The 230,686-nt window shown below is 35.3% G+C and carries 203 protein-coding genes, 3 tRNA genes and 1 other RNA gene (2 of these 207 only partly in view); 98 read left to right on the top strand and 109 right to left on the bottom strand.

What is annotated here, in order from left to right; all coding sequences use genetic code 11:
- A protein-coding gene (locus tag BMY56_RS08580) for a glutamine synthetase III family protein (protein ID WP_091622671.1) crosses the window boundary here: on the bottom strand, positions 1-618 show its 5' end (the start). The gene continues 1,569 nt to the left of window position 1, outside the view; only the first 618 of its 2,187 coding nucleotides appear in the window; its start codon is at positions 616-618; its stop codon lies off the left edge, out of view.
- 192 nt (positions 619-810) lie between these two features.
- On the opposite strand from BMY56_RS08580, the gene BMY56_RS08575 reads away from it, so the two are divergent.
- Positions 811-1,827 carry a glutamine synthetase beta-grasp domain-containing protein gene (locus tag BMY56_RS08575; protein ID WP_091622669.1) on the top strand — a complete coding sequence of 339 codons (1,017 nt, stop codon included), beginning with the start codon at positions 811-813 and terminating at the stop codon, positions 1,825-1,827.
- A 56-nt stretch (positions 1,828-1,883) separates the two neighbouring features.
- On the opposite strand, the gene BMY56_RS08570 is transcribed toward BMY56_RS08575, so the two are convergent.
- Both BMY56_RS08570 and BMY56_RS08565 read right to left on the bottom strand, forming a co-directional pair.
- The gene (locus BMY56_RS08570; protein WP_091622666.1) at positions 1,884-3,494 is read right to left on the bottom strand and encodes a carboxypeptidase-like regulatory domain-containing protein; all 1,611 of its coding nucleotides are present in this window, start codon (positions 3,492-3,494) and stop codon (positions 1,884-1,886) included.
- 13 nt (positions 3,495-3,507) lie between these two features.
- Positions 3,508-4,446 carry a calcium/sodium antiporter gene (locus tag BMY56_RS08565; protein WP_091622664.1) on the bottom strand — a complete coding sequence of 313 codons (939 nt, stop codon included), beginning with the start codon at positions 4,444-4,446 and terminating at the stop codon, positions 3,508-3,510.
- Between the two features lie 147 nt (positions 4,447-4,593).
- On the opposite strand from BMY56_RS08565, the gene BMY56_RS08560 reads away from it, so the two are divergent.
- From BMY56_RS08560 to BMY56_RS18850, 3 genes are all read left to right on the top strand, one after another.
- On the top strand, positions 4,594-4,953 hold the full coding sequence (locus BMY56_RS08560; protein ID WP_091622661.1) for a BlaI/MecI/CopY family transcriptional regulator: 360 nt from the start codon (positions 4,594-4,596) through the stop codon (positions 4,951-4,953).
- Positions 4,954-6,438, top strand: a complete 1,485-nt coding sequence (locus BMY56_RS08555; protein WP_091622657.1) for a M56 family metallopeptidase — start codon at positions 4,954-4,956, stop codon at positions 6,436-6,438.
- A gap of 524 nt (positions 6,439-6,962) precedes the next feature.
- Entirely contained in the window at positions 6,963-7,115 is a 153-nt protein-coding gene (locus BMY56_RS18850; RefSeq protein WP_091622654.1) for an SsrA-binding protein, read from the top strand.
- Here the strand turns inward: BMY56_RS18850 and BMY56_RS08545 are convergent.
- Positions 7,112-7,624, bottom strand: coding sequence for an adenine phosphoribosyltransferase (locus tag BMY56_RS08545; RefSeq protein ID WP_091622651.1), 513 nt, complete (start codon positions 7,622-7,624; stop codon positions 7,112-7,114). The two genes, BMY56_RS18850 and BMY56_RS08545, sit on opposite strands and share 4 nt — an antisense overlap.
- A gap of 75 nt (positions 7,625-7,699) precedes the next feature.
- On the opposite strand from BMY56_RS08545, the gene BMY56_RS08540 reads away from it, so the two are divergent.
- Positions 7,700-7,773: transfer RNA gene (locus BMY56_RS08540), tRNA-Arg, on the top strand.
- 693 nt (positions 7,774-8,466) lie between these two features.
- On the opposite strand, the gene BMY56_RS08530 is transcribed toward BMY56_RS08540, so the two are convergent.
- Complete coding sequence (locus BMY56_RS08530) at positions 8,467-8,907, bottom strand: DsrE family protein (protein WP_091622645.1); 441 nt, start codon at positions 8,905-8,907, stop codon at positions 8,467-8,469.
- Between the two features lie 835 nt (positions 8,908-9,742).
- Here BMY56_RS08530 and BMY56_RS08525 point away from each other — a divergent pair.
- Positions 9,743-10,396, top strand: a complete 654-nt coding sequence (locus tag BMY56_RS08525; protein ID WP_091622642.1) for a dienelactone hydrolase family protein — start codon at positions 9,743-9,745, stop codon at positions 10,394-10,396.
- 6 nt (positions 10,397-10,402) lie between these two features.
- Positions 10,403-11,044, top strand: coding sequence for a phosphoribosyltransferase (locus BMY56_RS08520; RefSeq protein ID WP_091622640.1), 642 nt, complete (start codon positions 10,403-10,405; stop codon positions 11,042-11,044).
- A 62-nt stretch (positions 11,045-11,106) separates the two neighbouring features.
- Here BMY56_RS08520 and BMY56_RS08515 read toward each other — a convergent pair whose 3' ends face one another.
- From BMY56_RS08515 to BMY56_RS08500, 4 genes are all read right to left on the bottom strand, one after another.
- Entirely contained in the window at positions 11,107-11,745 is a 639-nt protein-coding gene (locus tag BMY56_RS08515; protein WP_091622637.1) for a class I SAM-dependent methyltransferase, read from the bottom strand.
- A gap of 187 nt (positions 11,746-11,932) precedes the next feature.
- Positions 11,933-12,625, bottom strand: coding sequence for a LytR/AlgR family response regulator transcription factor (locus BMY56_RS08510; protein ID WP_091622635.1), 693 nt, complete (start codon positions 12,623-12,625; stop codon positions 11,933-11,935).
- A 120-nt stretch (positions 12,626-12,745) separates the two neighbouring features.
- A complete protein-coding gene (locus BMY56_RS08505) occupies positions 12,746-13,918 on the bottom strand; it encodes a baeRF7 domain-containing protein (RefSeq protein WP_091622632.1) in 1,173 nt (390 codons plus the stop codon).
- Positions 13,919-14,052: 134 nt separating this feature from the next.
- Positions 14,053-14,430 carry a response regulator transcription factor gene (locus BMY56_RS08500; protein ID WP_091622630.1) on the bottom strand — a complete coding sequence of 126 codons (378 nt, stop codon included), beginning with the start codon at positions 14,428-14,430 and terminating at the stop codon, positions 14,053-14,055.
- Between the two features lie 515 nt (positions 14,431-14,945).
- Here BMY56_RS08500 and BMY56_RS08495 point away from each other — a divergent pair.
- Positions 14,946-15,992, top strand: a complete 1,047-nt coding sequence (locus BMY56_RS08495; RefSeq protein ID WP_091622627.1) for a S1C family serine protease — start codon at positions 14,946-14,948, stop codon at positions 15,990-15,992.
- A gap of 886 nt (positions 15,993-16,878) precedes the next feature.
- The gene (locus BMY56_RS08490) at positions 16,879-17,556 is read left to right on the top strand and encodes a hypothetical protein (RefSeq protein WP_091622625.1); all 678 of its coding nucleotides are present in this window, start codon (positions 16,879-16,881) and stop codon (positions 17,554-17,556) included.
- 13 nt (positions 17,557-17,569) lie between these two features.
- Here the strand turns inward: BMY56_RS08490 and BMY56_RS08485 are convergent, their stop codons facing one another.
- Both BMY56_RS08485 and BMY56_RS08480 read right to left on the bottom strand, forming a co-directional pair.
- Entirely contained in the window at positions 17,570-18,574 is a 1,005-nt protein-coding gene (locus BMY56_RS08485; protein WP_262493782.1) for an AI-2E family transporter, read from the bottom strand.
- Positions 18,575-19,005: 431 nt separating this feature from the next.
- Positions 19,006-19,374 carry a VOC family protein gene (locus BMY56_RS08480; protein WP_091622619.1) on the bottom strand — a complete coding sequence of 123 codons (369 nt, stop codon included), beginning with the start codon at positions 19,372-19,374 and terminating at the stop codon, positions 19,006-19,008.
- Positions 19,375-19,580: 206 nt separating this feature from the next.
- On the opposite strand from BMY56_RS08480, the gene BMY56_RS08475 reads away from it, so the two are divergent.
- Positions 19,581-20,384, top strand: a complete 804-nt coding sequence (locus BMY56_RS08475) for a universal stress protein (RefSeq protein WP_091622617.1) — start codon at positions 19,581-19,583, stop codon at positions 20,382-20,384.
- A 550-nt stretch (positions 20,385-20,934) separates the two neighbouring features.
- On the opposite strand, the gene BMY56_RS08470 is transcribed toward BMY56_RS08475, so the two are convergent.
- Positions 20,935-21,339, bottom strand: coding sequence for a hypothetical protein (locus BMY56_RS08470; RefSeq protein WP_245737184.1), 405 nt, complete (start codon positions 21,337-21,339; stop codon positions 20,935-20,937).
- Positions 21,340-21,470: 131 nt separating this feature from the next.
- On the opposite strand from BMY56_RS08470, the gene ftsH reads away from it, so the two are divergent.
- The 4 genes from ftsH to BMY56_RS08450 all read left to right on the top strand — a co-directional run bounded on the left by ftsH (position 21,471) and on the right by BMY56_RS08450 (position 28,481).
- On the top strand, positions 21,471-23,426 hold the full coding sequence (gene ftsH / locus BMY56_RS08465; protein ID WP_091623255.1) for an ATP-dependent zinc metalloprotease FtsH: 1,956 nt from the start codon (positions 21,471-21,473) through the stop codon (positions 23,424-23,426).
- Between the two features lie 146 nt (positions 23,427-23,572).
- Complete coding sequence (locus BMY56_RS08460; protein ID WP_091622612.1) at positions 23,573-23,965, top strand: hypothetical protein; 393 nt, start codon at positions 23,573-23,575, stop codon at positions 23,963-23,965.
- A gap of 189 nt (positions 23,966-24,154) precedes the next feature.
- Complete coding sequence (locus BMY56_RS08455) at positions 24,155-27,151, top strand: CheR family methyltransferase (RefSeq protein WP_091622609.1); 2,997 nt, start codon at positions 24,155-24,157, stop codon at positions 27,149-27,151.
- The gene (locus BMY56_RS08450) at positions 27,126-28,481 is read left to right on the top strand and encodes a PAS domain-containing sensor histidine kinase (protein ID WP_091622606.1); all 1,356 of its coding nucleotides are present in this window, start codon (positions 27,126-27,128) and stop codon (positions 28,479-28,481) included. Before BMY56_RS08455 ends, BMY56_RS08450 begins: the two co-directional genes overlap by 26 nt.
- Before the next feature lie 102 nt (positions 28,482-28,583).
- Here BMY56_RS08450 and BMY56_RS08445 read toward each other — a convergent pair whose 3' ends face one another.
- The 3 genes from BMY56_RS08445 to BMY56_RS08435 form a co-directional block, all read right to left on the bottom strand.
- Positions 28,584-29,279: a hypothetical protein gene (locus tag BMY56_RS08445; RefSeq protein WP_091622604.1), complete on the bottom strand. Its 696-nt coding sequence runs from the start codon at positions 29,277-29,279 to the stop codon at positions 28,584-28,586.
- Between the two features lie 363 nt (positions 29,280-29,642).
- Positions 29,643-30,161, bottom strand: a complete 519-nt coding sequence (locus BMY56_RS08440; protein ID WP_143057799.1) for a hypothetical protein — start codon at positions 30,159-30,161, stop codon at positions 29,643-29,645.
- Between the two features lie 230 nt (positions 30,162-30,391).
- A complete protein-coding gene (locus BMY56_RS08435) occupies positions 30,392-30,841 on the bottom strand; it encodes a hypothetical protein (RefSeq protein ID WP_091622599.1) in 450 nt (149 codons plus the stop codon).
- Positions 30,842-30,996: 155 nt separating this feature from the next.
- Between BMY56_RS08435 and BMY56_RS08430 the strand changes: the two genes are divergently transcribed.
- Positions 30,997-31,842 carry a universal stress protein gene (locus tag BMY56_RS08430; protein ID WP_091622596.1) on the top strand — a complete coding sequence of 282 codons (846 nt, stop codon included), beginning with the start codon at positions 30,997-30,999 and terminating at the stop codon, positions 31,840-31,842.
- Here BMY56_RS08430 and BMY56_RS08425 read toward each other — a convergent pair.
- Entirely contained in the window at positions 31,823-32,749 is a 927-nt protein-coding gene (locus BMY56_RS08425; protein WP_091622593.1) for an SDR family NAD(P)-dependent oxidoreductase, read from the bottom strand. The genes BMY56_RS08430 and BMY56_RS08425 overlap by 20 nt on opposite strands.
- 4 nt (positions 32,750-32,753) lie before the next feature.
- On the bottom strand, positions 32,754-33,773 hold the full coding sequence (locus BMY56_RS08420; RefSeq protein WP_091622591.1) for a quinone oxidoreductase family protein: 1,020 nt from the start codon (positions 33,771-33,773) through the stop codon (positions 32,754-32,756).
- Positions 33,774-33,893: 120 nt separating this feature from the next.
- Between BMY56_RS08420 and BMY56_RS08415 the strand changes: the two genes are divergently transcribed.
- Positions 33,894-34,703 carry a GIN domain-containing protein gene (locus BMY56_RS08415; protein WP_091622588.1) on the top strand — a complete coding sequence of 270 codons (810 nt, stop codon included), beginning with the start codon at positions 33,894-33,896 and terminating at the stop codon, positions 34,701-34,703.
- A gap of 1 nt (position 34,704) precedes the next feature.
- Here the strand turns inward: BMY56_RS08415 and BMY56_RS08410 are convergent, their stop codons facing one another.
- Positions 34,705-34,998, bottom strand: coding sequence for a hypothetical protein (locus BMY56_RS08410; RefSeq protein WP_091622585.1), 294 nt, complete (start codon positions 34,996-34,998; stop codon positions 34,705-34,707).
- A gap of 27 nt (positions 34,999-35,025) precedes the next feature.
- Positions 35,026-35,886, bottom strand: coding sequence for a universal stress protein (locus tag BMY56_RS08405; protein WP_177170940.1), 861 nt, complete (start codon positions 35,884-35,886; stop codon positions 35,026-35,028).
- A 123-nt stretch (positions 35,887-36,009) separates the two neighbouring features.
- On the opposite strand from BMY56_RS08405, the gene BMY56_RS08400 reads away from it, so the two are divergent.
- Positions 36,010-36,225: a hypothetical protein gene (locus tag BMY56_RS08400; protein WP_091622580.1), complete on the top strand. Its 216-nt coding sequence runs from the start codon at positions 36,010-36,012 to the stop codon at positions 36,223-36,225.
- 389 nt (positions 36,226-36,614) lie between these two features.
- Complete coding sequence (locus BMY56_RS08395) at positions 36,615-37,796, top strand: polymer-forming cytoskeletal protein (protein WP_091622577.1); 1,182 nt, start codon at positions 36,615-36,617, stop codon at positions 37,794-37,796.
- A 329-nt stretch (positions 37,797-38,125) separates the two neighbouring features.
- Here the strand turns inward: BMY56_RS08395 and BMY56_RS08390 are convergent, their stop codons facing one another.
- A complete protein-coding gene (locus BMY56_RS08390) occupies positions 38,126-38,596 on the bottom strand; it encodes an archease (protein WP_091622575.1) in 471 nt (156 codons plus the stop codon).
- A 128-nt stretch (positions 38,597-38,724) separates the two neighbouring features.
- Entirely contained in the window at positions 38,725-39,234 is a 510-nt protein-coding gene (locus BMY56_RS08385; RefSeq protein WP_091622573.1) for a nicotinate-nucleotide adenylyltransferase, read from the bottom strand.
- Positions 39,235-39,456: 222 nt separating this feature from the next.
- Between BMY56_RS08385 and BMY56_RS08380 the strand changes: the two genes are divergently transcribed.
- The 3 genes from BMY56_RS08380 (at position 39,457) to BMY56_RS08370 (ending at position 42,086) form a co-directional block, all read left to right on the top strand.
- Positions 39,457-39,876 (top strand): hypothetical protein, encoded by a 420-nt coding sequence (locus BMY56_RS08380; RefSeq protein ID WP_091622572.1) that lies wholly within the window; start codon positions 39,457-39,459, stop codon positions 39,874-39,876.
- Positions 39,877-39,925: 49 nt separating this feature from the next.
- On the top strand, positions 39,926-40,870 hold the full coding sequence (locus tag BMY56_RS08375) for a 1-phosphofructokinase family hexose kinase (protein ID WP_091622570.1): 945 nt from the start codon (positions 39,926-39,928) through the stop codon (positions 40,868-40,870).
- A gap of 547 nt (positions 40,871-41,417) precedes the next feature.
- Positions 41,418-42,086 (top strand): BON domain-containing protein, encoded by a 669-nt coding sequence (locus BMY56_RS08370; protein WP_091622568.1) that lies wholly within the window; start codon positions 41,418-41,420, stop codon positions 42,084-42,086.
- 523 nt (positions 42,087-42,609) lie between these two features.
- Here the strand turns inward: BMY56_RS08370 and BMY56_RS08365 are convergent.
- On the bottom strand, positions 42,610-42,969 hold the full coding sequence (locus BMY56_RS08365; RefSeq protein ID WP_091622565.1) for a hypothetical protein: 360 nt from the start codon (positions 42,967-42,969) through the stop codon (positions 42,610-42,612).
- Between the two features lie 19 nt (positions 42,970-42,988).
- Entirely contained in the window at positions 42,989-43,390 is a 402-nt protein-coding gene (locus BMY56_RS08360; protein ID WP_091622562.1) for a hypothetical protein, read from the bottom strand.
- A gap of 180 nt (positions 43,391-43,570) precedes the next feature.
- Here BMY56_RS08360 and BMY56_RS08355 point away from each other — a divergent pair, with 180 nt between their 5' ends.
- Entirely contained in the window at positions 43,571-44,239 is a 669-nt protein-coding gene (locus BMY56_RS08355; protein WP_091622559.1) for a BON domain-containing protein, read from the top strand.
- Positions 44,240-44,773: 534 nt separating this feature from the next.
- Here the strand turns inward: BMY56_RS08355 and BMY56_RS08350 are convergent.
- The 5 genes from BMY56_RS08350 to BMY56_RS08330 all read right to left on the bottom strand — a co-directional run bounded on the left by BMY56_RS08350 (position 44,774) and on the right by BMY56_RS08330 (position 53,617).
- A complete protein-coding gene (locus tag BMY56_RS08350; RefSeq protein WP_091622556.1) occupies positions 44,774-45,256 on the bottom strand; it encodes a hypothetical protein in 483 nt (160 codons plus the stop codon).
- Between the two features lie 163 nt (positions 45,257-45,419).
- On the bottom strand, positions 45,420-46,487 hold the full coding sequence (locus BMY56_RS08345; RefSeq protein WP_091623252.1) for a response regulator: 1,068 nt from the start codon (positions 46,485-46,487) through the stop codon (positions 45,420-45,422).
- The gene (locus BMY56_RS08340; protein WP_091622553.1) at positions 46,465-49,602 is read right to left on the bottom strand and encodes a PAS domain-containing sensor histidine kinase; all 3,138 of its coding nucleotides are present in this window, start codon (positions 49,600-49,602) and stop codon (positions 46,465-46,467) included. Before BMY56_RS08340 ends, BMY56_RS08345 begins: the two co-directional genes overlap by 23 nt.
- Positions 49,603-50,358: 756 nt before the next feature.
- Positions 50,359-53,028, bottom strand: coding sequence for a cation-translocating P-type ATPase (locus BMY56_RS08335; RefSeq protein ID WP_245737183.1), 2,670 nt, complete (start codon positions 53,026-53,028; stop codon positions 50,359-50,361).
- 124 nt (positions 53,029-53,152) lie between these two features.
- On the bottom strand, positions 53,153-53,617 hold the full coding sequence (locus tag BMY56_RS08330) for an Hsp20/alpha crystallin family protein (protein ID WP_091622549.1): 465 nt from the start codon (positions 53,615-53,617) through the stop codon (positions 53,153-53,155).
- Positions 53,618-53,895: 278 nt separating this feature from the next.
- Here BMY56_RS08330 and BMY56_RS08325 point away from each other — a divergent pair, with 278 nt between their 5' ends.
- The 7 genes from BMY56_RS08325 (at position 53,896) to BMY56_RS08295 (ending at position 60,140) form a co-directional block, all read left to right on the top strand.
- Positions 53,896-54,510, top strand: a complete 615-nt coding sequence (locus BMY56_RS08325) for a CDP-alcohol phosphatidyltransferase family protein (protein WP_245737182.1) — start codon at positions 53,896-53,898, stop codon at positions 54,508-54,510.
- Positions 54,511-54,518: 8 nt separating this feature from the next.
- Entirely contained in the window at positions 54,519-55,748 is a 1,230-nt protein-coding gene (locus BMY56_RS08320) for a metallophosphoesterase (protein ID WP_091622544.1), read from the top strand.
- Between the two features lie 294 nt (positions 55,749-56,042).
- Positions 56,043-57,008 carry a 1-phosphofructokinase family hexose kinase gene (locus BMY56_RS08315; protein WP_091622542.1) on the top strand — a complete coding sequence of 322 codons (966 nt, stop codon included), beginning with the start codon at positions 56,043-56,045 and terminating at the stop codon, positions 57,006-57,008.
- A gap of 25 nt (positions 57,009-57,033) precedes the next feature.
- A complete protein-coding gene (locus tag BMY56_RS08310) occupies positions 57,034-57,429 on the top strand; it encodes a DUF302 domain-containing protein (protein ID WP_091622539.1) in 396 nt (131 codons plus the stop codon).
- Positions 57,426-59,129 (top strand): adenosylcobalamin-dependent ribonucleoside-diphosphate reductase, encoded by a 1,704-nt coding sequence (locus BMY56_RS08305; protein ID WP_091622537.1) that lies wholly within the window; start codon positions 57,426-57,428, stop codon positions 59,127-59,129. The genes BMY56_RS08310 and BMY56_RS08305 overlap by 4 nt, the downstream gene beginning before the upstream one ends.
- Positions 59,130-59,161: 32 nt before the next feature.
- Positions 59,162-59,497 (top strand): hypothetical protein, encoded by a 336-nt coding sequence (locus tag BMY56_RS08300; protein ID WP_143057798.1) that lies wholly within the window; start codon positions 59,162-59,164, stop codon positions 59,495-59,497.
- A 364-nt stretch (positions 59,498-59,861) separates the two neighbouring features.
- Positions 59,862-60,140: a zinc ribbon domain-containing protein gene (locus tag BMY56_RS08295; protein WP_091622531.1), complete on the top strand. Its 279-nt coding sequence runs from the start codon at positions 59,862-59,864 to the stop codon at positions 60,138-60,140.
- Positions 60,141-60,289: 149 nt separating this feature from the next.
- On the opposite strand, the gene BMY56_RS08290 is transcribed toward BMY56_RS08295, so the two are convergent.
- The gene (locus BMY56_RS08290; protein WP_091622528.1) at positions 60,290-60,961 is read right to left on the bottom strand and encodes an FMN-binding protein; all 672 of its coding nucleotides are present in this window, start codon (positions 60,959-60,961) and stop codon (positions 60,290-60,292) included.
- Between the two features lie 259 nt (positions 60,962-61,220).
- Complete coding sequence (locus tag BMY56_RS08285) at positions 61,221-61,673, bottom strand: DUF2267 domain-containing protein (RefSeq protein ID WP_091622525.1); 453 nt, start codon at positions 61,671-61,673, stop codon at positions 61,221-61,223.
- A 124-nt stretch (positions 61,674-61,797) separates the two neighbouring features.
- Between BMY56_RS08285 and BMY56_RS08280 the strand changes: the two genes are divergently transcribed.
- Positions 61,798-62,109 (top strand): HPF/RaiA family ribosome-associated protein, encoded by a 312-nt coding sequence (locus BMY56_RS08280; RefSeq protein WP_091622522.1) that lies wholly within the window; start codon positions 61,798-61,800, stop codon positions 62,107-62,109.
- Position 62,110: 1 nt separating this feature from the next.
- Complete coding sequence (locus BMY56_RS08275; protein WP_091622520.1) at positions 62,111-62,941, top strand: universal stress protein; 831 nt, start codon at positions 62,111-62,113, stop codon at positions 62,939-62,941.
- Positions 62,942-62,989: 48 nt separating this feature from the next.
- On the opposite strand, the gene BMY56_RS08270 is transcribed toward BMY56_RS08275, so the two are convergent.
- On the bottom strand, positions 62,990-63,391 hold the full coding sequence (locus BMY56_RS08270; protein WP_091622517.1) for a hypothetical protein: 402 nt from the start codon (positions 63,389-63,391) through the stop codon (positions 62,990-62,992).
- A gap of 93 nt (positions 63,392-63,484) precedes the next feature.
- Between BMY56_RS08270 and BMY56_RS08265 the strand changes: the two genes are divergently transcribed.
- From BMY56_RS08265 to BMY56_RS08230, 10 genes are all read left to right on the top strand, one after another.
- Positions 63,485-64,996: a sensor histidine kinase gene (locus tag BMY56_RS08265; RefSeq protein ID WP_091622514.1), complete on the top strand. Its 1,512-nt coding sequence runs from the start codon at positions 63,485-63,487 to the stop codon at positions 64,994-64,996.
- Between the two features lie 5 nt (positions 64,997-65,001).
- Complete coding sequence (locus BMY56_RS19045; protein WP_317040602.1) at positions 65,002-65,451, top strand: response regulator transcription factor; 450 nt, start codon at positions 65,002-65,004, stop codon at positions 65,449-65,451.
- A gap of 182 nt (positions 65,452-65,633) precedes the next feature.
- A complete protein-coding gene (locus BMY56_RS19040; RefSeq protein WP_317040601.1) occupies positions 65,634-65,789 on the top strand; it encodes a hypothetical protein in 156 nt (51 codons plus the stop codon).
- 76 nt (positions 65,790-65,865) lie between these two features.
- Entirely contained in the window at positions 65,866-66,024 is a 159-nt protein-coding gene (locus BMY56_RS19035; RefSeq protein ID WP_317040600.1) for a hypothetical protein, read from the top strand.
- Between the two features lie 117 nt (positions 66,025-66,141).
- Complete coding sequence (locus BMY56_RS08255; RefSeq protein ID WP_091622511.1) at positions 66,142-66,978, top strand: universal stress protein; 837 nt, start codon at positions 66,142-66,144, stop codon at positions 66,976-66,978.
- Between the two features lie 85 nt (positions 66,979-67,063).
- Positions 67,064-67,915 (top strand): universal stress protein, encoded by an 852-nt coding sequence (locus BMY56_RS08250; RefSeq protein WP_091622508.1) that lies wholly within the window; start codon positions 67,064-67,066, stop codon positions 67,913-67,915.
- A 101-nt stretch (positions 67,916-68,016) separates the two neighbouring features.
- Positions 68,017-68,862, top strand: a complete 846-nt coding sequence (locus BMY56_RS08245) for a universal stress protein (RefSeq protein ID WP_091622505.1) — start codon at positions 68,017-68,019, stop codon at positions 68,860-68,862.
- Positions 68,863-68,879: 17 nt separating this feature from the next.
- Positions 68,880-69,725 carry a universal stress protein gene (locus tag BMY56_RS08240; RefSeq protein ID WP_091622503.1) on the top strand — a complete coding sequence of 282 codons (846 nt, stop codon included), beginning with the start codon at positions 68,880-68,882 and terminating at the stop codon, positions 69,723-69,725.
- Positions 69,726-69,958: 233 nt separating this feature from the next.
- Positions 69,959-70,912 carry an ROK family protein gene (locus BMY56_RS08235; RefSeq protein WP_091622500.1) on the top strand — a complete coding sequence of 318 codons (954 nt, stop codon included), beginning with the start codon at positions 69,959-69,961 and terminating at the stop codon, positions 70,910-70,912.
- Between the two features lie 78 nt (positions 70,913-70,990).
- On the top strand, positions 70,991-71,830 hold the full coding sequence (locus tag BMY56_RS08230) for a universal stress protein (RefSeq protein ID WP_091623246.1): 840 nt from the start codon (positions 70,991-70,993) through the stop codon (positions 71,828-71,830).
- A gap of 106 nt (positions 71,831-71,936) precedes the next feature.
- Here the strand turns inward: BMY56_RS08230 and trxA are convergent, their stop codons facing one another.
- Positions 71,937-72,236, bottom strand: a complete 300-nt coding sequence (gene trxA, locus BMY56_RS08225; RefSeq protein WP_091622497.1) for a thioredoxin — start codon at positions 72,234-72,236, stop codon at positions 71,937-71,939.
- A 116-nt stretch (positions 72,237-72,352) separates the two neighbouring features.
- Here trxA and BMY56_RS08220 point away from each other — a divergent pair, with 116 nt between their 5' ends.
- From BMY56_RS08220 to BMY56_RS08195, 6 genes are all read left to right on the top strand, one after another.
- On the top strand, positions 72,353-73,189 hold the full coding sequence (locus BMY56_RS08220; protein ID WP_091622493.1) for a universal stress protein: 837 nt from the start codon (positions 72,353-72,355) through the stop codon (positions 73,187-73,189).
- A 6-nt stretch (positions 73,190-73,195) separates the two neighbouring features.
- Positions 73,196-74,044 (top strand): universal stress protein, encoded by an 849-nt coding sequence (locus BMY56_RS08215; RefSeq protein WP_091622491.1) that lies wholly within the window; start codon positions 73,196-73,198, stop codon positions 74,042-74,044.
- Between the two features lie 66 nt (positions 74,045-74,110).
- The gene (locus BMY56_RS08210; RefSeq protein ID WP_091622488.1) at positions 74,111-74,950 is read left to right on the top strand and encodes a universal stress protein; all 840 of its coding nucleotides are present in this window, start codon (positions 74,111-74,113) and stop codon (positions 74,948-74,950) included.
- Positions 74,951-75,329: 379 nt separating this feature from the next.
- Entirely contained in the window at positions 75,330-75,752 is a 423-nt protein-coding gene (locus tag BMY56_RS08205; RefSeq protein WP_091622485.1) for a hypothetical protein, read from the top strand.
- Between the two features lie 105 nt (positions 75,753-75,857).
- Positions 75,858-76,334 carry a hypothetical protein gene (locus BMY56_RS08200; RefSeq protein ID WP_091622483.1) on the top strand — a complete coding sequence of 159 codons (477 nt, stop codon included), beginning with the start codon at positions 75,858-75,860 and terminating at the stop codon, positions 76,332-76,334.
- An 83-nt stretch (positions 76,335-76,417) separates the two neighbouring features.
- Positions 76,418-77,455 (top strand): 2-hydroxyacid dehydrogenase, encoded by a 1,038-nt coding sequence (locus tag BMY56_RS08195; protein ID WP_245737181.1) that lies wholly within the window; start codon positions 76,418-76,420, stop codon positions 77,453-77,455.
- A gap of 93 nt (positions 77,456-77,548) precedes the next feature.
- On the opposite strand, the gene BMY56_RS08190 is transcribed toward BMY56_RS08195, so the two are convergent.
- Positions 77,549-81,181 carry an alpha-L-rhamnosidase gene (locus tag BMY56_RS08190; protein ID WP_091622480.1) on the bottom strand — a complete coding sequence of 1,211 codons (3,633 nt, stop codon included), beginning with the start codon at positions 81,179-81,181 and terminating at the stop codon, positions 77,549-77,551.
- A 105-nt stretch (positions 81,182-81,286) separates the two neighbouring features.
- Positions 81,287-82,309, bottom strand: coding sequence for a GntR family transcriptional regulator (locus BMY56_RS08185; RefSeq protein ID WP_091622478.1), 1,023 nt, complete (start codon positions 82,307-82,309; stop codon positions 81,287-81,289).
- Positions 82,310-82,406: 97 nt separating this feature from the next.
- On the opposite strand from BMY56_RS08185, the gene BMY56_RS08180 reads away from it, so the two are divergent.
- The 8 genes from BMY56_RS08180 to BMY56_RS08145 all read left to right on the top strand — a co-directional run bounded on the left by BMY56_RS08180 (position 82,407) and on the right by BMY56_RS08145 (position 93,784).
- Positions 82,407-84,506 carry a bifunctional aldolase/short-chain dehydrogenase gene (locus BMY56_RS08180; protein WP_091622476.1) on the top strand — a complete coding sequence of 700 codons (2,100 nt, stop codon included), beginning with the start codon at positions 82,407-82,409 and terminating at the stop codon, positions 84,504-84,506.
- Between the two features lie 33 nt (positions 84,507-84,539).
- Entirely contained in the window at positions 84,540-85,754 is a 1,215-nt protein-coding gene (locus tag BMY56_RS08175) for a DUF3500 domain-containing protein (protein ID WP_091622473.1), read from the top strand.
- Between the two features lie 44 nt (positions 85,755-85,798).
- Complete coding sequence (locus BMY56_RS08170) at positions 85,799-87,079, top strand: sugar isomerase (protein ID WP_091622471.1); 1,281 nt, start codon at positions 85,799-85,801, stop codon at positions 87,077-87,079.
- 3 nt (positions 87,080-87,082) lie between these two features.
- Complete coding sequence (locus BMY56_RS08165; RefSeq protein ID WP_091622468.1) at positions 87,083-88,453, top strand: FGGY-family carbohydrate kinase; 1,371 nt, start codon at positions 87,083-87,085, stop codon at positions 88,451-88,453.
- A gap of 10 nt (positions 88,454-88,463) precedes the next feature.
- On the top strand, positions 88,464-89,615 hold the full coding sequence (locus BMY56_RS08160) for an alpha-hydroxy acid oxidase (protein WP_091622466.1): 1,152 nt from the start codon (positions 88,464-88,466) through the stop codon (positions 89,613-89,615).
- Between the two features lie 17 nt (positions 89,616-89,632).
- The gene (locus BMY56_RS08155; RefSeq protein WP_091622463.1) at positions 89,633-91,042 is read left to right on the top strand and encodes a purine-cytosine permease family protein; all 1,410 of its coding nucleotides are present in this window, start codon (positions 89,633-89,635) and stop codon (positions 91,040-91,042) included.
- Between the two features lie 365 nt (positions 91,043-91,407).
- Positions 91,408-92,607 carry a mannonate dehydratase gene (gene uxuA, locus BMY56_RS08150; RefSeq protein WP_091622461.1) on the top strand — a complete coding sequence of 400 codons (1,200 nt, stop codon included), beginning with the start codon at positions 91,408-91,410 and terminating at the stop codon, positions 92,605-92,607.
- 13 nt (positions 92,608-92,620) lie between these two features.
- Complete coding sequence (locus BMY56_RS08145; RefSeq protein WP_091622458.1) at positions 92,621-93,784, top strand: DUF4861 family protein; 1,164 nt, start codon at positions 92,621-92,623, stop codon at positions 93,782-93,784.
- A 71-nt stretch (positions 93,785-93,855) separates the two neighbouring features.
- On the opposite strand, the gene BMY56_RS08140 is transcribed toward BMY56_RS08145, so the two are convergent.
- The 3 genes from BMY56_RS08140 to BMY56_RS08130 form a co-directional block, all read right to left on the bottom strand.
- Positions 93,856-96,090, bottom strand: a complete 2,235-nt coding sequence (locus BMY56_RS08140) for a DUF7133 domain-containing protein (RefSeq protein WP_091622455.1) — start codon at positions 96,088-96,090, stop codon at positions 93,856-93,858.
- 82 nt (positions 96,091-96,172) lie between these two features.
- On the bottom strand, positions 96,173-97,369 hold the full coding sequence (gene uxuA, locus BMY56_RS08135) for a mannonate dehydratase (protein WP_091622452.1): 1,197 nt from the start codon (positions 97,367-97,369) through the stop codon (positions 96,173-96,175).
- A gap of 136 nt (positions 97,370-97,505) precedes the next feature.
- Positions 97,506-98,324 (bottom strand): SDR family oxidoreductase, encoded by an 819-nt coding sequence (locus BMY56_RS08130; protein ID WP_091622449.1) that lies wholly within the window; start codon positions 98,322-98,324, stop codon positions 97,506-97,508.
- Between the two features lie 382 nt (positions 98,325-98,706).
- Here BMY56_RS08130 and BMY56_RS08125 point away from each other — a divergent pair, with 382 nt between their 5' ends.
- Positions 98,707-99,537 (top strand): DMT family transporter, encoded by an 831-nt coding sequence (locus BMY56_RS08125; RefSeq protein WP_262493780.1) that lies wholly within the window; start codon positions 98,707-98,709, stop codon positions 99,535-99,537.
- A gap of 81 nt (positions 99,538-99,618) precedes the next feature.
- Here the strand turns inward: BMY56_RS08125 and BMY56_RS08120 are convergent, their stop codons facing one another.
- Positions 99,619-99,810 carry a hypothetical protein gene (locus BMY56_RS08120; RefSeq protein ID WP_091622444.1) on the bottom strand — a complete coding sequence of 64 codons (192 nt, stop codon included), beginning with the start codon at positions 99,808-99,810 and terminating at the stop codon, positions 99,619-99,621.
- A 265-nt stretch (positions 99,811-100,075) separates the two neighbouring features.
- On the opposite strand from BMY56_RS08120, the gene BMY56_RS08115 reads away from it, so the two are divergent.
- Complete coding sequence (locus BMY56_RS08115; RefSeq protein WP_091622442.1) at positions 100,076-100,612, top strand: lipid-binding SYLF domain-containing protein; 537 nt, start codon at positions 100,076-100,078, stop codon at positions 100,610-100,612.
- Between the two features lie 56 nt (positions 100,613-100,668).
- Here the strand turns inward: BMY56_RS08115 and BMY56_RS08110 are convergent, their stop codons facing one another.
- From BMY56_RS08110 to BMY56_RS08080, 7 genes are all read right to left on the bottom strand, one after another.
- Positions 100,669-101,487, bottom strand: a complete 819-nt coding sequence (locus BMY56_RS08110) for a glucose 1-dehydrogenase (protein WP_091622439.1) — start codon at positions 101,485-101,487, stop codon at positions 100,669-100,671.
- Positions 101,488-101,654: 167 nt separating this feature from the next.
- Positions 101,655-103,274: a sodium:solute symporter gene (locus BMY56_RS08105; RefSeq protein WP_091622436.1), complete on the bottom strand. Its 1,620-nt coding sequence runs from the start codon at positions 103,272-103,274 to the stop codon at positions 101,655-101,657.
- 9 nt (positions 103,275-103,283) lie between these two features.
- Complete coding sequence (locus BMY56_RS08100; RefSeq protein WP_245737179.1) at positions 103,284-104,387, bottom strand: aldose epimerase family protein; 1,104 nt, start codon at positions 104,385-104,387, stop codon at positions 103,284-103,286.
- Positions 104,388-104,481: 94 nt separating this feature from the next.
- Positions 104,482-105,993: an L-arabinose isomerase gene (gene araA / locus BMY56_RS08095; RefSeq protein WP_394332497.1), complete on the bottom strand. Its 1,512-nt coding sequence runs from the start codon at positions 105,991-105,993 to the stop codon at positions 104,482-104,484.
- A gap of 16 nt (positions 105,994-106,009) precedes the next feature.
- Positions 106,010-106,711 carry an L-ribulose-5-phosphate 4-epimerase gene (locus BMY56_RS08090; RefSeq protein WP_091623235.1) on the bottom strand — a complete coding sequence of 234 codons (702 nt, stop codon included), beginning with the start codon at positions 106,709-106,711 and terminating at the stop codon, positions 106,010-106,012.
- 4 nt (positions 106,712-106,715) lie between these two features.
- Positions 106,716-108,392 (bottom strand): ribulokinase, encoded by a 1,677-nt coding sequence (locus BMY56_RS08085; RefSeq protein WP_091622431.1) that lies wholly within the window; start codon positions 108,390-108,392, stop codon positions 106,716-106,718.
- Between the two features lie 48 nt (positions 108,393-108,440).
- Positions 108,441-109,994, bottom strand: a complete 1,554-nt coding sequence (locus BMY56_RS08080; RefSeq protein WP_091622429.1) for an alpha-N-arabinofuranosidase — start codon at positions 109,992-109,994, stop codon at positions 108,441-108,443.
- A 214-nt stretch (positions 109,995-110,208) separates the two neighbouring features.
- On the opposite strand from BMY56_RS08080, the gene BMY56_RS08075 reads away from it, so the two are divergent.
- Complete coding sequence (locus tag BMY56_RS08075) at positions 110,209-110,901, top strand: NUDIX hydrolase (RefSeq protein ID WP_091622426.1); 693 nt, start codon at positions 110,209-110,211, stop codon at positions 110,899-110,901.
- Positions 110,902-110,906: 5 nt separating this feature from the next.
- Here the strand turns inward: BMY56_RS08075 and BMY56_RS08070 are convergent, their stop codons facing one another.
- On the bottom strand, positions 110,907-111,893 hold the full coding sequence (locus tag BMY56_RS08070) for an alpha/beta hydrolase (protein WP_245737178.1): 987 nt from the start codon (positions 111,891-111,893) through the stop codon (positions 110,907-110,909).
- A 382-nt stretch (positions 111,894-112,275) separates the two neighbouring features.
- Here BMY56_RS08070 and BMY56_RS08065 point away from each other — a divergent pair, with 382 nt between their 5' ends.
- Positions 112,276-113,298 carry a LacI family DNA-binding transcriptional regulator gene (locus BMY56_RS08065; RefSeq protein ID WP_091622423.1) on the top strand — a complete coding sequence of 341 codons (1,023 nt, stop codon included), beginning with the start codon at positions 112,276-112,278 and terminating at the stop codon, positions 113,296-113,298.
- An 18-nt stretch (positions 113,299-113,316) separates the two neighbouring features.
- Here BMY56_RS08065 and BMY56_RS08060 read toward each other — a convergent pair whose 3' ends face one another.
- The 8 genes from BMY56_RS08060 to kduI are packed head-to-tail and all read right to left on the bottom strand — an operon-like array spanning position 113,317 to position 122,246.
- The gene (locus BMY56_RS08060; RefSeq protein WP_091622419.1) at positions 113,317-114,933 is read right to left on the bottom strand and encodes a UxaA family hydrolase; all 1,617 of its coding nucleotides are present in this window, start codon (positions 114,931-114,933) and stop codon (positions 113,317-113,319) included.
- A 16-nt stretch (positions 114,934-114,949) separates the two neighbouring features.
- Positions 114,950-116,386: a tagaturonate reductase gene (locus BMY56_RS08055; RefSeq protein ID WP_091622416.1), complete on the bottom strand. Its 1,437-nt coding sequence runs from the start codon at positions 116,384-116,386 to the stop codon at positions 114,950-114,952.
- A gap of 26 nt (positions 116,387-116,412) precedes the next feature.
- On the bottom strand, positions 116,413-117,708 hold the full coding sequence (locus BMY56_RS08050; protein ID WP_091623230.1) for a TRAP transporter large permease: 1,296 nt from the start codon (positions 117,706-117,708) through the stop codon (positions 116,413-116,415).
- The gene (locus tag BMY56_RS08045) at positions 117,708-118,166 is read right to left on the bottom strand and encodes a TRAP transporter small permease (RefSeq protein WP_245737177.1); all 459 of its coding nucleotides are present in this window, start codon (positions 118,164-118,166) and stop codon (positions 117,708-117,710) included. Before BMY56_RS08045 ends, BMY56_RS08050 begins: the two co-directional genes overlap by 1 nt.
- A gap of 5 nt (positions 118,167-118,171) precedes the next feature.
- On the bottom strand, positions 118,172-119,149 hold the full coding sequence (locus tag BMY56_RS08040; RefSeq protein ID WP_091622414.1) for a TRAP transporter substrate-binding protein: 978 nt from the start codon (positions 119,147-119,149) through the stop codon (positions 118,172-118,174).
- A 53-nt stretch (positions 119,150-119,202) separates the two neighbouring features.
- On the bottom strand, positions 119,203-120,621 hold the full coding sequence (gene uxaC, locus BMY56_RS08035) for a glucuronate isomerase (RefSeq protein WP_245737176.1): 1,419 nt from the start codon (positions 120,619-120,621) through the stop codon (positions 119,203-119,205).
- Entirely contained in the window at positions 120,621-121,406 is a 786-nt protein-coding gene (locus BMY56_RS08030) for a gluconate 5-dehydrogenase (protein WP_091622411.1), read from the bottom strand. The genes uxaC and BMY56_RS08030 overlap by 1 nt, the downstream gene beginning before the upstream one ends.
- Positions 121,407-121,409: 3 nt before the next feature.
- Positions 121,410-122,246: a 5-dehydro-4-deoxy-D-glucuronate isomerase gene (gene kduI, locus BMY56_RS08025; RefSeq protein WP_091622409.1), complete on the bottom strand. Its 837-nt coding sequence runs from the start codon at positions 122,244-122,246 to the stop codon at positions 121,410-121,412.
- 340 nt (positions 122,247-122,586) lie between these two features.
- Between kduI and BMY56_RS08020 the strand changes: the two genes are divergently transcribed.
- Positions 122,587-122,808, top strand: a complete 222-nt coding sequence (locus BMY56_RS08020; protein ID WP_091623220.1) for a hypothetical protein — start codon at positions 122,587-122,589, stop codon at positions 122,806-122,808.
- Between the two features lie 164 nt (positions 122,809-122,972).
- Here the strand turns inward: BMY56_RS08020 and BMY56_RS08015 are convergent, their stop codons facing one another.
- The 5 genes from BMY56_RS08015 to BMY56_RS07995 are packed head-to-tail and all read right to left on the bottom strand — an operon-like array spanning position 122,973 to position 126,574.
- On the bottom strand, positions 122,973-123,248 hold the full coding sequence (locus BMY56_RS08015; protein WP_091622406.1) for an ATP-dependent Clp protease adaptor ClpS: 276 nt from the start codon (positions 123,246-123,248) through the stop codon (positions 122,973-122,975).
- Between the two features lie 20 nt (positions 123,249-123,268).
- Positions 123,269-124,105: a 50S ribosomal protein L11 methyltransferase gene (prmA, locus tag BMY56_RS08010; RefSeq protein ID WP_091622403.1), complete on the bottom strand. Its 837-nt coding sequence runs from the start codon at positions 124,103-124,105 to the stop codon at positions 123,269-123,271.
- 24 nt (positions 124,106-124,129) lie between these two features.
- The gene (gene tpiA, locus BMY56_RS08005; protein WP_091622400.1) at positions 124,130-124,879 is read right to left on the bottom strand and encodes a triose-phosphate isomerase; all 750 of its coding nucleotides are present in this window, start codon (positions 124,877-124,879) and stop codon (positions 124,130-124,132) included.
- A gap of 41 nt (positions 124,880-124,920) precedes the next feature.
- Positions 124,921-126,018, bottom strand: a complete 1,098-nt coding sequence (locus BMY56_RS08000; protein WP_091622397.1) for a BT_3928 family protein — start codon at positions 126,016-126,018, stop codon at positions 124,921-124,923.
- 7 nt (positions 126,019-126,025) lie between these two features.
- A complete protein-coding gene (locus tag BMY56_RS07995) occupies positions 126,026-126,574 on the bottom strand; it encodes a DUF1599 domain-containing protein (RefSeq protein ID WP_091622394.1) in 549 nt (182 codons plus the stop codon).
- Positions 126,575-126,677: 103 nt separating this feature from the next.
- Here BMY56_RS07995 and folP point away from each other — a divergent pair, with 103 nt between their 5' ends.
- On the top strand, positions 126,678-127,502 hold the full coding sequence (gene folP / locus BMY56_RS07990; RefSeq protein ID WP_091622391.1) for a dihydropteroate synthase: 825 nt from the start codon (positions 126,678-126,680) through the stop codon (positions 127,500-127,502).
- Positions 127,503-127,556: 54 nt separating this feature from the next.
- Positions 127,557-128,342: a diadenylate cyclase CdaA gene (gene cdaA / locus BMY56_RS07985; RefSeq protein WP_091622388.1), complete on the top strand. Its 786-nt coding sequence runs from the start codon at positions 127,557-127,559 to the stop codon at positions 128,340-128,342.
- Positions 128,343-128,346: 4 nt separating this feature from the next.
- On the opposite strand, the gene BMY56_RS07980 is transcribed toward cdaA, so the two are convergent.
- Both BMY56_RS07980 and truA read right to left on the bottom strand, forming a co-directional pair.
- The gene (locus BMY56_RS07980; protein WP_091622385.1) at positions 128,347-130,113 is read right to left on the bottom strand and encodes an ABC transporter ATP-binding protein; all 1,767 of its coding nucleotides are present in this window, start codon (positions 130,111-130,113) and stop codon (positions 128,347-128,349) included.
- Positions 130,106-130,855, bottom strand: a complete 750-nt coding sequence (gene truA / locus BMY56_RS07975) for a tRNA pseudouridine(38-40) synthase TruA (RefSeq protein ID WP_091622382.1) — start codon at positions 130,853-130,855, stop codon at positions 130,106-130,108. The genes BMY56_RS07980 and truA overlap by 8 nt, the downstream gene beginning before the upstream one ends.
- A gap of 88 nt (positions 130,856-130,943) precedes the next feature.
- Between truA and BMY56_RS07970 the strand changes: the two genes are divergently transcribed.
- The gene (locus BMY56_RS07970) at positions 130,944-131,438 is read left to right on the top strand and encodes a metallophosphoesterase family protein (protein WP_091622378.1); all 495 of its coding nucleotides are present in this window, start codon (positions 130,944-130,946) and stop codon (positions 131,436-131,438) included.
- A gap of 147 nt (positions 131,439-131,585) precedes the next feature.
- Here the strand turns inward: BMY56_RS07970 and BMY56_RS07965 are convergent, their stop codons facing one another.
- Complete coding sequence (locus BMY56_RS07965) at positions 131,586-131,996, bottom strand: DUF4293 domain-containing protein (RefSeq protein WP_091622375.1); 411 nt, start codon at positions 131,994-131,996, stop codon at positions 131,586-131,588.
- 192 nt (positions 131,997-132,188) lie between these two features.
- On the opposite strand from BMY56_RS07965, the gene rho reads away from it, so the two are divergent.
- The 3 genes from rho (at position 132,189) to BMY56_RS07950 (ending at position 135,401) form a co-directional block, all read left to right on the top strand.
- Complete coding sequence (gene rho / locus BMY56_RS07960; RefSeq protein WP_091622372.1) at positions 132,189-133,835, top strand: transcription termination factor Rho; 1,647 nt, start codon at positions 132,189-132,191, stop codon at positions 133,833-133,835.
- Positions 133,836-134,045: 210 nt separating this feature from the next.
- The gene (locus tag BMY56_RS07955) at positions 134,046-134,705 is read left to right on the top strand and encodes a hypothetical protein (RefSeq protein WP_091622369.1); all 660 of its coding nucleotides are present in this window, start codon (positions 134,046-134,048) and stop codon (positions 134,703-134,705) included.
- 12 nt (positions 134,706-134,717) lie between these two features.
- Positions 134,718-135,401 carry a hypothetical protein gene (locus BMY56_RS07950; protein WP_143057797.1) on the top strand — a complete coding sequence of 228 codons (684 nt, stop codon included), beginning with the start codon at positions 134,718-134,720 and terminating at the stop codon, positions 135,399-135,401.
- Positions 135,402-136,244: 843 nt separating this feature from the next.
- Here BMY56_RS07950 and rpsT read toward each other — a convergent pair.
- The 4 genes from rpsT to proS all read right to left on the bottom strand — a co-directional run bounded on the left by rpsT (position 136,245) and on the right by proS (position 138,307).
- Positions 136,245-136,496 carry a 30S ribosomal protein S20 gene (rpsT, locus tag BMY56_RS07945; RefSeq protein WP_091622364.1) on the bottom strand — a complete coding sequence of 84 codons (252 nt, stop codon included), beginning with the start codon at positions 136,494-136,496 and terminating at the stop codon, positions 136,245-136,247.
- Between the two features lie 55 nt (positions 136,497-136,551).
- Positions 136,552-136,623 (bottom strand) — tRNA-Glu (locus BMY56_RS07940).
- Between the two features lie 58 nt (positions 136,624-136,681).
- A tRNA-Glu gene (locus BMY56_RS07935) sits at positions 136,682-136,753 on the bottom strand.
- 78 nt (positions 136,754-136,831) lie between these two features.
- Positions 136,832-138,307 (bottom strand): proline--tRNA ligase, encoded by a 1,476-nt coding sequence (gene proS, locus BMY56_RS07930; RefSeq protein WP_091622362.1) that lies wholly within the window; start codon positions 138,305-138,307, stop codon positions 136,832-136,834.
- 96 nt (positions 138,308-138,403) lie between these two features.
- Between proS and BMY56_RS07925 the strand changes: the two genes are divergently transcribed.
- On the top strand, positions 138,404-139,714 hold the full coding sequence (locus BMY56_RS07925) for a hypothetical protein (protein WP_143057796.1): 1,311 nt from the start codon (positions 138,404-138,406) through the stop codon (positions 139,712-139,714).
- A gap of 29 nt (positions 139,715-139,743) precedes the next feature.
- The gene (locus BMY56_RS07920; RefSeq protein WP_091622356.1) at positions 139,744-141,249 is read left to right on the top strand and encodes an OmpP1/FadL family transporter; all 1,506 of its coding nucleotides are present in this window, start codon (positions 139,744-139,746) and stop codon (positions 141,247-141,249) included.
- A gap of 51 nt (positions 141,250-141,300) precedes the next feature.
- On the opposite strand, the gene BMY56_RS07915 is transcribed toward BMY56_RS07920, so the two are convergent.
- Both BMY56_RS07915 and BMY56_RS07910 read right to left on the bottom strand, forming a co-directional pair.
- Positions 141,301-142,737, bottom strand: coding sequence for a T9SS type B sorting domain-containing protein (locus BMY56_RS07915; RefSeq protein WP_091622354.1), 1,437 nt, complete (start codon positions 142,735-142,737; stop codon positions 141,301-141,303).
- A gap of 125 nt (positions 142,738-142,862) precedes the next feature.
- Positions 142,863-144,665 (bottom strand): T9SS type B sorting domain-containing protein, encoded by a 1,803-nt coding sequence (locus tag BMY56_RS07910; protein ID WP_091622351.1) that lies wholly within the window; start codon positions 144,663-144,665, stop codon positions 142,863-142,865.
- 134 nt (positions 144,666-144,799) lie between these two features.
- Here BMY56_RS07910 and folE point away from each other — a divergent pair, with 134 nt between their 5' ends.
- Both folE and cysS read left to right on the top strand, forming a co-directional pair.
- Positions 144,800-145,480: a GTP cyclohydrolase I FolE gene (folE, locus tag BMY56_RS07905; protein WP_091622348.1), complete on the top strand. Its 681-nt coding sequence runs from the start codon at positions 144,800-144,802 to the stop codon at positions 145,478-145,480.
- Positions 145,481-145,494: 14 nt separating this feature from the next.
- Positions 145,495-146,973 (top strand): cysteine--tRNA ligase, encoded by a 1,479-nt coding sequence (gene cysS / locus BMY56_RS07900; RefSeq protein ID WP_091622346.1) that lies wholly within the window; start codon positions 145,495-145,497, stop codon positions 146,971-146,973.
- A gap of 2 nt (positions 146,974-146,975) precedes the next feature.
- Here cysS and BMY56_RS07895 read toward each other — a convergent pair whose 3' ends face one another.
- Entirely contained in the window at positions 146,976-147,899 is a 924-nt protein-coding gene (locus tag BMY56_RS07895) for an AraC family transcriptional regulator (protein ID WP_245737175.1), read from the bottom strand.
- Between the two features lie 196 nt (positions 147,900-148,095).
- Here BMY56_RS07895 and exaC point away from each other — a divergent pair, with 196 nt between their 5' ends.
- The 7 genes from exaC (at position 148,096) to BMY56_RS07860 (ending at position 153,713) form a co-directional block, all read left to right on the top strand.
- The gene (gene exaC / locus BMY56_RS07890; RefSeq protein WP_091622343.1) at positions 148,096-149,619 is read left to right on the top strand and encodes an acetaldehyde dehydrogenase ExaC; all 1,524 of its coding nucleotides are present in this window, start codon (positions 148,096-148,098) and stop codon (positions 149,617-149,619) included.
- Positions 149,620-149,632: 13 nt separating this feature from the next.
- Entirely contained in the window at positions 149,633-150,007 is a 375-nt protein-coding gene (locus BMY56_RS07885) for a DUF779 domain-containing protein (RefSeq protein ID WP_091622340.1), read from the top strand.
- A gap of 116 nt (positions 150,008-150,123) precedes the next feature.
- A complete protein-coding gene (gene yidD, locus BMY56_RS07880; protein WP_091623216.1) occupies positions 150,124-150,345 on the top strand; it encodes a membrane protein insertion efficiency factor YidD in 222 nt (73 codons plus the stop codon).
- A gap of 121 nt (positions 150,346-150,466) precedes the next feature.
- The gene (gene lgt / locus BMY56_RS07875) at positions 150,467-151,429 is read left to right on the top strand and encodes a prolipoprotein diacylglyceryl transferase (RefSeq protein WP_091622337.1); all 963 of its coding nucleotides are present in this window, start codon (positions 150,467-150,469) and stop codon (positions 151,427-151,429) included.
- Entirely contained in the window at positions 151,429-151,923 is a 495-nt protein-coding gene (locus BMY56_RS07870; RefSeq protein ID WP_091622335.1) for a DUF192 domain-containing protein, read from the top strand. The genes lgt and BMY56_RS07870 overlap by 1 nt, the downstream gene beginning before the upstream one ends.
- A 35-nt stretch (positions 151,924-151,958) precedes the next feature.
- Positions 151,959-152,480 (top strand): GNAT family N-acetyltransferase, encoded by a 522-nt coding sequence (locus tag BMY56_RS07865; protein WP_091622332.1) that lies wholly within the window; start codon positions 151,959-151,961, stop codon positions 152,478-152,480.
- A complete protein-coding gene (locus BMY56_RS07860; protein WP_091622329.1) occupies positions 152,481-153,713 on the top strand; it encodes an ATP-binding cassette domain-containing protein in 1,233 nt (410 codons plus the stop codon).
- Positions 153,714-153,766: 53 nt separating this feature from the next.
- On the opposite strand, the gene secDF is transcribed toward BMY56_RS07860, so the two are convergent.
- The 3 genes from secDF to BMY56_RS07845 all read right to left on the bottom strand — a co-directional run bounded on the left by secDF (position 153,767) and on the right by BMY56_RS07845 (position 158,534).
- Positions 153,767-156,736, bottom strand: a complete 2,970-nt coding sequence (gene secDF, locus BMY56_RS07855) for a protein translocase subunit SecDF (RefSeq protein WP_091622326.1) — start codon at positions 156,734-156,736, stop codon at positions 153,767-153,769.
- A 112-nt stretch (positions 156,737-156,848) separates the two neighbouring features.
- Positions 156,849-157,466 carry a hypothetical protein gene (locus BMY56_RS07850; protein ID WP_091622323.1) on the bottom strand — a complete coding sequence of 206 codons (618 nt, stop codon included), beginning with the start codon at positions 157,464-157,466 and terminating at the stop codon, positions 156,849-156,851.
- Positions 157,467-157,607: 141 nt separating this feature from the next.
- The gene (locus BMY56_RS07845) at positions 157,608-158,534 is read right to left on the bottom strand and encodes a malate dehydrogenase (RefSeq protein ID WP_091622321.1); all 927 of its coding nucleotides are present in this window, start codon (positions 158,532-158,534) and stop codon (positions 157,608-157,610) included.
- A gap of 295 nt (positions 158,535-158,829) precedes the next feature.
- Here BMY56_RS07845 and BMY56_RS07840 point away from each other — a divergent pair, with 295 nt between their 5' ends.
- Entirely contained in the window at positions 158,830-159,207 is a 378-nt protein-coding gene (locus BMY56_RS07840; protein ID WP_091622318.1) for a hypothetical protein, read from the top strand.
- 285 nt (positions 159,208-159,492) lie between these two features.
- On the opposite strand, the gene BMY56_RS07835 is transcribed toward BMY56_RS07840, so the two are convergent.
- Positions 159,493-160,509, bottom strand: a complete 1,017-nt coding sequence (locus BMY56_RS07835) for a DUF6588 family protein (RefSeq protein WP_091622316.1) — start codon at positions 160,507-160,509, stop codon at positions 159,493-159,495.
- A gap of 72 nt (positions 160,510-160,581) precedes the next feature.
- A complete protein-coding gene (gyrB, locus tag BMY56_RS07830) occupies positions 160,582-162,522 on the bottom strand; it encodes a DNA topoisomerase (ATP-hydrolyzing) subunit B (protein WP_091622313.1) in 1,941 nt (646 codons plus the stop codon).
- Between the two features lie 418 nt (positions 162,523-162,940).
- Here gyrB and BMY56_RS07825 point away from each other — a divergent pair, with 418 nt between their 5' ends.
- Positions 162,941-163,126, top strand: a complete 186-nt coding sequence (locus tag BMY56_RS07825) for a CsbD family protein (protein ID WP_091622311.1) — start codon at positions 162,941-162,943, stop codon at positions 163,124-163,126.
- An 81-nt stretch (positions 163,127-163,207) separates the two neighbouring features.
- Here BMY56_RS07825 and asnB read toward each other — a convergent pair whose 3' ends face one another.
- A complete protein-coding gene (gene asnB, locus BMY56_RS07820; RefSeq protein ID WP_091622308.1) occupies positions 163,208-164,881 on the bottom strand; it encodes an asparagine synthase B in 1,674 nt (557 codons plus the stop codon).
- Positions 164,882-165,126: 245 nt separating this feature from the next.
- Between asnB and BMY56_RS07815 the strand changes: the two genes are divergently transcribed.
- A complete protein-coding gene (locus BMY56_RS07815) occupies positions 165,127-165,666 on the top strand; it encodes a DUF2911 domain-containing protein (RefSeq protein ID WP_091622306.1) in 540 nt (179 codons plus the stop codon).
- A gap of 53 nt (positions 165,667-165,719) precedes the next feature.
- Here BMY56_RS07815 and BMY56_RS07810 read toward each other — a convergent pair whose 3' ends face one another.
- The 5 genes from BMY56_RS07810 to BMY56_RS07790 form a co-directional block, all read right to left on the bottom strand.
- Entirely contained in the window at positions 165,720-167,345 is a 1,626-nt protein-coding gene (locus BMY56_RS07810; RefSeq protein WP_394332496.1) for an amidohydrolase, read from the bottom strand.
- A gap of 100 nt (positions 167,346-167,445) precedes the next feature.
- Positions 167,446-167,838, bottom strand: coding sequence for a hypothetical protein (locus tag BMY56_RS07805; protein ID WP_143057795.1), 393 nt, complete (start codon positions 167,836-167,838; stop codon positions 167,446-167,448).
- A gap of 114 nt (positions 167,839-167,952) precedes the next feature.
- Positions 167,953-169,770, bottom strand: coding sequence for a DUF885 domain-containing protein (locus BMY56_RS07800; RefSeq protein WP_091622298.1), 1,818 nt, complete (start codon positions 169,768-169,770; stop codon positions 167,953-167,955).
- A gap of 110 nt (positions 169,771-169,880) precedes the next feature.
- Positions 169,881-170,642 carry an NYN domain-containing protein gene (locus BMY56_RS07795; RefSeq protein WP_091622295.1) on the bottom strand — a complete coding sequence of 254 codons (762 nt, stop codon included), beginning with the start codon at positions 170,640-170,642 and terminating at the stop codon, positions 169,881-169,883.
- Between the two features lie 79 nt (positions 170,643-170,721).
- Entirely contained in the window at positions 170,722-172,026 is a 1,305-nt protein-coding gene (locus BMY56_RS07790) for an MFS transporter (protein ID WP_091622292.1), read from the bottom strand.
- Between the two features lie 88 nt (positions 172,027-172,114).
- Here BMY56_RS07790 and BMY56_RS07785 point away from each other — a divergent pair, with 88 nt between their 5' ends.
- The gene (locus BMY56_RS07785; RefSeq protein ID WP_245737174.1) at positions 172,115-172,897 is read left to right on the top strand and encodes an NIPSNAP family protein; all 783 of its coding nucleotides are present in this window, start codon (positions 172,115-172,117) and stop codon (positions 172,895-172,897) included.
- A gap of 1 nt (position 172,898) precedes the next feature.
- Here BMY56_RS07785 and BMY56_RS07780 read toward each other — a convergent pair whose 3' ends face one another.
- The 3 genes from BMY56_RS07780 to BMY56_RS07770 form a co-directional block, all read right to left on the bottom strand.
- Positions 172,899-173,918, bottom strand: coding sequence for an OmpA family protein (locus BMY56_RS07780; protein WP_177170939.1), 1,020 nt, complete (start codon positions 173,916-173,918; stop codon positions 172,899-172,901).
- A 202-nt stretch (positions 173,919-174,120) separates the two neighbouring features.
- Positions 174,121-175,872 (bottom strand): TonB-dependent receptor, encoded by a 1,752-nt coding sequence (locus BMY56_RS07775; protein WP_091623213.1) that lies wholly within the window; start codon positions 175,870-175,872, stop codon positions 174,121-174,123.
- 29 nt (positions 175,873-175,901) lie between these two features.
- A complete protein-coding gene (locus tag BMY56_RS07770) occupies positions 175,902-178,919 on the bottom strand; it encodes a tetratricopeptide repeat protein (RefSeq protein WP_091622285.1) in 3,018 nt (1,005 codons plus the stop codon).
- Positions 178,920-179,074: 155 nt separating this feature from the next.
- Between BMY56_RS07770 and BMY56_RS07765 the strand changes: the two genes are divergently transcribed.
- From BMY56_RS07765 to BMY56_RS07750, 4 genes are all read left to right on the top strand, one after another.
- Entirely contained in the window at positions 179,075-179,758 is a 684-nt protein-coding gene (locus BMY56_RS07765; RefSeq protein ID WP_091623211.1) for a cell division ATP-binding protein FtsE, read from the top strand.
- A gap of 41 nt (positions 179,759-179,799) precedes the next feature.
- Complete coding sequence (locus BMY56_RS07760) at positions 179,800-180,165, top strand: iron chaperone (protein WP_091622282.1); 366 nt, start codon at positions 179,800-179,802, stop codon at positions 180,163-180,165.
- Positions 180,166-180,276: 111 nt separating this feature from the next.
- Positions 180,277-181,086 carry an amidohydrolase family protein gene (locus tag BMY56_RS07755; RefSeq protein WP_091622280.1) on the top strand — a complete coding sequence of 270 codons (810 nt, stop codon included), beginning with the start codon at positions 180,277-180,279 and terminating at the stop codon, positions 181,084-181,086.
- A gap of 61 nt (positions 181,087-181,147) precedes the next feature.
- On the top strand, positions 181,148-183,775 hold the full coding sequence (locus BMY56_RS07750) for an MGH1-like glycoside hydrolase domain-containing protein (RefSeq protein ID WP_091622277.1): 2,628 nt from the start codon (positions 181,148-181,150) through the stop codon (positions 183,773-183,775).
- A 6-nt stretch (positions 183,776-183,781) separates the two neighbouring features.
- On the opposite strand, the gene nhaD is transcribed toward BMY56_RS07750, so the two are convergent.
- The 4 genes from nhaD to BMY56_RS07730 are packed head-to-tail and all read right to left on the bottom strand — an operon-like array spanning position 183,782 to position 188,306.
- Positions 183,782-185,086, bottom strand: a complete 1,305-nt coding sequence (nhaD, locus tag BMY56_RS07745) for a sodium:proton antiporter NhaD (protein WP_091622274.1) — start codon at positions 185,084-185,086, stop codon at positions 183,782-183,784.
- 11 nt (positions 185,087-185,097) lie between these two features.
- Positions 185,098-186,165, bottom strand: a complete 1,068-nt coding sequence (locus BMY56_RS07740) for a mandelate racemase/muconate lactonizing enzyme family protein (RefSeq protein WP_091622271.1) — start codon at positions 186,163-186,165, stop codon at positions 185,098-185,100.
- Positions 186,162-187,235 carry an N-acetyltransferase DgcN family protein gene (locus BMY56_RS07735; protein ID WP_091622268.1) on the bottom strand — a complete coding sequence of 358 codons (1,074 nt, stop codon included), beginning with the start codon at positions 187,233-187,235 and terminating at the stop codon, positions 186,162-186,164. Before BMY56_RS07735 ends, BMY56_RS07740 begins: the two co-directional genes overlap by 4 nt.
- A 9-nt stretch (positions 187,236-187,244) precedes the next feature.
- Positions 187,245-188,306: a pyridoxal-phosphate dependent enzyme gene (locus BMY56_RS07730; protein ID WP_091622265.1), complete on the bottom strand. Its 1,062-nt coding sequence runs from the start codon at positions 188,304-188,306 to the stop codon at positions 187,245-187,247.
- A 252-nt stretch (positions 188,307-188,558) separates the two neighbouring features.
- On the opposite strand from BMY56_RS07730, the gene BMY56_RS07725 reads away from it, so the two are divergent.
- The gene (locus tag BMY56_RS07725; protein WP_245737173.1) at positions 188,559-189,476 is read left to right on the top strand and encodes a serine hydrolase; all 918 of its coding nucleotides are present in this window, start codon (positions 188,559-188,561) and stop codon (positions 189,474-189,476) included.
- 28 nt (positions 189,477-189,504) lie between these two features.
- A complete protein-coding gene (locus BMY56_RS07720; protein WP_091622260.1) occupies positions 189,505-192,324 on the top strand; it encodes a hypothetical protein in 2,820 nt (939 codons plus the stop codon).
- Positions 192,325-192,339: 15 nt separating this feature from the next.
- On the opposite strand, the gene BMY56_RS07715 is transcribed toward BMY56_RS07720, so the two are convergent.
- The 3 genes from BMY56_RS07715 to BMY56_RS07705 all read right to left on the bottom strand — a co-directional run bounded on the left by BMY56_RS07715 (position 192,340) and on the right by BMY56_RS07705 (position 196,478).
- Positions 192,340-192,885 carry a cupin domain-containing protein gene (locus tag BMY56_RS07715; RefSeq protein ID WP_091622257.1) on the bottom strand — a complete coding sequence of 182 codons (546 nt, stop codon included), beginning with the start codon at positions 192,883-192,885 and terminating at the stop codon, positions 192,340-192,342.
- A 74-nt stretch (positions 192,886-192,959) separates the two neighbouring features.
- On the bottom strand, positions 192,960-193,772 hold the full coding sequence (locus BMY56_RS07710) for a helix-turn-helix domain-containing protein (protein WP_091622254.1): 813 nt from the start codon (positions 193,770-193,772) through the stop codon (positions 192,960-192,962).
- Between the two features lie 78 nt (positions 193,773-193,850).
- Positions 193,851-196,478, bottom strand: coding sequence for an MGH1-like glycoside hydrolase domain-containing protein (locus BMY56_RS07705; protein WP_091622251.1), 2,628 nt, complete (start codon positions 196,476-196,478; stop codon positions 193,851-193,853).
- Between the two features lie 491 nt (positions 196,479-196,969).
- Here BMY56_RS07705 and BMY56_RS07700 point away from each other — a divergent pair, with 491 nt between their 5' ends.
- Complete coding sequence (locus tag BMY56_RS07700; RefSeq protein WP_245737172.1) at positions 196,970-197,899, top strand: formylglycine-generating enzyme family protein; 930 nt, start codon at positions 196,970-196,972, stop codon at positions 197,897-197,899.
- A gap of 26 nt (positions 197,900-197,925) precedes the next feature.
- Positions 197,926-199,272 (top strand): Gfo/Idh/MocA family protein, encoded by a 1,347-nt coding sequence (locus BMY56_RS07695; RefSeq protein WP_091622245.1) that lies wholly within the window; start codon positions 197,926-197,928, stop codon positions 199,270-199,272.
- 537 nt (positions 199,273-199,809) lie between these two features.
- Here BMY56_RS07695 and BMY56_RS18845 read toward each other — a convergent pair.
- The 3 genes from BMY56_RS18845 to BMY56_RS07680 all read right to left on the bottom strand — a co-directional run bounded on the left by BMY56_RS18845 (position 199,810) and on the right by BMY56_RS07680 (position 204,623).
- The gene (locus BMY56_RS18845) at positions 199,810-200,058 is read right to left on the bottom strand and encodes a hypothetical protein (RefSeq protein ID WP_245737171.1); all 249 of its coding nucleotides are present in this window, start codon (positions 200,056-200,058) and stop codon (positions 199,810-199,812) included.
- Between the two features lie 375 nt (positions 200,059-200,433).
- Positions 200,434-201,696 carry a serine hydrolase gene (locus BMY56_RS07685; RefSeq protein WP_091622243.1) on the bottom strand — a complete coding sequence of 421 codons (1,263 nt, stop codon included), beginning with the start codon at positions 201,694-201,696 and terminating at the stop codon, positions 200,434-200,436.
- Positions 201,696-204,623 carry a PEP/pyruvate-binding domain-containing protein gene (locus BMY56_RS07680; RefSeq protein ID WP_245737170.1) on the bottom strand — a complete coding sequence of 976 codons (2,928 nt, stop codon included), beginning with the start codon at positions 204,621-204,623 and terminating at the stop codon, positions 201,696-201,698. Before BMY56_RS07680 ends, BMY56_RS07685 begins: the two co-directional genes overlap by 1 nt.
- A gap of 251 nt (positions 204,624-204,874) precedes the next feature.
- Here BMY56_RS07680 and BMY56_RS07675 point away from each other — a divergent pair, with 251 nt between their 5' ends.
- The gene (locus BMY56_RS07675) at positions 204,875-205,183 is read left to right on the top strand and encodes a hypothetical protein (protein WP_091622240.1); all 309 of its coding nucleotides are present in this window, start codon (positions 204,875-204,877) and stop codon (positions 205,181-205,183) included.
- A gap of 137 nt (positions 205,184-205,320) precedes the next feature.
- Complete coding sequence (gene ppgK / locus BMY56_RS07670; RefSeq protein WP_091622238.1) at positions 205,321-206,070, top strand: polyphosphate--glucose phosphotransferase; 750 nt, start codon at positions 205,321-205,323, stop codon at positions 206,068-206,070.
- 76 nt (positions 206,071-206,146) lie between these two features.
- Here ppgK and BMY56_RS07665 read toward each other — a convergent pair whose 3' ends face one another.
- The 5 genes from BMY56_RS07665 to BMY56_RS07645 all read right to left on the bottom strand — a co-directional run bounded on the left by BMY56_RS07665 (position 206,147) and on the right by BMY56_RS07645 (position 211,293).
- Positions 206,147-207,040 (bottom strand): hypothetical protein, encoded by an 894-nt coding sequence (locus BMY56_RS07665; RefSeq protein WP_091622235.1) that lies wholly within the window; start codon positions 207,038-207,040, stop codon positions 206,147-206,149.
- Positions 207,041-207,075: 35 nt separating this feature from the next.
- Positions 207,076-207,864 carry an SDR family NAD(P)-dependent oxidoreductase gene (locus tag BMY56_RS07660; protein ID WP_091622233.1) on the bottom strand — a complete coding sequence of 263 codons (789 nt, stop codon included), beginning with the start codon at positions 207,862-207,864 and terminating at the stop codon, positions 207,076-207,078.
- A 300-nt stretch (positions 207,865-208,164) separates the two neighbouring features.
- Entirely contained in the window at positions 208,165-209,964 is a 1,800-nt protein-coding gene (gene typA / locus BMY56_RS07655; RefSeq protein WP_091622230.1) for a translational GTPase TypA, read from the bottom strand.
- A gap of 199 nt (positions 209,965-210,163) precedes the next feature.
- A complete protein-coding gene (locus BMY56_RS07650) occupies positions 210,164-210,745 on the bottom strand; it encodes a hypothetical protein (RefSeq protein WP_091623206.1) in 582 nt (193 codons plus the stop codon).
- 89 nt (positions 210,746-210,834) lie between these two features.
- Positions 210,835-211,293 carry a hypothetical protein gene (locus BMY56_RS07645; protein ID WP_143057794.1) on the bottom strand — a complete coding sequence of 153 codons (459 nt, stop codon included), beginning with the start codon at positions 211,291-211,293 and terminating at the stop codon, positions 210,835-210,837.
- Positions 211,294-211,485: 192 nt separating this feature from the next.
- Between BMY56_RS07645 and kdsA the strand changes: the two genes are divergently transcribed.
- Positions 211,486-212,304, top strand: coding sequence for a 3-deoxy-8-phosphooctulonate synthase (gene kdsA / locus BMY56_RS07640; protein ID WP_091622225.1), 819 nt, complete (start codon positions 211,486-211,488; stop codon positions 212,302-212,304).
- Here the strand turns inward: kdsA and BMY56_RS07635 are convergent.
- Positions 212,301-212,681 carry a DUF1801 domain-containing protein gene (locus BMY56_RS07635; protein ID WP_091622222.1) on the bottom strand — a complete coding sequence of 127 codons (381 nt, stop codon included), beginning with the start codon at positions 212,679-212,681 and terminating at the stop codon, positions 212,301-212,303. The genes kdsA and BMY56_RS07635 overlap by 4 nt on opposite strands.
- 78 nt (positions 212,682-212,759) lie before the next feature.
- Between BMY56_RS07635 and BMY56_RS07630 the strand changes: the two genes are divergently transcribed.
- Positions 212,760-213,665 carry a phospholipase A gene (locus tag BMY56_RS07630; RefSeq protein WP_091622220.1) on the top strand — a complete coding sequence of 302 codons (906 nt, stop codon included), beginning with the start codon at positions 212,760-212,762 and terminating at the stop codon, positions 213,663-213,665.
- 79 nt (positions 213,666-213,744) lie between these two features.
- Positions 213,745-214,860 carry an Sb-PDE family phosphodiesterase gene (locus tag BMY56_RS07625; RefSeq protein WP_091622217.1) on the top strand — a complete coding sequence of 372 codons (1,116 nt, stop codon included), beginning with the start codon at positions 213,745-213,747 and terminating at the stop codon, positions 214,858-214,860.
- Between the two features lie 86 nt (positions 214,861-214,946).
- Here the strand turns inward: BMY56_RS07625 and BMY56_RS07620 are convergent, their stop codons facing one another.
- Positions 214,947-216,152, bottom strand: coding sequence for an NAD(P)-dependent oxidoreductase (locus tag BMY56_RS07620; protein WP_091622214.1), 1,206 nt, complete (start codon positions 216,150-216,152; stop codon positions 214,947-214,949).
- Between the two features lie 208 nt (positions 216,153-216,360).
- Here BMY56_RS07620 and ssrA point away from each other — a divergent pair.
- From ssrA to BMY56_RS18495, 4 genes are all read left to right on the top strand, one after another.
- Positions 216,361-216,761: a transfer-messenger RNA gene (gene ssrA / locus BMY56_RS07615) on the top strand.
- Between the two features lie 234 nt (positions 216,762-216,995).
- Positions 216,996-218,246: a site-specific integrase gene (locus BMY56_RS07610; protein ID WP_091622211.1), complete on the top strand. Its 1,251-nt coding sequence runs from the start codon at positions 216,996-216,998 to the stop codon at positions 218,244-218,246.
- A 1,026-nt stretch (positions 218,247-219,272) separates the two neighbouring features.
- Positions 219,273-219,839 carry a porin family protein gene (locus BMY56_RS07605; protein WP_091622209.1) on the top strand — a complete coding sequence of 189 codons (567 nt, stop codon included), beginning with the start codon at positions 219,273-219,275 and terminating at the stop codon, positions 219,837-219,839.
- Between the two features lie 101 nt (positions 219,840-219,940).
- Entirely contained in the window at positions 219,941-220,261 is a 321-nt protein-coding gene (locus BMY56_RS18495; protein ID WP_143057793.1) for a hypothetical protein, read from the top strand.
- Between the two features lie 123 nt (positions 220,262-220,384).
- On the opposite strand, the gene BMY56_RS07600 is transcribed toward BMY56_RS18495, so the two are convergent.
- From BMY56_RS07600 to BMY56_RS07550, 9 genes are all read right to left on the bottom strand, one after another.
- Positions 220,385-221,113, bottom strand: coding sequence for a hypothetical protein (locus tag BMY56_RS07600; protein WP_091622206.1), 729 nt, complete (start codon positions 221,111-221,113; stop codon positions 220,385-220,387).
- Between the two features lie 10 nt (positions 221,114-221,123).
- Entirely contained in the window at positions 221,124-221,501 is a 378-nt protein-coding gene (locus BMY56_RS07595; RefSeq protein ID WP_091622203.1) for a hypothetical protein, read from the bottom strand.
- Between the two features lie 1,228 nt (positions 221,502-222,729).
- The gene (locus BMY56_RS07585; protein ID WP_091622198.1) at positions 222,730-223,299 is read right to left on the bottom strand and encodes a T9SS type A sorting domain-containing protein; all 570 of its coding nucleotides are present in this window, start codon (positions 223,297-223,299) and stop codon (positions 222,730-222,732) included.
- 60 nt (positions 223,300-223,359) lie between these two features.
- A complete protein-coding gene (locus BMY56_RS07580; protein WP_143057792.1) occupies positions 223,360-223,965 on the bottom strand; it encodes a hypothetical protein in 606 nt (201 codons plus the stop codon).
- A gap of 26 nt (positions 223,966-223,991) precedes the next feature.
- Positions 223,992-224,744: a hypothetical protein gene (locus tag BMY56_RS07575; RefSeq protein ID WP_091622193.1), complete on the bottom strand. Its 753-nt coding sequence runs from the start codon at positions 224,742-224,744 to the stop codon at positions 223,992-223,994.
- Positions 224,741-225,460, bottom strand: coding sequence for a hypothetical protein (locus tag BMY56_RS07570; RefSeq protein WP_091622190.1), 720 nt, complete (start codon positions 225,458-225,460; stop codon positions 224,741-224,743). The genes BMY56_RS07575 and BMY56_RS07570 overlap by 4 nt, the downstream gene beginning before the upstream one ends.
- 1,125 nt (positions 225,461-226,585) lie before the next feature.
- A complete protein-coding gene (locus tag BMY56_RS07560; RefSeq protein ID WP_177170938.1) occupies positions 226,586-227,677 on the bottom strand; it encodes an alkaline phosphatase family protein in 1,092 nt (363 codons plus the stop codon).
- A 284-nt stretch (positions 227,678-227,961) separates the two neighbouring features.
- Entirely contained in the window at positions 227,962-230,274 is a 2,313-nt protein-coding gene (locus tag BMY56_RS07555; protein ID WP_091622185.1) for a GumC family protein, read from the bottom strand.
- A 78-nt stretch (positions 230,275-230,352) separates the two neighbouring features.
- On the bottom strand, positions 230,353-230,686 hold the final stretch of the coding sequence (locus BMY56_RS07550) for a sugar-transfer associated ATP-grasp domain-containing protein (RefSeq protein WP_091622182.1). It continues 713 nt past the right edge of the window; only the last 334 of its 1,047 coding nucleotides appear in the window; its start codon lies beyond the right edge, outside the window — the gene reads right to left on this strand; it ends in the stop codon at positions 230,353-230,355.

Raw genomic sequence — 230,686 nt, 5'->3', positions numbered from 1 at the left:
TTTAGAAACATTCTTATCAAAGTATTTTGCAACAGCTGTAGCAGCATCATCAACAGCGCTTAATGCTCTCAACAACGGGGCTTTATTATCTAAAGCTTCACCCGTATACGAAACAAAAATAGTAGGTATACATAGTGTGGTACCATATATAAAAGCAGGAGATGAGGGATCCCAAGCCGTATAACCACGGGCTTCAAATGTATTTCGAATTCCGCCACTAGGAAAACTAGAGGCGTCAGGTTCTTGCTGAACCAACTGCCCTCCACCAAATTTTTCTAATGCCGTACCATTTGGTAATAAGTCAAAAAAGGCATCATGTTTCTCAGCGGTAGAACCGGTTAATGGTTGAAACCAATGGGTGTAGTGTGTTGCCCCCATGGTTATAGCCCAACCTTTTATAGCTTCGGCAACCTGGTCTGCTATTTTACGGTCAATTTTAGAACCAGAAACCATTGCACTTTTTAAGCTTTCAAGTGCATCTTTGGTAAGATATTGTAACATCTTACTTTCATTGAAAACATTAATTCCGAATAATTCCGAACGCCTTCCTTTCTCCTCTATAGCGATACTATTTCTTGTCTGACTTTGGGCAATTGCCGCGAATCTTGATGATATCATAGATATAAACATTATTAATTTGTCAAAATTACGATCTATAAATAGAAATATGATAAAATACCCGACAAAAAATAGGGGTAGAAAACAATTAATTTAATTTTTAAAGATTTACCCCCTCAAAAATTCATATGAAATGATAAAAAACATATTTTTGTTTGTCTTTTATTCAAAAAAAAATATAACTATTATATTATGAGCAAAACAAAATTAGAATACATCTGGTTAGATGGATATTTTCCAACCCAAAACATGAGAAGCAAGACCAAAGTGGTTAATGACTTTGGTGGTAAACTAGAAGATTGCGAAATGTGGTCTTTTGATGGAAGTTCAACACGACAAGCTGAAGGTGGTTCTTCTGACTGTTTGCTTAAGCCTGTTGCTATTTTTCCAGATCCTGCAAGAAAGGACGGATTTTTAGTAATGACTGAAGTTTTAAATGCAGACGGAACACCGCATGCGTCAAACGGAAGAGCTACTATAGAAGATGAAGACAATGATTTCTGGTTCGGTTTCGAGCAAGAATACTTTATCATGGATACTAAAACACAATTACCTTTAGGTTTCCCTATTGGTGGTTATCCAGCTCCACAAGGAATGTACTACTGTTCTGTTGGAGGATTGCATACCCACGGAAGAGACTTAGTTGAAGAGCATGCTGATCTTTGTATCGCTGCAGGACTTAACTTTGAAGGAATTAACCAAGAGGTAGCTTCTGGACAATGGGAATTTCAATTGTTCGCTAAAGGCGCTAAATTAGCTGGTGACGAAATGTGGGTTGCACGTTATTTACTAGATCGTTTAACAGAACAATATGGTTATTATATAGAATATCATCCAAAACCATTAGGTAAGGAATTGGACTGGAACGGCTCTGGTATGCATGCAAACTTCTCTAATACTACATTAAGAACTTGTGGTTCTAGAGAAATTTATGAAAAAATATGTGAGGCATTCAGACCAGTTGTTAAAGAACATATTGCGGTTTACGGTGAGTTTAACGATCAACGTTTGACCGGCCTTCATGAAACTGCTTCAATTTCAGATTTCAGTTATGGTATTTCTGATAGAGGTGCTTCAATCAGAATCCCTATCATTACCGTTCAAAAAGGATGGAAAGGTTGGTTAGAAGACAGAAGACCTGCTTCTAATGGTGATCCTTATAAAATTGCTGGTAGAATTATAAAAACGGTTAAATCGGCTAAGATCTAATACCTCGTTAATTGTTGATTATACTAAAAGCGCCTTGGTCTATTCCAAGGCGTTTTTTATTGCTTAGTATTTTGAAGAGGAGTATTCATCCAATAACTTGAACTTTTGCATTGCAAACAAATTGGCTGAAGCTTACCATCTAATGGTGCGTCTTTTAGCATTAAACTGTCTTTAGAAATACCAACTGAGAGATTAGGAAATGTTTCTTGTGTAAAAAATTCTCTGAACTGGTCATAATTTCTATAAGTCCACGTGTTAAGCATATTACCCTCCACATCTTTTAAACCGGTAACCTTAAATTTCATTGCTGCACTAACATCTCTATTTTTATTAGCCATCGTTTCCAAATCTCCAAACATATTACTTAAATCCCTTGAGCTCATTTTAGGAAATAAAACTATGGTAGAATTACTTTTGACCTCAATCTTTTCAAATTCAATCTTTTTACCCTTATAATTAAAATCATACCATTCATTACTTTGAAAAATGGGGTCAATGACCGGTTGATTATTGAAATTTAATAGGAAGGCACGCTTTTCTGCCATTATCAATAAATCCTCTATTACAAATTTTGGCCGTATAGAAAGTTGAAATGTGTTATGAAAAGATATGTAATTGAGGTACATTTTTAAATCTGAATCTCTATTGTATTCTGAAACTATCTCAAAAATAAGTTCGCCTTTAACACCTATTTCTTGTAACCTTTCATTTTTGTTACGTTTATTATCATCGTAAACCGCGTATTGTAATTTATGAATGGCATAATTATTTTTGGAAATATAAACGGTACCTCTTGCCTCATAACCAGGAAGTATCTTTTTTATTCGAATCGTATATAGCGGCTCCCCATCAAAATAGGTATCTTCCATTTTTTTAAACGAATGATTTTTTAATATATCACCATCTTCCATACTATTAATTAAATCAAAACTATTGATTTTATAATTCCGGATTGCGTCGTGTACTCGAAGAATAGTAAACTCATTACCACCATGAGATTCTAAATAGGCATTGTCAATAGTCTTTTTCCAATCCTTATAATTATAGGAGTCATCTGCCAGGGTGTCCCTTCTAAAAGTAGTGTTCTGCTTATATTCATAAATTCTAGTTTTAGTACTAACCGAATCAATTTCATCAAAACCATTATCAAAAACTTGCAAGATTGCTTCGTTAAGATTTAGGTAGCCCAAACTGTCTAGTTGATAATCTCTATAATATCCTTTTGTACTAAAATTGGATAAAGGGTAATTTTTCGGGATTCTTTCAATTGCTCTGCGCACAATTGCTCTTGCTGAAAGTCTTTTTTCTCCTTTTGCAATTACAACAGCTTCGTTTAAGGTAAAAACACCTGGAACTAATCGAACTATGTTGATATCGTTCGGAGAAAATTTTTGTAAATCAAATTCCTTTTTCTCATAACCCATAGATGAAATCTCTATCGATATGCCTGATTTCCAAAAGTTAATGGGCAACCTAAAACTACCATCCATATTGGTAATTACGCCTTTTGATTTACCCTTAATACTTACCGTTGCAAATAGTACAGGTTCACCGGTTTGTTGATCTAATACCTTAGCTCTAAGAAATTCAGAAGTTTGCGCAGATAGCGATACGCAAGTACTTACTAAAAGGTAGATGAAAAGAAACTTAGTAGTGAAAATTTTCATAGGTTGGTTTTGGTCAACCTATGGTAACGTACACAAAGGCCAAGTAGATTCCTACAAGAATCATACCATCTCTCCAGCCCAAACGCAGCCCTTTTGGTATAAATACCAAAGGCAGAATGAGAAAGGAAATACCCAACATCCAAAAAATGTCGTTGGTCAATAAGCCCTGATCCATTACGCGAATAGGGGTAATAATTGAAGTTATACCTAAAACAGCTAGTAGATTAAAGATATTGGACCCTATTAAATTTCCTAATGAAATCGCCTTTTCCTTTTTTATTACCGCGATTACCGATGCCGCTAATTCTGGAATACTAGTACCTATAGAAACAATTGTGATAGCTATTACGCGTTCACTAACCCCAAATGCGGTAGCCATACCGACTGCACCACTAATCAATAATTCTGAACCTCCCCAAAGAGCACCACCACCTAAACCTAAAAAAAGCGCAGTTTTATATGTTGGCATCATAACATCAGGTTCATCATCTTCATCAATTACTGCCGGTTTTTGAAAACGCAATAGATACACCAAGAATAAGAAAAGAAAAATTACCATAATAATACCTTCGTACTTCTCTAAAACACCATCAAAATATATAAAAAAGAAAAAGAGTAATGAGGCCAACATCATTACCGGCCAATCTGTGGTATAAAAACTTTTACTTACATCAATAGGACTTAACAAAATAGTAATAGCTAGCACCAAGCCTAAATTGGCAATATTAGATCCTACTACATTACCTAAAGCTAAATCTGGGAAACCATCTAATGCAGCATTTATACTAACAATTAATTCTGGTGCCGAAGTTGCAAAAGAAACGACCGTCATACCTATAACAATTTTTGGAATCTTTAATTTCAGCGATAAATCGACAGCAGCTTTTAAAAGCCAATTACCACCGGCTATCAATAAAAACAGTCCACCAAGAATAAAAAGAAAGTTCTGCATGAAAAGAATTTACACAAATATAAATAGAAGAAACCTGTTGGTAAGCAACTATTGAAAGTATATAAAAACTAAAATTATAGTTAAATAACTATTTTTATAGTTTTAAAACTATAAAAATAGTTTACATTCGTAAAACGAAAATAGACCATGGAAAAATTAACAAATAAGGAAGAAGAAATCATGAAAATTCTTTGGCGCTTAAAAAAAGCGTTTGTCAAAGAAATAATGGATGAGATTACTAAAAACAAACCGCATTACAATACACTATCGACTATTGTACGAAATTTAGAGGAAAAGAACTTTGTAGGTTTTACGGCCTATGGAAAAACACATCAATATCATCCGATTGTAAGCAAAGAGAGTTATTATAAAGCTTATGTAAATGAAGACATGGTAGGGTATTTTGACAATTCTTATAAGAATATTGTATCATTTTTCGCTAAGGAGGAAAAAATTTCCGTTGAAGAATTAAAGGAAATTATTTCGTTAATTGAAAACAGTAAATAGATGGAAGCACTATTCTACTATATATTAAAAGTAAGTTCTGTTCTACTTCTATTTTACAGTTGTTATCATGTATTATTAAGGAAAGAAACATTATTTAAGTTCAATAGGTTATTTCTTCTTAATGGACTTATACTTTCTGCACTATTCCCATTATTATATATTACGAATACTATTAACGCCCCAATATTTGATTTAACAAATACCAATGCAGCTATACCCGCACTTTCTGAACCCTCAACCGTTAATGCTTTAACTCCCTATTCATACTTAATAACACTATATCTGATTGGGGTCTTCATATTATTTATCAAATTAATTCGACAAGGCCTAGATTTAAAGAGCGTGCTTAATACGGGTGAGCGTATTACATTACCGACAACAGTTCACATTAAAACTAAGGCAACTATGCAGCCTTTCTCTTTTTTCAACAATATTGTTTACAATCCGACACTACATACAGAAAAAGAATTAAAAGCCATAGTAGCGCACGAAGAAGTTCACGCCGCACAATTACATTCTTTAGATATTATATTGATGGAAGTTTTTTTAATACTACAATGGTTTAATCCCATTGCTTGGTTGTATCGAATAGCAGTAAAACAAAATTTAGAATTTCTTGCCGATACCGAAAATCATCAAATCAAAACCAATAAAAAAGCATATCAATATATACTACTGCAAAGGGCAGTTGGAAATCACCATTCATCAATCGTCAATCCATTTTTCAATTCATTAATCAAAAAACGAATCGTTATGATCAATCAACAAAAATCACACAAATTAAAAGCATTAAAGAGTTTATTAATTCTACCATTTCTAGCCTTCTTTTTGTTAGGCTTTAATGTAAGGGAAGTTTATTCCTATAAAATTAATTCGCAATTTGATTCTGCACAAAACACTATTGAACTCCTTATAGATAAAAATACTTCAGATTCACAATTCTTAAAAATTAAAGCAGATTTAGTCAACGAGAAATTTGATTTCTCATATACTACGGTTAGGAATGAAGATGGGGAGATAATAAATATATCTATTGAAATTTCTGGTGGAAATAAGAGAAATGGAGAGGTAAGTAGCAGATACAACTCTGTATCAGACCATGACACCATTGATCCAACGTATATTATAATTGATACCGACAAGAATAGTATATTATTCAGAAACGCAGAAGAGAATAATAAAGTAGTCAACATAAAAAAGTCTACATCTGTCAACAATAAACAAATTTCTATCAGTAGTTCTACTACCGAAGACTATGACGTTAAAATAGTAGAAAAAGAAGGTAACGGATTTATGTTTATTACCACAGATGGCAAAGAAGAACCATTGTTTTATATTGATGGAAAAAAAAGCGACGCTAAAGCCATTAAAATTTTAGATGAGAGTACTATTAAATCTATGAATGTCATAAAATGGGACAAGGCTATTGAAAAATATGGAAAAGAAGCTAAACATGGAGTTATTGAAATAATTACAAAAGAATAATCATCTATAATTTTATTAGGGTTGACTTTAATCAAAATCCGGTGTTACTATACATCGGATTTTTTGATATTAATGATGAAATAGCCTTTTTAATCATTTTTAAAAATGAATAGCCCCTTACAATTTAAAAAGTGCTCAAATACACCTCTACATCTATTTCATAATAAAACTAAAAACTAAAATTTTACATCAATTTAAAACAAATTTGCAGAAAACTACTTTAATATTATAACTGATTTGATTTATTTACTTAAAGTTGTGGAATTGATTACACTAAATTAACAAGTTTTATTTGCCCTTCTGATTAAGCCCACATATCTTTCATGAACAATCATTTAGATAACCTTCAATCAATCTTTAAAACCATGCATCATGATAGCTCTAATAAAACTTTTAGTCGTATTAATTTTAAGTATCATAATTACCCTTGCAGTACATTAAGTATTTCTTATTCTCAGCTAAAGGAAATATGATGATTTAAACAATCGCTTTCTTATTTATGTACTTTTGTAATAAATAATACCTTGAACAAAGCAATTTATAAACTACTAGCTAAGCTTAATAAAGCTCTTTTACCTTCGTATAGTAAGCAACGTTTAGACCTATCTAAAGCTAGCAAATTACAAATGGCGCTTATAGGTTGGCGTTATTTAATTACCACTAAGGCACTTGATTAATATTTTAACAGAGATTGAGTCGGGTAACCATTAATTTTTGACGAGCCATTAAGAAAAGTAAGTTCTATTAAAAAATTACATTGAACTATTTCACCTCCTAAACGTTCTATCAACTTACATGCTGCATTTGCCGTACCACCTGTAGCCAGCACATCATCATGTATAAGTACCTTATCGCCCTTTTCGATAGCGTCTATATGAATTTCAAGCGTATCTGTACCATATTCAAGATCATAGGTCTCGCTAAGTGTAGTAGATGGTAATTTTCCTGGTTTTCGTATGGGTACAAAACCAGCATTAAGCCTATTTGCAAGCATGGGCCCAAATATGAAACCCCTACTCTCCATACCAACAACCTTATCAATTTTTTGCCCGTTCAATAATTTAATCAGTGCATTAGTAGTTTCTTTTAGGGCATCAGAGTTTTGTAATAACAAAGTTATGTCCTTAAAAATCACACCTTCCTTAGGAAAATCAGGTACATCTCTAATTAAGCTTCTTAAATCCATTTAATATAGTGCTCTTAATTTTGTGGTAAATGTAAAAAGAAATATATTTGCAGCCCGTTAAGGGAAATTTTAAAAGGCCTCGTGGCGCAACTGAATAGCGCACTTGATTACGGCTCAAGAGGTTACTGGTTTGAATCCAGTCGAGGTCACAAAAAACAAAGCCCTGCAAATTTTATGATTTGCAGGGTTTATTGTTTTCAATGACATCATATGAATTGATTTAATTGGATAACTGAATTTTCAATCTTTTTTTGGATAACTCCTACCAATCCAATTGATAAAATCTTTTATCGGCCATCTATTTTCTGTTATATCCTAATTATAGAGAACATCACGATTTCCTCTACTATATTTTTCATTTGAGTTTTGCGAAGGAATAGCTTCTCTTTCTTAAGCTTTTCGTTGTATTTGATCCACACAGAAATCCGGTTTAAAGTAAGAAGTGAATAAAACCCCGACATCTGCACGATAACCTTCAATTTCCTGAACATACCATAATGGGAAAGTTTTATCATCCCAAAAGTGAATAAGATCGCCCCAACAATTTCTTAAATTAAATTCAAATAGGCTTTTGCCAAAACATTTGCCGTATAGCGTTTGGAACGGTTTTAGTTATTTATGAATTGAAAGCTCACCATAGAAGGGGCTTCTTAAAATGAATGAGTATTGAACGTGTTATATTAGTGAAGTATGCATTTAAGAAGCTTCCAAAGTGCAGTTCTGCAGATTTTATACATTATTTAACTAAAAGTAAAAACGATACTAATGCTGCAGAGTATCCACAAAAACTCCTCTATCAAGAAGAGTTAAAGTAGTTTCCTTTTTTTGTTAAATCTTCCTATCTAATAAGTCAACGTATTGTAGCCATTTGCCTGTAATTGAAGCATCCGTACCGAGGCGGTCGGGGTAACGTTGAGACCTTCAAAAAGCGACTCTTCCGCTACGCCTAATTTTTCCATGGCAACACTACATACGCTTACCTTGACCTTTCCCTTATATTTTTGAAAAAACTCTTCCAGTTTCGAATTTTTGACCAATTGGGTCACCACCTTTCCTTTTACCACAATTTCGTACTCCTCTATTACAGCACCGTTTTCTATAAGCAGATCATACATACTTAGCACCCCCTTAAAATGTCTTTCCGTTGTAAGTATGAAGCCATATTTGGTTGTTTTTTTCAAATCCATAATAGTTTGTTGGTCTAATTTTTTTTGACCGTGGGCTACTGTAGTAGTAGCGGCCATCACTAAAATGACCAAAAGGAAACGAAAAATATTCTTCATGAATTCTATTTTTTGTGTGTATAGGTTATCTAAAAATACATAATTTAATTACCTTTTTTTATGTAAGCCATAAGAAAAAATTGAACCTTGTATACTACCCTTGAACTGCACCAGCAAATGGCCTAGGAGATAATAGAAATAAAGCCCTAAAGCCTTGTCAATAGCGAAAAATATTTTCCATTATGGTTTCAGTATGGCGTGCCGTGTCCTAAATATAGATAAAAGTGTATACTATTATAAACCGTTGCCAATGACGATACGGAAATGGAGGAGGCTTAACGACAAAAAGCAAAATTACGCTCGAAGGAAGATTATTGGTAAACTTACGAGCGTTTGCCCAACGAAGTAAAGCCATTGAAAAACAAATGGAACTATGGTGTGTATAAGTCTTTCGGGCTACCTATGATGAGAAAAGTCAAGAACCGCCTACCTGTTAGGTTAAAGAACTTTTTAATGAATATGATGAGCTGATCATCCGAAGGTAGCTGGTTCGAGTCCAGTCGGGGTCACAAGAAAACGTGCAAAGAGTTTAAAAATATCATATGAATTGACTTGATTTGACTTTCGTCTCTAATGATTGTTTAATTAAAAGACGACAACTACACGTACTTCAAACACATTTTCAATCCTTTTTTAAATGAATTTATCACAGGTAAAAAATAATTTATCTATAGTCCATTTCAGAATTATCATAAACGAAATGAGAGCTATTAATGGTGCAAGGGCTGTTTCCCGAAAATGCTAAAATCTCACAAAGGAAGATGCATGACCTGTATCATTTTATACGCCACAACCTTCCCTTACTTTCAATTTTTGGTAAACAGAAAATCAAAAAATGAAAAACGAGTTTAACCATAGAACCGTAAGTATACAGATAGACGGGGTAATACTTAAAGGAAATCTGGCCGTACCCCAAAACCCCATAGGCTTAGTCATTTTTTCACATGGAAGTGGTAGCAGCCGCCTAAGTCCTCGAAATAATTATGTGGCCGAGATTTTACAAAAAAATCACTTGGCCACTTTACTCTTTGATCTATTAACAGTAGATGAAGACAAAATCTACGAAAATCGATTCAATATCGATTTACTCACACTTCGCCTTATAGATGTAACGCAATGGGCACAACAACTACAAGACACTAAAAACTTGCCCATCGGTTATTTTGGGGCCAGTACTGGGGCCGCATCAGCCTTGAAGGCCGCGGCTTTCTATGGTGACGATATAAAAACTGTTATTTCACGAGGTGGACGACCCGATCTCGCGCTAAAAGACCTCCATAAGGTTACCGCTCCCACACTATTAATCGTTGGAGGTTTGGATGATGTAGTTATTGAACTGAATGAAAAAGCCTATCAAGAACTAAAATGCGAGCGGAAATTAGAAATTATACCAAATGCAACGCATTTGTTTGAGGAGCCGGGAAAATTGGAGGAAGTTTCACGAATATCGGCATCATGGTTCACTAAACATATATTGAACAAAAAATAAAAACCCATGTTTGAAAACAGATTTGATGCAGGAACACAACTAGCTAAAAAGTTAGTGAAGTACAAAGATGAAAACGTAATCGTATTGGCTATACCTAGAGGTGGTTTGCCTATAGGAGCGTTAGTAGCAAAAGAACTAAATGCTCCATTAGATGTGGTTCTAACTAAAAAAATAGGACATCCAATCAATAAAGAATATGCTATTGGTGCCGTTAGTTTAGAAAACATCATCTTAACCAATGCCGTGGGCATTGACAAAAGCTATATTGACGCCGAGACCGCCCACATACGTAAAACGCTAAGGGATCGGTACAATCAATATTATAAGCATCAATCTCCGTCAAATTTAAAGAACAAGACGGTAATTATAGTCGATGATGGTGTCGCAACGGGCAATACATTGTTAGCGACTGTAGAACTAGTATACAAACAAAAACCATCTAAAATTATAGTAGCTATACCTGTTGCTCCAGTTTCTGCAATCCATAAAATATCAAATACCGAAAATGTAGATGAAGTCATCTGTATACTTATACCTGATAATTTCCAGGCGGTTGGCCAATTCTATGAAGAATTCGAACAAGTTTCTGATCACGAAGCCATACAAATACTAGAGAAAACCAATTCAAAAAAGACACTTGGTCTTTAAGTAAAAACACATATTCGTCTATAAAATTCGTTTTAGCAACTTGTGATATTCATGATTACCCTCTATTTCTTGGTAGCTTTTACAACAACAAAAGACCCTTCACCAAAACCCTCTTTAGGCATTTGTACTTCTTTTATTTCATCTAAATCACCAAAGAGTGTTTGATTATATTCCAAATTTTTGAAACCAACATCTTTAAGCAAGGTCTGCATTCTGCTGACCGTGAAAAAATTAGCATTTGTAAAAAATGTACTTCTATGCCGATTTTCTATATATTGTTTGGCTACACTCCTATCCTTATCTAGAAAGCCTATTAAAATTGCTCCTTTTGGCTTAAGAACTCTATATGCTTCGGCAAAGGCATACTTTACATTATCTAAGTGACATATGGTCACAAAAAGTACAAAATCAAATTTCAGGTCACCAAATGGTAGCTGTTCGGCATACCCGTCTACTACTGAAATTCCTCTTTTAACGGCCAATGCCGCCATTTCTTTAGAAGGCTCTATCCCTTCCTTAATTCCTAAAGGCACAGAAAACCTGGCTGTTCCCAAGCCCACTTCGATACCATGAAGATTTTCGGGTAATTTCTGAAACTGCTCTTTTATTGCTAAAAGCTCTGATTCAAATACCTCCGGGTAGTCTTCATACCATTGCTCATAAGCTTCAACATTTTGGTCAAATTTTTTCGTGTGTGGCATTATACTTATTTTATGATTACCTTAAAAATCGATAGAATAAATTGGTATTGAAATGATATAGGTCACTAACAATAGAATATTTTATGCTGAAAATGAGGTGTATCAATAACTTTAAAGAAACTACAGCTATGTTAAACTAGGTTTAGTCAAATAGGTGTCAACGAATGACAAGAACACCAATTGGTTTTCAACTAAACATCAATTTATCAGAAAGCACCTCTTTTTTGCTCTTGCTTAAAGGCAATGATTTTCCACTTATTTCAACATCTTTACAACTGAACTGTTCTATACTTTTAAGGTTTACGATATATGATTTATGTATCCTTAGAAACTTGTCTTCCGGCAGCATTTTTTCGAATCCTTTCATTGTTAAGTGAACAATGAAATTTTGCTTTGCAGTTACTATTTTTATGTAATCGCCTATTGCCCTTACCCATTTGATATCTCGTAGTACTACTTTTACCTTTTTTAAATTACTTTTTACGAATACAAATTCTTCCTCTCCCATTTTCTGATTTAAAATGGTTTGTTGCTTTAATACCTTTTCAACAGCAATGTTAAAACTCATCGACGTAATAGGTTTTAACAAGTAATATGAAATATTATATTCAAACGCCTTTACAGCATAATCCGGATTATTTGAAGTCAATATTGTCTGCGGTGGATTTTCTAAGGATTCCAAAAAATCAAATCCGGAACCTAACGGCAAATCAACATCCAAAAACATTAAGTCTATTTTATTATTCGTTATTCGATAATTGGCTTCTAACCCACTACTACACATGCCAGACAATACCAAGTTTGGATGGTTGTTTATCATTTTCTCCATTATCTTTTGCTGTATAATGGAATTGTCCAATACTATACATCTAAGTTTCATGTCTCTCTTTTTAATTATTAAAAAAACTCAACCAAATAAGAGAATCATTCGTTTCATTGACAATGATTCAACTCGCGTGGTTTTCTCGTAATACTTAAATAAATGACTTTCAGAAAAAGGTCAATACCTAAAAATTGCATTTAGGTTACTATTTTTCACAGGCATATCTTCAGCAGGTAAAAAAAACACCTTACCACCTTGTCTAAAGGTTTCTAAAGCAGCCAAATTCGTTAATGAAGCATTACTGATATCTTTTGATTTATCTATGATTACCTTATTGGTTTTTAAATTAAACGTACCAAAAATATCTTTCTCGTTTTCAATGAAAAGGGTATCTACAGTTCCATTTAAGGCAGCACTTAGTATATTGCCTGTTTCATACGAGGTTTTTTGGGTATGATATAATTCTTTAAACTTACGTATCATATCAGACTTAAGTTTTTTAAAATGGGGTTCTATTAAATCCCAAGAATCTTGATGCAATGAAGTCTTTACTTTAAATTCTGGATCACCACCCAAATGCTTATCATAAACGTTTTTATAGGAACTTGTTTGTTTATAAATACTATACAGGTAATCGGTACAAGCCAATAATAAAGGAGCATTTTGATTTTCAATGGTCTTTTTCACTCCTTTATCAATCTCCCTAAAAAATTTGACCAATTCTTTTTTATTATCATCCTTACCCTCTCCGTGTCCATGAAATAGACCTGCTCCACCTATATCCTGTCCACTTCTAAACTGTAACATTTTTGGTTTATAATCAAACCCAACGGCCTCTTCTAAGCGTTTAGGCGCAAAATCTTCGACGTATAGATCCTCAAAATGATATCTTGATGCTTTATATAGCTTTACATAATCACGACTTAGCTCCAAAAGGTAGTATAGGCCATCATTATGGTAAATCGGTAACAAGGGCTTCAGGTAAAAATGACTTGCCACATATGTTTGTGTCTCAAAAGGTATTGGTATATGATAGTATTGTAGCCCCGCTTCGAAATCTAAAAAGATAGCGAGACCGTCAGATGGGTTTCGCCATAAATCTACCTTTTTTAATAATTGAGCTATAGGGTCAAGGTAATCTTCTACTTCATTTTCCTGTAGTTGATGTTGCAACAATACTACGCGTACCTCTTCTAAACAGTTTTTCAACAAGGCTTGAGCCAAATGAAGGTTTTGTTGCATCCCTTTTTTATCCATTGAAAGGTATATGGACACACAATAAAGGGCGTTCTTCTCTATTAATGTTTCAAAAGTTGCTTTTGGTAACGGATGTTTTTCAGCAGTATACATGTTCAATCAATTTTCTGCCAAAGTACCGATTGAACAGAAAAGGTAAAATGATTTGAATCAGGTAGATAAAATAAACTGTGTTATAATCTAATGAAGAAAAGAAATATTCTATTCGAAAGTGCTACTTAATCTTATTAAACTTCTTTTTTATTATTTAAGCATTTTTCGATGGATGCCAAAAGCTCTTCAAATTCAAAAGGCTTCACGAGATAAGCTTCTGCACCGGCATCCATGCCTATCTTTATATCTATTTTTTCAGATTTGGCACTAAAGAATATTAATGGTATTCTTTTCATATCAGTACATTGGCCAAGGTTCTTAAGTACAGTAAAACCATCCATTTCGGGCATTCGAAGATCGCAAAGTATTAAATCTGGCAGATGACGTTTAATTTTTTCTAAACCTATTTTTCCATTTGAAGCCGTTAAAGTAGAATACCCTTCAAGTTCCAAAAGTTCAGAAGTATTTTCTCGAATAGCGTTATCATCTTCTATAATAAGAATCTTTATCATGGTATTAAGTTCTAGTAAAAAGAGAATAAAAAAGATACAAAAAAAATATTACCTGTAGGAAAAATAATATTTTATACCCAAATTAAAGTTAAGGCTTACTGTGATACTAAAGTATCACGCACAATAAGTAACATTAAAATACCTAACCGATTTTGAGCAGGTTATCCCTAATTATTGAGCTATTTCATTGAAGAAAGTAAATGATGACTGCATTTTATGTATGACGTACATCATTTCATAGTAAACCATCTAAGATTACTTTGTCATGTAATTTATTATCAATTATAACTTTAGAAATATGAATATTCTAATACTAACCACTTTTGCTATCCTCATTTTATTAACGTTCGGTTTAAATCAAAAGAAATTTACCGTGCAACAAGGCAAAACTCAACTATATAAAAGTGAAAGAACAAAAATCATTCTACCAAAGTTAGAACCACTCTTTAACGTCTTGGAACCTTCCATATCTAGTACTAATATTTAATTGGCATGAATAGTTTCAATAATATACCATGAAAACGATTATACTATTAATTTCATTTTTATATGTAACGTTCGCCACATCTCAAAGTATAAGCGAATTATATGAAGAGGCCAATGCATCTGTTGTACTTATTAAAACTTGGCAACCAGAAATTTATGGCCAGGGAAAAATGAAAACTTTGGTAACACTTGAAGGCCTTGGGTCGGGCTTCGTTATTTCAAATGACGGTGATATCATGACAGCCGCGCATATCGTTCAAAACGCAACTATGATTCAGGTAGTTTTTTCGGATGGAGAAGAAGTTCCGGCACAAGTTCTATACTCTTACCCTACAGCTGATGTAGCATTAATTAGACTGACCGAGTCGAAAAGCACACCCCTTGCAGTTGTAACTTTAGCCGATTCTGATAAAGTTAAAATTGGTGATCAAGTTTTTGTCATCGGGTCGCCATTTGGCTTAGGCCATTCACTTTCTGTTGGTTACATAAGTGGAAAATATTCAAGAAAACAGGTATCGAGCGGATTCATAAAAACAGAATTCATACAAACCGATGCTGCCGTTAACGAGGGTAGTTCTGGCGGGCCATTATTTAATATGAAAGGAGAAGTAATTGGCATTGCTAGTTTTATTTTAAGCCATTCTGAAGGGTTTCAAGGTATATCATTTGCCGCTACCTCTAATATTGCCAAAGAACTGCTTTGCGATGAAAGACCACTTTGGACCGGTATTGAGGCCTATTTTATTACTGGACCATTAGCAGAAATATTGAACTTACCACAAAGTGCCGGGGTAATGGTTCAAAAAGTTGCCCCAAAATCCTTAGGAGACAACTTAGGCTTAAGGGGGTCATTCTATCAACTAAATATTGAGGGGGGACAATTAGATGTTGGTGGCGATATTTTATTGACTTTTAACGATATACCATTAACGAATGAAAAAAATCTTACCATGGCTTGGTCAATTATACATAACCTTCAATTCGGTGACACCTTAAAAACCACTATTTTAAGAAAGGGAAAAATCATGAATTTATCATTAAAAATTCCTAAAACCGAAAAATTTTCTTCAAACTGACCTAGGTCATTTTGAAGATGTCAAGCTTGCCTTAATTTAGCATCATAATCAAAAATAATAATGTTCTTTGAAATTAATAGCCATTTGAATCTTGTTCGGGGGAACCGGGATTCAATTTAAAAAGAAGAAGATAACACGTAAACATTTTGCCCGTTTGAATTCTATTTGGGTTTAGCAATACTCACAAATAAGAGTCAGTGTAAGCGCAAACTGGTGAAATATCATCTTCTTAGAAACCAGGTTACTGCGGTGACTTGGTTTCTTATAAAATAAAAAAGAATTGATTTGCATCATCGCAAGAGGATACAAGTCATAGTAAAGAAGGAAATGCTGTCGCTACCCAAATCAATATGTTAAATAATCTTAGCAATAAGTTGGTTTAAAAGATTGATAAAAGGTAACAACAAATTTAATTCTTTATGGAAAATAGGAAGTTTCGGCTTCCTGTTTCTTCTTTAAAATTATAACTAAAAATTAAGGCTTCTAAGCAGCAATGCCTTAGCGGCCATATATTTGGTATCGCGCACATTTCTTTTATAGAGAAAAATAAGTGAAAATGTAGCTAGTACATTGTAGCTTGATCTGCGTTCAAAATTTATAGAAATGCGATACCAAAAAAAGGACCGGATAATCTGGAATTCTGGTCCTTTTTAAAAAACAATTAGAGAAAGGCCAATATAATCGCAAGGTTATAAAGGTCGGAAAGTGTCCGAATTATTTATTGATAAAATCGCCCCTATATCATTTTAGCGATAAGATGACTTAAGGTTAGATGTAACGCAAAGAATAAAACGAACACTTCAAAAGAAACAGGAGACCATAGGCCTCCTGTTTCTGTTTTTATACGTTTCAATTTTAACAATAGAACCTATACAACTAACTGCTCATGAAAACTAAGGCAGTATTAGATTCTTACGAGCTTTTTCTATTGTCGCTACCCTTAATTGGTATTGGATCTTTTATTCTTTTTTATTTTATGGCTGCTAAACATTATCCTGGGGGATCTTGGATAGTATCAGATACAGATGGTTTTAGTTTTTGGCACAATTATCTTTGCGACTTATTAGATATCAATGCTATCAACGGGGAACCCAACAAAGGTCGAACATATGCAATTACGGCTTTATGCCTGCTTTGTGCCGGTATATTTTTTTTATGGTCTTTGCTTCCAAAATTATTCAAAACAAAAAATAACATTAAAAAGATTATGAGTACTTCGGGGTACTTATCATTATTGACCATTCTATTTTTAGCAATCGGCAATCATGATGTAATTATACGCATAGCAGGGGTATTCGGCGTTGTTACCTTTATTGCTTGTTGTGTAGAACTTTATAAAACGAACTATAAAAAACTTTTTCTGTTAGGTGTTGTCTGTATAATCACCTTTCTTTCCAATTATTATATTTACGAAACCGGCATATGTATAAAGGCGCTTCCTGTCATACAAAAATTTACGTTTGCATTATTTATTAGTTGGTTCATTGGCCTAGACATGGCCTTGTACAGAAAAGTAAGCCAATCCTTTTATATTGAAAAGCAAAAATCAAAAGAGTTGATCTGAGTGAAAATTAGTACTATTCTTTTCTTTCTTCGAAAAAAAAGTTGATAATCCTATATTTTTCGTCATCGAAAAGTTCTAGAAAAACATTCTTTTTACGGGCTAGACCATCTTCCATTAGGTAACTCAATGGTTTAAATATATCAAAACTTCGAAATATTTCTTTTGTCATCGCCAAAATCGGCAATGCTAAAATCATACCCGGAATTCCCCATAAAATACCCCCGATAAAAAGTCCAAGAATTACAAACAAGGGGTTAATTCTAATACTCGTACCCATTATGTTCGGCGAAATTAAATTACCCTCCAATTGTTGTACAACTATATAAAGGCCAACTACAGCAATAGGTTGCCAAAAATTATCGGTGATCATAAACATGTAGAAAACGGGCAATATTCCACCAATAGACGTACCTACATAGGGGATAATTTCAAGGAACCCTGCCAAAAAGCCCCAAAAGAAAGGATAAGGAACACCAATGAGCCACAACCCTGACCCAATTAAGAGTCCTAAAATTATTATGACCAATACCTGTCCCAATAAATAACGCTTAGCAAGGTATTGCAACTTTTTAAAAAATTGGTCAAGTCTTTTTCTATTTTCAAGATTTGCCTGTACCAATAGGAAACTTTTGAATGCGGTACTGTATAATAGTATAAAATAGGTGATTACCACAATAAGCACTACATGAGCCAATACAGTAGTGGTCGATTGCAGACTTCCCTTAATAATATCGATTGAAAAATCAGATGCCGCTAGCACATTTTCTGATACCCAACTAGAGGTTGTATCCGCCTTTAAACTAAGTTTTTGGTCAGACCAATCAGAAATAACGGTCATCATTTCTGCCAAGCGGTCTCGAACCGAGGGCAGATCACTAAAGAGAATTCTGGTTTGATTGAAAAAGAAGAAAATTAAAATGAAAAGTGGAGCAACGGCTAGAACATATGCCGTAAATATGGCTAAAATTCGATTATGAAATTTAAGTTCAAAAAAGGATACTATGGGTTTTAACATCAAGGCAAAAAAAAACTGAATACTATCGGAATAATTACCACTTTGGCCGCATGAAGAATCCAGATAACTAGGGTAAGCGTAAAAATGAAATAAAAAGTATTTGCTAAATTGAGGGTATATTTTCGCATCGTATTTCAAAAAATTATATCAATTTAAATTTCTCTTTGACCTTGAACAAAACCATCCAATTTTTACATAAGAGGGTATAGTCGTTTGTTTTCTTATGCTGGTTTAAATATTTGGTTTTTGTCACAATTGCAATCAAAAAAAATTAGTTAAAGCCCATGGCATTACCTATTCAGTTTTGATATTGCTAACTAAACTAGCAGGATAAAGCTACACCTTAAGAAATAGGATAAAAATGACATTAGTCAGTCCATAATTTAATTTTCATAAATGACTATGATAGACCCTATAAGTAGTTTTTTGTAGTCTTATTTTTCAGTAACCTCCATGAGTCCAAAGCTATTCCCTTCGGTATCCTTACAACCTGCGATGTACCCAATATTTGAAATCATAGATTTAGGTTCAACAATTTCCCCACCTAGTTCCCTCACTTTAGCAATAGCTTCATCAATAGAATCTACTTCGATAAAATTGGTAATGTGTTGACCAGACTTTTCCCTTTTGGCTATTCCGCCACCAATACCTTTTTCTCCTGTCTTTGCCAAGGTCTCTATAAGATAGTATTCTGTAGGGCCATTCGGGAATTTCTCTATTTTCCATCCAAATAAGTTTTCATAAAAACTCTTAGCCCTAAGAACATCTTCTGCAGAAATATCAAAATGTATAATTGAAGCCATTATTGTTTTTTTAGTGATGATGAACAAATTTTTATATGTTAATAAATTTGATGGTTTTTTACCATACCCAAAATGACGAGGGTCACTTTGTCTTATTAGTCAACATCATTTATATATTAAAACCAATACATCACTCCTTTTAGCTGACTGACCAATATCATGGTTTGGCATAAATACCAACAGTACTTTTAAAATAAAATAACACCATGTACAAAATATTGTTACCCACCGATTTTTCAGAAATAGCACAAAATGCTATCGACTATGCCGTATATCTTTTTGAGCGAGAGCAGTGTACTTTTTACCTATTACATGCCTACTACATTGTACCTTCTGAAACAGGTACTAAAGTAGATGCGGGTAACGCTTTAGGCCTACTACAAAAAAGACTAGATGCAACGAAAAATACAAAACACACGTTCAAAAACGTATTGTTGACCGATACGGCTTTGGGTGGAATAGAAAAAACTATAGCTGAAAAAGACATCGATTATGTTTTTATGGGTACAAAGGGATCTTCAGCATTAAAGGAAATATTTATGGGAAGCGTTACCACCAGTGTAATTAAATATATTGATAATTGCCCTATTATTGCCGTACCAGGCGAATATGATTATGACATACCTGATGATATTCTTTTTGCTAACGATTTCAAACATGCATTCACTTCTTTAGAATTAACACCACTGATCAAAATATCTTCCCTTTGGGATTCAATCATAAACATTGTATACATCAATTCAAAAAACGAACTTGAAGACATTCAAAAATCGAACAAAGAATTGCTTCAAAACTACCTAAAAGACACTAGGCATCGATTTATACAGGTAAAGAAAAAGAATTCGGTTTCGTCAACGCTAAAAGATTTAGAAAAACAATATAAGAACATCGGCATGGTCACCTTTTTAAAAACCAAACATGGTTTTTTTGAAAAATTGTTACGCGAACCTATTATTAAAAATATGTCCTTTATGACCAACGTACCCCTCTTGGTACTTCCTGAAAATTAATAAGGCCAATGAATTATATGAAATCATAAATATGTTTTCTTATTATCTTTTAGAAGGTATGGCTAATCTTTCCTTTTAGATTCCATTAACCCAGGGTGAAATTGTTTTAAGAAGGCATTACGGGTCGAGTCCATTTTTCTCATCATCTCGTCAATCTATAGGTTGTTGTTCCCATTGATTAAAGAAATAATCGTCTCTAAAAAAATCTCTCATAAAAAGAGTCTCATTTTTAGGGGAAAATGAAAAATCATCTTTACACTAAAAAGGTGCGCTCTCCTTAAAATATTTTCTAAATGAGCCCATAATACTATCAAGATTTACATTAAGTGAATCACCCTCAACGTTAGTATAGGAATACCTATAAAGAGAATCGTAATTAAGTTTCCGAATTCGTCATATTCTCTATGAACGTTCCTTCCATGACACCTTGGGTTCAATGACCGGATCTTTCTCTGTTTGACTAGTTAGCGCCTCTTTTTCTTAACCTTTACATGCCTTAAATAGCAGCACAAGTGTTACTATTATTATTGGAGTCTTCATATATTATTATTTAATTTTTTCTAGTATTGGAACGTGGTGTCGTTCTATTGCTTCTACCTCTATTTGCATTATTGTCCTCATGGTAACGGCGAATATTCTCATCATTATAATTACGAATCCGTTCATATTTCGCACGTCTTAAATCGATATTTCGGTATCTCGGTGGCAATACGTTTCGCCTTACCCATACCCCCCCATTTAGATATACATAGGTTCGCGCCGAAAGATCATAATAGAAGCTATATTCAGGGAAATAGACATACCTAACAACTTCCAAACGATTTGGATAGAACCATGGTGGTGGTGGTTGTCCTATCCTAGAGGAAACAACTATGGGGCTGCAGCTGGCTAACAACATTAAAACTAATACTAGTATAAATAGAATAAAAGATTTGTATAAGTTTCTGCTTTCCATCTGTTTAATATTTAAACAACAAAATAAAAGGATGATGAAGAGATTGTATATGACCTATATCATTTTCAGTCAAATTCTATTGAAATAGTTTTGAAACCCTAATAGAGATGACATCAGTATCCAAAAATAGAATGAAAAATCCACACGATAAAGAAGATAAAAACCAACTCCCGGATAATGGTAAAATTTCACCGCCCAATGAAAGCTATGGCTCTAGTTGGTTCTATATCATCGTGGTTGCTCTTATGACGGTTATTTATCTGACCCTAAATAATACAAACGAAATACGGGAAATAAGTTGGTCAGATTTTGAGCAGAATCTTTTGGCCGAACACGATGTGGAAAAAATTGTGGTCATCAACAAAGAGGTGGCCAATATATACATCAAACAAGACCGTCTTAACGATGAAAAGTACAAATGGATAACCGACGGAGTTTTAAGTACCAAAGAAAGGGCCCACTATCGAATGACCATAGGGTCGGTAGAGACCTTTGAGAACAAATTACAACAAGCGCAAGAGGGTTTCTCGAAAGAAGATAAAATAGATGTGCAATATCAAAATCAAACCAGTTGGGTAAACCTATTTTCATGGTTATTACCCTTTGCCATCATAATTTTATTCTGGCTATTCATGATTCGCAGAATGGGAGGTGGCAACCCTAAGGGCGGTACGCTTTTCAACTTCGGAAAATCTACCGCCAAGCTTACTGAGAAAGGTACTAAAAGCCCTGTAACATTTAATGACATAGCAGGCCTTAAAGAGGCCAAAGCCGAAGTTATGGAGGTAGTCGATTTTCTCAAAAATCCTGAGAGGTATACCAAATTAGGTGCTAAAATTCCCAAAGGGGTCATGCTTGTAGGTCCTCCAGGAACAGGAAAGACACTAATGGCCAAAGCGATGGCCGGCGAAGCCCAAGTGCCATTTTTCTCTATTTCGGGTTCTGAATTTGTAGAAATGTTCGTCGGTGTCGGTGCCTCAAGGGTTCGTGACCTGTTCAAAAGGGCAAAAGAAAAAGCCCCTAGTATTATTTTTATCGACGAAATTGATGCCGTGGGCCGTTCTCGTGGAAAAATAAATGCCTTTCAGGCCAATGACGAAAGAGAAAGTACCTTGAATCAATTACTGACCGAGCTAGATGGTTTTGGACAGAACACCGGTGTTATCGTATTGGCCGCTACCAATCGTCCCGATGTATTGGATAAGGCATTATTGCGACCTGGCCGTTTTGACCGCCATATTTATTTGGAACTACCAACTAAAGAAGAACGGGAAGAAATTTTCGGGGTACATCTACGTCCATTAAAACTATCAAAAAATGTAGATGGTGCTCAACTTGCCAAATTGAGTCCGGGGTTTTCTGGTGCCGATATTGCAAATATCTGCAATGAGGCTGCTCTAATTGCAGCACGTAAGAATAAGAAAGTAGTTGAACATACCGATTTTATGGAGGCACGAGATCGAGTCATCGGTGGTGTAGAGCGTAAAAGTAAGATCATTTCGCCCAAGGAAAAAGAAATCGTAGCGTATCATGAGGCAGGCCATGCAGTGGCTAGTTGGTATTTAGAACATGTAGATGCCTTGGTTAAGATTTCGATTATACCTCGCGGTAAATCGTTGGGTTCAGCTTGGTATTTGCCTGAGGAACGACAAATTGTAACCAAATCTCAGTTTATAGATCAAATCTGTGCTTCGTTGGGAGGCCGTGCCGCAGAAGAAATTATTTTTGACGAAATATCTACCGGTGCTTTAGACGACCTTGAAAAGGTAACTAAGCAAGCCTATGCCATGGTAGCATATTATGGCCTTAACGATGAAATAGGCCCCATCAGTTTTTATGATTCTTCGGGACAAAATGACCGGATCTTGGGCAAACCCTATAGTGAGGATATGGCGAAACTAATTGATCAGAACGTACAAAATTTGGTTACCGCAGCCTATGAAAGAACAAAAAAAGTATTACTGAAGCATCGTGATGAACTTAAAAAACTGGCACAACTTCTTTTAAAAGAAGAAGTTGTGGAAAAAGAAAGTTTGGAACGCTTACTCGGTAAACGAGAAATAGAATTATTGGTGAAGAAAGAATGAAACCTCAACTAGTACATGAATGACACCAATAACTTATTATTCTTGTATGTAGCGAAGTTTTTAAGTTGGCAGAAATAGTAGGTACGCTCATAACGAAAAGATTTCTAATATCTAGAAATCATAAATTAATTTAAAACCAGTTAATCATGAAAACAAAAACCGAAGTACTTTACAACGAAGATTTACATTTTGAGCACAAACAATGGCAAAGCGAACTTGCTTTTTGGGAAGACGAGCTAAAATCGTTCAACAATCGATTGAGTGATTTAATACAACGTTGGACGAATAAAGATGTATTGGTACAATTAGAGCATTACCAAAATGAATTTATACTTCATGAAGGCATTATTGACAAACTTCAAGAAACTATTGAAAAGCATGAAACCCGTATTGCAGGACAGTTAAAATCTGGTCATGACTCATTAGATACTGCACTCACTAAAAAACATCTTGAATTCAGGAACCAAATGGAAACTCAACGACAAATCTACGCAGACCTTAAAAAGGAATTTTTTCATTTTCTCTCTAAATATATGTAAACAGCTCCTTTTTCATGTGTACTATCGAAGGGTACCAAATGGCCGAAAATTTTGTAATTGTATCTCTCACATGTGATATTTATCATACAATATATATGTTTTTCGATATATATTGTACGTAAGCATTCTTGAATTCAAGAATGTGCTTTTGCTTATATTTGAGAATCAATAAAGGTGTTGTTAAAAATTATGGCCAATAAAAAACCTTCGATAAAAAAAACCGATAAATCAAGGGCTCAAGAGGGGAAGAGCTCAAATGAAAATACCGAAAGCGATTTTCTTATCGTTGGTATGGGCGCTTCCGCAGGTGGGCTAGAGACCTTTAACCAGTTTTTTGAGGCCATGCCAGAAAATCCGGGAATGGCTTTTGTTTTGGTACAACACCTAGACCCTACCCATAAAAGCCTCATGGTGGAGTTGATAAAAAAGCATACCCAGATGGAAATATCTGAGGTCGTAGATCATACAAAAGTACAACCGAACCATATCTATGTCATACCGCCCAATAAAGATATGGCCATCTTTAATGGCGTTCTACACTTAATGGACCCAATGAAGGCCCGGGGTTTTCGAAAACCGATCGATAATTTTTTTCGCTCCCTGGCAGAAGATCAGATGGGCAGGGCGGTCGGAATAATATTATCAGGTACAGGCACCGAAGGCACTTTGGGTCTTAAGCAGGTTAAGGGTCAAGGCGGACTCGCTATTGTGCAAAACCCCGATACTGCAAAATATGACGGTATGCCAAGAAGTGCCATTGCCGCGGAATCTCATGATTTTATACTTCCCGTCAAGGAAATTCCCGACATGTTAATAAAATATGCAAAAAACCGAAAATTCGGATTGGAGAAAAAATCGACGAAAATCGATACGACCAAAAACTTGTTGGAAAAAATATTTATTGTATTGCGCAATGAAACAGGGTGTAATTTCGGAGATTACAAGAGTAGTACGGTTATCAGGAGGATAGATAAACGCATGGCACTCAACCAAATCGACAAACTCGAAAACTATTTGAAGTACATTCAAAAGGATCGAGAAGAAGTTCTAAAGCTCTTTAAAGAACTGCTCATCGGTGTAACCAGTTTTTTTCGCGATACCGAGGCCTATGAAGCCTTACAAAAAGTGATAATCCCAGAAATTTTGAATAAAAAACAGAATGGTGAAACTATCCGTATTTGGGTAGCTGGCTGTTCTACCGGTGAAGAAGCCTATTCTTTGGCCATACTGTTTGATGAGGAGATCCGTAAGGGTAGCAAAAACTTGAAAGTGCAGATTTTCGCTTCTGATCTTGACGGTGACACTATTAATCTTGCGCGACAGGGTATTTATCCAGAGACCATTGCATCAGATATAAGTACCAAAAGGCTCTCCCGCTATTTTCTGAAAGACAAAACAACGTTTAGAATCAAAAAGGAAATAAGGGATCAAATCATTTTTGCCGAACATAATCTTATTAAAGACCCCCCTTTTTCAAAACAAGATTTGGTAAGCTGCAGAAACCTTTTGATCTATTTAAACCAAGAAGCACAAAAACGGGTGTTCACTATTTTTCATTATGCCTTAAAACCTGATGGTATTTTGTTCTTGGGCAGCTCTGAATCTTTAGGGGAATTTGCAAGCATTTTTGAAGCCATTGACCGAAAGAATAAAATATTCAGGCATAAAAATGTGGTTGCTACCAAAGTGCCTGATATTAGTCAATTATTTCGAGAGCAAAGCCGCATAGTTTCCGAGAATTCACTTCCCATAAAATTAAAACCCCGTGAAAACCTGGCCGGGGTAACCGAGCGTTTATTATTGGCCAGATATGCCCCGGCATGTGCCATCATTAACAACGAAGGTGATGCCGTTTATTTTTCGGGTAATACAGGTAAATACCTTCAGCCCTCGCCTGGAGAGGCAAAACTCCACATTGTAGATATGGCCCGTGAAGGACTAAAAACCGACCTACGTGCACTTATCGTTAAGGTAAGAAAGAGCAAAAAAACAGAAATCAGCAAAGGGGTTAATGTAAAGACCAACGGCAATTTTCAGACCATATTACTTCGAATAACGCCATTAGAACCTCTAAATACCTATGAAGGTTTTTATATGATAACCTTTGAAGAACTAGTTCAAGAGGAGATTGCCCCTGTAGATGTTAAACCGGCAAAGGCCCAAGAAGTTTCCGAAATTCATGCGTTGGAGCAGGAACTCACAGCGACTAAAGAATACCTTCGCTCTACCATTGAAGAACTTGAAGTTTCGAACGAGGAGTTGAAATCGAGCAATGAAGAACTACAGTCGAGCAATGAGGAACTACAAAGTACAAACGAAGAACTCGAAACCTCAAAAGAAGAACTACAAAGCGTTAACGAAGAAATCGTAACCATAAATACTGAGCTCACCTCAAAAATTGATGAACTGGCCTTGGCGTATGATGATATGAACAACTTATTGGCAAGTACCGAGATAGGTACAATTTTCTTAGATGCCAACCTCAGAATCAAACGATTCACGCCTCCTTTAACAAAAATCATAAATTTGATACAGACCGACATAGGGAGGCCAATTACACATTTATCATCAAACTTAGTTTATGACGGGCTCGAAAATGATATAAAACAGGTACTTCAAAAGCTCGTCCCAGTTACAACATCAGTTCAAAGCAGCGACGGCACCTGGTACAAAATGCAAATTTTACCGTACCGCACTTCTGAAAATATGATAGAAGGGGTGGTAATCACTTTTGTCGATATAACCCATGAAATACAATTGGCCGATGATTTAAAGAATGCCAAGAAGAGTTATGAGGATTTACTTGAAATGTCAAAGACCATTGTCTATACACAAAACAAAGATCTAAAATATACAAGTATCGGCAACAACGTTCAACCCAACTTTCAGTTCGCAAAAATGGTCGGAAAAAAAGATGGAGATTTTTATTCGGAAAAGGATACGGCAAGATTAGAAAAAATAAAGAAAGAGGTCTTAAAAAAAGGAAAAGCCATACGAGAGAGAATCGACCTAACTATTGGTAATGCAACCTACCTGTACGATTTAATGGTGAGACCTGTTTATGCAAATAATTCTTTGGAAGGAATTGCCTGTACCTTAATAGACATCACAGAGCTTCATGAAGCTAAAAAAGAGTTGGCAAAACTAAAAATAGAAAGAGATGAAGGCGAAAAATCCACCAAATAGCGCTTTACGAAAAAAGGCGGAAGCCCAAATAAAAAATTTGCCCCTATCGACCCTAGACCTTACCATGGAAAAGGCCAAGATTTTGATGCACGAACTTGAAGTACATCAGATAGAACTTGAGATGCAGAACCAAGAATTGAGAGAGGCCCAGCAGCAACTAGAAAAAGCTCGTGATGAATATTGTGACCTGTTCGACTTTGCGCCTGTGGGCTATTTGATATTGAACGAGAAGGGGGTAATCAACAACATTAATCTTACAGCCTGCCACCTGTTCGGCATAGACCGTTTACATATAAAGGGAAAACCCTTTTCTGCGTATTTATCGAAAGGTGAAGCGAATACTTTTTTCCTTAGTTTACGACAGGCTTTCAAGACAGGTACCCTACCAACTTTAGAATTTAAAATAAAGCGTAAAGACAATACATACTTTAACGCGCTCATGAATGGTACGATAGATACCGACCAAAATATAAATGGTCCCGTATGTCGTGTTGCCATACAAGATATTACAGAAACTCGAAAGATGGAAATCTTGCAAGAGCAGCATGAAGATCTAGAGAGGGAAAACACAAAAATCGAAAAATACAATCAAGAACTGGAGAGAATCGTTTTAGAGCGCACCAAAGAACTGAGCGAGGCCCTCGAATCGGAAAAGGATATCAACGAGATGAAAAGTGCCTTCATTACGATTGCATCACATGAACTACGCACACCTGTAACCATAATCCTGTCATCGGTTATTCTTATGGAAAAGTTTAACAATAAAGGGGAATACGATAAAATTGACCGGCATATTCAACGTATCAAATCTGCGATAAAAAATTTCACTTCAATTCTTGATGATTTTCTGTCCCTGGAAAAACTAGAACGGGGCGTTGTAAGGGTAAAAAAAGAGACTTTTGACATCATGGAATTCATGAAGGTACTTACCGAAGAAATGGAAGGCATTCTTAAACCAGAGCAACATATTCATTATTCGCACGAAGGAAACAATTTGGTAGTACAAAATCAAAAAATACTACATAATATTTTGGTCAATCTTTTGACTAACGCCATAAAATACTCTGAAACAGATGTAATGCTAAATACTATGAATAGAAACGGTGAATTGACTGTTATTGTAAAGGACAAGGGTATCGGTATTCCTGAGCAGGATCAAAAAAATCTATTCAAACGTTTTTTCAGAGCTGAGAATGTCAAAGACTTTCAAGGCACGGGCTTGGGTCTGAGTATTGTAAAAAGGTATGTAGAACTGTTAAATGGAAGCATCGAATACGTCAGTGCCTTGAGCCAAGGTAGTACTTTCACCATACAACTACCCGAAAACTAACCACCAGTTTTATAAAGTGATGTCAATAAACTAGGGTCATTGACATAATCTAGATACCATTTATTTTCACAAACTTGGAATCGACAAACAGTTCTAAAACATTTAATAAATAACTTCTTTTAAAGGAAAAATTCTTTCGTATTCTGTACATGAGCCATCAAAAAGTAATCCTTCATCATAAATTCGTTCAAACTCTTTGGCCGTAGGTTTCAAGTAAATTTGAGTACGAATACTATCAGTTCCTTTAAGCACAGTCACTGTGGTAATAGAGTCTAATTGCGCTAAGTTATCAGGTATATCTGCCCGAGCAATAGACAGCAATTCACCCCTTCTTTGAGAAACCACTAAGACTTCCCAAGCATCTTCACTCAATTTTAGATTTAAAACAAGATGTCCTTTAAAGGGCTTTAGAATCTGTGTATCATTAATTGCAAAAATAGTATCTCGTATGATAATTTGGGAAATTAAGGTATCCCCTTTTTCAGTAAGGGGAAAATACCCCTCCCAATCCTTAACATACAGCTGCCCGTTTACCAGTTCAAGTTCGGGATCTGCCGCTATTTCTTCCTTGGTTGTTTTAATCAAGAACTCTTTACGCCTTACAATGGCCCCATCATCAACATACAAAGATGCACTGTCTACCTTACACCAGTAAATACCTATGAAATTATTGGGGATTCTTGACAACGGTTTTACATCTACAGGTTGTGGCTCCCCAAAAACCACTGCCGGTTGACATGAAGCCAAGAGCAAAACCACAATAACTGTTTCAAGAATTCTAATCAATCCCTTTTTCATTTTTTAATGTTTTATAATAAGCCACTAATGCCTACAGTTTAAAGCTAAGGGCAACTTTCAACTTAAAAAATGATAAAAATCAGTAGTATGGTGTTTTAATGGCTAAAAACGACTAGTACTTCATAACAAATGTTTGATTTCTTACTTATGCCCTTTCTTACCTTTTTATATACTTCTTTGGTTTTTTTTTAGAAAAAAAGGGGAATACTGATCTTTAAATATGGGATGTCAAAAAACACAAAAATTCCAATTATAATGTCAACGATAAGTAAAAATGCAAGTATAATCAACACTGCCGTATTTATATCTGTATTTAATATTTTAATTTTTCCTCGTTTCATTATTACTGGGGTCATTCGTTCATTAGTTGCCTTTTGAAATTAAAATCTTATTCAATCGCTCAATAATTGTATCTACAAATAGCGGAGCATCAGCTATTTTTGATTCGCCCGTTATGGCATCTACACCTTCCATTTTATAACTGCCTTCACCAGAGGTTGTGAGAACAACAATCTTATTACTAAACTCAGGGTATTTTTCAATAAAAGTTTGTACAGTTATGGGCGGTTTCCAATTCTCCCAAGTATGTATAATAACGAGAGCGTTATATTTTCTTGGGTCAATAGTCGGTAGTGATGAAATATCCACTACTTCGATATAGACAGAATCAGCTTTAAAATGATCTACGATTCCACCAGTTACCTTATTTTTAAATTCACTACCCTGGGTGGCAATCAATAGCTTTTTTTCTAAGGTTGGGGTGTTGATTGTGTAGGGCGCTACAACATCCATCGAATAGTTGTATTGATACCACATAAGAAAGAGGAAAAAGGCAACCATGAAACCTAACATTATTAATAATATTTTCTTGAAACGTTTCATCTTATATTCGTTTTATGAGTTATTTACCACTGTTTTTAAAGTACTTTTTGATCTTCTGGATAAGACTTTATTGCTATTGCCTAATTGAAACTTCGATTTAATTCTAACAGAATCGATTTCTAGTTCAACTTCAACATTGAATTCAACTATCGATAGAAATCGTATTACTGCTTATTAGAGTTACAATATCATTACCTATAATTTGTGTATCATTATTCATAGAATAGGAATTATGTTTTAATGATACTTGACAGTTCTTCGCTGTCTAAAATATATTCGCTTATCTTGAAAGTCTCTTTTCTATTTTTTCGAAAAGATTTTACGAACCGCTTCATCTCCTCTTCCAAATGTTGGTGCTCTGATATTATAATTCCTGCATCCTTTTTATTCGAGTCTTCTACCATAAACCCTAATCGAACATGATGCCTGCTAACTTTTTCCAGTAAGTCATTAACGCTGGCGGTCATTTCTTGTAAACCCAATTTAAGCTCTTTCACCAGATCCAGATTTTCCTGCTTTGTGATCCAAATAAAATATTTATCGATAAGATGGTGTAGAAATAATAAATCATCACGATAAAACTCAAGGTCAGATATCCAATATTTTGTCAACACATAGAGCTCGTCCCATGGGCCATCTTTTAAAAATTCAATGTCTTTGCTGTATTTTAAATTACTCATGATATCCAATTCTATATTTGAGTTTTAAATGTAATGGAGTGTCTTCGTTATACAAATGACTCAAATCATTAGTAAGATATATTTCTTATGACGTTAGTCATTTTCACTAACATGAGGTAGCTGTAGATTTACAGCATCATAATAAAACCATAGCTATGAAAACTATTTTATATGCCACTGATTACTCTGAAAATTCGGTTTCCGCATTACGACTTGCATATTCTTTAGCAAAGAAATTCAGTGCAAAACTGATTGTTATGCATGTTTTTGATATGCCTATTACTTTGGCAAGTACCGTTACGGTAACTTATTTGAAAAAGGAAAAAAAGCTATATGTAGAAAACCGAGCCAAATTGAAAAACTTTGTTGACCATTATCTAGATACTATAGAAATGTACATGGATTTGAATTTCGTGGTATATGAAGGCACTTCTGTTTCAAGCAGCATCATAGAAAAAGCTATCAAGTTCAATGCAGATCTAATATGTGTCGGTGCCAAAGGAACAAGTGTTATAAAAGAATTATTATTGGGCAGTACAGCGAATACACTCCTAAAAAAATCTCCATGTGCTTTATTGGTCGTACCTACAGGAAGTGAAAAGACAGAACTTACTAAAATGGTCTATGCCACAGATTTTGAGCAGGCAGATATTTTTGCAATTAACAAGCTGGCAAAAATCGCACATCAATTTGATGCACAAATAAGAGTGGTACATATTACAACACGAAATGAATATGATGGTGAAGGACAAATGGAATGGTTTAAGGAAACGTTAAAACAAAAAGTGGACTATGCCAAAATGGAATTTGATCTCGTCTTTTCAGAAAAAGTTTTTGAAGACTTACTATGGTATCTTGAAAATGCCCAAGCTGACCTTTTGGTGATGTTGGAGCGTAAAGACAGTACTTTTTATCAAAGATACTTTCAACCCGACATGGTCAAACAAATGGTAAAAAATAGCCCTGTACCTTTGCTTAGTTTCAACGCTGGCGGACTTTAACGGCCTCTATCTCGACTTCGGAATCGGTCAAAATTTCTTGATATTCACTAGCTACCTGTACACTTTCATCTACTTTTAGCCCACCGATCATCGTATACTGGTTTTTTATTTTTTCTCGATTGAACCAAAGTAACCAGCTGCTAAATGCAGGAAGATAACGGATAGTGAAATTAGCCAAATTTCCCAATCCTGTTAAGGTTATTCGCTTTGTTCTTTTTTCAATCATTTTACGGATACTTTGGGCAACAGATTCTTGAGTGGCCAATTGCATGTTCGTACGTTTGGGCAAATAGACCAGTGAACCATCTACATCCAAGATTTTTTTATTCGGGTCGTTTTGGGTAAAACCCACAAAGGCGATACCAACATGAACACCATAATCCCAAAGTTCTATTCGAAGCGCTTCTGAAAGTGCTGCCTGGGCCATTTTAGAGGCACTGTAGGCCGAATTAAAAGGCATTCCCCTAAAGCCTGCTATACTATTGATAAATATCACATGCCCTTTTGTTTTTTTGAGGTAGGGTATGGCATACTTGCTTAAATGGGCAGCGCCAGTAAAATTGGTCTCAGAGAGAATGGTGAAATTTTTGTCTGCCGAATTCTCAATAGAACCCCTACTACTAACACCTGCATTATTCACTAAAATATCCAATTGACCGTGAATACTAATGACTTCGCTAATCAAAAACTTACACTCTTCCTGTAACCGAATGTCTGCAATAAAGGTATCAACCTTGAAGCCATTATCCAAAAATTCATTTTTTGCGCTTTCCAACTTCTCCGAATCTCTACCGTTCAATATTACTTTGGCTCCTAGTTGCGCCAACTCCCAAGCGATGGCTTTGCCAATACCCATACTCGAACCGCTTACCACAGCCACTTTATTCTTTAAGTAATCATTCTTCATAACATCACCATTTTACAACGATTTTCCCCATCGATTTTCGAGACTCCAAAAAAGCATGAGCTTCTGCCAGTTGCTCTACTTGAAATTCGCCACCAACATATGGGGTAAGAATTCCCTCTTCCGTCAAGCGAATAACCTCTTGCATGACCTTTGCTATTTTTTCTGGGTTTTCTTCTGCAACCTTCAACATATTTATACCTATCATTCCCTTTGAACCACTTAAAAACTGTAATGGGTGATATAGCCCAAACTGCCAAAGCACCCGTATTTTTCCAAATATGTTTTTGGCCTGGTTCATACTCGAAACCCCAAAAGAAAAAACTCTTCCTCCTGCCCCGAGCAACCGGTAGTCTTTTTTAACCGATTTTCCGCCAACCGGATCAAAAACCGCATCCAAGCCCTTTTTTCCAATAACTTTTCGCACAGCTTCTTCAAAATCATTTTTTCTGTAGTTTATTGGGTAATGCACGCCATTCTTATTTAGATAGGCTACCTTTTCTTCAGAACCGCAAGTACCGAAAACGATACACTTTTTATGTAATGCCATCTGAACTAAAGCTGTACCCACTCCCCCAGCTGCAGCATGTATAAGAACAGTATCATTTTCTTGTAAATTGGCCATATGATGACTTAAAAAATAGGCAGTACTGTATTGAGTTGCCAAAGCAACGGCAACACCTGCAGAGAATGAATTCGGTATTTTATAAACTACCTCCTTATCTGCCAAAGCAAATTCGGCATAGCCACCGAACTTCGTCAATGCAATAACTCTATCTCCTAATTTCACATGATTTACATTGGTGCCTATCGCCTCTATTTCACCTACTACATCATAACCCAAAATTGCAGGCAATGGCGGAGCCGCTTTATAAAGTCCCAATCGCGCCATAACATCGGCAAAATTCAACCCAAAGGCTTCAACCTTTATCAAAACCTGATTTGCATTGGGCCGGGGTTTATCTGCTTCCCTTATTTCAAAAGCCTTCTCGGCATTTCCGTACTTTATAAGATATGCAGCATTCATAAAATAATTTGTTTAAGATGGTAAGGTATAACCGTTTGTTATTACGTGTAATGACCGTTGTCATTTTTAAATCACCTATTAGTAAATAAATTTCACACTTAAATTGTCTATATCTCAATTATGAAAATAGCCTGGTGTATTATCGTAGTCTTATCTTTCAATTACCTATTCGCGCAAGAAGACAAAACATTCAGTTCTTACGCAACCCTTGAGGGTGTTAAGACCATTGAAATACATAACAATCTTTGTGTTAATCTATACCCTACCTATTTTTATGGTGTACAGATTAATGGAGATAGAAGTCTAAAGGACATTATAAAATGGAAATTTGAAAATTCAACGCTTATTCTTTATACTATTCAAGAAAACACTTTGGCCAGTAATGCCGAAATTATTCTTTATATAAGTGATCTGAAAGAAGTGAAATTGTCAGATACGGCTTCAATAGATACCAATGAAAAATTAGTTGCAGACAGCTTTACACTGTATTCTTTAGATGAATCCTATTACAACTTACTTGTCGATTGTCAGAATTTTAATTTGATTATGGATGGTGCGAGTACAGGAAATATATCTGTAGACTCAAAAAATGTACATATCGATGCCAAAGGAGCCTCGAACACCTCAATGAAACTAAAATCTAACAAAGTAATGGTGAAACAATCAGACAAGAGTATAGTAAGTTTGAATGGAAAGACACAATCGTTAAGTGCAACAGTAGGCAACAAAGCACAATTATATGCTTGGGCACTCTTAGCTAAAGACGTATATCTTTTCTCATCAAACTCTGAAGATATTCAGGTATTTGCCGAAGACCGTCTTAAAATAAATGGTCAAGGCAGTGGTAAGATTTACGTTACCGGAAATCCGAAGCAAATTGATACCATCAATTTAAATAAAAAGACAAAGATTGTTTACCGTTTTCAATAAACTAGAAATCAATTAAAAAGTCGGGGCAGTAAATAGGTATTACAAAAAATACAAATAGTAAAAATAGAACAGCCCAAAGTGCCCACATCAATATAGGATATACAATTAAATTCCCTTTGGAATTAGGTTGTAGTGAGTGTGCTATAAGTCCATGTATTCCAAAACTAAACATCAGAAATGTTAGACTAGAAGCAACTATAAGAAAACTTTTCGTATGATTATCTTTTAAGGCAAATAGATAAATTGCCAATGCAATTGAAATTACTATTACTATTCTAAATATTCTTCTGGCCATAATAGGTGGTTATTTTAAGTGGTATAATTAATAATTGAAGGTTTGATGATTACGTTCATTAAAACTCATTAGGGGAACCCTGCCGTAAGACTCCATTTTTTTGACCAGGTCCTGATGAAGCCATTTTTTCAAGCCTTTCTTTTCCCTTTCAAGCATAACCACCAAATCGGCGCCGACATCTCCTAAATAAACTCGAAGCGAATCAAAAATATCATCAGAAATAAACAGCTTAAATTCAATGTTTTTATACGTTACCTGTTCTTTAAGCGCGTCTTTGAACCACTCCATCTGCATATCACCTTTATATTCTTTCTTTGTGGAAATATGTACGACATTGATCTTCGCATCTAAAGGTTTTGCAATTTCGACCAAGCTCTTGATCGTATGAATATCCTCTTCCTCAAAATCTGTTGCATATACAATAGTTTTTATCTCCACATGGCTCATATCAGCTGGTATTGCCAATATTGGGCAAGGTGCATTTTCTATGAGTTGTTTAGTTGTGCTGCCCATAATCAATTCTCGTACACCACTACCGCCTTTCATACCAACAATAATCATATTGGCATGCCATTCGTTGGCTATTTCAAAAAGACCTTGTATAACAGATTTGTTCTCTACAATCTCTAAATGTATGTTCGGGGCATTCCAATCTTTGCCCAATTGTTCGTCGCAAAATTTCTCTAAGTTAGAACGGTGCATTTTAAAATTATCTTTCTCTAGATTCGGAAAAGGTTCTGAAAGCACCTCAGTGCCTAGTACAGTCGGGTAATCGAACACATGTGTTATTACCAAACGAGTGCCTAACTGTTTGTTCAAAGCAAAGGCATATTTCAAAGCTGCTGCTGAATTCTGAGAATAATCTGTGGCGTATAAAATTGTTTTCAATTTGATCTCTTTTAATTTGAGTTCAAAACTATTAACCATTAACATACTTTAAAATGACCTATATCATGCACTTCATTTAAAATGTAGAATATATTTATACCTCTCAACTAATGCACTAGTGGAATGAAGGATTTAAGAAAGGTAGTAGTCGAAATCGAAAAGCTTACAACGAATATCGAGACAAATTATCCAGAACTTTATCGTTCTTTGGATGAAAATCCATTGACCATTCCTTCAGAACAGCATCCACATATTGATAAGGTAGCCATGCAGGAATATCTGGAAAGTTTAAAGCAATTATTGAAACACCATCTAGAAACCCATAAAAACGTTAAATAATCTCCCTAAAAGGCTAGTTTATAGTAAAATAGTTTTTTTAGTATAGAAAAATAAATCCGTTCTTAATCAATAAGACCTTAGCAAACCAGAACTCTACCAAGGCTAAGACATTACCTATATGTAGATAAATATTTAAACTACACGTTGACCATAAGGCCTGGCATAACGGCGCATATATACACCTATTCTATCGGCATTGTTCTTTTGAGGAAAACCTTTTCGTATTGGTTATACAAGAATGTCTTTTGGATTGCCGTAAGTAATTTCTAAGAATTGAATGAAATATATGTTTTTGCCACGTTTGGCAAAAAGATATGCCGCCTGATTCAAATCATTTCATAAAACTCTAGTTTACAATTACTTTGATTATATTTTTTAAAACTTGCGTTATGAGAACACTACTACTACGCTTTACATTACTCTTTACAATAGTAACCATTGCACAACATGAACGGGGAAAGGACATAATGATATCCGAACATCAAAAAGATGACATCTATCTGGCAGGAGAAAACATAGATATTAATGCTGTAGTACATGGCGATATGGTTTTGGCAGGGAGCAAAATTACGATTCGAGATACCATTTATCAAGATTTAATCGTCGCAGGTGGTGAAGTCATTGTCAAAGGCTATGTGGCCGATGATATACGAGCAGCAGGAGGAAAATTGACCATTGACTCTGAAGTTGGTGACGATGTTATCGTGGCCGGTGGTGAAGTTTTTATTACCAAAAATGCCATCATTCACGGTAACCTCATCAATTTTTCTGGTGATATTGAAATGAATGGTGAAGTTATGGGAACTATTAAATCGTATTCGGGAAAACTTATAATAAATGGAATTATTAACAAAGAAGCTGAGTTATTTGGTGAAGAAATACTCATTAATGGAGAAATCAAAGGAACTTCTAAATTAGCAGCTTCATCGATTACCATTGGTGAAAATGCCAAGTTTCATGAGAATGTACACTATTGGTCAGAAGAAAACAAAGTAGATTTTAAGAATTCCCTTATCGGTGCAACGGCCAATTTTGATGAAACGTTAATGGGCGACCGAGAAGAATTTTCATGGAAAGGTTTTGGTATCGCCGCTTTAGGTTTTTGGTTGTTCTATCTTTTCTCGGCATTTTTGGTTATCGTTCTTTTAAATTGGGCATTCGGCAACTTTTTTTCAACCGCTGCCTCCTACCTAAATAATACCTTATTCAAGAGCTTAGGCTACGGGGCAATATATCTCATCGGAGTACCTTTTCTAGTTATAGCATTGATTGTCATTATCATCGGTATTCCTATTGGTTTATTTTTAGGGGGCTTTTATGTGTTCAGCTTATTATTTGGGCATTTGATAACGGCCTTGTTAATTGCATACTACTTAGGCAAAAAAGCCGATAAACAATGGAATTTTTGGTCCTTAGCACTTTTGGCTTTAGGTATTGCGTCAGTCATACGTTTGCTGACCTTTATACCCTTCTTAGGCACCTTATTATCGTTTGTCGTTATCGCAATGGCATATGGATTAATCATCTATACTCTACTCCAGAAAAATGCTGCCTTGAAGTTTGAAAATTGATATGAACGTATGGGCACTTTATTTGATGTCCATTAGAGAAGATTTGACATCAGTTCATGCGATGTGGATTAATAGCTTGAACTAATATTCAATACTATTGAATATCAATTTGAATAAAAAATATACTTATTTTCAAATCTAATTATGAAGGTTAAAGCTTTATAATATTACAATTGAGGATGCCCTTAACTGTTTTGAAGAAAAAAATATTATTCTATCTCGATAAATAATTTATAGAATAACCCTATTAATTATTTATGAGGCAGCTAATTACCATTTTGTTGAGCAAGCTTAGTATTTGAAAATATTGTTCAACTATACCGTTAGAATTACTCTTCACACTCAAAAATGATTGAGCTAGTAAAAGGGTTTAACGAATCTGTTTCACTACTCATAAGAATACCATTTTCGGGAACATATTTTATCTTATTATCAAACTTATCGAACCAATTACCAAATAATTGTGCATTCAATCTATTCTCATTAAGTTCTTCGATGTACATAGTGCAAAAAATGGTATGATGTGTATGGGTCAATTCTAAGACTTGGTTTAAGAATTTCTTCAATAATTTCTTACTATTTGTTGCATCAACCTCTATTTTCATTGTACAATCAGTATGTCGCGTAGGATTATAAATTTTATATTTCAACTTATTAGCTAAGCTTCTTAAGCTCTTTTTAAAAAGTTCATGTAAACTGTTCGCTTCTATTTGAATAGTCACTTGCGGTTTAACTGTGGCAATCCTATCCATATTCTTAGTAAGATGCCGGTGCTGTTTATTTAAAATTTGAGTTTCCATAGCATTATTTTTTTTGTTCTCTACTTAAAAAAATTAGTTGCAAAATGAGAGGTTGTCTTTAACATCTAGAATTTGAATAAATGTTTATAAAACAACGCTCCCAATTTTATAATCAAAAGTTGATATTTCTAAAGAAAATTTCCCATATCATCTACTTTCACCCTTAAGACTTTATCGCCGTTTTCAAGTTTCAACTTATATGTTTTACTAGCTCCTTTAGTATCTTGATAATTCACCAAATAGATATCTTTAGAGATTGTCCATTCTGGAAAACGATCGTAAACCGATTTCTTTACCGCATTAGGAAGGTTGATGTTTTTAAACCTTTCTGCGGTACGTATAAGTTTTCCATCCCCATCATAGGCGGCTAAAATAGTACCTTCGGGAATGAAAAAATTAACTTGGTACAGATCATAGTCATCTTGATAAAAATCAGATTCCTTTACGTTGAACGCAGCTACTTTACGATGCAATAATTCTACAGGAACCGAAGCTTCTTCACTCGTATTTAATTCGTTTAAATACTTATAGTTCGTTGCATACACAGACACTTCAGATAACTGTTCTGTCTTAATAACTTGAGAATAAGCTTGATAGCTTAACCCAATTGCTAATAAACCTAATACTACTTTTTTCATGATTTTTAATTTTTAGTTAATACTTTAATGTTCGTGTTTACGTGATTTTTCACTTATTATTATTGCTAAATTATTGAGGAATGCCGTTGTCTACAATGACCTGTATCAGTTGAAAAAAATATATAAATCGACTAATTTTTATTTTATAGGTACTGACCAAAATCATATGTTGTACAACGTGTAAGTCTTAGTTTTAAGAAAAGCTAAGAAATAAGGGAGATTATGAGAAGGAATTTAAATGAAACGGAGTCTATTGAACTATGGACTAACAATGACATTGGTCGTTTGGGATATATTTCAAACTCTTACCCCCATATAGTGCTCATTACATACGACTATGATGATGATGCTACCAATACAATTACCAGTTATTCATCTAAATGGCACAAAATAATTGCTATGCGTAAAAATTTAATAGTCTCGTTATGTGTTAATGGTAGTATTTCGGTAGATACATGGCAAACAAATCAGCTAAAGCGTCCATCACAAAAATCAGATTATGTGAACAAGAACCTAGCGATCTTCCTGAATTTGTCGAATTTTTTGGTTGATGAGGCAATTGACAGTATTTCATTTAACCCCGATGACTTTTACAAGGTACCAAGAACAACAACAAAGGTGAAAAAAATGAACAACCTCTAGGCTAGCAGAAAGCAGTAACTACAAATTTATTCTAAATAAACAGAACCCATTGAACCGAATCTTCACCCTTACCGTAAACCCAGTGGTCGATAAAAACACGACCATACCAGGTTTGGTACCTCACAAAAAGATAGGATGTACTGAACCAGTATATTATTCTGGTGGAGGTGGCATCAACGTTTCTAGGGCCATAAATAATTTGGGAGGCAAATCAATCGCTATTCATTTCTCTGGTGGGCGTACAGGAATACATCTTCAAGAGTTATTGTCCAACCAAGAAATTGAACACTATGTTATTGACTTAATGGGAACAACGCGTGAGAACCTTTCAGTATTTGATACTGCTACAGATTTATACTATCGTTTCGGACTCCCAGGGCCAATCGTAAACGAAAATGAATGGCAAAAAGGTTTGAACCTTATCGAAAGGTCTTTAAACAAAAACGACTTTTTGGTTGCCAGCGGAAAATTAACTTCAGGTATCCCTGATGAATATTATATGATGGTAGGCGAGATTGCCAAGCGCAAAAAAGCGAAATTTATTTTAGATACTAAAGGAGAAGCCTTAAAGCACGCCATAAAAACGGACATTTTTTTATTTAAACCGAATTTAGCTGAACTCGCAAGTCTTTATGGAAATAAGATGTTATCAAACAAGATGCTAGAAGAATCTGCTAAAGATTTTATGGCAACCCATAATTGCGAAATCATGGCCGTATCATTAGGGCGCCGTGGTGCTTTATTGGTTACTGCAGATATTCTTGAATATATACCGGCGCCTATTGTACATGAAAAAAATACGATCGGTGCTGGCGACAGTATGTTAGCTGGTATGCTTTTGAAAGCGCAAGCAGGGCATACTCCTAAAACTATGATACAATATGGAGTCGCCTCTGGAGCAGCTGCTACCTTAAAACGTGGAACCCAACTTTGTCAAAAAGAAGATGTTGAAAAAATATATCATTGGTTGAAATTAAATGTTCCTGTCAAATAAATAGTTAACTGACCAATACGATATTTGAGATAAGAAGAGATGACTATCTTATTCTCATATCTTAAAATAAGATCCTTCGTATTTAAAAAATTTTACCTGTTTAGCCTATAGGTTCTATTGATTTGCAAGAAATACATAACTGAAAACATTCTCAAAACCTTTAATGAACAATTACAACACCCTTGAATTAGTAAGTACATCGGTCACCAGTAAAAAACACTCAACTTTAATGTCTTAATTACCTGTAAAACTAGCATGCTATCGTAGAACCTAACATTTTTTATTTCTCTTACTAGGTTAAGAATATATTTGAATTGCCGTATAGCCTAGTCTAATTATTTACCCATTAGAACAACTAATCAAATTTGTTAAAATATTCTATACTGATATACATCATTTTAAGCCGCTTAGTATCAGTATACATTTACTCATAATTGTATGAACCAAATCTAAATACTTTGAATAGATCCAAACAGATATTCATTTAACCTATACAATTTTTGGCCAATTACAGATAAAAAGATTTTAACAATTAAATAATTTACAGATGAAAACAGATGCGAAAATTAAACTAGATGTACAAGACGAACTGGCATGGGAACCTAGTATAGATGAAACCAAAATCGGCGTCGCAGTTGACGAAGGTGTCGTTACCTTAAGCGGCGAAGTGGATAGCCATTCTAAAAAACTAGCAGCTGAAAAAGCGGCCAAACGGGTGAGTGGTGTAAAAGCGGTCGCAGAAGATATCGTCGTGAAATATCCGTCAAGTTTGGATAAATCAGATACAGAAATTGCCAAGGCCGCTGTTGACGCCTTAGAATGGCATTCTTCGGTACCCAATGACTCTGTTATTGTAAAAGTAGAAAATGGTTGGGTGTCCCTTTCGGGAGCTGTTAAATGGGCTTACCAAAAATATTCAGCTACAAATGCCGTAAAAGATTTGGTGGGTGTTAAAGGCGTTTCCAATAGTATTTCGATTAAACAAGATGTAAAACCCATATTGGTAAAAGACACCATCGAGGAAGCTTTTGAGAGATCTGCGCGAATTGATGCAAAGGGAATTATGGTCTCTACCGATGGTAATACGGTAACCCTTAGTGGAAAAGTAAACTCAATCAAAGAAAAAGAGGAAGCGGAAAAAGCGGCATTTAGAGCTCCAGGAGTACTTCATGTTGTTAACAAACTTAAAGTTCAATACTATCCCACATATGCATGATCTTTAAGGAAGCTTAGTATTATATCGATGAAAAAGCCCTTACTTTATATCTAAAGTAAGGGCTTTTCGCATGTGTCAAATTCTATAAGATTTAAAGTATGAAGATTATTCTATGAAATATAAATTGGGTCTTAGGGTCGTTATTAAAAACATTTAAATCACTTGAAAATTTTAATACTGAATTGCTATGTGTACAAGAAGCAAAGGCCAAACAAAAAGAGGGCTCAAAACGCTATCTTATTTGCTCGAATAGCAAATCGATTCTAATTCTGAAAATAAAAAAAGAGGGCTCATAAACCACGCTATTGAGCAGAAGACCACCTTTTAATAATGCTTATGACATGTAAATCTTGGCATACCATATTGAAGCTGTCACTTTCAAGTTTAGGCACGCAATACCGACTGTTGAAACGACCTTTTTTTAATTAGTAATTCAATAGTAGAATACGTAAAAGTAGTTACTATATATTCGCAATTACTTGGTTCTGACTATGGCCCAATAGGCTTGGAAATCGATATTTAATCAACTATGATTAATTAAATATGACTGTAGCAAACTTACCTGAAAATCGCCTACGACCGAAAGTTCTACATCTGCATTAATCATCACTAGGCCATAAGCTAAGTGAGATAGCTTACAGTCGTTTATAATTTGTCTTTCGATCCCACTAAAAACTGGCCTAAAATGTTGGTTCAATTCCAATCCCGAAGCCTTGCCTATACTTATCGCCTTAATAACCGCATCTGAAATCTGCTTGGGTGACAGACCGTGTTCCAATAGATCACTAGCTAAATACGTCATGTGTAAGCTATAGTAAAAATCCATAAAACGGGCAATGTTATCCACAGGTCTAAAATCCTTTATAAAAACGGTCAGTTCCATAGCTTTAGTTTTTTAACATTTAGAGTTTCTTTACATACCCGAACACCATTTTTTTGAATTCCCTGAAATCATTCGTAAATAAATCCATTCGCTTACCAAGGCTTCTGTGTTTTTCACGGTAGTCCATATCAGATAATCCTTTTTGGCCTTTAATTAAATGTGATAAAAGGCGCTCATGCTGTTTAATATCGTCTTCTAAATAATCAAAAAGATTTTCATGTATTTTGTCTAAATTCTTCAACATATCTGCATACTCAGATGTCTTATTTTTATTTTTATTCAATAAATTTGCGAAGAATTTGGTTTCGTCTTTCCAGAAGGCAATAGTTTCTAACCACTCTCTACTTTCTTGATGTAGAACATCAAGGCTCGCACCCAATAACAATAATGCTGCTTTGGTATTTGAAGTTGCTGTTTTCATTTGAATTTTATTTTGATTTTATTACTCTTCAAAAGTTCAAAATAGTTTTAAAGCACCAAATGATTTAGATCAGTATCAATTCTCACTAAAAAAATAAGAGAAATAAATTAGTGCTAAAACTGACGAGCATCATTTTTAACGCCTTTTGATTAAAGTAATTTTATGTAAAATCAAGATTACATGAAATCAGATGCACAAATAAAACAAGATATATTAGATGAACTCGTATTTGAGCCCAACATAGACGAGACCCAAATCGGGGTCATAGTTGAAGATGGTGTTGTAACGCTAAGTGGCGTTGTAAATGAATACCACAAAAAAGCCGTGGCCAATAAAGTTGCGAAGCGGGTCATTGGCGTCAAAGCGGTTGCTGAAGATATTGAGGTAAAATATGGTGAAGATTTTAAAAAGACCGATAAGGAAATTGCAAAAGCAGCAGTACATGCTTTGGAATGGAACGCCAAAATACCCAAAGAAAACATCATGGTTTTTGTTGAAGATGGTTATATATATCTATCAGGCAATGTAGCTTGGGACTATCAACGAAAAGAGGCCGAACACAGTTTACAAAACTTATTAGGAGTAAAGGGGGTCGTCAACAACATCGAGATAATACCAGTGGCAAAAGCCAAGAATATTGAAGAACAAATTACCCAGGCCTTAGAGCGTTCTACCAATTTAATGGCCAAAGGTATTCGAGTTCAGGTTGATGGCGATACTGTACAGCTTAAGGGTAGAGTACATTCTTTAAAAGAACGGGATTTGATTGAAAAAACAGCCTATAAAGCTAATGGTGTTCGACATGTACAAAATGATATTGTAGTACAATCTTACCCTGAGTTCGTTTAATTATAAAAAAACAGCCTAACTGACCAAGGTCATTTTAGCTATAAGAACAACCATATAACTTAGCTGTATCATTAAAAATTGATTTAAAAAAATAACATATAGATTTAGTATTCGCGAAGCGTACTAAAATGTAAGAAAAGAAGAGGTTACGAAAACCAATTCAATACCTTTTGTATCTCGAACGGTTATAGCAATATATTCTAGTAGGATCATAACAAGTAGGCGATTGGGTTGAAGAACATCTTCTAGGAAACCGAGGTACCTTTGGTACTTCGGTTTCTTTTTAAAATACGAAATTGGTTTTTAGTTCTGTAAGGAAAAAGAAACCATAGCGTTTCGGATGATACCGTAAGTGTGAAAATCAACTTTTGAATCGATTTAGAGATAAAAAGATATAAAAGTTCGATTGACATCATAAACGAATTCATACGTTTCGTGTGAAACAGGAGACCTCGGTTTCCTGTTTTTTTTACTATATAAAATATGAGCTTTAAAAAACTTATCGTAAAATGTATTAAGCTGTTGTTTTAATTACTAAAGTAACTCTTTTATGATTTTCAATTCATGATCATAAACTCTTAAGATCAGAAGAAAACCCTTCTCGTTCAAATCTTTTAAATATTTGGCTGCTTTATTTTCGGTGATGCCAAGACCCCTTAGAATACCATATGGCCCAGAAGACATTTCTCCTAACAATGTTCCATTCATGTTGAGCAAAAACTGGGGAAGTAGAAATCCTGTTATGAATAGCGTACCTATTTCAGGGTTACAAAAAATTGCAAAATCAGATTTTGCTTCCAACACACCTTTCAAATAGTAAGTTAATTCTATTTGGGCTAATTTGGTTTGTTTATTGTTCAATACCCAATCTTGTCCTAATTTTCCTAAAATGGACATCTGTAGTTTCACCGATGTAGTATTACTTAATTCTAGAATTTCCTCTTTAAGCTGTGGCAGCTTTCGATAACTTTTAATCAAAAAGTGCCGTGAATCCTGTTTTAACTGTATTGTTTTCATGACTTAGGAAGGTTTGTAATAGATGTAGATAAACACGTTCCACTATGGCTAATTTAAACAAGTCCAAACCTTTTAGTTATGATTCAAGTCATTTCAAAAGCATTTTCCAAAGTTGTTTTTGAGTAGAATTTAAAAATGATAAAGTACTATTATTACCTACTATTTAAAAATCTGCAATATGTAGTAATTCTTCTTTATCTAGAATAATAATTCTTCGACCTCGATCTGTAGTAATCAAACCTTCATCTTTAAAATCGGAAAGTGTGCGAATGGCAGTTTCAGTGGCCGTGCCGATCATACCTGCAAAATCTTCACGAGGAATTGACATACCTTCATTCGGTTTATCTTTAATAAGTCCTTTCTCGTATAGTTCCAATAGTGCTTTGGCCACACGTTGTCGTACCGTAGCAAAGGCCATATCTACTAAATGCGACTGAACGTTGATTAAGTTATTAGAAATTAGAGAAATAAACTTCTGAGAGACCATTGGGTTAGCATAAAGTAATTTTATAAAATCGGCCTTAGGTATGGCACAAAGTTGTGCATCTTGCAAAATAACCGCATTTTCTACGTATGTACCTGCAGCGTGTAATAGTGATAATTGTCCGACAAAATCGCCAGGTCCATATAACCCTGTAACCAATTCTTTACCAGACTCGGTACCTTTATAGGTTTTTACGTTTCCACTTTCAATGAAAAAAAGTGAATGTGCATTTTCCCCTTCCCAAAAGATAATCTCTTTTTTGTCATAAGACTTCAGACTATGGCTTTTAGAAAGGCCTTGCATATCTTCATATTCAGAAACCTCATCCAAAAAGGTATTGATACCTTCCAAATTTTTAATGATTTCTTTTTTTAAGTTTTCGTGCTTATTTAGGCGACAGGAAATTGCTTCCAACAATTCATGTTCCTCAAATGGTTTTGTTAGATAGTCATCGGCACCTAGGTTCATACCCATGCGCATATCTGACCTATCTGTCTTTGCCGTTAGAAAAATAAAGGGTGTACTGGCCATACTACTATCTTTTTCAAAAGCTCGTAGTACTTCAAACCCATCCATTAGTGGCATCATGATATCACAAAGCACTAAATCGGGTATGAATTCCTTCGTTTTTTCTATTCCTATTTTACCATTTTCAGCAGTAACTACGTGGTAATTGGCTAGTTCTAATATTTCTGCTGTATTTTCACGAACATCTTCGTTGTCCTCAATTAATAATATTTTTTTCATGTTCATATAATTTTTGGGGAAGTTGAACGGTAAAGGTGCTTCCGTTACCGGTTTTACTTTTGAATTTTACAGTGCCTCGCATCAACTCTGCATAGTGTTTAACTATATGAAGCCCAAGGCCTGTACCACTAATATTTGTTGCGTTCTCGGCACGAAAAAAACGATCAAACAAATTCTTTTGGTCCTTTTCAGGTATGCCTATTCCATTGTCTATAATCTTAAATAATACAGCTTCATCTGCCTGTTGAATTTCCATAACCACATCGTTACCTTCTTCTGAATATTTTAAAGCATTTGACAAGAGATTGATTAAAATATGGCTCAATAGTTTTGGGTCTAAAAAAACAGGTATTTCCGCAGATGTATGATTAAATTTAATAACCTGACCTTTCTTTTTTGTTGACTCCATTTCATCAATAACAATTTTGCAGTACTCAATTAAATCAAAATACTGTGGCTTTGCATCTACCTTACCTTCTTCCAATTTACTCAACGAAAGAAAATCATTTAATATAACGACCAAATGTTTTACATGATTACGAATACGGGAAACATGTTTTTCACGTCGTTCTTCCATACCGGGTTCGTTTTGCTTTCCAATTAAAATTGCTGAAGAAAGAATAGCACTTAGTGGCGTTCGAAACTCATGAGAGGCCATTGATATAAAGCGCGATTTTAATTCATTAAGTTCTTGTTCTTCCTTTAGTGCCTTGGCTAATTTTTCTTGAACGTTCTTTTGTTCTGTGATGTTGTTATACACAAAAAGCGCCCAGACGATATTTTCTTCGGACTTTAATGGTGTGGTATTTACGGCATAACAAAAGTCACCGAACTCTACCTCAAAGGAAATACTATTACCAGCTATAGTTTTAATTAGATCTTGTTTAACCTGCTCAATCTGTCTTTTTGAAAAAATTGAAATTTCATCAATATGTTTTCCTTCAAAATCAGCTTTATTAAGGTTCATCCTTTTCAATTCTTCCCCTTCTAGGTAAACGAGTTCACAATCGGCATTGAAGACCACAATAAACCCATTAGGAAAATTTTCGGCAATGGCGTTAAATTGAGCTTGGCTTCTTTGTGCCTCACTTTCTGCTAGTTTAGTCTCTTGAATTTGATCTTCAAGAATGAGATTGTTCTCGACCAATTTTTGCACGGTAGCTTCAATTTCTTTGGTACGATTTGCTACTTTCTCCTCAAGTTTATTCGCATATTGTTCTAACTGATTTTTTGCATTATGTATTTCGGTAACATCATTCTGTACCCCAATAAAATGGGTTAATATTTGATTTTCATTAAATAAGGGGGTTATACTTAAATCGTTCCAAAACAGGGAGCCATCTTTGCGATAATTTCGTAAAAACACCCGACTTGCTTCCCCTTTTTGAATCGCTTTTACCATGGTAACAATAGCCTCTTGGTCTCTATCGTCGTTCTGTAAAAACTTACAATTGACACCAAGAACTTCTTCGCGATTATAACCCGTTATTTCAGTAAATGCATTGTTACAATAAATTATGGGCATATCTGGTTGTTGTGCATCAACGATGATGATACCATTTCCTGCTGCATCCAGTGCTTTGTTTCTTAGATGTAACATCTTTTGAATTTCCTTTGTTTTTGAAATATTTCGAGCAATCGTCAACACTTGATTTTTGTTGAATGGCACGAACCGACATTCATAATCGACCGTTCCGTTAGCAACTGGTGCCGTTACTTCCAATGTTTCCATTTTTTGGTTACGGAGTACTGTTTGTGTTATATTTTTCAGCTGGTCCCCCAATTCTTTAGGAAGAAGGTCTTTTATATTTTTGCCTTCGATTTCCGCTATTGGGGCAACGAGATATGATTCGTCGGGAACATGTATTTCCAAAACTGTTCCTTTTTTATCGTGAACAGTCAAAACATCGGGCAAAGCCTCAATAATAGCTTTATTTTTATTCACACTAGCGCGCAATTCCCTTTCCGCATTTACTTGTTCCGTAACGTCGATACCTGAACTGATCAAACCGGTCACCATACCATTTTCATCTTTCAATAAAGCATTTCGCCAACGAATTAACTTTCTTATATTTCCTTTGGCAATCACCCAATTCTCTTTGAAATCAGGTGGTTCTAACTTGCCTTTAGTCATAAGGTCGAAAAATTGGGCCAAATCTTTTCTTTGACTTTTGGGAATATAGTGGTTAAACCAATTCTTACCTACCATCTCCTTAGCCTCATAACCAAGTACCTCGCACGCTTTACGGTTTACCATGGTGATTTTATGGTCAATATTAATAACCAGAAAAATCGATGCGGCAGTTTCTAAATATTTATAAAGCAATTCCTTCTCTTTGGTAAGTGAAATTTCAGCTTCTTTTTGGTTGGTAACATCTTGCATAAAGCCCTCTAGAAAATCAACCTTTCCTAATTGATTTTCTACACAAGACCCAATTTCCAATATCCATTTTAATTTGTTGGTGGCTGTTGTAATTCGATAGCAAATTTGATACGATTCTTTCTTTGATATGGCTTTTCTCCTTTCATTATTGACCTCTCCCCTATCATTGGTATGAATGAGTGTACCCCAACTTAAATTACCTCGTTCATAAAATTGTTCTGGTACATACCCACTGATCGATTCACAGGCGTTGCTAAGGAATTCCATTGTCCAGAGTTTATCCGTTTTGCATCGGTATACAATACCAGGTGCGTTTGCGACTAGTGTTCTGAGTTTTCTGTCGCTTTCAAAAACGGCAAGATCGGCGTTCTTACAATAAACAGCTGAAATTGTTTGGTCTTCGACAACTGTTCTAACCATTCTAAAATCAATTGCAAATTCTACCCCATTTTTATCTAAACCTAAAATCTGTATTGGGTCTGAGGGCGGATTTTTTATGAAGAATTCTATCTCTTTTTTAAATCTCTTTGGAAAGATGATCTCGATATTTTTATTTAGTAATGCTCCTTTTTTATAACCGAACATACGCTCACTCTTAGCATTTACTTTAAGAATGTTACCCTCTGCATCAAGCACGAACAAACCTGCTAAAGAAGAGTCAAAAATGGCTTGATATATGGAAGCTTCAGTTACTTTTTGTTTCCTATTATCTTTTTCTTTTAATCGGTTCATGGCGTTACATCAATTTATACTTCTTACATTTCGTATTCTTCATTTTGCATTTTTGGCATTGTATCTGGATAGTTGTTTTAACCATACCAATAAATTCTTATCAGATTTTGTAGTAAAATCTATTAAGTAGCCTAAATGACGATACTCATTCTAAAAATGAGCTTTCACATCTATTTTACATCCTAAATCCGGTAGTATACCTTAACTCTAAACACTTCTCCGGAAAGAAAAATTCAACAACAGGCTTTTAAAATAATGTAAAGTCCAAAGAAAAATTCAACAAAGAGTTTTTTTGACTATTTCCGAAATACATATTTCCATGTATTGCATTTCTTCAAATGTATCATTGCTACACAAGGATAAAAATGATATTAGTCATCAATCAAGTTCGAAAAAGAAAATAATTTTTTGAATGGCAGCTTAAACGTTTTTCGCCCAAAAAAACTCATGAAAATTGTTTTGGCTTCGACACAGTACCCAAGATTTATACGCCTTTATCATTAAGCGAAGGTTATTATATGGTTGGCGGTACTATCACCAATTCAACTAAAAATCTGATTATTTTGTATTGCGAACAGATAATGGAAGATTTATGTAATGCCTTTTGAAAAAATGAAGATTACCTATTGTAAAAAAGCCATAATGTTTTAAATCAAGAATGATATGAATTACGTATGGTCTCAAATAAGATTATAAAACTTTTGCCTCATGTTGACTTGGTTTTAAAACCTCGCTTTGAATTGATGTACAATTACATTAACCAATTCGTGTTTTATCAAAGAAATATAGTGTCGAACGTTTTATCAATTGCGCTAGAACCAAAGAACCCAAGGCAAATAGCACAATCAATATCAATTGTTGCATAAAAATAGGTTCTAAGGATAATGCTTTGGCAACAGGAGTTATTAGATACACACCAAACGTTATTACTAGAGATAAAACTATTGCCCCCCACACCCAAATGTTAGTAGTTACCTCATTAATCCAAAAAGATTCTGTATGTCGTGGCAAATTGAAAATATTGAATAATTGTGCCATTACCAACGTATAAAAAGCCATGTTATTGATAGTTTCAGTCGGTAGTTCCAACACTAGATGTGAATAGGCAACAATACCTAAAACTGCAAGGCTGATACAAAGTCCGTACAAAATTATTGTGTACCAATCCCTTTTATTAATAATGGGTGCCTTAGGGTTTTTAGGCGGTCGCTCCATAATATCTATCTCCCCTTTTCCCAGCCCTAGTGCTAGCGAAGGAAAGACATCGGTTATCAAGTTCAAGAACAAAATTTGCATAGGTAACAAGGGCGACGGAAGGTTCAAAGATGCGGCGATTCCAACTGAAAGTATCTCTGCCAAATTACATGATAGTAGATATACCACGAACTGACGGATATTCTCGAAAATCACCCTACCCTGTCTTATTGCTAGTTCTATAGCAGTAAACTCATCGTTCTTCAAGATAACATCTGCTGCTTCACGGGCGGCCTCAGTACCCCGAATACCCATTGCGATACCAATATTAGCTTTTTTCAAAGCGGGAACATCATTTATACCATCACCGATCATACCTACAATGTGGTTATTATTTTGATAGAATTTGACAAGATCCAGCTTTTGCTCTGGGGTAACGCGCGCAAAAACAGTAGCATTCAATAACCTTTTCACTAAAGTCGTATTAGGATTTTTCCCTATAACAAGGTCTTTGGCTATCAGTACTTTATCTGGAGAAGCATTCATTTCTAACAGACCTACTTCCTGCGCTATTTTTTTCGATGTACGAGGGTGATCTCCAGTAACCATAACTACTTTTATTCCTGCTTTTTTATAAATATCTATGGTCGCCTTTACATCTTTACGTGCCGGATCAAGAAATCCTATAATACCTAAGAAAGTAAGACCATCCATTATCGTTTTAGAAGTTGGCATTTTTTGCGTTTCTTTAAAAGCAAACGCTAAGGTTCGTAATCCCTGACCGGCCAGAATGTTCACCTTCTCATGCCATTCGCTTTTAGTATCAAAAGGTATAATACCGGTGGCATTCATGATAAAATCGCAATGTGTAATAAGGCTTTCAAAAGCCCCTTTGGCATACACATGAATATGTTCTCCATGATTATGGGCGGTTGCCATAAATTTGCGAGCCGCTTCAAAAGGCAATTCCAATACTTCTGGATTATCTCCTTTTATAGAAAGCGGGTCGTATCCTAAATATTTGGCAAATTCCAATAATGCCATTTCAATAGAATCACCTTGAGCATCATTAGCATTCGTATCTACATTATTACAAAGAACACTTGCGCGAATTATTGTATCAAAAACTAGATTTTCTTTAATTGAAGAAGAAATTTCTGTGGTATATGCAATATCTACCGATTCGTTACCATAAAGTATAGCATGTACTTTCATACGGTCTTCGGTCAAGGTACCCGTCTTATCCGTACAAATAATATCAGTTGCCCCAAGGGTTTGAACCGCTTCCAGTTCTTTTATAATGACTTGGCGTTTCGATAACCGTAACATACCTTGTGCCAAAGCAATGGTCGCCACGATAGGTAGGCCTTCTGGTATGGCAGCAACGGCCAATGCTACTCCTGTTTCTACCATTAATAAAAAATCGTTTCCCCTAATATATCCTGCCACGATTACGGTTATTGCAAAAAACAAAGTCAACCAAATCAGCCATTTACTCAATTGGTTCAACTTTTTTTCTAAAGGGGTTCGCTCTTCAACGGCTTCGATACCGAGTTGTTGTATGTGCCCCAATTGTGTATGCTTGGCCGTGGCGGTAACAATCGCCTTTCCTGAACCTGCTATTATCATGGTGCCCCTAAATACCATATTATGTTGGTCGGTTATCGACGTATGCTTGGGTAAAATTCCTGTTTGCTTTATGACCGGGGCACTTTCACCGGTTAAGGCCGATTCTTTTACCAATAGATTGTCTACTAGTATTAAACGAGCATCGGCAGGAACCATATCACCCGTTCTCAATATAATAATATCGCCAGGCACAACTTCAAATGCCTTAATCTGTTCACTTTTCCCCGACCTGGTGACGAATATTTTTGACTGACCCATTTTACGAAGTGCTTCTAACGAACGCACTGCTTGTAGTTCCATAAAAAACCCAATACCAGCGGAAATTAAAATAACGATGATAATAGCAATACCCTCTAAAACATCATTAAAAATAAATGCGAGTATGGAAGCGGCTATAAGAATATACAGTATAGGATTCAATAACTGATCAACAAGAATGCGCCATCTTTTTTTGGGTGCATATTGTGGTATTTCGTTAGTACCATATTTGTTCAAACGTTGTTGTATTACCTCCCTATCTAATCCCAATTGGGAATGACTATCCAAACTGGCTACAACTTTGTCAATAGGAATTGCAAACGGTTTTTCGACAATTATGGCCATTTATATGATGTGTTAAGGGTATACATTAATACCCTCCGAACCTTACCTATCAACATTTACGTATTTAGGCTTTGGCCGGAGGGTATTGTAAAAAGTAGGGTTAAATTAACTAGTGTCTTAAACACTAGGCAATCTGAACCTTCTTAGGTGGTAGTTTTTTTGCCTCTTCCTTTTTCGCTAGATTAAAACTTAAAATACCATCGTTGTATTTAGCTTTAATCGCTTCCTGTTTTACACTTTCAGGTAGTTGCAAAGAACGCTCGAAGGCATTATAACTAAACTCTCTACGTGTGTAGTTATCATCGGTCTCTTCTTCAGAGGACGACTTTTCTGCCTTAATGTTCAGGCAACCATCTTCAATGGTTACCTCAAAATCCTTTTTACCAAAACCAGGAGCGGCAAGCTCGATTTCGAAATTATCATCCGTTTCCTTAATGTTCAAAGCAGGTTCTGATCTTTTACCGTTCCAGAAATTTTCTGGCACCATATTTCTGACCCATCCACGATTTTCGAAGAAATCGTCCATGTCAAAAAAATCTTGTGTAATCAAGTTTCCGAACGGTTGTCTTTTAAATTTTACTAGTGACATATTATTTTATTTTAAGGTTATACATTTAATTATACCTCAAAATTACATTCATCTTAAAGCGTATAAAATGACGCAGGTCAGTACAGATTTTTTTTTGCTATTATTTAAAAAAGGATGCCAATAGCTTACAATAGGACTTATTTAGCTATCCATTCTGGTTTACTACGCGTTCAACTATGATAAATATCATTTAGAAAATCCTTATAATCCCCTAGTTTTAGCCTTAAGCATTTATTCTTTTTTCTTCAAAGAAAATTAATGACACCTATTTAAAAAGCTTGAGAAAATCTATGTGGACATTCAAAAACTTTAATATCGCCGATTGGTTTTCATTTTATCGGATTGCAGCAGTACCTTTACTATCAATACTCTTATGGTTTGGAGAACGAGAACTGTTTACTTGGTTTTTACTCGTTAGTTACAGTACCGATGCAATTGATGGGTATTTAGCACGAAAATTAAAAATGACCAGTGCCCGAGGGTCTCAATTAGATTCGATCGGCGATCAATTGACATTTACCATGGCGCTCATCGGTCTTGTAGTTTTCGAGACCGCCTTCATTAAAACGAATATAATACTCATCTTAATTGCATTTGTGCCTTATTTGCTTCAGATGGTAATAGCCTTCGTTAAATATGGTAAGGCAACATCTTTTCATACCTATTTGGCCAAAGTATCTGCTGTTGTTCAAGGGGTTTTTATACTATGGCTGCTATTTTTTGGTCCAGTTTATTGGTTATTTTATTTTATGATTATAATAGGACTTTTAGAAACACTAGAAGAAATTATACTCATCTTTATGTACGATTCTTGGGTAGCGGATGTTAAAGGTTTACTTTTCGCCCTTAAGGATAAAAGAAGATTACATGGCACTAATGCCTCAAAGCAATAAACGTTAGCATGCGCTCCTATTCTTTTTTCACCATTGTACTTTTATGTCTAGCCATATTGTTAATTGATGCTTTGGCTTTTTATTGGTTATTTTCCATAACCCGGCCCATTACGTCGATACTACTAAAAAATAGTATCTATATCGCCTTTTGGGTTTTCACTATTGGCCTAATTACCTCAATATTACTTCTAAAAATAAAATTAGAATTAGTAGCGCCTGAACAACAACAGCTTATTATATCTAGATTATACGGGTTAACAGTATCGTCATTTATCCCCAAATTTATTTTTGTTGTGGTCATCAGCATTCTGTACTTTTCTAATTTCATTTTTTCTGAACAGGAGTCCCTTATCGTCATACCTTTGGTCGGTGTTTTTTCTGGATTTCTGCCTTTTTTCGTGATACTTTATGCCATCTTTAGTGCGGTTTATCGTTTTAAGGTGCATCACATTAATTTAAATTTCGAAGCCATGCCAATGAGGTTTAATGGCTTGCGCATCGTACACATTTCAGACCTTCATTTGGGCAGTTTTAATTTCAAGTATCATAATCTGCAAAAGGCCATTAAAAAAATAAATTACCTAAAGCCTGATTTTATTTTCTTTACAGGAGATTTGGTGAATAATTTTGCTTGGGAACTACGAGGTTGGGATTCTGTTTTAAAACAATTATCGGCTAAACAAGGAAAATTTGCCGTATTGGGAAACCACGATTACGGAGATTACAGTCAATGGCCTACGCCACTCGAAAAAGAAATCAATTTTAAGAGTATTCAAGAATTCTATAAAAAAATTAATTTTAAACTGCTGATGAACGAAGCAGAAATTTTTAAAAATACCAATTCACAGATTGCCATCATCGGTGTAGAAAACTGGGGAAATCCTGCCTTCAAAAAATATGGAGATTTACAGAAGGCTATGGAAAAAGTGGATGACTCCGATTTCAAAATTTTATTATCACACGACCCTTCGCATTGGCCTCAAGAGGTGGCGCACCACACCGATATTGCATTGACCCTTTCGGGTCATACCCATGGTATGCAGGCCGGAATTAGTTTTAGAGATAAAAAATGGAGTCCCATAAAATATAAATACAAACATTGGGCTGGTTTATACAAAGAAGGTAGTCAATACCTATATGTGACCCGAGGCTTAGGCTGGATGGGATTTCCTGGCAGGTTAGGCATGAGACCCGAAATTACGTTTATTGAACTTTCTTCCTCTAAGGACATGACCTAAATCGTGAAGTATTATAAACCATAAGTGCAAATATCAGACCTAGGCTATAATCACCTTTTCGACACTACTACAATTTTGGAATTCCACAAATGCTATCCATAATTACAGCAAGCCTAACGTCTAATGCACCTATATTTCACCACCTGCTACTTTACCCAATCATAAAACCTTTTCATTCTAGAAATTTTAACTAGGGTATTTTTTAAGTGCTTTTTCAACAATGACTTTGGTCATATGAGACCTTTAGGCGAACCATTACATTTGATTCTATACAAGTAATTAAAAGAACTGAATATGAAAAAGATTATCACACTAACGGTTAACCCAGCTATTGATAAAAGCACCTCTGTGGCAGGAATACAACCAAACAGTAAGTTACGTTGTGAAGTTCCTATTTATGAACCAGGTGGTGGGGGTATTAATGTTTCACGGGTAATCAATGAATTGGGGGGAATTTCTTTATGCATGTATATGGCCGGAGGACCTGCTGGAAATCATTTACGCGATATGCTCGTCGATTTAGAAATACTACAACAGGTTATTCCCATAGCAGGATGGGTAAGAGAAAACCTCGCAGTCACCGATACCGTAAACAACCAACAATACCGATTTGGTATGCCGGGGCCCCTAGTCAATGAATACGAATGGAAAAACACTTTAAGACAATTGGAATCGGTACTATCTGAAGGCGATTTATTGGTAGCTAGTGGTAGTCTATGCCCAGGTATGCCTGTTGATTTTTTTGCTCAAGTTTCAAAAATTGCCAAAAAAGAAAAAGCAAAATTAATTCTAGACACATCTGGTAAAGCCTTAATAAAAGGAGCACAAGCTGGTGTCTATTTATTAAAACCAAATTTAGGTGAACTGGCAACACTCTGCGGTGTAAAGACCATCTCTTTTTTAGATGTGGAATCTGTTGCTAAAGATTTCATAAGAAACAATCCGTGTGAGGTATTAGTGATTTCATTAGGATCTCAGGGAGCCCTTCTAGTCACGAATGAAGTGTTCGAGTATGTTGCTGCGCCCATTGTTTACCAGAAAAGCACTATTGGTGCCGGTGATAGTATGGTTGCAGGAATGGTATTTGCCCTGGCCCACGGAAAATCGATGACAGATATGGTAAAATATGGTGTGGCTTGTGGCACCGCCGCTACCATGACGGAAGGCACTCAACTCTGCAAAAAGAAGGATGTGGAAGAATTGAATGAATGGATAGTTTCCAATACAGATGCCACTACAAAAATGAAAATAAAAGCATAATATCAACCTATAAAACACTTTTATCATGGACTACTATTTTTCAACACAACTAAAAAATTCAACGTTCAATGATGCAGTATCAAAAACTAAAGAGGCTTTAAAATTAGAAGGTTTTGGAGTGCTTACAGAAATAGATATAAAAGCAACCTTGAAAAAAAAATTGGATATAGACTTCTACAATTATACAATTTTAGGAGCCTGTAATCCATCATTAGCGCATAAGGCACTTGAGGCTGAAGACAAAATTGGTACGATGCTTCCTTGTAACGTTATTCTTCAAGAAAAAGAAAAAAATACCATTGAAATCGCTGCAGTAGATCCCGCAGCCTCAATGCAGGCCGTAAAAAATGAAGCTTTGATCACGGTAGCCGAAACGGTTAGAGAAAAACTGAGAAAAGTAATTCAGAATATAACTAAATGACGAATCTAAGCCCCAATGGGCTGCAAATTCTTCAAGCCCGTTACTTACACAAAAAAGAAACCCCCGATGACCTTTTTCAACGGGTGTCAAAGCATCTCGTTACCGTAGAGGATAATAACCACGATTTGTGGTTCGACAGTTTTTATGGGGTCATGCGTAGACTTGAATTTCTACCCAATAGTCCTACCCTTATGAATGCCGGTTTACCGAATGGCCAACTAAGTGCCTGTTTCGTACTTCCTGTTGAAGATAATCTTGAGGCCATTTTTACGACGCTTAAAAATGCAGCACTTATTCATAATAGTGGTGGTGGCACAGGCTATAATTTCTCAAAACTTCGCCCCAAAGATGATATCATTACCTCATCTGAAGGTTCCTCGGCAGGGGCAATCGCCTTTATGAAAATATATGATACCGCCACCGAGTATGTTAAACAAGCAGGCAAACGTCGAGGTGCTAACATGGGAATTCTGAATGTAACACATTCGGATGTTGAAGCTTTCATCACCTCAAAATCTGATGGAAAAAGTTTGCGAAATTTTAATATTTCTGTAGGCATTACCAATGCATTTATGGACGCCGTAGAAAAGAACAAGAACTGGCAATTGGTCAACCCAAGAACAAAAAAAGTATCGAAAACGATACAGGCCAAAAAGCTTTGGAATCTGATTGCAGAACAGGCCCAAAAAACCGGAGAACCAGGACTTATTTTTTTAGATACCATTAACCATGACAATCCATTACCAAAACAAGGGAAAATTGAGTGTACCAATCCCTGCGGAGAAGTACCGCTTTTCGATTTTGAAAGTTGCAATCTAGGTTCCATCAACTTGACAAAAATGCTAGTGCATGATGGAAAAAGAAATGATATAGATTGGAAAAAACTCGGCAAAACTATTTCGATAGCAATTCGGTTTTTAGACAACGTTATCAGTTCTAATCACTACTTATTACCCAATATCAAGCAGATAACATTGGCCAATCGTAAAATAGGGTTAGGTGTTATGGGCTGGGCCGAACTGTTGATTATATTAGGCATACCCTATGCCTCAGAAAAAGCCGTGGAGCTTGCTGAAGTACTCATGAAATTCATACAAGAAAAAAGCCATAAGGCATCGGGCAATTTGGCAAAGACAAGAGGGTGTTTTCCTTCTTGGAACGATAGTCGATATGCTCCCAATACTTTATTACGTAATGCCACTTGTAATAGCATTGCACCTACCGGAAGTATTTCGGTCATTGCCGATACTTCCTATTCGATTGAACCACTTTACGCTCTTGCGTATAAAAGAACCGGTATTTTAGATGAGAAGACCCAAATAGAAATCAATTCCATTTTCGTTGAAAAAATGAAATCCTTAGGATTATGGTCTAAGGAAATACAAGATGAAGTAATTGCCAATGGAAGCATTCAAAATATAAAATACATTCCAAAAGAAATAAAAAAACTGTTTGAGACAAGTTTAGAAATTCCGTGGAAATATCACTTGTTACATCAAAGGGCTTTTCAAAAGTACACGGACAATGCAGTTTCTAAAACTGTAAACCTTGCAAGCAACACTACAGCCAAAGAAGTTTCTAAAATCTACAACACTGCCTGGAAGTATGGTTTAAAAGGGATAACCATATACCGAAACGGTAGCCGAGCCATTCAACTATTACACCCCTGTGGAGTAAATTTAGAAGATAAATGCAGTTAAAATATGAATAGTTATACTAACAATAATTAGACATGATATATTTAAAAAGAATACGGTTATCATTTCTTTTAGGATGTTGTGTTCTACTTACAATTTCAAGTTTGATTGCTCAAAATAAAACCAATGATAGTTTCTACCAAAAAGGTGGAAAACTCTATTCCGTTGAATTGGAGTATGTCTCTGGTTTTGATACATCGATGGAAACCTACTCCCTTAAATCAGAATACGGTTCAATACTTTCAAAAAAACCTCGATTTTTATGGCCTTTTGAATCTCTCTACAACCAATGGATTTCGGGTTCTGAACATAGATACCGACACACAAAAAATATAAGCAGAGAGTTTTGGTACAGGCTTTCTATAGTATAAATAAGATAGCATTGTATTTACATAGCTGATGTTAGACTATTTATTGATTTAAGTGGGGAATCCTTTATACTTTTTAGAGTTTTCCTCCTCAAGGATCCAACCTTAATCTTACCGCCCGTCCAGTAGTGGAATTGGCAGCAAAACTGAATAGTACTATACAATTATCAGTAGGTATAAACCGATTTCACTTGTCTAACGGGCAAGGGGGTATACACATCCCCAAAATCCTTCTTTTGATGGATTAGGAATATTTGCTACAGTGCTGTTTCGAGGAAAAAAGTACAACTGACCAAAATCATTTTAATTTTTTCAATAGAACTCTACCTTAGGACATAATAGCTTTAGAATTCTAAAATTCAAACAAATGAAACCTTCATTAAATATTTGTCAAAGTTGTGGTATGCCCATGCACCATTTATCAGATTTCGGCACCAATAAAGATGGTACTGTCAATACCGATTATTGTCATTTTTGCTATGTAAAAGGGGCATTTGTAGACCATGGAATAACCTTAGAACAGAAAATCGAAAATAATATCGCCTTTTCGGAGAAAAGGGGAATGCCCAGGGAAGAAGCAACAATCTTGGCCCACAGCACCCTTCCCAATCTTAGAAGGTGGAAGGGTCTAAAACCTTTAGATTAGCGGTCAAAGTCATGCCTCCTAAGATTCCAAATCAAGTTTCATATGAAAACAATTTGACGCTTATAAAACATTATGAGTGGCATGTGACAAGATTCGCCCAAAAGCTTAGCCTAAAGTTCAAGCAATAATTGTGATTATATTTTCATCTTTTAAGGCCTTAAATATCCCTTATATTTTTTTAATCCTTCGTTGACCATTTCTATTGCCGCTTCACTAGTCATGGTTGCGCCAGAAATACCATCGACCATAACCCCATCATCTATTCTTTTTTCCATGTTTTTTTGAAGCGCAAAAGTATTTTTATCTAAATTTATTTTTGTCCCTATAAACTCATTAACAAAAGGAGATTGGGTCATAGCTGCCCCATACCCATCGGTTTCCGCAAAATGTTCGAAAGCTATATTTTTAATTTCCAGTGAATTTCTATTCACTAAAACCTTGGCCCAAATAGGACCTCCAAAGCCTACACCTTGGATTAGGAGAATTACATTGTCAGTGTTTTTGATTTCAAAAATTGGTAAAGAAGTAGCTTTTTCACGCTTCATCATTTTTTTGTAAAGCGCTATAGCTGAATTCATATCAATAGCAGAGACCGATTGATTTGCATCAATTTGTTTGAAGTCGAGATATTGATTTATGTCAGATTTGTTCGAAAGAGAAATATCGGCAAAACTACAAAGTTCAATCATTGAAGGTGGAACAAGAACTATTGCTTTTTGTTCCTTTAAGATTTCTACCTCTTTTGATTTTTCAGTACCCGATTTTTGTTTGCAGTTCCAAAATAATAGACCAACTAGTAAAAATATAATTTTAGTTTTCATACAACTTGATTTTAAAATTCGGGTATTAGCACAAACACATCTATAACATGTATAAATCCCTTAAGCGGTAAATCTTTTCAGTCTGGTAGTCGTCTACATATTACCGCAGACAAATGATTGAGTTGAAAAATAATATTCTATTTAAGCCAAGTACTGATTGGACAAGTTCAGTTTTATTTTAAAAAAATAGCCGATAATATCTGAAAAAGTTCCGCTATTTCTTTTAAATACTTACCTATATTGCTAACCATCTACTAATTTAAAACATCAAATTTGAGTAAATCATACTTTTAAGATCTTTAGGTAAACTGTCTCGTATATCCTCCATTTCGCCCAGGGAGATATATTTTCTAAGGTAAATAAAAGTGGTGTCTACATACTGTTCAGCTACCTCATCGCTATATTCGAAATCATTAATCGCAGCTGGCCAGTCATGTGCACGAACCAAATCTAAAAATTCAGCCATATTTTTGACCTTAGGCTTTTCCTTCTTAATCGACCATCCATTAACATAAATAGCTTTAAGAAACATGGGTAGTTGAGAAATTAGCTGTAATGATTCTTCTGTCGGAATTATATCTCTAAGTGCATGCATAATAGAAGTGAAAACTCGACCTGCCTTATTACGATCATTGGGCATATTCATTTCTTTGGCATAATCCTTTAAAAAGGCATTACCCTCTGTTGCATATTGATTAAAATTAAGTGCCATAATATTTTGGTTTTACAATGAGGTATAAATTTTAAAATTTAAGTCAACTCTTGAAATGACACAGGTCATTTTATAAAAAGAATAGCAGTGATATTTTTGAAAAGAAACTAAGACCAAACACATTATGACAATCAATTTTCAATACTTACACATGCCCGAAAGTAATTCGTTAAGTGAAATCGTAACTCGTAATCTTCAAAAATTAGGTAACAAATATCAGTTTATCATTCGTGCCGAGGTTTTTTTCAAATTAGGAAACGGCAGTGATGGAAACGATAAAATCTGTGAAATTCAACTCAGCGCCCCCGGACCTAGAATATTTGCCGAATCCAGCGAAAATAATTTTGAAAAATCTGCTGCAAATACTATTAGTGACCTAGAAAGGCAATTAAGTAAACGCAAAGAAAAATTTGAACAAAGTAGAAAAGCCATTTAAAATGAAAAAAATATTAGTTCCCGTAGATTTTTCCAAGCCCTCTGTACATGCATTACATATTGCAGCTAGAATTGCAAAACAGCTAAATGCCGAAATTATAGTACTTCATATGATGGGTATTTCAGAAGCAGTACTTACAAAAGATGAAGCCCAAGAATATGAAGAAGCAAAATATTATATGAACCTTGCTAAAAAACGATTCAAACCTTTTTTGAACCAACCATATTTAGAGGATATTAAAGTCAGAGAAATAGTTCAAAACTATAAAGATTTTAAAGAATTGAACAAAGTTGCTCAAGAACAGCATATTGATTTGATTGTAATGGGTTCACATGGAACCAGTGGCTTAGGTGATGTATTCGTGGGTTCCAACACCGAAAAAGTGGTACGGTCATCAGATGTGCCAGTTCTTGTCGTTAAAATGCCAAATCCAGATTTTAAGATTGAAAATATAGTATTCGCATGCGATTTTACCGAAGATTCGATTTTAGCCTTCAAAAATGTTAGGGAATTTGCGGCTAATTTTTCTGCGAAGTTGAACCTTGTTTATATTAATACGCCATATTACGATTTTAACAGTAATACCGAAATAGAAGAGCGTATTTCAAAATTTTTCTATAAGGCAGGTACAATTGAACAAGAGGTAACAATCTATAATGATTATAGTGTAGAGCATGGTCTTATGAACTTTTCAAAAAAGGGAAATTATGATATACTTGCTATACCCACGCGAGGTAGAAAGCCTATAATACATTTTCTATTAGGTAGTAGAAGCATTGGTGAAGATGTGGCCAACCATGCAAATTTACCTGTATTGACATTTAAAATATAAGTAGAATAAGAAACATCGTAAAGTTTCGAATTTCTTTAATTCATATGTCTATTGCAACAATAAATCAATCTGTGCCAAAAGGTCAAGTTCTGACTTATTTTTTTTTGAAAAGGAATTGGCTATTGCATTAGTGGTCTCCTTCGTCAATGATTTGATTTCTTCAGAGAAAGCTTGCGGATGTTCTTCATAGAATTCTTTAAACTCTTGAAAACACTCTTCGCTTGTCTTTTCATATTCTAAAAGCCAGTCAAAAACAATTTCAATTTGGTTTGCGGCATCGGCACCGTATCTATCGGTAAAATCATCGACATATAACCATTTTTCTTTTACAATTTCCTCAACTTTATCCCATTCTTTTATATGTACACTACCATCGCAAATGGCAACTGCATAAAACAATTTACCCAAGCTTTTATAGAGTTCGTTCATCGTCTTATCTGTATTTCTCATTTTCAATGGCTTTAAGTTGTATATTTTAAAAATATGATTCATAAGCTAGGAATTCAATGATAAGAATCAGTTGTAATCTTTTATATTTGATATATGCATATTTTTCAAAAAAACAGTAATATTTTCAATCTTCTTTCAGAAGGGATTTCGGAAGGTATAATTGTTGTAAATACTGAGCAGGTCATCGTTGCAACCAATTCTTCAGCAATGGAAATGTTCGGTTATGAAAAAGATGAACTGATTGGAAAACCGCTCGATATACTTATTCCTAAAAGATACCATCATAACCATGATACTCATGTTGAACACTTTATAGCAAAAAGCGGAAAACGTCAAATGGGACAAGGCCGCGATTTATTTGGCATTTGCAAAGACGGTAATGAATTTCCGGTCGAGGCAGGTCTAAATCCTTTTGAGCTTGATGGCGTCACTTATGTAATGGCTTTAATTATTGATATTACGGAACGAAAGCAAAAAGAAATAGAACTTAGTCACTGGGCACGTATTTTTAACGAATCGCTAAGCGAAATCTATGTTTTTGATGCTATTACTTTCAAATTCATCAATGTTAATAAAGAAGCACAGCGAAACTTAGGGTATACCATTGAGGAGCTGGTCAAGATGACTCCGGTAAATATTAAACCAGAATTAAGTCAACCTAAATTTAGAGAATTGATACAGCCTTTATTGAAAGGCAAAATGGAAAAGCTCAAGTTTGAAACCGTTCACGGAAGAAAAAATGGTTCTTCCTATCCCGTAGAAGTACATCTACAACTATCAGCCATAGGAGATAACAAGGTTTTTGTAGCCATGATACTAGATATTACCGAGCGAAAAAACTATACGGAAAAACTCGAGAAAACAGTAGATGAACGCACAAAACAACTGACAGAGGCGCTAGCTGTAGAAAAGGAACTGAATGAATTAAAGACACGTTTTTTATCCTTGGTGTCACACGAATTCAAAACACCTTTGAGCAGTATATTGACCTCAATTACGCTGTTGGGAAAATACACTCAGACCGAACAACAAGAAAAGCGTGACAAGCATGTGAACACGATTAAAAAAAAGGTAAAATATCTTGATACCATTCTTAACGATTTTCTTTCCGTAGAACGATTGGATTCCGGTAAGGTTAATTATAAAATTGAAACCTTTGCGCTAAGTAAAATAGTTAACGAAGTAATTTATGATGCCAACATGTTACTCAAAGCGGGCCAAAAAATTCAATATCCTGAAAATTTTGATGATATTATCATACAATTCGACGAAAAAACATTAGAGTTGGCATTATCGAATCTTGTGCATAATGCCATAAAATATTCCCCTGAAGATTCTGTTATAGATGTACAGGTCGCAATCGAAGAAAACAAGTTGTTCTTAAAAATTATCGATAAGGGAATTGGAATTCCAGAAGAAGAACAAAAATATATTTTTAACCGTTATTTTAGAGCAGAAAATGCCCTTTTGACACAAGGTACCGGAATAGGTCTCAATATTGCAAAACAGCATCTAGAAAACTTAGGTGGTGGCCTAGAATTTTCAAGTGAGTTAAATAAAGGTTCAATTTTTACGGTAAGCATACCACTAGAACATAAAAACTAGAAAAAATGAAGACTATTCTACTTATTGAGGATGACAGAGCTTTACGCGAAAACACCGAAGAACTTTTAGAGCTTTCTGGGTATTCAGTGATGACCGCACCCAATGGAAAATTAGGCATCGAATTAGCCAATGAGAAAATACCCGATATAATCATTTGTGATATTATGATGCCAGTCATTGATGGCTTTGGTGTTTTGGAAAAGATTTCTAATAATGAAAAAACCAAACAGATTCCTTTTATCTTTCTATCGGCTAAAACAGAACATAAAGAAATTAGAAAAGGCTTGGATCTTGGCGCAGACGATTATCTGACCAAACCGTTTGAAGAAGAAGAACTCATTAGCGCCATTGAAAGCCAGTTAGCTAAAGTCGAACTCATGAACGGTATGCACAACAAAACATCAAACGGCCATGATATTTCAAAGGATGAATTACAAACTTTGAACGAACTTTAGATTTTTTTTGACGGTAATAGTGAACTGGTCTTTTTCGGCCAAGGTGAAAGTATTTATGAAGAAAGTTCTCGATCTAATAAATCTTAAAAGGGATTGTCAAATGCCATAGTTCAGAAGCCGATAATTAGGAATTAATGACTTCTTTATATTGTGCCAATGGCTTTTTGGGTTTAACTTGTTTTTTGAACAATATATCATATCAAGAATCGGTTACGGCTAGTGAACCGTTAGAACTTTCGGGAACTTCTAAAGAAAGTCCCACGAATATTTTAGCCATAAAACAATACAATTTCTTTCGAATTGTTAAAGATTTTGACGAAGAACATTACCGTTTTTAAGATATAGTTACTACAAATAGCCTATAGTTCGGTGCTCAAGAAAAAGGCACAAACCTTTTTGCAATTCACCAATATCATGAACATAAAAACAAAAGAAACCATAAAAATATCTCTTAGCCATTTGGCAAGTGTTGCCGATATTACCCGTGAATGCCTTATATGTAAACTTTTGGGTTTTAAGAAAGAAGGAATCATAGCAAATGAAGGCCGCAATAATCGAATAGGGGAAATGTAAGCATTGTAAAATATAAATTAGATAAGGTAAGTTGGCAAATCAGAAAATTGTATTAACTGATTAATATCATATATTCATTTCTTTCGATAGCTTACATTTGAAGTGCAACTATAGTGAATGAAGCACATTTTATTACCCACAGATTTTTCGGCCAATTCTTGGAATGCTTTAGAATATGCTCTACGGTTCTTTAAAAACGAGAGCTGCACTTTCTACATTTTACACATTGGCGAGTTAAAATACTCTGGTGTAAATAGCAATTCCTTTGCTTTTCCTAGCAAAAAAATATTAGCTACAATTAAAAAAAATATCGATTTATTTTCTATGCGCGTCGAGCGGTTACTGGTTCACCAAAAACATCATCTAATTGTACTTCAAGAATATGGTAATTTTATAGATATCATACGAAAAACGGTCTATGAAAAAAAAATTGACCTTATTGTTATGGGCACAAAAGGGACATCGGGCTTACGAACAGCTGTTGTTGGTAGCAATACAGGCGATGTAATTACCAAAGTAATCTGTAACGTATTGGTAATACCAGAAAATGCACCGCTTACAAAACCAAAGAAAATCGCATTCGCAACCGATTATAATATCTTTTATACCCACCCCATATTAAATACGCTTTCAGATCAGCTACGAATCTCGAAGGCCAATTTTAATGTTTTAAACGTATCACAAGCCAATGGGATACTTACATGCACTCAAGAAAAAAATAAAGAATATTTACAAGATTATTTAGAAGAAATATTCGTGGGTACACATAATTTTCATAATGTGACCAATAAAAACATCAAGGAAGCCATTTTAAATTTTGTTGGCGAAAATCAAATAGAAATGCTAACGATGGTAGCCAAAAACCTTAACTTTTTTCAGCAACTATTATTCGATACGACTATTGAAAAGTTAAGTTTTCACACTACGATACCGATATTTGTACTTCATGAGTAGGTTACAAAATTCTTGACCTGACCAAAATCATAGTTTTTAGACATTATCGACACTATTTTTCTTAAAATATAAAAAAGAAAGACCGTTGAAAAAGATTTTAATTCCTACTGATTTTTCCAAGAACTCAAAGAATTCCATTCGTTATGCGGTGGACTTATTCAAAGAAAATCCTTGTCAATTTTTTATTCTTTATATCAATATAGAAGGTTCGAACATTACAGAAAAGCCCGTTTATGAGTTTGGTACGAATGTTCTGGTAGAAATTGAGCCCAAGGCCATCAGTCATAAGCTAAAGGACTTGGAGAAATTTATAGCGTCGCTATCCTCAAAAAAAGAACATCATCATTTTACTACGATGCGCGAACAGGGCTATTTTCTGACAACTATCCGCAAGCATATTCAAGAAAAAGAAATCGATCTTATTATAATGGGTACTCGAGGTGCCTCTGAACTTAAGGAATTTTTTATCGGCACCCGTTCGGGAGATGTAATTACAAAAGTAGAATGTGATGTACTCGTGGTACCTGACAAAGCAAAGTTCAAGAATTTCAAACAAGTGGTTATTCCTATTGATTTTGAAGTTGATTTTGACGATTCTATTTTAAGGAAAATAGCAAATAACCTTAACTCAGAGAAAGCACAAATTAAATTGCTTTATGTTACAAAGTCACAGATGCCACTTTTTGAGGAAATAGAACTACAACAAGAACAATTGGTGCAGCGGCTCTCTGAAAAATTACCGAATCCGATTAGTTTTCATAGGGTTGTATCTAAACAGATAGAAGATGGCATTCAAATTTTTGCAGAAAGTATGAATGCCGATCTAATTATTATGATTTCAAAGGATTATGGCCTAATTCAAAGGTCATTCTTAGACACCACAGTAGAAGAGGTAAGCTTTAATACGAGTATACCACTTTTGTCGCTTCAGGGATAATAATACCTATTCCTCTTTTACCACATATACCCGTAATGACATATATCATAGGTATTAAGTTATGATAGGAATATTTTTAAATAATCATAAAAAAAAATGCTATGACCACTATTTTGATTCCTACCGATTTTTCGAAAAATGCCATGCATGCAATAAAATATGCCATACAGCTATACAAATGCGAACGCACTAATTTCTATTTTTTACATGCCTATGCCGATGAGATATACGGACCTTTTAAAGAGAATGGGGGCAAGTCGATAGAAGAGCAAAAAGAAATCACCAGAAAAAATGTAGATCAGTCACTAAAAAATACAATAACCGAACTTACCGAAAAATACCACAATCCTAAACACAGTTTTAAAACCGTATCTACTTTTGAGTCTTTGGTCGATGCGGTCAATGATTTAGCCAACCAAATCAATGTAGATCTTGTAATTATGGGAACCCAAGGTAAGACTGCCGACAAAAAAATTACGTTTGGCAGCCATACGGTACAAGTATTCAAATATGTCTCTTGTCCCGTTCTGGCCATTCCTGAAAACTACGAATATCGACAACCTAAAAAAATCCTATTTCCTACCGACTACATGTTGCCATATAAACGTAGAGAACTAAAACTATTGAATACTTTGGCCGCTGAGTTTAAATCTGAAGTACACTGTCTTTATATTTCTGATTTTGAAGAGTTAAGCCATCGACAAATTGACAACAAGCAGTTCTTACAAGAATCTTTACCTAATGCCTACCTGTTTGATGAACGTACGCCAGTTAAAAATAAAGGCGAGGCAATTATGGAATATATTTTAGAAAAGGATATTAATCTATTGGTCATGGTCAATGCTCGGCATTCCTATTTAGAAGATCTGTTATATCGGTCTACTGTTGTTGATATTGGGTTACATCCTAAAATTCCATTTATGGTCATGCAGAACTTACCCAGATAATATTTAACTCCTGTACTATGAAACATATACTCTTGCCTACAGATTTCTCAAATAACGCATGGAACGCCATTTGTTATGCCCTTGAATTTTTTAAAACTGAGAAATGCGAATTTCAAATACTACACACGTATACCCCAACTTTTTATCGCATGGATTATTTGATGGGTGGGCCAACCTTTAGTGCAATACCCGATAAGGGAGTAGAAATTGCACAGGCAGGTCTAGATAAAACTTTAGTGGATATAAAACTAAAATTTAATAACCCCAAACATACATTTAAGACGCTTTCTGCATTTAACACCTTGACCAATGAGATCTTGGAACTTTCAGAAACCAAAGATTTTGATTTGATCGTAATGGGAACGCAAGGGGCAACTGGTGCCAAGGAAATTTTTCTGGGAACAAATACCGTTCACGTCATTAGAAAATCAAAGATTCCAATTTTGGTTGTGCCTGTTGGTTATGAGTTTAAAGAAATAAATTCTATTATTTTTCCTACCGATTATGAACAATTATACCACGATAAAGACTTAAAACTCTTAATTAACCTCTCAAATACCCACAAAGCAAAATTAACCATATTACACGTAAAAGAAGAGTATGATTTGGTCGATGAACAGAAGGTGAATAAAAAGGCGCTAATGGATTATTTTATAAATATTAATCCCGATTTCGTAGAGGAAAGAGGTAAATTGATGCCCGAGGCAATCCGAACATATATTGAAGAACACCAATCTGGACTTTTGGTAATGATGAGCAGAAAACATTCCTTTTTAGAAAGGTTAACAGTGAAATCTAACGTAGACTTTATTGGATACCATACTACAATTCCCTTTTTGGTTATACCACAAACTTCAGAGTAACACTTTACTAGAAATAGATTTTTAATAGAATTTTTACCCAACGTGTAGAAATTCTAATTGACTAACAATACAAGCTCTTATTTAATTCATTGGTGGTGGTAATGATAACAATATAGTCATGCATTTATGGTATTAAAATAAGTCACTTAACACTATATCTTATTGAAATATGATGACAAATATCAGTTGAAATCGACATAAGAATATTTTAATTTGAACAAAAATTAAATGGTATGGCAAAAGAGGTCGTTTTAGGAATTGACATTGGTGGTAGCCTTACTAAGGTTGGCCTCGTTACTAGAGAAGGAAATATTTTGGACAAGACCGTTTTCAAAACCAATGCTCAAAATCCGTTTCCAAGTTTTATGGAAAAACTAAAATTGGAAGTGGAAACCCTTATTCAAAAATGGGATGGAGAAATACAAATACTTTCTATAGGTGTTGGCGCTCCCAATGCCAACCCATACACAGGTCAAATTGAAAATCCTCCGAATCTGAAATGGGGCAAGATAACTCCAATATCAAAGATTATCAATCAAACTTTTATGCTGCCTGTATCTCTAGCCAACGATGCGAATGCCGCCGCATTAGGTGAGATGGTTTTTGGTGCTGCGAAAGGAATGAAGAATTTTGTGGCATTGACTTTAGGTACCGGCCTTGGAAGCGGAATCATTGTAGATGGCAAACTATTAATTGGGGAACACGGTGCTGCAGGAGAAATTGGCCATGTTAATGTGGATCCAAATGGAAGAGAGTGTAATTGCGGATTACAGGGCTGTCTGGAAACCTACGCATCGGTAACCGGTATCAAAAGAACAGTCTTTGAGTTAATGGCAGATATGACAGAAGATTCCCCTTTACGCAGTATTAGTTTTGAAGATATGACCGGAACAGATATTTCAAATGCGGCTCTAAAAGGAGATTTAATAGCGATTACCGCTTTTGAAAAAACAGGTGAAGTTCTTGGAAGCAAAATGGCAGATACAGTTGCCCATTTAGATCCAGAGGCATTTATACTATCCGGCGGTCTAAGCAAGGCAGGCGATATTCTTCTACAACCGATAAAAACCCATATGGACAAATATCTTTTTAATGCCTACAAAGGCAAAATTAAGGTACTATTATCAACCGCTACAAGTAGCGATGCCGTATTAGGCCCTGCTGCATTGGGCTGGTTAGAATTATAAGATACATTACTTGCATGATTATAATCATTTATAATCACATTAAGTGCGGCTACATTTATGGCTAAATCAATAGGTACTATGAAAAACATACTGATTCCAACAGATTTCTCTGACAATGCATGGAATGCCATTATTTACGGTACATCATTATTTAAAAATATTAAGTGCACTTTTTATTTGATCCATGTACATCCTATTCAACCATATTCGGGTAGTGAAAGCACCATGTTCGTACCTCCAGAAATACGTGAAGAAAGTATTTTAAAGGAGAGCAGGGGAAAATTAAAATCTTTAATAGAAAAGATTCAAAAATTACCGCTAAATATGAAGCATACATATGAAACCAAAGCTATGTATGGTTTTTTTACCGATTATATAAAACAAGAAGTAATAGATAAAAACATTGAATTAATTATTATGGGCACCAAAGGGGCCTCGGGCATAAAAGCTGTTTCTTTAGGCAGCAATACTGGCAATGTTATCACCAAAGTACCGTGTGCTGTATTAGCAGTACCAGAAAAGGCAAAATATAGCGACCCAAAAGAAATAGGTTTTCCAACAGATTTTCTTTTAGGGTATGATGCAACGGTCATGAAAAAGATAAAAGAGCTTGTTATGATGCATAATTCTGCTATACGATTTTTATACGTGGCTTCTAAAGGAAATGGACTTAGTCTAGACCAATTAAAAAATCGTGAATTTTTAAAAGATTTTTTTACAGACATAGCCTATTCATTTCATACCCTAACGGCAAAAAAAATTGACATAGCCGTTCAACATTTTGTAGAAAGTTGCAATTTAGATATGATCGTAATGGTTACAAAAAACCTCAATTTCATAGAGCGTATTCTGTTTAGACCAAAAGTTGAGAGAATTAGTTACCACTTAACTGTTCCATTTCTGGTAATTCATGAATAAAGCTTGCAAAACTTAAAAGGATTAAATTTTTGACCATTTACCATATTATTGGACTAATAGAATGTCTACTAAAATTGTAGATGAACTATAAATTCTAAAATATAATTTAGGCATGGGATTTTACGATTTGAATTAAATCGTTCTTTTGCAATACCCCTGACTGTCGCCAAAGCTGTTTCCCTTTTTTGAATAATAACATGGTAGGCACTCCTCGCACTTGATATTTAGCAGCTATCGATTGGTTCTTATCCACATCAATTTTGACAATTTTAATGGCTTCACCCATTTCAACTTTTACTTGTTTTAAAATAGGGGCCAGCATTTTACATGGTCCACACCAATCTGCATAAAAATCTACAAGAACTGGAATTTCAGATTCTATAATTTTAGAAAAACTACTTTTCATTCATTTATCATTTAAATGCTAAAAATAGTTTAAAGCATAATTTATTGAACTGACCAAGGTCATGGTTATTCAAATTTCATTGCCTTAATTTTATGTAAATCATACCTTATATATTTATGTCACGAATTCTCTTACCTACTGATTTTTCCGATAACTCTAAAGAAGCTATTCGTTATGCGCTAAAGGTCTATAAAGACGTTAAAACTACCTTCTATTTGTTGCATACCTATACCCCACCCGTTTATCAGACCGAATACATTATTGGTAGCCCTGGTCAAATTGGTCTAGGAGATATTTTACAGGAAAGTAGTATGACACAATTAGAGAAATTGAAAGATAGCTTAGAACGTCAATACCCAAACCCTATCCATACGATAATTGTTCATTCTGCTTTCAATACACTAATAAGTGAAGTTTTAGAAACTGTAGCGGCAGAAAATATAGATGTAATAGTAATGGGAACAAAGGGCGTTACCGGTGCCACTGAAATTTTATTTGGCACGCATACGGTTCATGTAATCAAAAAAGCAAAATGCCCCGTCATTGCCGTTCCACCAAATTTTGATTATGAAGCTCCCAAAGAAATATTATTCCCTACCGATTATGAGATTGAATATAAAAAAGGGAATATGGAGACTTTGTTGGCAATTGCAACAAAACATAAATCAAGAATTAATGTAATGCACGTAAGAGCAGGGTATAACCTTACCACAATTCAAGAAAAGCACAAAGCAACGCTTGAAAAATTATTAGGAAACCAGGCATTGTTTCATGAATTACCTGATAATGGTATCATAGAAGCTATCAATGAATTTCAGATAAAACAAAAAATAAACCTATTGGTGATGGTGAAGAATAAACACACTTTTTTGGAACGATTGTTTATTGAACCAATTATTAAAAAAATAGGATTACACATTACCGTTCCCTTTATGGTACTCCCTCAAAATTAAAATATTATGAAGAATATACTTGTCGCTACAGATTTTTCTAACAACGCCTACTGTGCACTTTTCTACGTTACAAAATTATTGGCATCAAAATCATGCAATTTTTATTTATTGAATGTATTCAACAAATTAACACCCTTACAAGGAAAAAAACCAAAATTGCTAGTTAGTAAAAAACTACTTGAAAAACTAAAACTTGAATCTGAGGAAAATTTAACAAAGACAATGCACAAAATTGTATTGGACAATGATAACCCCGATCATCAGTTTCAGACCATCTCAGAAAAAGGAATTCTATCTAAGATAATCACCAAAACAATTGATAAGCGGCATATAGATTTGGTTGTTATGGGCAATAAAGGTCTTACCGAAGCAGCTGATATTTTCTTTGGTAGCAATACAATACAGGTAGCGAACAAAATTAATAATTGTCCAATTCTTGCCATTCCTGGTGAAATGGAATATAAAGAACCTAAAGAAATCGCCTTTGTCACTGATTTCAAGAAAGGGTGTGCCAAAAAATCCATAGAACCTTTGTTATTTATTGCCTCACTTTTAAATGCAAAAATTAGAGTATTGCATATCACGGAAGAAGAAATTTTAAATACCGAACAAGAATCAAACAAAAAATTGTTGGATATCTGCCTAAAGGATGTCGACCATACGTTTCATTGGAGACAATTGTTCGACGACAAAGCGAAGGTCATTCAGGAATTTCTCGAAAAATTGAATGTAGACCTGTATTCAATGGTTAATCAAAAACATAACCTTTTTGAAAAATTGACCCGTGAACCTGTTATAAAAGATGTAAGCATGTATTCAGAAACCCCGTTTTTAATTCTTCCCGCTCAAGACTGATTATAATCATAGCAAAAATATTAACCACAAAATATATTTACTCTGGAAACCTCAAATAAATAAAAAATGGACAAGAGAATATTAGTACCTACAGATTTTTCAAAAAACGCCCTTAATGCCATCAGGTATGCGCTTAATCTTTATAAAGAAATTAAATGTGAATTTTACTTTTTAAACGTTTTTAGGTTGGATAGTTATAGTACCGACAACCTATTTATTCCTGAACCTGGTAGTGCGGAATATGAAGCCGCAAAGACTAGATCAGAAGAAGAGTTTAATAAACTCTTGGATATTCTAAAGCTACACCATAACAATGTGAAACATTCATACCATACCATTTCTACCTTCAATTTTTTAGAGGAAGCTTTAAAGCAAATAATTGCTGAAAAAGATATCGATTTAGTAGTTATGGGCACCCAAGGAGCTACTGGTGCCAAAGGTCTGATTTTTGGAAGCAATACGGTCAACACCATGGAGAAAATTAGGGAATGTCCTGTTTTGGCCGTTCCGGAAAATGTTCGATTTTCGTCCCCCAAAGAGATAGTATTCCCTACAGATTATAAGTCCGCCTTTAAGCGCAAAGAATTGAGTTATCTTATTGAAATTTCAAAAATGCACGACACTGCAATCCGGGTATTATATGTTGCAAAAAATGTCGAATTGAATGATGAACAATTGAACAACCAGAAATTGTTAGGAGATATATTGGGTACCTTAAACCATAGCTTTCATACCCTCTCTCTAAAAGATGTTTCAGATGGTTTAACCAGTTTTGTTGAAAGTAGGGACAGCGATATGATTGCATTTATTAATCGTAAGCACTTTTTCTTCAGTAGCATTTTTTCTAAACCCATGGTCAAGGAAATAGGATATAATGCTATCGTTCCTATTTTAGCTTTACATTAATTACAAAAAATCATGAAGTATAAAGGAATTTGAAAAATAGAATTAAGACCTTTCTGAATTTGTTGATAGTCAATACAATTACAATATTTTCTGATTTGACAATTAAAATAATAGTTGTGACATTTGCCGGTCTAGGTAGCTCTAAACCAATTAGAACCATATTATAATTATATGTGGACCATTACTAGTAATGAATTTCTTAATCATTCAAAGTCTACTCTTTTGGCGCATATAGAGTAGATTATAAATGTTTTTACTAAGTAATTAATTAGTCTCCAATTAAAGGAAACATAGGTTTATTACTTAAATTTTAGTTTCTGACCTACATCATTGTTTTCTTTTTTATTGGGTAGTAGTTTTATACGTAGACCTATCAATAATGGGAAAAGAACAAATAAGAACAAGTCAGAAGAACAAGAAACTAGAAGACCTTCATTGGAAAACACAGCAATGGAAAACACGCTTTCAAATCATGGATGATGAACTGACCTTAGCCGAACGTCTATTAGATAGTCAAATTTTTCAACCCAAAACACGAAATCTTTTTGAACGCTTACAGGAATACAAAATACGTATCCAGAAAATTAAAAACACCAAAAAAACTCTTCTTATTGATATTTCTATTCATGAAAATAATTTAGGGTGTCTATTAGACTGTACTGATATTAAATATGAATTAAGTTTTTATCGTAAACATGACAAGCTACAGGCCAAAATAGATTCTTGTTTAGAAAATTTTCAAAAATTGAAATTAGAAATTTTCAACTACACCGGCGGTATTTTAAACTTGAACGACTTTTAATACAAATAACATTTTCTGCTAAACGCCAATAGAAACTGATATTTGTCATTTTCAATCTACATGCCTTTCTTTAAATTAGAATGATAATTTAAAAAAACAAAGAAAATGGAATATACTTATATAGACTCGTATAGTGCCGAAGATATGCATGAGCATTCTAAAAAGTGGTTTTCAGAACTTTCTTTTATTAAAGATGAGCAACGTTTTCTAATTAGCTTAATTCAATCTTTTGCGATTAAACCTATAGACAAAAAGGAATTTTCGAAAACAGAAGAATTCAGAAAGGATATAGAAGAAAACCAAAAAATTTTAAATCCTATTATAAAACAAGTTCAAAAACATATGAACCAGCTAGAGATTATGATAGATGGCGTAAATCAGTTGGAAATGGAGCACGCCTATAGGAAGACACACAAAAAACTCTTCCAAAAGGTGAACCAAATTCTTTTGGACTATAGAACTATAAAAGAAAGAGGTTTTGCGAAATTATCTTCCATACTTAAATCAACAAAACAGAAAAAAGCTTTAGGCAACCCCGATTACCAGGTTAGAACCGTCAATAAAGAAGAAATTAATTCCTAAAAATACTTTCAACAATATCTCAAGAATATAGTAAAGTTAGCGAAAAGTTATATCAAACTTATTTTATTCAATATGAATAGAAAATGTTTAAATATTTAGAAAAGAACAACAATATGAAATTACTGGTTTATAGTGCAAAAGATTTTGAAATTCCTTTTTTAAAAAGTGCCAACAACAATCGTAATGAGGTAACCTATACCAAAAATGCGTTGGACAGTGAAACGGCATTACAAGCTACTGGTTATAATGCTATTTCCATATTTTCAGGAGACGATGCCTCATCAATTGTATTAGAAAAACTTTGGGATTTCGGTGTTCGTTATATCACCCTACGTTCTAGTGGTTATAACAACCTTCATATAAAAACTGCGAAACGTTTTGGGTTTCATGTTGCTAATGCATCAGATTACTCGCCCCATGCTATTGCCGAACATGCAACGGCACTGTTATTGGCGTTGAATCGAAAAATTGTTTTAGCAAATACCCAGGTTCATAAGTATAATTTTTTACAAGATGGCTTATTAGGTTTTAACTTACACGGTAAAACCGTTGGTATTATTGGCACCGGAAGAATAGGTAGTATTATGGCCAAGATTATGCATGGTTTTGGATGTAAAATTCTGGCATATGACCAAGCACCTGATTATGACCTTATTGAGCTTTGCAATGTCACCTATACCCCACTGAACGAGTTATGTGAAGAATCTGATATCATTAGCCTTCACATACCCATGAATTATGAAAACTATTATTTTATCAATAAGGAAAAATTGTCTTTAATGAAAAAAAGTACAATTCTCATAAATACCTCAAGAGGTGAATTGGTAGATACTAAAGCATTAATAGAAGCCTTAGAAGCTAAAAATATTGCCGGGTATGCAACCGATGTATACGAAAAAGAAAAAGGTATTTTCTTTAAGGACCATTCTAAAAATGGAATAAAAGACGAACGTTTAAAAAAATTACTATCTCTCACGAATGTTTTGCTAACACCACATCAAGCTTTTATAACAAAAGAAGCTTTAACCAATATAGCGGAGATAACTTTTGACAATTTGGATAGTTGGTCTCAAGGCCATATCAGTAAGAACGAATTGGGTATGGAATTAATTAATTCATAATGGTCCAAGAAAGTCACTTATAAACTTTCTTTTTACTCTTTAATCTTGGTCTAAACGAGTACTCTTGATAAGAACGCTTTTTGCCTTTTTTAGCTATTTTTTTATTTCAAATTGGTAACTACCCGAAGTCAATTCTAATACCACTTTATGGTTTTGCATTGGTAAAATTCGAACGCCTTTTGCCTTTTTAATTTTCTTGCCAGCTACGGTAATTTTGTTAATGCTCTCAATAGGCATCCTTAAAGTTGCGGTTGTATTGGCAGGCACGGTAACCATATACTTCCATCCTTCATTTTCCCATTGCCATTCACTTGAGATACGCCCGTACATACTATCATAATATCCCTTTGCAAATGTCATTTCCTTAGTAGGATCAGGAGTAGGTTCTAACACAAAATGCTTGAATCCAGGTGTGTTTGGATCGCGTTGAATTCCTAAAGAATAATTATACATCCAAGCGGCAACCGCACCAAATGAGTAATGATTAAAAGAATTCATACTATTATTACCTCCAAATCCATTTTCAACGGTATAGGAATTTAGTCGCTCCCAAATAGTCGTCGCGCCATTTTTTACGGAATACAACCATGAGGGGTATGAAGTCTGTTGCAATAATTTATAAGCTACCTCATGCTCGCCATTTTCAGAAAGGGCATGATTAAGGGATGCTGTTCCTATAAAACCGGTCATTAAAGAATATTCAGGTCGCTCTGCGCCAAGTTCATCTTTATTAGGACGTTGAATTGTAGCCACTAAATTGGTGATAACCTTTTCCTTATTCTGATCATTTAGCACATCAAAATTTAAAGGAATCGCATAGGAAGCTTGGGTATCTACAAAATCTCCTGCTTTTTTAGTCATCTCAGGCGGTAATGGGGGGCCAAAACGCATGGATTGATTTCCCAAATGCAGCGTTTTTCCCGTGGTTTCATCAAAATAAGTGGCATTTAAGAATTTCTTTCTTTCCTCATATTGATTTCTAAATTTTTCAACATCTGCAGGTTTGTTCAACAGCTCTGCGGCTTCGGCCATTATTTCCAAATCGCGCAAATGATAGACTGTCCAAAACATGGTATCTTCATTTTTATAGCCTTCCGGACTTAACCAATCGCCCAATGGTCCTTCGTTAATAACGCCGGTTTCACTATCTATTTTTGAGTTCAAAAATTCCACATACCGCTTCATGGCATCATAATGTTCACCAAGTAACGCCAAATCACCATACTGTTGGTATACCTCCCACGCTACGATAATACCAGCGCTTCCCCAAAGGGTACCTCCAAATCCGCCACCTACTGGAGCTACATCTGTAAAACGACCATCTTCTCTCTGCACATCGCGCATTGCTAACATATGACGGTCAAGAAATGGAGCTACATTGGCCAAATAGGTTGAGGCTTCTGAAAAAACATTGATATCACCACTCCAACCCATACGTTCGTTTCTAGCCGGTGTATCGGTTGGGATGGAAAGAAAATTACCTCTTAAGGACCAGGTAATGTTTTCCCATAATTTGTTGACCAATTCATTCGAGGATTCATACTTTGAAGCAATTTCCTTTATAGAACTGACGACTAATCCTTTAACATCTTTCAAAGGAACTGCCTTATCAATTCCTGTAATTTCCAAATACCTGTACCCGTGAAATGTAAACCTGGGTTGAATGGTTTCTTGCCCACCTTTTCTAATATAGATGTCCTGTGTCAATGCCGCCCTTATATTTTCTAACATGACCATTCCCGTATTTTTCTGGTACTCTGATAAATCGGGGTATTTCACCTCTGCATATCGAAGGGTAATGGTATCACCTGCTTGCCCCGGTGGAAGCTCTATTTTAGGGAAACCCACCATATTCTGATTCATGTCATATACAAAAACTCCAGGTCTAACCTCTTCTACATTTACCGGGGTCAGTTCTTTTACAATACTTGCATTCTCCCCTATTTGACCAATAAGCTTTAGGTCTTTATAGTTAAAATCCTGTGTTTGGTATGTATTCCCATCCAATGGAACTTGCACTGCGGGTTTCCATATACTATCATTGTATCCCTTGGCGGACCAATCGTTGATCTCCATATCTTTTCGAGCATCGTAGACTTCCCCCTGAAAAAAGCTGCCATAACGAACAGGACCATCCGTAAACAATTTCCAATCTGCTTCATTGGTTTTAATTATTTGTTCAGAGCCATCAGTATAGGTAATGACCAGTTGTGCCAAAAGCGATTGACGATCACCGAAATAATTCCAATTTTCACCACTGTACGTAATATTACCGCTCCACCAACCTTCGCCCAACCAGACTCCCCATACATTTTGTCCACCAGAAGAAATTTCACTGGTAACATCATAGGTCTGGTACATTTGCGTTTTATTGTACTGAGTAAGTCCGGGATTAAAGTAGTCTTCCCCCACCCGTTTACCATTTAAATACAGTTCATAAATACCACGTGCGGTTATATAGACCCTAGCCTTTGCTATTTCTTTATCTTCCGCTGCAAATGCGTTTCTCAAAATGGGTGAAGCGTTCTTACTTGGATCTGCCACTACAAAAATAGGCGCTTCATTTGCAGATAATTGATACCCACTTTCGGTGACACTAAAAATTGGGTGCGATGTAATCGCTGAAGTAAAAATACCATCGTACTCATTTTTTTTTAAATCTTCATTAAAAAGCGCATTAGATGGTTCCCGAAAATTCTTGATTTGAACATCTGAAAAAGTTGCTTTTTGACCAGCCGCTACATAAAACCCAATATCTGCTACCATAGGAAAACTGATATAGTCATTTCCTTTACCTACAGGATTTAAGTTAAAACCGACCTTACCTCTTGGAGGTGGCAGGGAATCATCGTTACCAGAAATTTTATGCTCATTTGAAGTGCCATTAAGAAACACTTCAAAAAGACCAAAGTTACATTCCGTATAAAAAGTATGTTTGTTGTATTTATTCCCTTGATTAATAAGCGCTAAAGGAATATCATAACTTTTGAAAGCTTTGGTATTACTATCTTCTGGTGTATACCCCACTCGATATACATTAAATATCGCCAAACCATTTTCTGTACCATCAACTTTAGAGATATCCAATTCAAATCGAATATAGCTTTGGTCCTTACCTACCTCAGCCCCTTGTATATTCATATTGCGATTCATTAAACGGGTATCGTTTGCACCGAAGACAAAAGATGCCTTGCCACTATTTGTTTTCTTATCCAAGCGCAGACCGTATTCCATATTAAATACAGATAGGTAATGTGAGTACAATACCAAATCCTCATCTGAACCACCAATCCACTGAGCACCATTCCATTGATTGGAATTAGGGTCGGCATCCATTAATCCCGTTTCAAACCAAGACTTTTTTGAACTAAGCTTACCTTCCTCGTCCCAAACCTTCACTTCCCAAGTATACCGTGTTGTTGGTTCTAAATCTTGACCATCGTAGGCTATCGCCAAAGAATTTCCATTTTCTATTTTACCTGAATCCCAAGTAATCGTTTTGGACTCATCTACCACTGTAATTTGATAAGCAGTCTGCATTTGTCCTTTTTTACTTAGGTCGGTTTCCATTTGCCAACTAAAACGCGGAGTACCAATATCAATACCTAATGGTTGTATCTGGTATTCGGTTTGAAGGTGTTGAATGGTTGACTGCGACCAGCCAAATGAGAAATATAAAATGCAAACTACTTGTAAAAATTTAGAATTGAGAAGATTGGTTTTCATAGCTTATTACATTTGTTTTGGATGGCATTAATTTCAACCAATAACAATAATAAGAAACAACTTTGAAAATACTATTCTGAACTGTTATGGTTGTTTAAAAAAAGACTAAAGCGATTTTCGTTGAATTACATAGAATGGATTCGCCAATTCTAGTTTTTTATGTTCTAAAATTAGATTTGCGGCCTGCGCACCTAAATTGTGGAAATCTGTTGAAATTACGGTTATCCCATCCGCTAAAACTTCCTTAAGAATAGTATCATTATATGAAATAATGCCAACGTCATTCCCCAAAACGAAATTTGATATCTTTATTTTTTTAAGTAAGATAACCAAATCGTCTTCCTTTAAATTAATATAAGCTGTATTGGGCTGTATGATTTCAGTTTCCATATTATTTACGTTGGAAAAATCGTATAAGTATTCTCCACAAAATCTTTGAAAACCCTTTTTTATCTCCTTTGGCTGGTACGTTTTAGAACCAAGAATTAACTTAATCTGTTTATATTTTTTCAATAAAGGATTGAGTTCTATTAATGCAGAGTAGATGTCATTTTCAAAATCTTGGTAAACTGTTGCTAGTGAATCATCTAAACCATCCAACTTTTTATCTAAGACTATAAGTTTGTTTAATGGAATTTCATTGATCAAAAAGGGAACCAGATCATCTCCACCTTCGTCAAAATGTGGAATGATTACATAATGTGTATAATCTCTCGATTTACTAGTCTTTATTAATTCTTTGAAATGCCTATAATTATTCTCATAAATAAAAAAATCGACAGTAGCGTTTTCTCCAATAGTTTTAGCAAATGAATCGTATATAAGCTTTTTATGGGCACTTAACTTATTAAACAATAAAAATACCCTTGCCTTTAATTTTAATCGATCATTCTTAATATAATATCCTTTGCCAGGAACTGAATCGATTATTTTTCTAGTCTTCAAATCATCATAAGCACGTACAATAGTATCCCTTGAAATATCAAATTGATTAAGCAATTGATTTACAGATGGTAATTTGTCATTAAGCTTAATCTGTCCATTTTCTATTCCTGTCAATATTGAATTTATAATCTGCTTATATTTAGGAATTTTGGAATGTTCATTAATGTCAATTAATTTCAGCATACGACGAAGATTTGTAATAGTACCTAACAGTACAGAACACTTATTTGATTGTCAATGTATATGTTTGAGGTAATAATATCCGAAAATAAGTAGAAATATGAATACAAAGACCTTTAAACATGTAGATTTCCTTTGGGACGAAAAGAAAGCAGATGCATTGGGAGACGATCAGGTTGCTCTTTTTCTATATCGATCCAACATTTTAGGCGCCGATTTACGGATTACCAACTATGGTGGCGGAAACACAAGTTGTAAAACCATTGAAAAAGACCCTTTGACCAATGAAGATGTAGAAGTTATGTGGATCAAAGGGTCAGGTGGCGATATTGGCACCTTGACCAAAGCAGGAATTGCAGGTTTATATACAGAAAGACTTCGTAATCTTAAGAATGTCTATGGAGGCCTGCAGAATGAAGACCGTATGGTAGGTCTTTTTAACCATTGCATCTATGATTTGGACAGCAAAGCGCCATCCATTGATACACCATTACACGGTTTACTTCCTTTTAAGCACATTGATCATTTGCATCCAGATGCTTTAATCGCTGTTGCAGCGGCCAAGGATAGTGAAAAGGTGACCAAAGAGATTTGGGGAGATACTATGGGCTGGGTACCTTGGCAACGCCCAGGTTTTGACCTAGGTCTACAACTCGAAAAATGTTTGAACGATAATCCTGGTATTCGAGGAATCGTTTTGGGCAGTCACGGTCTTTTTACTTGGGGAGATACGTCTTACGAATCGTATATTAATAGTTTGGAAGTCATTGAAATGGCTTCGGAATATATCGAGAAGAAAATAAAGGATAACGGCAGTGTTTTTGGTGGAGAAAAACTAAAGAGCCTACCAAAGGAAGGTCGCTTGGAAAAAGCTGCACAGCTAATGCCAATGCTTAGGGGGTTATGTTCTTCTGAGGATAGAATGATTGGTCATTTCAACGATAGCGATGTTGTTTTACAATACATCAATAGTAATGATCTGGAACGATTGGCACCCATGGGCACTTCTTGCCCTGATCACTTTTTACGTACTAAAATTCAACCTTTGATATTAAATTTAGGTACAGATGCAGATGCCAGTGATACCGAAACCATTCTAAAAAAAGTAAAGCCGTCGTTTGAACAATACCGTCAAGAATACAAAGACTATTATGAAACCTGTAAAAAAGGCAATAGTCCCGCTATGCGTGACCCTAACCCCGTTATCATTATTTATCCGGGTGTTGGTATGTTCAGTTTTGCAAAAAACAAGCAGACTGCCAGAGTTGCAAATGAATTTTATGTAAACGCCATTAACGTAATGCGCGGTGCAGAGGCCATGACAGAGTATACTTCCTTGCCTAGACAGGAAGCTTTTGATATTGAATATTGGTTGTTGGAAGAGGCAAAATTACAGCGCATGCCAAAAGAAAAGCCATTGTCTAGAAAAGTGGCTCTTATCACGGGAGCTGGAGGCGGCATTGGTAAGGCTATCGCAGATAAATTGGCTTCAGAAGGGGCGAATGTGGTATTGACCGATATTGCAGAAGATAGATTAAAAGAGGCTCTTGCCACCTATCCTGGGGATACGGCAAGTTATGCCATCTGTGATGTTACAAAAACTGAATCGATTACCACTGCCTATAAAAAAGCATGTATAGATTTTGGAGGTGTTGACATTGTTGTACACAGTGCCGGATTAGCAATTTCTAAACCTTTAGAGGAAACTACTGAAAAGGATTGGGACATTTTACAGAATGTTCTAGTAAAAGGTCAATTCGAATTGGCTAAACAAGCCGTTGGGATTATGCGTCGGCAGGATTTAGGTGGGGATATCATCCACATAGCCAGTAAAAACGGATTGGTTTCTGGGCCAAATAATGTAGCGTACGGAACTGCAAAAGCAGCACAGCAACACATGACAAGATTATTAGCAGCTGAATTGGGCGGTGATCATATTCGTGTGAATACTGTAAATCCGGATGGTGTTATCGTAGGTAGTAAAATTTGGGAAGGCGATTGGGCAGAAGGTCGTGCTAAAGCCTATGGTATTACGGTCGAGGAATTACCGGCACATTATGCAAAAAGAAATTTATTGAATGAAATTATTTATCCTGCCGATATTGCCAATGGTGTTTTTGCCTTGGTTGGTATTTTGGATAAATCTACAGGTAATATTATCAATGTAGATGGCGGCATGGCAAACGCCTTTGTCCGATAATACTTGAAACAATTTAAGCTAACTTCAAAAAAGATGAAAAAAATAACATTCATACTTATATTATCTTTCGCAATAGGTTGCAAACAAGCTCCTAGTCAAGACAAAGTTGTTGATAATCCTCCGAATACTTCAGGTGACCAAGATGGACCAACAGCCTATTTTGCCAAATTACAGGCCGATGCCATACAGGAAGCCTTTGAAGGCATTACTACGGATAAAGGTAAAGAAACGGGGCTATTCCCGATACGAACCACAGGGGTGAGCACCCAGCCAATAAAAGAGGCCGCGGAACAATTTTTGAAAGCGATGAGCTTATCTCAAAAAGAACGGGCATCGTATGCTATTGATGATGATGAATGGCGAAAATGGTGTAATGTTGACAACGGCATTTATATTAGACAAGGGGTAAGTTTAAAAGAGATGGACTCGCTTCAAAAAAGTATGGCCTTTAATTTAATGCAAACCTCTTTGAGTGCCAAAGGGCTTACCTTGAGCAAGGATATTATGAAAACGGACCAGACTTTGAAAGAACTTAACAACGGGTCTGATGCCTACGATGAAGAACTATATTGGTTTACTTTCATGGGAACACCTTCAAATACGGAACCTTGGGGTTGGCAATTAGATGGTCACCATTTGGTCATCAACTATTTTATATTAGGAGACCAAGTGGTCATGTCGCCCGTATTCATGGGAGGGGAACCAATTATCACGTCATCTGGCAAATACAAAGGGAATTCCATTTTTCAAGATGAGCAAAATTTAGGTTTAGCGCTAATGCAATCCTTTAGTGCCGCACAGCAAAAAGAAGCTATGCTTTCCATGACCAAAGAAAGAGATGTGGCAAAAGCGGAGGCTTTCAAGGACAATGCGATCATTAACTATGAAGGATTACCCATTTCTAAATTAACCGAATCCCAAAAAGAAGCGCTTTTACAATTAACGGCACAGTATATCAATAATATCAGGGAAGGTCATCAACAGATTAAAATGGAAGAAATAAAAGCGCATCTTGATAACACTTGGTTCGCTTGGGTGGGCTCTACTGAAGATGACGCCGTATTTTATTACCGAATTCATAGTCCTGTTGTTTTGATAGAATTTGACCATCAAAAGGCCGTAGGGGTGCCCCATGACAAAAATAGCGGCCCTACTAGAAATCATATTCATACCGTGGTGAGAACGCCAAATGGAAATGACTATGGAAAGGATTTATTAAAACAACATTTGAAAGAACATCATCATTAATTACTATCGTATTGACTTATAAATTTACTGTTACTTAAATTCAGATGAGAATTAACAAACAACATATAGCGGATGAAAATAAAAATTCATCTGAAAACCATAAAGACGGTTTCGACTTTTTATCCCATCAGTTAGATAAGCAAGATAAAGATGTGAATGCGATTCTTCGAAAATTGGCCGATTTTCAAGTAGCTATACCCAGTTGGGCATTGGGTGCAGGTGGTACTCGTTTTGGTAGATTCTCCTATTTTGGAGAACCATCTACTTTGGAACAAAAAATTGATGACGTAGGTGTTTTACATGCACTTACCAAAACGGCAGGCGCAATTTCATTACATATTCCTTGGGATATTCCACAAGATTATGATGCAATAAAAGAACGAGCAAAAATTAACGGATTAGTTTTTGACGCGGTAAATTCAAATACGTTTCAAGATCAAAAAGATGCAAAAGAAAGTTATCGTTTTGGTTCATTGTCAAATTTAAATGCGTCGGCACGAGAACAGGCCATTCAACATAACATTGACGTCATTAATATAGGTGAAAAATTGGGCTCTAAAAGTTTAACTGTGTGGTTGGCCGATGGCGCAAACTTTGCAGGTCAACGCAATTTTCAATCTTCATTGATTCATGCAGAAAATAGCCTTAAAAGCATCTATTCAGAATTACCTGATGATTGGAAAATGTTCATCGAGTATAAACCTTATGAACCTAATTTTTATAGTACTGTAATACAAGATTGGGGAACTTCGTTTATGTTGGCCAACGCTTGCGGTGAAAAGGCATACACCTTAGTAGATTTAGGGCACCACTTACCCAATACTAATATTGAACAAATAGTTTCTACCTTAATGCTAAAAGGAAAATTAGGAGGTTTCCATTTTAATGACAGCAAATATGGTGATGATGATAGTACAGTTGGTAGTGTAAAACCCTATGCCCTATTCTTGATTTTCAACGAATTGGTATACGGAATGGAAAATAATCCTCAGAATCCGGATCTAGCATGGATGATTGATGCAAGTCACAATATCAAGGATCCTTTGGAAGATTTATTACAATCTTTGGAGGCAATACTAGAAGCTTACGCCAAAGCACTATTGGTAGATCAAGAAGAATTAAAAGCGGCCCAAGAAAGAAACGATGTGACACTGTGCCAAGAAATTATGCAGAATGCATACCGAACCGATGTTCGACCTCTATTAGCACAGGCAAGAGCATTATCAGGTGGCGTAATAAACCCTTTAAAATCATATCGCTCCTTAAGAATTCGAGAAGGATTGATTAAAGAAAGAGGTATGAATTCTGTTGCTACAGGTTTATAACAAATGAAGAAGGTAACCGCCATATTCGATATAGGAAAGACAAACAAAAAGTTCTTTCTTTTTGATGCTGATTATCAAGAAGTGTATAGAGAATATACTACTTTCGATACTATTGTCGATGAGGACGGTCACCCAACTGAAGATTTAAAATCCCTTCAAAATTGGTTAAAAAGTGTCTTTGATAGGATATTAAAATCAGACAAATACAATATTAAGGCCATCAATTTTTCCACCTATGGGGCTAGTTTTGTCCACCTAGATGATAACGGCGATGTGGTAACTCCACTTTACAACTATACCAAACCTTTAGATTCAAAAATTACTAGTTCGTTTTATGATAAATATGGACCTGAAGAAGAAATGGCAGTGTCTACGGGTTCCTCAAATGACGGCATGCTTAATTCTGGTATGCAATTATATTGGCTGAAACATGCTAAACCTGAAGTGTTCAAAAAAATAAGATATTCGCTACATCTACCACAATATATCAGCTATATATTTACTGGTATACCTATCAGTGAATATACCAGTATCGGTTGCCATACGGCTTTATGGGATTTTTCAAAAAAAGACTACCACACCTGGGTTTATGCCGAAGGCTTTCATGAAATTTTACCTCCAATTGTGTCGACCGAGACCAGCATCAACATGAACTATAATGGCAAGCGCATAAAAATAGGCGTGGGTATTCATGATAGTTCTGCAGCACTTTTGCCTTATGTAAGAAGTATAAAAAAGAAATTTATTCTTGTTTCTACGGGTACATGGAGTATTGCCTTAAATCCTTTTTCAGACCATTTGCTTACGAAAGATGACATCGCAAACAATTGCATCAACTACATGCGCATAAACGGCAAGCCGGTAAAATCGGCACGCTTATTTTTAGGGAAAGAGTATACGATTCAGGTAAAAAAATTATCCGATTATTTTAAGGTTTCTGAAGATTACCATAAGTCCATAAAATTTGATTACAATACCTATTTTGAAATTTTACAGAACATGAAACCTATCTTTAGGTGGGAAGGTATTGTAACCGAAACCATGCCCAAAGAAACGAAGATTATTTACGATAATTTTGTACATGCCTATCATCATTTAATGATTGAGTTGGTATGGTTACAGGTAGACAGCATAAAAGAAGCAACAGGTGACGATAATATAGAAAAGCTTTATATTGATGGTGGTTTCAGTGATAATGATGTATACATAAAATTATTGACGCATTATTTGAGAAATATGGAATTACGTACAACCGATTCTTCACTTGGTTCAGCTTTAGGAGCGGCCATAGCGATTTCGGATAGTAAGTTGAATTCCAAGTTTTTGAAAAAAAATTACAGTTTAAAAAAACACGTACCGTTCATTATAAAATAAGAAAGTAGCTATGGCAATGAGTTTCAATTCTGATTATCCATCCGTAGATGATTTACGATTAAAGGCAAAAAAGAGAATACCCAAATTTGCTTTTGAGTATTTAGATGGTGGCTGTAATGAAGATGTTAGCCTTGGCCGAAATACTTCAGAAATAAGAAAGGTACAGCTTCAACCACGGTATTTAAGAAATTACGGTACTAGCTCTATAAAGACCAAGGTATTGGGAATGGAATTCGATGCTCCGTTCGGCATAGCCCCAGTTGGATTACAAGGTTTAATGTGGCCGAACACTCCAGCCATATTGGCCAAAGCGGCCTATAACCATAATATACCCTTTATACTGAGTACGGTTACTACAATGGATATTGAAAAAGCTAGTGAACTAACTGAAGGTAATGCTTGGTTTCAATTATATAATCCCGTAGACGATGCCATTCGTGATAGTATTATAGACCGTGCCACAGCCGCCGGTTGTCCAGTTCTGGTATTGTTATGTGACGTACCCACTTTTGGATACCGCCCACGCGATTTTAGAAATGGATTGGCCTTGCCGCCAAAAATGACCGCTTCCAATATCCTACAAATTTTAGGAAAACCAGCTTGGGCCTATAATACCCTAAAATATGGCCAACCTACTTTTGAAACATTAAAACCGTATACACCTGAAGGTCTTAACCTTCGTCAATTAGGCGCATTTATGGACAAGACCTTTTCTGGTCGATTAAACGAAGAAAAGATTAAGCCAATACGTGATAAATGGAAAGGGAAATTAGTTTTGAAAGGTGTGGCCTCTGAACAAGACACACAGGATGCGATACGAATGGGTTTTGACGGCATCATCGTATCCAACCATGGTGGCAGACAGTTAGATGCAGCACAATCTACCATAAACTCACTTCAGGAAATTACAGCAAAATATAGTGCCCAAATTGAAATTATGATGGACAGCGGACTTCGTTCAGGCCCAGATATAGCACGTGCCATGGCTAGTGGGGCAAAATTTACTTTTATGGGCCGTTCTTTTGTCTATGGTACCGGTGCCTTAGGAAATAAAGGTGGAGACCATACTATTGGCATGTTAAAAACCCAATTTAAGCAGGTCATGGACCAACTGTGCTGTGAACGTGTTGAGGATTTACATAAGCATCTAATAAAGCAATAACCAACCATACGTTTATTATGAGCCAATTCAATATAGAAGAAGAAATAGAGGAAATTGCCGGCGGTGAATTTGAAAGACAACCCGTACCAAAATCAAGCCTTAAAAGTTGGAAAAGCTTTCTTGGAATGTATGCTGGTGAACATGCTGCAGGCACAGAATTTGTTATAGGGCCGTTGTTTTTAACTACAGGTGTTAGTGCTTTTGATTTGATTATTGGATTACTATTAGGGAATTTAATGGCCGTTTTTAGCTGGCGCTTCTTGACTTCAGAAATTGCTGTAAAGAGAAGACTTACCCTGTATTATCAATTGGAAAAAATATGCGGTAAAAAATTAGTGATCGGGTATAACTTGGCTAATGGTATCTTATTCTGCTTTTTGGCTGGGGCCATGATTACGGTTTCTGCTACTGCTGTGGGAATTCCGTTTGATATGGAAATGCCTAAACTAACCGACACAATGCCTAATGGTGCTACATGGATAATTATTGTAGTGGCTATTGGTGCGATCATTTCGTTGATAGCTTCCAAAGGATATGAAACGGTTTCTAAAGCAGCGAATTGGATGTCTCCTGTAATAGTTTTGGCTTTTGTTGCCTGTGGTGTAGTAGCATTACAGCAATTGGGCGTAGGTAGTTTTAAAGATTTTTGGAATATCTGGGGAGAAGGTAGCGAACCGTTCCCTGGGCAAATAAAATATACGTTTTGGCATGTGTTCTTTTGGTCTTGGTTTGCCAATGCCGCAATGCATATCGGCATGTCTGACCTTTCTGTTTTTCGTTTTGCAAAAAAAGCGAGTTCTGGATGGACAACAGCTGCTGGTATGTATGTAGGTCACTATATGGCATGGATTGCAGCAGCATTATTGTATGCCGTCTATGTACAATCTCCAGAGGCACAAGCCTTATTGGCTCAAGGTCAAGCACCTAATGTTGCACCTGGTCCATTGGCCTATAATGCGATAGGTGTTTTTGGAATTATTGCAGTGGTGTTGGCAGGCTGGACAACCGCTAACCCAACTATTTATAGAGCCGGACTCGCTTTTCAGGCTATTATACCAAAAGCATCTACCTTTTGGGTGACCATTTTAGCAGGTTCTATTGCAACAATTGCAGGTTTATTTCCTGCCTTTGCCATGAAATTATTGGATTTTGTAGCGCTTTACGGATTCATATTAGCTCCTGTTGGCGCTGTTATCGTATTTGAACATTTTTTCCATAAGCAAGCAGGCATCGCTCAGAACTATGCTGAATTGGCAAATATAAAATTCAATAAATCGGTTTTATTAGCTTGGGCAATTAGCTTCGGACTCTTCTATTTTATATCGGTTCAATTCGATGTTTTTCTTTCTTTTGTAACATTGCCTGCCTGGTTATTATGCGGCGTTTTATTCTTAGTTTTTAGTAAAAATTCTCAAAAGAAAGTATAACTAAAAATATAAAATGCACCTATTTCATAGGTCAATAATAAATTATTTACGCCCATTATACTCAATGTTATAATGCTATTGGATTCAATTAACTCTTTTATTTTAAAATTCTGTAGGTTTATGCAACACTGTTTATTTTGGAGACCATTCCCTATTAACAATTAAACAGTCTCCATACTTTTTAAATTTACCCTGTTATAATTAGATACAAAAAATATCGTAAATATGAATGGATATAGTATCTTGAACAAACGCTCTAATGGCTAATTTACATCCCTATTAGAAATGTTGACTCCGCCTCCTTTACTATAAAATGTTTGCTTAAAAAGAGGTTATTAGGAAAATTAATTTAAAATTGTTAAGAATTGAGTTTAGAAAACACATGGAGATGGTACGGGCCTAATGACCCAGTTTCACTACAAGATATAAGACAAGCAGGTGCCACGGGTGTCGTTAGTGCTTTACACCATATTCCTAATGGAATGGTTTGGTCAATAGAAGAAATTACGGAACGTAAAAAAATAATTGAGTCGGCTCGTCTTACTTGGTCTGTGGTAGAAAGCGTTCCTATTCATGAAGATATTAAGACCCAAAAAAGTGATTTTAAAGTCTACTATGAAAATTACAAACAGACACTTATTAATTTAGGAAAATGTGGCATCGATACGGTCTGTTATAACTTCATGCCTGTACTGGATTGGACAAGAACGAATTTAGATTATAAGGTGGAAGATGGTTCAACCGCACTTCGTTTTGAAGCAGTTGCTTTCGCTGCCTTTGAAATGTATTTATTAAAAAGACCAGGTTCTGAAGAAACGTATTCGCAGTCTCAAAAATCTGCCGCCAAAGAATTTCTTAAGAATATTTCCGAAGAAGGAAAAAAGAAATTAATTAGCAATATTATTGCAGGTTTACCAGGTGCAGAAGAAGGGTATACCTTAGAAGAATTCAATACTATTTTGGCCACTTATGATTCTATTGGTCCTAAAGAATTAAAAGAAAACTTATTCCAATTTCTATCTGAAATTATTCCGATTGCCGAAAAATCGGGTATAAAAATGTGTATACATCCTGATGATCCGCCGTTTCCAATATTAGGGCTGCCAAGGGTCGTAAGCACAGAGCAAGATATTATTGACCTATACAATGCCGTTGATAGTCCAAACAACGGATTAACTTTTTGCACGGGTTCTTTTGGAGTTCGGCCTGATAACGATTTACTTGGTATGATAGAACGTTTAGGAGATCGCATACATTTTATTCATTTACGCAGCACACAAAGAGACGCCGATGGCAATTTTCATGAAGCGAATCACTTAGAAGGCGATGTAGATATGTACTCAGTTATGAAGGCGTTGATCAATGAACAGGAAAAAAGAAAATCAGCTGGTAGAAAAGATACTAGAATGCCTATGCGACCTGATCATGGCCATAAAATGTTAGACGATTTGAGGAAGAAAACAAATCCTGGTTATTCAGCAATAGGTAGGCTAAGAGGTTTAGCTGAATTAAGAGGATTGGAAATGGGGATTCGAAAAAGTCAACAATTAGATACTTCTATTTAAAAACAATGACATTATGAAAATCGTGTTCCAGTTCGTAATCTTACTTCTTATTTTATCATGTAACAATAACTCGAACACGATTATTACCGTACAAAACACTTTAAATACAAATAGAAGTTTTGAAACAGTCACTTTAGACTTAGAAAAACTAAGACTTAGTGGCGGTAATGAATCTATTTTTATAGAAGATTTTGAAACGGGTGAAAAACTTATTTCACAAGTAATTGATGAGAATAACGATGGCAAGTTTGACGTGCTTTTGTTTCAACCTGAAATGCCCGCCAATTCTGAGAGAAAATTTAATATAAAAACTGGTGCAATTTCTAAAGAAAAGGATAGTATACCAGCCTGTTATTCTAGGTTCGTACCAGAAAGAACAGACGATTATGCTTGGGAAAACAATAGGGTAGCATTCCGCACATATGGCCCAAGAGCTCAAGAAATGATTGAATCCAATATCAACGGAGGAACACTCTCAAGCGGTATTGATGCATGGTTAAAAAGAGTTGAATATCCCATTATCAATAAATGGTATAAAAAGGAAACCTCTAACACGGGTTCTTATCACGAAGATACAGGAGAAGGTCTAGATAATTTTCATGTAGGTATAAGCAGAGGTGTTGGCGGTATCGCTAAAAAAGTAGATAGCACCTATTATATTTCGAAAAATTTTACCGCTTGGAAAACTTTGTTCAATGGACCTATACGTACTTCTTTCATTTTAGAATATGCATCATGGGATGCCGGTGGAAAGAAAATATCGGAGAAAAAGAAAATTTCTTTAGATAATGGAAGTAACCTTTCTAAATTTGAAGTAACAGTTAAAGGAACCGACACAATTTCTTCAGGTTTAACATTACATGAACGAGAAGGTGAAATAACAACGAATGATGAGTACGGATGGGTTAGTTATTGGGAACCACATGACGATTCTCAATTAGGCACCGGTATTGTTGTTCCAAACAATACTATGGTTGGCCATGAACATTATGTAACAAATATACAGGACGCTAGCAATTTGTTCGTTCACATTTCTAGTGAAAATACTAATGTAACCTACTATGCAGGTTTTGGGTGGAAAAAGAGTGGTCAATTTCAAAATAAAAATGAGTGGAATGAATATTTACAACACTTTTCAGAAGGTTTGAAAAATCCATTGCTTGTACGAGTACAATAGGGCTGTTCAAAAACTTAAAATCATCAATTAAAAAAAATATTTTAGATGTTAATTTTCTTTTATAAGTAGATTTACTTATCAAGAGCTTTTAATTCCTCTTCAGTAAATTCCATCCCAGAAGCAGATTTTATACTTCTAAGCTTATTAATATGCACTTTACGCAATGTTTTGGGAACATCAGAAAAAGCATTGGTAACATATGATATTATGTCGGCAATATCTTTATCTGAAATAGATTCATTTCTTATTAGACCCGGCATTGCCAAATTCATATTGTATTCTTCACCGTTTACATGTACAGGACCTTCTAAGCCATGTAGTAGTATTAGCGCTAAACGTGCTGTATTTTTCACGTGCTCAGAATTCATTAAAGGAGGCGCTAGCCCTTCTATGCCTTTTCCGTCGGACCCATGGCATGATGCACAAATTTGGAAAAACATTTTTGACCCACTAGTTCTGTTATCTTCTTTAATTTTTTTTCTAGTATAAATTGAATTTAGATTACCCTGTTTTTTATCTGAAATACTCCTGACAAGCTTATTTACAAATTCAGTATGCTTCAGGGTATCCATTATCGCTTTATTACTAGAAATTAAGGTATCAACACCGGTCAATCCACTAACTACCGCTTCAGTAATAGTGCTATTAAGTTTTCTTCTTTTTAAAATCTCCAACATAATTGGAGTAAACTTATCTTCATTAAGGGCTATCCAACTTCCTATTGAACCACCCAAATAAACATCCAAACCAAGTTTATTTTTCTTCAAAATTGAATTAAAAACACTAACTGCCTTTTCTATATTTTCTTCGGAAACAAAATGTTGTGATAGCACAAGGGCATGAGCAATAGCCTCAAGATTATCGGTGTTCATAACCTCCACTAAGAAATCAAATGACAATGCGTCCCAACCTTCTAGAACATATAAAGCATGTATTTGGCTTAATTTATTTTTGGAGTTGAGTGCTACATCCTTAACTGCGTCAATAGTCTGGGTTAATCCTTTAAAAATCAAATAATGTTGTGCTCGGTCACGAATCCATCCGTTTTTATTGGATAACAGAGAAATTAGTTCTGTTCCGTTCAAATTATCAAAATCAGGAATGATATCAGCCATAGCATCCACATGATTTACTTTTAATATTCTTCCAAAATTGACCAACGTATCTAACCTATCCTCTTTTACTTTTTCTCTTAGATAAGGACTCATATATGCTTGATGACCAATAATACCACGATGCATATCAACAATATACATACTGCCTTCTGGACCATTCTTTAAACTTACCGGACGGAAGCCTTCATCAGAAGAAGTTAAAAATTCTTTATTCTGCCAAGCTTGTTTTGCAATGACTGAATCACCAGTAAAATTCAAAAGCGCTCTTTTCACCAAATTACCTTCTGGTATAGATATAAAAACATTCTGATCATACGATTCTGTAAACGCACCTCCTCTATAAACCAATGGACTACAGGCAGCAGTTGCATTTACTAATATACTGTCAGCATTTAAAACACCTTTCGCATATCCCCTATTTACTGCAGCGGTATGGACTGGATATACTCTTTGGTCAGTTGTCAGAAGCTTATCAACACTAGATTTTGGTGTAAAGTATTTATTATTTATTACGGTATTTGGCAAAACATAATCGCCCAATAGTATTCTTGAATTATCATTGTAATATAACCTTCCAAAATTATCATGGGTAATACCCCATTGTCCTCTAAAGGTTGTTGGTTCTTTTTTCCAAACACCATTTGTTCGCCTATATCTAAAATTCGATTTGGCATTATAAATCCAATTATCAATATTTAATTCTAATCCATTTGGTTGATGTTCAGGATTACCTTCTACCGCATAAACAGAATCTACCAGAATTTTATTGACAGGTTGATCATCTTCAATTTCAACAAACCATAAATAGGGTGGTTCGGCATAAAGTAAGCCACCATATACATGTGCCAATGCACGAGGCATTACTAAATTATCCATGAAAATTTTCGAATGGTCGGCTACTCCATCCTTGTCCAAATCTTCTAGAATTAGGATACTCCCAGTTGGGTCTTCTTCACCTGAGCCGTGAATATCATTCATATAACCAGGCATTTGGGCCACCCATATTCTACCTTTGCCATCAAAATCTATAGCAACGGGTGCTTTCAAAAGTGGTTCTGCAGCAATAACTTCTAATTCAAACCCTTCTTCAATTTTATAGGAATCTAATGAAACTCTCATTTTCTTATTAGAGGATTCACATGAGCATAAAACATAACCAAGGGTGAAAAATAAAATAAGCTTAAAACGCATGAAATAAATAAATTTAGACAACATAATAATGACCTGAATATACAGAGATATAACTCTGATTTAAACTAAATATTCAGGAACTTTAAACTTGAAGACCTTCTCGTATACCTTTCTCCAAACCTGTTAATTGTGCAAGACCCATTGCTCTACCGATTAAGGAATAACCAGAATAAAATGCATTTTGGCGCCTTTTGTCATCTAATAAAACATGACCATGATCCGGTCTCATCGGAATACTAATAATACCGTTGCCAGTCTTTTTCCGCAACTGTTGTTGCTTTATAATAGCTTTCATCACTTTTTCAATTGGCACTGAACCGTTAAGATGATCTGCTTCATAAAAACTGCCATCTTCTTCTCGCATGACATTCCTTAAATGAATAAAATGAATTTTATCACCAAAATCATCGATTATCTTTACCAAATCATTATTTGCAGATGCACCTAACGAGCCAGAGCAAAAAGTAAGTCCATTACTTGGTGATGGGCAACATTCTAATAAAAATTTAATTTCTTCGTAATTAGAAACAATTCTTGGTACACCAAATACAGAAAATGGTGGGTCATCTGGATGAATAGCCATACGGACACCAATTTTTTCAGCTTCAGGAATAACGGCATTTAAAAAATAAGACAAATTATCTTGAAGTTGTTTTTTAGAGATTTTTAAAACTGTAGCATGATTGGCTTTAAAATCTTCTAATGCAATTAGCTTTCTAGAGCCTGGCATTCCGGACAAAATGGATTCTTCTAGTTTCCTTTTCCCAAAGTCCGTAAGTCCATTAAAGTAAGTTTTCGTTTCATCATATACTTCTTTAGTGTATGATTCTTTTGCGTTTTCTCGTTCTAAAATGAATAAATCAAAAGCTGCTGCAGAAATTGGGCTATATCGTAAAGCCGACGCACCTGTTGGTAAAATAAAATCCAAATCGGTACGTGTCCAATCTATCAATTGCATAAAATTATAGCATACATCGTATATACCTTTTTCAGCAAGATTTTTAAGCGTTTGAATGTAATTGGCAATATAGGTATCCCTTTCTGGTAGTCCGTATTTAATTGCCGAATGAATATTGACACTTTCAACTACCGCCCATTCCATACCATGGGCCACAATTTCAGATTTTAATGTAGCAATCGTTTCTGAAGGCCACACCTCACCAATTGGAACTTTTTGACATGCAGCTACAATTCCCTCTACACCCAATTGTTTTATATCTGATAAGGTTACTCCAAATTCAGGACCGAACCAGCGAAAGGTCTTCTTTAAATAATCCATACTTTTTACTTACAAATAAATGATTCTAAAGGATAATACCTTTATAAATACTGAATACAATCGATTACAAAATAAAGTATTTAAATACGATTCAAAAGCTATAAAACCGCATAGTTATTTCTATATAAAATATTGGCTATACACCTGAAAATGAACTAAAACCACCATCAACGTCGTAAACACTACCAGTAACAAAACTAGAAGCGTCACTTAACAAATAGTGCACCATACCATTAAGTTCTGAAGCATCACCAAAACGCCCCATAGGTGTATTTTTAATTATGCTGTTACCTCTTTCAGTATAAGTACCATCATCATTAGTTAACAATCTTCTGTTTTGATTGCCAATAAAAAAACCCGGCGCAATGGCATTCACTCTTATTTTATCTCCGTGTTTAGAGGCAAGCTCATTTGCCATCCATTTTGTAAAAATATCTATGGCTCCTTTTGCCATTGAATAACCCAATACCCTAGAAATACTTTGCTTAGCGGCCATTGAAGAAATATTTATTATGGAACCATAACCCTGCTCTACCATTAATTGGCTCAATATAATTGTTGGAATCACAGTACCAAATAAATTAATATCGACTACTTTTTGGGTATCCCCCATTGCTATATCTTGAATCGTCTGATCAGGTTTCAATGTTGCTCCAGGTATGTTTCCACCAGCAAGGTTTACGAGTCCGTCTAAATGGTTGAATTCTTTTTTTATTTCTTTCCTTAATGTAGTAAGTTGCCCCTCATTCATAACATCTACCTTAAAAATATGGGTGCTGTTGGTTACTATAGCATTCAATTCATCTTGCTTAGCCTTTAACTTGTCTTCTGATCTGCCAAGTAATAATACATTTGCCCCATTTTTAACAAGGTATTCAGCAATTGAACCTCCAAGAGTACCAGTACCTCCAGAAAGTGCGTAATTCCTATTTTTTAAAGATAATAACTCGTTCATATATATATTTCTTTTATTCTAAAGGATTTAATTCAAAATTTTTTTAATGCTATTATTGTAAATCGCTAACCACCTCTAACACCTTATCTACAAAATGAAATTCTACAGTTTTCTAACGATAAAAAACGTAGCTTCTTTACTATTTACCTTTGCTATGCCAAGTTAAGGGATTTCTTAAAATGAACTCGTGAATTATAGTCTTTATAAAAACTAGATTCCCAATTTATTAACTGAATTCAATTATTACAATCAATGAACCATGGCTTTTTTACCCAATAATATTATCAGTTTGATGAAAATTATACCCATTCTAATATTTTCTAGTATAGAGTAGCTTATTTACTCTCCACACCTGTAACTTTGCCTACTATTTCAATAGACCGTGAAGAAAGCAATTCTCTTTATGATTATAAGCACGTTTTCATTCAGTTTAATGAATTCGTTTGTAAAATACCTCAGTTATTATCCGACCTTTGAAATTGTTTTTTTCAGAACAGCTGGCTCTTTACTATTAGGAACTACCTATATTTTGATTAAAGGAATTCCAATCTTAGGTAACAGTAGAAGATTACTGATTTTTAGAGCTTTAGCCGGGATAACCGCTATGAGTCTTTTTTTTATGTCATTGCAATATTTACCTGTAGGCACAGCCGTTTCCCTGAGGTACCTGGCACCAATATATGCCGCAGTTTTTGCTATTTTTTTACTAAATGAGAAACTAAAAACTATTCAATGGTTTCTCTTTTTATTAGCATTTAGTGGAGTGTTGGTTTTAAAAGGTTTTGACCAAGAACTCAATACAACAGGTCTGCTGTTAGTTTTAGTTGCTTCAGTCTTTAGTGGACTGGTTTATGTTCTTATACGTAAAATAGGCAATAGCGACCATCCATTAGTAATTGTAAATTATTTCATGTTTATCGGCACAGTAATTGGCGGTGTATTAAGTATAAAAGGATGGATTCAACCGAAAGAAAATGATTGGTTATTATTATTAAGCCTCGGTATTTTTGGATTCTTCGGACAAGTATTCATGACCAAAGCTTTTCAAATAGCTAAGACCAATTTAGTTGCTCCACTTAAATATATTGAAGTAATATTTACGATTTTGATAGGAGTTACTTGGTTCCATGATATATATTCCATTTGGAGCCTAATGGGAATTCTAATGATTATCGCCGCCTTGGTAGCCAATGTGATAATTGGTAAACAATAAATACATCTGTTACATATCAAAATAAAAAAAGCCACCGAATATATAGTTTCGGTAGCATATAGTTATGGTCAGAAATTTCTATTATTTTCGAGCAGATTCCTGCTCAGCTAAACTATTATTAACATCATTTAATGAGTTTACTATTACCGTTGTTACCTCATCTTGTATCTCCTCAGAATAGTTTAAGTAATAAACAGCAGACAACATTAGTGTTAATGCTAACATTAAATTCACAATCATTTTAGAATCGAAGAAATTATCTCTTTTGTCCATATCAGTATGTGTCTGGTTTACAGTAGAAATATAAATCGAAAAAATTAAATTAACAAATTTTTAAGAAAAATATTAAAATTATTCTGTGCTACAAAACAGTTACTGCTTTAAGGAAAGATGAAATATTAACTTTTATTTAACTGATTTACAAAACGTTAGAATGCAAATACATTAAAATTCATATCAAAAAAGATACATTAGATAATTTATCATTTCTAATTTTACAGTGACAGTTTAATCAAAAAAAAATTAATAAATAGAACACATGAAAATCTTAAAATCAATTACGTTAACTACACTGCTATTTTTAGCCATTGGTCTAAATGCACAAAACAAGAAAGACCAAAAGATAATAAAAGATGCAAATAAAGCTAAAGACAAGCTAATGAAAATGGAAGTGGGCCTAGACCACTTTTTTAAGAATTCAGCCGGATATGTGGTATTCCCTAATGTTGGTAAAGGCGGATTCATTATTGGTGGCGCTTCTGGAAATGGAGTAGTTTATGAAAACGGAATTATGATAGGAATGGCCAATTTAAAAAAATTAAGTGTAGGTCTACAGGCAGGTGGTCAAGCAATTACTGAAATTATATTCTTTGAAACAGAAGCTGACTTAGCAAAATTTAAAGAAGGTGATTTTGAATTTTCAGCTGAAGCCTCAGCAGTTGCTTTAAAATCTGGTATTGCAGTTAATGCAAAGTATAGAGATGGCGTTGCAGTTTTTGCACTACCAAAAGCAGGGCTAATGGCAGATGCATCAATTGGGGGTCAAAAGTTCGATTATAAGCCAATGACGAATTAATCCATTTAGAATGAAATAAGAAAGCCGCCTGTTAGGCGGCTTTCTTATTTTTAATATTATCCATTTGCGGTAAAACCTGGGTAACAGGTCATCCCTCCATCAACAAATATGGTCGTTCCATTTATATATTCAGATTCATCTGATGCCAACCAACTGGCTACACTGCCAATATCATCAGGAATTCCAATTTCTTTGTATGGAATTAATTTCAACATACTTTCCCTACCCTCTTTAGTACTCCAAACATCTTTATTTATATCTGTTTTTATAGCACCCGGTGCTATTGAGTTACATCGTATTTTATCTGGACCGTATTCTTGACAAATAGTTTGCATCAACATTACCAAACCTCCTTTAGATGCGGCATAGTTCGCATGACCTGCCCAAGGAATTACTTCATGTACAGAACTCATATGAATTATCTTGCCTAAAGATTTTGAAATCTCTAGTCGTATTCCTCTTCTTTTGAATTCAATTATTGCCTCTTTGGCACAAAGAAACTGTCCGGTTAAATTTACGTCTATAACTCTTTGCCAATCTTTCAATGGCATTTCGTGTAATGGATGGTCTAGTTGCATCCCGGCATTGGCTACACATACATCAACGGTACCAAATTCAGCTATGCCCTTTTTGAACATAGATTTAACCTCATCTTCCTTACTAACATCACATTTAACTACAATAGCATTACCGCATTCAGATTTAGAGCTTATCCAATGTGCAACTTCCTCAGCGTCTTCTTTACTACTATGATAGTTGATAACCATATTGGCACCTTCCATAGCCATTGCCTTTGCTACGGCCTCTCCTATACCATCACTAGAACCGGTAACAATACAAGTTTGTCCTTCTAATCTTTTATTCGGTTTTTGCATATCTTCATTTTAGTACTCTAAAGTTAGTTCACAAAATGTCGATTGATGATCGTTATAATTAAAATTTTTGACGCACGATATTTATACTAAAATATAAATGAAAAAAGCTGATAATGCTCTCAAAATCTGAAAACACTATCAACTTTTAATTGCGATTAAAAGTGATATTATTTACCGTTAAAAAATATCATAATACCTATTACAATTAGTATAATTATAATGGAAACCATCACATCTACCCAATTATAACTACTCTTGTTTTTATTCTTTTCTTCCTCCGTTATGGTACCAAAAGTTAGGTTTACAATTTGTTCTTGATCTGGCGCTTTTGTCAATAAACTAACTACTACCATGAAAATCAAACAAAACAAAAAGAACCATGCTCCAAAGCTTAAGAAATTCATATCCCCCAGATAAAATAAGATTCCATCTGGATCTAAACTTCCTTTTACCAATTCTAAGGATATTCGGATAAAGGCTACTACAATACCCATTACCAAGGTATAAAAGGCACCTGTAGCATTTATTCGCTTATAGAAAATACCTAATAAGAAAACAGCTGTTATTGGTGGCGCAATATACGATTGAACACTCTGTAGATATTCATACAACACACCAGAAATATTTGCCATAATAGGAATCCAAATAATTCCTATAATGACCACAAATACTGTAGCAATTTGACCTGTTCTCACCAATTTCTTTTCTGGAGTATTGGGTCTCAATTTTTTATAAACATCAACTGTAAAAAGCGTAGAACAAGAGTTGAATACCGAAGCCAATGAACTCATTAAAGCAGCTAGTAATCCTGCAGCAACTAGACCTCGTAAGCCAGATGGCAATAAATTACTCATCAATACAGGGAACGCCTCATCTGGATTATCCCATTGTAATTCACCTCGCATTTTCAAGGTCAACGCTATAACCCCAGGAATTAAAAACAAAAAGACAGGTAAAAGCTTTAATAAGGCCCCAAAAATAGTACCGCGCCTACCCTCTTTAATGTTTCTTGCAGTTAAGGTTCTTTGCACAATATATTGATCCGTACACCAATACCAAATACCTACTATTGTACTGGTAATGAAAAGCGATGGCCAAGGAAAATCTGGATCTGTTGCAGGTCGCCACATATTAAAATATTCAGGTCCTAAGGTATCTACCATACTTCCCCAGCCCCCAACTTTATCTAAACCGATAAAAGTTAAAACTGCTGCACCAACAACCAAAAGAATTGCCTGAAGTGTTTCTGTATAAACCACTGCACGCATTCCACCTAAAACAGTATAAATCCCTGTTAATACAACCGTTGCAATGGCACCCGTCCAAAAATCAATACCCAACAAGGCAGAAACCACTACACCACCAGCATAAATGGTTACTGAAATTTTCGTAAGTACATAAGCCACTATTGAAAATATAGATAATACCCATCTTGATCTTGCATCAAAGCGTTTCTCCAAAAACTCTGGCATCGTAAAAACACCACTTCTAGCATAAAATGGTAAAAATACCCAACCCAACATCAATACTACCCACGCATGTATTTCATAAATAAGCAAGGGAAGTTTATTACTTGCACCCGTACCTGCTAAACCAACTACATGCTCCGAACCAATGTTTGATGCAAATATTGAGGCACCTACCACGAACCAACCGATATTTCTACCGGCTAAAAAATAATCTTCTGTATTGTCTTCTTTCTTTCGAATAACCCAAACGGCTATTCCGACCAGTACTAAAAAGTAAAGTAAAATACTAATCCAGTCTAAATTGTCTAATTGTTGCATGCTAATGGTTTATTTGGTAGAAAACTTAAAGGTAGTTTTGGTTGAATATTTATCTCCTGGTTCTAAAGTAACAGAAGGAAATTTTGGTTGATTTGGAGAATCTGGATAATGTTGTGTTTCTAAACAAAATCCGCTTCTCTTAATGTATGTTCCACCGTTTGGTGCCGGCAGTGTTCCATCTAAAAAATTACCTGTGTAAAATTGTATGCCGGGTTCATCGGTTAGCACCTCTAATGTGCGACCAGACTCTGGGTGATATGCTTTGGCTACTGAACGATAACCAGATTCATAATCGTTCAATACCCAACAATGGTCAAACCCACCTCCGAGTTCTATTTGTTCATTTTCTGCATTTATGTCTTGGCTTATTAGTTTTGCCTTTCTAAAATCGAAAGGTGTACCTTCTACCGTTGCTAAATCTCCTGTCGGTATTAACCCACTATCGACAGGAATGTATGTGTCAGCATTAATTTCTATTTCATGATCCAGAATCGTTTGTGAAAAATTACCAGAAAGATTAAAGTATGAATGCTGGGTAAGGTTAACGACAGTAGTTTTATCTGTTGTAGCTTCGTACAAGACGTCCAAACTATTATCAGGATTTAATGTATAAGTTACCATAGTAGTTAAGTTACCCGGAAAACCTTCTTCCATATCCTTACTTAAATAACTAAGCTTCAAAACCCCCTTATCACCCTCATTTACCTCTATTACCTTCCACACAACCTTGTCAAATCCTTTCAAACCCCCATGCAAATTATTCTCTCCATTGTTTTTAGCCAAGGTATATTCTGTACCATTTAAGCTGAATTTACCTTTAGCTATTCGGTTACCGTAACGACCTACCAATGCTCCAAAAAATGGATTATCTTTTTCATATTGTTCTAAATTCTCAAAACCTAAAACAACATTCTCTAAGTTTCCTTTTTTATCTTGAGATTTTATAGAAGTAATACGGCCACCATAAGTTATGATATCAACCTCAAATCCACTTTTATTTTTAAGGGTAAATAATTCAACTGTTTCACCACTTTTCGCTACCCCGTAATCACTTCTTTCAACTTTGATTGTCTTAGCTACTTCTTTTGACATTTCTTCGCTGCCTTTTTTCATTGTTTTTTCTTTACAGTTTATGTTCAGCATTAAAATGCCAAATAACATAAATAAATAACAGGTTTTGGTGATTGGTTTCATATTTTAAGAATTATTACAAATTATTTTTGAATAAATGAAAATACGCCTCATTGGCATTTAATTGATTTTTAAATTCACGAATCGTCGTATTCTTATCGATTACTACCAATTCAATACCTGCCATTTCTGCAAAATCTTCCATAAATTCAGTAGTCAGCGCTTGAGAATAAACAGTATGATGAGCTCCGCCAGCCAATATCCAAGATGTAGCTGCAACCTCTAAATCGGGTTTTGCATCCCAAAGCACTCTTGCTACTGGCAAATTAGGCAATTTACCCATTGGCTCTACAGCCTCTACTTCATTGACCACCAACCTAAAACGATTACCTAAATCTACTAGTGACACATTAATTGCAGGTCCTGCAGGTGAATTAAAAACCAAACGTACCGGATCTTCTTTACCTCCTATGCCTAAGGGATGTACTTCACAAGACGGTTTTCCATCTGCAATGGATGGACAGATTTCCAACATATGAGATCCCATAACATACGCCTTTTCAGGAGTAAAATGGTAGGTGTAATCTTCCATAAAAGAAGTTCCACCATTCAACCCTTTAGCCATAACTTTTAAAGCACGTAACAAAGCAGATGTTTTCCAATCTCCTTCGCCACCAAAGCCATAACCATCGGCCATTAATCGCTGTGTAGCAATACCGGGTAATTGTTTCAACTCTCCTAAGTTTTCAAATGTATCGGTAAAGGCTTTAAAACCGCCTTCATCTAAAAATGCCCTTAGCCCTAATTCTATTTTTGCAGCATCAATAAGTGATTCTCTTTTTTCTCCACCACTTTTTAGCTTTTCACTTAGCACATAACTATCCTCGTATTCTTTAACCAAAGCATCTACTTGCTTTTGGGTTAACTTATTTATGTGTTTTACCACATCAGATGAGTCATAACCATTTACAGAAAAACCAAATCGTAGTTGCGCTTCTACCTTATCACCATCTGTAACCGAAACCTCTCTCATGTTATCGCCAATTCGTGCAACGGTAAGATTCTGAAATTCATCCCACCCTAAAGCAACACGCGCCCAGTTTCCTAATTTTTGTTGAACCCTTTCTGTCTGCCAATGTCCGACAACAATTTTTCTATCTTTACGCATACGGGTCATCATATGACCAAATTCTCTATCCCCGTGTGCCGATTGATTAAGGTTCATGAAATCCATATCAATGGTTTCCCATGGTACTTCGGCATTGTATTGCGTATGTAAATGACATAAAGGTTTATTTAAAACACTCAAACCCTTAATCCACATTTTAGCGGGTGAGAACGTATGCATCCACGTAATTACCCCAATACAGTTTTTGCTTGAACTTGCTTCTAGGCAGATATCTGTAATTTCATTTGGAGTTTTAACCGTAGGTTTATAAACTATACTAACAGGTATTTCTTTTGAGAAGTTAAACCCATTAACAATGTCTTGAGAATTTTCTGCTACTTGTTTAAGAGTATCAGGTCCATATAAATGCTGGCTGCCCGTAACAAACCATATTTCCTTTTCCGCCATATTTGTAATCATCAATGTATTCTAATTATTATTGTCCGTAATAGGCATTTTTACCATGCTTACGTTCGTAATGTTTTTTTATTAAAGCATCTTTTAATCTTACCGCATTTGGGTTTATTTGCAGAGTCAAATATGCCATTTGTGCGACAGTTTCTAAGACTTTACTGTTATAAACAGCTTTAGCTGCTGTTTTACCCCATGCAAAAGGTCCGTGATTACCGATCAAAACCATTTCAACTTCTTCAGATGATAAGTTCCGTTCTTTAAAACAATCAAGAATCTGAATTCCTGTATTATGCTCGTAGTTACCTTGTATAAGGTTATCTTTCATGGGTTCGGCGCAAGGTATATCGGCAGTTAAATGATCCGCATGCGTCGTACCGAATACGGGAATATCTTTTTGGGCCTGGGCCCATGCTACCGAATACATAGCATGCGTATGTGCTATACCACCAATATGATTCCAGTTTTTATACAGAAAGGCATGTGTTTTTGTATCTGAAGAAGGTCTCATAGAGCCTTCTATAATAGTATTATCATAATCTACAATCACAATAGCATCTGGAGTTAACTTTTCGTACGGCACACCACTTGGCTTAATTGCAAAAACCCCATTTTTCCTATCAACGGCACTTACATTACCGAAAGTATAAATGACAAGCCCAAGGTTATTAAGCTCAATATTTGCTTCAAAACATTCTTCTTTAAGTGCTTTGTATTTTGAACTCATGCTTCTAATTTTTTTTAACTGAACTTTCAATAAAGTCTCCTAAGGCTGTGTAAGAATCCATTAATTTCTCATAGGTTTCAATGGTATCTTTTTGAGGGTGGTATTCTGCTTCAAACTCACTACCCATATGGGTACTTGCCTCAACAACATTTGAATAAATGCCTGATGCTACCGCTGCGTAAATTGCTGCACCTAATGCAGGGGCTTGATCAGAGGCTGCTACTTTTATAGGCGTGTTCATTACATTGGCTAAAGTCTGCATAATGTATGGCGATTTTCTTGCTACACCACCAATACCGATAACAGCATCTATTCGAACTCCTTCTTCTTTAAATCGGTCGGCAATTTTTTTGGAACCAAAACATATAGCGTTTACCAATGCCTTGAATATATGTGGCGCTTTACTCCCTAATGATAAATTTGAAATTGCACTTTTAAGATTTTGGTCGGCATCGGGTGTTCTTCTTCCGTTTATCCAATCTAAGGCTGTTGGTATACTTTCCGATAACGGAATAGCTTCTGCTGCATCTGATAATTTTCTAATGAAGTCGTTCTCGATTTCATTTTTTAAATCTATTTTTTGCTGTTCCGACAAAATAGTTGATGTCATTACCAAATTATCAATTGGCCAATCTAGCACATCTTTAAACCAAGCCAACAAATCGCCAAAGGCAGATTGACCTGCCTCTAACCCAATCAAACCAGGTATTACAGAACCATCGACTTGACCACAAATACCTTTAATAGTTTTCCCATTAATAGCATCATTAGTTGCCACCATGATATCACATGTAGAGGTACCCATTACCCTCACTAGGGCATTCTTATCTATTTTGGCACCTACTGCACCTGAATGTGCATCGAACGTACCGACCGCGATAACGGTGTCGGTAGTTAAACCAAGTTTATCTGCCCATTCTTGACTTAAATTACCCGCAACCTTATCAGAAGTGTATGTTTCATTATAAAGATTATCTAGCAAATCCGCCAGATACAGGTCTACCTTTTCTAAAAATTCTTTAGGCGGAAGTCCACCCCAGCTTTCATGCCACATGGCTTTGTGACCTGCCGCGCATCGACTTCGTTTAAATGATTTTAAATCTTTATTTTCTATTAACAGATAGGTCATTAAATCGCAATGCTCCATCCATGTGAAGGCATTATTTTTAACCGCTTCATCTTCCTTAACTATATGTGCGATTTTTGCCCAAAACCACTCAGAAGAATAAATACCCCCAACATATTTAGTGTAATTTTCACCGCCCCAACTTACTCCTAATTCATTAATCAGTTCAGCTTCTTTAATCGCGGTATGATCTTTCCAAAGCACCATCATTGCATTCGGGTTCTCAGTGAAACCATCGACCATTGCCAACGGAACTCCATTTTTGCTCACTGGAACAGGTGATGAACCTGTAGTATCTATACAAATTCCTTTTACTCCTTCAGGATTTACTTTACTCTGATTCATTACAGATTTTATTGTAAACTCCAAACCTTCTATATGGTCAAGTGGATGTTGCCTAAATTGATTAATAGAAGGGTTACAATATTTTTGTTCCATCCATCTTTTGTACCAGTGGACTTCAGATGCAATCTCTTTTCCGTTTTTAGAATTTATCAATACAGCCCTAACGGAATCTGAACCATAATCTAACCCAATTACAAATGCCTTTTTCAAATCCTTGTTATTATAAAGTTATAAGTAATAAATACTTATTAAAATTTATTACATCATATCACCTTCTACAACAATTACCGAAAAAGGTGGTATAGTTAGTTCTAAAACACCTTTTGCGAATTTAAAATCCTTGAAATTTTTAGGAGTAATTTTATTCGGATTTTCAAAAGAATTATGGTCCTGTAAACTAATTGAACTTAAAATGGTACTATTGATATTCTTCAATTTGAATTCATTCAAGTCAATGACAACCGTATTACTCTTTTTGGTATCTATATTGGTAAAGGAAATATGGACTTTTTGGCTTGAATCTTTAGATGCTGAAACCGTTAGTGCAGGTAATGACTCATTATCAAAAGAATACATTGGCGAATCGAAAGATAGTGGTATCAAGGTAGCATCTTGATGTACCTTGTACATGTTCATCACATGATAGGTCGGGGTGAGAATCATCTTCTCCTTATCGGTCAAAATAACCGCCTGTAAGACATTGACCGCCTGTGCTAAATTCGCCATTTTTACGCGATCCGCATGATTATTGAAAATATTCAAGTTCATCCCCGCAATCATGGCATCTCGCATCGTATTTTGTTGGTATAGGAACCCGGGATTAGTACCTTCGGATACTTCATACCAACCACCCCATTCATCAACAATCAAATCTACTTTTTTTTCCTCATCATACTTATCCATTATGGCAGTATGCTTAACAATGAGCTCTTCCATCAACCAAGATTCCTTCATGGTCTTGAAATACGTTTCTTCATCAAAATTTACATCCGGACCTTTAGCACCCCAATCGATAACCGAATAATGGTGAAGGGCTACCCCTTGTAACATATTTTTGGGTATATTTTTCATCAATACCTCTGTCCAGTTATAATCGTCATTACTGGCCCCTGAGGCTATTTTATAAATACCACCCTCTACATCGGCATCAGACATGAACGTAACGTATTTTTTATAGATATCTGCGTAGTATTCCGGACGCATGTTACCTCCACAACCCCAAGCTTCATTTCCTATTCCCCAATATTTTACTCCCCAAGGTTCTTCCTTACCGTTCTCACGTCTTAGATCGGACATGGGGCTTTTGCCCTTAAAATTGGTGTACTGCACCCAATCTGCCAATTCCTGTACCCCGCCACTACCTACATTACCCGATAAATAAGGCTCAGCTCCTAATTCCTTACAAAGGTTCAAGAAATTGTGGGTTCCAAAACTATTATCCTCAGTTACTCCGCCCCACCAAGTGTTTACGATGGTTGGCCTTTTTTCCAAATCGCCTATCCCATCCATCCAATGGTAGGTATCCGCAAAACACCCTCCAGGCCAACGTAAATTCGGAATCTGTAATTCTTTTAAAGCTTCAATGATATCTATTCGTACGCCCTCTGAATTGGGGATGACACTATTTTCACCAACATAAAAACCCTCATAAATGCATCTACCCAAGTGCTCAGCGAAATGGCCATAAATGTGTTTGCTGATTGTTGGTGAGTTTTCAATACTAACAATTTCAATTTTTGTTTGAGCAGAAATTAATTGGGAGAAGCCAACCAAGATCAAAATTGCCCCAGACTTTAAAAAATGTTTATACATAAAGTGTATTTATTTAATGAATTGATTATTAACCTTAAATATGGAAAATAAAAATTCTAGCCATATTTAAAATCGAATTAGTGTTTTAGTTCCCTACAATTTGTTCAACAATAATAATTAAAAAAAGTGTATTTTAAACACTTATATATAAAAAATTATTACATCATAAATAAATCCCCCAAAATAATTAGCTTGCCATTCTATTAGATAAATAATGATACTTAGCACATACAATAAAGAAGACAAAGTATTACTCGCAGTCGACTGCATTATTTTTGGTTTTTTAAAAGATGAATTAAAAATTTTACTTGTACAAAGAGACTTTGAGCCTGAAAAAGGAAAATGGTCTCTTATTGGTGGTTTTCTTAAAAAAGAGGAAAATTTAGATAAGGCCGCAATAAGAATTTTACATCATTTAACAGGTCTTAAGAATATTTATATGGAACAGGTGTATACCTTTTCTAAAGTAGATAGAGATCCTGCAGAAAGAACCATATCTGTTGCTTATTATGCACTTATTGATATTGCTACACATGATGAGAAAATTTTAAAACAAAACCCTATTCAATGGTTTAATTTAAAAAATGCACCAAAGTTGATTTTTGACCATAATCGTATGGTTGAAAAAGCAATTGCAAGGTTACGCAGAAGAGCATTGAGTAAGCCAATTGGTTTTGAGCTTTTACCTGATAAGTTTACTATGCGACAGCTTCAAAAATTATATGAGGCCATTCTTGATTCTAAATTGGACAAGCGTAATTTCATTAACAAGTTCAATTCATTTGATATATTAATAAAATTGGATGAAAAAGATATGAGTTCTTCTAAAAAAGGTGCTTATCTTTTTAAGTTCGACCAAGAAAAATACAACCGAAAGGTAGAAGACGGTTTCAACTTTAAAATATAGAAATTTTAAAATACCGTTTTAAGAAATGTATCAATTCCTTTAACCGTAGGTTCAAACCAAGGGTTGTAAAGGACAAAAGAATGTGGTGCGGTCTCAAAAGAGATAACCTCAGAATAGATACTATAACTGCGTAAAATATTAATATAATCTTCCCTACCAGCATGCATTCGAGTTACCGAACTATTAATAAATAAGGTTGGAGGAGTTTTAGAATTTACATAAGTAAGTGGAGATGCCATCTTCCATAAACCTGGGTTTTCTTCCTTACTATACCCAAACCAATATGTTGCCGCAGAAATACTGTTACTATCATCTACCTCTCCACTTTCTGGATGAACAAAAGACAGTGTACCGTCTAAGTCGATAATAGCATTTACATGCGATGATATTTCTGAATTACAAATACCATTCTCGAAAAGTAGTTTATTCGCGGTGGTCCCTAAAAAAGCAGCCAATTCACCCCCGGCAGAAAAACCAGAAACTACAATTTTTTCCGGATCAATATTGTACTTAATTGCATTTTTACGCACCCAACGAATTACGGCTTTAAGATCGTAAACTGCTGAAGGGAACAATGCTTCGGTAGACAATCGATATTCTGGTGTGATGCTAACATAGCCTTTATTTGCCAATTGTTGTGCTAACGGATAATGCTGAGCTCTGTTACCTGAACGCCAACCACCACCATGAATGATAATAATGGCAGTTCTTAATGCATTGGATTGAATTTTAGGCTGAAAAACATCAAGCTTCAAAGCTCTTTCCCCAAATGAACAATAGGTAATATCCTTTTCCTCTTGAACTGTGTCGAAATCAAATTCTTTAACAATCTTAATGTATGGATGTGTTTTAATATCCTTGGCAAATGCCGAAGTAGTAGTATATGAGGTATCACGTACTCCTGTAATTCCATCAAGGTTTTGGGATGCAACGTAATTAAACATCATTGCCATTATGAACGAAATAGCATACGTCAAAATCTTAAATTTCATAAATTTTATTTACTTGACCGAAGTTGGCATAATACGCTCATCACCAAAAATTATTTTCCCAAAAATTAGGATTTTGTATTTTTAATTAAAGGTCCAATTCAAACTTTTTTAATCTTAAAATTTTCAACTACTAATTAAAATAAACCTACAATTATATAGAAAACATTTGAATTAAGAATATCTAATATCTTCAAGGAAATCTACTTTATTCGTTTACGAAAAGATTAAAATTAATAAATCATTTCAAATAGACAACGAATAGACTTTTTAATATAACTAACTCTCTCAAAATAAATTTTTGAATCAATTTCAGTTATTTTAAGAAATAGATAAACTTACCCCATTTATTAACGTTTATCGTATATTTATTATTCTATTTAAAATGAGTAAGAAAACCACCATTTACGATATTGCCAAAGAGCTACAAATCACAGCCGCTACTGTATCAAGGGCCCTAAACAACAATCCTAGAATCAGTAAGAACACACGTGAACTTGTACTTGAAACAGCGGCACGAATGAATTATAAGCAGAATAGGCTGGCTTTGGCACTCAAAAGTGGAAAGAGTAATAATATTGGTGTTGTTGTACCCTACATTAATAGAAATTTCTTTTCATCAGTTATAAGAGGCGTTGAAGACGAACTTTATCCTAAAGGCTATCATGTAATTATTTCTCAAACACATGAAGATAAGGACCGGGAGCTGAAAATTATTCAGAACTTACTTAATGCCCAAGTAGATGGCATTTTAATATCTACATCCTATACAAATGAAGAAAAAAACAAATTAGAACCTGCCCTAAAAAAATCTACACCGTTTATTTTCTTTGATAGAAAATTAGATTTTCCTGACATTAGTTCAGTTACTATAGATGACTACCAAGGGGCTTACGATGCTACTAAACATCTCATAGACCAAGGATGTAAACGAATAGCTCACTTTTATGTGAACAATGGTCTTGAACTTTATAAAAACAGATTGCTTGGTTATAAGAATGCGCTATTACAGAGCGGATTTGAAGTTGTTCCAGAATATATTATTCCCTTAAAAAATGATATGGAAGCAGGTATGGAAGCCGCAAAAACTCTCATGAATTTACCTGTACCCCCAGATGCAATTTTCTCTTCAACTGACAACAGCTTACTTGGAGCTGTAAAATATTTACAAGGATTACCCATCCACATACCTGATGATTTTTGTGTAGTAGGTTTTAGTAACGAACCGTTCACCGAATTTATGGAACCATCAATAAGTTCTGTTGACCAATCGCCAGTGGAAATGGGAAGAATGGCAGCAAAAGTATTCTTAGAACAAATGGACAGCGAACAATCGGTCAAAATTCACAAAAAAGTTATACTTCCTGCTAAATTGGTTATCAGAAAGTCTTCCAGTAAAATTCAGTAGGAATGTTTTTTATAAAATTTAAAGAGAAACTCCCCTTTTCCAAGGAATAAAATCATCTTGACCCAATACATCTGCTTTTGCCTCTATTTCACCACTGGCTACCATAACAACATACTCCAAGATCTCTTCACCCATTTGTTGTATCGTTTTCTCACCACGGATGACAGCACCTGTATCAATATCAATAATATCAGGCATACGTTCTGCTAATATTGTATTTGAAGACACTTTTAAAACAGGTGCAATAGGATTACCCGTAGGTGTACCCAAACCAGTTGTGAACACAACTATATTGGCACCAGAACCTACCATACCAGTGGTACTTTCAACATCATTCCCTGGCGTACAAAGCAGGTTCAACCCTGGCTTGGTTACATATTCACCATAGTCTAAAATAGCTACAATAGGAGAAGTGCCACCTTTTTTAGCAGCACCCGCAGATTTCATTGCGTCGGTGATTAAACCATCTTTTATATTTCCTGGAGAAGGATTCATGTCAAAACCTGAACCAGCTGCCTCTGCCGAGGCTTCATAAGCTTTCATCAATTTCATGAATCGAACGGCATCTTCATCATTGACACATCGATTAACAAGCTCCTGCTCTACACCGCATAGTTCCGGAAATTCAGAAAGAATAGGTGACCCACCAACAGCTGCAAGAATATCTGAAGCATACCCTAATGCTGGGTTTGCAGAGATTCCAGAAAAACCATCAGACCCACCACATTCCAATCCCATTTTCAATTTAGAAATAGAAGCTGGTTTACGTTCAATAGCATTCGCAGCTTTTATGCCTGCAAAAGAATCTTTTATAATCGTATTCAACATTTCATCGACGGTACCCATCTGTTGTTGCTCATAAATAAGTACCGGTTTATTTAAATTGGGGTCAATGTCATTCAAGGCATTTTTCAATAAATCGATTTGTAAATTTTGACATCCTAAACTTAAAACAGTAGCACCAGCAACATTAGGGTTTTTTACATACCCTGCTAACAATTTAGCCAAGGTTTGTGAATCTTGGCGAATACCACCACAGCCACCTTGGTGTGTAATAAATTTAACGTCAACGTTGTCGAAAGTTTCACTGCTCGTTTCTGCTTTTCCATCATTGAAGTCCGCATCATTTCCATTAATAAGATTACGTAACAATTGTCGTTGTTTACGCTCTTTACCCATAGATAATTCTTTTTCAAAAACTTCTTTAAGCACTTCTATATTTCGATTCTCACAGAAAACCAGAGGAAAAAAAAGCCACACATTTTGTGTACCCACTTGCCCGTCTGGCCTATGGTACCCCATAAATGTACGGTCTTTCCACTTAGAAATATCGGGTGCGTTCCAACTTACTGTCCTTGTCTTTTTGGTCACCAAATCGCTTTGATGTTTTACATTTTCGGTCGTTAGCACATCACCCCTTTTTATCGGAAACATGGCCTTACCTACCAGAACGCCATACATAAAGATTTGGTCCTCCTTATCCAAATCAACAAATGCAATTTTATGTTTTGCTTTCGTATCGGATAGGATATTTATCTCTTCACCTTCATATTGTACACGATCACCTTGCACCAAATCTACCAAGGCAATTGCTACATTATCTTCAGCCTGTACTTTAATCAACTTTTTCTGCATGGCTTCAATTTAAAAACTAACTTAATTTTAAGAACGCTTCTTTGATTCCGTATTCATCAATCCTTTGTAAATATGTTGCGATAGCTTGTGTTAATCCTTCAATTTTATTCAAATCTTCATCCCAATATGCCGTCTTACCCAACACTTGAGATACTATTTCTTCCAATGAGTCTAATTTCCAGATGGCAGCCATTTCTGCCACAATTTCCTTATCATCATTAATAGGTAATTCTTTTCCGTTCCAAGTACCCTTATAAAAGCGAATTAAACACGCAAAAGTAAACACTGTTCGCATTGGCAAAACGTCTGTTCGCTTTACATATTCTAGTAGACTAGGTAGTACCCTTACCTTGAACTTAGCAATAGAATTCAAAGCAATACTGGCCAATTGATGTTTTATGAATGGATTTCTAAATCGGTCAAAAACTGCTTCTGCAAAAATTTCTAATTCCTCCTTTTCCATATCAAGGGTTGGAATAATTTCATCAAAAACTAATGACCGTATAAATGGTCCTGTAAATTCTTCATCAATGGTTTCTTTAACTGTTTCATTACCGTAAAGTATAGAAAAAGGCACCATGGCAGTATGTGCACCATTCAAAATTCTAACCTTTCTGGTTCGAAAAGGTTGCACATCATTTACAATCTTAACATCTAAATTGGTCTTATGAAATGGCAATTTTTCCTTTAAAGCAGCATCACCTTCAATAACCCATAAAAAGAATGTTTCGGCACTTACAATAAGATTGTCTTGATACTCTAATTGCTTATTATAAGCTTCAATTTGGTCACTTGGATATCCAGGCACAATTCTATCCACCAACGTATTATGAAAAGAACAAGAATCCAATATCCAGGTTTTAAAACCCACGGATAGTTTCCATAATGAAACATAATCCAAGATAATTTGTTTTAAAGTGTCTGAGTTATAATTAATTAATTCACATGGAATTATAGTCAATCCTTTATCTTTTGCCCCATTAAAATGGGAAAATCGTTCAAATAAAAGTCTTGTCAATTTCGCCGGAAAAGAACTTGGCGGCACCATTTCCATTGTATCTGATGCTACAAATGAAATACCAGCTTCGGTAGTATTAGAAACTATAAATTCTAATTCTTCCTCATTAGCCAAGTTCAAATAAGCATCATAATCAATATAAGGATCAATCCCTTTTACAATATTGGTGATGAGCTCTTTTTCTTCAACCTCTTTGCTATTTTTAATACCTTTTGTAAACAAGGTATATAATCCATCCTGATCATTCAACATTGATACCATACCCCTGTCAATAGGCTGTACAACAGCTATACCACCATTAAACCCTACTTCATTATTCAAGGTTTGAAAAGCATATTCAACAAAGGCACGTAAAAAATTACCTTCTCCAAACTGGATTATTTTGATGGGTAAAGTAGTTGAAACCCCTCTATTTTTTCTATTTAATTTCTGCATGAATTTTATTAAAAAAGATGCTTATTTTATAAATCAAATAAGCTGGGTAGCCATAAACTAAATTGTGGAATGTAGGTCACCAAGAATAACGCAACAATCATTGCAATAAACAAGGGTAAAAGAGGTTTAAAGACTTTCTCAATGGTTGTTTTAGCCACACCAACCCCAACAAACAATACCGAACCTACAGGAGGTGTACAAAGACCGATACAGAGATTCAATACCATGATAATACCAAAGTGTACTGGATCTAACCCCAACTTTGTTACTACTGGCAAAAATATTGGGGTGAATATCAATACCGCAGGTGTCATATCCATAAAAATACCAACGAACAGTAACAGTAAATTTATGATAAGAAGAATCACAATTTTATTATCGCTAAGGCTTAATAAACCAGTACTGATATCTTGAGGAATATTCTCATAAGACAATGCCCATGACATACACATAGAAGACCCTATCAATAACATAACAATTGCCGTAGTTGCTGATGAGTCTAATAAAATTTGTGGAAGCTTAGGAAACGTTATTTCCTTATATATAAAGCCTAGGATCAAGCTATATAAAACCGCTATTGCAGATGCTTCTGTTGCGGTAAATATGCCGGTAACGATACCGCCAATAACAACAACCAACATAAAGAGACTTGGCAATGCATCAATAAAAGTTTTTACTATTTCTTTGAAAGAACTGCGTTTACCAACCTTATATTTTTTCTTCTTTGCCCACAATGCTGCTACTATCATTAAGAACAGTCCGGTCATAATACCGGGTATATAACCTGCCAGAAAGAGTGCCGCAATTGAAGCACCACCACTGGCCAATGAATAAACGATTAATACGTTACTTGGAGGAATAATTAAGCCCGTAGTTGCCGATGTAATATTTACCGCTGCACCAAATTCTTTAGAGTACCCTTCCTTTTCCATCTCAGGTCCCAAAATACTTCCCATAGCAGATGCGGATGCCATCGCTGAACCAGCTATTGCACCCATTAGCATGGCAGCAATAACATTTATTAAAGCCAAACCACCAGGTAATGAACCTACTAAAGTTTTTGCGAAAGCGATAAGTCGATGAGCAATACCGCCTTTATTCATAAGTTCGCCCGATAATATAAAGAAAGGTATTGCGAGTAATGCAAAACTATCGAGGCCAGTTGCCATACGTTGAGATACTGTTGTAAATGCAGGTATTGCAGGTATACTCACTAACATTGTTAATAATGAAGAAATTGCAATACTCCATGCTACAGGAGTGCCTATCGCTAACAGACAGATAAAACTAATTACCAGTACTAAAATTGGAATATGTTCCATCATGATTTTAAATTTTTTAAGTCAGATACTTTATAAAACATAATCAACAAACCGCTTATAGGAATAATTATATAGACAACCGCCAATGGCAATTGCAAGGCAGGGGATTGCTGCCCCAACACATACGAGATATATACCAATCTAGAACCGCCTATTACAAAAGCAAAAAAAACAAATAGGATAATCAAAATAGTTACTATAATCTTCAGATTTTTTTGAATTTTCTTACTCTGACGTTTCGGTAAAATATCAATAGCCACATGCAGATTGCGACCAGAAACATACGCTGCCCCTAAAACTCCGATCCAAATCATAAGATATCGAGCTAATTCATCAGTAAATGAACTAGGATTTCCCGTTACGTATCTCGTAAATACTTGCCATAAAACATTAATGACCATTATTGACATAATAAGCACCAATGTCTTGCTTAAAACTGCATCTATTTTACTTCGCATAGTACTTAATGTGTTTCTTGAATTTGTTTTATAAGCGGATATATTTCAGAATCATCTTTATAGCCTTCATAAATACTCTGTACTTTTTCCGCAAAAAGCGATTTATCTGGTCTAAAAATTTTAACGCCGGCCTTTTGAACTTCCTGCAGTGCTTCTTCCTCTGCTTCCGCCCAAAGTATACGCTGGTATTTAACCGATTCTTCAACAGATTCGTTTAACCAGTTTTGTTCTTGTTCATTTAATTTATCCCAAACATATGTTCCGATAAGTAGCACATCTGGCAGTACGGTATGCTCATCTAAAGTGTAGTATTTACAAACTTCATAATGTCTTGATAAATAGAAACTTGGCGGATTATTTTCAGCACCGTCAACCACACCTTGTTGCAATGACGTATATAATTCACCCCATGAAATAGGGGTTGGTGAACCACCCAAGGCCTTAACCATATTGACTGCTGTAACACTTTCCATTACCCGTATTTTTTCACCCTCTAAATCAGATGGTTTTTCAATCGGTTTATTCATCGTATAAAAGCTGCGACTACCTGCATCATAATAACCAAGACCCTTCAGCCAATATTTCTCTCCATCATTCAATAACATTTTACCAATAGGACCATCAAGAACATCAAATGAATGTTGGCGATCTCGAAATAAAAAAGGAAGACCAAGCACTTTCATTTTTGGAGCGAAATTCTCCAAAACACCTACAGAAACTTTAGTCATATCTAAACTGCCGATCTGCAAAAGCTCTAGACATTCACGTTCGGTACCTAGTTGCTGACTAGGGTATATTTCTAATTTAAGTTTACCACCAGAACGCTCAAATAAATCCTCTCCCATTTTCACCATAGCCTTGTGAACCGAATGACTTACATCTAACCCATGGCCTAATCGTAATGTTTTAGATTTATTTTCTATTTTACAACCAAAGAAAGTTAAGGCTAAAATAAAAATGGATAGAATTGCTTTACTTTTCATATTGTTCGTTTGATATTACCATATTATGCTATAGAAATAGATTTTTGTAAAATTTAAAAATTGAAATATTCTTTAGCATTATTGTAACAAATATCTTGAATGATTTTACCCACCAATTCAAAATCTTGTGGCAATTCACCTCGCTCCATTTCTTGTCCGAAAAGGTTGCACAATACCCTTCTAAAATACTCATGCCTAGGATAAGAAAGAAAACTTCTAGAATCAGTTAACATACCTATGAAACAACTAATAAGGCCCATATTCGAAAGCGCATTTATCTGTTTGGTCATACCATCTTTCTGATCCAAAAACCACCAACCAGAACCAAACTGCATCTTTCCTTTTATCTTACCATCATTATAATTACCTATCATGGTGGCCATTATTTCATTATCAGCCGGATTTAGATTATATAAAATGGTTTTGGTAAGTTTATCTCTAGAATCTAACGCATTTAAAAAACATGATAACGTTGATGCTTGAGAATAATCCCCAATAGAATCCCATCCAGTATCAGGCCCAAGTATTCTATTCATTCTTGCATTATTATTTCTTAAAGCTCCTAAATGAAATTGTTGAATCCAATCGCGTTTATGGTATTGCTCACATAAGAACAATAATATGGAAGTTTGAAATTTCTCATCTTCCTCTAACGACAATTCATTTTTCGATCTTCTTTTTTGAAAAATTATTTCAATTTCCGAATCTGTAAATGTTCTAAAAGGAACATAACTTAACCCATGGTCAGATAGTGTACATCCATTTTCCTCAAAATAGTCTAATCTTAAATTTAGGGCATCACATAAGGACTTATAAGAGTCAATAGCAACATTACTTACTTCTGATAATTTATCTAAATAATCGAGATACGTATCACTTGAAATCATAATAGCCTTATCTGGCCTAAATGCGGTGCTGACCACCACGCTAAAATCACTGTTTTTAATTTTAGCATGATGATCTAAACTATCGATTGGATCCTCGGTTGTACAAACAACCTCTACATTCATATTTTTTATTAGATTTTGGCAACTAAAGTCCGCTGTTTGGAGTTTAGCGGTTGCCTCATCATAAATTTCGTCGGCTGAATTTGAATTCAATACAATATCAATATCAAAGTATCTTTGCAACTCTAAATGCGTCCAATGATATAATGGATTTCTTAAGGTAAAGGGTACTGTTTTCGCCCATTGGGCAAATTTTTCCTTATCTGAAGCATCACCAGTTATATATTTTTCTTCGATGCCAAAAGTTCGCATTGCCCTCCATTTATAATGGTCTCCGTTAATCCAAATTTTTGTAAGGTTCTCGAAAGTGCGATTATTTGCTATCTCATTTGGAGGAAGATGACAATGATAATCTATGATTGGCATTTGAGATGCATAATCATGGAATAGCCTTTGAGAAAACTTGTTCTCTAAAAGGAAGTCATTTTTTATAAATGTTTTGCTTGTCAGTATAGAATTACTCATTAAATTTCATTTGAAGGTTTTCCGATAGTAGCCAATATACCGCCATCTACATAAACAATCTGCCCATTAACAAAATCACTTGCTTTTGATGCAAGAAATATTGCAGTACCTGCTAAATCTTCAGGATCACCCCATCTGGCCGATGGTGTTCTATTAATTATAAACTCATTAAAGGGATGCCCATCTACACGAATAGGTTCTGTTTGAGAAGTTGCAAAATAACCTGGGCCAATACCATTGACCTGAATATTATGTTTCGCCCATTCTGTAGCCAAACTACGCGTTAACATTTTAAGTCCACCTTTGGCAGCGGCATATGCAGAAACACTATTTCTTCCTAGCTCGCTCATCATAGAACAAATATTGATGATTTTACCACCTCCATTTTTAATCATTCTATTTCCTACCAATTGAGAAATTATAAAAGCACCGACAAGATCAACTTCTATTACCCTTCTAAAATCATCAACTGGCATGGTGGTTGCCAATTCTCTTTTTATAATACCTGCATTATTGACTAGTATATCTATTTGCCCACCATCACTAACCATTTCAGAAATTTTAGTTGCTGCAAGTTTATCGTCTGTTATATCAAAAATATAACCTGAAACCTTATACCCTTTAGTCTTGTAATGAGACAAAGCTTTATCCATTTTAGCTGGTGTTGTACCGGTAATAATTAGTTCTGCACCTGCATTGGCCAACCCTTCGGCCATAGCCATACCTAAACCATGGGTACCGCCTGTAATTAAAGCACGCTTACCTGTTAAATCGAACAATTTCATAAGTTATCTTAATTCATTAGGAGCGCAAACATCCATATCACTATAATCTAAATTCTCACCAGCCATACCCCATATAAAAGAATATGCACAAGTTCCAGACCCAGAATGTATAGACCATTCAGGTGACAAAACTGCTTGATTGTTCTCCATAAAAATATGACGTGTATGCTGAGGTTCTCCCATAAAATGGCAAACTGTTTGACCTTCTTCAATGTCAAAATAAAAATATGCTTCCATTCTTCTATTGTGAGTATGAGCCGGCATTGTATTCCAAACATTACCAGGTAATAACTCCGTCAGTCCCATTTGCAATTGACAGGTTTCAACAATACTATTGACTATTAATTTATTAAGTACACGCTTATTTGCATATTTTTCATCTCCTAATTGAATTACTTCAGCTTCATTTGCACCCACCTTTTTTGTTGGAAAGCTTTTATGTGCCGGAGCAGAATTGATATAAAAAAGAGGTTGTTCTCCAGAAACAGATTCAAAAATCACTTCTTTTGCACCTTTACCTACATAAAGAGCTTCCTTTTTACCTAACTCATACGTTGATCCATCTACAGTTATTTTACCTTTTTCACCAACATTGACCACACCTAATTCTCTTCTATCAAGAAAATTATCTGATTTTAAATAAGGAACAGTTTCCAACTTAACAGGCTTATCAACAGGCATAACACCACCAACAATATACCTATCGTACATGGAATATGTTAACTGTACGCTATTATTTACAAACAACTTAGGTATTAAAAATTCCTTTCTCAATTCTTCAGTTCCATACCCTCTGCTATCTAAAGGATGAGCGGCGTATCTAAATTCATAATTTGTCATATTGTTATTTTATACAATCGATTACATGAATATATAGGTTTTTATATAAAACCCAAGAAAATTGGGTATAAATTAAAAGTCTAGAATTATTCTCCTTAATAATTGTCATAAATTAAATTAAAAAATAATCTCAAGAACAAGAGTAAGCATATTAAATTCTGACAAAGACTTCAATTTTATCTCATATTATTACCCATTTACAATCCAACTAAACTCCTTTTTAGACCTTTTTAGTTAAATTGTTCATAAATACTATTATCTAATTACCCTATAAGTATATACAATTGACAAAGAATTGCGTAATTTGAATATTATGTTAACTTTGAAAAAAAAGCAGCACATGGAGTTACTTGAAAAAGCTCAGGAATTTATAGGTCGAAAAATGAGTAATATGTCTACTAGTGACCGAGTAGAAGCATCTAGAGAAGCAAAAGCCCTTATATTGAGTATTAATGAAATATACAAGGAAACTAAAGATTCTAGTTTAATGGACGTAATGAAAGATGTTACGGTAAAGAAGAAAAAGATTGAAAAACGATTAAATGGTGTACCATTAGTATAATTCGTTTCATCTAATTCAATATTTTTTTGAATTATCAAATAAAAAAGCCCCTTTTAAAAAGGGGCTTTTTTACATTTCAAAATTTTAAATAAATAGTTAATTCTAATTTATGCAGTAAAACCAAAATCTACTTTTAATAATTCATTCTTATTTCAATAGTGTTTTTAAGTTATTTCAGCACTTAAACCGGCTTGCAACAGTTTAGAACATTGCGGTTTTAATTCTTCATATTCCCCCGTCTTAACCGTACACTTTCCTTTATAATGTACAATTAAAGAACATTGTTCCGCCTGTTCTGGTGAATGTTCACACACAGACATTAAGGTGTTTATTACATGGTCGAAAGTATTGACCTCATCATTAAAAAGAACGATTTCATTTTGCTGAACCGTCTCTTCCTCTAAAAGTAGTTCTTCGGAAATTTCTTCTCTTGTGCTCATTCTATTCCAATTAATACCATCTAATTTACATATTTTGCGGCAACCCAATTATTTCGTTCAAGATTTTTTTCGAATTTTAACTCTAATTCTATACATTTTTGATTGATTATATCCAAGTCTTCAGTATAAAAGCCGCTTAATAATAATATCCCATTTTTATTTAAAGATCTAACATATGCAGGTAAATCTTGTAATAGAATATTTCTATTGATGTTTGCAATAATTAGATCGTACTTTTTATCATTCAATAATGCTACATCACCTTCATATACAGAAATAAATTCCATTTTGTTTCTGATTATATTCTCTTGTGCATTTAAAAAACACCAATTATCTATATCGATTGCATCAATATCAGTAGCACCTCGCATCGCTGTCAAAATCGCCAATACACCCGTGCCACTTCCCATATCTAATACAGTTTTATCTTTTATATTTAGCTGTAAAATATGCTGTAACATCATATGCGTAGTTTCATGATGCCCTGTGCCAAAGCTCATTTTAGGCTCAATTATGATATCATACTCAACACCTATTGGCTCATGAAAAGGAGCTCTTATCATACAAACATGATCTACAATTATAGGCTGAAAATTTTGTTCCCAAGTGGCATTCCAATTTTCTTGCTGAATTTCTTTATAACCGTATTTAATTTCAAAATTTTTGTTCTTGAGAATTTGAATTTCATTTAAGATATCTAAGGACCAATCGGTCTTTTGTATATATGCTAAAACTTCATCCTCTTCTTCAACAAAACTTTCAAAACCGGCTTCTCCCAATTCTGCTATCAAAATATCTGAAGCCGGTTCTTTAGGTTCTACCGTAAAACGGTATTCAATATAAATGTTATTACTCATTTTTAAAAGCAGAGTTTTTTTTAATTAAATCGCCTTTATGATAGCAATAAAATCATCTGCAACTAGGGCAGCACCACCAATTAAACCACCATCAACATCTGGTTTTGAAAAAATTTCTTCAGCATTACCCGGTTTAACGCTACCGCCATATAAAATGGTAACATTGTTAGCGATAGTCGCATCAAAAGCATCGGCAATGGTTTTACGAATAAATGCATGCATTTCTTGAGCTTGTTCCGGTGAAGCGGTTTCCCCTGTTCCAATAGCCCAAACTGGCTCGTATGCCAATACAATTTTTGACCAAGCAGCTGGTTCTAAACTAAAAAGAACATTTTTTAACTGACTTTCGACCAATTTAAAATGATTGCCAGATTTACGATCTTCTAATTCTTCTCCAAAACAGAACAATACGCGCATTCCATTTTTCAAAGCTGCAACCACTTTTTTAGAAAGAATTTCGTCACCTTCAGCAAAATATGCTCTTCTCTCAGAATGTCCGATAATAGCTGTATTTATACCAATATTTAAGAGCATATCTGCAGAAATCTCACCTGTAAATGCTCCACTTTCAGCATAATGCATATTCTGTGCAATTACCTCAATTTTAGAATTATCTAACGTACGAACCGCACTAGCCAAATTAACGTAAGCTGGCGCTACCATTACCTCTGCAGTGCTGTCTGGTAATTTTGCTGACAACTCTGCTAAAAGTGTTTCAGTTTCTGCCAAATTCTTATTCATCTTCCAATTTCCTGCTACTATTTTTGCTCTCATTTCAATTATTTTTCTAATTATTTTTATTTTGGTTTAAAATTTTAGTCAAATTTCAAATCCTCTAAATCGTTGTAATGTACTTTCTGTTTTATGGTACCTTTTTCTAAAACTAAAACTCCTGGATTTGAACGAACAATAGTCTTCAAGGTTGTTTCATCTGTAAAATAAAAATCAAACCCTAATCCATATTCCATCTTTAACAAATTAGTTTGGCTAGGACCAGATGCCGACATACCAATAACCTTATATCCAGCCTTTAAGGCTTTATCAGTAATCGTTTTAATTTCTTTAAATACTTTTAGATTAGACTTTCTTAGATCATAAGCAATAACCATAACCAACTTCGGTTCTTGCAATAAAGAACTAGCAAAATCTTCTCCTTCTTGCTCAATTGTAAAGTCATGCACCGGTGGCTCATAACCTGCTTGTATTTCTTTTGTTTCTACATCAATAAATTCTCCATCTACCGTAGGATAATCGCCATTGGTTATATGAATTTCTTCGTTACCGTTCACATTGAACCTCCACGTATATTCAAATATTGCTTTAGGCGCATTTTCTGGAAAACTCATGCCTTCTTCAATATTCTTCCCTATTTCATAAGGCCTAAAATCAATAACCGGTAAATGGTTAAGTACATGATATACATATCCTATACAGGCTAATAGTGAAAGCATTAAAACAGCTTTAACGGTCTGTGGCTTTACTAATGGAGTAATATACTTTCTACCCGCATATATGATAAGAATTAAAATTAAAAGCACCACATCTTTAGTAAAAGATTCCCAAGGCGTCAATTTAATGGCATCCCCAAAACAACCACAATCGGTAACTTTATTAAAATATGCTGAATAAAATGTTAAAAATGTGAAGAACACAATCATGGCAAGTAAGGTCCATACCGTAATCTTACGCTTGTAACCAAGAATAATCATTACCCCAACCATAACCTCGACAACTACTACCAAAATTGAAATTGCCAATGCGTAAGGTGTCAAAAATGGCAGATCTAACACGCCCTGACTAAAATACTCCTCTAATTTAAAAGAAAAACCAACTGGGTCATTCAGTTTAATAAATCCGCTGATAATAAAAAGTATCCCAACAAATATTCTTACTACCCCTACTATATTTTTCATTATGATACTATTTTTTTGATTCGGAACCTAAATGTATAAGTGCAAAAACTGCATAATTAATCATGTCCTGATAATTGGCATCAATTCCTTCACTTACTAACGTTTTACCTTTATTATCCTCTATTTGCTTTACACGAAGTAATTTTTGTAAGATAAGATCGGTAAGTGAACTAACTCTCATATCTCGCCAAGCTTCGCCATAATCATGGTTCTTGTTCAGCATAAGTTCTTTGGTAATCTTAATATGCTTGACATATAGCTCTACTGCTTTTTCGGTATTTAAATCAGGTTGTTCGGCAACACCAAGTTCTAGTTGAATCAACGCCATAACCGAATAATTTATGATACCAATAAACTCCGAACGTTCGCCTTCATCAACCTTGCGAACTTCATTTTCTTGAAGACTTCTTATACGCTGTGCTTTAATAAATATTTGGTCGGTTAATGACGGTAACCTTAAGATTCGCCATGCACTACCATAATCTGACATTTTTTTCTGGAACAGATTCAAACAAACCTGAATCACCTGATCGTATTCCTGTGCCGTATCTAGCATGTAATTCTATGTATTTTGTGTAAATTTCGCTTAAAAAATTGTAACCATCAAGATTGATGGTTTAAACTTAGAAAATGCCACAAATTCCAATTAATTCTTGATAATGACTATAAATTGCAACGGTAAACTTATATCACTAGACCAGCCTAAGGTAATGGGTATTTTAAATGTTACTCCTGATTCATTTTTTGATGGTGGAAAGTACAAAGATGAGTCAAGTATTTTAAGTCAAGTCGAAAAAATGATAAACGAAGGTGCTACGTTTATCGATATTGGGGCATACAGCACAAGACCAGGAGGACTAGAAATAGACATTACCACAGAATTAAATCGCATAACCCCTATTGTAAAATTGATTCTGAAAGAATTTCCTAATACTATATTATCTATCGATACTTTTAGAAGCAGTGTTGCTAAAGAGTGCATACAGCTAGGCGCAGCAATTATTAATGATATTTCCGCTGGTTTACAGGACAAACAAATGTTGAATACTGTGGCCAAAATGAATGTCCCATATATTATGATGCATATGAAAGGAACTCCCCAAAATATGCAGCAAAAAACAGATTATGATGATATGCTTAAAGAAATTCTTCTGTTTTTTTCTGAAAGACTTTCATTAGCCAAATCATTAGGAATAAAAGATATTATTATTGATCCCGGTTTTGGTTTTGCCAAGAACGTAGATCAGAACTACGAACTCTTAAGGCAATTGCAAATGATGAATTTCATTGAACATCCTTTATTGGTAGGTATTAGTAGAAAATCCATGATTTATAAAACCTTAAATACTACTGCAGGGCAAGCTTTAAACGGAACAACGGCATTACACATGGTCTGCCTTCAAAAAGGTGCTAAAATTTTACGCGTACATGATGTAAAAGAGGCTATGGAATGCGTAAAATTACATGATCAATTAAATGCCTAAGTTTATACTTAATTCTTGTTATCAATTTTCCTAATTTTACTAAAAAGTTACTGATTGGATTTTTTAAATTTTATTGACTTTAGAATTACGGATGTATTAGACATCATTTTTGTTGCTGTACTCCTATACTATATCTACAAGTTAGTTCGTGGATCGGTTGCTATCAATATTTTTATCGGAATAGTAATTGTTTGGGCCTTTTGGAAACTTACCGAACTTCTAGACATGCAAATGATTAGTAGTATGGTAGGTGCATTTATGCAAGTAGGCTTAATTGCCCTAATCATTGTTTTTCAACAAGAGATTCGAAAATTTCTATTGATGATAGGTTCAACAAATTTCGCCAACAAAAGAAACTTTATAAAACACTTCAAATTTCTAAAACAAGAAGGTATTTCAACAGACACTGATGTAGATTCAATTCTTAAAGCTTGCGAAAAAATGTCTAGTACCAAGACAGGAGCTATTTTAGTTATAGAGCGTAATAATTCTTTAGATTTTATTAAATCTACCGGTGATCGAATGAATATTGAAATCAACCAACCAATACTTGAAAGTATATTTTATAAAAATAGCCCGTTACATGATGGTGCTGCCGTTATAGTAGGAAACTATATAGTCGCTACTAGAGTTATATTACCTGTATCTAACGAGCGAAATATTCCTCTTCGTTTTGGATTACGACACAGAGCAGCAGTAGGCATCAGCGAAAAAACAGATGCATTAAGTATTGTGGTAAGTGAAGAAACAGGGTTAATCTCCTATATAAAAAATGGAGAATTCGTTTTGTATGATTCCATCACACAATTAGGTAATATGATTAAGCAAGATTTAATTTAAAAAGTTAAGCAACCTCTTCAGCTAAGAATTGGGCTTCATAAAGATTTCTGTAGTATCCACCTTTTTTAAGTAGTTGCTTGTGAGTACCAGATTCTACGATTTTACCAGCATCCATCACTATAATCTTATCCGCTTTTTTAATTGTTGCCAAACGGTGAGCTATAACTATTGAAGTTCTACCCTGTGTTATTTTATCTGTAGCTAATTGTATCAATTGCTCTGAATAGGTATCTACAGATGATGTAGCTTCATCTAAAATTAATATACTTGGATTACTAACATATGCCCTTAGAAAGGCTATTAATTGACGCTGACCACTTGAAAGCATGGTGCCTCGTTCTTTTACATTATACTCATAACCACCAGGAAGACTAGATATGAACTCGTCGACGCCAATAGCTTTAGCAGCATTCTCAATATCGTCAACGCTAATCAATGCACTTTTCAATGAAATATTATTTGCAATCGTATCAGCAAATAAAAATACATCTTGCAAAACTACCGCTATATGAGAACGTAAAGATGCTAATTTGTATTTCTTAATATCAACACCGTCAATGGTTATCTTACCTGAATTAATTTCATAAAAACGATTCAATAAATTAATAATGGTGCTCTTACCTGCACCAGTAGAACCAACGATAGCAACCGTTTCGCCAGCTTTCACCTCAAAAGAAATACCATGTAGCACTTCCTCATCTTCCAAATATCCAAAACGAACATTATCAAACTTAATATCGCCTTTAATTACTTCTTGCTCATAAGAACCGACATTTTGTATATGACTATCTGTATCCAATATTTTAAAAACTCGATTTGCAGCCACCATTCCCATTTGTAGCGTATTAAATTTATCGGCGATTTGACGAAGCGGTCTGAACAACAAGTCGATTAACATGATAAACGCAAAGATGGTACCTGCGATATCGGTAGTTATATTCGCTACGTTTTGCAATCCTCCGTACCAAACGATTAACCCAACCGTTATCGATGAGACAATTTCTGCAATGGGAAAGAAAATAGAATTGTACCACACTGTTTTTAACCAAGCATTTTTATGCTTTTCATTAATCACCCTAAACTTATCGCTTTCAATTTTTTCTCGCGTAAATAGTTGCACTATTTTCATCCCGGTAATACGCTCTTGAACAAAGGAATTCAAATTTGATACTTCTGCCCTAACTTCGGTAAAGGCAATTTTCATTGCCTTCTGAAATAACCTGGTTGCGTAAATAATTAAGGGTAATAAAGAGAAAACAATTAATGAAAGTTTCCAATTAATGAATAGCATTACAACCGCGGCAACTACCATTTTCAACAAATCTGCTACTATTACAAAAAAGCCCTGACTAAAAATTTCTCCTATACGCTGCATATCGGCAACTGCTCTTGTTACTAATACGCCTAATGAAGAATTGTCAAAATACTTCATTTTGAAACTGAGCATTTTTTTAAATAAATCGATACGGATATCCTTTATAACAGACTCACCCAACCAGTTGGCATAATAGTTAAAGGCCAATTGACTTACCACTTGCCCTATCAAAACTACTAACATGGCAATAGTTAGATATAACAACATATCCCCATTGCTTTGCTTAATGGCATCGTCAATGATTTTCTTAACAATAAGAGGCGTTAGAATAGCGAAACCAGACAATAAAATAGCTGCAAGCGCTACACCATAGAAAGTAAGTTTGTACGGTTTGGTGTAGGCCATTAAGCGTTTAAAAAGACGAGTGTCAAATGCTTTGCCAGAATCCTTATCCATTCTTTAAAATAGTATTGGGGTAAACAATAGAGGTCAAATATAATCCTTTTGCAGGAACGGATGCTCCCGCCATAGTCCTATCCTTGCTTTTTAATATGGTATTAACATAGTGTGCCGAATATTTTCCAACACCAACATTTAATAGCGTTCCTACAATTGATCTTACCATGTTTCTTAAAAACCTATCTGCTGTAATCGTAAAAATAAGCTTATCATTTTCTACCACCCATTTTGCTTCCCTTAAATCGCAAATGTTCGTAAACACATCTGTATTCGATTTCGAAAAACACTCAAAATCCTTTTTACCTATTAAAAACTCTGCAGCAGTATTCATTTTAACTAAGTCTAAATCTTTCCATATAAAATGAGCCATATCCATTATAAATGGATTTTTAGTTTTTGAAATATGGTATTCATATGTGCGCGCTGTAGCATTAAAACGTGCGTGTGCATCATCTTTTACTTCAAAAATACGCTGTACTGCTATATCATTGGGCAGATAGGAATTAAGCCTAAATAGTAGTTCAGGGGTTTTTGTTAATTGCTCTATATCAAAATGAGCATACATTTCTTTGGCATGCACTCCAGTATCGGTACGCCCAGCTCCCATTACGGAAATAGGACTATTCAAGATTTTAGACATGGCATTTTCCAATACTTCTTGAACAGTTAAGGCATTTGGTTGATTTTGCCAACCATGATAAGCTTTACCGAAGTATGAAAATTGAATAAAAAATCTCAAAGGGATGTACTAGTTTTGTATTCTGTAAAGATATTAAAAAGGAATCCGATTTTAGACCCCTATCCTACATCAAAATTGAAAACAGATTATGACCAAAATTCTATTGCTTTCTGACACCCACTCGCACATAGACGATGCAATATTAAAGCATGTTGGCTGGGCCGATGAAGTTTGGCATGCTGGGGATATAGGTTCTTTAAAGGTAACGGATTCAATTGAAAAATTGAAGCCCTTAAAAGGCGTACATGGTAATATTGACGACCATATTATTCAAAAAGAATTTCCAGAAAATAATAGATTCCTCTGCGAAGGTGTTGACGTTTGGATAACTCATATTGGTGGTTACCCCCCTAAATACAATGTAAGAACACGAGATATGATAAAAGAGAATCCACCAAAACTATTCATATGCGGACACTCTCATATTCTTAAAGTTATGATGGATAAAAAGTTGGGCGTTTTACATATGAACCCAGGTGCCTGTGGTAAACACGGTTTTCACCAAGTACGTACAATGTTACGTTTTGTAATAGACGGGGAAGATATTAAAGATTTAGAGGTTGTAGAATTGGGCAAGCGATAGCCACTGCATCATTTCACTTTTTCAACCAACTAAATAATTTAGTCGATAACGCGTCTAATGCAGACTAAGTAATGAAAACATCTTAAAATAAAAAAAACCCGGAAACTACCCCGGGTTTAACGCACTAATACTACTAAGATGTTAGGTTTAACGCAAGCGATCAACAGATTTTACAAGATCTTCATCCTTTTTTATAGCCCTATTTGCAAGGACCAAAAAAATGATAGAAAATACTGGAATCAGCATCCCAATACCCTTCTCAGAGACCGAAATCTCTCCGGATAAGTTTAGTGATCGATAAACGAAAAATCCTAGTAAAAAAACATTTAATATCATGTTCAGCCTGTTAATTACAAACTGAGTTTTTCTATTTTTAAATTGTACTATAGACCATATAGCCAATACCGTAATTATGTAAAAGGCAATGGAAATAATCATTTCATGATCCGCAAAAACCTCGACACCATCTATGTTTATCCATAGATTGAAGAAGAACGGTAATATGCCCGCAAGAATGGCTACGATTAGCAAATAAAAGCTCTGTATCCTTTGAATCATAAATTTATCATCACTTTATAGCGCAAAAATACAGGTCTTTTCAAAAATTATAACTCTTTTATTCAAAATAATTTGTAATATTGCTTCGTTATCATGTTATAACACCTACCAATAAGGAAAACATTCCTTGAGTTTACCCAAAAAAATATACTTCTTACAAAATATTATACTCATAATTTATTCGACTACTTAATGTTTGAGATTTCAGATTTAAAATCAAAAAAGCTACCTGAGCTTCAGGAAATTGCTAAAGGACTAAAGGTTCCTAAATTCAAAACCTTAAAAAAATTAGATTTAGTCTACCAGATATTAGACTTACAAGCTGCAAACCCTAAAGTTACTGCTGCTATTGCACCTGTTAAAACGGAAGCAGTAGAAGTTAGTAAACCTGTGGAGGGAAAACCGAAACCGAAGCCAAAACCAAGGCCAAGACCTAGGGTTGCTCCTAGTGACACAAAGGAACCCAGAGCTACTGAAAAAGAAGAGTCTACTAAAAAAGTAGACGCTCCGGAAAAAGATGCAAAGGAAATTGCAGAAACACCAAAGCCTAGACCACGACCAAGGCCAAAAGCTCCGAATACAACAAATACCAAAAAAGAGTTTCAGAAGAATTCTCCTCAAAATAATAATCCGAATAGTAAAAAGCCAAACCCGAGAACTCCTCACGACAAAAGCAATTTTGACAAGGACCTAAAAAATAGGTATAAGGAGCCAGAATACGAATTTGACTCGATTATAGCAAGTGAAGGTGTATTGGATATTATGCAAGATGGTTACGGGTTTTTACGTTCATCAGATTACAATTACCTATCATCACCAGATGATATCTATGTTTCACAGTCACAGATTAGACTTTTTGGTTTAAAAACAGGAGATACTGTTTTAGGAAATGTTAGACCACCTAAAGAAGGTGAAAAGTATTTTCCTTTAATTAAGGTGAACAAAATTAATGGTATTGACCCACAGATCGTTCGTGACCGTGTTTCATTCGAGCATTTAACTCCTTTATTCCCTCAAGAGAAATTTAACCTGGCAGAACGCCAAAGCACTATATCAACCCGTATCATCGACTTGTTTTCTCCGATAGGAAAAGGACAAAGAGGTATGATTGTATCTCAACCAAAGTCAGGTAAAACCATGCTTTTAAAAGATATTGCAAACGGTATCGCTGCAAATCACCCTGAGGTTTATCAAATTATATTATTAATTGATGAACGCCCTGAAGAGGTTACCGACATGCAACGTAATGTACGCGGAGAAGTTGTTGCCTCTACATTCGATAAAGAACCTACGGAACATGTTCGTGTAGCTAACATTGTTTTAGAGAAAGCCAAGAGATTGGTAGAATGTGGTCATGATGTAGTTATCCTATTAGATTCTATTACCCGTTTAGCACGTGCATATAATACGGTACAACCTGCATCAGGTAAAGTATTGAGTGGTGGTGTTGATGCTAATGCTCTACACAAACCAAAAAGATTCTTTGGTGCTGCACGTAATATCGAAGGCGGTGGTTCTCTAACAATTATTGCTACAGCATTAACAGAGACCGGTTCAAAAATGGATGAAGTTATTTTTGAAGAATTTAAAGGTACTGGTAACATGGAACTTCAACTGGATCGTAAAATTGCGAACAGAAGAATATTCCCAGCCATTGACCTTACTTCTTCTAGTACCCGTAGAGACGACATGTTATTAGATGAAACAACCTTACAACGTATGTGGATTATGCGTAAGTATCTTGCAGATATGAATCCTGTGGAAGCGATGGAATTTATTGAACAACGTTTTAAACAAACGAAAAACAATGAAGAGTTCTTGATGACCATGAACAATTAAAATAATATAAGTTTTATAAAAAAATCTCGATTTCTATATGAAGTCGAGATTTTTTGTTTTTAATGAAGCCCAAAAGCAGTATCTCTATTAAAACCATAGATCAACTTTTAATACTCCTATATTTTTTTTAATATCTTTAACTGATTAGAGAAAGATTCTCCCCCTATCTTTTTTTTTAGTTTTCCAATTAACAATCCTAATTCACAGGAAATGAAAAGACCAACTTTAATGACCTCTAAAATCTTATGTTTTTTCGCAGTTAGCGCTTTTTTTAGTTGCAATCAACAACAAAAAGAAAATGCACCAATCGTTGATGCACCTGCCAACATTATTTCACTAAACGAAGCAGATGCTATTTATAATAATTATTCGACACATAGGGTTAGCTTAATTGAATCGTATGAAACACAACAACGCCAACCAGATGAAAAATTTGAAGCATCTCGATTTGTAGATTTTGATTATGATGCGATTAAACAATACATCGCCTATATAGACCAAGAAGCTCTTGCGGGTGGTGTTAAAAAAGTTACCAAGTTAAGATTATATTTTGCCAACTACCCAAATGAAGAAAAATTTCCGAATGGAAAAAAGGTAATACACAAAAGACAAAATTCAATTTTCATGGTTCCAACTTTAGAAAAAGGAGGAATTAATTATGGTTTCTTTATTGGTAATAATGGTACTGCTGAATTGATTAAAGATTGGAAAGATTCTTCTAAAGATGGTTTAGGATTTTCTTTAGATAAAAAACAAGAAGCACAAGCGGGATTCGCACCTAATTTTGTTTTAAAATCCAGTTTACAAGGCAGTAAAAGCTTAGCTTTTAATTTTGGTCAAGGTGGACCCCCACCAAAAACAGATTTTTAAAATAATTACTGCATGCTTTCAATGTCTTTTATTAAGGAGAATTATTTCATGCTAGTATATGCAGTGACTTTGTTTATATCACTGGCCACATATAGAAAATATTATGATACCGCTTTAAAGTACTTCCCAATCATTATTGCCTATACTTTTTTCAATGAAGTATTAGGATATTTAGTAAGAACTTATGACGAAATTTCCTTTTTTCAGAATGTCAAATACAGCAACTTTAATGATGTAATTTACAATATATATGCGATTATATTCTTTTGCTTTTTTTACTTCGTTTATAAACAATTAATACATAATAGTCGCTATAAAAAATGGATAATCGTTAGCACAATAATCTCACTTTTGGCATATTTAATAAGTACTATATTTCAAAACCCACTTGAAACCAATCTCTATTACGCCCTTGCAATAAGTTCATGGCTATTAGTGTTTTGTGTAATTCTATATTTTAAAGATAAAGTGCAACAGCAAGAAGATTTAATTCAAAAACACAACCTAATGTTTTGGGTAAGTATTGCTTTAATAATTTTTTATTCCGTATTCCCAGTAATTTATGTAATAGGTTATACTGATTATGACACTTGGACGAAATACGAATTTAGATCAGTTCTGAGAGTACTTATAGTCATCATGTACATTCTTTTCATTATTGGATTCATAAAAGGAAGAAGACTAGCCTTTAGGTAGAATAAAAGCCGTTATAGAATCAATAGGATTCTAATTAAAGGATGAATTATGCTAGAGTACATATTGAATAATTATTTCTTGTTACTCTACTTTTTAGCTCTAATTCTATCTATTGCTAAATACCATCTCTATTATAATACGATATTAAAGTATCTACCCATTCTGATTGTCTAAACATTCTTATCAGAAACCCTAGGTATTATTATACGAAATGTAGATGAAATTCAAATTATCTACAAGCAAGAGTATTATAATACGGCTATTTTCAATATTCTTGATAGCATCTTTTTTTTTATATTATCAAGAATTCACTTTGCAAAAAAGTAATTAAATATGGTAGCGTGGTATTTGTTCTTACGTGTACCATAAATTTATTCGGTAAAGATTTTTATGTAGACCCTCAAAACTATACAATTATAATTGGCGCTATAATTTTACTCTACGCTGTTCACAACTATCTTTATAACACTTTTTCAAAAAAACATAAACTGCCACTTCACAATAACTTACTTTTTTGGATTAGTTTAGGTATTTTAATTTTTTATACTTTTTACCCAATATCGATGCATATTTTAATCTACCATTATGATTTCTATAATGAATACAATTTATCGGTATTTCATCATGCTATAATTGATGTATTGTACTCTTGTATTATAATAGATTTTATGTTGATGAAGCGACTTCGTATAATTTCTAACAAATTTAGGATACAACGAAATTAGTTCTACCACCAAACCATAAGACCTTCTCAAACTCAATAGTATTGAATTTAATGAAGGTCGGTAAAACAAAAAAAGCCTTCCTAAGCGGAAGGCTTTAAATAATATAAGTAAAGCTAAATTATAGAGCCGCTACGTGCTTCGCTAATTTGCTTTTTAAGTTAGCAGCTTTATTATCATGTATAATGTTACGTTTTGCTAAACGATCTATCATACTAACAACTGTAGGGTATAATGTTTCAGCAGATTTTTTATCTTCTTCAGCACGCAACTTTCTCAATGCATTACGCATTGTTTTGTGTTGGTATTTATTACGTAGACGTACCGCTTCGTTTCTTCTGATTCTCTTTAACGCTGACTTGTGATTTGCCATTTTATCTCTTAATTTGTTTATAGGATTTATTAAAATCCTGAAAATGTTTTATTAGTAGTCCGTAGGGGAATCGAACCCCTGTTACCAGGATGAAAACCTGGCGTCCTAACCCCTAGACGAACGGACCATTATTTCAATTAGAACTTATACATAGCAATTAAAAACCTAAATCTTCAATTACTTAGTAGTCCGTAGGGGAATCGAACCCCTGTTACCAGGATGAAAACCTGGCGTCCTAACCCCTAGACGAACGGACCAAACTTTGCGCAATTGCGGATGCAAAAATACAAATATTTTTTACTATCACAACCCCTGCATATTATTTTTTAAAAAAATTAATATGCTTTAGCAAATAACACCCTTTTATTTGATGGTTTACCAGTAACCATACATACTCCTTGTTCAGCCACAGCGTCAATAGGAATACACCTAATCGTTGCTTTTGTCTCATTTTTCACACGCTCTTCGGTCTCTTTGCTACCATCCCAATGTGCAGATATAAATCCACCCTTATCTTCTAAAATTTTCTTGAATTCATCATAAGAATCAACTTTGGTAATATGTTTCGTACGATAATCCAATGCCTTTTGGTACATATTCTTCTGAATATCCTCCATAAGAAACTCAATCTTGGCTACCACATCGGTTGCGGAAACTGTTTCTTTTTGTAAAGTATCTCTTCTAGCGACTTCGAAAGTACCATTTTCCATGTCCCTTGGCCCTATTGCCAACCTAACAGGAACTCCACGTAATTCATACTCATTAAATTTAAAACCAGGCTTATGAGTATCCCTGTTATCAAACTTCACCGAAATACCTTTAGACCTTAATTCTTTTACCAAGGGCAATACCTTTTCAGAAATTTCATCTAACTGATCCAATCCTTTGTAAATAGGAACAATAACCACTTGAATTGGCGCCAATTTTGGAGGAATTACTAATCCATTATCATCACTGTGCGTCATCACCAACGCCCCCATCAATCTAGTTGAAACTCCCCATGAAGTAGCCCAAACATATTCTTTACCACCCTCTTTAGTAGCGAACTTAACATCGAATGCCTTTGCGAAATTTTGACCTAAGAAATGTGACGTTCCCGCCTGCAATGCTTTACCATCTTGCATCAATGCTTCTATACAATAGGTTTCAATCGCACCAGCAAAACGTTCGCTTTCAGTTTTCGTTCCTTTTATTACAGGTACGGCCATATGGTTTTCAACAAAATCAGCATACACATTCATCATTTGTTCTGCCTCTGCTATTGCTTCTTTTTCCGTAGCATGGGCAGTGTGTCCTTCTTGCCATAAAAACTCCGACGTTCTCAAGAATAGTCTTGTTCTCATTTCCCATCGCACCACGTTGGCCCACTGGTTAATCAACAATGGCAAATCTCTATACGACTGTATCCATTTTCTATAGGTATCCCAAATAATGGTTTCAGAAGTAGGTCTGACAATTAATTCCTCTTCCAGTTTTGCGTCTGGATCAACAATTATTCCGCTACCATCTTCCGCATTTTTTAATCTATAATGGGTAACGACCGCACATTCCTTAGCAAAGCCTTCCACATGACTAGCCTCTTTACTAAAATATGATTTTGGTATAAATAATGGGAAATATGCATTTTCATGACCGGTCTCCTTAAACATTTTATCTAAGCCCGCCTGCATCTTCTCCCATATTCCATAACCATAAGGCTTTATCACCATACAACCTCTAACACCAGAGTTCTCAGCCAAATCTGCCTTCACTACTAGTTCATTATACCATTTGGAATAATCCTCACTTCTCTTAGTCAAATTTTTACTCATTTTCTGGAGTTTGGCACAAATTTTGTGAATATTATAATAAATTAATTGGGTAAAACTAGTTATTTTTAATATGTTCAACAATATAATTTTGATCCGATGATATATTCTTTACCCCACAACAAACTTCGCAACATAACAATGTTGGTGACCCTAGGTTTAATAATAGCCTCATGTGGTTCTTACCAGCAATCTTCTTATTATGACAATGACGGTATTTATTCTGACAATACCCCAACCACAATAGAAAGAAGACCAGAGTACCGAAATAATCAGCAAAATAATCCAGAAACCGACACCTATTCCGATTATTTTGGAGAAAAGGCCAATCAATATGATGAAATATTGGAAAGCGAAATTTTTACGGATGTTGATTCTTACTCGAGCAACATTATAAATGATAGTATACCTCAAGATCAATTAACAGATTATTATTCAAGCGATAACGACTACCAAGGTTACGGTGGTTGGGGAGATAATAATTCTAACGTAAGTATTAACATTTATGACAATGGATGGAATAATTGGGGATACGGAGGACTTTATGGTTGGGCAAACCCTGTTTGGGGATGGAACAATTGGGGATATGGTGGTTATTATGGATATGGATGGAACAATCCATGGAGATGGAACAGATGGAATAATTGGGGATATGGCGGTTGGGGCGGTAGCTTCGGATGGGGTTACGCCGGTGGTTGGGGCCTAGGTTTTGGTTGGAACAACTGGGGCTGGGGTGCACCTTACAACTATTATAATTACGGTTATGGAGGTGTTGTTCGAAACAACAGATACGCAAATAGATATGCCGTTAATAATTCTAGACGAGGAAACTATGTTACCAATACAAATGGTAATGCATTAAGAGGTAGGTCCAATGTAAATACACGAGGAGATTCTCCTAGATACAGAAGTACCGATTCTAGAACGGCGACAGCAAGAAGTTCGTCGAATACACGTAGTGCGAGAACCTATTCTGGAAATACAACAGCAAGAAGAACTGTTGGTGTAGATCAGAACAGAGCTTATAGAACTAGTAGAAGCACAAGGGCTACCCCAAGATACAGCACATCTTCACGAAGCTCTAGCAGATATTCTTCAAGTCCGAATTCATCAGGTACCACAAGATCAAGTAGTAGAGTTATGACTCCAAGAACCTCAACGTATAGAAGTTCTGGAAATAGTAGCTCACGAACAGGAAACAATTATTCAACTGGTCGTTCTACAAGAAGTTCAAATAGTGGGTCTTACAGAAGTTCTGGAAGCAGCACAAGAAGCAGCTCTAGCAGCGGTTCATATAGAAGTTCTGGCAATAGTAGTTCTTCTAGAAGTTCTGGTTCAGCAAGAAGTTCTAGTAGTGGCTCATCAAGATCTTCTGGCTCATCTAGCAGAAGTAGCGGTAGAAATAACTAAATCTAAAATTTTAAAAATAAGATATTGCTATGAAAAGATATTTAACTTTCATAACACTGGCGGTATGCGCTTTCAGTAGTGCTCAGAACATCAATGAAGTTTTGCGCTACGGTACCGAAAACCTTCAAGGAACTGCTCGCTTTCAAGCAATGGGCGGAGCTTTTGGAGCCTTAGGAGGAGATTTATCCTCTTTAAATGTTAATCCAGCAGGATCTGCAGTTTTCAACAATAGTTTATTTACAATTTCTGGTTCAAACTATAACACCAGCAATCAATCTAGCTATTTCGGAAATAGTACAAATTCAAAGAATAACAACTTAGATTTAAATCAGATTGGTGGTGCATTTGTTTTCAAAAACACCAATTCCGATTCCGATTGGCAGAAATTTACTTTGGCATTTAATTATGATCTTATCAATAATTTCGACAATGAATATTATGTTACTGGAAACAGCACGCAAGGTATTGACAACTACTTTTTGAATTTTGCACAGGGCACACCTTTCGGGTCTATTCTACGCCAAGACGGCGAATATATAGAAGAAGCTTATTTAGACATCGGCTCTAATCAAGGTTATAAAGAGCAGCAAACATTTTTAGGATACTATGGAGGTATTCTTGACCCTGTTTCAGAAGATGACAATAACACCGATTACGTTAGTAATACCATTTACAATTCCGTAAATCAGGAGTTTTTAAGAAGAACTACTGGCTACAACAGTAAATTTACCTTGAATATGGGCTCTCAATTTAAAGAGAATTTATATATGGGTGCTTCGTTAAATTTTCACAATGTATTTTATTCAAGGTTTGACCGATTCACAGAAAACGGATATGACCCCACTTCTGAAATACAGAGAACAACTTTCGATAACTATTTACAAACAGATGGTAATGGATTTTCATTTAGCTTGGGTGCAATAGCTAAATTAAATGAATACGTTCGTTTAGGTGGTAGCTACCAATCCCCTACATGGTATCAATTAGAAGATGACTTTTCTCAACGCATCAATTCTGATTTAGCTGATGATGAAATTAATTTTATTGATTTTAACATTGTAAATCTTTTTGAATCTTATACGGTTAAAACCCCAAGCAAGTTGACTGGAAGCTTAGCTGTCATCTTTGCGCAAGATGGATTATTAAGTTTTGATTACGGATATCAAGATTTTTCTAAGGCAGAATTACGACCTACAAGCGACCCAAGTTTTCAAGCTGTTAACAATCTTATTTCTAATGACCTAGGCACTGTCTCTACATTTCGACTAGGTGGAGAATACAAAATTGAACAGGTTAGTTTAAGAGCTGGTTATCGTTTTGAGCAAAGCCCATATGCAAATGGCAATACTATAGGTGATTTAAATGCCGTTTCTGGTGGTATCGGATATAATTTTGGAGGTAGTAGATTAGATTTTGCCCTTAGCCGTTCTCAGCAAGATATTAATGAACGATTATTTGATTCGGGCATTACTACACCAGCGATTATTAATAGGATCAACACCAATACAACGTTAAGCTACACGATAAACTTCTAATTAAGTTTATTGCTAAATACATAAAAAAGGGAGCTAATATGCTCCCTTTTTTTATCTCTTTAATGAGAAATGTGTTTTTCTTGTTTTAGCTACTAATAACCCCTCCTCTATTTCACCATATTCAAATCGAAACCAGTAATCGGTAGCAGGCATTGGCTGGCCATTAAAAGTGCCATCCCATGCACTATTGGGTGCCAATTGTTTTAGTAGCTTACCGTATCTGTCAAAAATAAAAACAACAGGATTGGTTAACGTTTCAATTCCTTGAATATTCCAATCATCATTTATACCATCGCCATTAGGAGTGAAAAACTTAGGATAGCCTACCACGAGAAATTCTAACGGATCGGTAATGCCACACCCGTTTTTGTCATTTATAATTACAGTATTAAGTCCAGGAGGTACATTCATAAATATCGAATTGTCTTGAAACTCGCCACCGTTAATAGCATATTCATAATCCCCATCGCCCTCAACAAAAAATTCAATGTTATTCTGGTCAGGATCAATTGATAGGTTGGTATCTAATGTTTCTACTCGATCAAGTATCGGCGTTCCAAAAAATGTAATTAATACGCCGCTATCGTCACTTACTGTTGGCGGTGTTCCTGAAATAGTAGTAATTGTTGCGAAATAACGACCAGAGTTGGGGCTCACTACCACTAGTTCTGCACCAAAATCTCCAGATCCCGTAAGCGTATCATCTATTACACCATCATCTTCATAATCAACAGTCCATTCAACATTTGCAATATCAGCACCCGCAGGTGAATTCAAAGCACTTATAGTAATGTCATCATCACCTTCACAAGCGATTATATCCAATCCTAAAAATTCATCCCTAAGCGTACAATCTAAAGCAGTATTTTGATTATTACTAACAGAACTTCCTGTAAAGGTTAACATAAAAGGTTCTGGATCACCTGTAAAATTATCGGCAAAATTATTAATCAGAATATAATATATCTCACCTGGTAGCACATCTAAATATTCATCATAGGTGTTTTGACTACCTGTTAATGAAGCCGCACCTTCTTGTCCACTATCAGGATTCACACCTAGTCCCGTAAAATTAGTATCGTTCACTTCGTAATTACAACGTATCGGTTGTGCTGTACCATTACTAATATCGGCACAATCTACATCAGGACCATACACAGCAAAATCCCATTCTGCAGTAGGTGTTGATCCAGTAGAAGCCAATGCTTCAATATCAAAACCTACCTGACCACCAGTACCCGCCCTAAAAACGAACCAAGAAGTATTATATTCAATGTTAGCAGAAACAAGACTTCCTTTTTCCAAGCATCCTGATTGCAGTATAACTTCTGGATCAAAATCATCAACATCGCCAGTACCACCAGCAATTCCCATAATAGGCTGATCGGCACATACGGGTATTGCCGTTCTACAATCGGCTGAATTTTGAGCAGTTGAATTCCAATAGAAAAGAAAGAAACAACATATAGAACAAAGAAGTGTTCTCATAAATAGAGTGGCTATTAGTATACGTATCGTATATTATAACTTCACATGCCTCACTTTAGTATTCTACATCGATTATTATGGTGTTTAATCGATAAAATACACTTTTTAGATTACCTTTTAAGCTGTTATCGTTTTAATGTAAAATGATTGTTTATATATGCAGCATTGGTGTTTTGGCCCAAAGAATTGGTATAAGATAACTTGAACCAATAATCTGATTCTGGCAATAAAACACCTTTAAATGTGCCGTCCCAGCCACTTGAATCTTCATTCAATTGATACAATAACTTACCATATCGATTATAGATGGTTATAATAGGGTTGGCTAAAACTGAAAGCCCCTCTACCTTCCATTTATCATTTACACCATCTGCATTTGGTGTGAAAAACTTAGGAAAACCTACAACCACTATATCCTTTGAATCTAGACCGCATCCATTTAAATCTGTAACTGTTATAGTATGCTCGCCAGGAAATAGGTTATTAAATATCGAACTGCTTTGAGGTTCTTCATTATCCACTTGGTAATCAAAATCACCATCTTCTTCTAAAAATACCGAAATCATATTCGAAGCATCATCTTCATAAACTATAGCTATATCAGAAATAGCAGGCGGTCTTGAAAAAACAACCGTCACAGAACGAACCGTAATACATTGCAAAGCGCCTACCGAATTAGTGACAGATAAGGTGTAAACCCCCTCTTCTGCAACCGTTATCAGTGAAGTGTTTTGCCCTGAACTCCATTCATAAGTGAAATTAGAATCTGGAATTGTTTGGCCTATCGTAACAACAGGAGTATCTCCACAAATAAACACACTCGTATCAAAATCTAAATATGGTAGCTCAATACCGTTAATATCAAAAGATTTCGATGCGTCATAACAACTACTATTTTCTACTGATGTCGTTCGAACAAAAATCGTTTCTGAGATTTGTGTAGGTATATATTCTTTAGGTAACGCATTAATCCCATTCATCGCTTCTTCAATTGAGGCATGATAGGTGACAAGAAATTCTAAAGAACTTTGATCTCCCAAAGCTTCTAAATCCTTCGAATTAAAATCAATAGCGGTACCATCTAAACAAACTGTTTCGTCAGTTAATTCATAAGTAAATGGAGAAGGTGCGTAAGCTACTTGGGTTTCACTTAATAAATTATTCCCTGAAGGTCTAATGACTAAAACCCGATACATAGCAGAAACTGCTACATTTAGTTCTGGTCCGCTTTCACCTGGTATACGTTGATAGCCTGCGCCTATATCCAAATACCATTCATAATCTATCGCATCTGAAGTTGTAGCATCTAAAATCACATTTTCATTATCACACGCAATTTTTGGCGGACCTAATAAATTATCTATTATATCACAATCTAACGCCGAATTTGAAAATTCTATAAAAATGTTTCCTGAAAATTGAATTGAGAATCCAGAATTATTGTTACTGTAATTATTAATCAATAAATAATAATCTTCATTTGGTGCAACTTCTAGCCAATCTTCATACTGTATATTAGCAACTCCGGTTGGATCTTGACCAACACCTATATAAATACTTTCGTCTGAATTATCAAAATAATTACATCGTATAGGCTCACCGAGATCACCACAATCGTTGGTTTTATATAAGGCAAAATCCCAGTCCTCATTTGAATCAAAACCTATATTAAAACCTAACTGTCCCGTTTCGCTAGTTCTAAAACGATACCATGCAGAGTTTGTTTCTACTGTACCCGTTGCTTGAGTTATACAACCAGATACGGAAGCTCCATTAAAATCATCTAAGCCATAACCATCGGTACCGGCGTTAATTGGAGTATTGTTACAAATAGGAATAGCATTAATGCAATCTGGCGCTACTTGTGAAAAACAAGATAGTGTACCAAATAAATTTAAAAGTAGAATGGTTATACCATACTTGGTCATAGAGGGTTCGAAATTTCCAATTTTAAATTTAACGAGTCCTTAACGTTATGTCTAATTTATGTTGTGTAATGCCCCTATTTAGTTATAAAGTGGCACATATTGTATATCTTTGCCGCTTGTAAAAGTTAGTTGAAATGAAAATTGAGGATACATTGGAAAATCAATTTGATGAATTAGGAAACGATCATATTTCTACTTCAGAGGATACCCCATTACGCAAAGACGCCTTTGTTTTAGATGACGCTACGAAGATTGAGCGTATACGTGAAAATGTTCGTGACATAATGCTTACACTAGGCCTAGATTTGAATGATGATAGTTTAAAAGGAACTCCTAATCGAGTTGCTAAAATGTACGTAAACGAAATATTTGGAGGTTTACACCCTAGTAGAAAGCCAAAAGCATCTACGTTCGACAATAAGTATAAATACGGCGAAATGCTAGTAGAGAAAAACATAACGTTGTATTCTACTTGCGAACACCATTTTTTACCTATAGTAGGCCGTGCACATGTAGCCTATATCTCTAACGGTACCGTAGTCGGACTCTCTAAAATGAACCGTATTGTTGATTATTATGCGAAAAGACCACAAGTTCAAGAACGTTTGAATATTCAAATCGTAAGAGAATTACAAGAGGTTTTAGGTACTGAAGATGTTGCTTGCGTTATTGATGCTAAGCACCTTTGTGTCAACTCAAGAGGAATACGTGATATTGATAGTAGTACTGTAACCGCTGAATATGGTGGTAAATTCAAAGAAGAATTGGTACGCCGTGAGTTTTTGAATTACCTTAATCTAGACACCCATTTTTAATCGCATATAGCTTCATGCAATTGTACGAAAATCAAGAAATTAGAGTATATAATTCCTTAAGTGGGAAAAAAGAAGTTTTCAAACCAATAAGCGCTGGCCATATTGGCATGTACGTTTGTGGGCCTACCGTGTATAGCAATGTGCATTTAGGCAATTGTAGAACTTTCATGTCCTTCGATATGATTTTTAGGTATTTCAGACATTTAGGTTATAAAGTACGGTATGTTCGAAATATTACTGACGCAGGCCATTTAGTAGATGACGCAGAAGATGGGGAAGATAAAATTGCAAAAAAAGCCAGATTAGAAAAATTGGAACCGATGGAAGTTGTACAACGATACACTGTCGATTTCCATAATATTTTAGAAAAATTCAACTTTTTACCTCCAAGTATTGAACCTACAGCTACAGGTCATATCATAGAGCAAATTGAAATTATTAAGGATATTCTTGAAAAAGGATTTGCCTATGAAACCAATGGCTCTGTATATTTCGATGTGGCCAAATTCAATAAAGAGTACGAATACGGTAAACTAAGCGGTCGCAAGCTTGAAGACATGATTGCGAATACCCGTGATCTTGCCGCACAAGACGACAAGCATAATCCTCAAGATTTTGCACTTTGGAAAAAAGCGGAACCACAACACATTATGCGTTGGCCTTCGCCGTGGGGAGATGGGTTCCCAGGCTGGCATTTAGAGTGTACCGCAATGAGTACAAAATATTTAGGGGAAACTTTTGACATTCACGGTGGTGGTATGGATTTAAAATTTCCACATCATGAATGTGAAATAGCACAAGCCGAAGCCTGTAATGGCAAAAGCCCAGTAAATTATTGGTTACATGCTAATATGTTGACGCTTAACGGTAGAAAAATGGCTAAATCTACAGGAAATAGTATTCTTCCTGGGGAAATTTTCTCTGGTGAAAACGAAATCCTTAGCAAACCATTCTCTCCATCAATGGTTCGTTTCTTTATGATGCAGGCACACTATACCAGCATTTTAGATATGAGCAATGATGCGCTTTTAGCTTCTGAGAAAGGCTTTAATAAATTAATGGAGGCAATAAGCTCTTTAAAATCTTTAAACACGGGCAAGACCACAAATTTTAATATTGCCGAATGGAAATCTTCCTGTTATGCTGCCATGAATGATGATTTTAATACACCAATTCTAATAGCGACATTATTTGATGCTGTAAAACACATCAATCTTATTAAAGAAGGTAAAGAATCCATTACGGAAGAAGATAGGGCAGAACTTGAGAACACAATACACAATTTTGTTTTTGATGTATTAGGCCTTGAAAACAAAAGTAGTTCTGATGCAGATTCCGAAAAATTAGGTGGTGTTGTTGAGCTATTGATTGAATTACGTAAATCTGCTAGGGAAAATAAAGATTTTGCTACTTCAGATAAAATTCGTGATCAATTAGCTACTTTAGGCATTCAACTAAAAGATGGTAAAGATGGTACCACGTATAGCCTATAATTTTAATCTAAAAATTTTGAATTTTTTATTTTAGACTGGTATTCACCAGGCGCTAAGTTTTGCCTTGTTTTAAATACTCTATTAAAATAAGACCTACTTTCAAAACCACAATCTAAATATACATCTTTAATACTTCGCTTAGGATCTTGCAATAACCCAACAGCTAATTTTATTCGCTCATTATTAATGAATTCGACAGGTGAAATACCTAATTCAGATTTAAAGGTTCTATAAAAATTAGATACACTCATACAAGCAATTTTACTTAACTGCTCTACTTGAAGCGATTTATGCAGATTATTCCTTATATATCGTATAACCTCAGTTAACCTGCTTTCACTTTTAATTGAAAGTGTTGCACTGCTATAAATTTTTCGTTCGTTTGTTTGTAGAATTCGAATGATTAATTCACGCAGCATATTATCCACAAAAAAATCTTTTGACAGATGATCTTCAGTAAATAAAAATAACAGACGCTGAATTATTTGAAAGATCCCTCTGTCATTTACAAAGTGAAAATTATAGTCCATAATACCCCAATCTTCCTTACTATCCTTTGGCATATTTTCATTCATAAATTGTAGAACCTTGTTTATTTTATCTTCAGAAATAGCCATTGCCAAACACCTAGTAGGATTTTTGGCCATTGCCTCAGGAAAATCAATACACATACTTTCGTTAGCAGGCAATACTAATGATTCACCGGGTAAAAAATCAAATGATTCATAATCCCGTAAATGCATAATCTTTTTTCCTTGAATCATGCTTGCCAAAACAGGTTGCTCAAATTTCAACAATACACTTTTTGCCTGCTCATGTGTTTCAAAAACATGCATAGCCGCATTATTCATAAAATAGGATGTTTGATTTTCAACCAAAGTTTCTAACCGTCTTCCCTTTAAAAAATTTTCTGATAATTGTATCACAGTAGATATTCTTATGATTAAGAAATTTACAAAATTTTATACTTAAAAAAATCATAATATCAATAAATGGTAGAATTGTTCATGTGATTCGTAGAATACGTCAGATATATTAATAATATGAGAAGTAAATTTAGAAGGTCGTACAAGTTATTTTGATACGTCCATGAAATACTATTATTAACTTAAATCATATACTATGAGCACAACAGCAACCGTAGAAAAGGATATTCTTCAAAAACCTAAATTCAAAGACCAATATGAAAATTTTATTGGTGGTAAATGGGTAGCACCATCCAAAGGAGAATACTTTGACAATATTTCTCCTGTAGATGGTAAATCATTTACTAAAATACCAAGGTCTACTGCCGAGGATATTGAATTGGCAATTGATGCCGCATGGAAAGCAGCTCCGTCATGGAATTCTTCCTCGGCAACAGAAAGAAGCAATATGCTTTTAAAAATTGCCGATAAAATCGAGCAAAATCTAGAAGTCTTGGCCAGAGCTGAAACTTGGGACAACGGTAAAGCAATTCGTGAAACAAGAGCCGCAGATTTACCATTAGCTGTTGACCATTTTAGGTATTTTGCTGGAGTAATACGAGCAGAAGAAGGCTCAGTAAGTGAATTAGATTCCAACACGGTGGCTCTAAATGTTACAGAACCTTTAGGTGTCGTCGGACAAATTATACCATGGAATTTTCCTCTTTTAATGGCTACTTGGAAATTAGCGCCAGCCTTAGCTGCAGGGAATTGTGTTGTACTTAAACCTGCGGAACAAACCCCAGTCGGCATCTTAATTTTAATGGAAATCATCGAAGGTATTTTACCAGCAGGTGTTCTTAATGTTGTTAATGGTTTTGGCGCAGAGGCTGGTAAACCCTTAGCATCAAGCCCAAGAATAGACAAAATTGCTTTTACCGGCGAGACCACTACTGGCCAATTAATCATGCAATATGCATCTAAAAACATCACTCCGGTCACATTAGAACTAGGTGGAAAATCTCCAAATGTGTTTTTTGAAAGTATTATGGACGCCGATGATGAATTCTTCGATAAATGTTTAGAGGGCGCCAATATGTTTGCTTTAAATCAAGGTGAAGTCTGTACTTGTCCATCAAGAATGTTAGTTCAAGAAAGTATTTACGATAAGTTTATAGCACGTGTCATTGAACGTACCAAGGCCATAAGAATGGGACATCCATTAGACCCAAATACAATGATGGGTGCACAAGCATCGAATGACCAGTTTGAAAAAATATTGAGTTATATAAAAATAGGAAAAGAAGAAGGTTGTGAAGTACTAACCGGTGGTGAGCAAGCATACAATGAAGGCTTAGAAGGTGGTTACTATATACAACCAACTATCTTAAAAGGCAATAATAAAATGCGTGTGTTTCAAGAAGAAATATTCGGACCTGTTCTTTGTGTAACTACTTTTAAAGATGAAGCTGAAGCCATAGAAATCGCTAACGACACTTTATATGGTTTAGGTGCCGGTGTTTGGACTAGAGATACGCACCAGGCGTATCAAATATCAAGAGCAATAAAAGCTGGTAGAGTTTGGGTCAACTGTTATCACTTGTACCCTGCTCACGCACCATTTGGTGGATATAAAAAGTCTGGTATTGGTAGAGAGAATCACAAAATGATGTTAGCTCACTACCGACAAACCAAAAACATGCTGATATCATACGACAAAAAAGCGATGGGATTCTTTTAATGAGCAAACTAAAATGAAAACTAAACGAGTATTAGTAACCGAAAAAGCAGCAGCTATAATTGCTGAATTAAAAAAGACACATGGCGAACTTATGTTTCACCAAAGTGGAGGCTGTTGTGATGGTTCTGCCCCTATGTGCTTTACAAAAGGTGATTTAATGCTCGATGATAATGATGTTTGGCTAGGTAATATTGAAGGATGTGATTTTCATATGTCAAAAGACCAATTTGAATATTGGAAACACACACAATTAACCGTTGATGTTACACCAGGCAGAGGCTCAAGTTTTTCATTAGAAATTCCTTTAGGCATACGGTTCTTAATTAAGTCAAGATTATATTCTGAAGAAGAAGCAGAACATCTAGAACCCATAAGAATTGGGGCTTAAAAAAATTACCGCTATCGAAACAAGTCCGTATGTAATGCATACGGACTTGTTATTTTTAAAGAGTTAGCTCTTTTATATTAAATTTGCAGTAGTAATTCGCTGATTTGAACAGTTCGATAAAAAAAATTCTGATAACCCCTTTTATACTATTGGTACGGTTTTACCAATTAGTAATATCACCCTATACCCCTGCAACATGCAGGTACTCCCCTACTTGTTCTCAATATACGTTAGAGGCTTTAAAAAAACACGGATTATTCAAAGGTGGTTGGTTAGCTATAAAGCGAATATTTAGTTGTAACCCATGGGGTGGTAAAGGATATGACCCTGTACCCTAAAAAATTTGAATTCGTACAATAGTTATCTTTCCTAACTAGATAAACTTTTACTCTAACTCTGTATTACAAAATCAATTTGTCTGTTGGCTATTTATTATCTTAGCCTTTCAAAATACAACACATGCATTTCTTAGGAATTATTTGGAATCCGAATGAAACTCTTTTCAATATAGGATTTATACAGATTAAATATTATAATCTACTTTGGATAACTGCTTTCGCCCTTGGGTGGTTTATCATGAAAAGAATTTTTACCAACGAGAAAAAATCGGTAGAACAATTAGATTCCCTTTTTATATATACCGTTTTAGGCACCATGTTAGGTGCTAGATTAGGGCATGTTTTCTTTTACGACTGGGCCTATTATTCCAATCACCTTGCTGAAATTTTATTGCCGGTAAGAGAAAGTGAATCGGGTAGTTTGTTATTTGGTTTAATAAATGGTTATGAATTTACTGGCTTCACAGGCTTAGCAAGTCACGGAGCTACTTTAGGTATTATTGTTGGCACTTACTTGTATACAAGAAAATTTCCTGAATTCAGCATGCTTTGGATATTTGATAGAATGGTAATTCCGGTTGCAATTGGATGCTTTTGTGTTCGCTTAGGAAACTTTTTTAATTCTGAAATTAATGGGAAAATTGTAGATGAAAACTTCATTTTCGCCACGAAGTTCATACGTGATTCAGATGACTTACATCCCTCAAAAGCATTAGGTATTACTCAAGAAAAAACATTAAATGCCGCATATGCCGCAATAGAGAACAATCCACAATTTTCAGAATATTTAGCAGAAATACCTTACCGACACCCTGCTCAATTATATGAAGGTATATGCTATTTATTCATATTCATCCTACTTTACTTTTTATATTGGAAAACTGACAAAAAGAATAAACCAGGATATTTATTTGGGTTGTTTTTCGTGTTACTTTGGTCGGTACGTTTCTTCGTAGAATTCGTTAAGAAAAGTCAAGGTGGTTTTGAAGATACCTTGGGTATTTTATCTACAGGACAATGGTTAAGTATTCCATTCATTCTAATTGGTCTTTTCTTCATGTTCAGAAAAACTAAAACTGCATAATGCTAAGTTTTAAACGTATAATTTGGATTTTCATAGCAGTTTTTTCACTGGTATTTTCCTCTTGCAAGGAAGATGCTAAAAAAACCATCTCAACACAAGAAATTGAATTTACTCACGAAGGAAATTTAAATGTGTATTCAAACACTAGCGATACTTTAAAAACAAAGTTCGACATAGAATTTGCTGAAACGGATTACGAAACACAAACGGGATTGATGTATAGAAAAGGTATGAAAAACAATCAGGCTATGCTTTTTATATTCCCTGATGAAGCTATACACTCTTTTTATATGAAGAACACTGAATTTTCATTAGATATCATTTATATAAAAGAGGATATGACTATTGCTAGCATGCAAGAAAATGCACAACCATTTAATGAAGCAAGTTTATCATCAATGGCACCGATAAAATATGTTCTTGAAATAAATGGTGGTCTTGCAGAAACTTTAGGGATATCTATTGGTGACCGCATTAGTTTCAGTCGCAACTAATTGCGAATTCTACTATTAATTTAGTCAAGTGTAAAATGCCAGACTATGTATTGTATAATAAAGAATCAGAACGCTTACTTTTTAAAAAAGTAACACGGTCTGATTTTGAAAACTGGCTCCCATTTCACCAAGAACCCTTAAGTAGTGAATATTGGTCAGGTCTACCAAAAGACCCCATTACAACATGTAACGAACAATTTTCAAGAATTTTCGAACGGTATGAAGAAAAGTCAGGTGGCATGAATGCACTTTTTTCAAAAGAAACCAATAAACTTATTGGTATTGCAGGTCTTTTAGTTCAAAACGTAAATAACAAAGAAGAGTTAGAAATAGGTTATTCAATTCTACCAGAATATTGGCGACAAGGTTATGCTTTCGAAGCAGCCAAAAAATGCAAAGATGTGGCTTTTGAGAATAAATGGGCTGATAGTTTGATATCTATTATCCAAGTAAATAATATTCCTTCACAGAAAACAGCATTAAAAAATGGAATGTATATAGACTTCAGCACTACCTATAAAGACAATCCTGTTCATATTTTTAGAATTAAAGCATAAATGAATCATTGGGTAATCTATATTGACAATAACTCTGCAAAAAAGAATTTCATAGAAGATTTTCAAAAGGGTAAAATTCCCAATGAGCTAATAGAATATCAGAATAAGAAAGGACTTTTATACTCTCCTTTTACCTTAGAGAAACTTATAGACGAGGAAGACAAACACGACCATAAAATTATTAGCACAGAGATTCAGTCTCTTGAAACAATGTCTAGCGGAGAGCAAAAGAAAGCCTTACTTCATTATTTACTTAAAGAAAAACCAAATTTTATTATTTTAGACAATCCTTTTGACAATTTAGATATCTCATTTCAAAATGAACTTAAAACTATATTAAAGGAATATTCAAGTCACATTTCTTTTATACAAATAGCGAGTAGAAAGGCAGATACTCTATCTTTTATACAGAATTTCGGAAGATTGACTTTCGACACCTTTACTGAAATTCAAGATTCAACGTTTGAAAAGCAAACCAAGAAACATTCCTTTAGCGGCCTAAGTATTCCGCAACCGTTAGAAAATCTAGCTAGCGTTAACAATCCATTAGTACAGTTTAAGAATGTTAGCATTTCTTATGGAAACAAAAAAATACTAGACAATATCAGTTGGACTATAAATAAAGGGGATTTTTGGCAATTAACCGGAGCCAACGGAAGTGGAAAATCTACCATACTTTCAATGATAACAGGAGATAACCCAAAAGCATTCGGGCAAGAAATATTTCTTTTCGGAAAGCTAAAAGGAAGCGGTGAAACCGTATGGGATATTAAAAAGAAAATAGGCTACTATTCGCCTGCAATGACCAACAAATTTAAAGGTAGACACACTGTAGAAAACATGTTAATCTCAGGACTAACAGACTCCGTAGGTCTGTATACAATACCGACTGAAGTTCAAAAAAGGGTTATAAAACAGTGGTTATTAGTATTAAATCTCCATGATATAAAAGACACCTATTTTAATAAACTATCAACAGGTAAGCAAAGATTGGTGATGACTGCAAGAGCCATGGTTAAGCACCCTACATTACTTATACTTGATGAGCCCACTACTGGAATGGACGATAACTCTGCCGCTCTATTAGTTACATTGGTAAACAAGATTGCTCAGGAAACCAATACAGCTATTCTATTTGTATCTCACAGAAAAGAGCCTAACCTAGAACCAAAGAGCGTTTACGCCCTAGAAATAGCACCTTCAGGTTCGATTGGATATATCACTACCCCATAAAAAAATCGCTATCCTTTTGAGATAGCGATTTTAAAAGTTGAGTTAGTAATTATTTATTCTTCTTTACCAGAAGTAATTTTCTTGCTTAATGCATCGAACATTACTGGAGTTGCAATAAATACAGATGAATATGTACCTACAACTACACCAACTATCATTGCGAACATAAATCCTCTTAATGATTCACCTCCAAATATGAAGATTGCCAACAACACTACTAGTGTAGTCAAAGAAGTATTCAAAGTTCTACTCAAAGTACTGTTTATAGCGTAGTTAATATTCTCACCACCTTTCCAGCCGCGTTCTGACAATGTTTCACGAATACGGTCAAATACAACCACGGTATCGTTCAATGAATAACCGATTACCGTTAATATAGCGGCTATAAACGCTTGGTCAATTTCCATGTTAAATGGCATCAACTTACCGAATATAGAGAAAACACCTAATACAATCAATACATCATGAAATACCGCAACAACCGCACCCAATGAGAATTGCCACCTTCTAAATCTTAATAAGATATATAGGAATACTACCGCTAAAGAACCTAATATAGCTAAAAACGCATTGTTTTTAATATCATCGGCAATTGTAGGACCAACCTTAACCGATTGTAAAATACCTACAGCCTCATCATCTACACCACCTAAAACAAAAGCATCTTTACTGATCCCATCTGGTAAATATTTCTGAAGAGATGTATATAATTTGTCTTGAATTTCATTGTCTACCTCAATACCTTCAACATCAACTTTATAAGGAGTAGTTATTTTTACTTGATTAGATTCACCATATGTTTTCACATTGGTGCCACTTCCAAATACCGTATTCAATTCAGAGGTAATTTCAGAAGGATTAACCGGTTGTTCGAAACGAACTGTATACGAACGGCCACCTACGAAATCTACACCTTGCTGTAATCCAGGTCCGAAGAATAATGAGAACAAACCAACAGCTACCAAAACACTTGATAGTATGTAAGCTATCTTTCTTTTAACCAAGAAATCAATATTTATATTCTTGAAAAGGTTTTTAGTAAAACTAGTTGAGAAGTCTAAACTTCTTCCTTTACCCCCAACATACCAATCTACTAATAGACGTGTGATGAATATAGCGGTAAAAAGAGATGTTATAATACCAATTAATAAGGTAGTTGCAAATCCTTTTATAGGTCCTGAGCCAAAAATAAATAATATAACAGCAGTTAAACCAGTAGTAATGTTAGCATCTAAAATAGAAGACAAGGCATTTCCAAATCCATCAGCAACTGCTTGGCTCTTTCCTTTACCTTTTGCCAACTCTTCTTTAATACGCTCAAAGATAAGTACGTTCGCATCTACAGACATACCAATAGTTAAAACGATACCGGCAATACCAGGTAATGTTAATACCGCATTTAAACTTGTTAGTACTCCAAAAATCAATAAGATATTCAATAATAAAGCAATATCTGCAAATGCACCAGCTTTACCATAATAACCGATCATCCATAATAGAACAATCGCCATTGCGATTAAGAAAGACATAAAACCACTATCAATAGCTTCTTGACCTAATGAAGGACCTACAATTTCTGATTGAATAATTTCTGCAGAAGCAGGTAATTTACCAGCTCTAAGAACATTCGAAATATCCTTTGTTTCGTTTACCGTAAAGTTACCAGTGATCTCTGAACGACCACCTGATATGGGACCAGATGAAACACCTGGAGCGGTATACACTTTGTTATCTAGAACAATAGCAATACCTGTTTGGTTCGTATAAGCGTCACCGGTTAATTTCTCCCATTCTTTAGCACCTTTAGTATTCATGGTCATAGAAACGGCAGGCTTACTGAACTGGTCAAAATCTGCACGAGCGTCACTTACAACATCACCACTAATTCTAGGTGTACCATCACGGTTAGATTTTAATGCATATAAATCGATTACTTCAACATCTTCTGAAGCTGGTCTTTCCCATACAAATTTCGTGAACTGAATATCAGCAGGTAACAACCTTCTAATTTCAGGCATTCTTAAATAAGAACCGATAGTTGCCGTATCCTTAATAGCTGCGCGAAACATTGCATTTGTTCCCGGGTTAGCAGGAATCAACAATTCGTACAATGGATTTACCTGTGTTGCTAAATCTAAAGAATCAGCAGAAACATCAGACAATAATGAATCTAATTCCGATTCTTCTTTAATTTGCTCAGGTCTTTCTACCTCTACAATATCCTTTAATTTTTCATTCGCTTGAATAAGGAATGTACTAAAGCTTGTATTGCTTTGCTTATATGTTTCCCAAAACTCTAATTGAGCAGTACTCGATAATAAATCTTGTGCTCGAGCAATATCTCTAGCACCTGGCAATTCTACCAAAATACGCCCAGAATTACCTTCTCTTTGAATGTTTGGTTGCGTAACACCAAAACCATCGATACGCTCTCTTAATACTTCAAAGGCAGAAACAATAGACTCATCAATTTTTCTTCTGATGATAGGCTTAACCTCATCATCTGACATTTGAAAATTGATTTCATCACTAAGACCTTTGTTGGCGAAAATATCAGGTGAAGCTAATTTAGTTTCTCCTTTAATTTTATCGAATGCTTCGAAGAACAATTCAATATAAGTGTCGTCACTATTTTGAGATGCAGCATCGGCATCGGCCAAAGCTTTATTAAAAACTGGACTTTTTGTGTTGTTAGCCAATCCTTTGAGGATGTCTTTAACCGAAATCTGTAGTGTTACGTTGATACCACCTTTAAGGTCAAGACCTTTATTCAATTCCTTCTTTTTGGCTTCATTGTAATTGGTATACCCAAGAATACTGTTATTGCCAATGGAATCAAGATAGCTTGCAGCTACAATTTCCCTTTTTGCTACATAACCCTCTTCTCCTTCCGTTATACGGCTCGCTGCGAAAACGTTCGCCTCTTTTTCTACTTTGCTTGTGATGAAAGTATAGGATAGCTGGTAGATACTAACTAACCCAAATAATAAAGCAAAAAGCTTTATAAGTCCTTTGTTTTGCATTTTAAAAATATATTTAGTTTATGTTGATTAAGATTTTGCGTAATTTAAAAATCTAAAGCAAACTACTTTTACGCAAAGTAATTACGATCCTTAGTGATGTTTTTTGTTGGAATTAGCTATTCCCATAAACATTAGGTCCTGCCCTAACTTCTGGAATAGTTTGTGAAGTGTTATCTATTGCAATTGCAATATTTCTATTAATCTTAAAGGATACATTTACAATAGCATCTTGTTTAAAAACTATTGTATTATTAAACTTTAGAATTACTGGATTAGAAAATCTATTATAATCTTGCTTTTGAATTAAAACAAGATTTCCATTTAAACTCAATCCATTATCAGCTTGCTGATGCAGATCTGATACTACTAGATTATACTTTTCAGGAAGCTCTTCTTTTGGAAAATCAAAAGGAATTTCATCTTGATACTTTAATGAAAGGTGGTTTTCTTCAGTAAGAAATTCCTTAACACTAAATGCATCAACATTACTATAATAACGAATACTTACTTGTCTCCCGTCATTTTCAATAATTTCAATAGCATCAATACCTAAGACCTTTAGTCTTTTGGTAATTGCTGTCAAAACTTCATCATGAGCAGTTTCTGAAGCTAATTCTACATCTGTAAATTGTAAGAGAATTTGCTGATTAGAAGCTTTTTTTTGCTCATGACTTAGCCCTAATACGGCTAGAATAATAATTAAAGTACTTACGCACCATTTTGCATTCATGCGGCAAATATAAAAAGAAAGATTATACTAGGTAGTCTATTTTATACTTTATAAATATTTCAGAAGCCTATTTCCATATAAAAGTAAAACCTTTATAGTTAGACTATAAAGGTTTTACTTTTATGTTTAGGAGTATATAAACTACAACTCTAAAAGGCCATTTGTTTTAGAAACACCATCTGCGCTCTCCTTCATTTTCGCTTTTTCAGCGGCACTTAATGGTATATCGATAATTTTCTCGATCCCATCTTTTCCTAAAATTACAGGAACACCGATACAAATATCACTTAATCCATATTCGCCATCTAGCATGGTAGAACATGGAAACATCTTCTTCTGGTCACAGGCTATTGCCTGAACCATTGATGATACTGCCGCACCTGGAGCATACCAAGCACTTGTACCTAACAACTTCGTTAAAGTTGCGCCACCAACTTTAGTATCATCGGCGACTTGTTGTAGCCTATCTTCTGATAAAAATTCTGAAACACGAATACTATTTCTTGTCGCATGAGAAGTTAATGGAACCATACCAGTATCGCTATGACCGCCTATAACCATGCCATCGATATCTGAAATAGGAGCTTCCATAGCTTCTGCTAAACGGTATTTAAATCTTGCACTATCTAAAGCTCCACCCATACCTATAATTCTATTTTTAGGGATGCCAGTAGTTTTGTGTACCAAATATGTCATAGTATCCATAGGATTACTTACTACTATTATGATAACATTTGGAGAATGCTTTAATAGGTTACTTGAAACAGTTTTTACAATACCTGCATTTATACCAATCAATTCTTCTCTAGTCATACCTGGCTTTCTCGGAATACCAGAAGTAATTACAGCTATATGGCTATCAGCAGTTCTAGCATAATCATTTGTACTGCCTGTAATTTTAGTATCAAATCCCATTAATGATGCAGTCTGCATCAAATCCATTGCTTTACCTTCTGCATAACCTTCCTTAATGTCCAAAATAACAACTTCAGATGCGAAATCTTTAATAGCAATGTACTCTGCACAACTAGCACCTACTGCCCCTGCACCAACTACTGTAACTTTCATGTATATATATTTTATGAATTATTATTTATAAAATAGGGTCACCGACCTTATTTATATTGAATTTCCAATCCAAAAATAGGTATTTATTGACGAAAAATCGTCTAGAGAAGCTCATTTAATTACTACTTATTCACCTTAAAAACATCGATTAAATGCACGTGGTGTTAAAAATAAATGCAGTTCAACGAAGATATCGACAATTAGTTACCATACATCGAATTTAAATAATAACGCGAAATTCATTGCGTTAATAACTGTGGATCCCAAATCCAAAAAAAAATAAATTAACCTACTTATGACTAAGAAGTTCCTCTCTTTGGTGGCCATTTGTGCCATAGTCTTTCTAGCCAATTGTTCTAGGATAGAACAAAACAATGATCCCATTATTGGGATATGGTCACAATCGAAAATCATTACTTCAGAAAATTCATCGAAGCAAACAGTTCGAAAAGAATGGATATTCAATGATGTCTATTTAGGAAGGTATCATGAAATTAATGGTACTACCATTGTTTTAAAAACAGATTTCAACTGGTCCAAGCAAGGTGACATGTATACTATTGAGTATAGAGGTCTTGAAGATAAACCTAACAATTATATAACCATTCAGAACTTAGAGGACAATTTTTTTCTTAAAAATAAGGATGGTGCCACTATGGCAATAAGGGAATAAACAATTTTAACAGGGCCATGGGAAAAAGTCTGTCCAGAGCAATCTGGGCAGTCTTTTTTATTTACATCCATTTCTAAGGAATTTAAATCTTCTCATCTAAACTAAATAACAAATGCCAAGTTCATCTCTTCATATAATTCATTTGATTTAACCAATTATAGATTTCATTAATAAGCTTTATGTCTAAGCAAATGAAAAGCCCTATAAGATTGCAATCAATCTTATAGGGCTTTTATATGATAGCGAACTGAATTACTTAGAACTCTATTAACTATTTAAATTCAATTACCTAAACCCAAAATTAACCCCAACTGTAGCAGTATTAAACTCTCCTAAATTATACTCGGCATTCAATCTAAAGAAACCAAGCTTAAGTTTAGTACCAATAGTACCAGTAACACCACTGACCTTTTTAGTGATTGAAAATGGATCCTCATAGGTTTCAGAAGCAAAAGGACCCCTAGTTACTCTATATGTCCCTAAAATATCTGTTACAGATTTTCCAGTTACATAACCCAAACCTCCATAAAAATTAATAATAGGTAATTTCGTAGAGACCACGCCACTGAACACCCATGTGTTTATACTAGCATCTATTCGTTGATTTTCACCTTCTATTAACTTTGCATTGGTCAGGTCATAATCCCCAGAGATATTGGTATAGCCTATTACGGCCGAAATAGCTACTGGCAACACTTTATCGGCCGGTAATAATTTAGTGAAATCATGCTGAATACCAAATCCGATTAATCCTACAGAAGCATCCTTAAAATTCATTTTTGGAAGAAAACGGGCTTTAATTTCCGTTCCCTTGATAAGGCCAACACTAGCTTGAACATAGCCAGAAGGAACAAAATCGACCCCTTCACCAGATAGTCCCGATGGCAATTCAAATGTTTCCCGTAACGTGACTCCTGCTACCTGACTTTCTACAAATACTTCAACACCCTTGATATCACCCAAAGCGGTAGATACCTCTCTAGCTACACCAGGGTTTTCAACAAAATCGATATTTTGATAATCATTGGGGTCAAGAATAAAAACTTTTTTATCCTGCTTATTTTTAAATCCACTGATATTCCCAACTATGGAAATTTCAAAACCTCCCAATGGCTTGGCATCTGCCGTATTGTACCAACCTGTGCCCATATTGTATACCACAGATTCCGATAGCGGACTTAAGTAATCCGTTGTAAACTTTTCGGCATCTTCTAGACCGGCGGCCAGTACATTGTTAAAATCAACTTGCGAGGTAGTGATCATACTACAACCTAGAAAAATTAATGTAAGTAATTTCCTCATTTTTTAAAATTTTACCTAAAAATAAAAAACCTGCGCTGTAGGCGCAGGTTTTTGTTGTGTAAGTAGTACTTTCTATGTGTCAATGTTCGCATAAACGGCATTCTTCTCAATAAATTCCCTTCTTGGCGGAACCTCATCACCCATTAACATGGAGAAAACACGATCTGTTTCTGTTGCATTATCAATAACAATTTGTCTTAACGTCCTGAATTCTGGATTCATTGTGGTATCCCACAATTGTTCAGCATTCATTTCCCCTAGACCTTTGTATCGTTGAATACTCACGCCTCCACTATAACTGTCAGCAATTGCATCTCGTTCTTTATCACTCCAAGCATATTGCTTTTTCTGTCCTTTTTTCACCAAGTATAATGGTGGAGTTGCAATATAAACGTGACCACTTTCAACCAACTCTCTCATATAACGGAAGAAGAAAGTTAATATTAATGTTTCAATATGACTACCATCGACATCGGCATCACACATGATGACTACCTTGTGATATCTTAATTTCGAAAGATTCAATGCCTTACTATCTTCTTCGGTACCAATGGTAACACCCAAAGCAGTATACATGTTCTTAATTTCTTCGTTTTCAAAAACCTTGTGTTGCATGGCTTTCTCAACATTCAAAATCTTACCTCTTAAAGGCAAAATAGCCTGAAAATTACGGTCACGACCCATTTTGGCCGTACCACCTGCCGAATCACCCTCGACAAGGAAAATTTCACATTTCTCAGGATCTTGCTCTGAACAATCTGATAGTTTACCTGGCAAACCACCACCGCTCATAACATTCTTACGCTGTACCATTTCACGAGCCTTAGAAGCCGCATGTCTAGCCTGAGCTGCAAGAATTACTTTTTGAACAATTATTTTAGCATCATCTGGATGTTCTTCCAAATAATTAGTCAACATTTCTGAAACTGCCTGACTCACTGCAGCAGAAACCTCACGGTTACCTAATTTCGTCTTAGTCTGACCTTCGAACTGAGGCTCTTGAACTTTTACCGAAACAATAGCAGTTAATCCCTCACGGAAATCATCACCTTGTATTTCAAACTTCAATTTATCCAACATACCAGAAGCATCGGCATATTTCTTTAGAGTAGAAGTAAGTCCTCTTCTAAATCCAGATAAATGCGTACCCCCTTCGTGGGTATTAATATTGTTCACATAAGAATGTAAATTCTCAGTATAACTTGTATTATAAATCATGGCAACCTCTACAGGGATGTCATTTTTCTCTCCTTCCATGGAAATGACATCTTTTATCAACGACTCACGATTACTGTCTAAAAACTTAACAAACTCCTTAAGCCCTTCGTCAGAGTAAAAAGTTTCATTTACAAATTCTCCTTTATCGTCTTTTTGACGCATATCGGTAATAGAAATGGTCACTCCTTTATTTAAAAAAGAAAGCTCACGCATTCTATTTGCTAAAGTCTCATAACTATACTCAATAGTTTGGGTGAAAATAGTTTCATCCGGGTGAAAGGTTACCATGGTTCCCCGCTCCGTAGTTTCTCCAACTCGTTTTACAGGATAAAGAGCCTTACCCCTTGAATATTCCTGTTGCCAAACAACACCTTCTCTATAAACTGTAGCCGTTAAGTGATCCGACAATGCATTAACACATGATACCCCTACACCATGTAGACCACCAGAAACTTTGTAAGAATCTTTATCGAACTTACCACCTGCACCAATTTTGGTCATTACTACCTGTAACGCAGAAACACCTTCCTTTTTATGCAAATCTACAGGAATACCCCTACCGTTATCTTTTGTGGTTATTGAGTTATCCTCATTAATGACAACACTAATAGTATCACAATGGCCTCCCATCGCTTCATCTATAGAGTTATCTACTACTTCATATACCAAATGGTGCAAACCACGCACCCCAACATCACCAATATACATGGATGGACGCATACGCACATGCTCCATACCCTCTAAGGCCTGAATACTATCTGCTGAATAATTTTTCTTATTTGCTTCTTCGCTCATAAAATTAAGGTTGTTTTACTTCAAATTTTGCAATCTTACAAATATACGCAATACCCCATGAAATATGATATTTCTAGCGATTAGGCTATAGCAAGTTATCAACAATTATTGTGGAAAATTAACGATTAAAAGACAAATCATATAAAAGGAATCATAATTACTGCTTCGTTTCTCTTTTTATAGATTATAATGAAATCTTAGTATTAATTGACTTAAAAGATAGGAGTCCTTAATTGCTATTAAAAACTCCATATTTATAAATAAATCCTTCTTATATTTTAATCTTTCATTAACAAAATTGGTCGAAAATTAATCTGATTAAAACTAATGTGTGCACTATCGATTAAACTCAGAAAATATTAAGAATTCCTTTACATATCGATATTAACTTAGCTATATAATCTTAAAATAAGTTATCATGAATGAAGAGCAATTTAAAGGAAAATGGAACATAGCAAAGGGTAAGCTTAAACAAAAATATGCTGATCTAACAGACGATGATCTTAAGTACGCTGAAGGTAAATCTGATGAACTTTTAGGAAGAATACAAGAGAAGACCGGAGAGTCTAAAGAAAAATTAAAGAAAATGATAAACGATTTGTAGTCTATCTAAAATTTAAAAAGCAAACCCGTCTATATAAATAGACGGGTTTTTATACAATAGATACTGTGACTAATTCAAACTCTATTGCTTTACATATGCATCGGAGTGCACGTTTGCTACAGCTCTACCAGACGGATCGTTCATATTTTTAAATGCTTCATCCCATTCTAAAGCTATCTGAGTGCTACACGCTACAGAAGCTTCTTGTGGCACACATAATGCAGCCGCATCTGATGGAAAATGCTCTTCGAATATAGAACGATAATAAAATTCTTCTTTTGAAGTCGGGGTTTGAAGCGGGAACCTAAATTTGGCATTTGCCAATTGCTCGTCACTTACTTCTTCGTTCACAACCACTTTCAAGGTGTCAATCCAGCTATACCCTACACCATCAGAGAATTGTTCTTTTTGTCTCCATGCTACACTTTCTGGTAACATATCTTCAAAAGCTTTACGGACAACCCATTTCTCCATACGCTCACCATTGATCATCTTATCTTGTGGGTTAATACGCATAGCGACATCCATAAATTCTTTATCCAAAAATGGAACTCTACCTTCAATTCCCCAAGATGCCAATGATTTGTTAGCTCTTAAACAATCATACATATGTAGTTTGCTCAATTTACGAACGGTCTCTTCGTGAAATTCTTTAGCATTAGGTGCTTTATGAAAATATAAATACCCACCGAACAATTCATCTGCACCTTCACCAGACAATACCATCTTTATTCCCATTGACTTAATAACACGAGCCATTAAATACATTGGTGTAGATGCTCGAATCGTAGTTATATCGTAAGTTTCCAAGTTGTATACTACATCTTTAATAGCATCTAAACCTTCTTGAATAGTGAACTTGATTTCATGATGAACCGTACCAATATGCTTAGCAACTTTTTGAGCTGCAGCTAAATCTGGTGAACCTTCTAGACCCACAGAAAAAGAATGCAATTGTGGATACCACGCATCAGTGGTATCTCCACTTTCAACACGTTTCTGGGCATATTTTTTAGCGATTGCAGATGTTACGGAAGAATCTAAACCTCCTGATAATAACACGCCATAAGGCACATCAGACATTAATTGCCGGTGTACGGCAGCCTCTAATGCTTCTTTAATTTCCTGAATGCTTGTAGCATTATCTTTTACGGCATCATACTCCATCCAATCTCTAGAATACCATCTTTTCAACTCCCCATCTGAACTATGCAAGTAATGACCTGGAGGAAATAGCTCAATTTTAGTGCACGTACCTTCTAGAGCTTTTAATTCTGAAGCCACATAAAATGTACCGTTCTTGTCCCAACCCATGTATAAAGGAATGATTCCCATATGATCACGTGCAACAAAATACTCATCTTTCTCAGCATCATAAATAGTGAAGCCAAAAATACCGTTCATTTCATCTAAAAAGTCAACTCCTTTTTCTTGATACAAAGCTAAAATAACTTCACAATCAGACTCTGTCTTAAAGTCGTATTTACCTTCAAACTGCTTACGCAACTCTCTATGATTATATATTTCACCATTGGCAGCTAACACCAATTTACCATTTGGACTCAGTAATGGTTGTTTACCAGAAGCTGGATCAACAATTGCCAAACGCTCATGCGCCAAGATGGCTTTATCATCTGCATAGATGCCACTCCAATCTGGACCCCTATGTCTTATTTTCTTCGACATTTCAAGAAGCTGAGGCCTTAGTACCTCAGTACTTTCCTTAACATCAAATGCACATACTATTCCACACATAATCTAATTATTATATCATTTCGAATACAAATATCTATTTATAGTTTCAATTAAGAAACACTTAGGCTAATTTTAATTACACATCATAACCATATTTCGTTTATTTAATTTAATTTAAAATATTTTTAATCATAATTATCCAAAGAACCTAGAATAATGTAATGAATCAAAATTTAACTTCTTTTTATCAATAAGACTGTAAGGAACTGTTTAGTTTTATGACCTAGTTAACCAAAACAATTATTATGAAAAAAACATTTACACTTGCTACTTTAATGTTAGCTTTAGTTTTAACGACTTCTGTATCAGCTCAAGAATTTTCGGGTATCGATAAAAGCCCTATGGATATGGCTGCTTACCCAACAGATTACAAAGTTTCTGAAAAAACGGTTCGTATTATCTATGGTAGACCTCAATTGAAAGGACGCTCTATGGAAGAGCTGGCTCCTACTGGTAAAGTATGGAGAACTGGAGCAAATGAGGCTCCTGAAATTACATTTTATAAAGGTGTAAAATTCGGAGGAAAAGATATTAAAGCAGGTACCTATTCTCTATTTACTATACCTGGTGAATCAGAATGGACTGTTATTTTAAATAAAAATCTAAATCAATGGGGTTCTTACTTCTATGATGAGGCTTCCGATGTTGCTCGTGTAACCGTGCCTAATGGTTCTGACGCCGCTTCTTTAGAAGAATTTTCTATTGCTTTCAAAGATGTTGACGGTGGAGTACATTTAGTAATGGGCTGGGACAAAACAAGAGTTGCCGTACCAATTACCATGTAAGTTTAAAAACAACATTAATTAAAAACCTCGGTCTAATACCGAGGTTTTTGTTTTTAACGAACTACACCATTTATAAATGTTTGCTCTGCACGTATCGTCGGTATTTCCTCTAAGGGAACGGTCATCATATCTTTATCGTAGATAACAAAATCAGCAAATTTACCGGGCTCGATACTTCCTTTTTCATCTTCCTCAAAATTTGAATAGGCAGCCCAAATTGTCATCCCTTTAAGTGTTTCTTCTCTACTCAAAGCCTCCTCCACTTGAAACCCTTCTTTAGGAAAACCGCTAATATCTTTTCGTGACACTGCAGCATAAAAAGTTAAAAATGGGCTGACATCTTCTACCGGAAAATCGGTGCCCAAAGCTACCATGCCTGCTTTATTCAATAAAGTCTTATACGCATATGCGCCATTAATTCTTTCACCCAAACGATCCTCGGCCCAATACATATCACTGGTCGCATGCGTTGGCTGTACCGAAGGTATTATTCCATCTTCAAAATAATCGAAGTCACCCTCTGTTAATATTTGGGCGTGTTCAATTTTCCAGCGTCTATCTTCTTTTCCATCTAAAACCTTTTTATAAGCCCTTAAAACAGCAATATTGGCAGAATCGCCAATGGCATGTGTATTCATTTGATATTCTGAAAGCGCTAAGCGATTAGCAAGACTTTCTATTTCTTCAACAGGAGTTACCATGGCCCCAAAATGACCGGGCAAATCGCTATATGGTTCTTTTAATGCTGCTCCTCTAGACCCTAAAGCACCATCACCATATACCTTTATAGACCTAACATTAAGTCGGTCTGTTTTAATAGGCCCTTTATTAATAAAGTAATCTACATCTTCTTTAGTATTACTAACCATTGCGTAAACTCTTATTGATAACTCATCGACTTGTTGTAAACTATCGATGAGTTCAATAGTATTCCTATCGATACCAGCATCATTTACAGTGGTAAGTCCGTGATTTAAACAAATACGTTCAGCATCTTTTAAGGCCTTAATTTTATCTCCTAAAGTTGGGGATGGCATAATACTATCTATCAACGCCATAGGATTATCGATAAGTATGCCTGTAATTCCAGAAAATCCGTCTTTCCATTTTTTTTCAATTTCGCCGCCTTCAACTTTGGTACTCCAATCTATACCTGCCATATCTAAGGCTTTCTGGTTAACCAAATAGGCATGACCATCAACTCGCTCTAAAGCAACAGGAATATCTGGAAAAAGAGTATCTAATTCTGTTTTCGTTGGAAATTCTTTGACCTCCCAGTCATTTTGGTCCCAACCTCTACCTCTTAAAAATGTTTTCGGATTCGTAGCATGAAACTCATTAACCCGCTCTAGTACTTCTTCAAAACTAGTGGTGCCAACAAGATTTACTAATTGCTGGTTTAATCCCAAGCCATAAAAATGACAATGAGCATCAATTAAACCTGGCGTAATAGCTCTACCGTCAGCGTCAATAAGTTGATCAGAGGTATACTTATCACGAATTTCATCGGTTGTACCAACCGCTATAAATTTACCGTCCTGTACCGCAAAAGCTTGAGCTTTTGAAAACTCATCATTTACAGTATATACAGTGGCGTTTACAATAATTAGGTCAACTTTCTCTTTCATGAGTTCGCAACCAGATAATAAAACGAGTAGAATAGGTAGTAGTTTTTTCAAAACACAAAAATTAGTTCACCAATAATTACCAAAGCAAACCAACTAGGCCGACTTCAAATAATATTGAAAACTAAGTATTTTTTTGGTAAAATCTAAATCTTTAACGCACAGGAAGTTGACGTGCGCCTATTATTTGGCTAGAACCAGCATTGGAATAGCTCTCCCCAATGATTCGGTCTCCTTCTACCATCAATACAAAAGAAACACGTTCTAAACCAGCGATATTCACATTAAAATTAATGCGATCATTTTCTATAATAACATCTTGACAGGTATATATACCTTCTGGATATTTAATGGCTACATCGTAAATATTTTCTTTTTTAGAAATGAACAATATACCTTTCTCATAAAGAAAATCTACATCAGACATGGCATAATTCCAAACACCCAGTACAGCTTCTTCAGAGGTCTTCCTCTCCCGAAATGCATCATTTGAACTTTCAAAATTCAGCACATTTATTGCTGAGTAGGCATATAATATTTGAATCAAAAAAAAACTTTTAACTATAATCTGGGTCATGTTTATTCAAGCTAGCGTTAAACTATGAGTCTCAAACGTGCATATTCTTTTAATATTTTATTGATTTATCAGCATTTTACTACATTATTTACTTTGACTCACTATCCAGCCATTTAATTTCTCTTCTAACAGAACCAGTGGCAAACTACCTGAATTCAAAATTTGACTATGAAACTCCCGAATATTAAAATTAGCGCCAAGGGTTTTCTCTGCTTTTGTACGCAATTCTCTGATTTTTAGTTGACCTAGTTTATACGAAAGTGCCTGACCGGGTGTAGCCATATAACGCTCTACCTCTGCAATTATACTTTCTTCTGACTCAGCTTCATTATCTAAAGAATATTGTATCGCCTTTTCTCTCGACCATCCTTTTGCATGCAAACCAGTATCTACTACTAAACGTATAGCTCTGTGCATCTCCATACTCAACATTCCAAAATATTGATAAGGGTCTGTATAGACCCCTAATTCTTTACCTAGAGATTCTGCATAAAGTGCCCAACCTTCCACAAAAACACCCATACTTTCTGGATGCAGGAATTCAGGCAGGTTCTTGTTTTCTTGCTGCAAGGATAATTGAAAATGATGACCAGGTATTGCTTCATGCAAAAACAGAGCTTCGTCATGAACAGTATTATATGTTTTTACATCTGGAATCGGGACATAAAAAATACCCGCCCTTGATCCATCTTTCGAACCCGGTGTATATTCTGCACTTGCCGATGCTTCTCTAAAAGCTTCTGTTCTACGAACATTAAATCCCGCTTTCGGTGTTAATGCGAATAAAGAATCAATTTTTAAACCAATGCGGTCATTGATGGAATTAAAATTAGCAATAACCTCCTCTGGATTATTGAAAGGCATTAACTCCTTTTTAGTCCTAAGTGAATTGAAAAAAGATTTCAAATTACCTTTAAACCCGATTTGATTTTTAACAATTTCCATTTCACCTGAAATGCGCACCACCTCTGACAGGCCTAATTCATGAATTTCATCAGCATTCATGTTCGTGGTAGTATGGAGTTTTATTAAATACTGATATGTTTCTTTTCCATTAGGCAAATCTAAAAGTCCGCTTGTTTCTCTACATTTCGGCAAATATTCTTCTGTCAAGAATTGATGTAACTCCACATATTTAGGAGTCAGTTTATCCTTAATAAAAGCAGCATAATTACTTTCTAATATATCCTTATCAACATCAGAAATTCCATCAGGAAAATTCAATATGGGTTGATAGAAAAGATTCTCTTTAAGTGGAACATCAATAAAAGCACGTACCTGAGGTAACATTTTAAGAGTCAATACCCTTGGCAAAACAACGCCTTTACCCATACCCAATTTCATTTTATCAATTGAGGTATCTAAAAAAAACAGGTAATCATCTAATCTACTTAGCCAATTGTTATAGTCTTCTATAGTTTTAAAAGGCTGTACACTAGTACCACCAGCTAATTGAGCAACATACAAATGCAACGATTGTATCTGAAAAAGAGGCATTAACTCAAAACTAGGAAGATCATAAATTGGGGACGCCACAGTAACAATGGGGTTCATTACCCCCTGTAACTTCACAGAACAATCCCACTTCATTACGCGTAAACTCATCCAATCGGCCGTACTCACCTTTGTAGAATCGTACTTATCCAATTCTTCTAAAAAGTAGGTATAGCGGTCTTTTAAATGAAATATATAATTATCTGAAATATAATTGGCTATCGTATCATTGTATTGTGAATAACCTGCTTTGGTCGCTTCTATTGGATTAATATTCTTTTTAAACTCATAAAATTCACCAAACACCTCGGCGATAGGTCTCGGTTCTTCGGTCAAGTCTTTCTTCTCAGTTTCTTTACAAGAATTGAAAATTAGAGCGAACAACAATAGCAATAAAATACGGCTCATAGTCTTAAAGTTTGATTTGAAAAATACAAAAACTAATACAATGCTTTGTACCTCGTTCTAAGAAAAAGAAAAACATAGATGTTCCCGAAAAAATAATTAACGAGAGTTGGTTACTTCTTTGGTTTTGAAGTATTCTTCTCCTTAATTTTCACGTAAATTAATTTTTTACGCCCTTTAGAATCTTCTCGTCGCTCAATTTCAAAATGTGGAATGGAATTAATCAAGGGAGTCAATTTTTGAAACCCATAATTACGAGAATCAAAATTTGGTTGCTTCTTTTGCAACAAACTACCCACGTCACCTAAAAATGCCCATCCGTCATCGTCTGCAACATCATCAATAGTGGTAGCTATCAATCGCAGTGCCTTGGGAGTTATTTTGTCAACTACATTCTTGGCTGCAGGGGTTTCATTAACAGGATCGGATGAATCTTCTTCTGATCTTCCTTTTAAAATCTCTATATAAATAAATTTATCACAGGCTACTATAAATGGATTCGGGGTTTTACGCTCGCCGATTCCAAAAACTTGCATACCTGCTTCTCGTAATCTTGTAGCCAAGCGTGTAAAATCACTGTCACTACTTACAATACAGAATCCGTTTACCTTACCCGTGTAAAGAATATCCATGGCATCGATGATCATTGCTGAATCGGTAGCATTTTTACCTTGCGTGTAGCCGTATTGTTGAATAGGAGTAATAGCATTTTCAAGCAATACATTTTTCCATTTCCCTAAACGAGGATTGGTCCAATCTCCATAAATCCGCTTAATTGTAGGATTACCATATTTAGCAATTTCTTCCATCATTTCCTTTACATAGGCAGAAGGTATATTGTCGCCATCTATGAGTACTGCTAAATTTAAATCCATGTGAAGTGTTTTATGTAAAGATAATTTGATTTCTACTTGAACTGCAAGTTGTTAACCATTAACTTTTTAAAATATTGAATTACTGCGGATTATCGGCTTTTAAGGAGCCAATTACCAGAAAAAGCAAAAATGCTAAACCTAAATAACCTACCATTTCATATGACCCAAATGTTGACAAACACAAGCTAAAAATACTAGGCGCCAATGCACTTGCCAGAATTAAAAAGCTCATAATCTTTCCGGTGATGCTTCCTAAATGAGATCTGCCAAAAAAACGAGGCCATGCAACCGCATTTAGAACTGCGAAAAATCCGCCTAAAATACCAAAACCGGTAATTAACATTGGAACACCTGCAGGAGTGGATAAGAATAAGAAACCTAGAGAGGCTAAAAATCCGCCTAACAACATTAAATACAAATACAGTTTTAAAGGCAAATAATCACTTAAAAAGTTAAACAAGGTAGATACTGTTACCGCAACCACAGAAGCAGGCAGAAATATAGCTATAGCATCTGCCTTCATAAAACCTTCATGTGTAAAAATAGACACTACATGAAAGGTGAGTCCGGTAATAAAAAAGCTGTTGAAGGCTAGGGTAAGCCCATACATCCAAAATGCTCTTTCTTTTTTAGCTTCGTCGAGAGTAAATTGTTTTGGTGCTACTTTTTTCTCTTCTTCCTCTGCAGATAAAGATTTTGCTCCATCTGGTAGAAGACCGTGCTTTTCAGGTGAGATTTTGTAAAAAGTATAAATAAACATACTGAACACCAATAACCCAATTGCCATAAACTGCCATGTGCTTTCCCAACCATACCCTTCAATAAGGAAGTTGACCCATAAAGGTGAAGATGAAAAGCCGAAGGAAAGTGCAACACTACTAAATGAATTTACTTTGCCTCTATTTTTATCGAACCAAATCATTATTACGTTTCTAGAGGCCATGGTCAAAACTCCCTGACCAGCAAAACGTAACAAAAAAAATAAAACCGTCATTAATGTAAAAGGCACTATCCACGTATCTACCGATAAGAACTCTTTAATATAGGAACTCATTAGTGCAGACCAAGAACATAAAAATAAGGTCAACCCTAAAATCAAAGCTGCAAAGAAAGCTACATATCGGGCACCATACATATCGAACCAAACCCCTGCCCTACCAATGACGAGTGAACTTACAATAGTACCGATCATGTAGGCATTACTGAATTGATTTCGAGAAAGCCCTAAAGCATCTTTTACGGGATCAGTAAATACTGATACACCTATAGTTTGACCTGGTATGCTACAATAAATTCCAATTGTACCTATAATTAGTATGACATAGCCATAAAATATGGGGCTTTTGGCAGGATCAATAAGTGGTTTTTGAAGAAAGTTTGACATATAAATGTTACTATCAACAAAAATACATCTTCGCCATCAGTAATTTTATCCTTAACTTTCTAATTCTAATTCTAAACCAATGAAATTCATGAAAAACAAACATCTTATACCGTTGATGTTAATTTTATTTACGGTATTCTCATCATTCTCCGGTTATGGTCAAAACAAAGAATACTACCAGCTAAAAACATACACTATAAAAGACGATGATCAAGAAAAAAGGGTTGACACCTATTTAAAAGATGCCTATATACCTGCATTAAAAAGAATGGGCATTGAACACGTAGGAGTATTTAAGGTGCGACCAGATAAATTTAAATTGAGTGATAAAATCTATGTTTTAATACCTTTTAAAACATTGGCAGAGTTTGATAAACTTGACGCTATGCTTGCCGTAGACAAGGAGCATCTAGCTTCAGGTGCCGATTACATAAATGCCACTCATGACAAAAAACCGTACGAAAGAATCAATTCAGTTCTAATGCGTGCTTTTCCTGATATGCCTGTTATGAAACCTAGCACTGTAGAAGGCGAACGTAAAGACAGGGTTTACGAATTACGTAGCTATGAAGGGCCAACAGAGGCAATGTATCATAGAAAAGTTGATATGTTCAATGAAGGTGGCGAAGTTGAGCTATTTGAAAATTTAGGGTTCAATGCCGTATTCTATGCCGATGTTATTTCAGGAGATAAGATGCCGAATTTAATGTACATGACTACATTTTCTGATATGGATAAACGTAATGCTTTATGGAAAAATTTTGTCGATTCTGATAAATGGAAAGAAATTTCAGTAATGGACAAATACGTCAACACTGTAAGTAATGCAGACATTTTTCTATTGTATCCAACAGAATATTCCGATTATTAACTTACTCTTTTAAAATAAATTCTACGCGCCGGTTGAGTAATCTTCCGGCGTCTGTAGTATTATCAGCTATCGGTTTTACACTACCCAAGCCAGCGTATTCTATTCGACTTTCATCAATTCCATTATTGATTAAATAATGAGCTACCTCTTCAGCTCTTTTAAGTGATAGAATTTTATTAAATGAATTCGACCCAACATTATCGGTATACCCAGTTATTGCTATTTTCAGCTTAGTATGTTCTTTCATGTAAGCCACTAATGAGTTTAATTCACGTTGATGTGAATTTCTAGGAATACTTCGGTTAAAATCGAAATGAACATCTTTAAAGACATGCAAGCTATCTATTTTAAAGCTTTCTTGATTTTCAGAGGTCAAAATCGCGTCTTCTGAATTTGTTTCATATACTGACACCATGTCTAAGTAATAGTATGACCCTTTGGTGATTTTTCTTTTGGTCTGAAATTTTTGAGTGCGTTTGTTATTCTTAAAATTCCCGATAATCAAATAATTCTCTGTACCATTGGCCACAAACTCTTGTGTAAGCTTTATCCATTCTATTTCGTCGGAGTAAAACTTTGAATATTTAATTTCTAGCTGATTTGAAGTATCACCTTTTAATTTAGAAAAATGCATACTCGATAACACTTGGCTAGTTTCTACCTGTACTGGAAACTCCGTAAATCTAATTCCGAATTCCTTTACCGCAAAATCTGAACGTTCTGCCAAACTCACATAAAAAGAAATCGAGTAGTGTTCACCTTTTTTTAGTGTAGTAATTAAGGTCGCTTGTAAATACTCTCGGTAGTCGTTTGGGGCATACATATACAAACCCACATACCCTTCTCCGAAATCTGCAGGTTGCTGCCCATTAAAATTTTTCGGGGTTCCCATGGCCTCGCTGCATCCATTAAAATAATCTGTAGAACCCAAGGTAGGCATTCTCCAATCTTCAACATCTAGTTCTAGATTACCCAATTTAACGGGACAGTTAATGAAGTTTTCAAAACTAGGATTTCGCACAAAATTTTGAGAATAGCCAGAATACGACACGCTAAGTAGTAGAAAAAAAATTATTCCTGTATATAAATCTCGTAATTGCATAACACATAAATCGTTCTCTAAAGTACATAAAACCTACAAAATCATAGCATTACAAAAAAAAAGCCCCTCTCAATTATTAGAAGGGCTTATCTATAGTCGTGAATTTTTTTTGCAAGTATTTCTAAAAATCGAACTTATATGTTGCTCCTCCTAAGACTTGAATACCTTGTACTTGAAAATTAGACCAGCGTTGGTAATCGTTATTAGAAAGATTTGAACCTTTTATAAAAAACGAAAGTTGGTCATCTAATCGATAACCCAAATGGGCATTGGCATCAAAATAACCATTTAAAGTAATAAGGGTCACAGGAAATTCACTTGGTTGAACATTTTCTACAACTGAAGAAGAAAAATCTTCACGCTCGCCAACATAAAATAAGTTTGCGCCCATAAACCATTGCTCACCAATCTGATAATCCATAAATAATGAACCTTTTAAATTCGGTAAGTTCCAAGCTGCGTTTCCTGTCTCAGTGGTGTAATCATATATTTCGGCATTTACCCCTAAAGTGAAATTACGATTCACATCTACATTCAACTCTCCAAATATGCCCAAAGTCTTAATATCATCATAAAACACATCAAATGAATTGCCATAATAGTATCCTTTTTCATCTGACCTGAAATCGTTTCTAGGATTCAATCGATACAACGGCCTATTATTTTCTGCTGAATATGACCCTTTAACATTATAGCTCAAATTCGGCAATAACTGACCTTTAAATCCTACATAAGCATTATATTGACTATCGGTAGGAGCAATTGATAATGTCGGGGAAACATATGGGTTACCCTCTACTAAATCATAGTATGAGTTCTGCTTTAATTCTCCGGTAACACCACCATAAGCAATTATAGATTCATCTAACAACCTGTATGACGCAGTAACTGCGGGATAAATATAAAAGTTACTTTCGCTATTTTCCAAATCCATTCCGTATACCAAATTCACACCAAGATTTAAAGAAAGGTCATCACGAAGCATTTTTAATGACGGATTAATGCCTGCCTGTAAATTGCCATAAGAAATACCGGTATCATTGGTACTACTACTTACACTGGCATTTTCGAAAGTACCACCTACATAATCAACTTTAGCCTTTACTGCAAAAACCTCTTCGTTCATCGGAAATTCAAAACCGGTATTAAATATTGCTCTATTCTCCCCTGAACTTACGGCATCAAAAAAGCGACGGTATTTTAAATCGGCTCTCTTAAAAAAGGCATCTTCAATGTTAACGTGTCCCCCAACTTCTCCCATAAAATAGTTCTGCCGTTCATCGATACCGCTAATTACCGCTTCACTGAAAACACCTGGTTCAATTCCGTACCAATTGTATAACTGATGTTGAAGCCCTATTGCTGCGCCCCAATCTAAATCGCGGTCACGTTTTGCATACGAAGCATCCAATCTTGTATCGTAAAAAGTGTCATTCAATTCCACTCCATCAATTCCACCTCTTGAGGATAAATGATTAAAACCAACATCAAAATTTTCATCTCTATTGATAGTTCTACTGGTATAAAACTCGCCTAACACATTACCATAAAGTCCTGCCCCTAAAGAAGCAAAAGAATTAAACAACTGTGGCGGTGGCAGTTTTTCTACTTTCGAGGCCGTTCCTTTAGACGGTGTAAATGTCGATGCCACCGGCACTGAAAAAATACTATAGGTAATCGGCTTTTTTTGAAGAACGATAGAATCGTTCAAATTAGGAACCGACTTTATTTTAAAGGCATCTGAAACTGTAGGTGTATACGCTTTCGTAACGGTCACTGTTTCTGTTCCTAAATCTTTTTCATCGTCTTGGGCAAAACTAACGTGAAGGCCAAGAGCCAAAAAAATAAGCGTAATTATATGTTTGTTGTACATAGGTGTTCTTTTACTGGTGTACATGTTGTTTAATTAGGATTAACCGATGAATTACTTTGAGCTTCTTTTGATTTGATGATGGCTAGCTCTGCCCTTGCATCAGCAACAATTTCTGGATACTGACTGAAATTGGTAATCACACTTTCTAAAATGTAAGTAGCTTGATAAGCATCTTTAAGTGCATAATAGTTTTTCGCCATTAAGACCAAACCTTTACCACCCCATTCCTTATAAGCCGCATAATCTTTTGCGAGTTTTTGAATGGCTACATTCGAATTTTCAAAAGCACCCTCGTTATGCTCAAAATAGGCATCGTAGTATAGCGCTTCTGCAGCGGTCGCGCCAGAAGCAATTTTCAATACTTCGGCATAGGCAGATTTTGCCTTTGCTTCATTATTAGTAGCGATAGCTGATCTAGCGATCATAATATGCGCATCACTTTTAATACGGTTATCGATATTTGAAGTTGCCAATACCTTATCAGCATATTCTATTGTTTTGGCATAATTACGTTGCCCATAATACCCTTTCATTAGATTAGAGCGTGCAAAGGTTCTATTCTGTTGAATATTCGCCTGACCCTCCAATTTCAATAAATAAGGCAATGCAGTGTTGTAATCGTCTTTACCGATATACACTTCACAAACCCTTGTCAATGCTTGCTCTGCATATTCACTTGTACTTCTGTCGGCAACATACTTGTAAAAGGGTAAAGCCGATTCTTTTTCTCCTTTTCCGAAGTACAATTGTGCCAAACTGAAATTTGCATCAACGGCATGCAGACCATTAGGAAATTGCTGAATGTAATTTTCATATGCACGTATAGCAGGCTCAACATTACCCTCTAGGTTTTGTTTTTGAGCAGCATCAAAACTTGCATTATCTAGTTCTGTATCGGTCACCTCAACAAAATCAAGACCACGAACCCAATCGGCATACTCGTTTACCTGCCCTAAATCAACATAAACCAATTTTGCCGTAGCCACGGCTTGTATTGCTTCTTGTGTTTTTGGATAATCACGAACAACAGTCTTAAACTTCACTAGAGCAGCTTCGTTTCTGTTGGCGTTGTAATTAACCAAACCTTGTCTCATTAAAGCTTGTGGCACCAAAGAACTACCCTTGTATTCTTTTATTAAAAGATCGTAAGCTTCCAATCCTTTATTCTCTTGACCTTGTGAAATGTAGGTGTTTCCTAATTCGAAAAGCGCATCATCTTTAAAGCTTGATCTTGGATACTGACTTACAAAAGATTCTAAGTTTTCAATTTTACTGGTACTCCTATCCACATAACCATAGCTCATTGCCTTTTGATACGATGCATAGTCTTTCTCTGGCCCTGTTAAGTCTAACGCTTTGTTATATGTTTCTATCGCTGGCCAATATTTACTGGTAGCATAATAGCTATCTCCTAATCGTAAAAAGCCATCGTGTAATTTCTCTACTTCAGCATTACTGTTACCAGTGAATGAATTAAAATAAGTTATGGCATCTGAATATTTTTTCTGCTTGAAGTACGCATAGGCTAAACTATAATCTACGTCGGCATACATTTCTGTATTCTTTGCTGAGGGATTATTTTTAAAAGCAGCATACCCTTTTACCGCATCATCAAATCGATTGGACAAATAATCTGCTTCTGCTTTCCAGTAGCTCGCTCTTGCCTTGAACAGCATATCTTCAGCACTTGACAATGACTTAGCTAAATTCTCTGAAGCAGCAGCATAATCACCTTCCATAAAAAGTTCGATACCTCTATAGTATGCTACTTTTTGGTAGACCGATTTACTAGCATAGTTTTTATTTTCTTCTAGCAATTTCATGGCTCCGGCAAAGTTCTTTGAAGTAATATATGAATCTACCAACAAGGTTTGCATTTCTTCTTGATGTTCGTCGTTCGGGTAGGTTTTTAAGTAATTTGTAATCACCTGTGGAACGGGTTCATAAGCGTTACCTACCTCATAACTCAATCGTGCATAATTTAAAAATGCATCTTTTTGAATCTCAGCGCTATAATCCATTTGAGAAGCATTTCTAAAAGCGTTTAGAGCTTCCTGTTTTTTATCCAACTTTAAATAACACTCTGCCAAATGGTAATATGCATTTTGTGCAACGCTGTTGGTTCCGCCAATAATTTTATTGAATTGAGCAATGGCATTTGCATAATCGCCGCCCTTGTAATAGGCATATCCTAAGTAATAGTAATCTGTATTACTCCACTTGCCTCCTTTACCGTTATATTCCTTTAAATACGGAACCGCATTCTCATATTGCTTAAGATTAAAATAACTCTCGCCAATTACCTTATTCAATTCAGAAACTTCTTTTCTGTCAGATTTTGGTAACTGTTTTTTCGCCAAAGCAATAGCCTCTTCAAATTTACCCAGCTTAAAATTCATATCAGCCTGGTAGTAACTCAATTTCTCCTCTAGAACATCTTGATCCGTAATTTGGTCGAAACGTTGGTTGGCAGTTTCGTAATCATCTTGCTGATACGAAATATAACCCAAGTAATATTTGGCCTGTGACCCATAAGTTGGAGAAGTAGTTACCTTTTCAAGATACTTTTCTGCTTCTTTTGTTTTACGGGATGAAAACAAAGAATATCCATAATTGAAATTAAACTTGTCCATCTCACCACGAGACAATGACTTCTGGTCTACCTTGTCATACCACTTTAGGGCATATGGATATTTACCGGTTTGAAAATAATACTCTGCCACGTCGGCAAAGGCAGAATTACGTTTTGTAGAGGTAGGATATTTTTCAACAAAATCCTCCATTAAACGATCTGCACCAATTTGGTTAAGTCGTACTGCTGCGTTAGCCGCATAATATGCGCTATTGGCAGCCGTCTCCTCATCTTTTGAAGTCACTTTGACTTTATCAAAAATGGTCTGTGCCGCTTGATATTGTTCGTTGTTGTAAAGCGCTAAGGCGTCTTGAAATGCTTTTTGTTCGTGGGTATAAATCTTAGACTCTTGGGCACTGGTCAAAGCGACCAAACCGAATACCATTGGAATAAAAGCGGTGATTTTTTTAAGCATAGTGTTCTGTTACTATTTAGAAATACCGTTATAACATGTCATAACGACAAAAATTGTACCTAAGTATGTGCAATACCACTGCAAAAGAAAAGATTTTGAAAAAGGGTTCTCCATTATCAATAGGAACTTATTACTTTTATATCAACATTAGCGCTATGAAAGAGATTGTTTTAGAACTTAAGGATGCCTCTATATTTCAAAAAGAGAGTTTGGTTTTGAGCGAAGTGAGTTTAAAAATTGAAAAAGGGGAATTCGTATACCTCATCGGTAAAACGGGAAGTGGTAAAAGTAGCTTCATGAAAACACTATATGGTGATTTACCATTGCAAAAAGGTGAAGGTCATATTGTTGAATTCAATTTAAAGACCTTAAAAGAAAATGACATTCCCTTTCTACGAAGAAAATTAGGTATTGTTTTTCAAGATTTTAAACTACTCCCAGACCGTAATATTAATCAAAATATGCTATTTGTTTTGAAGGCAACCGGATGGACGGACAAAGCAAAAATGGATACCCAAGTGTTGAATGTTCTTGAAAAAGTAGGCATGAAAACAAAGGGATTTAAATTTCCGCATGAACTTTCTGGAGGTGAGCAACAACGCATTGCTATTGCCCGTGCCCTTTTAAACGACCCAGAATTGATTATAGCTGATGAACCTACCGGAAACCTGGATCCACAAACCAGTGTAGAGGTCATGAAAGTATTACAAGAAATCAATAAAGCAGGTCGTACTATATTAATGGCCACACATGATTACGCCTTGATTCTTAAATACCCGGCAAAAACCATTAAGTGCGATGCCAATAAGGTATTTGAGGTGGTGCAGAGGGCGGTTTAGTTTATTTGATTTTTAGATACAAACCCTTTAGGCTATAACGAATGAAACCTACAACTGTTGATGAATATTTCGAGCAAGTAAAAGAAGAAAGGCTAGAAAAATTAAGTGAATTACGATTCATATTAAAAAATATAGTTCCAAATGCCATTGAAGTTATAAAATGGGGAAAACCTGTTTTTAAATCAGAAACTATTTTATTTGCATATTCCGCCCATAAATCACATTTATCTTTTATTCCAACTGGTCCTGCCTTAAAACCCTTTCAAAAAGAACTTGAACCTTACAAAGTCAACAAAGATTCAGTTCAATTTCTTTACAGTAATCCATTACCTGTAGAGCTTATCCAAAAAATTGCTAAGTACAGAAAAAATGATGTTGAAATAAATCAAGCTAAGTGGAAGTATTAATGAAATCGAGTCTTATTTCCCTAATTTCATTAAAATCTTAAAAGTATTCTCAAAAAAATATTTTTTATAATCGAGATAAAGCATATTCAATTACAAAAAAAACAATAGCACATGATTATAGACGTACATACCCACATCAACAATTACCATGAAGACAGAGTCGTTTCTTTAAACGAAAGTTTAGACAAGCTTTCTGAAAATATGGTAGCCAACAATATCGATTATTCTTTAGTGCTTACGTCTTATAAAGTAAATGAACATCGCCCGAGTACGAGACAAGTGGTAGAAGCTATTAAAGGATATAACAACTTGGGTGTCGTATCAGGTGTTAGTTATTTACATTATAACCACAGAGATGTTCGTGAGATTAGTGAATACCTTGAAAATGGATTTATCAAGGGACTGAAATTCTACCCTGGCTACGAGCCTTTTTATCCGAACGATATTCGGTTTAAGTTGATGTATGAAATGGCCATAGAATATGACGTTCCTGTTATGTTTCACTCTGGTGACACCTATGCCCCCACCGGTAAAATAAAATACTCACACCCTATTCACATTGATGACTTGGCGGTTGATTATCCCGATTTAAAAATTGTAATCTGTCATGTAGGTAACCCGTGGATCAAAGATTGTATGGAAGTCGTTTACAAGAATAAAAACGTGTATGCAGACATATCTGGTTTAGTGTTAGGTGACTTCTCCGATAAGTTTGAGCGGTACATGAAAAAGGAAATTGAAGAAATGATTACCTATGCTGGTGACCCAAAATACTTACTTTACGGTACTGATTGGCCAATTTCAAATATGAAATCGTATTTAAAATTCATGAATCAATTAGATTTAGCTGACGAAAAAAAAGAGCTGATTTTATGGAAAAATGCAGCGGAGCTTTTTAAAATTGATGTTAGCAAATTGTAGTCTTATTTGATATTGGACCAACTTGACCTATTTTTAAAACGAACAGAGAATATAGTTTTCTATGAAAGACCCCGAAAAAGAAAGACTATCCCAACACCAAAGCGAAGAAAAAGATTGGTTAAAATGGGGCCCCTATTTAAGTGAGCGCCAATGGGGAACCGTACGTGAAGATTATAGCGCTAATGGTGATGCTTGGAATTATTTTCCGCATGACCATGCCAGAAGTCGCGCTTTTCGTTGGGGTGAAGATGGAATTGCTGGTATTAGCGACCGTTATAGCAATATGTGTTTTAGCATTGCATTATGGAACGGGCAAGATGATATACTAAAAGAGCGTCTATTTGGTTTAACAGGTCCGCAAGGTAACCATGGGGAAGATGTAAAGGAGCTTTATTATTATTTAGAGAATACACCCTCACATTCGTACATGAAGTATTTGTATAAGTATTCTCAAAAAAAATACCCATATGATCAGCTGATTGAGGAAAATAAAAAACGCTCTAGAGAAGATTTGGAATTTGAGTTATTGGATTCTGGTATTTTTGATAACAATACTTATTTCGATGTCAGTACAGAATACGCAAAAGGTGATGAAACCGATATTCTTATAAAAATAACCATTACAAATAGAAACAGTAAGCCTGCGCCGATCTCCTTACTACCTCAAATGATTATGCGTAATCATTGGACGTTTAAGGAAATGACGAAAAAACCTATTATCACCAAAAAAGGGAGCAAAACAAATACGTATGTTCATATTGACCACCCGTATGTTGGCCAATACAATCTTTATTTTCAGAAGGCAGACAAACTATTGTTCACGGAAAACGAAACCAATAGAGAGAAAGTTTACAAAGAAAAGAATCAGCATCCGTTTAAAAAGGACTTGTTTCATACGGCAGTTTGTACTAATGATTTTGAGTTGGCTACCAAAAATAATTCAGGTACCAAGTTTGCACCACTTTATCAACAAATTTTAAAAGGTGGGGAATCTAAAACATTTCAATTACGCTTAACAGAAGAAAATCTTAAAGAGCCCTTTGCCGATTTTGATAGTATTTTTAAGAAAAGACAAAAAGAGTGTGCGCAATTCTATAATGACATTGCACCGAAAGCCTCAGAAGACCGAAAGGCTATTTTAAAGCAGGCATTCTCAGGGTTATTATGGACCAAACAATACTACAATTACGAGGTTGAAAAATGGCTCAATGGTGATTCAAAAAATTCACAACCACCAAAAGAAAGATTTATTGGTCGCAATGCTAATTGGAAAACATTACGTAACCACGATATACTCTCAATGCCAGACGCTTGGGAATATCCTTGGTATGCTGCATGGGATTCCGCTTTTCATTGTGTATCGTTCGCCTCTATAGACCCAGACTTTGCCAAAGAGCAGTTATTATTATTTACCAAAGAATGGTACATGTCGCCCAACGGGCAAATACCAGCATACGAATGGAATTTCAGTGATGTAAATCCGCCAGTGCAAGCATGGTCGGCATTACAGATTTACAAAATCGACAAATCAAAAACAGGCGAAGGAGATATCAAATTCTTGAAGCGAATGTTCAATAAACTATCCTTAAATTTTAATTGGTGGGTAAACCGATTGGATAGAAATGACAACAACGTTTTTCAAGGTGGATTCTTAGGATTAGATAATATCGGAGTCTTTGACCGAAGTCATGGTATACCGGGTGGCGGATTTCTTGACCAGGTAGACGGTACCGCATGGATGGCAATGTACAGTTTAAACATGCTAGAAATGAGTTTGCGTATCGCCGAACATGATGATTCATATGAAGATATGGCTACCAAATATTTCGGACATTTCGTCTTCATCGCAGAAGCTTTGAACAAAATGGATACCGACAAAGCCAATACTTGGGATGATGAAGAGGGGTTCTTTTATGACCGTTTAATTTTACCAGACGGCAGATCTACCACTATAAAAGTACGCTCTATTGCAGGGATGTTATCACTGGCAGCCGTACTTACCATTAAAAAAAGTGTGTTGGATAAATTCCCGAAATTTAAAGCCAGTATTCTTTGGTTTCAAAAGTACAGAGCAGAGAATTTAAAGTATGAAGTAATTCAGCAGTTTAAAGATGGTGATGATTTATTATTGTCATTGGTGCCTAAAGATCGCATGCAAAAACTAGTGAGCGCATTATTGGATGAAAAAGAATTTTTAAGCGCTTATGGGATTCGATCCCTTTCTAAAATTCACCAGAAACCCTACCAGATTCATATAGACGGAGTTGAATATTCTATTAATTATGAACCTGCAGAATCTACCGTTTCTCTTTTCGGTGGCAACTCTAATTGGCGTGGCCCCATTTGGATGCCGATGAATTATCTTTTTATAAAAGCATTGCGTGAGTACCAAACCTATAGTGGTAATGATTTTTTATTCGAATTCCCTACAGGCAGCACCAAATTATTGAACTTAAAACAGGTAAGCGATGCATTGAGTAATCGCTTAATTCATTTGTTCGAAAAGGATTCTGAAGGCAACCGACCCATCAATAAGAATTATGAGAAATTCTACCAAGACCAAAACTTTAAAGATTTAGTATTGTTCTATGAATATTTCCACGGCGAAAACGGTAGAGGCTTAGGAGCTTCACATCAAACAGGGTGGACTGCTTTAGTCGCTAATCTTATTGAAGAATTAGAGAATTAACAGCTATTAGTTTACCAACATAAAGGTCAAAATTCCTGCAGCATATCCTATTATTGCCAAAAAGGAGATATTCTTCAAATACCACATAAAATCAATTTTAAGGATACCCATAATGGCAACACCTGCAGCCGAACCAATGATAAGAATGCTACCACCTGTACCTGCACAAAAAGCTAATAATTCCCAAAAATCAGAATCTGGCGGATAAATTTCTAAACTATACATCCCCATAGTACCGGCAACTAAAGGCACGTTATCAACAATTGATGATAACACACCGATAATAGCATTAACAGCATAAATACTATCGAAATTAGCATCTAACAAACGAGACATATCGGCTAAATGCCCTGCAGATTGTAAAGCACCAACCGCCACTAGTATACCTAAAAAAAACAGAATACTCGGAGTATCTATTCTACGTAACACATTAGAAATTGCCAAAGTTTTCTTTTCTTCAATGGTTTTATTTCTGTGTATTATTTCTGTCGTAATCCAGACTACACTAAGTCCTAGAAGTATACCCATAAAAGGTGGTAAATGCGTAATAGTTTTGAAAATAGGCACAAAAAGTAAGGCGCCTATACCTATTACAAATACAAGATTTTTTTCAAATTTGCTTATTTCAAGACCATGTGATTCTAAATTATGCTTTTCAAAAGGTTTGGTTATATGTCCTTTAAAACGAAACGAAACAATCGCTAGAGGAACTAATAAACAGACTAAACTTGGTAAGAAAATTTCTGTGACAATATGCATGGCAGTCACTTGACCACCGATCCACAACATAATGGTAGTGACATCACCAATTGGTGACCATGCACCACCAGCATTTGCAGCAATAATCAAAAGTCCGGCAAACATCCAAAGATCCTTTTTTTCATGAATCAGTTTACGAAGCAAAGCAGACATAACGATTGCTGTTGTTAAGTTATCTAAAGCAGCCGATAAAAAGAAGGTAAGCATACAAAGAATCCATAACAACTTTACTCGATTCGTAGTAGTGATTCTATCTGTGATGACCGAAAAACCTTCATGGGCATCAATAATCTCTACAATGGTCATGGCACCTAGCAGAAAGAATAGAATTTCAGATATCTCACCTAAATTCTCCCGTAAACTTTCGGTCACAAAATGAATAGATTCCTCCCCAGTAATATTAGCGAGAAAAACATCTCTTCCAAAAATAAAAACCACCCAACAAAGTGTACCTGTTAATAAGGCTGTAGCAGCCTTATCTATTTTTACGGTATGCTCAAGAGCAATAAATAAATATCCAACGATAAATACAGCAAGTAAAGTTAAATACATATGGAAGCGAATTAAAAGTTAGTTTCTGAATACCCTAGCCCGTATTCTTCGGTGGGATACAAAATACCTTTTTCCAATTTAAAAATAGAATGATAAGGATCATCAATAATATCTAAATGACCATCTAAATCAGCATAAACTATGTTTGGTCTTGAAAGCGCAAAATGTAAACCCGCTGCAATACCTAAACCGCATTCATCAATACAACCGACCATTGCATCTAATTTTGCAGCTTTTGCGACTGAGTTAATATGCATACCCACCCAAATACCACCGACTTTCTGCAATTTAATATTGACCATGTCAACACGTTCATTCTGCGCCAAGCGAAAAGCATCTGTCAATGTTTTTAAACTTTCATCTGCCATTACGGGTATACTTACTTGACCAGTAACTTCCCCTAAGCGCTCCTCAGCTTCAATCTTTGTTGGTTGTTCGAAAATTTCAATTCCAATAGCTGCGGTAGCTTTTACAAAATCTACCGATTCTTTAACAGAATAGCCTTGGTTACCGTCGAACCGTAATTCTACATTCGGATATCTCTCATGAATAGATCTCATTTTAGCAATATCCTCTTCAAGATTAGAACCTCCCTTAATTTTCAGAATGGTAAAACCTTGTTGAATGAATTCACTAGCATACGATAAGGTTTCTTCTAACCCCATTATACCAATAGTAATACTGGTAGCAATATGAGTTCGAAAACCACCTAAAAATTTATATAACGGAACCTCAGCTTTTTTCGACATAATATCGAACAAAGCCATGTCTACCATAGCCAAAGCAGAAGACCTTTTAACCAATAATTCTTTTAGCTCTAACAACAGTAATGCATATGTAAAGGGGTCTTTACCGCGCAAATAAGGAATTATAATGTTTTTAATCGCATCAGTAACATCACTAGGTGATTCATTAGTTACCACAGGATCAGGTGCCGCACAACCATACCCAACAATTCTACTATCAGTTTCAATCTTTAATATGAAATTGCTGGTACGGTCTATGGTCTCGTAAGCAATCGTATAAGGGTCAGACAACTTTAGGTCTAAACGCTCAAAAGAAAGGTTGGTTATTCTCATTTTATTTTATCCAACAAAAGTGCAATTAAATCATCTGCGCCATACTCCAATACATCAAAAGCAGGCAATTTGGTTTCTAAAGTGATTGCCTTACAGACATCTAATATTTCTTCTTTTTCCATACCTTCATGATTGACCGTAATAGCAATCACTTCTTTCCCGGAAATGACTTGTATAGCATTTATTTGTTCAGCCAACGAATGCATTTTATACCCAGGAAAACCGTCGTACTCTAAGCGTTTAGGGGCGTGTTGTAGAATTACATAATCAGGTCTACCTGCAGCTAAAATCTCAAAACCGCCAGGGTATGCTGGGTTCATTAAACTTCCTTGCCCTTCAATTACAATAACATCTGGATCTTCATTTTTCCATGCGCTAACTACGGCATGTTCAATTTCACCAGAGACAAAATCATTAATACAACTATCCATTACCATACTGTATTTGGCACCTTGCATCCAACCGGTTTGTCCGGTGCCAATCATTTCAGCTTTTTTTCCTGCTTTTCTAAAAGCGTGTACCAATATCCAAGCCGTAGTACGTTTCCCCAAAGCGGAGTCCGTACCAAGGACTGCTAATTTCAAACAATCTACTTTTTCGATATCACCTGTAAAAAAGTGTAATTGGTCACGATCTGGAGTTTTTCTAACATCTCTAATCTTTACATTTTTCTCTTTTGCCAAAGCAACCAATTCAGGGTCATTGGTTAAAAAATCATGCAATCCACTATCAACATTCCACCCTAGTTGCAAAGCTGCTTTTATAGTTCCTTTTGCTTCTTTTGGCAATCTACCACCATCAGGAGCTAAGCCTATCACCAAATAACTCGGCATATAATCAGTTGCTTTTAGAGCTGCCACTGCTGATTCCATATCCTTAAAAACAGGGATGCCATTTGGCCTGCCATCTAAAACATCACCAGCATCTGAGCCAGCATATTTTTCATCGAGTACACCTACCACTTCATATCGTTCGGTGAAACGAACCAAGCCATGTGCAGTTTTTCCATTTGGCGTATTAAAAGCACCTTCACAATACACAAGCGCCTTACCGTCAATTACTTTTTTCATCTATTTATTTTAATTTTTTGCAGTGAGCACAGCAACAAAACGATCCGGCTCAAAATTTAATTTTTCATCTAATTCTAGAAGTCCAATGAGTCCCGCTGTTGATGCAGGTAGAATTCGAAATCCTTCCTTTTTATATAACAAGGAGGTCATCTCCTTTAATTTTTTATCACTTATGTTGAATGCCTCACCTTCAGACTCACGTAGCGCATATAGCGCCTCTTCCCCATCAAAACTATGCCAATTTATTAAAGGTTCATTGTACTTAGTTTCTTTAATTGCTGCAGGGTTTAAATCTTTACAATGGTCCAATCCCATTAAAAAAGATTCCACTATCGGATTCTTATGTGAAGATGATGCAGCAATCATTTTAGGGATCCGCGATGTTTTCCCTCTTTTATATAGATTTACAAAACCTCTGTAAATTCCTGCGAACAAGGTTCCGTTTGAAACTGGAACGGCACAATATTTCGGAGCGTCTCCTAGATCTTCAAAAATTTCTTGAGCAATCTGTGCGTAAGCAGATATTTGAAGTGGCGTATTTGCTCCGCCAGGATTGGCATCATACCAGCCATGTTTAGCCGCCAATTTGGAACTTTCCGTTACAACATCTTCATAACTACCAGGAATACGAATAATTTCGGCATTCAAGGTTTCCATTTCAATTATACGATCTGTGTGGTATGTTTCTGGAATATAAATTTTACAGGCAATCCCTGCTAAGTCGGCAGCCAAGGCCATGGCTACACCATAATTACCACATGTAGCTAAACTGACCACTTTAAACTCTCGTCTTAATGCATCATACAATTGGGCAAATGCGATTCGGTCTTTTTGGGTACCGGTCGGATTATCGCCTTCATATTTTATGTACAATTGGCGAACATCAAATTCACGCTCTAAAGTCTTTGCGCGACTCAATCCAGTATCCCCTACTTCTAAACTTATGATGTCCTCAAAACACTCTAGCCGATCTACTATAGATTTGCTCGTATCCTTAACCATTATACTCAATCTACGAGCTTCATTTGACACTTTATTTTCAGCTGTTTTAACGCCGTCTTTAAGATTCATATGTTTCTTTAAATTCCTTTTTTTAATATACAGTAATTATTTTGATTTCCCTTTTTACCTTGATAAATTTTTCCTTTAAAAATGGGATACATAGGTACTATTTTATCTGAAAACAATTGAAATTTTAACATAGCATTTTTAAGGAATTAAAGTGGAATGGCGTATTAATTGAATTTCTTTAACTTTCAAGAATTTTAAAAATTAACATAAGGTCAATCAGTCCATTAACTACTTTTGACTACATTTTAAATCATGTATAAATTAATGAGACCAAATCGATTATTGTTCCTACTTTCTTTATTCGTTTGTTTCGCTATTAGCGCACAAGATGAGCTTCCTTTAAACATTGATAATTCAAAAATAAAGCCCTTACAAAAACTATTAGATAGTTCATTACAAACCAATTTGAGAGATGAGCTAGCATCGCACCCTGATTGGAACGACCTTATAGTACAAAAGAAAATGGCTGTCGGTCTAGTTGATCTAAGTGATCCAGAAAATGTACGGTTTGCCCGTGTAAATGGCAACCATATGATGTACGCCGCAAGTCTGCCTAAAATAGCCATATTATTGGCTGCAATGGATGCTATTGAAAAAGGTGAGCTGAAAGAAACTTCAGAGGTAAAAAAAGATATGCGTTTAATGATCAGTAAATCTGATAATTCTGCTGCTACCCGTATGATTGATGGTGTAGGGTATGATAAGATAGAAGCGGTGATGATCGATCCTAAATATGCTTTTTATGATGAGCATAAAGGTGGAGGCCTATGGGTTGGCAAACGCTATGGAAGTGGTGGTGACACCAACCGTGAGCCATTAAAGAATTTAAGCCATGCGGCATCTGTTACTCAAGTATGTAGGTATTATTATTTATTAGCTAATGGTAAATTGGTGAATCAGAAGCGGTCAAAACAAATGCTAGATATCATGGAAGACCCCGAATTACACCATAAATTTGTAAACACTTTAGATCAAATTGCACCAGCTGCACGGCTTTTCAGAAAATCAGGCTCATGGCGTACATATCATTCCGATTCTATCTTAGTTTGGGGTAAGAACAGCAATAGACGATACATTCTAGTAGCACTAATAGATGACGCCAACGGTGAACAAATTATAAGAGATTTAGTAAAACCAATAGAAAAGGTGCTAAAAAAGCCTGTACTTTAGGTCTTGGAATATAGATTTCCATGTCTAGATGGTAGAAAGATTAATTAAAAAAATATTTGACGTAAGAGAAGGCGAATTCAAGGTATCACTTTGGATGCTCGCCTATATCTTTTTGGTCATTGCCGTATTGCTGATTATAAAGCCTACGGTAAACGCCCTTTTTCTCTCAGAATTGGGTATTGAGCAATTACCATTTGCTTTCTTATTAGTGGCAGTTACAGCAGTTACAAGCTCATATTTTTATTCAAAAGCAGTTTCTAGATTCTCCCTTAAGAAAGTTATTGAAGTAACAATTATTAGCTCTATCATAATTCTTATCGGATTAGGTATTTTATTATCATTACATGTAGTTAGCGGCGTATTATTATACTTTTTTTATATATGGGTGGCGATATATGCAGTCTTGTCCGCTTCTCAATTTTGGATTTTGGCGAACTTAGTCTTTAGTATTAGAGAAGCAAAAAGATTATTTGGATTTATAGGTTCTGGGGCCATTATTGGTGGAATTTTTGGAGGGTATCTTACTTCTATTCTTGCTCCGCTTATTGGTAACGAAAACTTGATGTTCGTTGCTGCACTACTACTATTCTTCTGCATTCCGTTACTTAGAAAAATCTGGAATATTCGAGTTAAAAAAAATGGTTCTTTTAGAAAGCATAAGAATCCGGTAAATAATACCGAGCCTCCTCTGAAGCTTATTCTAAAATCTAAGCATCTCACTTACATTGCTAGTATTGTCGCAGTCAGTGTTGTTGTCGCAAAGCTTGTCGATTATCTTTTTAGTGAATTTGCATCCTCTGCAATAACCGATGCTGATGAGCTGACCGCTTTTTTTGCTTTTTGGTTTTCAACATTCAATCTATTATCACTGGTCATTCAATTATTTTTCACCCATAGAATTGTAGGTATTTGGGGGGTTGGTTTTTCCTTATTACTCTTACCCATTGGTATTTTTGGCGGAAGTATTTTATTTCTACTCTTACCAGAGCTTTCTGCTGTGGTAGTCATAAAAGCTATGGATGGTATACTGAAACAGTCAATACATAAGAGTGCCTCTGAACTATTGACATTACCCTTACCATTCGATTTAAAGAACAAGACCAAATCGTTTATCGACGTTGTTGTGGATAGTTTGGCTACAGGTATTGCCGGATGTCTTTTAATTTTCGTTGTACGCGGACTAGACTTGCCTTCAATTTACATTGGCATATTGATTATCGTTCTTGTTTGTCTTTGGTTATATTTCATATATAAAGTACGTATAGAATACTACAAAACCTTTAGAACGAACTTAGAAGTCCTTACAGATTCTTTCAAAAAAACAAAAAAAATTACGGCTTCTAAAACTTCGGTAGTTGCAGGTATGCGAACCGTTTTTAAAAATGGTAGCGAAGAGCAAATTCTATTTATGCTAGATAAATTGATGGAAATCAATGATAAGCGTTTTGCCGTTGATGTCGAGTTATTATTAGAACACCCAAGTAATAAAGTGAAACTATCAGCAATTCAAAACTTATACTTTTTAAATTCAAAAAGTATGACCTCTGAGGTTTCTGAGCTTTTAAAAATTGAAGATAGAGATTTGACCATTGCCACCTTAGCGTACATTTTAAGTTTTGCGCATAAAGACAAATCGTTCGTATTTGATGCTTATTTAGAACATTCTAATGAGCGCATTTCTTCGGCAGCCTTATTTTGTTTGGCAAGGGAGGCCAAACATAATTACTCTCTAAAACAACGCTATTCATTACTAGACCGTATTTCTAAATCGCTCGTTAACATTGAAAAAAATAAAGATAATATAAGCTATTTAGAAACTGTAATAGAAATACTGGGCGTTGCTAATATGCCTATTTATTACAACAAGCTTATTGAGTTTCTAAATCATGAAAATGAAGAAATTGTAATGACCACTATCAAGTCTATCGGCAGTACAATGGACCCTAATTTAGGTCAACATATTATTCCGTTTTTAGAACAAAAAAAATATAGACCTACGGTTATTGAGGCATTTAAACAATATGGCCCACAAATTTTACCATTACTTCGTAAAAATGTTCAGCAAAGACTGCAACCCTTATCTGTGATTCGATTCATACCTATGGCCATGCAATCTTTTTATTCGAAGGAAGCCGTTCATCAATTATTAGGCATTTTAACAGATAATGATTTAACTGTTCGGTTAGAAGTGGTTAGAGCTTTGAGTGCCATTCGTTCAACACATCCGCAATTAAAATTCAATCGCTATAAAGTGGTGTCGGTAATCTTTGATGAGTGTAAGTTGCACCATCAAACATTATCTTCAATGCATACCCAAATAATTATCTCTTATCGAAACAGAACCAAGTCTAAAAAAGAAATTGGAGATGCAGAACGAGATGCACGTACAAGCCTTTTAGAGCTTTTAGAACGCAGGTTAGATTCTGGTTTAGAGCGCATCTTTAAATTATTAGGTTTACGCTATCAACAAAAAGATGTTGCCATAGCCTATGAAGGTCTTTTAAGTCATAAGCAAGAAGCCCAGCACAATGCCATTGAATTCTTAGACAACCTGCTTACAGGTGAGCTTAAGCGCAAGCTGCTACCTATTATCGAAGAATCTGCCCTTGATATATCATCAGAAGAAGAGCTTCAAAAAATAAAACATAAGATACCATCAGAACTAGAATGTTTTAAATTGCTGTTACAAGGCAACGATCTAAAAATTAAGTTGGCGGTTTTATACCTCATTACACAACAAAAAGAACCTCGTTATTTAAGCATCGTAGAAGAACATCTTAACGATGCCGACCCGAAAATTAGAAGTTTCGCATTAGATGCATTTAAAGCTATAAACGAAGAAGAATAGTCACGCAAATTAGATTTACACAAAAGTTATACCCTGTCTTCCACAAATTTCCGCTACTTTTTTAAAATTAGGTGGTCCTTCAGGTAATTTTGCTAATTCTTGAAACATAAACTCGATACCTGCAGGAAAAGCAGAGGTTATCATTTTTGCCTTTTCTGTTCCTACAACCTTCCAAGCGTGTGCGATACCTTTTGGGGCAAAAGCAATATCACCTGCTTTTAAAATGGTGGTTTTACTGTTTACGGTTATTTCCACTTCCCCTTTAACCACCCTAAAAATTTCATCTTCCTTGGTATGAATATGCGGTGGTATTCCCACACCTGGAGCGACATTATCTACCCATTCCACAATTTGATTATTTGTATCCTCACCTAACAATTTATGGGTCTGTATATCCCCAATAACATTGAGTACGTCACCATCATTATCTTTAACTACTTTTGGATCATTAACATAAACATGAGGAGTTGAGAAGATATTTGGTTGACTAAGTAGTACACCAGGCATCAATGCTATACCCAAACCTATTCCTGAATTTTTAATAAAACGTTTTCTATCCATGATTTTAATTTTACACCAAATTAGGCATAAAGAAAATCGCTTAAAATGCGAAAAACACGGTATAAACTTTGAATTTAAGAACTAACGCTCTTTCTAAGCACAGAAGGTTTGGTTCCCGTTTGGTTCTTGAAGAAATAGCTAAAATAATCAGGTGTAGAAAAACCTAAATCATAACTAATCTCCTTAATTGTTCTATTGGTGAATTTTAAAGCATAACGTGAACGAATTAATAGCTGTTCAATAATTATACTCTTAGAGCTAACCATAAGAACTTCTTGAACGCACTCATTCAAATATTTTGTAGATATATTAAGTCGTGACGCATAGTACCCTACCTCATGAGATTTCATAATATTCTTATCAACTAACTGCTTAAATGCGTAAACAATGTTTGCCTTTGTTTGGCTTTTTTCAATAATTGATTTTATATTACATTGACCATCGCAGTATACAAAGAAGGTGTTTAATAATGATATCATTGCATCTTCCTTATTATTTAAATGAGAGCCCAATAGCTCATCTATCATTTCTAAAATAGCTTGTGTTCGTTTCTCGATGCCCGGACTTAATTTAAATAACGGGATGGTTCCAGAATTAAATAGTCTCACTTTGTTGATGTGAAGTTTGCTCAAAAGTGGATTGCTAAGTATCTCATGCGATAATTGGAGTAAATATCCTGCATTCACACCATCATGTTTGGTGTAAAGCTTCCATTGTACTTTATTATCCAAGAAAATAATAGAATTTGATATGTTTGGATATAAAACACCGTCTATATCAACACCTTTAATTTCGTCCTTAATCCAGCAAACAGCATAGTCAGAATCATTAGAAGAGTGGGAAACATTTTTGACTATTCTCGATATATTGATAGTATCGTTTTTCATCAGCGAAATGTTAATTTAGAATATAGGCAATACTAAAGCCTTTAATATTCTAATATACAACATTTTAAATTTCCTTGCTTATGAATTTTCATCTAACTCTATAATCAAATTTGCAATTAAGGCGGTCCAACCAGTTTGATGCGATGCCCCTAGACCTTTACCAGAATCCCCATCAAAAAACTCATAAAAGAAATGCTCTTTTTTAAAATGTTCATTCTTAGTAAACACCTTATTTACATCTTCTGAATGGTATTGAAATTTACCGTCAGCATTAGGTTGAAATAGTTTTATAAGCCTTTTCGAAAGTTCATTGGCAATCTCGTTCAAGTTCAATTTATTACCTGATCTTGTTGGAAATTCATACACGTATTGATCACCATAGAACAAATAATACTTTCGTAGCGATTGAATAATCATATAATTCAATGGCATCCATATAGGACCTCGCCAGTTAGAATTACCTCCGAACATATCTGAACGACTTTCCCCTGACTCATATTGAATTTGGTGATATCCATTATGTTGAAACACAAAAGGATGCTTTTCATGGTATTTTGAAAGAGAACGAATTCCAAATTCAGACAGAAACTCATCCTCATCTAACATTCGATATAATAATTTTTCTAATCTAAAGCCTCGCATAATAGAGAACAGATAATTGCCATCAGCATTAAACTCTTCAATATTTGAAACTAAGGATGCTAAATCAGGACGTGTACGCACAATTTCAGCAGCCCTAACTTTGAAATGTTTTAGTTCCTCAAATAAATCTTTATGAATAATTTCTACTGCGAATAATGGTATAATACCTACCAACGACCGAACTCTTAAACGATCCGTAGTACCGTTTGACATTTCAACTACATCATAATAAAAGTTATCGACATCGTCCCATAATGAAATTTCTTTTTGTCCAATATGGTGCATGGCCCAAGCAATATTCAAGAAATGCTTGAAAAACTTCGCTACACTATCCTCATAAATAGGGTTGGCTATGGCCAACTCTATTGTCATACGTAACATATTCAATGTAAACATGGCCATCCAACTAGTAGCGTCTGCTTGTTGCATTCGCGTGATACCTTCTGGCATATGATTACGATCGAAAACACCAATATTATCAAGCCCTAAGAATCCACCTTCAAAAAGGTTGGTTCCGCTTTTATCTTTTTGATTTACCCACCAAGTAAAATTGATGAGTAACTTTTGATAAGCCTTTTCTAGAAATTTGGTATCGCCTTTACCAGTACGATTCTTATCTTTTTCATACACATTCCAAACCGCCCAAGAATGCACAGGAGGGTTCACATCACTAAAATTCCATTCGTATGCAGGTATTTGTCCGTTCGGGTGCATGTAGCCATCTCGCAACACCAAAAGCAATTGTTCTTTTGCGAAATAAGGATCTATTTCTACAAAAGAAGCCATATGAAATGCAAGATCCCAAGCGGCGTACCACGGGTACTCCCATTTATCAGGCATAGAAATAACATGGCGATTCGTTAAGTGTTGCCAATGCATATTTCGTGAATCTTTACGATAAGGTTTTAATTCCCCAGGCCCACCGAATAGCCATTTATAAACATCATAGTAATAAAACTGCTTGGTCCAAAGAAGGCCAGAAAAAGCTTTTCTCGCAATCTCTTGCTGATCGCTCGGTAAATCTTTCTTTAAAATAGAACCATAAAACTCTTCACATTCTTCAATTCTTTTATCAAAAATAGCATCATATTTACTCCAAGGGTCTGCTAGTTTCTTTTTGCTCAGTCGCACCCTAATTGTCTTCTCCTCACCTGGCTTAAGACGTAATTTATGCCAAACAGCAAGCTTAGAACCAATTTTCGCAGGGTTTACGGTATTTAGTCCATGTACTACATGATCATTAATACCGTCTTTAACATAATCAACCTCATTTGTAACATTATAAATACGTTTGTTATTGGTTTCATTTTCACAGAAGAGTTGCTCACCACCTTCATGATAAAAATAATACCTACCATTTCTTGTACTTCTACTTTGCACTGCAGAGGTTGAAATAGACTTCATTTCTGGACGTTCAAAACGATCGTTATGCTTCCAGAAATTTCTAAACCAAAGATGTGGCAATACGTGAATATTCTCTGCTTTACGTCCTCTATTGATTATAGTGACTTTCATAAGAATATCACCTACATCTTCCTTGGCATATTCTATAAAGCAATCGAAATATGTATTGTTAGCAAAAGCTTTGGTATCAAGCAATTCAAACTCAGAATGCTCTCTTCCAAGGTCTTTATTCCTCTTTAGTATTTCAGCATATGGAAACTTCTTCTGCGGGTACTTATACAAATACTTAGCATACGAATGTGTTGGGGTAGAAACCTGATGGAAATAAAGTTCCTTTACATCTTCACCATGATTACCTTCATTGTTGGTTAACCCGAATAAACGCTCTTTCAAAATTGGGTCTTTACCGTTCCAAAAAGCAGGGGCCATACAAAGTATTTCTCTAGAATCGCAAAAACCACCAATACCTTCTTCTCCCCACCTATAGGCATTACTACGGGCTTTGTCGTGGTCGACAAAATCCCAAGCATGACCATTCTCACTATAATCTTCTCTTACGGTTCCCCATTGCCGCTCTGCCAAATATGGGCCCCATCTTTTCCAATATTTATAATTATCCTCAACGGCTAATCTTTCTTCCTCAGCATTTTTATGGATCATACAATCTTTAATAAATTATATCTTTTAATCTTTTTCAACATAGACTCCTTTAAACGATTTGGCTATCGAATCTTAAAAGGTTTACCAAATTATTACATCCTGTCGAAAAAAACTATAAAAATAATACTTGTTATACCATTTGATTGACTAACGCTCTGTGCAAATGAATAGTATTATTTAATCACTGGAATTACCATTGATACATTATCAACTTTTTAATATTTAACGGTTATTCTATTAAACAAGCAACAGTATACAACTATATAAATACATAATTAATATCAATTTGTTATAAATATAAGCCGTATTCATAATGATGAAGTATAAAATCGGCTATTGAACTTTGGGGTTTCCCCATAATCTGAATCAGAAACCAGTTAAGGAACGCTACATACATCTTATTTTTGTTACTATTTTTATTCTTGATAAAATCTTATATTTAAGATATGATTTTATCAAAACACATATTTACCCTTCTGTGCATTATTTTAATGAATAATTTGTATTCACAAGAAGAAATATCTCAAGATTACACACAATCTATTGGAGGTTCATATTTAGACATTGAAATGATTGCCATTCCCGCTGGAAGCTTTTTGATGGGAAGCAAAACGTCCGAAGAAAATAGAGGTGAAGAAGAAGGCCCGATACATACCGTGAAATTAAATTCTTTTTGGATGTCTAAATACGAAATAACTTGGGAGCTCTATAATCTATTCGTAAACAGAACAGTAGATAGTATGGAACCTAGCAGTAAAGGAAAAGATTTAGAGATTGAAATAGATGCGATTTCAGGCGCAACTATACCTTATGTAGATATGAGCCTTGGTATGGGAACTAGCGAAGGTTTACCAGTTGGCAATGTAACACAATACGCAGCCTCTCAATTTTGCAAATGGCTTTCTGCAAAAACAGGTCATTTTTATCGGCTACCAACTGAAGCGGAATGGGAATACAGCGCTCGTGCAGGTAGCTCTACCGCTTACTACTTTGGTGATGACCCCAAAATGCTTGAACAGTATGCTTGGTCTTATGAAAATAGCGACGATACCTACCATCCAGTAGGTCAAAAGAAACCAAATGCTTGGGGCTTATACGATATGCATGGGAATGTGGCTGAATGGACATTAGACCAATATTTCTCAGAAATTTATACCACTAGAAATGGCGTTACCCAATCACCTATAGAAATAGCTAAGGAAGAATACCCACGTTCTGTTCGAGGTGGTTCCTATTATGATGATGCCGAATATTTAAGAAGCGCAGCCCGCTTAGGTTCTAATGAGAATTGGAAAATGAGAGATCCTCAATTTCCAAAAAGTAAATGGTGGAATACCGATGCGCCTTTTGTCGGCTTTAGAATCGTGAGAGATCCAAATGTGCCTAAAGAAACTGAAATCAACAAGTATTGGGGCGAATAGTCCCTTAAACCTTAAAACCAAACAACATGAACAACTCAAACAGCAAAACCCGGTTAAAACCTGAAAACTCGCGTCGAGACTTTTGCAAAAGCACGGCCCTTGTGGGCGCTGGAATATTATTGCCAGGATTGGAAATGAGCGCAATGGCAAATGTCTTTAACGACAAAAAACTAAAATTAGCTGTCATAGGTTGTGGTGGTCGTGGTAGTGGCGCAGCCAACCAAGCCTTAAAAGCAGATGAAAATATAGAATTGGTAGCTATGGCAGATGCTTTTCAAGACCAATTGGACAAAAGTCTACTGAATTTACAGAAAGAATTTGAAGGCACTAAAAAAGTAAACATAAAGGATGCCCATAAATATGTAGGCTTCGATGCTTATAAGAAAGCAATTGACCAAGCAGATGTTGTTATTTTAGCAACGCCACCAGGTTTTAGACCCTATCATTTTGAGTACGCTGTTAATGCTGGCAAACATGTGTTCATGGAAAAACCAGTAGCTACAGATGCACCTGGTATTCGAAAGGTTCTTGAAATGGCAAAAATTGCCAAAGAGAAAAAACTGAATGTAGTTGTAGGTCTTCAACGTCATTATCAAAATAATTATTTGGCCATTGCAGAGAAAATTAAGCAAGGTGATGTTGGTAAAATCGTATCAGGACAAGTATACTGGAATAGTGGTGGCGTTTGGGTGAGACCAAGACAAGAAAGCCAAACCGAATTAGAATATCAAATGCGTAATTGGTATTATTTCAATTGGTTATGTGGTGATCACATTCTAGAACAACATATACATAATATAGATGTCGCCAACTGGTTTATAGGTGAATATCCAATTTCAGCCCAAGGTATGGGAGGTAGATTGGTTCGAACAGGAAAAGACCATGGTGAAATTTTTGACCATCATTTTGTAGAGTTCACATATCCGAGTGGTGCAGTAATTGCAAGTCAATGTCGTCATCAACCGGGCACTTGGTCTAAGGTGGGCGAGAACTTTCAAGGAACAAAAGGAAGTATAGACATGAATGATGCGGGAGCAGCAAGCATTATTGGATTAGATGGTGAGAAATTGTTCGACTACCGTAATCGAAATGACCCTAATCCTTATCAAGTGGAACATGATAGATTATTTGCATCGATTCGTAACAATGAAGTAATTAGCGATGCTGAAAACGGTGCTAAAAGTACTATGACTGCTATTATGGGCCGTATGGCAACCTATTCTGGCAAGGTGATTACATGGGAAGATGCTATGGCTTCTGAAAAATTATTGATGCCAAGTGAACTTACTTGGGATTCTACACCACCAAGTGTCCCAGGACCAGACGGCATGTATTCAATTCCTACCCCTGGTGTTACTGAAGTTTTGAGTTAAAAACAAACACTGTTTGATAATTCGTTTTAAGTATTAACTATAAATAAAAATGCCTGCATATAAATTTATGCAGGTATTTTATTAATATCAAAGAACATAGTTCAGTAATTAGCGAATGAATTTTTTGATCTTGGATATTTTTATATTATTCCCCTAGCTCAGTAATCTTTTTCTCATAGCGTTTTTTTACGCTATCCTGCTTCCACATTTAGTTCTTGCCTAATGCCATCTACGCGGCCTTCAATACTTTTTATTTGGTCGTTGATACCATCAAAAGAATTAAGGCTGCAGCTACTTCTAAGGCTTTTACAACCTCAACGGCATCGCCGTGTAACAGTTTCGACTTATCGATAACTTATGAGGTATTCGCCAAAGTACCGTTGTATTTGGTACATACTTTTTCTATCGCACTTAATAAGGTTTTCTTGCTGGTTTCATCACATAGGCTATTGGTCTGTTTTTCCATCGTAGCAAATAGATTCGAAGCCTTTTCTTTCTGATCGTCGTAGTCTTTGTTCAGGTTTTGTACCCGGCCGTCTACTTTCTCCCTATCACCATATACCTTGGCAAATTTTTTGTCTTCATTTTGATGTCTTCTAATGGACTTTTCAGGACATTTAGAGATTCTAGACCTTTGTTTACATTTCTATTTGCGGTCTCTTTCTTATTCTCAAAAGCATTTACTTGAGATTTAAATTTATCTTTTAAACGAATAAGGTTATCAGGACTATAATCTTTCCAACAAGAAGGTAGCATAAGCGCAATTAATAGTGTTCTTTTAAACATGTACTATATTCTTTAGTTAATGGTAGAACAAAGAAACACATTCTAAGAAGCATTCAATTTTGAAATAAAATTGCTAATGGTATTGTAATAGTTGTAATTCACAAGAAAATTCACAGCCTTTTTTAAGTCTGACGCTACTATTTCTGTCTTTGGAGCTAATGAATAGCTTTGTTGCCCTGGTCTGCTGATAAATGCGACACGTCAACCTGTCCAAATGACCTGTATTGTTCACTTGCAGTGGTCACTAACGTAATACTGTGGCATTATTGCCAATGAACAGTGCGAGTGCTTCATTTGAACATACTACTATAAAACAGAACAACCTGCCACATAATGTGCAGCAGTTTGGTTAAAACTGTACTAAAGTTATATTAATTACTTTTTACGTATTAATTTATCAATATTACCAGCTAAATACATGTGATCACTGGCAGAATTTTTACGTAGTACATTGGTCATCAACACCACCATATATTTGCAATTATCAGGATGCTCTACGATTATAACTGAATTCATAAAATTGGTAACATTACCCATATATTTGCCGCAAGCTTCCCCTTTACTTCTATCACATTTATATAAAGACCCAGATTTAAAATATACTGCGGCTTCTTTTAAAGCAGGTGATTGTGCGTAACGTATTCTTCGATCCGTCATATACATTAACCTTTTCATTTCTAAGCTTGATGCCTCATCAACAACCTTACCTTGCTCTAATTGAACCAAGAACTTCATCAAGCCTTGTGGCGAACCGATACTACCGCCTTTATCTCCAACATAGGTATTTGCACCTCTAGTAAAAAAACTACCCAAACGCCACTCATCAGCAGTAATGCCTAAATCACGTAGTGGTAAATTCACCACATCATTACTTAAATCTGTAAGTTCTTTTCTTGGTGTTTCCTTAAAATAAGCATCTGTTTCCTCTTGTGTTAGATCTGGATATTTATCCCCAAAAGCTGCCATTAAAAGCACTTCTCTCCAAACAATACTTGCTGCACCGTTATTACTTACAGATAACATATGGTCTGCCCATTCATAAAGTGTAAATACATCACTGGCGATTACTTGGCGTTTTACCAAGGTATTCTTTTCAATATTGTAAATAGGAATGGTATGTTCATCGGTTAAGCCCCAAACTCCCGATTTTACCGATTTGTTCTTTAAAAGCTCGGTTCTTTTTTCGAAAGAATCTGGATATATTTTGGCCAACTGGGTAAAGAGTCCGTTGAGGACAGCCAATTTACCTACACTACCTGGCTGATAACCTGCCGTTTCATTACGCTCAGCATAACGCACATTCCCAGGGTCTGATATATCTAATACCGTTATGGAGTAACTTTTATCTAAGCCACGAAACAATGCGCTGATTTCTTTCTGAAAATCTTCATTTACCTGCATTAGCCCCATGGCGCTATCACTCTTTCTTGACAGTAAATTCAATTGAATTTCACTAAATGATTTCAATGCCCCTGCAGGTAAAGCTGTGGCATCTTTTATCTCACCACTTTTTATTAACTCTAAACGCTTTAACCGTTTTATGCCCGTACGATCGTAACCGTCAATTGGGTAGTATGTATATGTTGTAAATGCGGAAGCAGAAAAAACTACAACCAGTAACGCTAAAATTTTCTTCATTATAATTTTGTACTTAAAGAGATTTCTTTCTCTGTGTTTATTTTTGGAGTTATAGACGCTAAATAACCAGAACTCACTGCTTTTTTATTCTCTACAAAAGGTCGTATTTGAAACAACCACAATTTATCATTTTTAAAACCAAGTTCTACATCATATGCACCTTCGTAATCTGAATTAGTAGCATCAGGTAATGTCTTACGAATTGTGTTTGCCAAGATTTTAATTTCATTTAAGTTCTTTTCATTGACCACCCTATTTTGAAACGTTGCAACTTTCTTGCCAGTACCACCTGTAGCAGGTAATGTAGTATATAAAGGCTCGCGCGAAGGAGCTAACAATCTATAGCCACCTGCATCATAAATAGTATAGGTTTCTGCCGATTGCCCATCTACGGCACCGCCTGCACCCCTACTGAAGGCAACGGTCAAATCTTTGTTATTACCAGAATTGATTCCTTTAGTTATCAATACTCCGGAATAATCTACATCTACACTAGGTATCACCAAAATTGATGGGAAAACGTTCTCAGGATTCAACAAATACTTTTGGCGCCATTTAAAGCTACGCTCCGTATAGGGCGATGCCCATACTTCTTTTACTCCATTTAAAATTTTCTCCTTATCAAGAACATTGAATAAAGTAAGATTAAGTCCTGCACCGGTAAAATCCTTCAAATCTTCCATGTTTGTATCACTTCGTAAAAACACCGGAATTTTACCAAAATCAGAACCTAAGACCGTTTTAAACTTCGTTTCTAACTGATTCATGAAATCAGTTTTTAAGGGCATTTTCTTAATAGCATCTCTTAAAGTTTCTAATTGTCGTAATTGATAATTCTCCACTTCAGGTTCAGAAACTCCTACAGTTCTCATACGTTCTGCCTCAACGAACATCGCATTCAAATACTCCCAATATGAACTATCGGCACCAGGCATTTGCTGGTTCATATGATCTCTAAAAATTCCGAACGGAATTACTAATCCTTCAACTACTTGCTCTGGAAACATTTTTTTCAATTGCCCTAAGTTAGCTGCTTTTGGTCCACATAATGCTCCTGAATCACTCGCGTCTACATCACGCATATTAAGCACATCGGTATTCTTTAATTGAATTTTTTCAATAGGCACTTCAATCTTATCCGTATTACGCTCTTTCTTTACAAAAAGTGCGCGCTCTTGATCGGTCATTTTTGATTCTGCCTTAATAATCACATTACCTTTATTCGAAACAGCATAAAATACACGGTCACCATCGTACTTCTTTAAACTTTGAAGATTTGCATCGGATAATGCTGCATTCGGTATTCCTAGATTACGTGCCAATAGTTGCACATGAGAAACCATATTACCTTCCGCAACTGTTGCGATACCTGCAACGGGCTTCAAATCTGACGGTGAACGCTGAAAGATATAAATCTTATCGGAAGACACTTCAATATCTTCAGAAGAACCATCTACTACCACCAATTCACCGAATGCATACCCAGGATTCAATCCTCTAAATGTACTCTGATTCGGAATATCCATTACCATATTGGTAAGTGCAGATTCTTTAGCAATAAAATCGCCTAATTCTCCAACACTTTTCCCCAAATGCAAAGCAACAGAACCTCTAATTCGGTCATCAATAAAAGCATATGATTTTGGTTCAAATGTAGTATAGGTATCGACAACCTCTTGGTAGTTTGCTTTTACCATTGCAGCACTCCATTCTACTGCAGCTCTTGCTGTTTCTAATACTTGGGTTAATTCTGCCAAGCTTAATTGATCTTGACCGAACTTACTTAAGGTACCAGAGATTTGCTCCCATTCCCACAACTCTAAATATCCGGCACCAACTGATGCCGTAGTTAGCGCACATATTTTTTCCAATTGTCCGCTTACCGTCGTTGGCACCCAATTGGGTGCATTTTGAAATAATAGTTCTTCTAGTTTTAAAGAAATATCCAATAATTGCAAACGCGCCATAGGTCGTTTTTCTTCCAATAATCCTTCTCGAATATCTAAAAGTAACTGCGCAGCTTCGTTAACCACATATGAAGGTGTCTCATTACTAGCTTTCCCCTGAATAAAAGCTTGCACCTTATCTCCTAGGGTGGTGCCTTTCACTAATTTCGATTTATTCAATAAGGATTGAACATCAACAGGCTTAAAAAAGGTTTGCATGGTTACTACAAGACCATCAATTTTTTTATTTAAATCGGTAGTTAAGGACTTTTGATTTTTTGCTTTAAAATCTAGTATTTTTTGAATATCCGACTTTTCAGGCTGGCTATGAATTTTGGTTCTCAAATCCATAAAAGGCACGTAGATATCCGAAATAACTTTCGATTCGCTACGCATTAATTGTGCTACATTATCATCACCATAATGCGGTATGTCTTTTAAAGATTGTCTTAGGAAGTAAAAATTATCAGCGATTACAACATCCTTTGCTAAAATCCATTTATAAAAACCAATCCCCCAAGCTTCTTCATCTTCTACCTGAACGGAGCCTCTATAGAATTGACCTTTTTGATTCACCCAGCCATCATCAATAAGACGAAGATATTTATCTATTTGGTATTGCTTTAAGCGAGAATGATTATGGTCCATATCCCATAAATCATCATTTGTAGAATAGGCTAAAATTTGACCTAAAAAGATATGATTACTTTTACCCAAGGCGATAACTTCATCTTTATATCTTGCATGCTGTACACCAGGACCAATATCATCAGGACAAGGGTCTTTTGGCTGCCTTACACTACCGTCAGTACAAAACCAACGAATATCTTTATAAGGTCCGCGTATGTCATTCTTATACTTATCAACCAATGCCTTTATATTATCGTCCGACAACGGTGACTGGGAGAAAGAAATATGGACTGCAGTAAAAAGTATAACAAAAAGTATACTATAAAAGGAATATGTGTTACTATTTTTCAATTGAATTGTGTTGAATTATTCATCAAAGGTAGTATCAAATTGAGCTATAATCTTATGTAACGGCAAATTATTTTAACCCAATAAACCAAAATTAGCATACTGGCGTACAGGTATTTAGGAATACAAAAATCTTTCATAATAAAATGATAAAATAAATCGTTATTCAACTATTTATAGTTCATTTGTAGCAACTTTTTTTACAAGTTATAAAGACCAAAAAAATTAATAACTAAACTAAATAATTAAAAAAAATGAAATCGATTTTAGTAGTATTATTCGTAGCTCTTACTTCATTATCAAGCGTTTATTGCCAAGATGAAGAAAAAATGAACGGAACCTTAGTAGGCTTTGAAGATGGCGTTTATGTTTTTACAGATAAAGACGGGTATAACGCAGAGTTCGCCAATATAATCGATGAAGTTAGCCAGAAATATAATTTAACTGACAAAACATATATTGGCAAACAATTCATTATCACTTTCATTGTAGAAACCGAAATGGACGAATATGATGAAGAAATTCAAGTAAGCACCATTATAGCGCTTACTATGCCACAATAATGAACGATTAAAAGGACATTAAGTCCTTTTTTTTATACCCTATTTTTTTTAAAATCATATTAAATATATCTCCATTATAAACCCACTTCGAAGAGCCGATTCTTTTTCGTTTCTTTGTATTTCATAAGAAAAATAAAATGACTTTACTTGGTATTGATGTAGGTGGCTCTGGAATTAAAGGAGCGTTGGTTGATTCGGAAACCGGAGAAATGATTTCTGAACGCTTTCGAATTCCGACTCCTAATCCTCGAACACCAGACGCAATGGCCGATGTTATTGCAGAAATTGTTGCCCATTTCAATTATAAAGGCAAAGTGGGTTGTGGTTTTCCAACCATCATCAAAAACGGTGTTTGTAAAGCTACTGGTAATTTAGACCCCAGTTGGTTAGGTGTAAATGTGGAAGAGTTATTAGAAAAGAAAACCGGACTAGATTTTACCGTAATAAATGATGCTGATGCAGCGGGTTACGCCACTATGAATTATGGCATTGGTAAAGGCGAAAAAGGTTTGGTCGTTATGATTACCATTGGCACCGGTTTAGGTAGTGGTGCCTTTTTAGATGGTAGATTAATTCCTAATTTTGAACTTGGCCAAATTCCTTATAAGAAATATTCGAAAATTGAATTATGGGCTGCGGGTTCCGCAAAAGATAAAGAAAAACTTTCCTATAAAAAATGGGGTAAGAGATTCAACAAATTTTTAGAATATGTAGAATTAATTATTTCTCCAGATTTAATTATTCTTGGTGGTGGTGCATCGAAAGACTTCGAACAGTTTAAATCTCAAATAAAAATCGAAACCAAGGTCATTGCTGCAGAATTACAAAATCATGCCGGCATTATAGGTGCTGCGGTAGCTTCGCAATACAAAGCAAAGAAAGCGTAACTATTAAAATAAAGCAGATAAAAAAATCCCAAAGATAACTTTGGGATTTTTTTATTTTAAATAACTGTCCTAATTATTAATTTAGAGTTTTAGCATCTTTTGGAACATCAAAAAAATCTTTTGGTAAATCATTTTCGAAAGAAACATTGGAAACATCTATTTGAGTAATATACTCTCCAGGCTTTTTATCTTTCGTTAACCAATACGTTTTATAACTCGTCGGAAACAAAATACCATTAACCGTATTTTCGCCCATCACTTCCATAAACTTTTCAGGTGCATGCCCACCATCTTTAAAATACTCAGGATAAGAAACGATATAACGTATAACAACAAGTTTATGTGACTCTTTGCTAAAGTATAGTATATAATAATCATCAGGAGCATCACCTGTACCAGCATCAAAAGTTACCTTGACCACATCTTGCTTTTGCTCTTTATAAGTCACTTCTGGAAGCAACTCTAAATTTACCCCTTCACCATTCAACACAAAAGGTTGGCCATAAAAATACAACGGCGTTAGCGCCCAAAATTTGGTGTCATATTCAAAAGAGGTGCTATCTTTTGCTTTTACCCAAGCTTGCTCTCCTGTCCAACCAAAATGAGCTGTACTATCAGTTGCACTGGTATGCACTGCCCTATTACTCCATGTATCTAAAGTTTGGTAACTGTCTCGAGCCGTTTTTCCATCTAAAGGCTGATAATTGAATCGAAAAGAAAGTGGTCCGTTTGCATACCACCTATCCAAACCGCCATGAGCTTCCATCGCGTTCCAAACAATTTCACCTGCTTCAGAAGTACCTAACTTTTCTTTAGCCTTATTTACTCTTCCATCTACCCAAGATTTAGGAATACTGATAATATCAGTTTCAGTTACTTCATTTACCAGTGATTCTTGTGTAGGTTTCGTAGTTTCCTTACATGATAAAATAAATAGAAATAAAATTGAAAATTTGAAATATACTCTCATAGTTAATTACCGTTTTGTTGGTTTTCAAGTAGAAATCAAACGGCTTTATGATCCAAACTAGCTGTTTTTCGTTGCTCATAATTTTGTGCCACCAGCATATCCAGTTCTGCAGGAGCCTCAAAATTCAGACGATTTTCCTTAAGTCGTTCCTCACCACCAAAAATTACTTGAATTTCTTTATTCAACATACCTTGTATGGAGCGTTCGGCCACAAACTCTGGCGAATCCATTTTTCTACCTTTGAATTTTTGCATCATATCGGTATCTGTAGCAGTCGGAAATGCGCATGTTACAGAAATATTGAAAGGAGCAAGTTCTCTACGCATAGAATCTGAGAACTGGCGAATAGCAGCTTTTGTACTTCCATACACCGAATAGAAAGGCATTCCAATTAAACCCAGGCCAGAAGAGATATTCAAAATCGCCCCTTCTTCTGCCGATTTTAGAAGTGGAATACAATATTTGGTCAATAAAAGTACCGCTGTATAATTGATACCTACTTGGTCGTATACATCTTCATCTTGAATATCTTCTAAAGGACCTGCAGAAACCACACCTGCATTATTGATCAAGATATCTAAATGACCCCACTTATCTTCTATTCGCGCAACAGCTTCACGTAAAACTTCAATATTGGCGACATCTCCAGGAATTCTTAAAAACTTCACACTATCAAATTCTTGCGATAATTTTTTTAAGTTTTCCTTATCTCGTGCAATCACAGCAATCTTGCTAACACCACCTTTAATAAGTTCTTGTATCATACATTTTCCAATACCTCTAGTACCACCAGTTATGAGTACATTTTTTCCTTCTAGTTGCATAATGTTTTTAGTTTGAGTTTAGCTTAAATCGTACTTTAAATTAGCTAAAATTCACACTCAAAACGAAGAAAAATAAGGTATGATTGAATTATTAAGAAAGTAGGAAAATGTAACCTAATATTTTACATAATTCTTAACCAATCGACATTAATAAACAATTTATAAGACTGATTTTTAGCACCACTATTTAATTTTACCGTTTCACTAAACAAACAGAATTAAAAAAAGCCACCTTTTTAAGGTGGCTTTTATACGCTATACTACCAAAAAAAAGCTCCTTAAATAAGGAGCTTTTTTTGCTTATGCTATTTTGTTACGCTTACGGTCATTCTCCGTTAAGTAAATCTTACGAAGACGTAAATGTTTAGGAGTAACCTCAACATATTCATCTTTCTGAATATATTCTAAAGCTTCCTCTAAAGAAAACTTAATTGCAGGTACAATTTTAGCCTTATCATCTGCCCCTGAAGAACGTACGTTAGACATCTTTTTAGTTTTCGTAATATTCACGGTCATATCATCGCCTCGAGAATTTTCTCCGATTACTTGACCTTCATAAATATCCTCACCTGGATCAACGAAGAACTTACCACGATCCTGTAATTTATCGATAGAATAAGGAATTGCTTTTCCTCTTTCCATAGAAACTAATGAACCATTTTGACGTTGAGGAATATCACCCTTCATTGGTTGATACTCTAAAAAGCGGTGTGCCATAATAGCCTCACCAGCCGTTGCAGTCAATAATTGATTACGAAGACCGATAATACCACGTGATGGAATTTGGAACTCGCATAACATACGATTACCTTTTGCTTCCATTTTAGTCATCTCCCCTTTACGGATAGATACCATTTCTACAGCCTTACCAGAAACCTCATCTGGCAAATCGATGGTTAAGTGCTCGATTGGTTCACATTTTGCACCATCAATTTCTTTGATGATTACTTGAGGTTGCCCAATCTGCAATTCATAACCTTCACGTCTCATAGTTTCAATTAAAACAGAAAGGTGTAATACACCACGACCGAATACTAAAAACTTATCAGCACTATCAGTTTCATTAACACGTAAAGCAAGATTTTTTTCCAATTCTCTTGCCAAACGATCCTTAATATGTCTAGATGTTACAAATTTACCATCCTGTCCAAAAAACGGACTATCGTTAATGGTAAATAACATACTCATTGTAGGTTCGTCAATAGTAATAGTTTTTAATGCTTCAGGGTTTTCTAAATCAGCAACAGTATCACCAATTTCAAAGCCTTCTACACCTACTAAAGCACATATATCACCCGTTTCAACTTCTTGTACTTTCTTACGACCAAGTCCTTCAAAAATAAAAAGTTCTTTAATTCTAGATTTCACAATAGATCCATCACGTTTCACCAAAGAAATCTGTTGTCCTTCTTTTAAAGTTCCTCTTTGTAATCTACCAATAGCGATTCTACCTGTAAATGAAGAGAAATCTAAAGATGTAATCAACATTTGCGTATTTCCTTCTTTAGGCTCGAAAGTAGGTACGTGCTCAATCACCATATCTAAAAGTGGCTCGATATTATTGGTTTCATTTCTCCAATCATCACTCATCCAATTGTTCTTTGCAGAACCATAGACCGTAGGGAAATCTAATTGCCATTCTTCAGCACCTAGTTCGAACATTAAATCGAAAACTTTTTCATGTACCTCTTCTGGAGTACAGTTTTCCTTATCTACTTTATTTATAACTACACAAGGCTTTAAACCTAAATCAATAGCTTTCTGTAATACAAAACGGGTTTGCGGCATTGGTCCTTCAAATGCATCTACCAATAACAATACACCATCTGCCATGTTCAATACACGCTCAACTTCACCACCGAAATCGGCGTGACCAGGAGTATCGATAATATTTATTTTAGTACCCTTATATATAACGGAAACATTCTTTGAGGTAATGGTAATACCACGTTCTCGTTCCAAATCATTATTATCCAAAATTAAATCGCCTGTATTCTCGTTTTCACGAAACAAGCTACAGTGGTACATTATTTTGTCTACCAAGGTCGTTTTACCGTGGTCAACGTGCGCAATGATCGCAATATTCTTTGTAGTGGACATAAGGTCTATTTTAAGCGTGCAAAGATACTTCAATTTTCAATAGCTACACTTAATCTTATGTTATTTTTATCTTATTGATTTTGAGAGGGTTCTGTTCCAGATTAAGAACTTTTTAGTAATACTAAACCTTCAAACAAATTGAGCATCTTTTAAAATATGTAGAAAAACTATCATTTCATAAAAAAAACAGCCTCCTTATTTAATCAAAAACCGGCTTTCTAGATTTTTGTTTGGTAGCCACCCAACCAAAGGTAAAGTTGAGCAGAGGACCATATCCCGACGGTACTCCGTCCCCACGGTAATAACCCGCACCTAATTCAGCATTAAAATTAAATCCGCTTTCGTACGTCCTTTGAATCCCATACGTTACTCCGTAAACGCCAAGATTAAAATCATCCGGACCCTCAATATTTGTAGCCAATCGAAGTGGGGAGAAGAAAATACTCCGAGCTGCTGCAATGTAATTTCCAGAATTACCAGCGACATTTTTGTCCATGACAATCCTTCTATTAAAATTATGATAATACCTTACCCTAGTATGTAAGGTTAAACCTATTGCATACCCTTCCTCATAGGTGGCGTAACCAAGTCCTAGTCCCCCGGAGGCACTTACATTCTTAAAAAGTCCCAACTCATAACTCATACCAGGACTAAACAAATCGAATTTGAATTGATGTCGTTCAAGATGTACGATTCCTGAACCTTTCTCGGTTATTCGATTGATTTGAGAATAACCAAACTTCACTATAAAAAGGAGGAGAAACAACGTAATTTTTTTCATTTGGTTTGATTGAAGTTGCATTTAAAACTAATCGTTAATAAAAACGTAACCACCTGATTTAATGAAATATTAAGAAAATACTTGCGACACTACCTGCCAACACACCAACGTTTCTCACTTACGATCCAACCTATACTTAAGTTGGCAACCGGATATATAGCACTATCAAATTGCCCCATGTAATACGCAGCACCCACATCGACAGAAAAATTGAATCCAGAATCAAAGCTACGTTGCAAGCCGGTAACTATACCTGCATAACCAAAGGCACCTTTTACAATTTCATTTTCTATTGTACGCGTTCCCGGAAAAAAGACGGCAGTTGCAGGAGCGACATAATTTGCCGAATTGCCATAAATCTGCTTTCTATTGCGTTGCCGTTTCTCGAAATTATAATAATAGCGATATTGGCCTGCTAATGTTGGTAAAAATGCCAACTCTTCATACACATCTGGCAGCAGCGGATCTATTGCAACTTGCAAACCAGCTTTAATATCAAAAGTTGTATTGGTTCCTAATGCCATCTCGTATTCAAACCCAGGATTCATCAAGTTGATTTTCACCTGCCGTAATTCACAATTTTTCCCAAATTGCGCATTCGCTTGGCTAATTACTATAAAAAACAAATGCAGGGCTGAAGTATATTTAAAAAACATTTCGGATTTGGGTTTTCAACAATCTTATCCTTATAGAACAGGTAGCTTCTGAAAATAGTATCTTTGTTCAAAAATATTCGACCAATGAACCTTTCTTTAATACCTCAAATAAAACATACCGATAGTAATAACTTTTTTCTACTTTCTGGACCTTGTGCCATTGAGGGTGAAGATATGGCCTTACGTATTGCAGAGCATATTGTTACCATAACAGATGATCTTAAAATTCCCTATGTATTCAAAGGAAGTTTTAAAAAAGCAAACCGCAGTCGGTTAGATTCATTTACGGGTATTGGGGATGAAAAGGCATTGAAGATTTTACGTAAAGTTTCTGAAACTTTTAAAATTCCGACCGTAACGGATATTCATACAGAACAAGATGCCGTTATGGCAGCTGAATATGTAGATGTGCTACAAATTCCTGCTTTTTTAGCGCGCCAAACCGATTTAGTCGTTGCAGCTGCTGAAACAGGAAAAACTGTAAACATCAAAAAAGGACAGTTTATGAGTCCTGAAAGTATGAAACATGCGGTAAATAAAGTTACCGAAACAGGCAACCAACAAGCTATTATTACCGACCGTGGTACTATGTTCGGTTACCAAGATATGATTGTTGATTTTAGAGGTGTACCGACCATGAAACAATATGCCCCTGTAGTTTTAGATGTAACCCATTCATTACAACAACCCAATCAATCTTCAGGTGTTACAGGTGGTAGACCAGCACTAATTGGTACTATGGCACGAGCAGGAATTGCTGCAGGTGTAGACGGACTTTTCATAGAAACCCATTTCGATTGTGCCAATGCAAAAAGTGATGGTGCTAATATGCTTGATTTGGGATTGATGAAAAAGTTGTTGACTGACTTGGTAGCACTTAGAACTGTAGTAAATCAGTTTTAACGTAAGTCTTCCCGCTTATAAAATCCGTTTTGACGAACTGAATATGCATCTTTCAGTACATCGGTTAGAATGTTGTTATCGATCTCTTCTAGAGTAGCGTAACGTAATGAACGTACTACTTTTCGTTTTTCGGAAATTAGGACGTTCAAATGTTTAGTAAGGTGTGCAGAATTCCAAAAAGCTATATCTACAAACTGTTTTTTATGTGATGCATTCAAGTAACAAATAGGCGATTTACCAATATAAAAGCAGGGAATATTCCATTTATACTTCAATTCTACCTCGGGTAATGTGAGCTCAATTTGATTTTTTAAATGCAACAAGATACTCCTGTAGGGCTCTGGCTGATTTAAAATATATTCCTCGGCAGGTTTCATAAATGAATTTCTATTAATTCGTTAAAGACTACTTAGAACGATTTCAAATATATAGTTTTGCGCTTTTAAAATGATGTAATGTTCAAAATAACAACTCTTGCATGTAGCTTTATTATTTTCTTTATAAACACCTTTCAAGGCTTTGCACAAGTTACAGATGCACAGAATTGGATAGGTAAGAATAGTAAAAGCCTATCTGAGTTATGGGAATTGGGAGATGCGTATCATAGAGGCACCTTTTTAATTACCACGTACAAACCCATTTACCTTAGCGTAGCAAAATACTCAACAAATCCTAATGAATTTCCTGTAGCTGAAAACGCTACTACAGTTTTAGATGCTCCTGTGAGTTTAAATGCTGTTGAAGCAAAATTTCAGGTTAGCCTAAAAACAAAGATTTTTCATAATATGTTTGATGGTCATATGGATTTATGGATGGGATACTCACAAACCGCCTACTGGCAAATCTATAACGCAGAGCGTTCAAGACCATTTAGAGAACTAAATTATCAACCAGAAATTATAGCCAACTTCCCTATTAAATTCAAGTTTCTTGGGTTCGATGTAAAAATGGTAGGTGCGGCAATAATTCACGAGTCAAACGGTCAGTCCGACCCTATTTCTAGAAGCTGGAACAGGGTTGCTTTTCATGCCGGTTTTGAACGTGATAATTGGCAGGTTATGCTTAAACCTTGGATTCGAATAGGTAGTAAAATAGATGACAATGAAAATATTTCAGATTTTATCGGAAGAGGAGAAGCAAATATCACCTATGATTTGGGACGACAGCGATTTATGGCAATTGCACGGCATTCTTTAAATTACGGAGCCAAAAGTAAGGGCAGCATACAATTGAATTGGTCATTCCCGATTTTTGAGAATTTCAATGGTCACCTACAATTTTTCGATGGCTATGGTGAAACCCTAATCGATTACAACCATAGACAAACCACTTTGGGTATAGGTGTGTCATTAATTAATTGACCGATTTTTAATCTAGCCCATCATAAAATTAATCGTTGATATAAGTTGATTTTCATACATTTGGATAAATGTCTTTTGTATGAAAACTCGACTTCACTTTTTACTTATTCTATTGGTATCAGCAGTGGTAACCTCGCAGCAACACGAACATCAAAGTTCACGGCCACTTTCTTTTCCAGATATTCCTGGATATAAAAGTTTAAAGACCGATTTACATATTCACACGGTTTTTTCCGATGGGTATGTTTGGCCCAACATTCGAGTAATGGAAGCCTTACGCGACAATTTGGATGCCATATCACTTACCGAGCATTTAGAGTATCAACCTCATCTAGAAGATATTCCACACCCAGATAGAAATAGGTCTTATATAATTGCAATGGAAGAGGCCAAGGAACATGATTTACTTATGGTTCATGGTTCTGAAATTACCCGTAGTGCACCTATGGGGCATAACAATGCCGTATTCATAAAAGATGCAAACCCTATTGTTCAAGATAAAGCAGAAGATGCTTTCGCAGAAGCCAAAAAACAGGGAGCATTTGTATTTTGGAACCACCCAGCATGGCACGCCCAAGCACCACAAGGGAACCCAATTCTCAGCGACTTTCAAAAAGAACGCATTAAAAACGGCGAACTACATGGTATAGAAGTTATTAATTCGGTAGACTATGCACAAGAGTCGCTGGCATTGGCTTTAGAACATAATTTAACGATTATGGGTACCAGTGACATTCACGGTCTCATTGATTGGGATTATACAGAAAAAGGAAATCAACGACCCATTACTTTAGTCTTTACAAAAGAACGTAGTATTGCCAGCATGCAAGAAGCTTTATTTGCGGGTAGAACGGTTGCTGTTTATAATGATCTAATGGTAGGCAAAGCAGAATTTTTGGTTCCGTTATTAAAGGCAAGTATAGTTATAGAAAAAGCTAGCTATGCCAAAAACACCCAAGTGTTAGAATTAGAATTAAAGAATGTGACTAGTAGTGATTTACTTTTTCAAAACGAATCTGAATACTCGTTTTATGACAGTTCTCCGGTTTTTGAAATAAAAGCAGGTGAGATAAAAAAAGTAGCTATAAAAACATTGGTCCTAAAAGATGAAATCACTTTAAAATTAAAAGCCTTAGGATGTTTTACAGCTCCTAAAACACAACCGATTATACAATGGATAATTAAGACAAAATAAAATTCAACATTGGTCTTAACAACCTACTTGATTACCCTAACCATATCAAAATAATATTGAAGCGCCCTATTTTGACGAAAAACCAGTTACTCCTTACCATCTACATAATCTTGTAAGTACGCAAATCGCTCGGTCAATTTACCATTATGGGTCATTCGGGCTCTTTGTAGAACTCCGTCTTTATCATTATTGAAAAAGGCAGGGATTACATTTTTAATGAATGCTTCACCGAAGCCTTCACTGGCATCTCTAGGAAGTTCACAGGGTAAATTATCAACTGCCATTACAGCAATGGCGTCTTTATGTTTAAAATCGGTTTCAGATTCAGATGCTGCATCGTAGCCATAAATTGGTTCTGCAATAGTAGAAGCTCGTAGTGTTGTTGCTACCGGCCCATCTATATCGCAACTTATATCTGCTACTACCCTAATTTTAAAATCAGGATGTTTCGCATCTTCCCTCGTAAATAGATATGGTGAACCTTGTCCATAAAAATGACCAGCAATGTAAAAATCGGTCACCTTTGCAAATCGAAAAAAGTTAGACTTATATGCTCCTGGATTGGCAAAGAAATCGGCTTTATTACCGCGAACACCATCTTTTCTTTTGTTGTATTCCCCTGCATCTATTTGACAATAGACAGGTTCATTAAATGTTTCTTCAAGATACTCAGCAACACTTACGCGTCGCATACCCATACCGTCAAGCATTTCCCTAGCACCATTACCAACTCTACCCCTACCGGTTAAAAGTACTTTTATGCTTGGCAACCTAAGTTTTTTAAGTTCAGAGATTAAAGCTTCTTGGTCAGCCAAATCGTTAGCTTTTGGCAAATTGAACAATCCGAATTTGAGTCCGTATGCTCTAAAACCGTTATAGGCCCCAACAATACCTGCATACCTGCCAAATGCAACCACACGTTGTTCTTTCTTGTTCGTAATGACTTCGTGGTCATAAAGTTCAATATTCTTATCTAAAACCGCCTGTAGCAAATCTCTATTATAAGGTTGCTTTTTAATGGTATGAGAAAAGAAAAAGTATTTTTTGTTTGGAATTAGCGAATCGATCGGAACTTCCTTTACACCTAAAAGCACATCACAATCAGCCATTTCATCTGCCACGGTAATGCCTAATTGCTTATACATCTCATCAGAATACGCACGAATTGGTGACGGTTCTACTATCAATATTGCCTTTTTGTGTGATTTCAAGACTTTTTGACAGGCCAATGGTGATAGAACTACGCGCTTATCTGGCGGATTTTTACGTTCTCTAATGATTCCGAACTTCATATGGTGTTTTGGTATAAATATTGTACTAAATTATGCAATTAGAAATACATTGGCTTAGGTCATAATAAAAATTATTGGGGCTCGTAAACTTTTGTTAGCTTTGCTGCCCGCAATAGAGATAGAGGAGAGTACTAGATACTGCCGAAAGCTCGTCCTTTTTGAAAAAAGGGAACGTACAAATAGAGAGTAAAAAGTTCATTAACATATTGGGGCCGACCGGTTTTGACAGCGAGACTAGTTGGAATGTAAGCATGCCGAGCGCTGAGAAACAGCTCGTTAATATCATTTTTCACACTTTTAATTGGCGAAAATAATTACGCTCTTGCCGCTTAATCCGAATTACAGTAGGATTTAGCCTCGTCCCTACTAGGTAGGGAAGCGAGATGTTCCTGAACAGCCCTTGTTGATGGCGGTTCTTATAGGAGCACCAGAAAAGTCAACATAAGGATACCTGCTCGCTTTGGCGGTATCACTAAAACCTTAAGAAGATAAGTTTGTATTGGGCGGTTTCTGGTCAGGTACTTATCGAAAATTAATCAGATACTACGCATGTAGAAAGCATTTTAATTACTTGTTTGGACGAGGGTTCGAATCCCTCCGGCTCCACTGGAATAGTACCAAAACTATTTAAAAACCCCTTAATCATATGATTATCAGGGGTTTTTATTTTTTATGGTATCAAATGAATCGTTTTGAAACCGTATTTTAGGTGACCTATTCGGTGAGTACTTTTTTTATTAAAAAACACTCACCGATTTGCTTGTAATTAACTGATATAATGTTAATTATGAAAATGGTATTTTCCTTTTTTGTACCTTTATTTCTGTTAAAAAGATACATAAAATGAGCCATTCTTTCTCACAGTTATTTTACCTCAAAGGAAAACATTTTGAAAAAGACGTGAAAGTACCAATATACCTGCGTTTGACAGTTAATGGGCAACGTAGCGAACTGAGTATTTCCCGTAAAGTCGATCCCGAAAAATGGAATGCCAGAACGGGGAAAATGCGCGGAACGAACCTCGAAGCAAACGAATTGAATTCCTATTTAGATGCTGTCAGAAACAAAATAAATAAGATTCATGCTCGACTTGTTGACGAAGGCAGACCCTTTAATTCTTCGGAAATAAAAAACCTTTATGTAGGCAAAGGAGAAAAAATTACAATGCTGGTGCAGCTCTTTGAAGAACATAACCTGCAGATGGAAAAATTGGTCGGGGTTGAATTTGCCCTTGGTACTTGGAAGCGATACCACACCACCAAAAAACACGTGAAAGAGTTCTTAAGGACAGAGTACCGGAAGGACGATGTGCCAGTTCGAGATGTCAATTTAAGGTTTATCAAAGGGTTCGAGTACTTTTTAAAAATAACCAAAGCCTGCAATCATAATTCGGCTTTGAAATATGTCAACAACTTTAAAAAGATCATCCGAATGGCAGTGGCCAATGACTGGATATCCAAAGATCCATTCTATAACTACAAAGTTCAATTTAAAACTGTGGAACGTGATTTTCTTTCCAAAGAGGAACTACAAGACTTAAAAGAAAAAGAAATAGATGGCGATCGTTTAAATGTAGTACGTGACATGTTCGTATTCTGTTGCTACACCGGACTTTCCTATATTGATGTGCAAAAGTTGAATCAGGATAATATCGTTCGCCATATTGATGGTAGTTTATGGATTCAGGCGGAGCGCACCAAAACCAAATCGAAACTGGGTATTCCAATTCTGCTGACTGCAGAAGCTATTTTAGAAAAGTATAGAGACCATCCTAAAGTTGTCAATGGAAATTGTGTAATTCCCGTTTTGAGCAACCAGAAATCCAATGCTTATCTAAAGGAAATAGCAAACCTATGTGGCATAGAAAAGAACCTTACGACACACTTAGCTCGGCATACCTTCGCTACTACTGTAACACTTTCTAATGGGGTGCCAATAGAGACTGTTGGTAAAATGTTAGGCCATAAAAATTTGCGGACCACGCAGCATTACGCTAAAATCATAAGCAAAAAAGTAGAGTATGATATGGGGATTTTAAAAGAAAAGTTGGCAGAGATGGATAATAAGCGCATCAAAAAAACAAAAGAATTGTAAAATTCTTTTTCAACTAGAGCTTTGTTAACGTACCATTTCAACGCATAACTTACCTAAGCCTAGATTCAACCAAGATGGATAGTACCACTTGCCCTCCCTCGATTAGGGAGACCTCTTGGGCCAGGTACTCTATGATGACCGAAGAAATAAATCAATTTGAGCAATAAAACCACAATTGTAGATTAGGAACCGATCTTGCTTTGAAAACTTGTCCCCAATATCCTGAACTGATTCCTGAAACCACTCAGTTTTCACATTCTCGAAATTTCGTTGCTTCCGCCGTCATCTTTCCATTTCGGTAGTATCCAGTATCACCTTGATGTCGTTGGTACTTCGGGTCAATTCTTGGTTTAAGGAAAGGAATCAACACCAGAAAATTATAAAATGAATTAGACCAAATCAAAAATCGCTATTAAATACTTATTAAAATTAATTGGTAAGTAATCTTAAAATTTTGGAGCATCTAGTTTTTCCAACCCCTTTTAGGACTGCCTCTAGACATACCCAAAGAGGATTAAACAATTTCACTTTAATTTTTAGGAAAATTCTTATTTTTTAATTTTAAAAAAATAAAATTTCATATTTAAAACTTTGTTTATCAGTTATTTAAATAAATATAATAATTTTTTAAAATTTATTTTTTCAATCATCTTTTATCCTACATTTAATTATAAATGTAAGGTATGTAGTAAGGACTGTTTTTTAGAAAATGAAGACCACTTTTGGGAAAAGCCGTGTCAACTCTATAACAATTAAAAAATGGTTTCTTATGATTAAAAATTACTCAGGTTATAAATCTTCACATAACCTCCAGAAAATTTTAAATAAATGCCAAAAGAGATTTTACTCTGTTCCTTAAAATTTTCGAAAGGTATACAAGACTTCAATTACATTGTTTAATGTCAGCCTTTTTAACTAAGAAGAACGGCAGGTATACTAAAGGAAAACGAGCATTGACTTCGGGATGAAGTAAATCTCTAAAAAAATAAAAATTCAATTCTTAAGATCAATCAAAATTCAAAATTTATGAGAATATTATATTTAGCGCATATTATGGTAATTATGGGCACTGCTGCGGTTAATGGTCAAATAACAAAAGGCAATTGGCTAGTTGGGGGTACTGGAAATTTTTCATCATATGAAAATAAGTCTTCAAGTAATGGTTTAGAAAATATTAATAAAGGTTTTGGTATTAATGTTTCCCCTAATATCGGTTATTTTCTTGCAAATAGATTTGCTGTTGGGAGTCTTCTTAACCTTGGGAGTTCAATGCCAAAAGATTTTGAAAATAGCTTTTCATATGGAATTGGTCCATTTGCGAGATACTATTTTTTAGAGGAAGATAAGCGCGTTAATATACTGTTGCAGGCAAATTATATTTATGGAGCATCTCAATCTCAATCTGGCAATAATAAATCGAATTCTAATGCTTATGGCTTTAAGGCAGGCCCTGCGATATTTTTTAATAGTAGTGTAGCGTTGGAGGTAACCCTAGAATATAATAGCGGAAAATTAATACCTGATAGCTCTGCAAGTTCTTCATACAATAATTTCCAAATCGCTTTAGGTTTTCAAATCCATTTAATAAAATAAATTATTTCATTATGAAAAGCTCTATAAAAATATCAATCACATTAATATATTTGATGCTGTGTACAACTTTGTTGGGTCAAGTTGGAGTAACAATTTCTAACATGCAGTATATAAGTGGAACACCGATTAACAATTGCGGTAATATCGATTTCGGTACCAATTCGACAGTTAGAATACAGTTTACAACGAACTTGACTAAGCAATCTACCCAAATGGTTGGAAATAGTAATTTATATATCTATACTGTTGGTTCATCAGGAGTAAGATTTGAAAGAAGTAATGTGATAGTTCAACCTATAAATTTCAATACTAACCTCGGAGAAACATACAGGGGTAGTTTCATTGCATGTCGCCCCAATAGAAGAGGCCTGCCCATATATACCTGTGGTTTTACCAGTAAAATGATGCACAAGATCTCTTAATTCGTAACTATAAGGTGAGGACGACCATATGCTTTTTGCTTCATTGATTATGGTATTTGGGTTGGATGAAACATAAACACCACCTATAAATACATGTAATGTTGAAACGCTTAAGATTGCATCCTATTCATCCTCATAAACGTCTTGTATCATATTGAATTCTGCCAACATCCTTGTAAACGAAGCATCATTATAATCATTCCAATATTCCGTATCACAATCCACATTAACTTCAACTATATTGCACCCGGCGGATGAAGAATATGCAATTACCCCCTCTTGCGCTGATCGGCCTTCTATTTCTGTATCTGGAGTACCACAAACGAGATTGCCCTCTTTAACATTATTGTTGTTGTAGATAACTAGTTTATTTGATGGTATGCTTTTGTCCTTTAAAACATACTTCAATTGATCAATCATTAAAAGCCCTTCGTCAGTTTGAATACTGCCATAAATAAAATTATCAGTAATAGTTAATCTAACCTTGTTCCCCGTATTGGTTAGATACCCCTTATATGTAACGGTTTTGTTAATTTCCACGTTGGTAATCCCTTTTTCCATCACCATTGCGGCCTTAAAGGAAGGAGATCGTATGTCATGGGGATATAGCTGGATGTCCAAATTATTTGATTTTCCGATATCCCACAAGATTCTTGTTTCTTTTAAAGGGGTAACGTCTTCCGAAAATTTGGCCAAATCGATTTCCACTACTTGATATTCTTTAAATGTATTCAGTAACCGTAGTTCCTCTGAAGAAGTGACCGTTATGTCTCTTGACAAAACCCTTTTTTGAGAATATGCCAAAGTACAGGCCAATAAAAAAACAAGTAATGATAGGTTAATGTTTTTCATTTTCTATGGTTTATTGGTTATTCAATCGTATTTCAGTTATTTCAAAAAAATCGGCACATTGATCCCCATCATTTATTCTTTCATAAACGTAACCACTATAAATAACGGTAGCCCCGTCGATTTGAAATTCAGAGTCCAAATTGCAGGGAATCAAAGACCCTAATGGACGGTTTCCTACCTTGACCAAGGACTCTATTACATAGTCGTCAGAACAAAATTGATTGCCTGGTGCCCTGATTGTACCTCGCTCTCCTTTAATCGTTTCAATAATTTTTAGGCCAAGCTCCTGGTAACACCCTGGATCAGGGTCATCATCTGAACAGGATGTAATCGAAAAATTGACAAACAAAAATAGAAAGAAGACCTTCATGGTATGTTGTGGTTTCATAGCGGTGCGTTATAAAGATATGTAATTTTTCAAATAAGTAAGAAAAAGATTACTTACAAACATGAATAAATTGTGTTAAATTGTTCATATAGGATGTGGACTTACCTGTAAGGTTGCTTATGTATTTCAATTTTTCGATGTTTCCACTTTATTATACCAAGAGTGCAATTTTCGAACTTCGTATTTATCCTTGATATTCCTAAGTTTAAAATCATGTGTTTCCATACTAGAATAGTAAGTACTTCAGAAAAAATTGAATCCCACTATAGTGTAACACGGTCGGCCAAGAAAAAAGAGTCCGGCCATGAATTTATATACCCTCTTGCGAAGTGATTAGCCATGATTTTTACTTGGATTATCTACCGGCCTTCTCTTGCCTATTATCCTTCATAGCTAAACCTTGTAATCACTCTTCTTTACCTACTCTTTGATAATTCTAAATATCTTATCTTCAAACTTAGAACCAAACATACGAGCTATAACCGTCACTTTGTCTTTGCGGAAAATGTAATAAACAGTTGTGTTTTTGCGAACGGAGGCACGCCTTAAAAGTTTTTGACTTTTTGATTCAGGATATAGTGTAGGGAAATTGGATACCGTTAATTCAAATTGCCGAAGCAACCTTTTAAATTTAACCACCTCCTTGATCCTGAACTTTTGAATCAGGGAATTTTGAATGGCAATGGCGTTTAGCAACGACCTTTTTGTCCTTTCTACCTCCTAAGGTTTATCCATTGGTCAAACCGTTCCTGAACTAATTGGATCTCATAATTTCAACTTGCCGATAATCCCTGATTCCACTTAGAATATTGACTCTATCACTTTCTGTAAGTTCTTCCCACCAGTCGGTGGATTTGCCCTCACTGGATAATTTGACGGAACTAAGCAGACTTAAAATAGAATCATCGGTTAAGATTGGATCCATCCAACAAGCTCCTTTTTAATATTGTTTAATTCTGCTGTGCCCATATAATCATTTTAACGTAAAGTTACAAAAACCGTACAATTAAGAATTAATTCAAAGACGGACTTTTTATTTCGCCAGGCAGGTGTCCTATCTTAACATTAATTTGAACTTTCAAATTTGCTTTAAGAAGATAGTGAAAAATATTTGTGCCGTAAAAGGTTGGTTTTAAGGAACTTTCCTACCGTACCTTTTTTTGGAAGACAACAAAAAAAATCGGGAGTGCTAACCCCCGATTTTATTTAAGCTTTTTCAAATAGGTTTCTATTCTTTCACTATCTGATGTACTTCGTCAACCTCTTTGCCGACAATTCTTAAAAGATAGGTTGCCTTTTTAAGGTCGGAAATATCTATACTTGGAATACTTACTGACTTCGCAAACTGTTTTGTTCTCAATAGAGCACCAGTCAAATCGTAAATCTCAATTTGAATTGGATTATCTAACGTAACCGAACTATTTGGATTTCCACTTTCTGATTTTTCATTGTAGCCGATGAATACTTCCGAGTCTGATGGATTAGGATATACGGTCATAATGTTGTAACTGCAGTTTTGATATATGGTTCTATCCAACTGAGCAGCCCCACAGGCGGTGTTGCAAGTTACCTTTAATAGTCCTCCAGAACACCCCCAATTTAAATAGACAGATGATGAACTTGAAGACAATAGAAGTGTGCCATTTTTATAATATTTGTAGTTTCCGGTGCCATTGCCCACGGTAACCGGTAGGCCTCCGGAAGAATCTGCCCAATTGGGCGAAGTTATTGTTATAGAAGGGCCAATATATAGAGATTTTGAAAGTATAGTAGTAGAGCATCCTCCTGTAAAATTCATTGTTGCCGTAATCGTTGCTGTACCTGTGAAAGTTCCACTTCTGGTAAATGTTTTAGAAGTTCATGAACCTGAGGGGAATGTAGCTGCAGAGCTAGGGTTCACCGACCAAGTTACTGAGGTGCCCGAAGGAGCGACAACACTAAAATTTCCAGTTGTGCAGAAGTTTGAAGGACCGGATAATGAAGGCTTAATATAATATTTTAAAGTTGTTTCATCATAGGGTGTATCTGTAGGATTATGCCTCATAACTGGCCAGCTACCCCATTTTGATTCATATTTACCCGCAACGACCGATTTTACGGCGGAATGGTCATCACTAGCATATGATATTTTCTGTGCTTGGGAAGCGGACACTTCAACATAACTACAGTCTTGCCAATATTTATCATCTCCTGGAGTATTCATCCAATACTGAGTACATCCGGCACATTCAGTCAAGTACCACGCATACCCATGGCAATTGTATTTTGCTGAGGAATTGCTAACGATTGTTGCATTGGGAAATGCCGCCGTAGCTTGGGCATTCCAAGAACTGATTTGACTTTGTGACGCCTCAGCTAACACTAGCACCGTTACTGGTGTGCCTTTGGGAGTATATACCGTTGCAGTCGATTGAGCAGCGGAATTGTTTAAAAACAACAATAATATGCAAATACTTACCGCCACTTGTAAATATTTGTAGTTTTTAATGGTTATTTATTATATTCGGTCGCATATTCTAATATTTTATTTAGGGTTTCTATCTTATTGTTCAATTCAACATATTTTATAAATATTTCTATGGAAACATTCTTCGCTATTTCTTCTAAAAAGGGTTCGTATTTTTCCGAAACCATTACCCTGGCCATAAGCAACGCTTCAATTTTTAGGTTCAAAATGCTATATGGGTCGCCAATATTTTCGAACTGAGTATTTTTTTTTATGGCCTCGTCCAATAGTTCACGTCGTTCGCTGGAAGTCAGCTGTTCTATAAGAACAAACTGGGCCTGTACCATTCCCATATAAACGAAAGTCAAAGTATAATCACCTACAACCACTTCGTCGCCTTGTGGAATGCATTCTGGGTTCATTTGTTTGAACCGGTCCAACATAATTTGTCCAGCATTTTCCCTAGTTATAAGCTCGTGAAAACCGTTAAAATTTTCCATTTGCCTTTCCACACCATATTGGATAGTATCAAACGCCATCATGGCACCCAATAATGGATAGTCAAGGCATGTCTCGACTAAACCGTAAGTGCTCATTTTTTTTAGTATGCCAACAGGCACTTGTAGGGCATCAATCTTTTCTTGGCCACTTGTAAATCTCTCCCATTCTGGCATACCCGGCCTTAGAGGGAAAATGTACTGATCAGATGCCTCAGGAGTGAATGACGAACAAATCACTTCATCTTCCTTACCACAACTTATCAAAATGATAAACAAAAGAACTTTTAGATACCTCATTTAATAAAGCTTTGTGCCTTTTCCATGATATTTTCAACAACCGCAAAATCAATTACCAAACCCTGCTCGATAAAGGTGTTTTTTGCAAAGTCGCTTTCGGCTCCATTCTCATTGGCCGAGCCTTGGCTGTCCATAGTCCTTGCAATGACCCATGCCGTGTTAGAGGTACCTAGGGTTCCAAAAATGGCTACACGGTTTTGCTTTGCAGTATATTTTTCCGAACACAGCTTTACCAGTTCTTTTTTCTCGGTCAAAGACAGGGTAGCTAGAACATCCCTTTGGGCAAGAAAGGTTTCGATATAGGAAAATTCGAATGCGAAGTCCCCTTTTCTTTCTTCAGACCAATCTGCTCCATATTTTTCCGGCGACATATTAGAATAAAGCTTTATCAGCTCTTTCCCCGAATCCTTTCTACCCATTAATTCTTCAATACCATTGAACTTTTTCCTAAGTGCGTCAAAACCAGCTTGCAAGTCATTATAGGCAAATAAAGTGCCTATTAGTGGGTAATTTAAGCAGGTTTCCACTAAATCTTTTGTCGACATTGATTCTAAGATTCCATCGGGTATCTGACACGCCAAATACTTATCATCCGAATTGACGAACTCCTTCCATGCTTGATCTCCTGGTCTTACAGGAAAACTATAGGATTGGCCATAACTGTTAACGGCAAGCAAGGAAAACAGCACTAATACATATATAATTTTTAGTTTCATAATTTTTAATATTTTCTTCGAAATTTTAAATTATTATTATCACGTTCTGCTCACTATAAAACGAAACTCATAGTTCCATTTAAAGCGCAGAAGTTTTATTAAAATGAAATTGTATTTTCAAAAAATGTAAGCGAATCTGAATTAGCTACAGCCCACCTTGTGGCGTGTAGTCGGAGGATTATTTTGTTGTTCGCATAGGATTAGGAGTTAAGTATGTTTAATGTACCAAATATCTTCATTCAAAATACAAGCGGTTGATTTTTTTCTCCATTTAAAGAAAATAATTAGACCCTTAAAACCGCCGTTTTCCAGTACCATTTCTAAAATGTAAAATACCTTTTTAGTGGCGGTCCTGTTCGTGGTCTCTTTTAGTAGTTTCTTTAATTGACCTTTTACGGGACTCAAACTGTTTGTAAAAATCTAAAATATTATAATCCTAACGTTCTACTAGGCAGAGATGCGTAATCTATTTAAATGCAGTTTGATTAATTACTGCACTTTCCTTTAAAATAAAAAGATGGTGAATGGTAGATATCACAAACTTTTACTGTTAACTCTTATAATTTTAGTACCAGAATGCATCATTAGTTTACTTGGGGTTAAAGCATATCTAGCCTCAATTTTTAATTATTTACAGATATAAATCTGTTTGGATTGTTAAAAATGACCTATTCGGTGAGTATAAAAATTATCGGCTCTCAAAAGCCCTATGCATAGGCATTTAAAGAGAAAGGTTCTAGACCCTCCGGCTCCACCATTAAGCGCAACTGGTTTGCGTTTTAAAACAAAAAAAGTCCGACAATTTATATTGATCGGGCTTTGTTGTTTTTAAGCGCCTGGCCCTATAAGGGCAGCCTGTCGCATGTACAGGACGAGGCACTAGGGAAAACCAAAAGGATAAATCTCTTTGGTTCCACTACTAAAACCACCTTCTGAGTGGTAATTTTCGTTTTATCTGTGGGATTCTCACCCCAACGCAGCGGCTCGCACCTGCGCTAAATAAGTTTACGATACCTTATCGTCTTTGACTCCTCAATTAGGCGTAGCCGGTCTACGTATTAGGGTTAACCAAATGCTACACTCGCAATAAAGATGTACCCCAAAGGCTACTAGTTTTAGACACCATCAAGGCCGCTTAAAATCGATTTTTTTTGCCGGCATCGTATTGCTGTCTACGTTCATATTCAAGGTCTTTACTACCGTAGGTGCAATTTGATTGGTGTACAATTGCTCGTTAACTGCTTCTCCTGATGCGGTAACCGTTGGACCTAAAATAGCCAACCACGTTTGTTCTGCCCCTGCAACATCGATACCATGACTGGTCCATTTCGAACCTTCTTCTATACCTTCTCCTCTGCCATGATCGGTAGTAATGATAACATAGGTGTTGTCTTTATAAAAAGAATCCGTTTGTACATAATTCCACAAATCGGCAATCAACGCATCTGTGTTATGTAATGATTTCGTGTAAAAATCAAAATGGCCGTCATGAGCGAAATCATCTGTTTCACCATAAGAGATGAATACCAATTTCGGATGGTTCTTTTTCATGTACTCTTTCGCATACTGATGCGTAAAAACATCCAACCTTACGCTCTCCCAAATAACTGGTGCCTGGCGTTGAATCTCGTTTAAAAATAGTTCCCTATCGTTTAAATCTCCTGTAGCATCCATATATCCAGCATTTACGGGCACACCACTTCTCTTATCATTTATGATGAACGGAAAAACATCCCAACTACCAAACCCGGCCACTTTACCTTTATAGGCTTCAGTAGTGTTGGCCAGTTCTAAGAGTGTTACATTTTTGTTATATATTTTATCATTGCTATTGATGTTCTCATCGTCTGCTTTCCCCGTCAAAATCTCATTATACCCAGGGTATGAAAATAGCATTTTATTGGTAAGGTTCACCTTGCTATTTTTATTTCGATTACCATGCAACTGCCCTTGTTTGGCTATTGTATTCCAGAAGAAAGGCATTAATAAGGTCCTGTTTTCTTCTATGGAATTTCCCACGAACTTTTCGGTCAAACCATCTTTGTCTTGAGTATACGAACTGTTCAATAAGTTGGTATCGATTCCTGTAAAAACGTCTTGCCAGCGAACCCCATCGAGTGTAATTAAAATAACATTTGGGTTGGTGTCTTGTTGCGCCTTTATGGTCAACGATACAAACAACATCGCAGCAAGTAAAATTCTTAAAAGTGTTTTCATAAGTTGTCTCATTTTTAGTTTAGAATAACTGTATTGCACACCAATTACCTCAGTATAACTATTGGCCGCTATAGCGCACCCTATAAAAGTAGGAAGTATTTGATTGTAATCTTTCTGATGTTAAAAAATATAAACGGACACCCCTCTAAAGTCGAGAAATGAGAATTCAGATAATGATCTTCATAGGTTGAAGCTTGAACTCATCAAGTTTAATACATACCAAATTAAAGGGCTCAACAAATTTCTTTGTGAGCCCTATTGTACTTTATATCTCTACGAGCTTTCTAATTATCTTTATACGCGTACGAATAGTTCTCTTTACTACCCATTTGCGTATCGTTAAGAACAAATGCCATATTCTTCAACTTATCTCTTCGGTTAAGCTCATTCGCCTCTTGTAAGACGGTTTTATCGGTAACACCAGCTCTTGCCACAAATAAGGTAACATCGGCATAATCAGCAATTAACAAGGTATCGGTTACTGGCATGGTCGGTGCCGTATCTACAACAATGATATCGTAAAACTGCTTTGCTTGCGTGATAAAGTCTTCAAAAGCACCACTAGAAAGTAATTGTGGGGCATTTGGTGGTATGGAGCCGCTAAGACATATATGGTGATTTTTACTGTCCTTATAACCAGGATAGACATAGTCTTGCCAATTAGACTCGGGATGCTGCAAATAATCGGTTAGCCCTTTTGTGCTCAATCCCATTTTAAAATAATTATGCTGCTCAGGACTTCTAAGATCAGCACCCACCAACAACACCTTCTTATTAATACTGGCATACGCCACAGACAGGTTATATGCAATAAGGCTCTTCCCTTCATCCATCTTGCCCGAAGTAACATAAATTACACTTCCAGCGTTCTTTTTCCCCTTAGGTATCATGTAATTAATATTCGTTGCCAAAATTCTAAAAGACTCGGCGAGAATAGAACGGTCGTTAAAATCGGTAAATATTTTATCGGCTTTAAAATGTGGTATGTCCGCTAAAAACGGGATAGCATTCGAAACAGCCAGCAAGTCTGCCTTACTTTCTATTTTATCATTTAATGTAAATTTTATATAGAAAAAAGCAAAGGGCAGAAATAAGCCTAATAAACCCGCTATACCCATTACCACCATTTTTCGAGGAGCCACAGGTATGGTATTCGTTAAGCCATAATCTACAATTTTCACTGATGGTGCCGTTACCGCCAAATTTATTGCAGCCTCTTCACGTTTCTGTAATAATAACAAGAACAGGTTTTCTTTAATACTTTGTTGCCGTTCAATAGAACGTAGCATTTTTTCCTTTTCGGGCAATCTTGAAAAGACACTATTTACTTTGGTTTGTTCCTGATTCATTTGCCGTAACGAAGTACGCAATTGGGTCTGATAAATATTTATGGTTTTAATGATGTTGACTTTCGCCCCTTCTAATTGTGTAGAAACCGCCATTAAACTCGGATGTTGACTACCAACCGTCTCCAATAATTTGTTCCGCTGCAAAACCAACGCATTGTACCCTTCTACCATACTATTTAGACCGGTATTCTCTAAACCTACATCTACCGGTAACAATTCAAAAGCAGCCTGCTCAATAACCGACTTTTTCAATAATGCGGACAGTGAAATTTGCGTTTCTAAAATAGCTACTTCATTCTCTGTTTCAGATTTACGCTGTAACGATATACCGGCATCAGCTTCTATGTAAGAAAGATTATTTTCTTTCTTAAAATCTTCTTTACCCCCTTCTATACTATCAAGTTCTGTAGATAGGTATAAAAATCGTTCATCAATAAAATCTATCGTTCTGCGCGATACTTGTTGGCGATCCAAAACTCCGTCTTGATTAAATTTCGCGATAATCATATTTAAAATTGCTTCAGACCTTTTCGAGCTCTCGCCTTTTAAAGAAAGATATAAGACATCACTATTTTTACTTGTTGGTTGTAACTGTAGATCTTTTATCAAATCTAAAACAACCTCTTTATGGGCCTGTATTCTAATCTCAAAATTTTCTTGTAGTTCTTCATTGATCATTTCCATATTAGGCACACCAATATGAAAGGGCAAGTTGGTCACTAACGTATCTAAACTACTATAAGCTAACCTGTTTATATTTTCATCTTCATCTTCCAAAATAAGCCCATCTTCCATAACCTTTATTTTGAACACTTTTCCGTTCAAAATACTATCTGTTGCTAATTTTGTGGCAATGGTAAACGGTGGGTCCCAAATTTGAGTTGTCTTGACATTACCTAATTTATAATACGATACGTTCAAATTTAAATCTGACACCACTTTACTAAGCAACCGGTACGATTTCAATACCTCTTGTTCATTCTCTAAATTAATTTTAGAATTACCGCTTAAAACAGATAAGGCATCGGCAGTCATATCCAATTCTTTACTATCATCTATAATTTTTATTTTAGCTGTAGATTGATAAATAATAGGCGTATATCTTAAATACAAAAATCCTAATACTAAAGCGGTTAAAAGCACAGCAGCAAACCAGTACCAATACTTGGCATATTTTAAAATGGTTGACTTAAAATCGAATGTAGTTTCTTGATCGTTTAATTCAAGCGTAAAGGGTGCTTCTCTCATTATATGTAATCAGTTGATGCTTTCTAGCAAATTTAAGTAAAGAATAGTTAATTATAGTTGAAGTATATGTACTTCAAGTTATGCCTTCCAAAGTTTTTCCCAGCCTTGTTCTATAAAGCAGGGGCCATTGGTTGCTTCAGAAAATTTTATGTCATTATGGTAGCCGTTCCACTCCAATATTTTCACTTCATTATTTTTATCAATTGCCACATCCCAACCAATACAATCAATTTGTGGATACGACTGATGTAACTGCATGCAAAGGTCAGTTGCTTTATTAAATGTAGGAACTGTTTTTCCTCCAAAGCCCAACTTACTATTTGGATGTTCTTTTACAGCTTGCCAACCATTTAAATACCCCAAATCACTAAGTTCACCAATACTATTAACCGACACTTTTAATTGTGAACCA

Source organism: Maribacter orientalis (assembly GCF_900109345.1).
GTDB classification, from domain to species: Bacteria; Bacteroidota; Bacteroidia; order Flavobacteriales; family Flavobacteriaceae; genus Maribacter; species Maribacter orientalis.
Note: the sequence above shows the minus strand (reverse complement) of the source record. Positions and strands in the feature narration are given on the sequence as shown.

Coding starts and splice junctions, on each gene's coding strand:
- BMY56_RS08575 (WP_091622669.1), top strand. CDS start 811: ATGAGCAAAACAAAATTAGAATACATCTGGTTAGATGGATATTTTCCA.
- BMY56_RS08570 (WP_091622666.1), bottom strand. CDS start 3,494: ATGAAAATTTTCACTACTAAGTTTCTTTTCATCTACCTTTTAGTAAGT.
- BMY56_RS08565 (WP_091622664.1), bottom strand. CDS start 4,446: ATGCAGAACTTTCTTTTTATTCTTGGTGGACTGTTTTTATTGATAGCC.
- BMY56_RS08560 (WP_091622661.1), top strand. CDS start 4,594: ATGGAAAAATTAACAAATAAGGAAGAAGAAATCATGAAAATTCTTTGG.
- BMY56_RS08555 (WP_091622657.1), top strand. CDS start 4,954: ATGGAAGCACTATTCTACTATATATTAAAAGTAAGTTCTGTTCTACTT.
- BMY56_RS08545 (WP_091622651.1), bottom strand. CDS start 7,624: ATGGATTTAAGAAGCTTAATTAGAGATGTACCTGATTTTCCTAAGGAA.
- BMY56_RS08530 (WP_091622645.1), bottom strand. CDS start 8,907: ATGAAGAATATTTTTCGTTTCCTTTTGGTCATTTTAGTGATGGCCGCT.
- BMY56_RS08525 (WP_091622642.1), top strand. CDS start 9,743: ATGAAAAACGAGTTTAACCATAGAACCGTAAGTATACAGATAGACGGG.
- BMY56_RS08520 (WP_091622640.1), top strand. CDS start 10,403: ATGTTTGAAAACAGATTTGATGCAGGAACACAACTAGCTAAAAAGTTA.
- BMY56_RS08515 (WP_091622637.1), bottom strand. CDS start 11,745: ATGCCACACACGAAAAAATTTGACCAAAATGTTGAAGCTTATGAGCAA.
- BMY56_RS08510 (WP_091622635.1), bottom strand. CDS start 12,625: ATGAAACTTAGATGTATAGTATTGGACAATTCCATTATACAGCAAAAG.
- BMY56_RS08505 (WP_091622632.1), bottom strand. CDS start 13,918: ATGTATACTGCTGAAAAACATCCGTTACCAAAAGCAACTTTTGAAACA.
- BMY56_RS08500 (WP_091622630.1), bottom strand. CDS start 14,430: ATGATAAAGATTCTTATTATAGAAGATGATAACGCTATTCGAGAAAAT.
- BMY56_RS08495 (WP_091622627.1), top strand. CDS start 14,946: ATGAAAACGATTATACTATTAATTTCATTTTTATATGTAACGTTCGCC.
- BMY56_RS08490 (WP_091622625.1), top strand. CDS start 16,879: ATGAAAACTAAGGCAGTATTAGATTCTTACGAGCTTTTTCTATTGTCG.
- BMY56_RS08480 (WP_091622619.1), bottom strand. CDS start 19,374: ATGGCTTCAATTATACATTTTGATATTTCTGCAGAAGATGTTCTTAGG.
- BMY56_RS08475 (WP_091622617.1), top strand. CDS start 19,581: ATGTACAAAATATTGTTACCCACCGATTTTTCAGAAATAGCACAAAAT.
- BMY56_RS08470 (WP_245737184.1), bottom strand. CDS start 21,339: ATGGAAAGCAGAAACTTATACAAATCTTTTATTCTATTTATACTAGTA.
- ftsH (WP_091623255.1), top strand. CDS start 21,471: ATGAAAAATCCACACGATAAAGAAGATAAAAACCAACTCCCGGATAAT.
- BMY56_RS08460 (WP_091622612.1), top strand. CDS start 23,573: ATGAAAACAAAAACCGAAGTACTTTACAACGAAGATTTACATTTTGAG.
- BMY56_RS08455 (WP_091622609.1), top strand. CDS start 24,155: ATGGCCAATAAAAAACCTTCGATAAAAAAAACCGATAAATCAAGGGCT.
- BMY56_RS08450 (WP_091622606.1), top strand. CDS start 27,126: ATGAAGGCGAAAAATCCACCAAATAGCGCTTTACGAAAAAAGGCGGAA.
- BMY56_RS08445 (WP_091622604.1), bottom strand. CDS start 29,279: ATGAAAAAGGGATTGATTAGAATTCTTGAAACAGTTATTGTGGTTTTG.
- BMY56_RS08440 (WP_143057799.1), bottom strand. CDS start 30,161: ATGAAACGTTTCAAGAAAATATTATTAATAATGTTAGGTTTCATGGTT.
- BMY56_RS08435 (WP_091622599.1), bottom strand. CDS start 30,841: ATGAGTAATTTAAAATACAGCAAAGACATTGAATTTTTAAAAGATGGC.
- BMY56_RS08430 (WP_091622596.1), top strand. CDS start 30,997: ATGAAAACTATTTTATATGCCACTGATTACTCTGAAAATTCGGTTTCC.
- BMY56_RS08425 (WP_091622593.1), bottom strand. CDS start 32,749: ATGAAGAATGATTACTTAAAGAATAAAGTGGCTGTGGTAAGCGGTTCG.
- BMY56_RS08420 (WP_091622591.1), bottom strand. CDS start 33,773: ATGAATGCTGCATATCTTATAAAGTACGGAAATGCCGAGAAGGCTTTT.
- BMY56_RS08415 (WP_091622588.1), top strand. CDS start 33,894: ATGAAAATAGCCTGGTGTATTATCGTAGTCTTATCTTTCAATTACCTA.
- BMY56_RS08410 (WP_091622585.1), bottom strand. CDS start 34,998: ATGGCCAGAAGAATATTTAGAATAGTAATAGTAATTTCAATTGCATTG.
- BMY56_RS08400 (WP_091622580.1), top strand. CDS start 36,010: ATGAAGGATTTAAGAAAGGTAGTAGTCGAAATCGAAAAGCTTACAACG.
- BMY56_RS08395 (WP_091622577.1), top strand. CDS start 36,615: ATGAGAACACTACTACTACGCTTTACATTACTCTTTACAATAGTAACC.
- BMY56_RS08390 (WP_091622575.1), bottom strand. CDS start 38,596: ATGGAAACTCAAATTTTAAATAAACAGCACCGGCATCTTACTAAGAAT.
- BMY56_RS08385 (WP_091622573.1), bottom strand. CDS start 39,234: ATGAAAAAAGTAGTATTAGGTTTATTAGCAATTGGGTTAAGCTATCAA.
- BMY56_RS08380 (WP_091622572.1), top strand. CDS start 39,457: ATGAGAAGGAATTTAAATGAAACGGAGTCTATTGAACTATGGACTAAC.
- BMY56_RS08370 (WP_091622568.1), top strand. CDS start 41,418: ATGAAAACAGATGCGAAAATTAAACTAGATGTACAAGACGAACTGGCA.
- BMY56_RS08365 (WP_091622565.1), bottom strand. CDS start 42,969: ATGGAACTGACCGTTTTTATAAAGGATTTTAGACCTGTGGATAACATT.
- BMY56_RS08360 (WP_091622562.1), bottom strand. CDS start 43,390: ATGAAAACAGCAACTTCAAATACCAAAGCAGCATTATTGTTATTGGGT.
- BMY56_RS08355 (WP_091622559.1), top strand. CDS start 43,571: ATGAAATCAGATGCACAAATAAAACAAGATATATTAGATGAACTCGTA.
- BMY56_RS08350 (WP_091622556.1), bottom strand. CDS start 45,256: ATGAAAACAATACAGTTAAAACAGGATTCACGGCACTTTTTGATTAAA.
- BMY56_RS08345 (WP_091623252.1), bottom strand. CDS start 46,487: ATGAAAAAAATATTATTAATTGAGGACAACGAAGATGTTCGTGAAAAT.
- BMY56_RS08340 (WP_091622553.1), bottom strand. CDS start 49,602: ATGAACCGATTAAAAGAAAAAGATAATAGGAAACAAAAAGTAACTGAA.
- BMY56_RS08335 (WP_245737183.1), bottom strand. CDS start 53,028: ATGGCCATAATTGTCGAAAAACCGTTTGCAATTCCTATTGACAAAGTT.
- BMY56_RS08330 (WP_091622549.1), bottom strand. CDS start 53,617: ATGTCACTAGTAAAATTTAAAAGACAACCGTTCGGAAACTTGATTACA.
- BMY56_RS08320 (WP_091622544.1), top strand. CDS start 54,519: ATGCGCTCCTATTCTTTTTTCACCATTGTACTTTTATGTCTAGCCATA.
- BMY56_RS08315 (WP_091622542.1), top strand. CDS start 56,043: ATGAAAAAGATTATCACACTAACGGTTAACCCAGCTATTGATAAAAGC.
- BMY56_RS08310 (WP_091622539.1), top strand. CDS start 57,034: ATGGACTACTATTTTTCAACACAACTAAAAAATTCAACGTTCAATGAT.
- BMY56_RS08305 (WP_091622537.1), top strand. CDS start 57,426: ATGACGAATCTAAGCCCCAATGGGCTGCAAATTCTTCAAGCCCGTTAC.
- BMY56_RS08300 (WP_143057798.1), top strand. CDS start 59,162: ATGATATATTTAAAAAGAATACGGTTATCATTTCTTTTAGGATGTTGT.
- BMY56_RS08295 (WP_091622531.1), top strand. CDS start 59,862: ATGAAACCTTCATTAAATATTTGTCAAAGTTGTGGTATGCCCATGCAC.
- BMY56_RS08290 (WP_091622528.1), bottom strand. CDS start 60,961: ATGAAAACTAAAATTATATTTTTACTAGTTGGTCTATTATTTTGGAAC.
- BMY56_RS08285 (WP_091622525.1), bottom strand. CDS start 61,673: ATGGCACTTAATTTTAATCAATATGCAACAGAGGGTAATGCCTTTTTA.
- BMY56_RS08280 (WP_091622522.1), top strand. CDS start 61,798: ATGACAATCAATTTTCAATACTTACACATGCCCGAAAGTAATTCGTTA.
- BMY56_RS08275 (WP_091622520.1), top strand. CDS start 62,111: ATGAAAAAAATATTAGTTCCCGTAGATTTTTCCAAGCCCTCTGTACAT.
- BMY56_RS08270 (WP_091622517.1), bottom strand. CDS start 63,391: ATGAGAAATACAGATAAGACGATGAACGAACTCTATAAAAGCTTGGGT.
- BMY56_RS08265 (WP_091622514.1), top strand. CDS start 63,485: ATGCATATTTTTCAAAAAAACAGTAATATTTTCAATCTTCTTTCAGAA.
- BMY56_RS19045 (WP_317040602.1), top strand. CDS start 65,002: ATGAAGACTATTCTACTTATTGAGGATGACAGAGCTTTACGCGAAAAC.
- BMY56_RS19035 (WP_317040600.1), top strand. CDS start 65,866: ATGAACATAAAAACAAAAGAAACCATAAAAATATCTCTTAGCCATTTG.
- BMY56_RS08255 (WP_091622511.1), top strand. CDS start 66,142: ATGAAGCACATTTTATTACCCACAGATTTTTCGGCCAATTCTTGGAAT.
- BMY56_RS08245 (WP_091622505.1), top strand. CDS start 68,017: ATGACCACTATTTTGATTCCTACCGATTTTTCGAAAAATGCCATGCAT.
- BMY56_RS08240 (WP_091622503.1), top strand. CDS start 68,880: ATGAAACATATACTCTTGCCTACAGATTTCTCAAATAACGCATGGAAC.
- BMY56_RS08235 (WP_091622500.1), top strand. CDS start 69,959: ATGGCAAAAGAGGTCGTTTTAGGAATTGACATTGGTGGTAGCCTTACT.
- BMY56_RS08230 (WP_091623246.1), top strand. CDS start 70,991: ATGAAAAACATACTGATTCCAACAGATTTCTCTGACAATGCATGGAAT.
- trxA (WP_091622497.1), bottom strand. CDS start 72,236: ATGAAAAGTAGTTTTTCTAAAATTATAGAATCTGAAATTCCAGTTCTT.
- BMY56_RS08220 (WP_091622493.1), top strand. CDS start 72,353: ATGTCACGAATTCTCTTACCTACTGATTTTTCCGATAACTCTAAAGAA.
- BMY56_RS08215 (WP_091622491.1), top strand. CDS start 73,196: ATGAAGAATATACTTGTCGCTACAGATTTTTCTAACAACGCCTACTGT.
- BMY56_RS08210 (WP_091622488.1), top strand. CDS start 74,111: ATGGACAAGAGAATATTAGTACCTACAGATTTTTCAAAAAACGCCCTT.
- BMY56_RS08205 (WP_091622485.1), top strand. CDS start 75,330: ATGGGAAAAGAACAAATAAGAACAAGTCAGAAGAACAAGAAACTAGAA.
- BMY56_RS08200 (WP_091622483.1), top strand. CDS start 75,858: ATGGAATATACTTATATAGACTCGTATAGTGCCGAAGATATGCATGAG.
- BMY56_RS08195 (WP_245737181.1), top strand. CDS start 76,418: ATGTTTAAATATTTAGAAAAGAACAACAATATGAAATTACTGGTTTAT.
- BMY56_RS08190 (WP_091622480.1), bottom strand. CDS start 81,181: ATGAAAACCAATCTTCTCAATTCTAAATTTTTACAAGTAGTTTGCATT.
- BMY56_RS08185 (WP_091622478.1), bottom strand. CDS start 82,309: ATGCTGAAATTAATTGACATTAATGAACATTCCAAAATTCCTAAATAT.
- BMY56_RS08180 (WP_091622476.1), top strand. CDS start 82,407: ATGAATACAAAGACCTTTAAACATGTAGATTTCCTTTGGGACGAAAAG.
- BMY56_RS08175 (WP_091622473.1), top strand. CDS start 84,540: ATGAAAAAAATAACATTCATACTTATATTATCTTTCGCAATAGGTTGC.
- BMY56_RS08170 (WP_091622471.1), top strand. CDS start 85,799: ATGAGAATTAACAAACAACATATAGCGGATGAAAATAAAAATTCATCT.
- BMY56_RS08165 (WP_091622468.1), top strand. CDS start 87,083: ATGAAGAAGGTAACCGCCATATTCGATATAGGAAAGACAAACAAAAAG.
- BMY56_RS08160 (WP_091622466.1), top strand. CDS start 88,464: ATGGCAATGAGTTTCAATTCTGATTATCCATCCGTAGATGATTTACGA.
- BMY56_RS08155 (WP_091622463.1), top strand. CDS start 89,633: ATGAGCCAATTCAATATAGAAGAAGAAATAGAGGAAATTGCCGGCGGT.
- BMY56_RS08145 (WP_091622458.1), top strand. CDS start 92,621: ATGAAAATCGTGTTCCAGTTCGTAATCTTACTTCTTATTTTATCATGT.
- BMY56_RS08140 (WP_091622455.1), bottom strand. CDS start 96,090: ATGCGTTTTAAGCTTATTTTATTTTTCACCCTTGGTTATGTTTTATGC.
- uxuA (WP_091622452.1), bottom strand. CDS start 97,369: ATGGATTATTTAAAGAAGACCTTTCGCTGGTTCGGTCCTGAATTTGGA.
- BMY56_RS08130 (WP_091622449.1), bottom strand. CDS start 98,324: ATGAACGAGTTATTATCTTTAAAAAATAGGAATTACGCACTTTCTGGA.
- BMY56_RS08120 (WP_091622444.1), bottom strand. CDS start 99,810: ATGGACAAAAGAGATAATTTCTTCGATTCTAAAATGATTGTGAATTTA.
- BMY56_RS08115 (WP_091622442.1), top strand. CDS start 100,076: ATGAAAATCTTAAAATCAATTACGTTAACTACACTGCTATTTTTAGCC.
- BMY56_RS08110 (WP_091622439.1), bottom strand. CDS start 101,487: ATGCAAAAACCGAATAAAAGATTAGAAGGACAAACTTGTATTGTTACC.
- BMY56_RS08105 (WP_091622436.1), bottom strand. CDS start 103,274: ATGCAACAATTAGACAATTTAGACTGGATTAGTATTTTACTTTACTTT.
- BMY56_RS08100 (WP_245737179.1), bottom strand. CDS start 104,387: ATGAAAAAAGGCAGCGAAGAAATGTCAAAAGAAGTAGCTAAGACAATC.
- araA (WP_394332497.1), bottom strand. CDS start 105,993: ATGATTACAAATATGGCGGAAAAGGAAATATGGTTTGTTACGGGCAGC.
- BMY56_RS08090 (WP_091623235.1), bottom strand. CDS start 106,711: ATGAGTTCAAAATACAAAGCACTTAAAGAAGAATGTTTTGAAGCAAAT.
- BMY56_RS08080 (WP_091622429.1), bottom strand. CDS start 109,994: ATGTATAAACATTTTTTAAAGTCTGGGGCAATTTTGATCTTGGTTGGC.
- BMY56_RS08075 (WP_091622426.1), top strand. CDS start 110,209: ATGATACTTAGCACATACAATAAAGAAGACAAAGTATTACTCGCAGTC.
- BMY56_RS08070 (WP_245737178.1), bottom strand. CDS start 111,893: ATGAAATTTAAGATTTTGACGTATGCTATTTCGTTCATAATGGCAATG.
- BMY56_RS08065 (WP_091622423.1), top strand. CDS start 112,276: ATGAGTAAGAAAACCACCATTTACGATATTGCCAAAGAGCTACAAATC.
- BMY56_RS08060 (WP_091622419.1), bottom strand. CDS start 114,933: ATGCAGAAAAAGTTGATTAAAGTACAGGCTGAAGATAATGTAGCAATT.
- BMY56_RS08055 (WP_091622416.1), bottom strand. CDS start 116,386: ATGCAGAAATTAAATAGAAAAAATAGAGGGGTTTCAACTACTTTACCC.
- BMY56_RS08050 (WP_091623230.1), bottom strand. CDS start 117,708: ATGGAACATATTCCAATTTTAGTACTGGTAATTAGTTTTATCTGTCTG.
- BMY56_RS08045 (WP_245737177.1), bottom strand. CDS start 118,166: ATGCGAAGTAAAATAGATGCAGTTTTAAGCAAGACATTGGTGCTTATT.
- BMY56_RS08040 (WP_091622414.1), bottom strand. CDS start 119,149: ATGAAAAGTAAAGCAATTCTATCCATTTTTATTTTAGCCTTAACTTTC.
- uxaC (WP_245737176.1), bottom strand. CDS start 120,621: ATGAGTAATTCTATACTGACAAGCAAAACATTTATAAAAAATGACTTC.
- BMY56_RS08030 (WP_091622411.1), bottom strand. CDS start 121,406: ATGAAATTGTTCGATTTAACAGGTAAGCGTGCTTTAATTACAGGCGGT.
- kduI (WP_091622409.1), bottom strand. CDS start 122,246: ATGACAAATTATGAATTTAGATACGCCGCTCATCCTTTAGATAGCAGA.
- BMY56_RS08020 (WP_091623220.1), top strand. CDS start 122,587: ATGGAGTTACTTGAAAAAGCTCAGGAATTTATAGGTCGAAAAATGAGT.
- BMY56_RS08015 (WP_091622406.1), bottom strand. CDS start 123,248: ATGAGCACAAGAGAAGAAATTTCCGAAGAACTACTTTTAGAGGAAGAG.
- prmA (WP_091622403.1), bottom strand. CDS start 124,105: ATGAGTAATAACATTTATATTGAATACCGTTTTACGGTAGAACCTAAA.
- tpiA (WP_091622400.1), bottom strand. CDS start 124,879: ATGAGAGCAAAAATAGTAGCAGGAAATTGGAAGATGAATAAGAATTTG.
- BMY56_RS08000 (WP_091622397.1), bottom strand. CDS start 126,018: ATGAAAAATATAGTAGGGGTAGTAAGAATATTTGTTGGGATACTTTTT.
- BMY56_RS07995 (WP_091622394.1), bottom strand. CDS start 126,574: ATGCTAGATACGGCACAGGAATACGATCAGGTGATTCAGGTTTGTTTG.
- folP (WP_091622391.1), top strand. CDS start 126,678: ATGACTATAAATTGCAACGGTAAACTTATATCACTAGACCAGCCTAAG.
- BMY56_RS07980 (WP_091622385.1), bottom strand. CDS start 130,113: ATGGATAAGGATTCTGGCAAAGCATTTGACACTCGTCTTTTTAAACGC.
- BMY56_RS07970 (WP_091622378.1), top strand. CDS start 130,944: ATGACCAAAATTCTATTGCTTTCTGACACCCACTCGCACATAGACGAT.
- BMY56_RS07965 (WP_091622375.1), bottom strand. CDS start 131,996: ATGATTCAAAGGATACAGAGCTTTTATTTGCTAATCGTAGCCATTCTT.
- rho (WP_091622372.1), top strand. CDS start 132,189: ATGTTTGAGATTTCAGATTTAAAATCAAAAAAGCTACCTGAGCTTCAG.
- BMY56_RS07955 (WP_091622369.1), top strand. CDS start 134,046: ATGAAAAGACCAACTTTAATGACCTCTAAAATCTTATGTTTTTTCGCA.
- BMY56_RS07950 (WP_143057797.1), top strand. CDS start 134,718: ATGCTTTCAATGTCTTTTATTAAGGAGAATTATTTCATGCTAGTATAT.
- rpsT (WP_091622364.1), bottom strand. CDS start 136,496: ATGGCAAATCACAAGTCAGCGTTAAAGAGAATCAGAAGAAACGAAGCG.
- proS (WP_091622362.1), bottom strand. CDS start 138,307: ATGAGTAAAAATTTGACTAAGAGAAGTGAGGATTATTCCAAATGGTAT.
- BMY56_RS07925 (WP_143057796.1), top strand. CDS start 138,404: ATGATATATTCTTTACCCCACAACAAACTTCGCAACATAACAATGTTG.
- BMY56_RS07920 (WP_091622356.1), top strand. CDS start 139,744: ATGAAAAGATATTTAACTTTCATAACACTGGCGGTATGCGCTTTCAGT.
- BMY56_RS07915 (WP_091622354.1), bottom strand. CDS start 142,737: ATGAGAACACTTCTTTGTTCTATATGTTGTTTCTTTCTTTTCTATTGG.
- BMY56_RS07910 (WP_091622351.1), bottom strand. CDS start 144,665: ATGACCAAGTATGGTATAACCATTCTACTTTTAAATTTATTTGGTACA.
- folE (WP_091622348.1), top strand. CDS start 144,800: ATGAAAATTGAGGATACATTGGAAAATCAATTTGATGAATTAGGAAAC.
- cysS (WP_091622346.1), top strand. CDS start 145,495: ATGCAATTGTACGAAAATCAAGAAATTAGAGTATATAATTCCTTAAGT.
- exaC (WP_091622343.1), top strand. CDS start 148,096: ATGAGCACAACAGCAACCGTAGAAAAGGATATTCTTCAAAAACCTAAA.
- BMY56_RS07885 (WP_091622340.1), top strand. CDS start 149,633: ATGAAAACTAAACGAGTATTAGTAACCGAAAAAGCAGCAGCTATAATT.
- lgt (WP_091622337.1), top strand. CDS start 150,467: ATGCATTTCTTAGGAATTATTTGGAATCCGAATGAAACTCTTTTCAAT.
- BMY56_RS07870 (WP_091622335.1), top strand. CDS start 151,429: ATGCTAAGTTTTAAACGTATAATTTGGATTTTCATAGCAGTTTTTTCA.
- BMY56_RS07865 (WP_091622332.1), top strand. CDS start 151,959: ATGCCAGACTATGTATTGTATAATAAAGAATCAGAACGCTTACTTTTT.
- BMY56_RS07860 (WP_091622329.1), top strand. CDS start 152,481: ATGAATCATTGGGTAATCTATATTGACAATAACTCTGCAAAAAAGAAT.
- secDF (WP_091622326.1), bottom strand. CDS start 156,736: ATGCAAAACAAAGGACTTATAAAGCTTTTTGCTTTATTATTTGGGTTA.
- BMY56_RS07850 (WP_091622323.1), bottom strand. CDS start 157,466: ATGAATGCAAAATGGTGCGTAAGTACTTTAATTATTATTCTAGCCGTA.
- BMY56_RS07845 (WP_091622321.1), bottom strand. CDS start 158,534: ATGAAAGTTACAGTAGTTGGTGCAGGGGCAGTAGGTGCTAGTTGTGCA.
- BMY56_RS07840 (WP_091622318.1), top strand. CDS start 158,830: ATGACTAAGAAGTTCCTCTCTTTGGTGGCCATTTGTGCCATAGTCTTT.
- BMY56_RS07835 (WP_091622316.1), bottom strand. CDS start 160,509: ATGAGGAAATTACTTACATTAATTTTTCTAGGTTGTAGTATGATCACT.
- gyrB (WP_091622313.1), bottom strand. CDS start 162,522: ATGAGCGAAGAAGCAAATAAGAAAAATTATTCAGCAGATAGTATTCAG.
- BMY56_RS07825 (WP_091622311.1), top strand. CDS start 162,941: ATGAATGAAGAGCAATTTAAAGGAAAATGGAACATAGCAAAGGGTAAG.
- asnB (WP_091622308.1), bottom strand. CDS start 164,881: ATGTGTGGAATAGTATGTGCATTTGATGTTAAGGAAAGTACTGAGGTA.
- BMY56_RS07815 (WP_091622306.1), top strand. CDS start 165,127: ATGAAAAAAACATTTACACTTGCTACTTTAATGTTAGCTTTAGTTTTA.
- BMY56_RS07800 (WP_091622298.1), bottom strand. CDS start 169,770: ATGAGCCGTATTTTATTGCTATTGTTGTTCGCTCTAATTTTCAATTCT.
- BMY56_RS07795 (WP_091622295.1), bottom strand. CDS start 170,642: ATGGATTTAAATTTAGCAGTACTCATAGATGGCGACAATATACCTTCT.
- BMY56_RS07790 (WP_091622292.1), bottom strand. CDS start 172,026: ATGTCAAACTTTCTTCAAAAACCACTTATTGATCCTGCCAAAAGCCCC.
- BMY56_RS07785 (WP_245737174.1), top strand. CDS start 172,115: ATGAAAAACAAACATCTTATACCGTTGATGTTAATTTTATTTACGGTA.
- BMY56_RS07775 (WP_091623213.1), bottom strand. CDS start 175,872: ATGTACAACAAACATATAATTACGCTTATTTTTTTGGCTCTTGGCCTT.
- BMY56_RS07770 (WP_091622285.1), bottom strand. CDS start 178,919: ATGCTTAAAAAAATCACCGCTTTTATTCCAATGGTATTCGGTTTGGTC.
- BMY56_RS07765 (WP_091623211.1), top strand. CDS start 179,075: ATGAAAGAGATTGTTTTAGAACTTAAGGATGCCTCTATATTTCAAAAA.
- BMY56_RS07760 (WP_091622282.1), top strand. CDS start 179,800: ATGAAACCTACAACTGTTGATGAATATTTCGAGCAAGTAAAAGAAGAA.
- BMY56_RS07755 (WP_091622280.1), top strand. CDS start 180,277: ATGATTATAGACGTACATACCCACATCAACAATTACCATGAAGACAGA.
- BMY56_RS07750 (WP_091622277.1), top strand. CDS start 181,148: ATGAAAGACCCCGAAAAAGAAAGACTATCCCAACACCAAAGCGAAGAA.
- nhaD (WP_091622274.1), bottom strand. CDS start 185,086: ATGTATTTAACTTTACTTGCTGTATTTATCGTTGGATATTTATTTATT.
- BMY56_RS07740 (WP_091622271.1), bottom strand. CDS start 186,165: ATGAGAATAACCAACCTTTCTTTTGAGCGTTTAGACCTAAAGTTGTCT.
- BMY56_RS07735 (WP_091622268.1), bottom strand. CDS start 187,235: ATGAAAAAAGTAATTGACGGTAAGGCGCTTGTGTATTGTGAAGGTGCT.
- BMY56_RS07730 (WP_091622265.1), bottom strand. CDS start 188,306: ATGAATCTTAAAGACGGCGTTAAAACAGCTGAAAATAAAGTGTCAAAT.
- BMY56_RS07725 (WP_245737173.1), top strand. CDS start 188,559: ATGTATAAATTAATGAGACCAAATCGATTATTGTTCCTACTTTCTTTA.
- BMY56_RS07720 (WP_091622260.1), top strand. CDS start 189,505: ATGGTAGAAAGATTAATTAAAAAAATATTTGACGTAAGAGAAGGCGAA.
- BMY56_RS07715 (WP_091622257.1), bottom strand. CDS start 192,885: ATGGATAGAAAACGTTTTATTAAAAATTCAGGAATAGGTTTGGGTATA.
- BMY56_RS07710 (WP_091622254.1), bottom strand. CDS start 193,772: ATGAAAAACGATACTATCAATATATCGAGAATAGTCAAAAATGTTTCC.
- BMY56_RS07705 (WP_091622251.1), bottom strand. CDS start 196,478: ATGATCCATAAAAATGCTGAGGAAGAAAGATTAGCCGTTGAGGATAAT.
- BMY56_RS07700 (WP_245737172.1), top strand. CDS start 196,970: ATGAATAATTTGTATTCACAAGAAGAAATATCTCAAGATTACACACAA.
- BMY56_RS07695 (WP_091622245.1), top strand. CDS start 197,926: ATGAACAACTCAAACAGCAAAACCCGGTTAAAACCTGAAAACTCGCGT.
- BMY56_RS18845 (WP_245737171.1), bottom strand. CDS start 200,058: ATGTTTAAAAGAACACTATTAATTGCGCTTATGCTACCTTCTTGTTGG.
- BMY56_RS07685 (WP_091622243.1), bottom strand. CDS start 201,696: ATGAAGAAAATTTTAGCGTTACTGGTTGTAGTTTTTTCTGCTTCCGCA.
- BMY56_RS07675 (WP_091622240.1), top strand. CDS start 204,875: ATGAAATCGATTTTAGTAGTATTATTCGTAGCTCTTACTTCATTATCA.
- ppgK (WP_091622238.1), top strand. CDS start 205,321: ATGACTTTACTTGGTATTGATGTAGGTGGCTCTGGAATTAAAGGAGCG.
- BMY56_RS07665 (WP_091622235.1), bottom strand. CDS start 207,040: ATGAGAGTATATTTCAAATTTTCAATTTTATTTCTATTTATTTTATCA.
- BMY56_RS07660 (WP_091622233.1), bottom strand. CDS start 207,864: ATGCAACTAGAAGGAAAAAATGTACTCATAACTGGTGGTACTAGAGGT.
- typA (WP_091622230.1), bottom strand. CDS start 209,964: ATGTCCACTACAAAGAATATTGCGATCATTGCGCACGTTGACCACGGT.
- BMY56_RS07650 (WP_091623206.1), bottom strand. CDS start 210,745: ATGAAAAAAATTACGTTGTTTCTCCTCCTTTTTATAGTGAAGTTTGGT.
- BMY56_RS07645 (WP_143057794.1), bottom strand. CDS start 211,293: ATGAATCCTGGGTTTGAATACGAGATGGCATTAGGAACCAATACAACT.
- kdsA (WP_091622225.1), top strand. CDS start 211,486: ATGAACCTTTCTTTAATACCTCAAATAAAACATACCGATAGTAATAAC.
- BMY56_RS07635 (WP_091622222.1), bottom strand. CDS start 212,681: ATGAAACCTGCCGAGGAATATATTTTAAATCAGCCAGAGCCCTACAGG.
- BMY56_RS07630 (WP_091622220.1), top strand. CDS start 212,760: ATGTTCAAAATAACAACTCTTGCATGTAGCTTTATTATTTTCTTTATA.
- BMY56_RS07625 (WP_091622217.1), top strand. CDS start 213,745: ATGAAAACTCGACTTCACTTTTTACTTATTCTATTGGTATCAGCAGTG.
- BMY56_RS07620 (WP_091622214.1), bottom strand. CDS start 216,152: ATGAAGTTCGGAATCATTAGAGAACGTAAAAATCCGCCAGATAAGCGC.
- BMY56_RS07610 (WP_091622211.1), top strand. CDS start 216,996: ATGAGCCATTCTTTCTCACAGTTATTTTACCTCAAAGGAAAACATTTT.
- BMY56_RS07605 (WP_091622209.1), top strand. CDS start 219,273: ATGAGAATATTATATTTAGCGCATATTATGGTAATTATGGGCACTGCT.
- BMY56_RS18495 (WP_143057793.1), top strand. CDS start 219,941: ATGCAGTATATAAGTGGAACACCGATTAACAATTGCGGTAATATCGAT.
- BMY56_RS07600 (WP_091622206.1), bottom strand. CDS start 221,113: ATGAAAAACATTAACCTATCATTACTTGTTTTTTTATTGGCCTGTACT.
- BMY56_RS07595 (WP_091622203.1), bottom strand. CDS start 221,501: ATGAAACCACAACATACCATGAAGGTCTTCTTTCTATTTTTGTTTGTC.
- BMY56_RS07585 (WP_091622198.1), bottom strand. CDS start 223,299: ATGAATTTTACAGGAGGATGCTCTACTACTATACTTTCAAAATCTCTA.
- BMY56_RS07575 (WP_091622193.1), bottom strand. CDS start 224,744: ATGAGGTATCTAAAAGTTCTTTTGTTTATCATTTTGATAAGTTGTGGT.
- BMY56_RS07570 (WP_091622190.1), bottom strand. CDS start 225,460: ATGAAACTAAAAATTATATATGTATTAGTGCTGTTTTCCTTGCTTGCC.
- BMY56_RS07560 (WP_177170938.1), bottom strand. CDS start 227,677: ATGAAAACACTTTTAAGAATTTTACTTGCTGCGATGTTGTTTGTATCG.
- BMY56_RS07555 (WP_091622185.1), bottom strand. CDS start 230,274: ATGAGAGAAGCACCCTTTACGCTTGAATTAAACGATCAAGAAACTACA.